The 174,546-nt window shown below is 57.1% G+C and carries 159 protein-coding genes and 2 rRNA genes; 90 read left to right on the plus strand and 71 right to left on the minus strand.

Annotation, left to right across the window (positions count from 1 at the left end):
• The 5 genes from BM007_RS19525 to BM007_RS19545 all read left to right on the plus strand — a co-directional run.
• A 23S ribosomal RNA gene (locus BM007_RS19525) occupies nucleotides 1-151 on the plus strand; the annotation flags it as partial.
• A gap of 71 nt (nucleotides 152-222) precedes the next feature.
• Nucleotides 223-338 (plus strand): 5S ribosomal RNA (rrf, locus tag BM007_RS19530).
• Between the two features lie 124 nt (nucleotides 339-462).
• Nucleotides 463-1,491 (plus strand): UDP-N-acetylmuramate dehydrogenase, encoded by a 1,029-nt coding sequence (gene murB / locus BM007_RS19535; RefSeq protein WP_048992969.1) that lies wholly within the window; start codon nucleotides 463-465, stop codon nucleotides 1,489-1,491.
• Nucleotides 1,488-2,450 carry a bifunctional biotin--[acetyl-CoA-carboxylase] ligase/biotin operon repressor BirA gene (gene birA, locus BM007_RS19540; RefSeq protein WP_048992968.1) on the plus strand — a complete coding sequence of 321 codons (963 nt, stop codon included), beginning with the start codon at nucleotides 1,488-1,490 and terminating at the stop codon, nucleotides 2,448-2,450. Before murB ends, birA begins: the two co-directional genes overlap by 4 nt.
• A gap of 16 nt (nucleotides 2,451-2,466) precedes the next feature.
• A complete protein-coding gene (locus BM007_RS19545; RefSeq protein ID WP_090420483.1) occupies nucleotides 2,467-3,459 on the plus strand; it encodes a family 8 glycosyl hydrolase in 993 nt (330 codons plus the stop codon).
• Between the two features lie 48 nt (nucleotides 3,460-3,507).
• Here BM007_RS19545 and bcsG read toward each other — a convergent pair whose 3' ends face one another.
• Genes bcsG through bcsE form a run of 3 tightly spaced genes read right to left on the minus strand, consistent with a single transcriptional unit; the run spans nucleotide 3,508 to nucleotide 6,933 of the window.
• Complete coding sequence (gene bcsG, locus BM007_RS19550; protein WP_090420487.1) at nucleotides 3,508-5,187, minus strand: cellulose biosynthesis protein BcsG; 1,680 nt, start codon at nucleotides 5,185-5,187, stop codon at nucleotides 3,508-3,510.
• Nucleotides 5,180-5,377 carry a cellulose biosynthesis protein BcsF gene (bcsF, locus tag BM007_RS19555; protein WP_024908822.1) on the minus strand — a complete coding sequence of 66 codons (198 nt, stop codon included), beginning with the start codon at nucleotides 5,375-5,377 and terminating at the stop codon, nucleotides 5,180-5,182. The genes bcsG and bcsF overlap by 8 nt, the downstream gene beginning before the upstream one ends.
• A complete protein-coding gene (bcsE, locus tag BM007_RS19560) occupies nucleotides 5,371-6,933 on the minus strand; it encodes a cellulose biosynthesis c-di-GMP-binding protein BcsE (protein ID WP_090420490.1) in 1,563 nt (520 codons plus the stop codon). Before bcsE ends, bcsF begins: the two co-directional genes overlap by 7 nt.
• A 175-nt stretch (nucleotides 6,934-7,108) precedes the next feature.
• Here bcsE and bcsR point away from each other — a divergent pair, with 175 nt between their 5' ends.
• The 9 genes from bcsR to BM007_RS19605 all read left to right on the plus strand — a co-directional run bounded on the left by bcsR (nucleotide 7,109) and on the right by BM007_RS19605 (nucleotide 22,974).
• Nucleotides 7,109-7,297 carry a cellulose biosynthesis protein BcsR gene (gene bcsR / locus BM007_RS19565; protein WP_024908824.1) on the plus strand — a complete coding sequence of 63 codons (189 nt, stop codon included), beginning with the start codon at nucleotides 7,109-7,111 and terminating at the stop codon, nucleotides 7,295-7,297.
• A gap of 11 nt (nucleotides 7,298-7,308) precedes the next feature.
• The gene (bcsQ, locus tag BM007_RS19570; RefSeq protein ID WP_024908825.1) at nucleotides 7,309-8,061 is read left to right on the plus strand and encodes a cellulose biosynthesis protein BcsQ; all 753 of its coding nucleotides are present in this window, start codon (nucleotides 7,309-7,311) and stop codon (nucleotides 8,059-8,061) included.
• Nucleotides 8,058-10,673, plus strand: coding sequence for a UDP-forming cellulose synthase catalytic subunit (bcsA, locus tag BM007_RS19575; RefSeq protein ID WP_032648216.1), 2,616 nt, complete (start codon nucleotides 8,058-8,060; stop codon nucleotides 10,671-10,673). Before bcsQ ends, bcsA begins: the two co-directional genes overlap by 4 nt.
• A 10-nt stretch (nucleotides 10,674-10,683) precedes the next feature.
• On the plus strand, nucleotides 10,684-13,104 hold the full coding sequence (bcsB, locus tag BM007_RS19580; protein WP_090420493.1) for a cellulose biosynthesis cyclic di-GMP-binding regulatory protein BcsB: 2,421 nt from the start codon (nucleotides 10,684-10,686) through the stop codon (nucleotides 13,102-13,104).
• A 6-nt stretch (nucleotides 13,105-13,110) separates the two neighbouring features.
• Complete coding sequence (bcsZ, locus tag BM007_RS19585; protein ID WP_090420497.1) at nucleotides 13,111-14,217, plus strand: cellulose synthase complex periplasmic endoglucanase BcsZ; 1,107 nt, start codon at nucleotides 13,111-13,113, stop codon at nucleotides 14,215-14,217.
• Nucleotides 14,199-17,681, plus strand: coding sequence for a cellulose synthase complex outer membrane protein BcsC (gene bcsC, locus BM007_RS19590; RefSeq protein ID WP_090420500.1), 3,483 nt, complete (start codon nucleotides 14,199-14,201; stop codon nucleotides 17,679-17,681). Before bcsZ ends, bcsC begins: the two co-directional genes overlap by 19 nt.
• Nucleotides 17,682-17,800: 119 nt before the next feature.
• Nucleotides 17,801-19,807 carry a biofilm formation regulator HmsP gene (gene hmsP / locus BM007_RS19595; RefSeq protein ID WP_024908830.1) on the plus strand — a complete coding sequence of 669 codons (2,007 nt, stop codon included), beginning with the start codon at nucleotides 17,801-17,803 and terminating at the stop codon, nucleotides 19,805-19,807.
• A 159-nt stretch (nucleotides 19,808-19,966) separates the two neighbouring features.
• Nucleotides 19,967-21,253, plus strand: coding sequence for a dicarboxylate/amino acid:cation symporter (locus BM007_RS19600; protein ID WP_023333768.1), 1,287 nt, complete (start codon nucleotides 19,967-19,969; stop codon nucleotides 21,251-21,253).
• A 227-nt stretch (nucleotides 21,254-21,480) separates the two neighbouring features.
• Complete coding sequence (locus BM007_RS19605) at nucleotides 21,481-22,974, plus strand: M16 family metallopeptidase (protein WP_090420503.1); 1,494 nt, start codon at nucleotides 21,481-21,483, stop codon at nucleotides 22,972-22,974.
• Nucleotides 22,975-23,035: 61 nt separating this feature from the next.
• On the opposite strand, the gene BM007_RS19610 is transcribed toward BM007_RS19605, so the two are convergent.
• Complete coding sequence (locus BM007_RS19610) at nucleotides 23,036-23,965, minus strand: 2-dehydro-3-deoxygluconokinase (RefSeq protein ID WP_090420507.1); 930 nt, start codon at nucleotides 23,963-23,965, stop codon at nucleotides 23,036-23,038.
• Between the two features lie 229 nt (nucleotides 23,966-24,194).
• Here BM007_RS19610 and pdeH point away from each other — a divergent pair, with 229 nt between their 5' ends.
• Nucleotides 24,195-24,968 (plus strand): cyclic-guanylate-specific phosphodiesterase, encoded by a 774-nt coding sequence (pdeH, locus tag BM007_RS19615; RefSeq protein WP_024908833.1) that lies wholly within the window; start codon nucleotides 24,195-24,197, stop codon nucleotides 24,966-24,968.
• A 65-nt stretch (nucleotides 24,969-25,033) separates the two neighbouring features.
• A complete protein-coding gene (locus BM007_RS19620; RefSeq protein WP_048992961.1) occupies nucleotides 25,034-27,076 on the plus strand; it encodes an AsmA family protein in 2,043 nt (680 codons plus the stop codon).
• Nucleotides 27,077-27,139: 63 nt separating this feature from the next.
• Here BM007_RS19620 and BM007_RS19625 read toward each other — a convergent pair whose 3' ends face one another.
• The 3 genes from BM007_RS19625 to BM007_RS19635 form a co-directional block, all read right to left on the minus strand.
• The gene (locus BM007_RS19625) at nucleotides 27,140-28,462 is read right to left on the minus strand and encodes an MFS transporter (RefSeq protein WP_024908835.1); all 1,323 of its coding nucleotides are present in this window, start codon (nucleotides 28,460-28,462) and stop codon (nucleotides 27,140-27,142) included.
• Between the two features lie 260 nt (nucleotides 28,463-28,722).
• Complete coding sequence (yhjD, locus tag BM007_RS19630) at nucleotides 28,723-29,748, minus strand: inner membrane protein YhjD (RefSeq protein WP_032648228.1); 1,026 nt, start codon at nucleotides 29,746-29,748, stop codon at nucleotides 28,723-28,725.
• A 50-nt stretch (nucleotides 29,749-29,798) separates the two neighbouring features.
• Nucleotides 29,799-30,698 (minus strand): LysR family transcriptional regulator, encoded by a 900-nt coding sequence (locus BM007_RS19635; protein WP_024908837.1) that lies wholly within the window; start codon nucleotides 30,696-30,698, stop codon nucleotides 29,799-29,801.
• A 119-nt stretch (nucleotides 30,699-30,817) separates the two neighbouring features.
• Between BM007_RS19635 and BM007_RS19640 the strand changes: the two genes are divergently transcribed.
• Together BM007_RS19640 and BM007_RS19645 are read left to right on the plus strand one after the other, a co-directional pair.
• Nucleotides 30,818-31,576 carry an SDR family NAD(P)-dependent oxidoreductase gene (locus BM007_RS19640; protein WP_090420509.1) on the plus strand — a complete coding sequence of 253 codons (759 nt, stop codon included), beginning with the start codon at nucleotides 30,818-30,820 and terminating at the stop codon, nucleotides 31,574-31,576.
• A gap of 156 nt (nucleotides 31,577-31,732) precedes the next feature.
• A complete protein-coding gene (locus BM007_RS19645; protein WP_090420514.1) occupies nucleotides 31,733-32,332 on the plus strand; it encodes a helix-turn-helix transcriptional regulator in 600 nt (199 codons plus the stop codon).
• Here the strand turns inward: BM007_RS19645 and BM007_RS19650 are convergent.
• Nucleotides 32,311-32,649 (minus strand): lysozyme, encoded by a 339-nt coding sequence (locus tag BM007_RS19650; protein WP_090420517.1) that lies wholly within the window; start codon nucleotides 32,647-32,649, stop codon nucleotides 32,311-32,313. The genes BM007_RS19645 and BM007_RS19650 overlap by 22 nt on opposite strands.
• A 71-nt stretch (nucleotides 32,650-32,720) precedes the next feature.
• Complete coding sequence (locus BM007_RS19655; RefSeq protein ID WP_090420520.1) at nucleotides 32,721-33,260, minus strand: GNAT family N-acetyltransferase; 540 nt, start codon at nucleotides 33,258-33,260, stop codon at nucleotides 32,721-32,723.
• A gap of 149 nt (nucleotides 33,261-33,409) precedes the next feature.
• Here BM007_RS19655 and BM007_RS19660 point away from each other — a divergent pair, with 149 nt between their 5' ends.
• A complete protein-coding gene (locus tag BM007_RS19660; protein ID WP_061716337.1) occupies nucleotides 33,410-34,999 on the plus strand; it encodes an STY4199 family HEPN domain-containing protein in 1,590 nt (529 codons plus the stop codon).
• Between the two features lie 66 nt (nucleotides 35,000-35,065).
• Here BM007_RS19660 and BM007_RS19665 read toward each other — a convergent pair whose 3' ends face one another.
• The 4 genes from BM007_RS19665 to BM007_RS19680 form a co-directional block, all read right to left on the minus strand.
• Complete coding sequence (locus BM007_RS19665) at nucleotides 35,066-36,715, minus strand: alpha,alpha-trehalase (protein ID WP_048991530.1); 1,650 nt, start codon at nucleotides 36,713-36,715, stop codon at nucleotides 35,066-35,068.
• A 199-nt stretch (nucleotides 36,716-36,914) separates the two neighbouring features.
• Nucleotides 36,915-38,096 (minus strand): glycoside hydrolase family 5 protein, encoded by a 1,182-nt coding sequence (locus BM007_RS19670; RefSeq protein WP_175557812.1) that lies wholly within the window; start codon nucleotides 38,094-38,096, stop codon nucleotides 36,915-36,917.
• Between the two features lie 135 nt (nucleotides 38,097-38,231).
• Nucleotides 38,232-39,584: a glutathione-disulfide reductase gene (gene gorA, locus BM007_RS19675; protein ID WP_024908845.1), complete on the minus strand. Its 1,353-nt coding sequence runs from the start codon at nucleotides 39,582-39,584 to the stop codon at nucleotides 38,232-38,234.
• A gap of 71 nt (nucleotides 39,585-39,655) precedes the next feature.
• On the minus strand, nucleotides 39,656-40,498 hold the full coding sequence (locus BM007_RS19680) for a 23S rRNA (adenine(2030)-N(6))-methyltransferase RlmJ (RefSeq protein WP_090420527.1): 843 nt from the start codon (nucleotides 40,496-40,498) through the stop codon (nucleotides 39,656-39,658).
• Nucleotides 40,499-40,705: 207 nt separating this feature from the next.
• Here BM007_RS19680 and prlC point away from each other — a divergent pair, with 207 nt between their 5' ends.
• Complete coding sequence (gene prlC, locus BM007_RS19685) at nucleotides 40,706-42,748, plus strand: oligopeptidase A (protein ID WP_090420530.1); 2,043 nt, start codon at nucleotides 40,706-40,708, stop codon at nucleotides 42,746-42,748.
• Nucleotides 42,749-42,755: 7 nt separating this feature from the next.
• Nucleotides 42,756-43,508, plus strand: a complete 753-nt coding sequence (gene rsmJ, locus BM007_RS19690; protein WP_024908847.1) for a 16S rRNA (guanine(1516)-N(2))-methyltransferase RsmJ — start codon at nucleotides 42,756-42,758, stop codon at nucleotides 43,506-43,508.
• 97 nt (nucleotides 43,509-43,605) lie between these two features.
• Here rsmJ and uspA read toward each other — a convergent pair whose 3' ends face one another.
• Complete coding sequence (gene uspA / locus BM007_RS19695) at nucleotides 43,606-44,043, minus strand: universal stress protein UspA (protein WP_003861223.1); 438 nt, start codon at nucleotides 44,041-44,043, stop codon at nucleotides 43,606-43,608.
• 283 nt (nucleotides 44,044-44,326) lie between these two features.
• Between uspA and uspB the strand changes: the two genes are divergently transcribed.
• Nucleotides 44,327-44,662, plus strand: coding sequence for a universal stress protein UspB (gene uspB, locus BM007_RS19700; protein ID WP_003861224.1), 336 nt, complete (start codon nucleotides 44,327-44,329; stop codon nucleotides 44,660-44,662).
• 43 nt (nucleotides 44,663-44,705) lie between these two features.
• Here the strand turns inward: uspB and BM007_RS19705 are convergent, their stop codons facing one another.
• Nucleotides 44,706-45,113, minus strand: a complete 408-nt coding sequence (locus tag BM007_RS19705) for a hypothetical protein (RefSeq protein ID WP_090420533.1) — start codon at nucleotides 45,111-45,113, stop codon at nucleotides 44,706-44,708.
• A 179-nt stretch (nucleotides 45,114-45,292) separates the two neighbouring features.
• On the minus strand, nucleotides 45,293-46,792 hold the full coding sequence (gene pitA / locus BM007_RS19710) for an inorganic phosphate transporter PitA (protein ID WP_008503116.1): 1,500 nt from the start codon (nucleotides 46,790-46,792) through the stop codon (nucleotides 45,293-45,295).
• A 228-nt stretch (nucleotides 46,793-47,020) separates the two neighbouring features.
• Between pitA and BM007_RS19715 the strand changes: the two genes are divergently transcribed.
• From BM007_RS19715 to BM007_RS19725, 3 genes are all read left to right on the plus strand, one after another.
• Nucleotides 47,021-48,214: a BaiN/RdsA family NAD(P)/FAD-dependent oxidoreductase gene (locus BM007_RS19715; protein WP_090420692.1), complete on the plus strand. Its 1,194-nt coding sequence runs from the start codon at nucleotides 47,021-47,023 to the stop codon at nucleotides 48,212-48,214.
• A gap of 109 nt (nucleotides 48,215-48,323) precedes the next feature.
• Nucleotides 48,324-48,722 carry a potassium channel family protein gene (locus BM007_RS19720; protein WP_090420536.1) on the plus strand — a complete coding sequence of 133 codons (399 nt, stop codon included), beginning with the start codon at nucleotides 48,324-48,326 and terminating at the stop codon, nucleotides 48,720-48,722.
• 166 nt (nucleotides 48,723-48,888) lie between these two features.
• Nucleotides 48,889-49,914 carry a TerC/Alx family metal homeostasis membrane protein gene (locus BM007_RS19725; protein WP_024908851.1) on the plus strand — a complete coding sequence of 342 codons (1,026 nt, stop codon included), beginning with the start codon at nucleotides 48,889-48,891 and terminating at the stop codon, nucleotides 49,912-49,914.
• A gap of 60 nt (nucleotides 49,915-49,974) precedes the next feature.
• Here the strand turns inward: BM007_RS19725 and BM007_RS19730 are convergent, their stop codons facing one another.
• From BM007_RS19730 to BM007_RS19745, 3 genes are all read right to left on the minus strand, one after another.
• Nucleotides 49,975-50,637 carry an HAD family hydrolase gene (locus BM007_RS19730; RefSeq protein WP_090420539.1) on the minus strand — a complete coding sequence of 221 codons (663 nt, stop codon included), beginning with the start codon at nucleotides 50,635-50,637 and terminating at the stop codon, nucleotides 49,975-49,977.
• Between the two features lie 524 nt (nucleotides 50,638-51,161).
• The gene (locus tag BM007_RS19740) at nucleotides 51,162-51,956 is read right to left on the minus strand and encodes an SDR family NAD(P)-dependent oxidoreductase (RefSeq protein WP_021242161.1); all 795 of its coding nucleotides are present in this window, start codon (nucleotides 51,954-51,956) and stop codon (nucleotides 51,162-51,164) included.
• 32 nt (nucleotides 51,957-51,988) lie between these two features.
• The gene (locus BM007_RS19745) at nucleotides 51,989-52,870 is read right to left on the minus strand and encodes a LysR family transcriptional regulator (RefSeq protein WP_090420542.1); all 882 of its coding nucleotides are present in this window, start codon (nucleotides 52,868-52,870) and stop codon (nucleotides 51,989-51,991) included.
• Nucleotides 52,871-52,969: 99 nt separating this feature from the next.
• On the opposite strand from BM007_RS19745, the gene BM007_RS19750 reads away from it, so the two are divergent.
• From BM007_RS19750 to arnF, 8 genes are all read left to right on the plus strand, one after another.
• Entirely contained in the window at nucleotides 52,970-53,476 is a 507-nt protein-coding gene (locus tag BM007_RS19750; RefSeq protein WP_024908855.1) for a phenolic acid decarboxylase, read from the plus strand.
• Nucleotides 53,477-53,928: 452 nt separating this feature from the next.
• On the plus strand, nucleotides 53,929-55,068 hold the full coding sequence (gene arnB, locus BM007_RS19755) for a UDP-4-amino-4-deoxy-L-arabinose aminotransferase (RefSeq protein ID WP_090420545.1): 1,140 nt from the start codon (nucleotides 53,929-53,931) through the stop codon (nucleotides 55,066-55,068).
• A 1-nt stretch (nucleotide 55,069) separates the two neighbouring features.
• The gene (arnC, locus tag BM007_RS19760) at nucleotides 55,070-56,053 is read left to right on the plus strand and encodes an undecaprenyl-phosphate 4-deoxy-4-formamido-L-arabinose transferase (RefSeq protein WP_023333737.1); all 984 of its coding nucleotides are present in this window, start codon (nucleotides 55,070-55,072) and stop codon (nucleotides 56,051-56,053) included.
• Nucleotides 56,050-58,032 (plus strand): bifunctional UDP-4-amino-4-deoxy-L-arabinose formyltransferase/UDP-glucuronic acid oxidase ArnA, encoded by a 1,983-nt coding sequence (arnA, locus tag BM007_RS19765; protein WP_090420547.1) that lies wholly within the window; start codon nucleotides 56,050-56,052, stop codon nucleotides 58,030-58,032. Before arnC ends, arnA begins: the two co-directional genes overlap by 4 nt.
• On the plus strand, nucleotides 58,029-58,931 hold the full coding sequence (gene arnD, locus BM007_RS19770) for a 4-deoxy-4-formamido-L-arabinose-phosphoundecaprenol deformylase (RefSeq protein WP_024908858.1): 903 nt from the start codon (nucleotides 58,029-58,031) through the stop codon (nucleotides 58,929-58,931). The genes arnA and arnD overlap by 4 nt, the downstream gene beginning before the upstream one ends.
• A complete protein-coding gene (gene arnT, locus BM007_RS19775) occupies nucleotides 58,928-60,583 on the plus strand; it encodes a lipid IV(A) 4-amino-4-deoxy-L-arabinosyltransferase (RefSeq protein ID WP_090420550.1) in 1,656 nt (551 codons plus the stop codon). The genes arnD and arnT overlap by 4 nt, the downstream gene beginning before the upstream one ends.
• Nucleotides 60,583-60,918 (plus strand): 4-amino-4-deoxy-L-arabinose-phosphoundecaprenol flippase subunit ArnE, encoded by a 336-nt coding sequence (gene arnE / locus BM007_RS19780; protein WP_032645411.1) that lies wholly within the window; start codon nucleotides 60,583-60,585, stop codon nucleotides 60,916-60,918. The genes arnT and arnE overlap by 1 nt, the downstream gene beginning before the upstream one ends.
• Complete coding sequence (gene arnF, locus BM007_RS19785) at nucleotides 60,915-61,304, plus strand: 4-amino-4-deoxy-L-arabinose-phosphoundecaprenol flippase subunit ArnF (protein ID WP_090420553.1); 390 nt, start codon at nucleotides 60,915-60,917, stop codon at nucleotides 61,302-61,304. The genes arnE and arnF overlap by 4 nt, the downstream gene beginning before the upstream one ends.
• Here arnF and acpT read toward each other — a convergent pair.
• The 20 genes from acpT to BM007_RS19885 form a co-directional block, all read right to left on the minus strand.
• Complete coding sequence (gene acpT, locus BM007_RS19790) at nucleotides 61,252-61,869, minus strand: 4'-phosphopantetheinyl transferase AcpT (protein ID WP_024908862.1); 618 nt, start codon at nucleotides 61,867-61,869, stop codon at nucleotides 61,252-61,254. The genes arnF and acpT overlap by 53 nt on opposite strands.
• 2 nt (nucleotides 61,870-61,871) lie before the next feature.
• The gene (locus tag BM007_RS19795; protein WP_024908863.1) at nucleotides 61,872-63,101 is read right to left on the minus strand and encodes a beta-ketoacyl-ACP synthase; all 1,230 of its coding nucleotides are present in this window, start codon (nucleotides 63,099-63,101) and stop codon (nucleotides 61,872-61,874) included.
• Nucleotides 63,098-63,829: a 3-ketoacyl-ACP reductase FabG2 gene (locus BM007_RS19800; protein ID WP_090420556.1), complete on the minus strand. Its 732-nt coding sequence runs from the start codon at nucleotides 63,827-63,829 to the stop codon at nucleotides 63,098-63,100. The genes BM007_RS19795 and BM007_RS19800 overlap by 4 nt, the downstream gene beginning before the upstream one ends.
• Entirely contained in the window at nucleotides 63,826-64,299 is a 474-nt protein-coding gene (locus BM007_RS19805; RefSeq protein WP_024908865.1) for a hotdog family protein, read from the minus strand. Before BM007_RS19805 ends, BM007_RS19800 begins: the two co-directional genes overlap by 4 nt.
• Nucleotides 64,296-65,465: a beta-ketoacyl-[acyl-carrier-protein] synthase family protein gene (locus BM007_RS19810; protein ID WP_024908866.1), complete on the minus strand. Its 1,170-nt coding sequence runs from the start codon at nucleotides 65,463-65,465 to the stop codon at nucleotides 64,296-64,298. Before BM007_RS19810 ends, BM007_RS19805 begins: the two co-directional genes overlap by 4 nt.
• Nucleotide 65,466: 1 nt before the next feature.
• Nucleotides 65,467-66,045 carry a DUF3261 domain-containing protein gene (locus BM007_RS19815; protein WP_090420561.1) on the minus strand — a complete coding sequence of 193 codons (579 nt, stop codon included), beginning with the start codon at nucleotides 66,043-66,045 and terminating at the stop codon, nucleotides 65,467-65,469.
• A complete protein-coding gene (locus tag BM007_RS19820) occupies nucleotides 66,042-68,366 on the minus strand; it encodes an MMPL family transporter (protein WP_090420564.1) in 2,325 nt (774 codons plus the stop codon). The genes BM007_RS19815 and BM007_RS19820 overlap by 4 nt, the downstream gene beginning before the upstream one ends.
• Nucleotides 68,335-68,940 (minus strand): outer membrane lipoprotein carrier protein LolA, encoded by a 606-nt coding sequence (locus tag BM007_RS19825; RefSeq protein WP_024908869.1) that lies wholly within the window; start codon nucleotides 68,938-68,940, stop codon nucleotides 68,335-68,337. Before BM007_RS19825 ends, BM007_RS19820 begins: the two co-directional genes overlap by 32 nt.
• On the minus strand, nucleotides 68,937-69,359 hold the full coding sequence (locus tag BM007_RS19830; protein ID WP_090420567.1) for an acyl-CoA thioesterase: 423 nt from the start codon (nucleotides 69,357-69,359) through the stop codon (nucleotides 68,937-68,939). Before BM007_RS19830 ends, BM007_RS19825 begins: the two co-directional genes overlap by 4 nt.
• A gap of 3 nt (nucleotides 69,360-69,362) precedes the next feature.
• Complete coding sequence (locus BM007_RS19835) at nucleotides 69,363-71,054, minus strand: glycosyltransferase family 2 protein (RefSeq protein WP_090420570.1); 1,692 nt, start codon at nucleotides 71,052-71,054, stop codon at nucleotides 69,363-69,365.
• Nucleotides 71,045-71,398 (minus strand): ApeI family dehydratase, encoded by a 354-nt coding sequence (locus BM007_RS19840; RefSeq protein WP_024908872.1) that lies wholly within the window; start codon nucleotides 71,396-71,398, stop codon nucleotides 71,045-71,047. Before BM007_RS19840 ends, BM007_RS19835 begins: the two co-directional genes overlap by 10 nt.
• Nucleotides 71,385-72,746, minus strand: coding sequence for a class I adenylate-forming enzyme family protein (locus BM007_RS19845; protein ID WP_090420573.1), 1,362 nt, complete (start codon nucleotides 72,744-72,746; stop codon nucleotides 71,385-71,387). The genes BM007_RS19840 and BM007_RS19845 overlap by 14 nt, the downstream gene beginning before the upstream one ends.
• Nucleotides 72,739-73,326 carry a COG4648 family protein gene (locus BM007_RS19850; protein WP_032648291.1) on the minus strand — a complete coding sequence of 196 codons (588 nt, stop codon included), beginning with the start codon at nucleotides 73,324-73,326 and terminating at the stop codon, nucleotides 72,739-72,741. Before BM007_RS19850 ends, BM007_RS19845 begins: the two co-directional genes overlap by 8 nt.
• A gap of 6 nt (nucleotides 73,327-73,332) precedes the next feature.
• Complete coding sequence (locus tag BM007_RS19855; RefSeq protein ID WP_024908875.1) at nucleotides 73,333-73,584, minus strand: acyl carrier protein; 252 nt, start codon at nucleotides 73,582-73,584, stop codon at nucleotides 73,333-73,335.
• 12 nt (nucleotides 73,585-73,596) lie between these two features.
• On the minus strand, nucleotides 73,597-73,854 hold the full coding sequence (locus BM007_RS19860) for a phosphopantetheine-binding protein (RefSeq protein ID WP_008503081.1): 258 nt from the start codon (nucleotides 73,852-73,854) through the stop codon (nucleotides 73,597-73,599).
• Nucleotides 73,835-74,650, minus strand: a complete 816-nt coding sequence (locus BM007_RS19865) for a lysophospholipid acyltransferase family protein (RefSeq protein ID WP_024908877.1) — start codon at nucleotides 74,648-74,650, stop codon at nucleotides 73,835-73,837. The genes BM007_RS19860 and BM007_RS19865 overlap by 20 nt, the downstream gene beginning before the upstream one ends.
• Complete coding sequence (locus BM007_RS19870) at nucleotides 74,647-75,369, minus strand: beta-ketoacyl synthase chain length factor (protein ID WP_024908878.1); 723 nt, start codon at nucleotides 75,367-75,369, stop codon at nucleotides 74,647-74,649. Before BM007_RS19870 ends, BM007_RS19865 begins: the two co-directional genes overlap by 4 nt.
• Nucleotides 75,370-75,397: 28 nt before the next feature.
• The gene (locus BM007_RS19875; RefSeq protein WP_090420579.1) at nucleotides 75,398-76,501 is read right to left on the minus strand and encodes a class I SAM-dependent methyltransferase; all 1,104 of its coding nucleotides are present in this window, start codon (nucleotides 76,499-76,501) and stop codon (nucleotides 75,398-75,400) included.
• A gap of 69 nt (nucleotides 76,502-76,570) precedes the next feature.
• Nucleotides 76,571-76,960, minus strand: coding sequence for a lipoprotein (locus BM007_RS19880; RefSeq protein ID WP_024908880.1), 390 nt, complete (start codon nucleotides 76,958-76,960; stop codon nucleotides 76,571-76,573).
• A 336-nt stretch (nucleotides 76,961-77,296) separates the two neighbouring features.
• Nucleotides 77,297-78,346, minus strand: coding sequence for an AI-2E family transporter (locus BM007_RS19885; protein ID WP_024908881.1), 1,050 nt, complete (start codon nucleotides 78,344-78,346; stop codon nucleotides 77,297-77,299).
• A gap of 145 nt (nucleotides 78,347-78,491) precedes the next feature.
• Between BM007_RS19885 and BM007_RS19890 the strand changes: the two genes are divergently transcribed.
• Entirely contained in the window at nucleotides 78,492-79,709 is a 1,218-nt protein-coding gene (locus BM007_RS19890) for an MFS transporter (RefSeq protein WP_090420582.1), read from the plus strand.
• A gap of 4 nt (nucleotides 79,710-79,713) precedes the next feature.
• On the opposite strand, the gene BM007_RS19895 is transcribed toward BM007_RS19890, so the two are convergent.
• Both BM007_RS19895 and BM007_RS19900 read right to left on the minus strand, forming a co-directional pair.
• Nucleotides 79,714-80,271 carry a DcrB family lipoprotein gene (locus BM007_RS19895; protein ID WP_008503073.1) on the minus strand — a complete coding sequence of 186 codons (558 nt, stop codon included), beginning with the start codon at nucleotides 80,269-80,271 and terminating at the stop codon, nucleotides 79,714-79,716.
• 72 nt (nucleotides 80,272-80,343) lie between these two features.
• Complete coding sequence (locus BM007_RS19900; protein WP_032648297.1) at nucleotides 80,344-81,009, minus strand: 7-cyano-7-deazaguanine/7-aminomethyl-7-deazaguanine transporter; 666 nt, start codon at nucleotides 81,007-81,009, stop codon at nucleotides 80,344-80,346.
• Between the two features lie 167 nt (nucleotides 81,010-81,176).
• Between BM007_RS19900 and tusA the strand changes: the two genes are divergently transcribed.
• On the plus strand, nucleotides 81,177-81,419 hold the full coding sequence (tusA, locus tag BM007_RS19905; protein ID WP_024908884.1) for a sulfurtransferase TusA: 243 nt from the start codon (nucleotides 81,177-81,179) through the stop codon (nucleotides 81,417-81,419).
• Between the two features lie 64 nt (nucleotides 81,420-81,483).
• Here the strand turns inward: tusA and yhgN are convergent, their stop codons facing one another.
• Nucleotides 81,484-82,077, minus strand: coding sequence for an NAAT family transporter YhgN (gene yhgN, locus BM007_RS19910; RefSeq protein WP_003861574.1), 594 nt, complete (start codon nucleotides 82,075-82,077; stop codon nucleotides 81,484-81,486).
• 177 nt (nucleotides 82,078-82,254) lie between these two features.
• On the opposite strand from yhgN, the gene asd reads away from it, so the two are divergent.
• The 6 genes from asd to glgP all read left to right on the plus strand — a co-directional run bounded on the left by asd (nucleotide 82,255) and on the right by glgP (nucleotide 92,976).
• Complete coding sequence (gene asd / locus BM007_RS19915; RefSeq protein ID WP_024908885.1) at nucleotides 82,255-83,358, plus strand: aspartate-semialdehyde dehydrogenase; 1,104 nt, start codon at nucleotides 82,255-82,257, stop codon at nucleotides 83,356-83,358.
• Between the two features lie 249 nt (nucleotides 83,359-83,607).
• Nucleotides 83,608-85,794 (plus strand): 1,4-alpha-glucan branching enzyme, encoded by a 2,187-nt coding sequence (glgB, locus tag BM007_RS19920; protein WP_090420695.1) that lies wholly within the window; start codon nucleotides 83,608-83,610, stop codon nucleotides 85,792-85,794.
• Nucleotides 85,791-87,764, plus strand: coding sequence for a glycogen debranching protein GlgX (gene glgX, locus BM007_RS19925; RefSeq protein ID WP_090420583.1), 1,974 nt, complete (start codon nucleotides 85,791-85,793; stop codon nucleotides 87,762-87,764). Before glgB ends, glgX begins: the two co-directional genes overlap by 4 nt.
• A gap of 17 nt (nucleotides 87,765-87,781) precedes the next feature.
• Entirely contained in the window at nucleotides 87,782-89,077 is a 1,296-nt protein-coding gene (glgC, locus tag BM007_RS19930) for a glucose-1-phosphate adenylyltransferase (protein ID WP_032648303.1), read from the plus strand.
• The gene (glgA, locus tag BM007_RS19935; protein WP_024908888.1) at nucleotides 89,077-90,510 is read left to right on the plus strand and encodes a glycogen synthase GlgA; all 1,434 of its coding nucleotides are present in this window, start codon (nucleotides 89,077-89,079) and stop codon (nucleotides 90,508-90,510) included. Before glgC ends, glgA begins: the two co-directional genes overlap by 1 nt.
• Nucleotides 90,511-90,528: 18 nt before the next feature.
• Nucleotides 90,529-92,976, plus strand: coding sequence for a glycogen phosphorylase (glgP, locus tag BM007_RS19940; RefSeq protein WP_032648304.1), 2,448 nt, complete (start codon nucleotides 90,529-90,531; stop codon nucleotides 92,974-92,976).
• A gap of 95 nt (nucleotides 92,977-93,071) precedes the next feature.
• Here the strand turns inward: glgP and glpD are convergent, their stop codons facing one another.
• Entirely contained in the window at nucleotides 93,072-94,580 is a 1,509-nt protein-coding gene (gene glpD / locus BM007_RS19945) for a glycerol-3-phosphate dehydrogenase (RefSeq protein ID WP_090420586.1), read from the minus strand.
• Nucleotides 94,581-94,768: 188 nt separating this feature from the next.
• Between glpD and glpE the strand changes: the two genes are divergently transcribed.
• From glpE to BM007_RS19965, 3 genes are read left to right on the plus strand one after another with little or no spacing between them, the layout of a single operon-like run.
• Nucleotides 94,769-95,101, plus strand: a complete 333-nt coding sequence (glpE, locus tag BM007_RS19955; protein WP_006177908.1) for a thiosulfate sulfurtransferase GlpE — start codon at nucleotides 94,769-94,771, stop codon at nucleotides 95,099-95,101.
• A 47-nt stretch (nucleotides 95,102-95,148) separates the two neighbouring features.
• On the plus strand, nucleotides 95,149-95,979 hold the full coding sequence (glpG, locus tag BM007_RS19960; RefSeq protein WP_090420589.1) for a rhomboid family intramembrane serine protease GlpG: 831 nt from the start codon (nucleotides 95,149-95,151) through the stop codon (nucleotides 95,977-95,979).
• Nucleotides 95,980-95,995: 16 nt separating this feature from the next.
• Entirely contained in the window at nucleotides 95,996-96,754 is a 759-nt protein-coding gene (locus BM007_RS19965; protein ID WP_008503060.1) for a DeoR/GlpR family transcriptional regulator, read from the plus strand.
• Between the two features lie 62 nt (nucleotides 96,755-96,816).
• On the opposite strand, the gene malT is transcribed toward BM007_RS19965, so the two are convergent.
• Nucleotides 96,817-99,522 (minus strand): HTH-type transcriptional regulator MalT, encoded by a 2,706-nt coding sequence (malT, locus tag BM007_RS19970; RefSeq protein WP_090420592.1) that lies wholly within the window; start codon nucleotides 99,520-99,522, stop codon nucleotides 96,817-96,819.
• Between the two features lie 585 nt (nucleotides 99,523-100,107).
• Here malT and malP point away from each other — a divergent pair.
• The gene (malP, locus tag BM007_RS19975; RefSeq protein ID WP_090420595.1) at nucleotides 100,108-102,501 is read left to right on the plus strand and encodes a maltodextrin phosphorylase; all 2,394 of its coding nucleotides are present in this window, start codon (nucleotides 100,108-100,110) and stop codon (nucleotides 102,499-102,501) included.
• Nucleotides 102,502-102,510: 9 nt separating this feature from the next.
• On the plus strand, nucleotides 102,511-104,589 hold the full coding sequence (gene malQ / locus BM007_RS19980; RefSeq protein WP_090420598.1) for a 4-alpha-glucanotransferase: 2,079 nt from the start codon (nucleotides 102,511-102,513) through the stop codon (nucleotides 104,587-104,589).
• 110 nt (nucleotides 104,590-104,699) lie between these two features.
• On the opposite strand, the gene gntT is transcribed toward malQ, so the two are convergent.
• The 3 genes from gntT to gntX form a co-directional block, all read right to left on the minus strand.
• Nucleotides 104,700-106,016: a gluconate transporter gene (gene gntT, locus BM007_RS19985; RefSeq protein ID WP_024907902.1), complete on the minus strand. Its 1,317-nt coding sequence runs from the start codon at nucleotides 106,014-106,016 to the stop codon at nucleotides 104,700-104,702.
• A gap of 315 nt (nucleotides 106,017-106,331) precedes the next feature.
• Nucleotides 106,332-106,907, minus strand: a complete 576-nt coding sequence (gene nfuA, locus BM007_RS19990) for a Fe-S biogenesis protein NfuA (protein WP_003861601.1) — start codon at nucleotides 106,905-106,907, stop codon at nucleotides 106,332-106,334.
• Between the two features lie 61 nt (nucleotides 106,908-106,968).
• A complete protein-coding gene (gene gntX / locus BM007_RS19995) occupies nucleotides 106,969-107,652 on the minus strand; it encodes a DNA utilization protein GntX (protein ID WP_024907903.1) in 684 nt (227 codons plus the stop codon).
• Between the two features lie 36 nt (nucleotides 107,653-107,688).
• Here gntX and bioH point away from each other — a divergent pair, with 36 nt between their 5' ends.
• Both bioH and BM007_RS20005 read left to right on the plus strand, forming a co-directional pair.
• A complete protein-coding gene (gene bioH / locus BM007_RS20000; protein WP_090420601.1) occupies nucleotides 107,689-108,462 on the plus strand; it encodes a pimeloyl-ACP methyl ester esterase BioH in 774 nt (257 codons plus the stop codon).
• Between the two features lie 111 nt (nucleotides 108,463-108,573).
• Nucleotides 108,574-108,843, plus strand: coding sequence for a YdgH/BhsA/McbA-like domain containing protein (locus BM007_RS20005; RefSeq protein WP_024907905.1), 270 nt, complete (start codon nucleotides 108,574-108,576; stop codon nucleotides 108,841-108,843).
• Nucleotides 108,844-108,876: 33 nt separating this feature from the next.
• Here BM007_RS20005 and feoC read toward each other — a convergent pair whose 3' ends face one another.
• From feoC to greB, 5 genes are all read right to left on the minus strand, one after another.
• Complete coding sequence (feoC, locus tag BM007_RS20010; RefSeq protein WP_090420604.1) at nucleotides 108,877-109,113, minus strand: [Fe-S]-dependent transcriptional repressor FeoC; 237 nt, start codon at nucleotides 109,111-109,113, stop codon at nucleotides 108,877-108,879.
• Between the two features lie 12 nt (nucleotides 109,114-109,125).
• Nucleotides 109,126-111,444 carry a Fe(2+) transporter permease subunit FeoB gene (feoB, locus tag BM007_RS20015; protein ID WP_090420606.1) on the minus strand — a complete coding sequence of 773 codons (2,319 nt, stop codon included), beginning with the start codon at nucleotides 111,442-111,444 and terminating at the stop codon, nucleotides 109,126-109,128.
• Nucleotides 111,445-111,473: 29 nt separating this feature from the next.
• Complete coding sequence (gene feoA, locus BM007_RS20020) at nucleotides 111,474-111,701, minus strand: ferrous iron transporter A (protein ID WP_008503050.1); 228 nt, start codon at nucleotides 111,699-111,701, stop codon at nucleotides 111,474-111,476.
• A gap of 284 nt (nucleotides 111,702-111,985) precedes the next feature.
• Nucleotides 111,986-114,316, minus strand: coding sequence for a Tex family protein (locus BM007_RS20025; protein WP_090420609.1), 2,331 nt, complete (start codon nucleotides 114,314-114,316; stop codon nucleotides 111,986-111,988).
• An 86-nt stretch (nucleotides 114,317-114,402) separates the two neighbouring features.
• Nucleotides 114,403-114,876 (minus strand): transcription elongation factor GreB, encoded by a 474-nt coding sequence (gene greB / locus BM007_RS20030; RefSeq protein ID WP_033146820.1) that lies wholly within the window; start codon nucleotides 114,874-114,876, stop codon nucleotides 114,403-114,405.
• 228 nt (nucleotides 114,877-115,104) lie between these two features.
• Here greB and ompR point away from each other — a divergent pair, with 228 nt between their 5' ends.
• Both ompR and envZ read left to right on the plus strand, forming a co-directional pair.
• On the plus strand, nucleotides 115,105-115,824 hold the full coding sequence (gene ompR, locus BM007_RS20035) for an osmolarity response regulator transcription factor OmpR (RefSeq protein ID WP_001157751.1): 720 nt from the start codon (nucleotides 115,105-115,107) through the stop codon (nucleotides 115,822-115,824).
• Entirely contained in the window at nucleotides 115,821-117,167 is a 1,347-nt protein-coding gene (gene envZ, locus BM007_RS20040) for a two-component system sensor histidine kinase EnvZ (protein ID WP_008503047.1), read from the plus strand. The genes ompR and envZ overlap by 4 nt, the downstream gene beginning before the upstream one ends.
• 66 nt (nucleotides 117,168-117,233) lie before the next feature.
• On the opposite strand, the gene pckA is transcribed toward envZ, so the two are convergent.
• The 5 genes from pckA to BM007_RS20065 form a co-directional block, all read right to left on the minus strand.
• A complete protein-coding gene (gene pckA / locus BM007_RS20045; protein WP_047652888.1) occupies nucleotides 117,234-118,853 on the minus strand; it encodes a phosphoenolpyruvate carboxykinase (ATP) in 1,620 nt (539 codons plus the stop codon).
• Between the two features lie 360 nt (nucleotides 118,854-119,213).
• Nucleotides 119,214-120,098 (minus strand): Hsp33 family molecular chaperone HslO, encoded by an 885-nt coding sequence (gene hslO, locus BM007_RS20050; protein ID WP_161495995.1) that lies wholly within the window; start codon nucleotides 120,096-120,098, stop codon nucleotides 119,214-119,216.
• Nucleotides 120,099-120,115: 17 nt separating this feature from the next.
• Nucleotides 120,116-120,517, minus strand: coding sequence for a ribosome-associated heat shock protein Hsp15 (hslR, locus tag BM007_RS20055; RefSeq protein WP_024907912.1), 402 nt, complete (start codon nucleotides 120,515-120,517; stop codon nucleotides 120,116-120,118).
• A complete protein-coding gene (gene yrfG, locus BM007_RS20060; RefSeq protein ID WP_024907913.1) occupies nucleotides 120,514-121,197 on the minus strand; it encodes a GMP/IMP nucleotidase in 684 nt (227 codons plus the stop codon). The genes hslR and yrfG overlap by 4 nt, the downstream gene beginning before the upstream one ends.
• Before the next feature lie 67 nt (nucleotides 121,198-121,264).
• Nucleotides 121,265-123,400: an intracellular growth attenuator family protein gene (locus BM007_RS20065; RefSeq protein ID WP_024907914.1), complete on the minus strand. Its 2,136-nt coding sequence runs from the start codon at nucleotides 123,398-123,400 to the stop codon at nucleotides 121,265-121,267.
• Nucleotides 123,401-123,721: 321 nt separating this feature from the next.
• On the opposite strand from BM007_RS20065, the gene nudE reads away from it, so the two are divergent.
• Nucleotides 123,722-124,282, plus strand: a complete 561-nt coding sequence (gene nudE, locus BM007_RS20075) for an ADP compounds hydrolase NudE (protein WP_090420612.1) — start codon at nucleotides 123,722-123,724, stop codon at nucleotides 124,280-124,282.
• A gap of 80 nt (nucleotides 124,283-124,362) precedes the next feature.
• Here nudE and mrcA read toward each other — a convergent pair whose 3' ends face one another.
• Nucleotides 124,363-126,915 (minus strand): peptidoglycan glycosyltransferase/peptidoglycan DD-transpeptidase MrcA, encoded by a 2,553-nt coding sequence (gene mrcA / locus BM007_RS20080; RefSeq protein ID WP_090420615.1) that lies wholly within the window; start codon nucleotides 126,913-126,915, stop codon nucleotides 124,363-124,365.
• 120 nt (nucleotides 126,916-127,035) lie between these two features.
• On the opposite strand from mrcA, the gene pilM reads away from it, so the two are divergent.
• From pilM to trpS, 12 genes are all read left to right on the plus strand, one after another.
• Nucleotides 127,036-127,812, plus strand: a complete 777-nt coding sequence (gene pilM / locus BM007_RS20085) for a type IV pilus biogenesis protein PilM (protein WP_090420619.1) — start codon at nucleotides 127,036-127,038, stop codon at nucleotides 127,810-127,812.
• The gene (locus BM007_RS20090) at nucleotides 127,809-128,303 is read left to right on the plus strand and encodes a PilN domain-containing protein (protein WP_032648332.1); all 495 of its coding nucleotides are present in this window, start codon (nucleotides 127,809-127,811) and stop codon (nucleotides 128,301-128,303) included. Before pilM ends, BM007_RS20090 begins: the two co-directional genes overlap by 4 nt.
• A gap of 3 nt (nucleotides 128,304-128,306) precedes the next feature.
• Entirely contained in the window at nucleotides 128,307-128,762 is a 456-nt protein-coding gene (locus BM007_RS20095) for a HofO family protein (RefSeq protein WP_090420622.1), read from the plus strand.
• A complete protein-coding gene (locus BM007_RS20100; RefSeq protein WP_090420624.1) occupies nucleotides 128,752-129,156 on the plus strand; it encodes a HofP DNA utilization family protein in 405 nt (134 codons plus the stop codon). The genes BM007_RS20095 and BM007_RS20100 overlap by 11 nt, the downstream gene beginning before the upstream one ends.
• Entirely contained in the window at nucleotides 129,068-130,306 is a 1,239-nt protein-coding gene (hofQ, locus tag BM007_RS20105) for a DNA uptake porin HofQ (RefSeq protein ID WP_090420628.1), read from the plus strand. The genes BM007_RS20100 and hofQ overlap by 89 nt, the downstream gene beginning before the upstream one ends.
• Nucleotides 130,307-130,592: 286 nt before the next feature.
• Nucleotides 130,593-131,114: a shikimate kinase AroK gene (gene aroK, locus BM007_RS20115; RefSeq protein WP_003861630.1), complete on the plus strand. Its 522-nt coding sequence runs from the start codon at nucleotides 130,593-130,595 to the stop codon at nucleotides 131,112-131,114.
• Nucleotides 131,115-131,171: 57 nt separating this feature from the next.
• Nucleotides 131,172-132,260 (plus strand): 3-dehydroquinate synthase, encoded by a 1,089-nt coding sequence (aroB, locus tag BM007_RS20120; protein WP_024907920.1) that lies wholly within the window; start codon nucleotides 131,172-131,174, stop codon nucleotides 132,258-132,260.
• Between the two features lie 92 nt (nucleotides 132,261-132,352).
• Nucleotides 132,353-133,669, plus strand: a complete 1,317-nt coding sequence (damX, locus tag BM007_RS20125) for a cell division protein DamX (protein WP_090420631.1) — start codon at nucleotides 132,353-132,355, stop codon at nucleotides 133,667-133,669.
• 67 nt (nucleotides 133,670-133,736) lie between these two features.
• Nucleotides 133,737-134,549 carry an adenine-specific DNA-methyltransferase gene (gene dam / locus BM007_RS20130; RefSeq protein WP_024907922.1) on the plus strand — a complete coding sequence of 271 codons (813 nt, stop codon included), beginning with the start codon at nucleotides 133,737-133,739 and terminating at the stop codon, nucleotides 134,547-134,549.
• A 41-nt stretch (nucleotides 134,550-134,590) separates the two neighbouring features.
• On the plus strand, nucleotides 134,591-135,268 hold the full coding sequence (gene rpe, locus BM007_RS20135) for a ribulose-phosphate 3-epimerase (RefSeq protein ID WP_024907923.1): 678 nt from the start codon (nucleotides 134,591-134,593) through the stop codon (nucleotides 135,266-135,268).
• A complete protein-coding gene (gene gph, locus BM007_RS20140; protein ID WP_024907924.1) occupies nucleotides 135,261-136,022 on the plus strand; it encodes a phosphoglycolate phosphatase in 762 nt (253 codons plus the stop codon). The genes rpe and gph overlap by 8 nt, the downstream gene beginning before the upstream one ends.
• Nucleotides 136,015-137,019 carry a tryptophan--tRNA ligase gene (trpS, locus tag BM007_RS20145; RefSeq protein ID WP_090420633.1) on the plus strand — a complete coding sequence of 335 codons (1,005 nt, stop codon included), beginning with the start codon at nucleotides 136,015-136,017 and terminating at the stop codon, nucleotides 137,017-137,019. The genes gph and trpS overlap by 8 nt, the downstream gene beginning before the upstream one ends.
• 143 nt (nucleotides 137,020-137,162) lie before the next feature.
• Here trpS and BM007_RS20150 read toward each other — a convergent pair whose 3' ends face one another.
• The 4 genes from BM007_RS20150 to nirB form a co-directional block, all read right to left on the minus strand.
• Nucleotides 137,163-137,333 carry a YhfL family protein gene (locus tag BM007_RS20150; RefSeq protein WP_090420636.1) on the minus strand — a complete coding sequence of 57 codons (171 nt, stop codon included), beginning with the start codon at nucleotides 137,331-137,333 and terminating at the stop codon, nucleotides 137,163-137,165.
• A 143-nt stretch (nucleotides 137,334-137,476) separates the two neighbouring features.
• Complete coding sequence (gene cysG, locus BM007_RS20155; RefSeq protein ID WP_090420638.1) at nucleotides 137,477-138,850, minus strand: siroheme synthase CysG; 1,374 nt, start codon at nucleotides 138,848-138,850, stop codon at nucleotides 137,477-137,479.
• Between the two features lie 110 nt (nucleotides 138,851-138,960).
• Nucleotides 138,961-139,287, minus strand: a complete 327-nt coding sequence (gene nirD / locus BM007_RS20160) for a nitrite reductase small subunit NirD (RefSeq protein WP_032648347.1) — start codon at nucleotides 139,285-139,287, stop codon at nucleotides 138,961-138,963.
• On the minus strand, nucleotides 139,284-141,827 hold the full coding sequence (gene nirB / locus BM007_RS20165; RefSeq protein ID WP_090420641.1) for a nitrite reductase large subunit NirB: 2,544 nt from the start codon (nucleotides 141,825-141,827) through the stop codon (nucleotides 139,284-139,286). The genes nirD and nirB overlap by 4 nt, the downstream gene beginning before the upstream one ends.
• Before the next feature lie 238 nt (nucleotides 141,828-142,065).
• Here nirB and BM007_RS20170 point away from each other — a divergent pair, with 238 nt between their 5' ends.
• Nucleotides 142,066-143,367 carry a cytosine deaminase gene (locus tag BM007_RS20170; RefSeq protein ID WP_090420644.1) on the plus strand — a complete coding sequence of 434 codons (1,302 nt, stop codon included), beginning with the start codon at nucleotides 142,066-142,068 and terminating at the stop codon, nucleotides 143,365-143,367.
• Between the two features lie 18 nt (nucleotides 143,368-143,385).
• On the opposite strand, the gene tsgA is transcribed toward BM007_RS20170, so the two are convergent.
• Complete coding sequence (gene tsgA, locus BM007_RS20175) at nucleotides 143,386-144,570, minus strand: MFS transporter TsgA (protein WP_021242206.1); 1,185 nt, start codon at nucleotides 144,568-144,570, stop codon at nucleotides 143,386-143,388.
• A 278-nt stretch (nucleotides 144,571-144,848) separates the two neighbouring features.
• Between tsgA and ppiA the strand changes: the two genes are divergently transcribed.
• The 4 genes from ppiA (at nucleotide 144,849) to BM007_RS20195 (ending at nucleotide 148,012) form a co-directional block, all read left to right on the plus strand.
• Nucleotides 144,849-145,421 (plus strand): peptidylprolyl isomerase A, encoded by a 573-nt coding sequence (ppiA, locus tag BM007_RS20180; protein ID WP_090420647.1) that lies wholly within the window; start codon nucleotides 144,849-144,851, stop codon nucleotides 145,419-145,421.
• Between the two features lie 105 nt (nucleotides 145,422-145,526).
• Nucleotides 145,527-146,111 (plus strand): putative adenosine monophosphate-protein transferase Fic, encoded by a 585-nt coding sequence (locus BM007_RS20185; protein WP_024907930.1) that lies wholly within the window; start codon nucleotides 145,527-145,529, stop codon nucleotides 146,109-146,111.
• 30 nt (nucleotides 146,112-146,141) lie between these two features.
• Complete coding sequence (gene pabA / locus BM007_RS20190; RefSeq protein WP_090420651.1) at nucleotides 146,142-146,705, plus strand: aminodeoxychorismate synthase component 2; 564 nt, start codon at nucleotides 146,142-146,144, stop codon at nucleotides 146,703-146,705.
• An 86-nt stretch (nucleotides 146,706-146,791) separates the two neighbouring features.
• Complete coding sequence (locus BM007_RS20195) at nucleotides 146,792-148,012, plus strand: bifunctional acetylornithine/succinyldiaminopimelate transaminase (RefSeq protein ID WP_175557813.1); 1,221 nt, start codon at nucleotides 146,792-146,794, stop codon at nucleotides 148,010-148,012.
• Here BM007_RS20195 and BM007_RS20200 read toward each other — a convergent pair.
• Both BM007_RS20200 and crp read right to left on the minus strand, forming a co-directional pair.
• Nucleotides 148,009-150,096 (minus strand): YccS/YhfK family putative transporter, encoded by a 2,088-nt coding sequence (locus BM007_RS20200; RefSeq protein ID WP_032648358.1) that lies wholly within the window; start codon nucleotides 150,094-150,096, stop codon nucleotides 148,009-148,011. The two genes, BM007_RS20195 and BM007_RS20200, sit on opposite strands and share 4 nt — an antisense overlap.
• Before the next feature lie 57 nt (nucleotides 150,097-150,153).
• On the minus strand, nucleotides 150,154-150,786 hold the full coding sequence (gene crp / locus BM007_RS20205) for a cAMP-activated global transcriptional regulator CRP (protein ID WP_000242758.1): 633 nt from the start codon (nucleotides 150,784-150,786) through the stop codon (nucleotides 150,154-150,156).
• A gap of 311 nt (nucleotides 150,787-151,097) precedes the next feature.
• Here crp and BM007_RS20210 point away from each other — a divergent pair, with 311 nt between their 5' ends.
• Entirely contained in the window at nucleotides 151,098-151,502 is a 405-nt protein-coding gene (locus BM007_RS20210; protein ID WP_008503018.1) for an OsmC family protein, read from the plus strand.
• A gap of 66 nt (nucleotides 151,503-151,568) precedes the next feature.
• On the opposite strand, the gene BM007_RS20215 is transcribed toward BM007_RS20210, so the two are convergent.
• Genes BM007_RS20215 through BM007_RS20225 form a run of 3 tightly spaced genes read right to left on the minus strand, consistent with a single transcriptional unit; the run spans nucleotide 151,569 to nucleotide 153,706 of the window.
• Nucleotides 151,569-152,438: a phosphoribulokinase gene (locus BM007_RS20215; RefSeq protein WP_008503017.1), complete on the minus strand. Its 870-nt coding sequence runs from the start codon at nucleotides 152,436-152,438 to the stop codon at nucleotides 151,569-151,571.
• A 30-nt stretch (nucleotides 152,439-152,468) separates the two neighbouring features.
• Complete coding sequence (locus BM007_RS20220; protein WP_008503016.1) at nucleotides 152,469-152,687, minus strand: YheU family protein; 219 nt, start codon at nucleotides 152,685-152,687, stop codon at nucleotides 152,469-152,471.
• Nucleotides 152,684-153,706: a hydrolase gene (locus tag BM007_RS20225; protein WP_024907935.1), complete on the minus strand. Its 1,023-nt coding sequence runs from the start codon at nucleotides 153,704-153,706 to the stop codon at nucleotides 152,684-152,686. Before BM007_RS20225 ends, BM007_RS20220 begins: the two co-directional genes overlap by 4 nt.
• A 228-nt stretch (nucleotides 153,707-153,934) precedes the next feature.
• On the opposite strand from BM007_RS20225, the gene mdcA reads away from it, so the two are divergent.
• The 8 genes from mdcA (at nucleotide 153,935) to mdcH (ending at nucleotide 160,985) form a co-directional block, all read left to right on the plus strand.
• The gene (mdcA, locus tag BM007_RS20230; RefSeq protein WP_061716378.1) at nucleotides 153,935-155,590 is read left to right on the plus strand and encodes a malonate decarboxylase subunit alpha; all 1,656 of its coding nucleotides are present in this window, start codon (nucleotides 153,935-153,937) and stop codon (nucleotides 155,588-155,590) included.
• The gene (locus tag BM007_RS20235) at nucleotides 155,590-156,447 is read left to right on the plus strand and encodes a triphosphoribosyl-dephospho-CoA synthase (RefSeq protein WP_090420658.1); all 858 of its coding nucleotides are present in this window, start codon (nucleotides 155,590-155,592) and stop codon (nucleotides 156,445-156,447) included. The genes mdcA and BM007_RS20235 overlap by 1 nt, the downstream gene beginning before the upstream one ends.
• A 9-nt stretch (nucleotides 156,448-156,456) precedes the next feature.
• Nucleotides 156,457-156,756, plus strand: coding sequence for a malonate decarboxylase acyl carrier protein (mdcC, locus tag BM007_RS20240; RefSeq protein WP_090420661.1), 300 nt, complete (start codon nucleotides 156,457-156,459; stop codon nucleotides 156,754-156,756).
• Complete coding sequence (locus tag BM007_RS20245) at nucleotides 156,749-157,582, plus strand: biotin-independent malonate decarboxylase subunit beta (protein ID WP_090420664.1); 834 nt, start codon at nucleotides 156,749-156,751, stop codon at nucleotides 157,580-157,582. Before mdcC ends, BM007_RS20245 begins: the two co-directional genes overlap by 8 nt.
• Nucleotides 157,582-158,382, plus strand: coding sequence for a biotin-independent malonate decarboxylase subunit gamma (mdcE, locus tag BM007_RS20250; protein ID WP_090420667.1), 801 nt, complete (start codon nucleotides 157,582-157,584; stop codon nucleotides 158,380-158,382). The genes BM007_RS20245 and mdcE overlap by 1 nt, the downstream gene beginning before the upstream one ends.
• 127 nt (nucleotides 158,383-158,509) lie before the next feature.
• On the plus strand, nucleotides 158,510-159,469 hold the full coding sequence (locus tag BM007_RS20255; protein WP_024907941.1) for an AEC family transporter: 960 nt from the start codon (nucleotides 158,510-158,512) through the stop codon (nucleotides 159,467-159,469).
• A 2-nt stretch (nucleotides 159,470-159,471) separates the two neighbouring features.
• Nucleotides 159,472-160,089, plus strand: coding sequence for a malonate decarboxylase holo-ACP synthase (locus tag BM007_RS20260; RefSeq protein ID WP_090420670.1), 618 nt, complete (start codon nucleotides 159,472-159,474; stop codon nucleotides 160,087-160,089).
• The gene (gene mdcH, locus BM007_RS20265) at nucleotides 160,089-160,985 is read left to right on the plus strand and encodes a malonate decarboxylase subunit epsilon (RefSeq protein ID WP_090420673.1); all 897 of its coding nucleotides are present in this window, start codon (nucleotides 160,089-160,091) and stop codon (nucleotides 160,983-160,985) included. The genes BM007_RS20260 and mdcH overlap by 1 nt, the downstream gene beginning before the upstream one ends.
• Nucleotides 160,986-161,047: 62 nt before the next feature.
• Here mdcH and BM007_RS20270 read toward each other — a convergent pair whose 3' ends face one another.
• On the minus strand, nucleotides 161,048-161,980 hold the full coding sequence (locus BM007_RS20270; protein WP_061716386.1) for a LysR family transcriptional regulator: 933 nt from the start codon (nucleotides 161,978-161,980) through the stop codon (nucleotides 161,048-161,050).
• Between the two features lie 15 nt (nucleotides 161,981-161,995).
• On the minus strand, nucleotides 161,996-163,900 hold the full coding sequence (locus BM007_RS20275; RefSeq protein ID WP_090420676.1) for an ABC transporter ATP-binding protein: 1,905 nt from the start codon (nucleotides 163,898-163,900) through the stop codon (nucleotides 161,996-161,998).
• Between the two features lie 135 nt (nucleotides 163,901-164,035).
• Between BM007_RS20275 and kefG the strand changes: the two genes are divergently transcribed.
• The 4 genes from kefG to slyD all read left to right on the plus strand — a co-directional run bounded on the left by kefG (nucleotide 164,036) and on the right by slyD (nucleotide 167,294).
• Nucleotides 164,036-164,590, plus strand: coding sequence for a glutathione-regulated potassium-efflux system ancillary protein KefG (kefG, locus tag BM007_RS20285; protein ID WP_090420679.1), 555 nt, complete (start codon nucleotides 164,036-164,038; stop codon nucleotides 164,588-164,590).
• On the plus strand, nucleotides 164,590-166,395 hold the full coding sequence (gene kefB, locus BM007_RS20290; RefSeq protein WP_090420683.1) for a glutathione-regulated potassium-efflux system protein KefB: 1,806 nt from the start codon (nucleotides 164,590-164,592) through the stop codon (nucleotides 166,393-166,395). The genes kefG and kefB overlap by 1 nt, the downstream gene beginning before the upstream one ends.
• Before the next feature lie 13 nt (nucleotides 166,396-166,408).
• Nucleotides 166,409-166,609 (plus strand): YheV family putative zinc ribbon protein, encoded by a 201-nt coding sequence (locus BM007_RS20295; protein ID WP_008503011.1) that lies wholly within the window; start codon nucleotides 166,409-166,411, stop codon nucleotides 166,607-166,609.
• 94 nt (nucleotides 166,610-166,703) lie between these two features.
• On the plus strand, nucleotides 166,704-167,294 hold the full coding sequence (gene slyD / locus BM007_RS20300) for a peptidylprolyl isomerase (protein WP_024907947.1): 591 nt from the start codon (nucleotides 166,704-166,706) through the stop codon (nucleotides 167,292-167,294).
• A gap of 51 nt (nucleotides 167,295-167,345) precedes the next feature.
• Here the strand turns inward: slyD and BM007_RS20305 are convergent, their stop codons facing one another.
• Nucleotides 167,346-167,564, minus strand: coding sequence for a protein SlyX (locus tag BM007_RS20305; protein WP_024907948.1), 219 nt, complete (start codon nucleotides 167,562-167,564; stop codon nucleotides 167,346-167,348).
• Nucleotides 167,565-167,802: 238 nt separating this feature from the next.
• Between BM007_RS20305 and fkpA the strand changes: the two genes are divergently transcribed.
• The 9 genes from fkpA to BM007_RS20350 form a co-directional block, all read left to right on the plus strand.
• The gene (fkpA, locus tag BM007_RS20310) at nucleotides 167,803-168,621 is read left to right on the plus strand and encodes an FKBP-type peptidyl-prolyl cis-trans isomerase (protein ID WP_023309460.1); all 819 of its coding nucleotides are present in this window, start codon (nucleotides 167,803-167,805) and stop codon (nucleotides 168,619-168,621) included.
• 166 nt (nucleotides 168,622-168,787) lie between these two features.
• Nucleotides 168,788-169,510 carry a helix-turn-helix transcriptional regulator gene (locus BM007_RS20315; protein ID WP_003861697.1) on the plus strand — a complete coding sequence of 241 codons (723 nt, stop codon included), beginning with the start codon at nucleotides 168,788-168,790 and terminating at the stop codon, nucleotides 169,508-169,510.
• On the plus strand, nucleotides 169,510-169,896 hold the full coding sequence (gene tusD / locus BM007_RS20320) for a sulfurtransferase complex subunit TusD (protein WP_048992404.1): 387 nt from the start codon (nucleotides 169,510-169,512) through the stop codon (nucleotides 169,894-169,896). Before BM007_RS20315 ends, tusD begins: the two co-directional genes overlap by 1 nt.
• Nucleotides 169,896-170,255, plus strand: coding sequence for a sulfurtransferase complex subunit TusC (tusC, locus tag BM007_RS20325; protein ID WP_090420686.1), 360 nt, complete (start codon nucleotides 169,896-169,898; stop codon nucleotides 170,253-170,255). Before tusD ends, tusC begins: the two co-directional genes overlap by 1 nt.
• Nucleotides 170,256-170,262: 7 nt before the next feature.
• On the plus strand, nucleotides 170,263-170,550 hold the full coding sequence (gene tusB, locus BM007_RS20330) for a sulfurtransferase complex subunit TusB (RefSeq protein ID WP_024907951.1): 288 nt from the start codon (nucleotides 170,263-170,265) through the stop codon (nucleotides 170,548-170,550).
• Nucleotides 170,551-170,674: 124 nt separating this feature from the next.
• Entirely contained in the window at nucleotides 170,675-171,049 is a 375-nt protein-coding gene (rpsL, locus tag BM007_RS20335) for a 30S ribosomal protein S12 (RefSeq protein WP_000246815.1), read from the plus strand.
• A gap of 96 nt (nucleotides 171,050-171,145) precedes the next feature.
• On the plus strand, nucleotides 171,146-171,616 hold the full coding sequence (gene rpsG / locus BM007_RS20340) for a 30S ribosomal protein S7 (RefSeq protein ID WP_004106370.1): 471 nt from the start codon (nucleotides 171,146-171,148) through the stop codon (nucleotides 171,614-171,616).
• Between the two features lie 96 nt (nucleotides 171,617-171,712).
• Nucleotides 171,713-173,827 carry an elongation factor G gene (gene fusA / locus BM007_RS20345; protein ID WP_008503004.1) on the plus strand — a complete coding sequence of 705 codons (2,115 nt, stop codon included), beginning with the start codon at nucleotides 171,713-171,715 and terminating at the stop codon, nucleotides 173,825-173,827.
• A 69-nt stretch (nucleotides 173,828-173,896) separates the two neighbouring features.
• The coding region (locus BM007_RS20350) for a GTP-binding protein (protein ID WP_090420689.1) at nucleotides 173,897-174,546 on the plus strand (650 nt) is incomplete at its 3' end.

Genomic DNA, 174,546 nt, shown 5'->3' on the forward strand with positions numbered 1-174,546 from the left:
TCTAAGCACGAAACTTGCCCCGAGATGAGTTCTCCCTGAGACTTTAAGTCTCCTGAAGGAACGTTGAAGACGACGACGTTGATAGGTCGGGTGTGTAAGCGCAGCGATGCGTTGAGCTAACCGATACTAATGAACCGTGAGGCTTAACCTTACAACGCCGAAGATGTTTTGGCGAAGAGACAGACACGATTTTCAGCCTTGATACAGATTAAACAGAATTTGCCTGGCGGCTTTAGCGCGGTGGTCCCACCTGACCCCATGCCGAACTCAGAAGTGAAACGCCGTAGCGCCGATGGTAGTGTGGGGTCTCCCCATGTGAGAGTAGGGAACTGCCAGGCATCAAACAAGTGAAGAGGCCATCCGAAAGGATGGCCTTTTTGCGTTTATACGCTGCACAAACTGATCCCCCATCACCCTGCTTATACGGTAAACTACCTGCGTTTTTGCATCAGGATAGCGTCTATGAACCACTCCCTTAAGCCATGGAATACCTTTGGCATTCAACGCAATGCTAATCAAATTGTACGTGCCGATACTGCACAGCAGCTGCTGGATGCATGGCAAAACGCGACAGAAAATAACGAACCCGTACTGATTCTGGGCGAAGGAAGTAATGTCCTGTTTCTCGATGATTTTGCGGGAACGGTGATCGTTAACCGCATCATGGGAATTGATGTGGTAGAGCGTGCCGATAGCTGGCACGTGCACGTGGGTGCCGGAGAAAACTGGCATCATCTGGTGCAATTTACCCTCGAAAAAGGGATGCCGGGTCTGGAAAACCTTGCGCTTATTCCAGGCTGCGCCGGATCGTCACCTATTCAAAACATCGGCGCCTACGGCATCGAACTGAAACACGTCTGTGAATATGTCGACTGCATCGAGCTGGCGACCGGAACGGCGACGCGTTTAACCGCAGAACAGTGCCGTTTTGGCTATCGTGACAGTATCTTCAAACATGAATATCAGGATCGCTACGTGATTGTCGCCGTGGGTTTGCGTCTGTCGAAGAACTGGCAGCCCGTATTGACCTACGGGGATTTAACGCGTCTCGATCCGGCGACCGTTACCGCTCGCGACGTCTTTGACTCGGTTTGCCATATGCGGATGACCAAGCTTCCCGATCCAAAAGTAAACGGAAATGCAGGAAGCTTCTTCAAAAACCCGGTTATCAGCAGCGAAAATGCAAAAGTCTTTCTTGAAGGATGGCCCGCAGCGCCACATTACCCTCAGACGGATGGCAGCGTGAAGCTGGCCGCGGGGTGGCTCATCGATCAATGCCAGCTAAAAGGCACTTCAGTAGGCGGTGCCGCCGTTCACCAACAGCAGGCCCTGGTGCTGATTAACCAGCGCGATGCGACCAGCGACGATGTGGTACAGCTGGCTCACTACGTTCGCCAGCGTGTCGGCGAAAAATTTAACGTCTGGCTGGAGCCAGAAGTCCGCTTCATTGGTCGCACAGGTGAAGTCAACGCTGTGGAGACTATCGCATGAAGGACAATACGGTCCCGTTAACCCTGATTGGTATCCTGGCGGACGGTGAATTCCATTCCGGCGAGCAGCTGGGTGAACAGCTGGGCATGAGCCGCGCCGCCATTAACAAGCATATCCAGACGCTCCGTGACTGGGGTGTTGATGTATTTACGGTTCCCGGAAAAGGCTACAGCCTGCCGGAGCCGATTCAGTTGCTGAATGAAGACGCGATCCGCAGCCAGATTGGACACGGCAATGTGGCGGTGCTACCGGTGATTGATTCGACGAACCAGTATCTTCTGGATCGTCTGCCTGAGCTGAAATCCGGCGATGCCTGCGTTGCTGAATATCAACAGGCCGGTCGCGGCCGTCGTGGCCGCAAATGGTTTTCACCCTTTGGCGCTAACCTCTATCTGTCCATGTACTGGCGACTCGATCAGGGCCCGGCCGCTGCCATTGGCCTGAGTCTGGTCATCGGCATCGTCATGGCGGAAGTGTTGCACGATCTGGGGGCTGATAAAGTACGCGTAAAATGGCCAAACGACCTCTACCTCAACGATCGTAAACTTGCCGGGATTCTGGTCGAACTGACGGGAAAAACGGGCGATGCGGCGCAAATCGTCATTGGTGCAGGCCTCAATATGGTGATGCGCAATGTCCAAAATGATGTGGTGAACCAGGCCTGGACTAACCTCCAGGAGGCGGGGATCGTCATCGATCGTAACACCCTTGCTGTACGTATGATTAAAGAGCTGCGCAGCTCGCTCACGCTTTTTGAGCAGGAAGGGCTGGCACCGTTCCTGTCTCGTTGGGAAAAGTTGGATAACTTCATCAACCGCCCGGTGAAATTGCTGATCGGTGATAAAGAGATCTACGGGACTTCCCGCGGTATTGACGCTCAGGGCGCGCTGCTTCTGGAACAGGATGGCGTGATCAAACCCTGGATGGGCGGTGAGATTTCCCTGCGAAGTGCCGAATAACCGGATGGAGTGAACGATGCGAAAACCCGTCTGCGCGACGCTGGCCGTCATGATGAGTCTGCTGTTCTCACCCCTCTCTCAGGCGGGTCAGGCCTGGGAGAGTTACAAGGCGCGCTTTTTCAAACCGGAAGGCCGCATTGTCGATACCGGCAATGGCGGCGTGTCGCATACGGAAGGTCAGGGCTTTGCCATGCTGATGGCAGTGGCCAACGACGATAAGGCCACGTTCGATAAGCTCTGGCAATGGACAAACCGTGAGCTGAAGAACAAAGAGAACGGACTGTTTTACTGGCGCTATAACCCCGCAGAGTCCAACCCGATCGCCGACAAAAACAACGCTGCCGATGGCGATGTGCTGATTGCCTGGGCGCTGCTTAAAGCCGATGCCCGCTGGCATGACAAACGCTACAGCGCCGCATCGGATGCTATTACAAAAGCGCTGGTCGCCCATAGCGTCATCCGCTATGCGGGTTACCGCGTGATGCTGCCCGGCGTCCAGGGATTTAAGCTTGACGGTGAAGTGGTTCTTAATCCTTCCTATTTTGTGTTTCCGGCCTGGCAGGCCTTCGCCGGACGCAGTCATTTGCCGGTCTGGCGCGATTTGATTAAGGACGGGGAACGCCTGCTGGGGAAAATGGGCTCGGGTAAAGCGAACTTGCCCACTGACTGGGTTTCACTGACATCAGGTGGCAAGCTGGCTCCCGCTAAAGGCTGGCCACCGCGAATGAGCTATGACGCGATTCGTATTCCGCTGTACGTTGCCTGGTCTGATAAACAAAGTCCGCTCCTGACGCCGTGGAAGGCCTGGTTCGGTCAGTTCCCCCGGGAACAAACGCCCGCCTGGGTTGACGTGACGACTAACGAATATGCGCCCTACATGATGGAAGGTGGTCTGCTGGCGGTTAGGGATTTAACGATGGGACAGTCTTCCGGAGAACCCGAAATCACGTCTAAGGACGACTACTATTCGGCAAGTCTGAAAATGCTGGTGTGGATTTCAGCGCAATAATAACGCACTGGCTATCCCCTCTCCCCGATGGGGAGAGGGGTAAATCAGTTACTGTGGATACGGTACCCAATCCCCGCCGTTCAGGCGAACGTACGGTTTGTTCTGATACTGAATCACTACCGCGTTGGCGTTCTCCGAGACTTCTGCCGTTTGTGGCAGTTTGCTGGTGAGCTGGTCCCAGTTCACGCTATCTTCCACAAAGAGTTTCCCGTCAACGGCGCGGGCAACCAGTTCTGAGATTGCCAGATAGCTGGTTGGCTGCGTAATCTCTATTGGCGCGCCCTGATGCGGTGCCTTCATACCAAAGAATTTAATGCCTGCAGGTACGTTGGTAATCGACGGGCTTGGGATATCACGCAGACCTGACACCTGCATTCTGTCACCTTTCAGCGCACCACCGTGCTCAGGCACCACAACCACCATCACTTTACGGCCTGATTTTTCCAGCTCCGTGAAGAACGCGTCCAGCTCGTCGAAGAACTTCTGCGCACGCACTTTATAATCTGCCGTTTTGCTCACGCCCGGGAAATGGTTACCGTCGTGGAGCGGCAGGGTATTAAAGAACGTCGCGCTGCGTGGATTACTGTCTTTTTCGATGGTCTGCAGCCAGCGTTCCAGGACGGCGGTATCGTCATAGACGGGCGAGCCGTCGAAGCCCAGCAGAGAGACAGGAAGACCGGTTTGGTCCATCAGCGGTGACTGCATACCACCCTGTTCGCGCACTTCTTTCAGGAAGTTACCGAACTGACCGTTATGTCCCAGCATCAGATGCTGCGTAAAGCCCAGCTTGGCGAGGTTATCGAACAGATAACACTGGTTGCCGGCGGGTTGATACAGATTCTTATGCGATGTCTGACCGCAGCTTGCACGCAGGAGGCGGATGGCCGCCGGGCCGCTGTAGGAGGTGGCAGAGTTGAAATCTTTAAACTGAATGTCGAAATGAGACCACAGCGGATGAGACATCAAACCGGCTGCATCCACATCGGCCCAGGAGAGAGAGCAGATGTTGATCACCAGCAGTTCAAACGGCTGAGCATCCGCCGGCAGCGCATCCGGGAATTTCGTCTGTCGCTTGTCTTCCGCGGTATAGAAACTGGAGAGCCAGGCGTTCAGGTTGGTTGAGGTCGGCGGTGCTGTCTGGGTTGGGATATCACCCACCACTGGCGTATCGCCTGCCGTGGTGACGGTGGCCGCCGCGCTTCCCCCGGTGGTGGTCACCGTGGTGGTCGGTTGACCGGCAGGCCACAGCGAAAAGTTTGGCCCAGCCAGGGTCAGCACGTTAAGCCAGATCATAATCGCGACGACAAACACCGTGACGCGGATCCACTGTGACAGGAACAGCCAGGCAACCAGCAGCACAAATACCGCGCCTATCATCTGCCAGTTAATAAACCGCTCGGTCAGATCGAGGACATAGCTGGCGCTAAAGCCCGCCACCTGGGACCCCTGGCTCATAATGCTGTCCGGCCCCGGTAGCCAGGTATCATGCCAGAACAGCGCAAAGCCGACGGGGATGGCAACCCAGTGACGTAAGCGATGCAGCCTGATATTTGGCAGCGGCATCAGCAGGAAGGCCATAAACACGAGGTTGAGTAGAGGATGGAAATTCAGATAGCCTGCCCAAAGCAGACCAAACTTCACCAGAAAGTAGAAGTTCCAGCCGGAAAGGCCGCGCCAGTATTGCCAGAGCGGCGAGGGTGACGAAGCGGTATAGGTAGAATTAGTCATGTTTTCGGTCTGCCTTGACGTGTGATGCCCGTGTCAGTGTTCCGGCTGGTTTTACGTAGCGAGGTTTTATAAACAGCACTCTGGCCGTATCACGGATACGGCGTATGGAATGACGCGCATAGTAGCCAAGCGGGAAAAAGATCAGCGCACAGAATATAACCAGTTGAATAATATCGCTGATATTCATGATGATGCGTTCTCCGCGTTGTCTGTTAATAAGCGAAGGGGTTCCGGCACCCGACGCCAGACGTGTCCATCATGTCTGGCATTGAGGATCGGTTTGGCATCGCTCTTGATAGCGAGCGGTTTAACCCATTGTTCAGGCTGAAGCGCACGCATCTGCACCAGCTCCGCGCTGATCGTATTATCTTCGAACCAAATCATACGGTTCGAGAAAATATCCCCGGTAGGCAGAGGGAAGATGTGGTTAAGCGCCGTATCGAGATCGTTTACCCGGCAGAAGGACAAAAACAGCACCAGGCGATTGTCGCCAATGGTCATGATGTCCCCTGTACGGTTCGGGCGGCATAAGGTAAGCGCCTGTTCAACGCGGATACCCGGAACAGGGCGCAGGGCAACCATAACCCCTTTTCCGTCAGCTGGAAGAAGCGTATTGCTCATCATGTTGCCGACGGCGTCGCAGAAGGTATCCCATTTTTGGTATCCGCGCAGCTTCATCGGCTGCGTCATGGAGAGCAGCGTGGAAATGTCTTCCGGAACATGGCGGCTAAACTGCTGGCCCTGAACGCTTTCGATAAGCGTCAGGCAGCGTGATAATGGCGCATTCCAGGGAATAACCATATTGGCGCCGCAACCCAGAAGCAGGCGCTCATCGGTGGCGCGCAGGCTGGTATTGTTTTCGCGTACGATGATTTTTAACGCACTGCCGCGCTGGCGGCGCAAGGTGTGGATTTGCCTCGCCAGCGTCTCAATCTGGTTATTCTGCATCAGCGAGAAAATAATCGTTGCCGCCTGGGTTGTGCGCGCTTCATGGAAGAGGGTTTCGTTAGATTCAAACAGTGACCAGTTTTCCGACAGGGCAGGTGCTCCCTCTAAAACCGCGATATGGCTCAGAATGCGTTTTTCATCACTGCGCGGTTGCACCACGGTTTCTTCCTGCTGCGCCAGGTGCCACTTACCCTCGATATGTTTCAGCGTAAGTTGTTGCCTGGCGCTCACACCTTTTTCATTACACCAGAATGCAATATCGTAGAGATAGCTTCCCGCCTGGTCACGAACGCTTGCCAGACCGAACAGGGAGCGATATTCACCCATTAAAAGTGAGAATAGCTTGTCATTATTACTGCCGGGATTGACTATCAATAGCGTGCAATTTTGAAATTTTGCCCATTTATTGATTTTTTCCAGCCACGGCAGCAGTTTTTCAGAAGGGATATTTTGCAGGACGTTATTTGCGCATTTAAGGATCACTAAATAGTGATCCGGATCAATAGTGCACTGAACGTCGCGGGACAAAAAGTATAGACTATCGGCATCCGATGTCATGGAAAATAATCGCACCGTCTGAGGCCCGCAATCGTTTTCCAGCGTGATAATTTTCTTCGGATCTTCGCCCATGCTAATGACGGCCACGCGGGAATCCTTATCCTGGGCAGCAATTGTCTGGTTTACCAGACTGATAGCATCTTCATTTCGGTCCGTATTAATCCACCAGACTCCTCCGACTGGCATGTGGCTCAATTCGTCCCATAATGACTGGATGCCAATAGAAAATATGGAGTCCACGGTGTCCCTCTTTTCGTCTAATTTATCTGTATCTCAGTTTACTAGCGAAAGCGTAGAAATAAACCTAACATTGAAATTAAAGAACATCAGATTTAGCATGTAAATGAAATTTGTCAGGGCAGGAAGCCCCGCAACTTCTTTAGCGTGCGATTTTCCTCAAAGGGATGGAAAAAGAATGGATAATAACGAACCCGGAACCCCAGTCGATTCGACCCTGGGTTACACATTCCAAAACGATTTTCTGGCGCTGACGCAGGCCTTTTCTTTACCTGAAATAGATTACACCGATATTTCCCAGCGGGAACAGTTGGCCGCGGCTATTAAACGCTGGCCGTTATTAGCTGAATTCGCCCATCAACATTAAGGGAGCCATTGATGGCCATACTCGGATTACAGGGTGTCCGTGGCGGTGTGGGTACCACATCTGTTACCGCGGCGCTGGCGTGGTCATTACAGCTTTTAGGTGAATCGGTGCTGGTTATTGACGCCTGCGCCGATAATTTGCTGCGTATGTCGTTTAACGTCGATTTTACTCGCGAAGAGGGCTGGGCCCGTGCGCTGCTCGACGATAAAGACTGGCAGGATGCAGGGATGCGCTATACCTCCCAGCTCGATCTGCTGCCGTTTGGTCAACTGACCACCACGGAGCGCGAGAATGAAGCCGCGTATCAGCGTCTGTTTTCGCAGTTCACATTGGCGCTGCAGACCCTGAAAGAAAAGGGGCACTACAAGTGGATCCTGCTGGATCTGCCGCACGGCGCCGGCACGCTGACCAGACAGCTTATTGCCCAGTGCGATCATGTGCTCTCGATCGTCAACGTCGATGCGAACTGCCATATCCGCCTGCATCAGCAGGGGCTACCTCAAAATGGCCATATCCTGATTAACGATTTGCGCATTGGCAGCCAGATCCAGGACGATCTGTATCAGGTCTGGCTGCAGAGCCAGCGCCGCCTGCTTCCCATTGTCATCCATCGTGATGAGGGCATGGCGGAATGCCTTGCGTCGAAGCAACCGCTCGGCGAATACCGTAGCGATTCACTGGCGGCAGAAGAGATCCTGACGCTGGCTAACTGGTGTCTGCTGAACTTCGCCAACAGGGCGGAGCATGCAGGGAGTGATGTATGAGTCGTCTCGCCAGCTGGTTACTCATCCCACCGGTCAGTTCGCGTTTGAGCGAACATTACCGGCATTTTCGCCGTCACGGCGCGTCGGCATTCAGCGCCGCGCTCGGCTGTTTCTGGATGATTCTGGCCTGGATGTTTATTCCACTCGAACACCCGCGCTGGCAGCGCATACGTGCCCGGCACAGTGAATTGTATCCGCACATTAATCCTGACCGTCCGCGTCCACTGGATCCGGCGCGTTATCTCATTCAGGCCATCTGGCTGGTGGCGACCTCATCCCGCGCGGAGACAAAAACGCCGCACTGGCGCAGTTTCTCCCGCGTGCAGCAGCTACGTGAACGCTACCACCAGTGGCTGGATAAACTGCCCAACAGCGTCAGCGATAAGACCAGCCATCTGGATAACCATAAAGAGCTCGGGCATCTCCACCCGGGCTTGCGGCGTTTTATCCTCGGCGTGATCGTCGTGTTCTCGCTCATTCTGGCGCTGGTCTGTATTACGCAGCCTTTCAACCCTCTGGCGCAGTTCACCTTCCTGATCCTGCTGTGGGGCGTGGCGCTGTTGGTCCGCCGTATTCCGGGCCGCTTCTCGGCGCTGATGCTGATTGTGTTGTCGTTGACCGTCTCCTGTCGCTACATCTGGTGGCGTTATACCTCGACGCTGAACTGGGACGACCCGGTGAGTCTGGTGTGCGGCCTGGTGCTGCTGTTTGCTGAAACCTACGCCTGGATTGTGCTGGTGCTGGGCTATTTCCAGGTGATTTGGCCGCTCAACCGCCAGCCGGTTCCGCTGCCAAAGGACACCACCCAGTGGCCAACCGTCGATCTCTTCGTGCCGACCTACAACGAAGACCTGAGCGTGGTGAAGAACACCATCTATGCCGCGCTGGGCATCGACTGGCCGAAAGATAAGCTCAAGGTCTGGATCCTGGATGACGGCAACCGTCCGGCATTCCGCCAGTTCGCAGAGGAGGTCGGCGTCGAGTACATCGCCCGTCCGACGCACGAACATGCTAAAGCCGGGAACATCAACAACGCGTTGAAGTATGCCACCGGGGAGTTTGTCTCGATCTTTGACTGCGACCACGTGCCGACGCGCTCGTTCCTGCAGATGACCATGGGCTGGTTCCTGAAGGAGAAAGAGCTGGCGATGATGCAGACGCCGCACCACTTCTTCTCGCCGGACCCGTTTGAACGTAACCTTGGCCGTTTCCGTAAAACCCCGAACGAAGGCACGCTGTTCTATGGCCTGGTGCAGGACGGAAACGACATGTGGGATGCCACCTTCTTCTGCGGCTCCTGTGCGGTTATCCGCCGTAAACCGCTGGATGAAATTGGTGGCATCGCCGTCGAAACGGTCACCGAAGATGCGCATACCTCGCTGCGCCTGCACCGTCGTGGCTATACCTCAGCCTATATGCGCATTCCGCAGGCTGCCGGTCTGGCAACGGAGTCACTGTCGGCGCACATTGGTCAGCGTATTCGCTGGGCGCGCGGGATGGTGCAGATTTTCCGTCTCGATAACCCACTGATCGGGAAAGGGCTCAAGCTGGCGCAGCGTCTCTGCTACGTCAACGCCATGTTCCACTTCTTATCCGGTATTCCGCGGCTGATCTTCCTGACCGCGCCGCTGGCGTTCCTGCTCCTTCACGCTTATATCATCTACGCCCCGGCGCTGATGATTGCGCTGTTTGTTCTGCCGCACATGATCCACGCGAGCCTGACGAACTCGAAGATACAGGGTAAATACCGCCACTCCTTCTGGAGTGAAATCTACGAAACGGTGCTGGCCTGGTACATCGCACCGCCGACGATGGTGGCGCTGATTAACCCGCATAAAGGGAAATTCAACGTCACCGCGAAGGGCGGTCTGGTGGAAGAAGAGTACGTCGACTGGGTGATCTCCCGTCCGTATATCTTCCTGGTACTGCTGAATATCGTTGGCGTCATCGCCGGTATCTGGCGTTACTTCTACGGCCCGGAAAACGAAATCCTGACCGTCTTCGTGAGTATGGCCTGGGTCTTCTACAACCTGATTATCCTCGGCGGCGCGGTGGCGGTGTCGGTGGAAAGCAAGCAGGTTCGTCGCGCGCATCGCGTTGAAATCTGCATGCCTGCGGCGATCGCCCGTGAAGATGGCCATCTCTTCTCCTGTACCGTGCACGACTTCTCTGACGGCGGTCTGGGGATCAAAATCAACGGCCAGGCGAAGGTGCTGGAAGGGCAAAAAGTTAACCTGCTGCTTAAGCGCGGTCAGCAGGAGTATGTCTTCCCGACGCAGGTTGTTCGCGTGGCGGGCAATGAAGTCGGTCTGCAGCTGATGCCGTTGACCAAAAAGCAGCATATCGATTTTGTGCAGTGTACGTTTGCCCGCGCGGATACGTGGGCTCTCTGGCAGGACAGCTTCCCGGAAGATAAACCTCTGGAAAGCCTGCTGGATATTCTGAAGCTGGGGTTCCGTGGCTATCGTCACCTTGCAGAATTTGCCCCGTCGTCGGTGAAATTAATTTTCCGGTCACTTACTTCGCTGGTTTCCTGGGTCGTGTCGTTCATTCCTCGTCGTCCTGAGCGGGATGAGGCGAAGCAGGCGGACCCGGTTATGGCTCAACAATGATGATAACGCGATGAAAACAAAACTTTCCTGGTTATGTGCAGTGGCAATGGGGATGAATGTCCTCCCCGCAACAATGGCTAACGCCGCTCCTGGTAATGCAGCGGCAACGCCTGCGCCAACGGTACCTGTCGTCGCGCAAGCAACCGATCCGGTTGTCACCGCGGCACCCGGTCAAACGGAAAACATCATGCCGAACCAGCCAACGGAGGGGAATACCCTGCCGGCAGACGGTCAGGTCATCGGGCAGGTGATGCCGGGCGTCCGGGGGGCGAATGCGCCCGTCGTCGCAGACAATGCGCCGTCACGGGACGTGAAGCTGACCTTCGCGCAAATTGCGCCGCCTCCGGGCAGCATGGTGCTGCGCGGTATCAACCCTAACGGCGGCATTGAATTTGGCATGCGCAGCGATGAGGTCGTCTCTAATGCGGTGCTGAACCTTGAGTACACCCCGTCACCGTCGCTGCTGCCGACCCAGTCTCAGCTGAAGGTCTACCTGAATGATGAGCTGATGGACGTCCTGCCGGTCACGAAAGAGCAGCTGGGCAAGAAAACCCAGGCTCAGGTGCCGATCAACCCGCTGTTCATCACCGACTTTAACCGTATCCGTCTGGAATTTGTCGGTCACTACCGCGATGTCTGCGAAAACCCGGCCAGCAACACGCTGTGGATGGACGTCGGGCGTAACTCCTCGCTGCAGCTGACCTACCAGTCGCTGGCGTTGAAAAACGATCTTTCGGCCTTCCCGGTTCCGTTCTTTGATCCGCGTGATAACCGTCCGCTCACGTTGCCGATGGTGTTTGCCTCTTCCCCGGACGTGACCGAGCAGCTGGCGGCCACCATCGTGGCGTCCTGGTTTGGTTCACGCGCGGGCTGGCGCGGCCAGAGCTTCCCGGCGATGTATGACAAGCTGCCGGACAGAAATGCCATTGTGTTTGCGACCAACGCGAAACGCCCGGCCTTCCTGCGCGATCATCCGGACGTCAAAGCGCCGACCGTTGAGATGATAAGCCATCCGGAAAACCCGTACGTGAAGCTGCTGGTGGTCTTTGGTCGTGATGATAAAGATCTGGTGCAGGCAGCAAAAGCCATTGCCCAAGGCAACGTCCTGTTCCGCGGCAACAGCGTGGTGATAGATGAGGTCAAACCGCTGCTGGCGCGTAAACCGTATGATGCGCCAAACTGGGTGCGTACCGACCGTGCGGTCACCTTTGGCGAGCTGAAAACCTATGAAGAACAGCTGCAGGCGACGGGGCTTGAGCCAGCGCCGATTAGCCTGTCGCTGAATCTGCCGCCGGATCTGTACCTGTTACGTACCAACGGCATTGATATCAATCTGAACTACCGCTATACCGCGCCAGCCACCAAAGACAGCTCGCGCATGGATATCAGCCTCAACAACCAGTTCCTGCAATCCTTCAGCCTGCAAAGCACGCAGGATACTAACCGCCTGATGCTTCGCCTGCCGGTGCTGCAGGGGCTGCTGGACGGTAAAACGGATGTTTCCATTCCGGCACTGAAGCTGGGTGCGATAAACCAGCTGCGCTTTGACTTCCAGTACATGAACCCGATGCCTGGCGGCTCGGCGGAAAACTGCATCACCTTCCAGCCGGTTCAGAACCACGTGGTGATTGGCGATGAGTCGACCATCGACTTCTCGAAGTACTATCACTTCCTGGCGATGCCGGACCTGCGCGCGTTTGCTAACGCGGGCTTCCCGTTCAGCCGCATGGCCGATCTCTCTGAGTCCATTGTGGTGATGCCAAAAGCGCCAAACGAAGGGCAGGTCACGACCCTGCTGGACACCATGGCGACCGTTGGGGGACAAACAGGATTACCGGCGATTAACGTCACGTTGACGGACGATGGCAGCCAGATTCAGAACAAAGACGCTGACATCATGGTGATCGGTACCATTCCCGATAAGCTAAAGGATGACAAGCGTATCGATCTGCTGGTGAAAGCGGCCCAGTCCTGGGTTAACACGCCGCTGCGCCAGACCGAGTTCCCGAGCATTATGCCGGATGTGAACGACCGTCAGGCCAGCGCGCAGACGACGGTAACGTCTCAGGGGGCGATGGCCGCAGTGGTGGGCTTCCAGTCCCCATACAACGAACAGCGCAGCGTGCTGGCTCTCCTTGCGGACAGCCCGCGCGGGTATGAACTCCTCAATACGGCCATGAACGACAGCGGTAAACGTGCCGCGATGTTTGGTTCCGTGTCGGTGATCCGTGAGTCCGGCGTCAATAGCCTGCGCGTGGGCGATGTGTACTACGTGGGCCATCTGCCGTGGTTTGAACGCCTGTGGTATGCGCTGGCTAACCATCCGGTGCTGCTCGCCATCCTGGCTGCGGTCAGCGTGGTCTTGCTGGCATGGGTGCTGTGGCGTCTGCTGCGTATCATCAGCCGTCGTCGTCTGAACCCGGATGAGTAAGATGTAATGAAAGCCTTTCGCTGGTGTGCATTAGCAGCGGTGATGCTGGCGGCGCTTCCTCTTCGCGCCGCCTGTACCTGGCCTGCCTGGGAGCAGTTTAAAAAGGACTACATCAGTGAGGGCGGGCGTGTCATTGATCCCAGTGACACGCGCAAAATTACGACCTCGGAAGGGCAAAGCTACGCCCTGTTCTTTGCCCTGGCGGCGAACGATCGCAACGCGTTTGACCAGCTGCTGACGTGGACGCGCGATAATCTTGCCAGCGGCGATCTCAACGACCATCTGCCTGCCTGGCTATGGGGTCAGAAGGATAAAGAAACGTGGGCGGTGATTGATACCAACTCCGCCTCTGACGCCGATGTCTGGATCGCCTGGTCACTGCTCGAAGCGGGTCGGCTGTGGAAACATCCGGACTATACCCGCACGGGTAAAGCGTTGCTGAAACGCATTGTCAGCGAGGAAGTGGTGAAAGTGCCGGGGCTCGGCGCAATGCTGCTTCCCGGTAAAGTCGGTTTTGCCGATGAACAGGTCTGGCGCTTTAACCCCAGCTATCTTCCTCCGCAGTTAGCGAGTTATTTCACGCGCTTTGGTTCCCCGTGGACCCAGCTTCGTGAAACCAATCTGCGCCTGCTGCTGGAGAGTGCGCCGAAAGGCTTTTCGCCGGACTGGGTGCAGTATCAGAAACACAAAGGCTGGCGGTTACAGCAGGATAAGGCGCTGGTGGGCGGCTACGACGCCATCCGCGTGTATCTCTGGGTGGGCATGATGAGTGACAACGATCCTCAGAAAGCCCGGCTGCTGACGCGCTTCCAGCCGATGGCGGCAAAGACCATGAAACGGGGTGTGCCGCCGGAGAAAGTGGATGTGGCGACGGGGAAACGCACCGGGAATGGCCCGGTCGGGTTCTCTGCCGCCATGCTGCCGTTTTTACAACAGCGTGATGCCCAGGCGGTTCAGCGCCAGCGCGTTGCGGACCATTTTCCCGATAACAATGCCTATTACAGCTACGTGCTGACTCTCTTTGGGCAAGGATGGGATCAGCATCGTTTTCGCTTCACCGCAAAAGGTGAATTAATACCGGATTGGGGCCAGGAATGCGCAAGTTCACAGTAAATCTACTCACTTTATCGCTTGGCCTGGCACTGATGCCGCTGGCTGAAGCCGCCAACTCTCCGCAGCAGAAACAGCTGCTGGAACAGGTTCGGCTGGGCGAATCGACACAGCGTGAGGATTTGGTTCGTCAGTCGCTTTATCGTCTGGAGCTGATTGACCCGAACAACCCTGACGTCATTGCCGCACGCTTTCGCTACCTGCTGCGCCAGGGCGATAACGCCGGTGCGCAAAAAGAGCTGGATCGTCTGAAAGGGATCGCGCCGGGCTCGAGTGCGTACCAGTCATCACGCAACACGATGCTGCTTTCTACCCCGGATGGCCGGCAGCAGCTCCAGCAGGCGCGACTGCTCGCCACCACGGGACACACGCAGGAGGCGATTGCCGCCTATGACAAGCTGTTTGACGGCAACCCGCCGGGCGGCGACGTGGCCACGGAATACTGGAACGTCGTGGCGAAAGATCCTGCTCGCCGAAATGCAGCCATTAACCAGCTCAAGAAAATAAACAGCAGCAGCCCAGGAAATACGCAGCTTCAGGCAACGCTGTCCCAGCTTTTGTTCCAGAGCGGACGCCGTGATGAAGGCTTTGCGGTATTGCAAGAGATGGCCAAATCCACCAATGGCCGTAACCAGGCGTCTGATATGTGGTATGACCAAATCAAAGGTCAGCCTGCCAGCAGCGCCAGCGTCAGCGCGCTGCAAAAATACCTGAGCGTATTCAGCGACGGGGATAGCGTCGCGGCGGCGCGTGCCCAGCTTGAAGCGCAGCAAAAACAGCTCGCCGATCCGGCGTTCCGCGCGAAAGCGGAAGGGCTGGCGGCGGTGGATGCCGGGCAGGGGAGTAAGGCGGTGGCGGAGCTGCAAAAAGCCGTCAGCGCCAACCATGCCGACAGTGAGGCTGTGGGGGCCCTTGGACAGGCGTATTCTCAGAAGGGCGACCGCGCCCGCGCGGTGGCACAGTTTGAAAAGGCGATTGCCCTCGATCCCCAGAGCGATAACCGGGGTAAATGGGACAGTCTTCTGAAGGTTAACCGCTACTGGCTGCTGATCCAGCAGGGCGATGCGGCGCTGAAGGCGAATAACCCGGCGCAGGCGGAGCGTTACTATCAGCAGGCACGCGGTATCGACAATACCGACAGCTATGCCGTGCTTGGGCTGGGCGACGCCGCCGCGGCACGTAAAGATAACGACGCGGCGGAACGTTATTATCGCCAGGCGCTGCGTATGGACAGTGGCAACAGCAATGCGGTTCGCGGCCTGGCCAATATTTACCGCGCGCAGTCGCCGGAGAAGGCTTCGCAGTTTATCCAGTCTCTCTCCGCCAGCCAGCGCCGGAGCATAGACGACATTGAACGTAGCCTGACCAACGAACAGCTCTCCGCCCAGGCCGAACAGCTTGAGAACCAGGGGAAATACGCGCAGGCAGCAGACATTCAGCGTCGTCGTCTGGCGCTCTCTCCCGGCGACGTGTGGATAACCTACCGTCTCTCGCGCGATCTCTACAGCGCGGGTCAGCGCAGCCAGGCGGATACCCTGATGCGTCAGCTTGCCAGCCAGAAACCGTCCGATCCGGATCAGGTGTACGCCAACGGGCTCTATCTTTCCGGAAACGATCAGGACCGCGCCGCGCTGGCGCATCTGGACACGCTGCCGCGCAGCCAGTGGAACGGCAATATTCAGGAACTTGCCGATCGCCTGCAAAGCAACCAGGTGCTGGAAACCGCCAACCGTCTGCGCGACAGCGGCAAAGAGCAGGACGCAGAGAATCTTCTTCGCCAGCAGCCGACCTCCACCCGTATCGACCTCACGCTGGCGGACTGGGCACAGCAGCGTGGCGATCTGGACTCGGCGAAAACGACGTACAATGCCGTCCTGCAGCGTGAACCGCAGAACGAAGACGCAATCCTCGGCCTGACCGAGATTTACAGCGCGCAGGGTAACAAAGATGCCGCGCGCGCAGAGCTGGCGAAACTGCCCGCCGCGCAAAACGGCCGGCCGCTGTCGCTCAATATGCAGCGCCGCATCGCGATGGCGCAGGCGGGCCTGGGCGATTCCGCTGCCGCAGAACAGACCTTCAATAAAATCATTCCGCAGGCTAAATCGCAGCCCGGCTCCATGGAAAACGCGCTGGTGTTACGTGATGCCGCGCGTTTCCAGGCGCAGAACGGGCAGCCTCAGCAGGCGCTGGAAACCTATAAAGATGCGATGGTATCGACAGGTATCACCACGACGCGTCCGGCTGACAACGACAGTTTCACCCGTCTGACGCGTAACGATGAAAAAGACGACTGGCTGAAGCGCGGCGTGCGCAGTGATGCCGGTGACCTGTATCGTCAGCAGGATGTTAACGTCACGCTGCAGCACGACTACTGGGGCTCCAGCGGCACGGGCGGTTATTCCGACCTGAAAGCGCATACCACTATGCTACAGGTGGATGCCCCGCTCTCTGATGGGCGCATGTTCTTCAGAAGCGATCTGGTCAACATGGACGCCGGTTCATTTGATAGCAAGAACGGGACTTACGACCCTAAATGGGGAACCTGCTACGAAACGCCGTGTAGCGGCAACACCCATCAGTCCGACAATGGCGCAAGCGTCGCCGTCGGCTGGCAGAATAAAACCTGGGCGATGGATATTGGCACCACGCCAATGGGCTTTGACGTCGTCGACGTGGTGGGCGGCATCAGCTACAGCAGCGATCTGGGGCCCATCGGCTATACCGTTAACGCCCATCGCCGCCCAATCTCCAGCTCTCTGCTGGCCTTCGGCGGGCAAAAAGATACCAATACCGGCACCACCTGGGGCGGCGTACGCGCCACCGGTGGCGGCGTAAGTATGAGCTATGACAAAGGGGAAGCGAACGGCGTCTGGTCAAGCCTGAACGCGGAAACGCTGACGGGTAAAAATGTGGAGGATAACTGGCGCGTCCGCTGGATGACGGGTTACTACTACAAGCTCATTAATAAAAACAATGAGCGTCTGACGGTCGGCGTCTCCAATATGCTCTGGCACTACGACAAAGACCTGAGTGGTTATACCCTGGGTCAGGGCGGCTACTACAGTCCGCAGGAGTATGTCTCCTTCGCGCTGCCGGTGACCTGGCGTAAACGCACGGAGAACTGGTCCTGGGAGCTGGGTGGCTCGGTGTCCTGGTCCCACTCCAAAACCAAAGACGAGCTGCGCTACCCGATTCAGAATCTGATCCCGACCGATGAGCCAGACCGCTATACCGACCGGGGCGCGATGGAAACCGGCAGCAGTTCTTCCGGTACGGGTTATACCGCACGGGCCATTATCGAACGCCGCGTAACGTCCAACTGGTTTGTGGGCATGGGCGTGGATATTCAGGAAGCGAAAGACTATACCCCAAGCCACGCGCTGATCTATGTGCGCTACTCTGCTGCAGGCTGGCAGGGCGATATGGACTTACCGCCGCAGCCGCTCATCCCGTACGCGGACTGGTAATCGGATTTTCCTTAATCCATTTGTAAGTCTCTCTTAATAGCGCGGCAATCGGGTATACTCAGGCGCGCCAGGTTTACACCCTGGCGCGCCCTGCGCTTCGAGTTTTGTGGAGAGTCATTTTGCGTGTCAGCCGTTCCTTAACAATCAAACAGATGGCGATGGTTTCTGCCGTCACCATGCTGTTTGTCCTGCTTTTCTGCGTAATTCTGCTGTTTCATTCCGTACAGCAGAATCGCTATAACACGGCCTCGCAGTTAGAAAGTATTGCCCGCTCGGTGCGCGGCCCGCTCTCCGCCTCGATCCTGAAAGGGGATATTCCCGAAGCGGAAACCATTTTAAAACGCATTCAGCCTGCCGGCGTCGTTAGCCGCGCCGACGTCGTCTTGCCTAACCAGTTTCAGGCGCTGCGGATGAGCTTTATCCCGGAGCGTCCCGTCCCGATGATGGTGATGCGCCTGTTTGAACTGCCGGTGCAAATTTCGCTGCCCGTTTATTCACTCGAACGCCCTGCCAATCCGCAGCCGCTGGCCTACCTGGTATTACAGGCGGACTCTTACCGCATGTATAAATTCGTCATGAGCTGGGTGGTTACGTTAGTGACCACTTGCTTACTTATGACGCTTATTCTCAGCGTGGCGCTCACCTGGTGCATTAACCGGCTGATTGTTCATCCGCTGCGCCGTATCGCCCGCGAGCTGAATACGCTTGCGCCGCAGGATCAGATGGGACATCAGCTTGAGCTACCGCGTCTGCATCATGACGATGAGATAGGCATGCTGGTGCGCAGCTACAACCTCAACCAGCAGCGCATCCAGCGTCAGCAGGATGAGTTAAACAGCAGCGCCACGCGCTTCCCGGTGTCGGAGCTTCCCAATAAAGCCTTCCTGATGGCAATGCTGGAGCAAACCGTTGAGCGCCAGCAAACCACGGCGCTGATGGTTATCGCCTGCGAAACTCTGCAGGACACGGCTGGCGTGCTCAAGGAGAGCCAGCGCGAAATGCTGCTGCTCACCCTGGTGGAAAAGATCAAATCTGTCCTTGCTCCGCGCATGGTGCTGACTCAGGTCAGCGGTTACGACCTGGTGGTGATTGCCAATGGCGTAAAAGAGCCCTGGCATGCGATCACATTAGGTCAGCAAGTACTCACTGTCATTAATGAGCGGTTGCCCATTCAGGGTATCCAGCTTCGCCCGAGTGCCAGTATCGGTATCGCCATGTACTACGGTGATTTAACGGCGGAACAGCTTTATCGTCGTGCCTTCTCGGCGGCGTTTACCGCCCGGCGCAAAGGGAAAAATCAGATCCAGTTCTTCGACCCGGAGCAGATGGAAAAGGCGCAGCAGCGCCTGACGGAAGAGAGCGATATCCTGACCGCCCTGGATAACCGCCAGTTTGCCCTCTGGCTACAGCCGCAGGTGAATTTGCTGACGGGAGAAGTGAAAAGCGCCGAGGCTCTGCTGCGTCTGCAGCAGCCGGATGGTTCATGGGAGCTGCCGGAAGGGCTGATTGAGCGCATTGAGTCCTGCGGCCTGATGGTTACCGTCGGCTACTGGGTGCTGGAGGAGTCCTGCCGTCAGCTTGCGGCCTGGCAGGAGCGCGGCGTGACGCTGCCGCTGTCGGTTAACCTGTCTGCCCTGCAGCTTATGCACCCGACCATGGTTTCAGAGATGCTGGAGCTGATCCATCGTTACCGCATCAAGCCAGATACGTTAACCCTGGAAGTGACGGAGAGCAGACGTATTGACGACCCCAATGAGGCGGTCGCGATCCTGAAGCCGCTGCGTAATGCCGGTATTCGCATTGCGCTGGACGATTTTGGCATGGGGTACGCCGGGCTGCGCCAGCTTCAGCACATGAAAACCCTTCCGGTAGATGTGCTCAAAATTGACAAAGCGTTTGTCGACGGTCTGCCGGACGACAGCAGCATGGTGCAGGCGATTATCCAGATGGCGCGCAGTCTCAACCTGCACCTTATTGCCGAGGGGATTGAAACCGACGCGCAACGCGCCTGGCTGGCAGAGGCGGGTGTGGAGAGCGGGCAAGGCTTCCTTTTTGCCCCTGCTGTTCCTTCGGATGTCTTTGAACAACGATACCTTTCTGGTGCTGACGACCCCGCAAAAGTGTAACTTTGTTGCTGGCTTGTGCGAGCCAGCTCAAAGTTCTTAACATTTGTGTTTCAAATTTGAACTGAGTTTATTTCTGTCCTGTTATGTGGGTGTTATTTTAAAGCCGCAGGTTAACCATAACCTTACAAAACCTGTGGTTTTTCTTCCCAAGGACACCTTATGAAAACCTCACTCTTCAAAAGTCTTTATTTCCAGGTCCTGACAGCCATCGCCATCGGTATTCTGCTGGGTCACTATTACCCTGAGCTGGGCGCGCAAATGAAACCGCTTGGCGACGCGTTCGTTAAGCTCATCAAAATGGTCATCGCGCCGGTGATCTTCTGTACGGTAGTCACGGGCATCGCTGGCATGGAAAGCATGAAGGCGGTCGGTCGTACCGGTGCAGTGGCGCTTCTTTATTTCGAAGTGGTCAGTACCCTTGCGCTGATTATCGGTCTGATCATCGTCAACGTGGTGCAGCCAGGCGCGGGGATGAACGTAGACCCCTCAACGCTGGATGCCAAAGCGGTCGCGGTGTATGCCGAGCAGGCGAAAGATCAGGGCGTGGTCGCCTTCCTGCTGGACGTCATTCCTGGCAGCGTCATTGGCGCGTTCGCCAGCGGAAACATCCTCCAGGTTCTGCTGTTCGCCGTGTTATTTGGTTTTGCCCTGCACCGTCTGGGCAGCAAAGGCCAGCTTATCTTTAATGTGATCGAAAGCTTCTCGCAGGTCATTTTCGGCATCATCAATATGATCATGCGCCTGGCGCCAATCGGTGCCTTCGGTGCGATGGCCTTCACCATCGGTAAATATGGCGTCGGCACGCTGGTGCAGCTGGGTCAGCTGATTATCTGCTTCTATATTACCTGTATCCTTTTCGTGGTGGTGGTGCTGGGCTCCATCGCCCGCGCGACAGGTTTCAACATCTTCAAATTTATCCGTTACATCCGTGAAGAACTGCTGATTGTTCTGGGGACCTCCTCTTCAGAATCGGCGCTGCCGCGTATGCTCGACAAGATGGAGAAACTCGGGTGTCGTAAATCGGTGGTCGGGCTGGTGATCCCGACGGGCTACTCCTTCAACCTGGACGGCACCTCGATATACCTGACGATGGCGGCCGTATTTATCGCTCAGGCGACCAACAGCCATATGGATATTTTCCATCAGATTACCCTGCTGGTGGTGCTCCTGCTCTCCTCTAAAGGTGCGGCAGGCGTAACGGGCAGCGGCTTTATCGTGCTGGCAGCCACCATTTCTGCTGTGGGTCACCTGCCGGTGGCGGGTCTGGCGTTGATTCTGGGTATTGACCGCTTCATGTCTGAGGCGCGTGCGTTAACCAACCTGGTGGGTAACGGCGTGGCAACGGTGGTGGTGGCGAAATGGGTGAAAGAGCTGGATCACAAAAAGCTCGACGATACTCTGAATAATCGTTCAACTGACAGCAAAAATCCTGGCTTATCCTCTTAAACTTGTCACAAATGCCCGTATTCCCTTGTGGGGATGCGGGCTCCTGCGCATAATAACTGTTCATACCTGTCATAATTCGACAAGATTTTTTTTGGGTATATTTCACTTCGGACCGTGACGTTTTGCCGAACGCGCGGTCTAATCGACGTGTTTTCATCGTCATCTTTAAGAGTGAAGCGCGTCGCGAGGCACTCTTTTTTAACCAGGAATGTTGATCAGGGGTTCACATGCAGGGCACAAAAATTCGACTCTTAACCGGCGGTTTGCTGATGATGGCAGCAGCCAGTTATGTGCAGGCAGATGCGCTCCAGCCAGACCCGGCCTGGCAACAAGGGACATTAGCGAACGGTTTTCAATGGCAGGTCTTAGCCACGCCGCAACGTCCCAGCGATCGTATTGAAATCCGTCTGTCTGTTAATACCGGTTCCCTCACGGAAAGCACCCAGCAAACCGGTTTCAGCCACTTTATTCCCCGGCTGGCGCTCACTCAGAGCGGCAGCCTGCAAGCGGTTCAGGTGCGTTCACTCTGGCAGCAGGCCATCGATCCGAAACGCCCACTTCCCCCGGCTGTTGTCTCGTATGACTACACCATGTTTAACCTGAGCCTGCCAAACAACCGTAACGACCTGCTTAAAGAAGCGCTGACGTATCTCTCCGATGCCTCTGGCAATCTGGCGATCACGCCGGACACCGTCAACTATGCGTTGAGTAACAGCGACATGGTGGCAACCTGGCCTGGGGATACCAAAGAGGGCTGGTGGCGTTACCGCCTGAAGGGCTCAACGTTACTGGGACATGATCCGGCCGAACCGCTGAAACAGCCGGTGGACGCCGAACAGGTGAAATCGTTCTATCAGAAGTGGTACACCCCGGACGCGATGACGCTGATCGTGGTGGGTAACGTGGACAGCCGCGCGGTGGTGGAGCAGATCAACAAAGCGTTTGGCGATCTGAAAGGCAAGCGTGAAACGCCAGCCCCTGTCCCGACGCTCTCTCCGCTGCGTGCAGAGCCTGTCAGCATTATGACGGACACCGTGCGTCAGGATCGCCTCTCCGTCATGTGGGATAACGCCTGGCAGCCCATCCGTGAGTCTGCGGCGATGTTACGCTACTGGCGTGCCGATCTGGCACGTGAAGCGCTGTTCTGGCACGTCCAGCAGACGCTGAGTAAGAACAATGTGAAGAATATTGGTCTTGGCTTTGACTGCCGCGTGCTGTTCCAGCGTGCGCAATGTGCCATCAACGTTGAATCACCGGGCGATAAGCTAAATGCCAATCTGGGTGTGGTCGCGAAAGAGCTGGCAAAAGTGCGTAAAGAGGGGCTTTCCGAAGAGGAATTCAATGCTCTCGTGGCGCAGAAAAAACTCGAGCTGCAGAAGCTGTTTGCGACCTACGCTCGTGCCGATACCGACATTCTGATCAGCCAGCGTATTCGTTCCCTGCAGAATCAGGTGGTGGACATTGCGCCGGAACAGTATCAGAAGCTTCGTCAGGACTTCCTGAACGGTCTGACCGTCGATATGCTCAATCAGGACCTCCGTCAGCAGCTGTCGCAGGAGATGGCGTTGATCCTTCTGCAACCGAAGGGCGAGCCGGAATATGACATGAAGGAACTTCAGACGACCTGGGATGCCATTATGGCTACCGCGCCGCAGCCAGCGCAGGCCGTCACGGCGGATGATTTACATCCGGACGCGACGGATATCCCGCAAGGGCAGTAATGCAAACATTCCCTCTCCCTGTGGGAGAGGGTTAGGGTGAGGGCATCAGCCCGCACCCTACTTAAACAGGCATCGCTTCGCGCGGAATAATCGCCCCGCGATACTGAATCACCGTGCTGGCCGTCAGGTGCCCGCGCTGTGCCGCCGCTTCCGGCGTTCCACCCGTCAGGCGTACCGCCAGATAGCCCGCGCTGAATGAATCACCCGCCGCCGTGGTATCAATCACTTTCTCTTTGGCAAGCTTCACTGCCGGAACGTCAACCAGCGCTTCACCCGCCACCGCGACCAGGCACGAATCCGCACCGCGCTTAATCACCACTTCGCTCACGCCTGCCGCCTGCGTGCGCGCAATTACGTCATCTACCGGCTTTTCACCCCACAGGGCGTCTTCATCGTCGAGCGTCAGGAAGGCGATATCGGTGCACTGCAGCATCTGCTGATAGACCTGCTGCGTCTCTTCGCGGCTGGCCCACAGGCGCGGGCGGTAGTTGTTATCGAAAATAACCTTACCGCCGTTGGCACGGCATTCGCGCAGCAGCGAGAGCAGCTTGTCTCGGCTGGCGGGGCTTAAAATCGCCAGGCTAATGCCGCTCAGATAGAGATAGTCAAAAGTCGCCAGCTCTTCGCAGATGGCCGCGGCCGCGTCGCTCTCCAGCCAGAATTTGGCTGCGGCTTCGTTGCGCCAGTAATAAAACGTGCGTTCGCCTGTACTGTCGGTTTCGATGTAATAAAGCCCCGGGAGGCGGTTTTCCATACGCTGAATCAGCGACGTTTCAACATGTTCACTCTGCCAGGCCTCCTGCATTTGCTGGCTGAAGCTGTCCGTACCCAGGGCGGTAACGTAGTTCACGGTGAGCGCCTCAGGCGCGACCTGACGGGCAATATAAACGGACGTGTTTAACGTATCGCCACCAAATCCGCGGCTGACTTCCGCGCCTTTTTGTGACAGCTCAATCATGCATTCGCCAATCACGGCAATTTTTTTGGACATAGTCGTGAACCTGAACAGAAGAATTATCAGCAGTGTGCGCTGAGTGAATTAACCGGTCAACTATATTAAAACAACGTTCCATTATTTTTTTTGAGCCAGCGCGTGTTCCCGCGCATTTCTGTCATCTTAATTTCATTTTCCGGGTGAATTGAACATAAAGTTCTCAATTGTCGCGCCGATAATCCTGTGACGAGTCCAGAAAGGCTATCCCAACAACAGGACATCTGAAATGAAGTCAGAGCAGGTTATCCAGCGGCTGAGCACTACGCCTGAGGCAAGTATTGAGAACTTGCAGGAGCATCGCTACTGGCTGCAATGTGAGCGTGCGTACACCTATCAGCCGATCTACCGAACAGATGGTCGACTGATGGCCATCGAAATTTTGACCGTCGTTACGCACCCCTCAAACCCTACTCAGCGCATCGCGCCGGATCGCTATTTTGCCGAAGTTGCCGTTCGCCAGCGTCTGGACGTGCTGGAAGAGCAGCTTCGCATGCTGGCAACGAAGCACGCCTTTTTCGAACAGCACGATATCCTCGCCTCGGTGAACGTCGATGGCCCAACCCTGCTGGCGCTGCGCCAGAACGCGAAATTGCAGGAGCTGATCGCCACCCTGCCGTGGATGCGCTTTGAGCTGGTGGAGCATGTCCGTTTGCCGCAGGACTCCTCGTTTGCTTCGATATGCGAATACGGCCCGCTGTGGCTGGATGACTTTGGCACCGGCATGGCGAACTTCTCCGCCCTGAGTGAAGTGCGCTACGACTACATTAAAGTGGCCCGCGATCTGTTCATTATGCTGCGTCAGACCCCGGAAGGGCGGAATCTGTTTACGCTGTTATTACAGCTGATGAACCGCTATTGCCAGGGCGTGATTGTTGAAGGTGTGGAAACGCTGGAAGAGTGGCGCGATGTGCAAAACTCTCCCGCAGCGGCGGCGCAAGGCTACTATCTCTCTCGCCCGGTACCCATGGATCGCCTCGATAACGTCATAACGACCCTCTGATAAACCCGCTTCCCTTTGTCTGGACTATAGTTTTACAGGACAGGTCATCAGGAAAGGGGATAAAAATGACAAGAACAACCAGGGTAATCTCCTGGACAGCAGGGATTTTCTTGTTGTTGATCGTGGTTGTCGCCATCATTATTGCGACGTTTGACTGGAACCGTCTCAAGCCGACCATCAACCAGAAAGTCTCAACCGAGCTGAACCGCCCCTTCGCCATACGGGGTGATTTGGGGGTGGTATGGGAACGCCAGAAAGAGGAGCCCGGCTGGCGAAGCTGGATCCCCTGGCCACATATCCATGCTGACGACATCATTCTCGGCAACCCGCCGGATATCCCGGACGTCACTATGATCCACCTGCCGCGGGTTGAAGCCACGCTGGCTCCGCTGGCACTCTTCACCAAAACGGTCTATCTGCCGTGGATCAAACTTCAGCAGCCCGATGCGCGCCTGATCCGCCTCTCCGAAAAAAACAACAACTGGACGTTTAGCCTGGCCAGCGACAGCGAAAAAGATCCGAATGCCCAGCCTTCTTCCTGGTCATTCCGTCTCGACAATATTCTCTTCGATCGCGGGCGGATCGCCATCGACGATAAGGTCAGCAAGGCGGATGTGGAGATCCTGGTCGATCCGCTGGGCAAGCCGCTGCCGTTCAGCGAGGTCACGGGGACGAAAGCGAAAGGTGATGCGGCAAGCGTGGGCGACTATGTCTTCGGCCTGACGGCAAAAGGACGCTATAACGACCAGCCGCTCAGCGGTAAAGGGAAAATAGGCGGCATGCTGGCGCTACGGAGCGAAGGCACGCCGTTCCCGGTGCAGGCGGACTTCCGTTCCGGTAACACCCGCGTGGCGTTCGTGGGCACGGTCAACGACCCGATGAACATGGGCGGCGTTGATCTTCAGCTTAAATTTGCCGGTGATTCGCTGGGCGAGCTGTATGAACTGACCGGCGTACTGCTGCCGGATACCCCACCGTTCGAAACGGACGGGCATCTGGTCGCCAAAATCGATACCGAAAAAGCGTCCGTTTTTGACTACCGTGATTTTAACGGCCGCATCGGCGACAGCGATATCCACGGCTCGCTGACCTACACCACTGGAAAACCGAGGCCGAAGCTGGAAGGGGACGTTGAGTCCCGACAGCTGCGTCTGGCCGACTTAGGCCCGTTGATAGGTATCGACTCCGGTAAAGGTACGAAGTCAAAAGAGGTGAAGAAAGATCCTCAGCCTGCCGGCAAAGTGCTGCCTTATGAACGTTTTGAGACGGATAAATGGAACGTGATGGATGCGGATGTGCGCTTCAAAGGCGGAAAAATTGAACATGGCAGTACGCTGCCGATAAGCAATCTTACGACCCATATCCTCCTTAAAAGCGCCGACCTGCGTCTGCAGCCGCTGAAGTTTGGCATGGCGGGCGGGACGATCTCCTCGAACATTCACCTGGAAGGCGATAAGAAGCCGATGCAGGGACGGGCGGAGATTCAGGCGCGTCGATTGAAGCTGAAAGAGCTGATGCCGAACGTCGAGTTGATGCAGAAAACCCTCGGTGAAATGAACGGTGATGCCGATATTCGCGGCGTGGGGAACTCGGTTGCGGCGCTGCTGGGCAGCGGCAATGGTAACCTGAAGCTGCTGATGAACGACGGGCTGGTGAGCCGCAACCTGATGGAGATCCTGGGGCTGAACGTCGGTAACTACGTCATCGGGCAAATCTTCGGTGATGACGAGGTGCGTGTGAACTGCGCGGCGGCCAATCTGGATCTGGTTAACGGCGTGGCGCGCCCGCAGATTTTTGCCTTTGACACGGAAAACGCGGTGATTAACGTGACCGGTACCGCCAGCATGGCCTCGGAGCAGCTTGATCTGACGATTGACCCGGAAAGTAAGGGGATTCGTATCATCACCCTGCGCTCGCCGCTTTACGTGCGCGGGACCTTCAAAAATCCGCAGGCGGGCGTGAAGCCCGGACCGCTGATTGCGCGTGGCGCAGTGGCTGCGGCGCTTGCGACGCTGGTCACTCCAGCCGCAGCGCTGCTGGCCTTGATTTCGCCGTCAGAAGGCGAGGCGAATCAGTGTCGGACCATTTTGTCGCAGATGAAGAAGTAACGCCTTTCTCCCTCTCCCTGTGGGAGAGGGCCGGGGTGAGGGCATCAGGCCGCACGCAGTGAATTACAGAGCCTGGTGCTTCGTCTCGTGCGTCAGCAGCAGCGCAATCAGCGTCAGCCCCGCCATTGCCGCCAGATAAACCCCCACATAGAACAGACCATAGTTTGCCTGCAGCCAGGTGGCGATATACGGCGCAACGGACGCGCCCAGAATAGACGAGACGTTGTAAGAGAACGACGCGCCGGTATAGCGCACTTCCGTCGGGAACAGCTCAGGCAGCAGCGCACCCATCGGGCCGAAGGTCAGCCCCATCAGGCTCAGGCCAATCAGCAGATAGGCCATCACCAGCGCCGGGCTACCGGAACCCAGCAGCGGCGGGAAGACGAACAGGGCAAACAGAATGATCAGCGTGGTGATGGTAATCATGCTCGCGCGGCGACCGAACTTATCCGCCAGCAGGCCCGCAATCGGAACCATCACGCCAAACCCGATCACCGCCATCATCAGCATCCACAGCACTTCGTTACGCGGCAGACCCAGCCCAACCGGCGCGGCGGCGGTACTGAAGGTCATGGAGTAAACGGTCATGATGTAGAACAGCGTATAGGTTGCCAGCATGATGAACGTGCCCAGCACGGTCACGCGGACGTGTTTGGTCAGCAGCGTACCCAGCGGCACTTTCACCTGCTTGTTCGCCGCGGCCACTTTTGCGAAAACTGGGGTCTCATGCAGAGAAACGCGCACATACAGGCCAATCAGCACCAGCACGGCTGAGAAGATAAACGGAATACGCCAGCCCCAGCTCATGAACTGTTCATCCGTCAGCAGCCAGGAGAGCAGCAGGAACGTCCCGTTGGCAAAGAAGAAGCCAATCGGTGCGCCCAGCTGCGGGAATGAGCCATACAGCGCGCGCTTGCGTGCCGGGGCGTTCTCGGTGGCCAGCAGCGCCGCGCCGCCCCATTCGCCGCCAAGGCCCAGACCCTGACCAAAACGCGCCAGCGCCAGCAGGACCGGCGCCAGAATGCCGATGGTCTCATACGTAGGCAGCAGGCCGATGGCCACGGTGGAGATGCCCATCGTCAGCAGCGAGGCCACCAGGGTGACTTTGCGGCCAATGCGATCGCCAAAGTGTCCAAACAGCGCAGAGCCAATCGGACGCGCAACAAACGCGATAGCAAAGGTCGCCAGAGACTGCAGCGTGGCCGCCGTCGGATCGCCCTGCGGGAAGAAAATATGCGGGAAGACGATGACCGCGGCGGTGGCATAAATATAAAAGTCGAAGAACTCAATGGCGGTGCCAATCAGCGATGCGACGACAACTTTATTGCGCGAGTTTACCGGAACGTTTTCCGTTCCTGAGTCGAGTGTGGTGGCGGTTGCTTGCATAATATTTTCTTATTTTTGTCGAACGAAAGGCCATATTACGCACAGCAAAAGCGACATTTCAATCTGTAACAAAGCCGCGTGCTGGTGATAAAAGCAACAAAAAGCGGATAATTTTCAGGCCAGCCAAAACAGGTCTATGAAATGCTTCACAGATTTTAAATATCAGTCAATAAAACTGGTTTTCGGTTAAATAAAAGTTACAGGCTGGATTTATATGCTGAAATGATGAATCGGGCTGAAATTTCAGCCCGAGAGTGGGGTTACCGGTGCGTTTTGCCCGGCATTCGCGGGTCGTCTTTATACTCGGCAGTGGCAATCCACGCCGCGCAGAACAGGGTCAAACGCGCGAAGAAGTAGAAGAACGCCATCAGCCCCAGCACCGAGCCAAACGCCGCACCGGAAGGGGATTTAACCAGTGACGGTAAGGTGTAGGTCATCACGATTTTGATCGCTTCAAAGCCGATCGCCGCGATCAACGTGCCGCGGATCAGCGCCTTCTTGCGCGGACGATGGCGGGGCAGACGCCAGAAGATCCAGAAGAACAGCAGGTAATTGGCGAAGATGGAAATGGCCAGACCAATGCTGCGCCAGGCGGGCTTCAGCCATTCGATGTAATCAAGGTAAAGCGCGGAGATGATCATCTGCTGCGCCGAGCCTGCCACGGAGGTAATAGAAAGCGTTACGATGAGCGCGACAAGCAGGCCAATCAGCGAAACAAAATCGCGGAGGTACTTAACCCAAATTTTCTCCTGGTCCTGCGGCTTACGCTCCCAGACATCGCGCGACTGGGCGCGAATGGCCTCGCGCAGGTTGCCCATCCAGTTAACGCCGGAGTAAAGGGCAATCAGCAAGCCGACGATACCGACGGTAGTACGCTGCTGCACGGCGGTATTGATGGTGCTTTTGAGCGTGCTGGCAAGGGTCGGGTCGCTGACGTTATTCAGGATCTTATTGAAGATATCCTGCAGCAGCGTCGGGTGTGAGGCGAGCACAAAACCGGCCGCCGCAAACGACACCATCAGGATCGGGATCATCGACAGGAAGGAAAAATAGGTGATGGCGGCACCAAACTGGTTTCCCATGCGGTCATTAAAGCGTTCGGTCGCGCGTATCAGATGCGCAATCATGGGAAACTGCTGAATTCTGGCGACAATGCCGGTGACGGTCCCCAGCGCTTTGCTGGCGGTACCAGGGGACCTGGCCTCTTCAGGCCCGGTTTCCATCTTTTTGACGGGCTCATACTCTAAATGTTGGGTGGGTCGTTGCGGGTTGTTTTCCGGCGTCACGCGTCTTTTCCTTTTCGTTTGGCTGGATGTTACTGAATTATAGCTTGCGACTAGTCCACGTAAGCTTTTGTGAGTTCGGTTAGCCACTCCATGAACAGATGGACCCGTCGGGAGAGGTTGCGGCGGTGGGGATAAATCAGGGAGACAGGCATCGGTTCGGCCCGATATTGCGGCAGGATCTCAACCAGTTTCTTCGCGCGCAGTAAATCGCGCACCCCAACCCGCGGAACCTGAATGATGCCCAGCCCGGCGAGGCAGGCAGCCTGGTAAGTTTCCGTGCTGTTAACGGTTAACACCCCGCCCGTTTTTACCCACTGCGTCGCACTGCCGTTATAAAACTCAAAGCCCTGCGGGCGGGTTCCCAGCATCGCGGCGTAGTGGATCACGGCGTGTGAGCCTAAATCGTCCAGCGTTTCCGGGTAGCCAAAACGCGACAGATAATCCGGACTGGCGCAGTTTATCACCGACAGCTTGCCCAGCGGACGGGCAATCAGCCCTGAATCCTTCAGCGTGCCGACGCGGACGACGCAATCAAACCCTTCACGGATCACATCCACCAGGCGATCGCTGCTGCTGAGTTCCAGTTCAATGCCCGGATAATGCTGCAGGAAAGCAGGCAGTTTGGGGATGACTAAATTTCGAGCAACGCCGACGGGCATATCCACGCGGAGCCGTCCGCTGATGCTGGAGGGATCGTGCTGAAACATACCGTCGAGTTCATCAAGGTTTGCCAGCAGATCTTTTGCCCGCTCGTAATAGACCATGCCGTCCTGCGTCAGGCTGACGCGGCGCGTGGTGCGGTGCAATAGCTGGGTGCCAAGCCGGTTTTCCAGGGCCTGAATTTGTCGTGAAACGCTGCCTTTCGGCAGGGTTAATGTTTCGGCCGCGCGGGAAAAACTCTCCAGTTCCGCGACGCGGACGAATAACTGCATTGCGTGAATTTTATCCATAGCGGAAGCTCATTGTTGTTACAGCTGAAACAGTGAAGCGTTTTAACCCATCTTTATTGATTTTCTATCACCTAATAAGCTCTTTCTCAATCTCCTTAACAGCCAAAACGAGGTTTATGATGAGTGAACGTATCGCATTAGTGACGGGTGGTAGCCGTGGTCTGGGTAAAAACGCTGCGTTAAAGCTGGCGGCAGACGGCACGGGAATCGTCCTGACATACAACCGTAGCCAGCAGGAAGCGCTGGATGTTGTGCATGAAATTCAGGAAAAAGGCGTTAACGCAGCGGCATTACAGCTCAACGTCGGGGATATCACGGGTTTTGATCATTTTGCCCAACAGCTTCAGGAAACCCTTAGGCGTGTCTGGCAGCGTGAAACTTTTGACTATTTATTGAACAATGCCGGAACGGGTTTATATGCGCCCTATACCGACACGACGGAAGCCCAGTTTGATGAGGCGCTGAACATCCATTTCAAAGGACCTTTCTTCCTGACCCAGCGCCTGCTGCCGTTGCTGAACGACGGGGGACGGATCCTCAACGTCTCCAGCGGGCTGGCCCGCTTTACCCAGCCGGGCTCAGGGACCTACGCGGCCATGAAGGGGGCGATGGAAGTGCTGACGCGTTATCAGGCGAAAGAGCTGGGCGCGCGCGGGATCGCCGTCAATATCATCGCGCCGGGCGCGATTGAAACTGACTTTGGCGGCGGACGCGTGCGCGACAACGCGGAGCTGAATCAGCTGCTTGCCTCGCAAACGGCGCTGGGACGGGTGGGGCTGCCGGACGATATTGGCGATGCCATTGCGGCACTGCTCAGCGACAAACTGGGCTGGATGAATGCGCAACGTATTGAAGTCTCAGGCGGCATGTTCCTGTGATGTACGCACTTAAGGAAATCCTTAAGGTCAATGTGTCTAAATACGGACAGATATAAAGAACTCGGGGGGATTTGTAACGTCTCCATTCGTTGAGTTTTTTCTTAAATAACCCCTCTGTAGAATCCCCCTTCGCTATTCTCAGAGGGATAAAAAACGATGCGAGTAATCATGTTTGACAGGCAGTCACTCTTTATTCACGGAGCGATACACAGTCTTCAGACGCTCATTCCGGAAATAGATATGACAGGGACCTGTCAGGCAGACGATTTATGGACCCAGATTTCCGCTTCACCGTCAGCTATTGTCATGATTGACGGCAATTTAATGCAGGACGAGGGGAGCGCTTTGCTGGAAGAGATGCTGCAACGCTTTCCGGCGATACGCGTGATTCTGGTTTTGGCGAAAAAAGAGGCCAGATGGGTTGAGCAATTGCGGCAGCGAAACATCATGGCCATTATGCCCCGAAATGCCAGTCCCGAGCGGTTTTCCGCCGTGCTGGATTCGGTGTCCAGAGGGATGGTCTGTTTTCCCGGGGAGTGGGTCAGGCAGCCGTCGTCTCAGGCGTTATCATCCCTGAGCGAGCGTCAGCGCGACGTGTTGGAATTGCTGGCGGCGGGGGAGTCAAATAAAGAGATTGGCCGCAATCTCAACATCAGTGCGGCCACGGTAAAAGCGCATCTCGAGGCGCTTTTCCGGCGGCTGGACGTGAAAAACAGAACGCAGGCTGCCATGTACTATACCCGTGAGAAGGCCTGAAAAATCGCGTTTGGGAGCGAGGGCATCTCTCCGAAGCTGAATATCATCATAACCAGCGCATCATGCTGCTGTTGGGTTAATGGATGTGTCACACTTTCCCGCAGCAGCGCTTCACGCAGCTGAATATCGTCATGCAGCAAATCTTCTGCCTCGGCAGGCGTGATGGGACCGTGAAAATGTGCCCTATCGCGGATAACGTGGCCATAGCCGATAACCCATAATCCGTTTTCGTCACGATATTTCTCCAGAGAAAGACCCTGATGTTTTTTTATTAACGCAATGGCGGCAGAAGATATTTTCAGCGCATGACCTTTCATATTCATTTCCTCTTAAGATCGATACTGTAGAGGAAACGACGTCTGAGAAATATCCGCCAAATGGCTGTTGATCAGGCATTATTATTCAGGTATTCCTGCTGCAATAAACCAAATAACCAGTCATTTTGCCAGCGCCCCGCAAGATAATAGCTCTCGCGTAATTCGCCTTCCAGGCGAAAGCGGGCTTTTTCCAGCAGGCGTCTTGAAGCGACATTTCCCACGGTGACGGTGGCGGTGAGTCGACGTATACCGCCCTGATGAAAAGCGTAATCACAAAGCGCTTTCAGGGATTCAAAGCCGTAGCCTTTCCCCTGCGCCTCGGGTGCGAAAAGGAAGCCCACTTCGGCACAGTCCTCCTCCCGATGAATATACCCGGTGACGCCCAGTGGGGCCCGGGAGGCGGCGTCACGCACGACGAGACAGAGCCAGTGCGCGCTTCCCGGTGACCAGGGCGTCAGGCGTGAATCAAACGCCTCGCGGATCGCCGCAACGGGGCGGTTTTCCGCCACAAAGCGCATGACGTCGGGATTCTGCTGTAATGCCAGAAAAAAGGGCCAGTCTTGTTCCAGCAGAGGTGAACAGGTAAGGCGAGGGGTAATTAAAATCGGCATTCAGATTCTCCTGAAACATTTTAAATGATTTTAGGGTTGTCACTTTATTTCAACAGAAAGTCAGGTATGGTTAATCGCGTATAAATAAAAAGAAAAAAAGGGCGTCTCGTGCCCATTCCGGATGTCTTCGTTGTCGCTTAAGGAAAACAATGAGTCTCAGCACATCACATCATATTCGCGAACAGTTCGAACACTGTCTGGCGGTCATTCGCCATGCGTCGGTGGAAATTTTGCTACTTCTGAATGTACATGCTTCTGAGGGCAAAGATCCACGCTGGTTTCTGGAACAGCTCGACAGTGCTCGATTAGCGCTGGGCGGCTGGGGAGCCGTTGCGAAAAAACTCAACCTGAATGACGCCGAGATGTCGGAATTTACGCTCCAGCTGCGCCTGCTGCAGCAGCGCGTTCCGCAGTATGAAAGCGGACAGGATGTGAGTGAAAACCAGCTTATTGCGGCGATGCGGTTTGTCACCGCGCTGGAACACCTGCGCCTGCAGCAGCCGCTGCTGACCTACAGCACGGACCTGGCACCGGGAAGCGAACTTCAGCAACAGCAGGCGCACAAGCAGGTGCGGGCGATTGAGCTGATGATTAAAGGGCTCATCCAGCAGGCCTGGCCCGATCAGGTACGGCTGAACAATCATCTGAAGACCTTGTTTAACGCCGATCGCGTTCGGCGCTGGCTGAAGCTTGGCGAGATCAACGATGTCCTGAGCGGCATGATGTTCAGCGAGCTGGCGCAGATGCTGGTGGATAAAAAAGAGTTCAGCCGCTATTACGCTTCGCTGTTCAGCGATCCGTCCATGCTGACGCTGCTGGTTGAACCGCGTAAAACGCTGCAAACCTTCCTCGACGACATCCGGCAAATTCGCAACAGCATCACCGTTCAGAAAACGTTGAGCTCGGCGCAAATTCAGCTGCTGGATAACTACTACGCGCAGATCGCGCGGCCCGTTCAACGCGCGTTTGAAGAGGGGAGAACGCGCGTCAATCCGGCGGGATTCATGGCGGTAGATGCCAGCGAACTGCATACCTTCTGGGAAAAGGCGCAGAAAATGGATCGGGTCACCGGTGGGGATCTGTTTGAAGTCCGCGACACCATTGAAAAGCCGACCCAGCGCGCGCCGCGCACCCCCGAACAACGTGAGCAGCTCATTTCCGGTGCGCTATGGGGGGCGGTTGGCGTCATGGTGATTGCCATCGTGGCGGGGGGATTCTGGCTGGTGACCAGCAGCAAACCGCAGCCTGCGACCGCCAGCGCGGCTGAAGCGGCACCACCACAGGAAATGCGCGAGACGCCTTCCTCGCGTGAAACGCTCACGCGCATGGGGGTGACCTGGGACGAGAATAATTTCCGCTCGGCCATTAATCGCAACGACACCCGCGTGACCCAGCTCTTTTTGCAGGGTGGTATGGACTGGAAGCTGTCCTGGACCGAAGAGGCGATGTCGGCAGGCTATGACGACGTGCTGGAGCTGATGTTACGCTACCGGCAAAACATGGTGGAGGAGAAGCCGTGTCGCCGCTTCATCAACACGCTCAGCCACGCGATGTCGAACGGCGAGTCTCTGACCTCGGTACGTAAAGAGTATCTTAAAGCGTTCTGCACCGTGCCTGCCGTGGTGAAACGCCAGCAGCACGATCTCGACATGGCCACACGCCGTGCGCAGTCACAGCCGGATGCCACCACCAAAAAATGGCAGTCTATTCAGAGCGCCATTTATGAGGTGATCCGCTAAGTTGTTCTCCCTCTCCCTGTGGGAGAGGGCCGGGGTGAGGGCACCAGACCGCACCTCGCACCCTGCTCAAGGCTCCCCATACAACCCAATCAGCCGCCGCACCACGCCGTTCGTCCAGCCGAAACCATCCTGCAGCGGATACTCCCCACCGCCCCCTTCGCGCGGCGTGCTGCTGGCGATGTGGTACTTCTCAATCAGCTTATGGTGCGTCTGATAAAAATGGTTCACCGTATGCAGCCAGCTCCAGGCGATCTCATCCCCCAGCGAATCGTTGCCGTACTGCTTGAAGCCCTGAATCGCCATCCACTGCAGCGGCGCCCAGCCGTTGGGTTTATCCCACTGCTCGCCGGTTTCGTACTCGGTCGCCAGAATCCCGCCCGGCGTGAGCAGTCGCGCCTTGACCGCATCCGACAGGCGCTCGGCCTGCTCATGGGTTGCCATGCCGACATACAGCGGCACGATGCTGGCGGCAGAAAACAGCGCCAGCTCTTCGCGTCGCCAGTCATAATCGCGGTAACAGCCGCTCTCCTCGTCCCACAGATAGCGGTTCACCGCCGCGCGGCGATCGCTGGCTTTCTGGCGGAACAGGTCGGCCGTCTCTTTGTCCCCTTTCGACGCCGAGATGTTGGCAATCGCGCTTTCCAGCTTGAACAGGAAGGCGTTCAGGTCGATGGGGATAAACTGCGTCGTGCGGATGCTGGCGAGCCGCGACGGATCGCGCAGCCAGCGGGACGAATAATCCCAGCCGGAAGCCGCCCCCGCCCGCAGGTCGCGATACACCTCGTTTGGCGGACGGCCCGAGTGGCGGGCAGTTTCCACGTCCTCGATCCACGATTCGTCGCGCGGGGTATCACGGTCGTCCCAGTAGCGGTTGAGCAGTGAACCGTCCGGCATACGTACGGCGCTGCGGTAGGCCTGGTTAAGCAGCAGCGACTCCGCGCCGTCCATCCAGAAGGCGTACTCCATTTTGAGGTGATCCAGATAGCGTTTCGCACCGCGCACGCCGTCCTCCTCGAACAGCTCCACCATCAGGGCAAAGACCGGCGGCTGGGAGCGGCTGAGATAATAGGTACGGTTGCCGTTGGGGATATGCCCGTAGCGTTCAATCAGCCAGGCGAAGTTGTCCGCCATGCACTTCAGCAGGTCGTTACGACCGCTCTCCGCCAGCCCCAGCATGGAGAAATAGGAATCCCAGTAGTAGGTCTCGCTGAATCGCCCGCCGGGAACGATATAGGCCTGCGGCAGCGCTAGTAGGGAAGACCAGGGAATATGATCCTGCGGCTCGCGCGTCAGCACCGGCCACAGGTTATCAATGTGCTCCTTCAGGGAGAGGCCCGGGTCGGAGACATACTCAGTGCCGAACGTTTCCGGCATCCAGAAGTGGTTCTCCACAAACTGGCGCAGGTCGAAGTCCCGGTGGCGTCTGACCTTGCGGTAGCGGATCAGGATATCCAGCGGATCCATCTTCGGCGCGCAGTCGGGGAAGGTTTTACTGTCGGCAAACAGCCGCGTCGACTGTACATGCTCGAACAGTTCAAGATAGCGGTCTGCGGGCGTCAACGCATCGGAGGCGGGTAACCCCTCGATCATTTCGGGTTCCGGCTCCGCCTCAATCATTTCATCCAGTTTCAACTCGCAGGGATCGGTCTCGTAGCGCAGCTCTTCTGCAATCTCGAATTCGATGTTCTCGGTAGCCTGTAGTTTCTGGTTGAACATGGTGATAGGGACCTCCGGTTGTGTGTTCAAAAGACAGGTTTATCCGGGCGTCTTATAAGCGTAGACATTCGCTTCGGTAGAGGGGGAGGAATATGTGCGGTAGATCACTATTTTCGGAGCATTCGTTTTGCAACGATTTATGTCTGTTAACAGTAGCCTCTTCAAAAGAGGCTACTGAACAAGAGGCGAGTATCCCGGATCAAAGGCCTTGTTTTAGCCGCTTAGCAATCGGTTCAAATTCCTCGGTAGAATGGCGCTTGATCGTATCCGGTGCGTTATCCTCGATGGCTTTCCAGTAGGCCCACGGCACCGGTTTTTTCCCCAGCTCATAGTCCATGGCGTCCCAGGCATCTTCACGAAACGCATAAAATGCCCAGTGTGCATGATGTTTGTCGAGGACGGTCAGAACATCATTAAGCCACTGCCGGCAGCCCTGCAGCGTGCGAACGCAGCCAAACTCTCCCGCGACAACCCGGTTGGCCGGAATACCATTCTGCTTCGCCCAGTCAAAGGGCGCGTTCATCCATTTCTCTATGGCCGTAGCGTCCCATTTCACCTTTTTACCGCCGAACGTGATCATGCCTGGATAGTCGAACGGCACCTTGCGGCGTGCATTTGGCGCGCTGGTGAAATCATAGGGCTCGTACATGTGGAAGCTGTAGAGCACCCGCTTATCCTCAAGCGCGGACGGCCAACCAGAAAAACCACGCGCGGAGGCGTACCAGCCTCCATCGACCATAATCGGTGTGGTGGCATCGACCTCGCGGATGGCGGCAATAATCTGATTGTAGAGAGCGGGGAGGTTACGCGCCGTACTTTGCTGCTGCTGATACCAGGTTTTTAACGCCTCTGGCGACGCCTGCTCGCTAATGTTGCCTCTTTTTTCAGGCGCGGGTTCATTGACCAGATTCCAGGCCGCAATGCCCGGTTCGTCCTTCAGGGCCTGGGCCAAATCACGCCAGAACTGAGCGGCTTCCTGCCAGTATTTTTTGTCCTGCCAGATGCGGTCATCAAACTGGTTATTGTTATTTTGCGCCCAGCGCATGCCGGGCAAAGAGAGTGGGGCAATGACGACCTGTAGCCCGGCCGCGTGTGCTTTCCTGATGGAGGCTTTGAGCGTCGCGAGGTCTGTGGCCTCGAGCCCACGATAGCCGTCGGCGTTGCCGAGAAGAAAATCTCTCCCGGCAGGTTTCCATTTGTCGTAAGAGAGGCGAACCCACGTCGCGCCATAGCCTCGCAGCGCGTCATAGTATTCCTGCGTGGGCGGCAGGCGGTTAAAGCTGTTTCCACCGTGCTGAGGGGTATCCCAGAAGGTGATTTTGTCAGAGGAGGCGGCGGCAAAGCAAAAAAGAAGTAGGGTCAACCCAATAAGCGCTTTCATCTCAATTCCTTTTTAGCGTGATGATGATTTTATATTCGCTGGGATGATGAAGCTTTATCTTTAAATTATCGAGCCATATAAAAAAACTGACCCGCGAAGGTCAGTTTTTATAGCGTGCTTTCCTGCGAAAAGCCCTTAACGCATGGTCACAAATTCTTCCGCCGCCGTTGGGTGGATTGCCACGGTATTATCAAAGTCTTTCTTCGTTGCGCCCATCTTCAGCGCCACAGCAAAGCCCTGCAGGATCTCGTCCATGCCGAAGCCGATGCCGTGGATACCGACAATCTTCTCGTCCGGACCGACGCAGACCAGCTTCATGCGGCACGGCTGACGGTGAGAGGTGACGGCGGTATACATCGCGGTAAACGCCGATTTATACACTTTCACCTGGTCGTCGCCATACTGCTCGCGCGCCTGCGGCTCGGTTAAGCCGACGGTGCCGATTGGCGGGTGGCTGAAGACCACGGTCGGGATGTTGCTGTAGTCCAGATGCTCGTCCGGCTTGTTGTTAAACAGGCGCTCGGAAAGACGACGACCCGCCGCAACGGCCACCGGGGTCAGCTCAACTGCACCGGTATTATCGCCGACCGCATAAATGCCCGGTACGCTGGTGTTCTGGAATTTATCGACGACGATATAGCCTTTTTCGTCGGTTTTCACGCCGGTCACGCCCAGGTTGAAGTTATCGTTAGCCGGTTCACGGCCAATCGCCCAGATCAGGCAATCGACGGTCTGGCTGCGGCCATCTTCCAGCTCCAGGGTCAGGCTGCCGTCTGCATTTTTCACGACCGCTTTTGGCACGGCGTTGGTATGCAGGGTTGGACCTTCGGTGTTCATCACTTCAACCAGCGTATCAACGATCAGCGGATCGAAGCTGCGCAGCGGCGCGTGTTTGCGCACGAACAGGTGCGCCTCAGCGCCCAGGCCGTTAATCACCCCGGCCAGTTCCACCGCGATGTATCCCGCGCCCACCACGGCAACGCGCTTAGGCAGGGCAGGTAGTTCGAAGAAACCGTCGGAGTCGATGCCGTATTCCACGCCCGGAATGTTCGGGTGGCTAGGACGGCCGCCGGTGGCGATCAGGATGTGATCGGCGGTGATCGTCTCACCGTTCACTTCGATCGTTTTCGCGTCCACAAAGCGGGCGAAGCCGTGGATAACGTCAACGTTATTTTTGCCCAGCACGTTGTCGTAGGAGGTGTGAATACGGTCGATGTAGGCGGTACGGCTGGCGATCAGCTTGTCCCAGTCAAAGTTATTAATGGTGGTGTCAAAGCCGTAGTCCGGGCCATACATATGGATAGCTTCACGGATCTGCGCCGCATGCCACATCACTTTCTTCGGTACACAACCCACGTTCACGCAGGTGCCGCCCAGCGCTTTGGCTTCAATCAGCGCGCACTTCTGGCCGTACATGGCCGCGCGGTTGATGGAGGCGATGCCGCCGCTGCCGCCGCCGATTGCGATGTAGTCATAATGCTTAGTCATAGCTTTTGTCCTTAATCGTGAATTGCCGCGATTGTATACCTGAAATCAATAGTTTCCACCGATGGCTGCGATTACTCCGGCACGATCCAACTGACGGTGGCGTGGCCTGTACCCGCTGGCACCAGCGTTTTATGCAGCCACGGCAGCACGTTATTCATCTGCGCTTCGAGCTTCCACGGCGGGTTGATCACAATCATACCGGAGGCGGTCATGCCGCGCTGATCGCTGTCCGGACGTACCGCCAGCTCAATCTGCAGGATTTTGCGGATGCCGGTCGCTTCCAGATCTTTGATCATGCGTTTGATTTGCGCGCGCAGCACCACCGGATACCACAGGGCGTATGTCCCGGTGGCGAAGCGTTTGTAGCCTTCGTGGATGCCGGTCACCACCGCCTGATAGTCGGTTTTGATTTCGTACGGCGGGTCGATCAGCACCAGGCCGCGACGGGAAACCGGCGGCAGCTTGGCTTTCAGCTGCTGGTAGCCATCGGATTTTTCCACGCGGGCGCGGCTGTCTTTCTGGAATTCAGAACGCAGCAGCGGGAAGTCGCTCGGATGCAGCTCGGTCAGCTGGAGGCTATCCTGCTCGCGCAGCAGCTGGCGGGCAATCAGCGGCGAGCCCGGGTAGTAGCGCAGCTGGCCGTTGCGGTTGAAGTGATTCACCACGCCGATGTACGGCTCCAGCTCGGCAGGCAGATCGTCCTGCTGCCAGATGCGGGCAATCCCTTCCAGATATTCACCGGTACGCTCGGCATGCTCGCCGCTCAGTTGGTAACGGCCCGCGCCCGCGTGCGTGTCCAGATAGAGAAACGGCTTCTCTTTCTCTTTGAGCGCTTCGATGATCAGGCTCTGAACGGTGTGTTTAAGGACGTCGGCGTGGTTGCCAGCGTGGAAGCTGTGGCGATAACTGAGCATGGGTAATGATATTCCGCTGAATTGACGATTTGCCACAGTTTACAGCAGAACGGCGCAGATTACCCGTAGGCCCGGTAAGCGCAGCGCCACCGGGCTCTTTTCCGCCACGTCTGGCATTGAAATCCTCTACACTTAACCCCATTCTAGATCGCATATGCACAGCGCCGGATGCGCGCTTCATTCACCTATTTCAACAGGACAGCGTTTATGACCAATCCATTACTGACGCCTTTTTCGTTGCCGCCGTTTTCTAAAATCCTCCCTGAGCATGTGGTTCCAGCCGTTACGCAATCGCTGGACAACTGCCGCGCGGCGGTAGAAAGCGTGGTAGCGCAGGGCGCGCCGTACACCTGGGAAAATCTGTGTCAGCCGCTGGCCGAAGTGGACGACGTGCTGGGGCGTATCTTCTCCCCGGTGAGCCACCTGAACTCGGTAAAAAACAGCCCGGAGCTGCGCGAAGCCTACGAACAGACCCTGCCGCTGCTCTCTGAGTACAGCACCTGGGTCGGCCAGCACGAAGGGCTCTACAAAGCCTACCGCGACCTGCGCGACGGCGACCATTATGCCGAACTGAACACGGCGCAGAAAAAATCGGTCGATAACGCCCTGCGTGATTTTGAGCTGTCCGGGATTGGCCTGCCAAAAGAGAAGCAGACCCGCTACGGTGAAATTGCCGCGCGCCTGTCCGAGCTGGGCAACCAGTACAGCAACAACGTGCTCGACGCCACCATGGGCTGGACGAAGCTGATTACCGACGAAGCTATGCTTTCCGGCATGCCGGAAAGCGCCCTGGCGGCGGCAAAAGCCCAGGCCGAGGCGAAAGAGCAGGACGGCTTCCTGCTAACGCTGGATATCCCGAGCTATCTGCCGGTGATGACCTACTGCGACAACCAGGTGCTTCGTGAAGAGATGTACCGCGCCTACAGCACCCGCGCCTCCGATCAGGGGCCGAATGCCGGTAAGTGGGACAACAGCCCGGTGATGGCGGAAATCCTCGCCCTGCGCCACGAGCTGGCCCAGCTGCTGGGCTTTGAGAATTACGCCGATAAATCCCTCGCCACCAAAATGGCGGAAAATCCGCAGCAGGTGCTCGACTTCCTGACCGATCTGGCGAAACGCGCCCGTCCGCAGGGTGAAAAAGAGCTGGCCCAGCTGCGCGCCTTCGCGAAAGCGGAGTTCGGCGTGGACGAGCTGCAGCCGTGGGACATCCCTTACTACAGCGAAAAACAGAAGCAGCACCTCTACAGCATCAGCGATGAGCAGCTGCGCCCGTACTTCCCGGAAAACAAAGCCGTTAACGGCCTGTTTGAAGTGGTGAAGCGCATCTATGGCATCACCGCCAAAGAGCGTACCGATATCGACGTCTGGCATCCGGACGTGCGCTTCTTCGAGCTGTATGACGAGAAAAACGAACTGCGCGGCAGCTTCTACCTCGATCTCTACGCGCGTGAGAACAAGCGCGGCGGGGCGTGGATGGACGACTGCGTGGGCCAGATGCGTAAAGCCGACGGTACTCTGCAGAAGCCGGTCGCCTACCTGACCTGTAACTTCAACCGCCCGGTAAACGGCAAGCCAGCGCTGTTCACCCACGACGAAGTGATCACCCTGTTCCACGAGTTCGGTCACGGTCTGCACCATATGCTGACCCGCATCGAAACCGCAGGCGTGGCCGGGATCAGCGGGGTGCCGTGGGATGCGGTCGAGCTGCCGAGCCAGTTTATGGAAAACTGGTGCTGGGAGCCGGACGCGCTGGCGTTTATCTCCGGTCACTATGAGACCGGCGAACCGCTGCCGAAAGAGCTGCTGGATAAAATGCTGGCGGCGAAGAACTACCAGGCAGCGATGTTCATCCTGCGTCAGCTGGAGTTCGGCCTGTTCGATTTCCGCCTGCACGCCGAGTTTAGTCCGGAGCAGGGCGCAAAAATCCTGGAAACCCTGGCCGAGATTAAAAAGCAGGTCGCCGTGATCCCAGGGCCAACCTGGGGCCGCTTCCCGCACGCGTTCAGTCATATCTTTGCAGGTGGTTACGCGGCGGGTTACTACAGCTACCTGTGGGCCGACGTGCTGGCGGCGGATGCCTTCTCTCGTTTCGAAGAAGAGGGGATCTTCAACCGCGAAACCGGCCAGTCGTTCCTCGACAACATCCTGACCCGCGGCGGTTCCGAAGAGCCAATGGTGCTGTTCAAACGCTTCCGCGGCCGCGAGCCGCAGCTGGATGCGATGCTTGAGCATTACGGGATCAAAGGCTGATTGTTACGTGAAGATCTGCTTAGTGGATGAAACAGGCGCCGGAGACGGCGCCTTATCTGTTCTGGCCGCCCGCTGGGGGCTGGAGCACGATGATGAAAACCCGATGGCGCTGGTGATGACGACAGCACATCTTGAATTACGCAAGCGCGACGAACCGAAGCTCGGCGGGATTTTTGTCGATTTTGTCGGCGGGGCGATGGCGCACCGGCGCAAGTTCGGCGGCGGTCGCGGCGAAGCGGTGGCTAAAGCGGTTGGGATTAAAGGAAGCTACCTCCCGGACGTGGTCGATGCCACGGCGGGGCTGGGGCGTGATGCCTTTGTGCTGGCGTCTGTCGGCTGTCGGGTGCGGATGCTGGAACGTAACCCGGTGGTGGCGGCCCTGCTCGACGACGGTCTGAGCCGTGGCTACGCGGACCCGGAAATCGGCCCGTGGTTGCAGGAGCGTTTGCAGCTGATTCATGCCTCGAGCCTGACGGCGCTGACCGATATCACCCCGCGCCCGCAGGTGGTCTATCTCGACCCGATGTTCCCGCACAAGCAGAAAAGCGCGCTGGTGAAGAAAGAGATGCGGGTGTTTCAGTCGCTGGTGGGACCTGATTTGGACGCGGATGGCCTGTTGGAGCCGGCTCGTCAGCTGGCGACGAAGCGGGTGGTGGTGAAACGCCCTGACTATGCGCCGCCCCTGGCGGACGTTGCCACGACCAACGCGGTGACCACCAAAGGGCACCGGTTTGATATCTACTCAGGTACGCCGGAATAAAAAAAGCCGGGTGGCGGCTTCGCCTTACCCGGCCTACGTCCTCGATCTATCCCCTCTCCCTGTGGGAGAGGGTTAGGGTGAGGGGAATTTAACGCACTTACTCGTCTTCTTCGTCACGCAGTGGAACAATCAGCATATCCACGTGAACGGTGTTAATCAGCTGGCGCGCGGAAGACATCAGCTTGCTCCAGAAGTCCTGATGGTGACCGCACACCACCAGGTCCATGTCATATTTCTTGATCGCATCAACCAGTACCTGGCCCAGGTCGCCGCTGCCGCTCAGGGTTTCGGTAATCGGGTAGCCTGCGTTAGTGGACAGTTCGCTCAGGGCGTGGTGCGTCTCTTCGGAGATACGCTTTTGCATATCGCCCAGATTGACGTCGATCAGACCGGTGTAGAGGTCGGAGTAATTCACATCAACGTGAATCAGCGAAACTTTCGCGTTGTAGGGACGTGCCATGGATACCGCTTTATCAACCAGCACTTTGCTCTCCGGGGAGAGGTCTACCGCGATGAGAATGTGTTTGTAAGCCATAGTGTTACTCCTTCCTTAAGTTATCGATGACTAAATGGGAAAGCCGTCGTCTGATGCTTTCATTACGGCCCAGTTAAACATATTTTTCAAGCTTTGGTGTTGATAACGATTAACCTTGTGGCAAAAAAATTAACGGATCTCCTACACTATTAAATGAGCCGTTCGGATATTAAAACGCGAACCGGATCGACTTTTGGTCATTCTTTCACTGAACTGTCTGTCAGGGCATTGGGGTGCGGTAGCTCAGAAGCCTTGCTTCGTGGGCGGACGCCGGGGAGGATGTATGATTAGCACCGTCGCATTGTTTTGGGCGTTATGCGTAGTTTGCATAGTGAATATGGCGCGCTACTTCTCATCGTTACGTGCGCTGTTAGTGGTACTTCGTGGTTGCGATCCGTTGCTTTATCAGTATGTGGACGGTGGAGGGTTCTTCACCTCGCATGGGCAGCCCAGCAAACAGATGCGTCTGGTGGGATATATCTACTATCAGCGCTACCGCGATCATCACGATGAAGAGTTTATCCGTCGCTGCGAGCGCCTGCGTCGTCAGTTCATTTTAACCAGCGCCCTGTGTGGCCTGGTCGTGGTCAGCATGATTGCATTGATGATTTGGCACTGAGCATCACAGCAGGCGGGGTCAGCCCCGCCTTCTTTCCTCTGGCTCAGGGCTTAACCGTGAACCGGAGATCGGAGATATCGCTCTCAATCGAAATAACCTTCCCGCTATAGGCGATATTAACGTCTCCGTTTGTATCAATGCTGGCCGCAGTGATTGTACCCGTACCTTCAATGACAGGATGCTTCATTGCCAACTGATGGATAATGTCGATGTCTTTCCCTGTTATCTTTTCCGAGAGATAGTAACGGTAGATTGTCGGTACGGTGGCGCCACCCTGATTGTTCACGGTCATATAGAGCCAGACGCTGTCAGATAATTTATAAACGCGTTGAAGTGCATCGTTATTTCGCTGATTAGGATGGTGGTTTAGCCACACAAATCCAATGACCAGAGCCAGAAGCGAAACCGTAACAAGGCGATGAATCCATTTAGTAGCCGTTTTGAATGGCATAGTCTTTTCCGTCATGGGGGGAACTGAGAATATTCGCGGGGATAATAGTTATTTGTGCAGTAAAAATCTGAACAGATAGTGTTCAGATTTTCCTAATCACAGCAATGGATTAAGTAACACAACAGCCATAAAAAAAGCGGGTCAGTTTCCTGACCCGCTTTTTTGTCGCCTTCAACCGATTAAATCAGCTTCAGCGAAATCCAGTACAGCCCGCCAGACAGCAGGATGGATGCCGGAAGGGTGAATACCCAGGCCATCAGAATGTTGGTTACGGTTTTGCGCTGCAGACCGCCACCGTCAACAATCATGGTACCTGCCACGGACGAAGAGAGTACGTGGGTGGTGGATACCGGCATACCGGTGTAGCTCGCCAGACCGATAGACACCGCCGCCGTCATCTGCGCGGACATACCCTGCGCATAGGTCATGCCTTTCTTACCGATCTTCTCGCCGATGGTGGTCGCCACACGGCGCCAGCCAATCATCGTACCGATACCGAGCGCCAGTGCGACCGCCATGATGATCCAGATTGGCGCGTACTCAATGGTGTTGAGCATATCGCCTTTCAGTTTCTTCAGGAGACGCTGGTCGTCAGCATTCACGTCAGGCAGCTTCGCCACTTTATCCGTCACATCAGAGATGCACAGCATAATGCGACGCAGCTGACCACGCTGCTCAACGGTCAGTTTGTCATAACTTTCGATATTGCCCAGCATGCCTTTGGCACGTTCCAGCGCGTTAATCGCGTTTGCCGGATGGCAATGGAACTCACCTGGTGCAGTCGTGGCCCCGGCTTCCGGAGACGGAATCAGCTGGTCAACGCCGGTCGCTTTTTTCAGCAGCTCAGGGTGCTGCTGGAAATAGGTTTCAACGTTGTTGACCGCATCACGGGTCCGGGTGATTTCGTAGCCGGAGGCGTTCATATTAACCACGAAGCCTGCCGGTGCGACGCCGATCAGTACCAGCATCACCAGACCAATGCCTTTCTGACCATCGTTCGCGCCGTGTGAGAAAGCTACGCCGATAGCGGAAATGATCAGGGCGATACGCGTCCAGAATGGCGGCTTTTTCTTGCCGTCTTTCTTTTCACGCTCTGCTGGCGTCAGGTGAATACGGGAGCGTTTTTTAGTATTGCTCCAGTAACGACGCAGGATGAAGATCAGCCCGCCTGCCACCACCAGACCCACGATTGGGGAGACGATGAGAGAAGCGAAAATCCCCAGTACTTTCGGGATATTTAACGCATCAACAACCGATGTACCGGTCATGAGGGCGTTGGTTAACCCGATACCGATAATCGCGCCGATGAGTGTGTGAGAACTGGATGCAGGCAGGCCGAAATACCAGGTACCGAGGTTCCAGATAATTGCAGCAAGCAGCATTGAGAACACCATAGCGAGGCCATGGCCAGAACTTACGTTAAGCAGCAGATCCGTTGGTAGCATATGCACAATGGCATACGCAACGCTCAGTCCGCCCAGGAGGACACCAAAAAAGTTAAATACCGCCGCCATAACAACCGCAAGCTGCGATCGCATTGCGCGAGTGTAGATAACCGTCGCTACTGCGTTTGCAGTGTCGTGGAAGCCGTTGATCGCTTCGTAAAACAGTACAAAAACCAGAGCAAGCAATAGTAAAAGCCCGGTATGTAAATCCAGGCCGGCAAACAAATGTAGCATAGGACGTTACGCCATTTTGAGGACATGAACGCGGCGCATTATCCAGGACAAATGCGCAACGGGCAAAGTGAAATATAGACTTTTTTTGACATACCACCTGATTTGAGAAAAGTGCCTGAAAGGATATTCTTTAAATTTCAAGGGAATGGCTTTGTAATATCTTTTTACGCTGGTGTGACCACAGAGGAAACTTTACAATCCGCGGCAGTTAACAATGAGGGTTTTGACGTGGAAAGGTTTGATGCCGTGGTAATTGGCGCCGGTGCGGCGGGTATGTTTTGTGCGGCGATGGCCGGACAGGCGGGTCGTCGCGTGCTGCTGCTGGATAACGGTAAAAAGCCAGGCCGTAAGATCCTGATGTCCGGCGGCGGGCGCTGCAACTTTACTAACCTGTATGTTGAACCCGCGGCCTATTTGAGCCAAAACCGTCATTTTTGTAAATCTGCGCTGGCGCGTTATACCCAGTGGGATTTTATCGACCTGGTCGGTAAGCACGGTATCGCATGGCATGAGAAGACGCTGGGCCAGCTGTTCTGCGACGACTCCGCGCAGCAGATTGTCGATATGCTGGTGGCCGAGTGCGAGAAGGGCGGCGTCGTCATGCGCCTGCGCACGGAAGTGCTGGAAGTCGCCCGCGACGACCAGGGCTATACGCTGCAGCTCAACGGTGAAACCGTCAGCGCAGATAGCCTGGTGATCGCCAGCGGCGGCCTCTCCATGCCGGGTCTGGGCGCTTCCCCGTTTGGCTATAAGATTGCCGAACAGTTTGGCCTGAAAGTCTTGCCCACGCGCGCCGGGCTGGTGCCGTTCACGCTGCATAAACCGCTTCTCGAACAGCTTCAGACGCTGTCTGGTGTGTCTGTTCCCTCCGTCATTACCGCCGAAGACGGGACGGTGTTCCGTGAAAATCTGCTCTTTACCCATCGCGGCCTCTCCGGCCCGGCGGTACTGCAAATCTCCAGCTACTGGCAGCCGGGGGAATTCGTCACGGTTAACCTGCTCCCGGACTGCGATCTCGACGCGTTCCTTAACGAGCAGCGTACCGCGCACCCGAATCAAAGCCTGAAAAACACGCTGGCAATGCAGCTGCCGAAGCGTCTGGTGGAGTGTTTGCAGGTGCTGGGGCAGATCCCGGATGTGTCGCTCAAGCAGCTTAACAGCCGCGAGCAGGAGATGCTCGTAGAGACCCTGACAAACTGGCGCGTGCAGCCAAACGGCACGGAAGGCTACCGTACGGCGGAAGTGACGCTGGGCGGGGTCGACACGAATGAGCTCTCTTCCCGCACCATGGAAGCGCGCAACGTGCCGGGGCTCTATTTTATTGGCGAAGTGATGGATGTGACCGGCTGGCTCGGCGGGTACAACTTCCAGTGGGCATGGGCAAGTGCCTGGGCGTGTGCTCAGGCGCTGGTAGAGAAATAATCACGCAACGCAATTATTGCACCAACTTTTCCTCCCCCTTCGACTAAGCTTCGACCAGGTGCCCCGCTGCGTTCGCGGGGCCGTACTCCTTTTGGTCAGAGCACGCATCATGCAGCTACTCAGCATTATTATTTTGCTTACCCTCACCGTGGTGATTCATTCGCTGTGGATGTTTGGCGTTTTAAAATTCATAACGTTAGAAGTCGATTCTGCGGTACGCATTGTTTTACGCAATGTCGGTATCGTCATCTCCATGATCTTCGCCCATCTTCTTGAAGCCGGACTGTTTGCTGCATTTTATTCTGTCATCGACGCGTTTAATGACTGGAATACCAGCTTCTACTTTTCGCTGGTGAGCTATGCGACGGTAGGGTACGGCGACGTCACGTTACCCCAGCACTGGCGGCTCATCGGCGGGGTGGAAGGGCTGGTAGGCGCGTTGATGGTGGGCTGGTCCGTGGCGGTTCTGGTGGCAGTGCTGCAGCGTTTGCGCGGCATGAGCACCTAAACGGCAGATGCACGATCCCCGTCGGGTAAGGTAAAGTACCCCTCCTTGCGCGGCCAAAAGGCTGCGATTTTGAGGGCGAAGAGGCTGATTAACGGCCCGCCCTTTTCTGTTCCTGGTTTACGCCAGTTTGCATGGTGTTGTGTTTTGTCTGCCAAAAGGGTTTTGTATGTCTGCTGCTCATCTCGGTTTCCCGACGGAAACCGTTGTTGTCTTTGTGGTGATGGCCGTTGGGGCGATGTTTATCGACCTCTTTATGCACCGTCACGATAAACCTGTCTCGCTGAAAAGCGCGGCGATGTGGTCCATTTTCTGGGTCATGATGGCGATGGCCTTCGCCGGATTCCTGTATGTTCACCACGGCGCCGAGATGGCGAGCCTGTTCCTCACCGGCTATGCGCTGGAAGAGGTGCTCTCCGTCGATAACCTGTTTGTGATGATGGCGATCTTCGCCTGGTTCGGCGTGCCGGATAAGTACCGTCACCGTGTGCTCTACTGGGGCGTGCTGGGGGCGATTGTCTTCCGCGGCATCTTTGTAGCTATCGGCACCAGCCTGTTAAGCCTGGGGCCGTACGTTGAGGTGATTTTCGCGCTGGTCGTTGGCTGGACGGCGGTGATGATGCTCAGACGTAATGAAGAGAGCGACGAAGTGGAAGATTACTCGGGTCATCTCGCCTATCGCCTGGTGAAGCGCTTCTATCCGGTCTGGCCGAAAATCAGCAGCAATGCCTTTATTCTGACGCAGAAAGAGGTGGATGCGGAGCTGGAGAAGCCGGAAAACCAGGACGTGATGGTCGGCCGCGTGAAGAAGGCGAAGCGCTATGCGACCCCGCTGTTGCTTTGCGTGGCCGTCGTTGAGCTCTCTGACGTGATGTTCGCGTTTGACTCCGTGCCGGCCATTATTGCCGTGAGCCGCGAACCGCTGATTATCTACAGCGCCATGATGTTCGCCATTCTTGGCCTGCGTACGCTCTACTTCGTGCTGGAAGCGCTGAAGCAGTACCTGGTACACCTCGAGAAAGCCGTGGTGCTGCTGCTGTTCTTCGTGGCGTTCAAGCTGGGGTTAAATGCCACCGACCACTTCTGGCATCATGGTTACAGCATTGGCGCGACGGCCAGCCTGTTTGTTGTATTAGGCGTGCTGGCGCTGGGGATTATTGCGAGCGTGATGTTCCCGGGAAAACGTGAGGCCTGATGTACCGCTTTTCTCCCTCTCCCCGTGGGAGAGGGCCGGGGTGAGGGCACCAGAGCGCACCTAACCCTTAATCGGTGAATTCCGGCGCTTGCGCGGGTGATGGAAGTGCCGCCAGTGCGGATCCTGCGCCGCCGCCAGCAGCTCGTGGTCGCCGCGGGTGTCTCCCCAGGCGCGCAGGTGATAGGCGTTCAGATCGCCATACACTTTTTCCAGCCTTGCCACCTTCTGGGCGCAGCGGCAGTTGTGGCCCGTGATGCGCCCCGTCAGCTTGCCATCTTTCACTTCCAGCTGCGTGCCAATCAGCTTAATGCCCAGTTTGTCAGCCCACGGCTGAAGCACCAGCGCCGGAGAGGCGGAACAGATGGTCACCTCCGCACCGGAATTCACCTCAGCCGCCACCGCCAGAACCCCTTCGGGACGCATCAGCTTGTCCCAGTATTTTTCGCAAAAGGCTTCCGCCTGCTGGCGCAACCAGTGTTCATCCACGCCCGTCAGGAACGTTTTGATCAGCACTTCCTTTAGCTCATCGCGCGTCAGCTTACGACGCACGCAGTGGAGCGTGGGCAGCGCCATACGCACCAGACGACCCGCGAAGTAACGTTTCCCGAAGGCAAAGCGCAGGAAAGGAATAAAGCTGTCGTGGTGCGTTAATGTCCCATCAAAGTCAAAGACAGAGAGCACGCTGGATTTCGCCACCGTCTCGTCGGCAATCATATTGGTCATAAATACGTCTTAGCTGAAATACACATTCTGCGGATCAGTTTACCTGCTTTAGCTGGACAGTCCTTATACCACCACCATTTTTTTCTCCATCTTGCGATCTCAAAGTGAGTCCATTTTTGGTCTCGATAAGGATTGGTGAAAAAAAGAGCTGCCTATATTATCGCCACATCGCACGATATTTCGGGGAACCATTGGGTCCCACAGGTAAGGAAAAACTCACTCACTACGTCTTTCTTGATATGACTCTTAGATCGTTTATTTCAATCCTTACTTTAAGTTTTGCATCGTTTTCTGCATTCAGTTTTCAACTTCCCGCGTCGATGTTATCGATGAACCATGAACTGGCAGTATCGCCAGCGAAATCTGCCCTGAAGCATCAGGCAACGGATCCGCTGCGCTAGCGTATTCTCGATCCATACCAGAAAGGGGAAATCACCCGGTAACCGCGGGGCGGAATCACGCATTGCGGCGCGCAGATTGCTCCATTCCGCCCGACGTGTTGCGGCAAGTGATGCCTGACAACATTAAATAATGTCATCCACGACGCCGCCATCGACGCGTAACGCTGCGCCGGAGGTGGCGGAAGCCTGGGGCGAACAGACATAAATCACCATATTGGCCACCTCTTCAACCGTGGCCGCGCGCTGGATCACCGAGCTGGGGCGGTTGGCCATCACAAACTCTTTCGCCAGCTGCTCCAGCGATTTGCCGGTTTTTTCGATTTCATCTTTCATCATCTCTGCGAAACCGTCAGACATCGTCGGGCCTGGCAGTACGCTGTTGACCGTCACGCCGCTCCCTGCCACGAACTTCGCCAGCCCGCGCGCCAGCGAGAGCTGTGCCGTTTTGGTCACGCCGTAGTGGATCATATCCGCCGGGATATTGCAGGCCGACTCGGAGGAGATAAACACCACGCGTCCCCAGCCTTTCTGCACCATGCCCGGCAGCAGGGCGCGGGACAGACGCACGCCGGACATCACGTTGGTCTGCCAGTAACGCTCCCAGGTTTCATCGTCGGTGGCATAGAAATCCTGCGGGCCGTAAATCCCGGCGTTGTTAACCAGAATATCGACGTTATTCGCCACCTTCAGCAGCGACTCGACCCCTTCCGCCGTGCTGAGATCGGCAATCGCGGCGCGCACCTGTACGCCCGGCACCACCTGCTGCAGCTGCTGAATGCCTTTGTTCACCGATTCCGTGCTGCGGCCATTGACGATCACCTCGGCACCGCTTTCTGCCAGCCCTCTGGCAATGGCGAACCCGATCCCGCCGGTTGAGGCGGTCACCAGCGCCACTTTCCCCGTAAAGTCGATTTTCATCATCAGCTCCCTATCGTTTTAACGTTCGGAGCTTAAAGCGTAGCAGGTGAGGATGACGGCTCCTGGCTAAAAAGGCGCAGCAGCGTCTCCACCTGCTCATCAAGCGGGGCGAGGGAGCGCTTAACAATCAGGTGAAGCGGCGTTGCTCTGCGCGCACCGTGGCTCAGCGGCAGGCGTTTCAGGACGCCTTGATCCAACTGGGTCTGGATGCGTTCCTCTGGCAGCCAGCCGTAGCCGACCTGAGAGAGGACGGCCTCTATGGCGGCATCGATGGTGGAGAAGGTCCACGACTCACCGGCCGCGCGCGCGGCGGGCTGGCTGTCCGCAATCTGGATAAGCGGCCACGGGCGCAGCATCTCATCATTTAGCGGCGCGTCGAGGTGAAAGAGGGGATGCTGGTGATGGGCCACGGCAACAAAGTCGATATTCATCAGCCATTCGCCGAGCCCGGTAATGTCCTGGCGGCGGGTTAAGATCATCACATCGGCTTCGTCGTTAATGGCGTCGGCGCGGGTGTTTTCCAGCACTTCGGTGAGTCGTACCTGGGTCTGCGGATACTGCTGCTGGAACTGGCGCAGGATGGCGAACAGGCGGCGGCGCGGGAAAATGGAGTCCACCACCAGATCCAACCGCGTGCGCATCCCGTTGCGAAGGGTCGCTGCGCGCGTCTCAACATACGAAAAGGCTTTCAGCAGCGGTTTAACCTGGCTGAGCAGCAGTTCTCCTGCCGGCGTTAACACCGCCCGTCGTCCCTCCGGGACCAGGAGCGCCACGCCCAGCCGCTCCTGTAGCAGCGAAAGGTTATAGCTCACCGAAGACTGGCTGCGGTGCGTTTCTTCCGCCGCTCGGGCAAAGCTGCCCGCTTCGACCACTTTCGCCAGTAAAGACCATTGTTCAAGCGTCGTCTTATGCATAATTTATCTAAAATTTGAATGAATTTGATTAAAACATAGCGTTATTCATTCGTTTTTTGAAGGGGTACGATCGTCTCATCAAAACAAAGGAGACATCTTATGAACACCTTCGACAAACACGACTTAAGCGGCTTCGTTGGCAAACACCTTGTTTATACCTACGATAATGGCTGGAACTACGAGATTTACGTCAAAAATGAGACGACCCTGGATTACCGTATTCACAGCGGTCTTGTGGCAAATCGTTGGGTGAAAGATCAGCAGGCTTACATCGTGCGGGTAGGGGAGAGCATCTATAAAATTTCCTGGACCGAGCCAACCGGTACCGACGTCAGCCTGATTGTGAACCTGGGCGACAAACTGTTCCACGGCACCATCTTCTTCCCGCGCTGGGTCATGAACAACCCGGAAAAAACCGTCTGCTTCCAGAACGACCATATTCCGCTGATGAATAGCTATCGCGATGCGGGGCCAGCGTATCCAACGGAAGTAATTGATGAATTTGCCACGATCACCTTTGTGCGCGACTGCGGCGCAAATAATGAAAGCGTTATCGCCTGCGCCGCCAGCGAATTGCCGAATGATTTTCCTGCTAATCTTAACTAAGCGCGACAGTTGAATGCGCGACAATTGTTATTAATAGAAAGTTCCCGGAGGATGACGGAATTCCCGCCCAAACCTCCGGGATTTTTATTTTGGTTGAGTATTCATTTACTTTTCTTATAATTTTAATGTAAACAAAATGAAATAGTAGAGTAATCGCTGTGAGTCCACACACAAAAAAACAAAAAAATAGTTAGAATCACTATCTTGCTGTTGTAAAACGATTTTCTATCCTATTTTATGTGCTGTTTCCCTTCCGCTCTTCGCCTGTCTTAATTTTTTCCTAAGAAAACGACGCTACTTTTGCTTCAGTTGATGGTTTGTTGACATAACTGTTATAGCGACTTAATTTTATTTGGTCTTTATTTAATAACCATCTTGCATGATCCCATTGAGCTGCCCATTACGACAGCGCAGTAAAAGATGACGCCTTTAATACAGCAAGGAAATTAATAATGAGTGATTTTCTGCCTTTTTCGCGACCGTCGATGGGCGCTGAGGAAATTGCGGCGCTTCAGGACGTTTTGATGTCGGGCTGGATCACCACGGGGCCTAAGAATCAGGAACTTGAAGAGGCATTCTGTCAACTTACCGGGAATCAGCATGCGATTGCCGTCTGTTCAGCCACCGCGGGTATGCACGTCACGCTGATGGCGCTGGATATTGGCCCGGGCGATGAAGTCATTACCCCTTCCCAGACCTGGGTCTCCACGCTGAATATGATCGTGTTGCTGGGTGCCACACCGGTCATGATTGATGTGGACAAAGATACATTAATGGTGACGCCAGAAGCCGTTGAAGCCGCCATTACCCCGCGTACCAAAGCCATTATTCCCGTTCATTATGCCGGCGCGCCGTGTGACATCGACGCTATCCATGCCATCGGTGAACGTCACGGTATTCCGGTTATTGAAGATGCGGCCCATGCCGCCGGAACGTACTACAAGAACCGTCACGTGGGCTGGAAAGGGACGGCGATTTTTTCCTTCCACGCCATTAAAAATATGACCTGCGCGGAAGGCGGCTTAGTCGTCACGGATAATGCCCAACTGGCACAGCGGATCCGCAGTCTGAAATTCCACGGCCTTGGCGTAGACGCCTATGACCGCCAGACGCACGGTCGTGCGCCGCAGGCGGAAGTGATCGCGCCGGGCTATAAATACAACCTGGCGGACATTAATGCCGCGCTGGCGCTGGTGCAGTTAGGTAAACTGAAAGAGGCCAACAGGCGCCGCCAGGAAATCGCTGAACGCTACCTGCGGGAGCTGGCCGATACGCCGTTCCAGCCGCTCACCATTCCGTCATGGCCGCACGTGCACGCCTGGCACCTGTTTATTATTCGCGTTGATGAAGCGCGCTGTGGGATCTCACGCGACAACCTGATGGCGGCGCTGAAAGAGAAAGGCATCGGTACCGGCCTCCACTTCCGCGCGGCGCACACCCAAAAATACTACCGCGAGCGTTTTCCTGAAGTATCGCTCCCGAATTCTGAATGGAATAGCGCGCGTATTTGTTCCCTCCCTCTTTTCCCGGATATGACTCATGACGACACAACCCGTGTCATTACCGCACTCCATCAGCTTGCAGGACATTGATATGTTCAGTGCACCGCCTGTACAAAAAGTTTCCGTGGTCATCCCGGTTTATAACGAGCAGGAGAGCCTGCCCGAACTGATCCGCCGTACAACGGCCGCCTGTGACACGATGGGCAAGGCTTACGAAATTCTGCTGGTGGATGACGGCAGTAGCGATAATTCCGCACTGATGCTGACCGAAGCCGCGCAGGCTGAAGGCAGCCACATTGTGGCCGTGCTGCTCAACCGCAACTACGGCCAGCATTCGGCGATTATGGCGGGGTTTAGCCACGTCACGGGCGATCTGATCATCACCCTGGATGCTGACCTGCAAAACCCACCGGAAGAGATCCCGCGCCTGGTTGCCAAAGCCGATGAAGGCTATGACGTGGTCGGCACGGTACGTCAGAACCGCCAGGACAGCCTGTTCCGTAAGCTGGCGTCACGCACCATTAACCGCCTGATCCAGCGCACCACCGGTAAAGCGATGGGTGACTACGGCTGCATGCTGCGCGCCTACCGCCGCCATATTGTCGACGCCATGCTGCATTGCCATGAGCGCAGCACCTTCATTCCGATTCTGGCGAACACCTTTGCCCGCAAGGCAACGGAAATCCCGGTTCTGCACGCCGAGCGCGAGCACGGGGAATCGAAGTACAGCTTTATGCGTCTCATCAACCTGATGTATGACCTCATCACCTGCCTGACCACCACACCGCTGCGTCTGCTGAGCGTTTTCGGCAGCATCATCGCCGTGGCCGGTTTTGCGCTGTCCGTTCTGCTGGTGGTACTGCGACTGGTCTTTGGCCCGCAGTGGGCGGCGGAAGGGGTCTTCATGCTCTTTGCCGTGCTGTTTATGTTCATCGGCGCCCAGTTTGTCGGGATGGGCCTTCTCGGTGAATACATTGGCCGTATCTATAACGATGTTCGCGCGCGTCCGCGCTACTTTATTCAACGTGTTGTCCGTCAGGAACACAAAGCATCTCAAGAGGAAATTCACCCATGAAAGCTGTTGTATTTGCCTATCACGATATGGGGTGCACGGGCACGCTGGCCCTGCTGGAAGCGGGCTATGACATTGCGGCAATCTTTACCCATCCGGACACCGCCGGAGAGAATAACTTTTTCGGCTCCGTGGCGCGTATCGCCGCCGAGCGTGGGATCCCGGTTTATGCGCCGGACGACGTAAATCACCCGCTGTGGGTGGATCGCATCCGCGCGCTCGCGCCTGACGTGATCTTCTCGTTCTACTATCGCAACCTGCTCTCCGACGAGATCTTAGGCCTGGCTGCAAAAGGTGCCTTTAATCTTCACGGCTCTCTGCTGCCGGCCTACCGTGGCCGCGCCCCGCTGAACTGGGTGCTGGTGAACGGTGAAACGGAAACGGGCGTGACGCTGCACCGCATGGTGCACCGTGCGGATGCGGGCGCTATCGTGGCACAGCAGAAGGTCGCTATTGATGCGGACGAAACTGCGCTGCAGCTGCATCACAAGCTGAACGCGACGGCACAGACGCTGCTGCGTGATGCACTTCCCGCCATCCTCAGCGGCACCTTCAGCGAAACCGCGCAGGATGAGAGCAAGGCAACCAGCTTTGGTCGCCGTACGCCGGAAGATGGTCGTCTGGACTGGAACAAACCGGCCCGCCAGCTGCACAACCTGGTGCGCGCCGTGACCGACCCGTGGCCGGGCGCGTACAGCTTTGCTGGCGTTAGCAAATTTATCGTCTGGAAATCCCGCGTGCGTGACGATATTCCTGCCGCTAAACCGGGCACCGTCGTCTCTGTCTCCCCGCTGATTGTGAGCTGCGGCGAGCAGGCGCTGGAGATCGTCACCGGACAAACCGACAACGGCCTGTACGTTCAGGGCACACAGCTGGCTCAGTCTCTGGGCCTGGTGACCGGAGCGCTGATCACCAGCGCACCGGTTGTAGCCATCAAACGCCGTACCCGCGTGCTTATCCTCGGCGTAAACGGCTTTATCGGTAACCACCTGACCGAGCGTCTGCTCAAAGACGATAACTACGAAATCTACGGTCTGGATATCGGCTCTGATGCGATCAGTCGTTTCCTCGACAACCCGCGTTTCCACTTCGTGGAAGGGGATATCAGCATCCATTCCGAGTGGATCGAATATCACATTAAAAAATGCGACGTGGTGCTGCCGCTGGTCGCCATTGCCACGCCAATCGAGTACACCCGTAACCCGCTTCGCGTGTTCGAGCTGGACTTCGAAGAGAACCTGAAGATCATCCGCGACTGCGTGAAATACGACAAGCGCATCATCTTCCCGTCCACCTCTGAAGTGTACGGCATGTGTACCGATAAGAACTTCGACGAAGACACCTCCAACCTGGTGGTCGGGCCGATCAACAAACAGCGCTGGATCTACTCCGTCTCCAAACAGCTGCTGGACCGCGTGATTTGGGCCTACGGTGAGAAAGAAGGTCTGCGCTTTACCCTGTTCCGTCCGTTCAACTGGATGGGGCCACGTCTGGATAACCTGAACGCGGCGCGTATCGGCAGCTCCCGTGCGATCACCCAGCTGATCCTGAACCTGGTGGAAGGCTCGCCAATTAAGCTTATCGAAGGCGGGAAACAGAAACGCTGCTTTACCGATATCAGCGACGGTATCGAAGCGCTGTTCCGCATTATCGAGAACAAAGATAACCGCTGCAACGGCGAGATCATTAACATCGGTAACCCGGACAACGAAGCGAGCATTCGCGAGCTGGCCGAGATGCTGCTGGCCAGCTTCGAGCGTCATCCGCTGCGCGATAAGTTCCCGCCGTTTGCCGGTTTCCGCGAAGTGGAAAGCAGCAGCTACTACGGTAAAGGGTATCAGGACGTTGAGCACCGTAAGCCAAGCATCCGCAACGCGAAGCGCTGCCTGAACTGGACGCCGACGGTGAAGATGGAGCTGACCATTGATGAGACGCTCGATTTCTTCCTGCGCACCGTGGAGCTGTCGGAACAGGACTCATGAAAAAAGTCGGTTTACGCATTGATGTCGACACCTTCAGGGGAACGCGTGACGGCGTACCCAAACTGCTGGAACTGCTGAGCAAGCACGGTGTGCGTTCCAGCATTTTCTTCAGCGTGGGGCCTGACAACATGGGACGCCATTTATGGCGTCTGGTTAAACCGGCATTTCTGTTCAAAATGCTGCGCTCGCGCGCAGCATCCCTCTACGGCTGGGATATTTTGCTGGCCGGCACCGCCTGGCCCGGCAGACGCATCGGCGCGGGTAATGAAGCGATTATCCGCGAGGCGGCTCAGCATCATGAGATTGGCCTGCATGCCTGGGATCACCATGCCTGGCAAGCCTGGGCTGGCGTCTGGGACATCCCGCGCCTGTCCCGTGAGGTCGAGCGGGGGATGCTGGAGCTGGAGGCCATTACCGGTCAGCCCGTGCGCTGCTCTGCCGTGGCGGGATGGCGTGCGGATCAGCGCGTCGTGAAAGCCAAAGAAGCCTTCGCGTTTCGCTACAACAGCGATTGCCGCGGAACCGGACCCTTTTTGCCGCTGTTAGGCGAAAATCGCTACGGTACGGTGCAAATTCCGGTCACACTTCCCACCTGGGATGAAGTGGTCGGACGCGAGGTAAAGGCGGATGAGTTCAATCGCTACATTCTGGACCGCATTCATCGTGACGCCGGTACGCCGGTGTATACCATCCATGCCGAAGTGGAAGGGATTGCGTATCAACATGATTTCGACGAACTGCTGACCATGGCCGCTCAGGAGGGCATCGAATTCTGCCCGTTGAGCGAGCTGCTGCCAGACGACCTCAGCACCCTGCCCGTGGGCAAAGTCGTACGTAATGAACTGGCTGGCCGGGAAGGCTGGCTTGGCTATCAACAAACCGTGAGTCCGGTCCCATGAAAACAGCCCGTTATGGCTTAGCGCTTCTCGCACTGTTTATCGTTTACTACCTCATTCCTGTCGATGTCCGCCTGCTGTGGCAGCCTGATGAAACGCGCTATGCGGAAATCAGCCGCGAAATGCTGGCCTCCGGAGACTGGGTTGTCCCGCATTTTCTGGGGCTGCGTTACTTTGAAAAGCCGATCGCTGGCTACTGGATCAACAGTATCGGGCAGATGCTGTTCGGGCACACCAACCTCGCCGTGCGCGCCGGTTCCATATTCTCTACAGGGGTAGCGGCGCTGCTGGTCATCTGGATGGCCTGGCGTCTCTGGCGAGATAAGCGGACTGCCATTTTCTCTGGCCTGATCTTCCTGACCCTGTTCCTGGTGTATGGCATCGGCACGTATGCGGTGCTGGATCCTGTCATCACCCTGTGGCTGGTGGCGGCGATGTGCAGCTTCTGGCTGGCCTCACAGGCGCAAACCGTTGCCGGAAAAGCGGGTGGCTATGTGCTGCTCGGGCTGGCCTGCGGGATGGGGGTGATGACCAAAGGCTTCCTGGCGCTGGCGGTACCGGTGATTGGCGTGCTGCCGTGGGTGATCGCCCAGAAGCGCTGGAAAGAGGTGCTGATTTTTGGCTGGCTCGCGATCCTGAGCTGCGTGCTGATTGTTCTGCCATGGGGGCTGGCCATTGCGCAACGTGAGCCTGACTTCTGGCGTTACTTCTTCTGGGTTGAGCATATTCAGCGTTTCGCCCAGAGCGACGCGCAGCACAAAGCCCCGTTCTGGTACTACATACCGTTCCTGATTGCGGGTAGCCTGCCGTGGCTGGCGCTGCTGCCCGGCGCGTTTCGTCTCGGCTGGAATGACCGACAAAACGCGGGTGGCGGGTTCTATCTGCTGGGATGGGTGGTGATGCCGCTGCTGTTCTTCAGCATTGCCAAAGGCAAGCTGCCGACTTACATCCTGCCGTGCTTTGCCCCGCTGGCGATCCTGATGGCGCGCTATGCCTGCCTCGCGGCGGAGAAAGGTGCCAGAGCGTTGCGCATTAACGGCGGGATTAACCTGGCGTTTGGCGTTATCGGCGTGATAGCGGCACTAGTGGTCTCGCCGTGGGGACTGTCTAAGCATCCGGTCTGGACCTCGGTCGAACTGTATAAAGTCTTCTGCGCGGTGGTCGCGTTCCTTATCTGGGCCGCGGTAGGCTGGTTTACGTTCAGGCAGAGTCAGCAGCGCTGGTGGCTGGCGGCACTGTGCCCTGCGGGGCTGGCGCTGCTGATTGGTTTTGCCATTCCTAACCTGGTGGTGGATTCCAAACAGCCGCAGTCGCTGGTCGACACCGTGCGCGAGCCGCTTCAGGACAGCCGATTTGTTCTGGCCAATAACGTGGGCGTGGCCGCTGGCCTGGCGTGGGAGCTGAAGCGCAATGACATCACGCTGTTTGGTCAGAGCGGCGAGCTGCGTTACGGGCTGGATTATCCTGATGTGAAAGATCGTTTTGTCGGTAGAGATGACTTCGCGCAGTGGCTGGCAGAGCACCGTCAGCAGGGACGCGTATCGCTGGTTATCCTGCTGTCAAAACGCGATGACCTTTCGCGGGCTAATCTGCCAGAACCGGATAGCCTGTATATCCAGGGCCGTCTGGCCTACCTGCAGTATCTGCCGAAGTGATGACCTGGATCTGGCTGATACTGGCAAGCCTGCTCAGCTGCGCGGGACAACTGTGTCAGAAACAAGCCACCCGTCCGGCGAAAGCCGGGCGGCGTGGGGCGCATATTGCGCTGTGGCTTGGCCTGGCCCTGCTGGCGCTGGGCAGCGGGATGCTGGTCTGGCTGGTGGTGCTGCAACGCCTGCCTGTCGGCATTGCCTACCCTATGCTGAGCCTCAATTTTGTCTGGGTGACGCTGGCGGCGAAGGTATTCTGGCGTGAAACCGTCGCGTTGCATCACTGGCTGGGGGTGGGGTTGATCATCGTTGGGATTGTTATCCTGGGAGGGAGCCTGTGAAAGGAGCGTTTTGGGCCTTATGCAGCGTGCTGTTAGTCAGCGCCGCGCAGCTGTTGCTGCGAGACGCCATGCTGGCACTGCCACCGGTCAGCGATGTTCTGGCGCTGATTTCCGCGCTGTGGCACTTCTCATCCGGCACGGGCGCGCTGCTGCTGGGGTTGATGGGGTATGTGGCCTCTATGGGCTGCTGGTATCTGGCGCTGCATCGTATGGCGCTCAGCAAAGCCTATGCCTTGCTGAGCCTCAGTTATATTCTGGTGTGGGGCGCCGCGATCCTGCTGCCGGGCTGGGAGGAGCATTTCTCCTGGCACGGGCTGGCGGGGGTCGGGTTTATTATTCTGGGTGTGTTAGTGATTTTTCTGCCCCGAACGTCCCAACGTGAATAATCGACTCGTTGGTCAGGGTATAAGGGGTCGATGTGCAGACGGCAAGGCTCAGCGAGCCGACCTGTAGCTGACTGACCGCGTGTGTCTGCGCAGTGCTGTCGATGCTGACAATCTGCCAGGCACTGCCGCCACGCTGTTTCACAATCGCTTCTTTCCGTGTCCAGATACGCCAGAACGCAGAAAGCCGTTCCTCGGGCGCTTCACGCTCCAGCTCATCATGCTCCGTCACGCTGAATACCGCATTAGCCAGCGCCTGCCAGTTCTTCCTTGGACGAATCACTTCGATATCACAGCCGACTTCGCCTTCATCGCTCATCAGTAAGGCGATATCGTCACCGCTGTGGCTCAGGTTGAACCACAGTGGATGACCCTTCGCAAAGGCTGGTTTCCCCTGCTCACCGTAAATGATGTCGGGGAGCGGGTGAGGAGATAACGTTCTGGCGAGCAGCGTCCTCCCGGCCAGCCAGGAGGCATGTCGGGCGCCCTGAGGTGCCCTGTGTGCGAGCGTTGACGCCAGCGGGTCCGCGCTAAGGGTGGAGATCTTTCCCAGTACAAACTGGTACATAGTTACGCCCAGCGTTTAATGATAATCGAGGTGTTGATGCCGCCGAACGCGAAGTTATTACTCTGCAGATATTCGCAATCGATCTGGCGGGCTTCCCCCATAATATAATCTAAAGCACCGCATTGCTCATCCGGGTGCGTTAAATTGAGCGTCGGGGCAAACCAGCCTTCACGCATCATCTGCAAGCTCATCCACGCTTCCAGCGCGCCGCAGGCCCCTAACGTATGGCCAAAATAGCTCTTCAGCGAGGAGACCGGCACGTTGTCACCATAGATAGCGGCAGTGGCCTGACTTTCGGCGATATCACCGCGATCGGTGGCGGTACCGTGCGCGGAGATATACCCCATATCCAGGGCGCTTAATCCCGCTATGGCCAGCGACTGCTCCATGCAAATCTGCATGGTTTCACGCTGAGGCTGGGTGATATGGGCCGCGTCACAGTTAGTGGCAAAGCCCACGATTTCGCCGTAGATCCTGGCTCCACGCGCTTTGGCATGCTCCAGCTCTTCGAGTATCAGGGTACCTGCGCCTTCCCCTATCACCAGACCATCGCGTTGCGTATCGAACGGTGAAGGGGTGGTTTTGGGTTCGTCGTTACGCTGGCTGGTGGCAAACAGCGTGTCAAACACCGCCGCTTCAGACGGGCACAGCTCCTCAGCGCCCCCCGCAACCATAACGGTCTGGTAGCCGTGGCGAATCGCCTCCCAGGCGTAGCCAATCGCCTGGCTGCCGGACGTACAGGCGCTCGACGTCGGGATGACGCGGCCGCGTAACCCAAAGAACAGGCCGGTATTCACCGCGGTCGTGTGCGGCATCATCTGCACATAGGTTGTCCCGGTGATGTTATTGGTGTGCTTTTCGGTGAGCATGGTCGCGAATTCGCTGACCGGTCCGGTACTGCCTGTAGATGAACCGTAGGCGATACCGGTTTGCCCGTTGGTGAGTACCGCTTCGCCAATCAATCCCGCCTGCTCCAGCGCCAGCTCGGTGGCGCGGGTCGACATCAACGACACCCGGCCCATGGCGCGAATACGCTTGCGGGTATAGTGTTCCGGCAGCGTGAAATCATCGATCGGCGCGCCCAGCAGGGTGTGCAGGCCATCATACACCTGCCATTCCGGCATTTTACGCACCGCGTTTTCATACGCCAGCAGTCTGCTGGACACGGATTGCCAGTTTTCGCCAAAGGCGGTCACGCCGCCCATGCCCGTAATCACCACGCGACGCGTCATAGCATTCCTCCGTTAATGGAAATGACCTGGCGGGTGACGTAGCCCGCAATATCTGACATCAGATAGCTTGCCAGCCCGGCGACCTCCTCAGCCTGGCCCATGCGTTTCATTGGAATGATGGACATCGCTTCTTTCAGCGCGGCCTCTTCCATCTCAATCATGCCGGTATCAATCAGCCCCGGGGCAATGCAGTTCACGGTGATTTTGCGTTTTGCCAGCTCAATCGCCAGCGCTTTGGTGGCACCGATAATGCCCGCTTTTGCCGCGCTGTAGTTCACCTGTCCGCGGTTGCCCATCACGCCGGATACGGACGATAAGGTGATAATACGTCCCCCTTTACGGGTGCTAATCATCGGCATAATGCAGGGGTGAATGACGTTATAAAAACTGTCGAGATTGGTGTGGATCACGCTGTCCCAGTCGTCTTCACTCAATGCCGGAAAGGCGCCATCGCGGGTGATACCGGCGTTGCTGACCACGCCATACCATGCGCCATGGGCTTCAATGTCCTGCTCCAGCACCTCGCGGCACTGTTCGCGGTTGCCCACATCAAAGGCGAGTAAACGACCGTTGCCACCCGCCTGCGTGATGGCGTCCAGCGTCTCCTGCGCGCCTGCGGCATCACGATGGTAATGCACGCCTACGGTAAACCCGTCGGCGGCGAGCTGGCGGGCGATGGCGCGCCCTATGCCTTTGCTGGCCCCTGTGACCAGTACGGAACGACTCATGCGTTAGATCCCTGATTAAAAAGCGAGGTTAATTCTTCTGCGCTCGGCTGAAAGGTGTTGACCCGGCCCGTGGCCAGCGTCTCTTCATCAGCGGAAATCGCGCATTCAAAACTGCCGAAGCGTTCGTCCTGCATCAGCAGTTTTACGGTGATTTCCAGCGTCAGACCTTGCGTAAAACGCCCGCTGGCGCAGACCAGCTCGCGCGCGCCGAGCACCATGCCCAGCGCAATATGATCCTGTCCCTGCTGCTGGCGATGCCAGCCTGACCAGACGCCGACGGTCTGCGCCATCAGCTCGAGCGCGTACCAGCCCGGCAGATCGCCATCGGCATTCAGAAACGGCCCCAGTACGCTTTGCCTGTCGACCACAACGCGGCATACCGCCGTGTCATCCGTAACGCACTCAACGGACTCGAGCAGCATCATTGGCGCATCGTGCGGCAAATAGTCGACGGGTGATAAGTAGCTCATGACGCTCTCCCCAGCAGAATGCTGGCGTTATTGCCGCCAAACGCGAACGAATTAGACAAAATGACCGGTTTTTTCAGAGCGGCACTCTGGTGCAGCAGGCCGCACGGCGCCAGCGTGTCGTCCGGTGCGTAGCGGGCGAAGTCCTGCGGCGGCAAGGGCAGATCGCGCGTCAGAATCAGCCAGCTCAGGGCCGCTTCGGTAATGCCGGCAGCGCCCAGCGTATGGCCGGTAAGATGTTTGGTTGAGCTGCACGGCACGCTTTCCCCGAAGAGATCGTGAACGACCTGCGATTCAATCTGATCGTTGAGCGGCGTGGCCGTGCCGTGCAGGTTGATGTAGCCGATATCATCCGGCTGCATACCCGCTTCGTTAAGCGCCTGCGTGATGGCTCTGATCGCTCCTTCGCCCTGCGGATGAGGAGCGGAAATATGGTAAGCATCACTGGATTCGCCCGTCCCGAGCAGCGCCACATCGGCGGGCTCACGGCTCAGCACCATCAGCGCGGCGGCTTCACCGATGGTGATCCCCCGACGATCGCGACCGAACGGCTCGCAGAGCGTAGGGGAGAAGGATTCAAGGCTGTTAAAACCGTTGACGGGCATTCGGCTCAGGGTATCGGCCCCGCCGACAATGGCGATATCCACCAGTCCGGCGTCGATCAGGCGTTTGCCGCCGATCATCGCCCGCGCGCTGGAAGAGCAGGCCGTCGAGATCGTATAGGCCGGGCCCTCGAGCTGAAGCCAGTTGGCAAGGAAGCGGGACGGATCGCCAAGCTCCTGCTGCGGATACTGCCAGCGCGTGCTGGTCTCGCCGTCGGTCATGCGGCGCACATGCTCATCGCCTTCATCCAGCCCGGAGGTACTGGTTCCCAGCACTACGGCCACACGGTCGCGACCGACGCGGGCGATGGCCTCGTCGACGGTCGACTGAATCTGCGCCAGCGCGGCCAGCAGCAGCTGGTTGTTGCGGGTGCGGTGTGCGGACAAGGTATCCGGGATGGTCGGCAGCTCGCCTTCCACGCCACCCAGTACGGCTTCGGGTGAGTCCTGCAGCCAGCCGGTCCGGGCATGCATCCCCGGCGCCACGCCTGCCGTCAGGTTCGCGGCAATCTCATCAGGCGAGTTGCCCAGCGCGTTGACCATGCCAACAGCGGAAATATAAATCATCTCAGTCACCCAGATATTGAATGGTGATGTGGTATTTGAATACGTGTTGCTCGATGCTGATCGGCTCGCGCTTGCCTTTGCGCTGCAGATAGACAATCTCCGTCACCAGCTTGCCGCTGGCGTTGCGCAGCTCGCGTCGATCGCCATTGTCCGTTAACGTCCAGCCCTTCGGCAACTGTGGCTGCCAGGCGCTAATTGGCCAGTGGCTGAGCATCACGTCGGCCAGCACCTGGCTGGCGGGCGGCAGCTGCGGCACGACGATCGACTGCTCGGTATGAATACCGGTCTCATCGTACGTCGCGAGGAACAGACGAATGCCCACGGAAGAGAGTCCGGCCAGCGTCACTTTATGCGCATCCGCGTTGAGCATCACCAGCAGAGACTGCGATTGTCCGTTAAAGCTGCCGGTCAGCAACTGTTGGGAGCTTACTGTCGGGCTAATGCCGGGTGGCGGGAGCGTAACTTTAGTTCCCGGCTGGAGCCAGGCCTGGGGACGCGTCTCTTTGGTATCGGTCGAATGGCTGCAGCCTGCCAGCAGCAGCGCGGCGGCCAGCGCGGCGGCGCGGTAAAAAGCGTTCATTTACGTTTTCTCTCTTTCTTATCCGGCATCGCCAGCGGCGCCAGCAGGAAGGCAGTAAAAATACCGCTCACCAGCACGATACCAAAGCTGCTGATGGCCTGGGTGGCGCTGAAGACGAGCATGCCCAGCGTCAGCAGCGTGGTCATCATCGCCAGCGTAATCGCCAGCATTGAGGTCAGCGGCGTACCGCGCGGGTTGCTGAAAAACAGCGTGTAGTTAATGCCAATGCCGAGCACCAGTACCAGCGCCAGCAGTGAAAACAGATTCACCGGATGGCCCGTTGCGGCCAGGACCGCCAGCCCGCAGCTCAGCGACAGCACGGAAGGCACCAGGCTTATCAGCCCTTTACGCCAGCCGAGGCGCAGCATTGCCCCACAGGCAATCACTGCCAGCGCCGCAAACAGTAGCCCCGTCAGCAGCGTGCGATAGAGGGCAAACAGGCTGTCAAAGCTGGCTTTGCGATCGACCCAGACGACGCCATCATGGCGCGCGGCCAGTGCACTGAGGTGCGCGCTGTTTTTCGCGCCGTCCACCGGCACCAGCACGCCGCTTTCTCCATCAGGCAGGGTCAGCCAGAGCAGACGCCAGCCTTCGCTGGCCGGGCTTTTAAGCCACGCGTCCACGCTGACCGGCATGGCGTCGAGATTCGGGGAGACGGCGTTGAGCCCGGCGCTTTGCAGCACGTTCGTTACCGCAGGGGCAGCGTCGCGCAGCAGCGTAAGATCGCTTTTCTGGCGGGCCAGCGAGTTCAGCGGCAGGGTACGCCAGCGGGCGATCTCTCCGGCTTTTTGCGCCTCGGCCAGCGCCGGGGCAAAGGCTTCCAGCCGCTCCAACGTTTGCTGAGGCGAGGCGCCATGGACCACAAACCATTTCTGATCGACGCTCTGTCCGGTCAGGGCGGTAATGGCCTTCTCCTGCGCCAGAATATCTTTTGGCAGGGCCTGCAGTTGGGCGATGTCGTCGTCCACCCTCAGGGTGCTCATCCCCACGGCGGAGAGCAGCGCCAGCGCGACGGGTAAACCAACGGACAATTTTTTATTGCGTCGCCAGGCGGCCAGCCAGCGCATCATCGGGACCATCAGCGGAACCGGGCGCACCGGTAAACCCCGGCACAGCCACGGATGCCAGAAAATCACCGTCAGGCAGGAGGCGCTCAATCCCACGGCGGCGAACACCGCCATCTGGCGGATCCCGGGGAAGGGGGCCAGCATCATTATCAGGTAGGCGGCGACGGTCGTCAGCAGCGCCAGCAGCAGCGCATTGCGCACTTTCCCCAGGCTTTGCCAGGGGGAATGCTCCGCGCCGTGCACCATCCGTTCGGTCAGGTAGTAGAGCGTGTAGTCGGCTGAAATACCGATGATGCTCATGCTCATCACCAGCGTCATCAGGTGCAGCTCGCCAAAGAGCAGCAGCGTTACCACCGTGCCCGCCAGCGCGCCGATGGCAATCGAGAGCACGCTCAGCAGCAGCGGACGCAGAGAGCGGAACACCGCCACGATGAGCAGGAACACGCCAAGCAGGGTGGCGATGCCCAGCGTTGAGACGTCGCGTTTGGCCTGCTGGCTGGCGTAATCGCTGTAAAACACGGTTCCGCGGGAAAGCAGCTGTGCCTGCGGGTAACGGGCTTTGAGCGTCTCCTGCAGCGCGTTAAGCGTCGTCACGAGCCGGTGGGTCTGCTGCATATCAAATGACGAGCCCGCCAGTTCACCGTGAAGCAGATACCAGTAGTTTCCCGCCTCATCTTTTGTGACCAGCCAGCCGTCCATCAGCCGCAGCTTCTGGCCGTTTTGCGCCAGAGCGAGCTGCGAGCCGCGCATCAGCATCAGGGGATCGTTTTGCAGCTCTTTGCCGCTGACGCCGGAAAAGGCTGAATAGAGCTGAGATAAAATCCACTGCGCCTGCGCGTTTCCGCCGTTTTGCAGGCGGGCGCGGGTGGCGGGATCGATAAGGCCGTTGCGGTGCTGCCAGAAGAACTCTCCCCAGGCTTTTTGCCCGGCGGCGTCCATCGGGCCTTTGACCTCGCTGAGCGCGTCACTGCTTTGCAGCATCGCCAGCCACTGCTGCGCCACGCGCGAATCCGGCTCTTTGCCGGGGCTAACCAGCCAGACCAGCTGGCGGTCGAGACGCTGCATAAACCCGTCGTTAAGCGCCGGCGGGATCGCCCCCAGCGTCTGTTTCGGCAGCATGGCCAGCACGCTGCTGTTAAGCCGCGCGACGGGCAGCCGCGACAGCAGCACGCCCAGCAGGATCAGGCATAGCGTGGCCCACAGCAGCGCCGGGCGCAGGGATTTACGGTGCGGCAAAGCGTTGGCGTTCGTCATCGGTCAGGCTGGCGGGCGTCAGTTGGTGGCGTGAAAGGGCGATATCGGTACGGTCACCCTGTTTGTCGTTGAGGCGAATCGTCTCCAGATAGGTCGCGCCGCCCAGATCGAGGGTGGCGAAAATCTTGTCCAGCGGCGTCGTTTTTGGCGTGAGCACCAGCGACCAGCGGCCTGCTCCCTGGTCTTTAAAATCGATGCGGAAGTTCTCTTCAAGCACCTTGCGGTCGGCCTGGAACAGGGCCCGCAGAAGGTGGTTGAACTGGAACATCTGCGGATTATTGTCGGCAGTGATGGTCTGCGGCGGCTGGCCGTTGATCGCCTGAACCATCCGCTTGTCGTCCAGCAGGAGCGTCATCGGAAACGGCGCTTTTTGATCCCACAGCAGGCCACTGTCGCGGGCGATCAGCATCTCGCCCTGCGAGCGCAGCGGCTGCGGCATATCTTTTATCGTGCGAACCTGTTCGAAGTGCGCGCGCACGACAGGCTGCTCGGTGAAGCGCTGCTGCAGTTCATCCAGCGTCACGGCGCTGACCAGCGGGCTGACGATCAGCGCCAGCAAAGGCAACCATTTCATGGCGTCACTCCCATTCGTTCAAACAGTATTGCCGGGCTCACAAAGCACATTTCGCGGTTGGCTTCTTCTACTGCCACCTGGATGGTGTAACCGGTGGTGGTGCGTTTGCCGGTCTGCGCATCGAAAATTTGATAGGCAATGCGCAGGCGGTTTTCATACTCTTCAATGTGCGCGCGGACGCGAATTCGCTGCTCAAAGGTCAGCGCATCGCGGTATTTCACCCGGGTATCGACGACGGGCCAGACGTAGCCGGAGGCCTTCATCTGGCGATAGCCATAGTTAAACTGATTGAGCAGCGCCTCGCGGGCAATCTCAAAGTAGCGGAAATAGTTACCGTGCCAGACCACGCCCATCATATCGACGTCGTGGAACGGAACGGTGATCTCGACTTCAGTCGTAAAGCGGGGATCGGTCAGCACCCTTTACTCCTTCTCTCTGGACTCTGGCAGATGCCAGAAATCGAAAAAATTAAACCAGTCGAGCGGCGACATGAGGGCGTAATGCTCCAGCCGCTGCGCGTAGCGATCGACGATATCCTGCAGCGCCTGCTGGCGTTCACCGCGCGGCAGGTGCAGCGGGTCGGCAAACGGTTCGCAGTGCAGGGTGAGCTTCCCCTGCTGGCGCAGGGCAAAAATCAGCACCACCGGGCAGCGCAGGATGGAGGCCAGGATAAACGGCCCCTGTGGGAACGGCGCAGGCTGGCCCATGAACGGACTCCAGATCACGCGCCAGTCGCCGCCACGCTGCGGATTCACCGCGATGCGATCGCCCACAATCGCGACCCACTCTCCGCGCTCAAGCTTCTCTTTGATGGCAATCGCGGTGTCCGGGCCGATGTCGGTAACCGACATCAAATTTACGCTGGCCTGGGGCGCCATTTCGCTCATGATTTGCTTAAAGCGCTGGGCGTTCTCGCTGAAAACCAGGGCGTTGATGATTTTGCTCTCTTCCAGCTGAGCCAGCGCCCGGCAGGCTTCTACGTCGCCAAGGTGCGAGGCGAGCAGGAGCTTGCCCTGCGGTGCCGCGATATCTAGCGCTTCGCTCGCGCCGGGGGCAAAGACCACGTCGCGCTCAAACTTCAGCTCACCGCGCCAGCTGGCGACTTTATCCAGCATCGCGTTGCCGAAGCGCATAAAATGGAAAAAGCTGTTGAGCCGTGAGGGAACAGGCATGCTCCGCCGACGCAGCTCGTGCTTCACTCTCGCAATCCACTGCCGCGAGGCCTGCCGCGCCGGACGCGCGATAAGCCAGTACACGCCGATCACCGGCCACAGCAGCACGGCAAAGGCCCGCCGCCCCAGCAGTTGCCAGACGCGCAGCATCAGGCGCATCCCCCGCAGACCTTTGACTTCGTCCTGCTGCGCCCAGTGCTGGCGGCGTCGACGGAAAAGCAGGCCGGGCATGCGGGGCAGCATGCCGAAGAAGAGTCGGGTATGCATCAGGGAGATCCGCACGTTATCTTTTAACGCATCGAAGTGGGACAACCCGTCCTTCGGATAGGTGACGCGGGTGGGTAGAAAGACGCTGGTGTTGCCCTGCCAGTAGAGACGGACCATCACTTCGGTGTCAAAGTCCATCCGTTTACCGAGCGGCTCACGCGCTGCCAGCCGCAGCGTGGGCGAGACCGGGTAGACCCGAAAGCCGCACATGCTATCTTTAAGCTGCAGGGATAAGGTCTCAATCCACACCCAGACGTGGGTTACCCAGCGACCGTAGAGTCGCGAGCGTGGAATGGAATCATCGTAAATGGGCTGGCCGGAAATCAGCGCGTCCGGGTGGCGCTCTGCCAGCGCCAGCAGTTTGGGGATATCTTCGATGGCGTGCTGGCCGTCCGCGTCCACCTGCACGGCGTGGGTATAGCCCGCGCGCGCGCACTCCTCCAGCCCCCTGATGACCGCGGCACCTTTCCCGGCGTTTTGCGCCAGACGGACCAGCGTCATCTGTGGCTCCGCCGCCGCCAGGCGTTCGAGCTCCTGACGGGTGACAGCTTCGCTGCCGTCATCCACCACCAGGCACGGCAGGCCGAACGGTGCGAGACGCGACAGCACGCTGGCGATCATGGCGCCGTGGTTGTAGCACGGGATCAGCACGCAGGGGCGAAAGATTACTGACATAGACGAATCTTTCCGCTGCTGGCGGTATGGCGCTCATCCCCGGCGTGACGCTGGTAGCTGAAGGTCAGCATCTGACGTTCGGCATGCCACTCAAGCACCAGCGTGACCGTGGTTTCCGGCAGCAGAGGCGCCTGGAACTTCACGTTTTGAATGCTGTGAAAGCGGTAGCCCGGTGCCAGTAATGTCGTGGCGTAGTGCATCACCCAGTCAAGCTGTGCAACGCCGGGCAGTAGCGGTTGTACGGCAAAATGGCCCTGAAACCAGAACAGCGCCGCGTCGAGATGCAAAGTGATTTCCAGCTTCTCCGGCTGTGTCTGGTGGCGCTCAATTTCATGAATTTTCATGAAACAACTCCTCTAACTGCGCATAGACACGCTTGTTCATACTGTTTACCGGCATTTCATCGACAATGCGCCAGTAGCGTGGAACGGCGACCGGCTCAAGCCAGGGCAGCAGGGCGCGACGCCAGGCGAACTCCTGCGCTTTTTTATCCTGCATATACCCGCGCTGACGAACCGCTTCGTCCAGGACCAGCAGTGCACCAATCCCCTGACGGCCTCCGCGCGTGACCGGCAGTACAGCCGCTTCGCAAATGCCGTCGAGCTCCAGCAGGCGACGTTCGATCTCGTTAAGCGAGATGCGCTTTTCTTCAATTTTGACCACCCGCCCGCGACGACCGGCGATGCTGAACAGCCCCTCGCTGTCGAAGTGGAGGATATCGTCCAGCTGGAGTCCTTCAGCCTCATGGATCAGTGGCGACGTGACGCGACAGGCTTCATCTTCCTGATGGAAGATCACGCCGGGGAACGCCAGCCACGGGACGTTATCCTGCTGGCGATGGCGCCAGGCAAGGATCCCGGTTTCGGTACTGCCATAAATTTCATCCGGGCAGATGTTAAGCCAGCCAGCGGTGGTGGCGACGTCACACCAGGGCAGCATTCCGCCTGCGGAAATCAGCATCCTGACGGGCGGCGCGGCCAGCTCGGTATCCAGGCGCTTCAGGAACGCCGGGCTGCTGATGAACAGGTAAAGTCTGTCATGAGGAAGGGCGGCCAGCTGTTCTGCGTAATAGAGCATCGCGGCATGCAGCGGCAGACCCAGCGCCATCGGCAATACGATGCGGAATGTCAGGCCATACAGGTGTTGCGGTACGACCGAGGCGACAACGCTGCATCCGGCCAGACGCTCGCCGAAGCGGTCAGCCAGCAGACGGGCCTCGCGATCCAGACTGACGATGTGCTTAATCACCCGGCGCGGGGTACCCGTGGAGCCGGAGGTGAACAGCTCTACGAAGCGGCTTTCGTCAATCTCCGGCAGGGGCGCCCAGTGGTTAACTGTCTGATGGTGGGAGGCCACCACAATCAGCTTCCCATGGAAAGCGAGAGTCCGATCGCTCAGAACGCCGCTAAACAACGCCTGCTGTTCTTCAAGCTGTGAGACGCGGCTATGGCCGGGAATGACCGGTGTTTTACCGGCATGCAGCGAGGCCAGCAGCGCAACAATAAACAGGTAGCTATTTTCAAAGCACAGCGCCCAGCGCTCGCCTTCCTGCTGACGCAGGGTGTCGACCAGTAAGGTCACGTCGTGGCGCAGCTGGCCCAGCGTCCAGGTACGATCGTCAAGCCAGGCAACGGGCGTATCGTCAGGGCGCGGCGCGTTTAACCACTGGCCCAGTGGAAGGGGGTTAGTCATTGTGCATCTCTTTTTTTATCACCCGCTGGCGCACCAGCCACTCTGTCGCCATCAGCGTCCCCATCAGGATGTAAGCCACCATACCGTTCCACAGCGTCCACAGATGCATGTCGCCGTGGAGGACGGTGAACAGCGCCATCGCGCCGTTACCGATGAAAAAGCCGCACCAGACGAGAGTCACCCTGCGGGTATAGCGCACGCCCTCCGGGGGCAAATCTGGCTCGCGCAAGCGCGCCAGTCGCTCGACAAGTGGCATCGCGGTCCACAGCGAACCCCCGAACACGGCCAGCATCACCAGGTTGACGACCACCGGGTAGAGCAGCAGCCACTGATGGGTTTTCAGCAGATAGCTGGCCGCGCAGAGCACGATGCCCGCCAGCGCAACACACTGCACCACGTACCGCATCGGGCCGGTGTTTCGCTGCGCCTGACGCAGCCGCAGCAGCAATACCAGTGCCATCACCGGTAACAGCCATTGCAGGCTGTTGTGCGTCAGCCCAAATCCAATGAGGAAGGGCCACGCCAGCAGCATCAGCCCCGTCAGCAGTGGGATGACCGGGAACGTCCGTCCACCACGCACAATGTCTTACTCTTCGCGCAGAAGCTGTTCGACGGCGTCTACCACATCCTGAACGGTACGAACCGATTTGAAGGTTTCCGGCTTGATTTTCTTGCCCGTTTTTTTCTGCAGATGAACAATCATGTCCACCGCATCAATGCTGTCCAGCTCCAGGTCTTCGTAAAGACGGGCTTCGGGCGTAATATCCTGCGGGTCGATTTCAAAGAGCTTGGTCAAAAGGCCACAGACTTCCTGATAAATGGTTTCTTGTTCGGTCATCGTGATCACATCTCAGGCGCGTTGAGCGTTGATAAAGGACGCCAGCGTGGCGACGGAAAAGAAGTGCTGGCGCATCTCTTCGCTTTCGGCGGAAAGCACCACGCCATACTGGTTTTTCACGGCCAGCCCCAGTTCCAGCGCGTCGATAGAGTCGAGACCCAGCCCATCGCCAAACAGCGCGGCATCGGTATCAATATCCTCTGCGGTAAGCTCGTCCAGATTCAGCGTGGTGATAATGAGATTCTTAATTTCAAGATAAAGCGCTTGCATCATTAATTCCTGACAAAGATTGAAGGCCTGATGTTAATCGATGCTGTAGATGCCGGTTTAACTGCCTTGCCGCCAGCGCCGGTTCTTGTTCAGTTGCATCGTAAAATTCGTCGATGTTCACGCGGTCGCGGACATCCACGGTGAAAACAGGTTTTTCTGGCGGTACATCATACCAGTGACTTTTTTTATCCAGCAGATGTTCGCTACAGTGGATCAGCACCACCCGCAGATCGCTGTTACAGCGCACGGCGATATTTGCCGCGCCGCGCTGGAGAGAGATAGCCTCGCCAAATCGGGTACGCGTGCCTTCCGGGAAGATTAAAAGCGTGTCGCCCTGAGCCAGACGCTGCTGGCTGGCCGCGAGCAGGGGCTCGGCTTCGCTGTTAATCAGGTAATCCGCCGCACGGATAACACCGCTGACAAACGGGTTGCGCAGCAGCGCGCTCTTCACCAGACAGTCGGTTTCCGGCATCACCGACGCCAGAATCACGTAGTCAATTAACGTGGGGTGGTTAGCCACCACCAGACAACCCCGATCGCTGCGCAGCGCGTCAAGGTTGTGAATGCGATAGTCCAGTACTCCGAGGCTGCGAGCAACGGTCAGGAAGAAGCGGAAGCTGGCCGCAATGCTGCGACGCGCCAGGCGACGACGGCTGGCGCGGTCGCGCTGGACGATCAGCAGCAGGTTGAACCAGACCAGCGACAGCAGCAGCCCGCCCACGCCAAACAGCGCGAAGCAGAAGCCGGTCATCACCAGACGCCATAACCAGTTGATACGGGCAGCCAGGCGGTTCATGCGCGCGTCCATTGCCACAGCAATCGTTCCCCGGGCACCACAAACTGCCGTGCCTCGCTGAGATAGCGTTGCAGGAACAACAGGCTTTGCGGCAGGGCGGGTTCTTCACCCGTGCTGCCGCTGCGGGTTTCACACTGCAATCCGTTGCCGGATTCAATCACCAGCGCCAGCGCGTATGGCCAGGTGGGCATCTGCGGCGGTAACGCCGGATGGTAAAATTCCGGCAGCGCGCCGTCAAAATCGACCAGCAGGACGCGGGAATAGCCCGCATGCAGCAGGCTCAGCACTTCACATAAGGCCTGCTGGAAGGTGTCCAGTCCGGCTGAGATGGATGATGAGACGATGGCCTGGCGTGCGGTAATCGTGAGATTGCCCACCGCGGAATTGTGCACGGACATGGCGAAATCGGTGGGGGAAACGGACTGCCCGGTCGCCAGAGCATGCAGAATACGGTAGTTGCGCTCCAGCTCGCCGTGACGGCTGGAATAGACGACGGCATCAATGGCGTGCTTTTGCAGCATGGCAAGACCAATGTCCACCGCCAGCTTACTGCCTGAATTGAGGCGGCGCGCGGTCATCATAGGTAAAGCGGTCAGCCGGGGAAGCGGGGCCGCTGGGTCAACGGCCAGCTGCAGGCGCGACCACGCCTGCCACTCTGTGGCATCGCTGAGTCCTGGCGCTCTCGCCTGCCAGTCGATAATGTTCAGTGAAAATTTCATCTACGCGCGTCCGCGAAAAAAACCGTATTCAAAGGGCAGGCTGGGCCACCCGGGCAGCTACGCTGCTCTGTTGTTCACGTTTGGTGCATATCAGCAGGGTATGACCGACCCCAAGGTTGTCCAGCCGCTGTTCAACGCTGAAACCTGCGCTCTCCAGGTAGCGATAAAACTTCTCTACGCTGTAAAACCGGCTATTACCATTCGCCATACAGGTGAAATAGAGCGAGGTGGCATTCAGGCTGAAAGAGGCCGCTTCAAACTTCTGGGCATCCCAGAAAGGCTCCATGATGCACAAGCGTGCGCCTGGCTTCATGACCTGTGCGACGCGCGTCAGCATGGCGACAATCTGATCCGGAGAGAAACAATCCAGGAACTGGCTCATCCACCAGACGTCGGCGTCACCCGGCAATGCTGCAGGGCTAAGCATATCGACAGCATGGAATGCAATACGATGAGAAAAACCTGCTTTTGCGATGTTTTCCTGCGCCAGCGCTATCTGCTGCGGCAGATCGAGGATCGTCACGGCAACATTTTCGTCATAGCGGCAGCAGCGTAACGACCATTTACCCGTATTTCCGCCCACATCGTACAATTTTGTCGGCGAGCTTGCGAATATATATGGTAACGCAGCGTCAAAAGCGGCGTCAGAATAGTAATGATCAAAAGCGAACCAGCTCTCTTTCGCCGGAGCCGGTAATTGGGATAATGCCGGGTAGATGGTTGGCCAGTCGCCAAACACGGCTAATCCGGCCGGCTTTTCTTCCTGCAGGGCGTCCGCCAGGTGAAATAGCCCCTGATAACAAACGTCCTGAGTGAAATCCATATTTACGCGGGTCATTGCGTCGTGCAGTAAAAAATGTCCCACTTTCGCCAGAAAATAACGTCCATTCTGTTGGGTAACGATGCGTCCGCTTAATCCCATATCCAGCAGGACGCTGACACCATAGCTACTCAGGGTGCTGTTTTCGGTTATTTCCTCGAGGGTAGCTCCCTCTTTGCCTTGTTTATCGAGACAGGCGAGAACGCCTGAGTTACGCAGACAAAGCGCAGTCTGGAATAACATCGGGGCAAAGGCGATGCGTTGCGCTTCGGTAATGGCATCCAGTGCGCTGAGTGTGTCCTTTTCGTACATTACTGCGTAACCTTATAGGGCAATAAAGAGAGGTTATCGGGCCATACGCGGCCCGACTTTAGAAAAATATTACAGCGCGGCGCCAGCGGAGAGGTTCAGCTGAATATCGTGGTCGAGGTTATTCACCCAGCGGTTATAATTCTTGTGAATTTTACCGTCTGCCGCTTTCAGGTTAAGGCTGTTTTCATAGTTGATTGAATAGCTTGTTGCCGTGTACGGAATACTCACCTGGACCGAGTGATCGCGTGACTGCAGACGTCCCTTAATCACCCCAGGACCCGCTTCCGTCATGATCCAGTCACGCTTTTGGCCTGCTTTCAAAATTGCCGTTTTTACCTGATCGGCAGTATGACCCGCGCTGACAATAGAGTGAACCTGAGCGATTGGGGCGGTACGCGCACAGCCTGCCAGTGCACCCACGAATACGGCAGCAGTACACCATTTAACGATCTTTTTCATCAACAACTCCATATCAATAATAACAATTAAAGGTGGTGGTTTTTACAAATAATACGCATCCGGCTTTTTTTAGCCGCCAGATGTATTTTTAATCAATATTAATGTTTGCATTGCGTTGACGCGAAGGCGGGCATAATAACATGGAAAATAAATAAGAATTTCATTTTTTATAATTTGCGTTAAATCATGAATTGCGTTTCAACATAATGCGCGTGGCGTAAATAAAGACAGAGTGAATATCGCCTTAACGCAAATAAAAATACCGCGACGGATTAGGGACGCGGTAATTTACGGTGTATTACTGACGCTTTAAACCTACCTGTACAGGTAGGCCGGTTACCCGGGTAGCCGGCTTTTCGGCCTCCCCGGCCCGAGCAGGATCGCCAGCTTGCTGCCGCCTTTGGTGGTTTCCATCCAGATTTTACATACGCTGGTCAGGGGGACCGACAGCAGCATCCCGACCGGGCCCAGCAGCCATCCCCAAATCAGTAAGGATAAAAACACCACCAGCGTCGACATGCCCAGCCGGTGTCCCATCATGCGCGGCTCAAGAATATTGCCCAGCACCATATGCACGACGAGGAACAGCGCGCCGACCAGCATGCATTCGTAGAAGCCGTTAAACAGGAACGCCTGAATCATCGGCGGCACGGCGGAAAGCACCGCACCAATATTGGGCACGTAGTTGAGCAGAAACGCCAGCACGCCCCACATCAGCGCGAACTGCACGTCCATCAGCATCAGCCCCAGCCAGACAATGATCCCCGTCCAGACGCTCAGCAGCGTTTTCAGCGCCAGATATTTGGAGACGCCCTTCAGTGCCCGGTGTAAGCCAGCAATATGAATTTGTGGATTATTTAATGCAAAGCGCAGCTTATAGGGGACGTGGCGGACTTCGAACAGCATAAACACCACCGTCATGACCAGCAGCAGAATGCTGGCCATCGCGCCGGAAAGCCCCGTCATCAGCGTGGTGGCGTAGGTCATGACCTTCTCGGAATCCATCCTGCGCAGCATCCGTTCGGGTGAGATATGCAGATTAAGAAAGGGCACCATCTCCTGGAGTGCGACAATCTTACGGGTCAGCTCTTTGTTGTACTGCGGCAGCATGGTGGAGAATTCGCTCAGCGATGCCGCCAGCACGCCAAAGAGCGCCGTCAGGGCAATCAGCATCACGATGACGACGATGGTGATGGCGACCGGACGGCTGACGCCCCGGCGTAAAAACCAGGTGACCAGCGGATTAAGCACAATGGCAAAAAAGAGCGCCAGCAGGAGCTGGACAATAATGTCAGCGGCAGCGTGGATACCCGCAAGGATAACCACCAGACAGGCGAGTTTTAATAAGATATGGAGCCCTGCTTTGTCGGACGGGTTAGCGATCATGCGTGTTCCTTAATGTGATGACCCGATAAGTGTAGTGTCCGGGCTCCGCTTCGTCTGGGGCCGTTAATCTGAAAGTCGGGGCTGATTTTCTTATTGGGGCGTGGTAATAGTGAAACACTGTTGTAAAAAATCCAGGTAGAACCCCATGCCCGAACCTGCCGCTGAACCGGCACTGAGCGGACTGCGCCTCAATCTGCGCATCGTTTCCGTTGTGATTTTCAACTTTGCCAGCTATCTGACCATCGGGCTGCCGCTGGCGGTCCTGCCGGGCTATGTCCATGACGTGATGGGCTTCAGCGCCTTCTGGGCGGGGCTGGTGATTAGCCTGCAGTATTTCGCCACGCTCCTCAGCCGCCCGCATGCCGGGCGCTACGCGGACACGTTCGGTCCAAAAAGCATCGTGGTGGTGGGATTGTGCGGCTGTTTCCTCAGTGGCCTGAGCTATCTGCTGGCTGCCGCAACCAGCCACTGGCCGCTGGTCAGCCTGGCCCTGCTCTGCCTGGGTCGCGTCATTCTGGGCATTGGGCAAAGCCTGGCGGGAACCGGCTCGACGCTGTGGGGCGTGGGGGTTGTCGGCGCGCCGCACATTGGTCGGGTGATCTCCTGGAACGGGATTGTCACCTACGGTGCGATGGCGCTCGGTGCGCCGCTCGGCGTGGCCTGCTATGCGCTGGGCGGGCTGCATGGGCTGGCCATCACCATCATGGCGGTCGCGCTGCTGGCGATCCTCTTTGCGCTGCCGCGCCCGAAGGTGAAGGCCAGCAAAGGCAAGCCGCTGCCGTTTCGGGCGGTGCTGGGGCGCGTCTGGCCGTACGGCATGGCCCTGGCGCTGGCGACAACCGGCTTCGGCGTGATAGCCACCTTCATTACTCTGTTCTATGACGCCAAAGGCTGGGACGGTGCGGCCTTTGCGTTAACCCTGTTCAGCTGTGCGTTTGTTGGCGCGCGCCTGCTTTTCCCTAACGGCATCAACCGTCTGGGCGGGCTGAATGTGGCGATGATCTGCTTTGCGATAGAGATTGTCGGGCTGCTGCTGACCGGAATAGCGATGGTGCCCTGGGTCGCGAAAGTGGGCGTATTCCTCGCGGGGGCAGGCTTTTCTCTGGTCTTCCCGGCGCTGGGCGTGGTGGCGGTAAAAGCCGTGCCGCAGCAGAATCAGGGGGCGGCGCTGGCGACCTATACGGTGTTTATGGATATGTCTTTAGGCATTACCGGCCCGCTGGCGGGGCTGGTGATGGCCTGGGCAGGCGTGCCGGTGATCTATCTTGCTGCAGCGGGTCTGGTTGTGATTGCACTGCTGCTGACGTGGCGGCTAAAAAAATGGCCCCCGGTGCAGGCACCGGAGGCCACGTCATCGCCGTGAAACGTTACTGGATCACGATGGTGTTAATGATGTTTTCAGCAGCCGTCTGCGCTTTCTGCTGATCTTCCGCTGGCAGGGTGATCTGCAGGGTCAGCAGTTTGTTATCGACCTTGCCCAGCACGACAGAGGAGTAAGCGGTCTGGCCTTTTGCAGAGATGATGCTGTCCAGTTGCTGCAGCTTATGGCCTTTCAGCTCGATGGATTTATTGGTCACGACCTGCAGCTGAGGGTCGCGGCCGCGCTGCTGATCTTCCAGACGTTTGGACAGAACGGCCAGATCTTCGCTGGTGTCGTCGCCCACAATCACAATGACCGCTTTCTGCCCGGTTGCGTCGGAGTAAACGTGCATGTTGTTCGCCTGGGTGCCCAGCTTGCCGCTCTGGTCAGTCATATCGGCTGGCAGAGAGAAACTGAGTTTGCCATCCATCAGATTAACCGGCTGGCCGGTCGCGTTGCTCTCTGCGGATGCGCCCTGAGCAGGCGTTTTCGTGTCGCTGTTATCACAGGCTGCAAGACCCACAACCAGCAGGCCAATCCCGACATATTTAACCAGATTGCGCATTGACTTCTTCCTTTCGATAAACGGCCATAACGGCTCATTCGCTCATCTTATCACAACTGATAAAGCGAACCCTTAACCAGCCTGCAATGCCGTGATTTCAGATTTATCTGCCAGCCTTTTCAGCAGCATATTGAGCAGTACGCCGTACATGGGCAGGAAGAAGACAATGCTGATGAGGACCTTGAAGCAGTAGTCCACCAGCGCGATTTCCATCCAGTGTTCGGCCATGAACGCATCCGGGCTGCGCCAGAAGGCGATGAAGAAGAAGGCCAGCGTATCGCTCACGTTACCGAACAGCGTGGAGGCGGTTGGCGCCATCCACCAGCGGTGATTTTGCCGCAGGCGGTTAAACACGTGCACGTCGAGGATCTGCCCCAGCGCGTAGGCCATAAAGCTGGCGGCGGCGATACGGGCGACAAACAGGTTAAAGTGGGTTAACGCCTCAAAGCCCTGCCAGCTTCCCATATAAAACAGAGACGAAATCACGTACGAGATGAACAGCGCCGGGAGCATGACCGAAAAAATAATGCGGCGAGCCAGCGGTGCGCCAAAGATACGCACGGTCAAATCGGTCGCGAGGAAAATAAACGGAAAACTGAACGCGCCCCAGGTGGTATGAAAACCAAAGATGGAGATCGGGAGCTGCACCAGATAGTTGCTGGAGGTGATCACCAGCAAATGGAAAAGCGAAAGCCAGAACAACGCTTTTACGCGCTGAGATTCGGAAAACGACGTCATATTGTGACCTTTTTATACGTTGGGGTGAGGGAACCCAATAAAAACCGCAGCATGATACTGCTTTGGCAGGACATTGCAATGGTTAGTTTTTACGCAATCGTTAACCTGGTTTGCATTGATCGCAACCGGGCGTAAACTACAGCCGTTTTTATCTGACCGAGAAGATCATGACCGACCTGTTTTCCAGCCCAGACCACACCCTTGATGCCCAGGGCCTTCGCTGCCCGGAACCGGTAATGATGGTACGTAAGACCGTGCGCAATATGCAGACCGGTGAAACGCTGTTGATTATTGCCGATGACCCGGCCACGACCCGTGATATTCCCGGTTTTTGTACCTTTATGGAACATGAGCTGGTGGCACAGCAGACTGAGGCGCTGCCGTACCAGTATTTAATTCGTAAGGGGTAGATGGGCTGTCCTCTGCGGCCTGATGCCCTCACCCCGGCCCTCTCCCACGGGGAGAGGGAGAAAGTCATCCTTTCATCCACGCCCGGATCCCGTCCAGGAACATCTGCGTCGCCATCATGACCAGAATCAGCCCCATCAGGCGCTCCAGCGCGTTCACCCCTTTCTCACCCAGCAGGCGCAGGAACAGGGACGACTGCAGCAGGATAATAAACGTCCCGCCCCAGGCGATCAGTAGGGCAATCACCAGATGACTCATCTGGTTCGGATACTGATGCGACAGCAGCATCAGCGTGGCCAGAATGGTCGGGCCCGCGACGAGGGGGATCGCCAGCGGCACAATAAACGGCTCTTCACCCGCAGGCAGGCCGCTGCTGCTGCCTTCCGCGCTCGGGAAAATCATCTTAATGGCAATCAGGAACAGAATAATCCCGCCGGAAATCGACACAGTTTCGGCGCGCAGGTTCAGGAATGCGAGGATCTTTTCCCCGGCAAACAGGAAGATAAACATCACCAGCAGGGCGATGAGCAGCTCGCGGATCATGATCGCCCGGCGGCGCTTCGGCTCGGTGTGCTTCAGCACCGACATGAAGATCGGCAGGTTACCCAGTGGATCCATTATCAGAATCAATAAAACCGCTGCGGAAATGATTTCACTCATGTAAATTATCCCTGAAATTCTCTATGGTTATTATGATAATTAGCTGTATTTCTGATTGCCGGGCAATCATCGATTAATTTCGCTTGCGACTTTGGCAGCATTTTGTAATGTGAAGCATATCCCAGTTCAATACTGGCTTGCACAAACAGCACACACCCTCAGCAGGAAAAAAATGCTATGAAAAACGTTGGTTTTATCGGCTGGCGCGGTATGGTCGGCTCTGTACTCATGCAACGCATGGTTGAAGAGCGCGATTTCGACGCTATCCGCCCGGTCTTCTTCTCCACTTCCCAGCTCGGCCAGGCTGCTCCGTCCTTTGGTGGTACCACAGGCACGTTGCAGGATGCTTACGATCTGGAAGCGCTGAAGGCGCTCGACATTATTGTGACCTGCCAGGGCGGCGATTATACCAACGAAATCTATCCAAAGCTGCGTGAAAGCGGCTGGCAGGGCTACTGGATTGACGCGGCCTCGTCGCTGCGCATGAAAGACGATGCCATCATCATTCTCGACCCGGTTAACCAGGGCGTGATCACCGATGGCCTGAACAACGGCGTGAAAACCTTTGTCGGCGGCAACTGCACCGTCAGCCTGATGCTGATGTCCCTCGGCGGCCTGTTCGCGCAGGATCTGGTGGAGTGGGTCTCCGTGGCGACCTACCAGGCGGCGTCCGGCGGCGGCGCGCGTCACATGCGCGAGCTGCTGACCCAGATGGGCCAGCTGCACCAGAGCGTTGCGACCGAGCTGGCAAACCCGGCATCCGCTATTCTGGATATCGAGCGTAAAGTGACCCAACTGACCCGCAGCGGCGAACTGCCGGTGGATAACTTTGGCGTACCGCTGGCAGGGGGCCTGATCCCGTGGATCGACAAACAGCTGGATAACGGCCAGACCCGCGAAGAGTGGAAAGGCCAGGCTGAGACCAACAAAATCCTCAATACCGCGAACACCATTCCGGTTGACGGCCTCTGCGTGCGTATCGGTGCGCTGCGCTGCCACAGCCAGGCCTTCACCATTAAACTGAAAAAAGATGTGTCTATTCCGACCGTGGAAGAGCTGCTGGCCGCGCACAACCCGTGGGCGAAAGTGGTGCCAAACGATCGCGATATCACCATGCGCGAGCTGACCCCGGCTGCCGTTACCGGCACGCTGACCACGCCGGTTGGCCGTCTGCGCAAGCTGAACATGGGGCCGGAGTATCTCTCCGCGTTCACCGTTGGCGACCAGCTCCTGTGGGGCGCTGCCGAGCCGCTGCGCCGCATGCTGCGCCAGCTGGCGTAATAATTTGTTAAATACCGGGGGTGATTTTCACCCCTTTTTTTTGCGTACTACATGGAGTAACACGCGTATGTCTTATTTTTTATCAGGAGTCATCTAGAGCGTTGGCTATGCTTTAAGGAAGAGTCATTTCTTACCTGAGGTTCGAACGGAGCAGATTGGATGCACATTTTTGTGCTGTCCCGTTCAGGTCACATTAAAAGTCGTCCCGGAGCGCTTAAAAAGGACGACATAAAAAACAGGATGAATACCATGTCCGATCGTGTGGATAGAGACGTGATTAATGCGCTTATTGCGGGTCATTTTGCTGACCCCTTTTCTGTGCTTGGGATGCATCGTACTGAGGATGGCCTTGAAGTTCGGGCACTGTTACCGGATGCCACAGAAGTCTGGGTGATTGAACCCAAAACCGGCCGCAAGGTGGGTAATCTTGAATGCCTCGATTCCCGTGGCTTCTTCTCGGGCGTAATGCCCCGTCGTAAAAACCCGTTTCGCTATCAGCTCGCCGTTCTCTGGCACGGTCAGCAAAACCTGATTGACGATCCCTACAGCTTCGGCCCTCTGCTTAAAGAGATGGACGCCTGGTTGCTTTCCGAAGGAACGCATCTTCGTCCTTATGAAACGCTGGGTGCCCATGCCGATACCATGGACGGCATTACCGGCACGCGGTTCTCCGTGTGGGCGCCCAATGCCCAGCGCGTCTCCGTTGTCGGACAGTTCAACTACTGGGACGGCCGCCGCCACCCGATGCGTCTGCGCCGGGAAACCGGCATCTGGGAGCTGTTTATCCCCGGGGCGCACCACGGGCAGCTTTATAAATTCGAGATGATTGACGCCCACGGCAAGCTGCGCATTAAAGCCGACCCGTATGCCTTCGAAGCGCAGATGCGTCCGGATACCGCGTCGCTGATTTGCGGCCTGCCGGAGAAGGTCGTTCAGACGGAGGAGCGCAAGCAGGCTAACCGCTTTGATGCGCCGATCTCCGTCTATGAAGTCCATCTTGGCTCCTGGCGTCGCCACACCGATAACAACTTCTGGCTGAGCTACCGGGAGCTTGCCGACCAGCTGGTGCCGTATGCAAAATGGATGGGCTTTACCCACCTTGAGCTGCTGCCGGTCAACGAGCACCCGTTCGACGGCAGCTGGGGCTATCAGCCCACCGGGCTGTATGCGCCAACGCGCCGCTTCGGCACGCGCGACGACTTCCGCTATTTCATTGATGCCGCGCACGCCGCCGGGCTGAACGTCATCCTCGACTGGGTGCCGGGTCATTTCCCTGCGGATGATTTCGCGCTGGCAGAGTTTGACGGCACGAAGCTGTACGAGCACAGCGATCCGCGCGAAGGCTATCACCAGGACTGGAACACGCTGATCTATAACTACGGTCGCCGTGAGGTCGCAAACTACCTGGTCGGGAATGCCCTGTACTGGATCGAGCGGTTTGGTATTGATGCCCTGCGCGTCGATGCGGTGGCGTCGATGATCTACCGCGACTACAGCCGCAAAGAGGGGGAGTGGATCCCGAACGAGTTTGGCGGCCGCGAAAACCTGGAAGCCATTGAATTCCTGCGTAATACCAACCGCATTATCGGCGAGCAGGTGGACGGTGCCGTAACTATGGCGGAAGAGTCGACCGACTTTGCGGGCGTCTCCCGTCCGCCGTCATTAGGCGGCCTGGGGTTCTGGTATAAGTGGAACCTGGGCTGGATGCACGACACGCTCGACTACATGAAGCTGGATCCGGTTCACCGTAAGTATCATCACGATAAGCTGACGTTCGGGATGCTCTACAACTACACCGAAAACTTCATGCTGCCGCTGTCGCACGATGAGGTGGTACACGGCAAAAAATCGATTCTCGACCGCATGCCGGGCGACGCGTGGCAGAAGTTTGCCAACCTGCGCGCCTATTACGGCTGGATGTTTGCCTTCCCGGGCAAGAAACTGCTGTTTATGGGCAATGAGTTCGCCCAGGGGCGCGAGTGGAACCACGACGCCAGCCTCGACTGGCATCTGCTGGAAGGCGGCGACAACTGGCACCACGGGGTGCAGCGTCTGGTGCGCGATCTGAACCTGACCTATCGCCACCACAAAGCGCTGCACGAGCTCGACTTCGATCCGTACGGCTTTGAATGGCTGGTGGTGGACGACCATGAGCGCTCGGTGTTTGTCTTTGTGCGTCGTGACAAGGCGGGTAACGAGATCATCGTCGCCAGCAACTTCACCCCGGTGCCGCGCGAACACTACCGCTTCGGCATTAACCAGCCGGGCAAATGGCGTGAAATTCTGAATACCGACTCGATGCACTACCACGGCAGCAACGCCGGTAACGGTGGGCTGGTACAGAGCGACGCCATTGAAAGCCACGGGCGACCCAACTCCCTGAGCCTGACGCTGCCGCCGCTTGGCACCATCTGGCTAATGCGGGAGGGCGAATGACGCAGCTTACGGCAGGTAAACCCGAACCGCTCGGGGCGAGTTTTGACGGGAAGGGGGTCAATTTCACCCTCTTTTCCGCTCACGCTGAGCGGGTAGAACTGTGCGTGTTTGACGGGGAAGGTAACGAGCACCGTTACGATTTACCCGCGCGCACGGGGGATACCTGGCACGGCTACCTGGCCGGAGGGCGGCCAGGCTTGCACTATGGCTTTCGCGTACACGGTCCGTGGGATCCGGCGCAGGGTCACTGGTTTAACCCGGCGAAGCTGTTGATTGACCCGTGCGCGCACCGCGTGGACGGCGAATTTAAAGACGACCCGCTCTTCCACGTGGGCTACGGCGATCCCGACCACCGCGACAGCGCGCCCGTCGCGCCAAAAAGCGTGGTGGTGAACGATCTTTATGACTGGGAAGACGATGCCCCGCCGCAGACGCCGTGGGGCCATACCGTCATTTATGAAGCCCACGTCAAAGGGCTGACCTACCTGCACCCGTCGATCCCCAAAGAGATGCGGGGCACCTACAAGGCGCTCGGGCATCCCACCATGATCGCCTACCTGAAGCACCTCGGCATCACCGCTCTGGAACTGCTGCCCGTCGCCCATTTTGCCAGCGAGCCGCGCCTGCAGCGGCTGGGGCTCAGCAACTACTGGGGCTACAACCCGCTGGCGATGTTCGCGCTTGAGCCACGCTATGCCGCTCATCCGGAAAAGGCGCGGGACGAGTTTCGCGATGCGGTGAAGGCGCTTCATACGGCGGGCATTGAGGTCATTCTGGACGTCGTGCTGAACCACAGTGCCGAAAGCGATCTCGACGGTCCGACGCTCTCCATGCGCGGAATTGATAACCGTAGCTATTATTGGATCAGGCAGGATGGCGATTATGAGAACTGGACCGGCTGCGGCAACACGCTCAATCTCAGCCATCCGGCGGTCACGCATTTTGCTTATGAATGCCTGAAATACTGGGTGGAAACGTTCCACGTCGACGGTTTTCGTTTCGACCTGGCCCCGGTGATGGGGCGCACGCCGGCGTTCAGCCAGCAGGCGCCGCTGTTTGAGGCGATAAAAAATTGTCCGGTGCTCTCGCAGGTGAAGCTCATTGCCGAGCCGTGGGACATCGGAGAAGGCGGTTATCAGGTCGGGAATTTCCCGCCGCTGTTTGCCGAGTGGAACGACCACTACCGCGACGCCGTACGCCGCTTCTGGCTGGAGCGGAATCTGTCGCTCGGGGAGTTCGCCGGACGCTTTGCTGCTTCAAGCGATCTCTTTAAGCGCGACGGCAAACGCCCGTCGGCCACCGTCAATCTGTTGACGGCGCACGACGGTTTTACGCTCAGGGACTGCGTTTGTTTCAATCAGAAACACAATGAGGCAAACGGCGAAGAGAATCGCGATGGCACTAACAATAACCATAGCTTCAATCATGGTATAGAAGGGTTAGGCGGAAGTCTGGATGTGATAGAGCGGCGACGCGCCAGCGTACATGCGCTGCTGACAACGCTTTTATTGTCGCAGGGCACGCCGATGCTGCTGGCAGGCGATGAACACGGCCACAGCCAGCACGGTAACAACAATGCGTATTGCCAGGACAACACGTTAACCTGGCTCGACTGGGGTGAAGCCAACAGCGGGCTGATTCATTTTACCGCTGCGCTGATCCATCTTCGCCAGCAGATCCCCGCGCTGACCGCCGACCGCTGGTGGGAAGAGGGTGACGGCAACGTTCGCTGGCTGAATCAAGACGCGCAACCGTTAAGCGCGCAAGAGTGGCAACACGGCGTACCACGCCTGCAAATCCTGCTGTCGGATAAATGGCTGGTCACGCTGAACGCGACGGATGACGTCGCAGAGATTGTTTTACCTGAAGGGGAATGGCGAGCTGTTCCCCCCTTTGCCGGAGTGGATAATCCGGTAGTAATGGCTGTCTGGCACGGGCCTGCGCACGGAGTGTGCGTATTCCAAAGATGATAAAAAAGGAGTTAGTCATGGTTAGATTAGAGAAGAACGATCCCTTAATGTTGGCACGCCAGCTACCATTAAAAACGGTTGCCCTGATACTTGCGGGTGGGCGTGGTACCCGTCTGAAAGATTTGACCATCAAGCGCGCCAAACCGGCTGTTCACTTTGGTGGTAAGTTCCGCATCATCGACTTTGCGCTCTCCAACTGCCTGAACTCGGGCATTCGCCGTATTGGCGTCATAACGCAGTATCAGTCGCACACGCTGGTTCAGCATATCCAGCGCGGCTGGTCATTCTTCAGCGAAGAGATGAATGAGTTTGTCGATCTCCTCCCTGCGCAGCAGCGCGTTCACGGCGAGAACTGGTATCGCGGGACGGCGGATGCGGTGACCCAAAACCTCGACATTATTCGTCGCTATAACGCGGAATACATCGTGATCCTCGCCGGGGACCATATCTACAAGCAAGATTACTCCCACATGCTCATCGACCACGTCGAAAAAGGGGCGCGCTGCACCGTGGCGTGTCTGCCTGTGCCCGTTGCTGAAGCGACGGCGTTTGGCGTCATGCACGTGGATGCCGACGACAAAATTATCGACTTCGTTGAAAAACCGGCGAACCCGCCAACCATGCCGGGCGATGACACCAAATCGCTTGCCAGCATGGGGATCTACATCTTTGATGCAGAATATCTTTATGAGCTGCTGGAAGAAGACGACAAAGACGAAAACTCCAGCCACGACTTCGGTAAAGACATCATTCCGAAAATCACGAAAGCTGGCATGGCGTATGCACATCCTTTCCCGCTGTCCTGCGTGCAGTCCGACCCGAATGCGGAGCCTTACTGGCGCGACGTGGGAACCCTGGAGGCGTACTGGAAAGCGAACCTCGACCTGGCGTCGGTCACGCCTGAGCTGGATATGTACGACCAGAACTGGCCGATTCGTACCCATATGGAGTCGCTGCCGCCGGCCAAGTTCGTGCAGGACCGCTCCGGCAGCCACGGTATGACGCTGAACTCGCTGGTGTCCGGCGGGTGCATTATTTCAGGCTCGGTGGTGGTGCAGTCGGTGCTGTTCCCCCGCGTGCGGATAAATTCATTCTGTAATATCGATTCGGCAGTCTTATTGCCGGATGTCTGGGTAGGGCGCTCGTGTCGTCTGCGTCGCTGCGTGATCGACCGCGCCTGCGTCATCCCTGAAGGGATGGTGATTGGGGAGAATGCGGAAGAAGACGCGCGTCGTTTCTATCGTTCGGAAGAGGGGATCGTGTTAGTCACACGGGAAATGTTGCGGAAGCTGCAGATCAAACAGGAGCGATGATGCAGGTTTTACACGTATGTTCTGAGATGTTCCCGTTGTTGAAAACGGGCGGTCTGGCAGATGTTTTGGGTGCATTACCGGCAGCGCAAATCGCCGGAGGCGTGGATACCCGAGTCCTGCTGCCCGCCTTTCCGGATATCCGGCGTGGTATACCCGATGCAAAAGTGGTGACCCGCCGTGAGACCTTCGCCGGACGCATCACTCTGCTGTTTGGACATTACAATGGCGTAGGGATTTACCTGATCGACGCGCCGCACTTATACGATCGACCGGGCAGCCCGTATCACGATACGAACCTGTTCGCTTATACCGACAACGTGCTGCGCTTTGCGCTGCTCGGCTGGGTCGGTGCAGAAATGGCGACGGGGCTGGATCCGTTCTGGCGCCCGGATGTGGTGCACGCGCACGACTGGCACGCCGGGCTTGCCCCGGCGTATCTCGCCGCGCGCGGCCACCCGGCGAAATCGGTCTTTACCGTGCATAACCTGGCGTATCAGGGGATGTACTATGCCCATCACATGAGTGAAATCGATCTGCCATTATCGTTCTATAACATGCACGGGCTGGAATTTAACGGGCAGATCTCGTTCCTGAAAGCCGGGCTGTACTACGCCGATCACATCACGGCGGTGAGCCCAACCTACGCGCGTGAGATCACCCAGCCGGCGTTTGGCTACGGTATGGAAGGGTTGCTGCAACAGCGCCATCGCGAAGGACGCCTGTCGGGCATTCTGAACGGCGTGGACGAACAGATCTGGAGCCCGGAAACCGATCTCCTGCTGGCGGCGCGTTATGGCCGTGATTCCGTGGAGGACAAAGCGGAAAACAAACGCCAGCTGCAGATTGCGATGGGCCTGAAGGTTAACGACAAAGTGCCGCTGTTCGCGGTGGTCAGCCGCCTGACCAGCCAGAAAGGGCTGGATCTGGTGCTGGAGGCGCTGCCCGGTTTACTGGAGCAGGGCGGACAGCTGGCGCTGCTCGGCGCGGGCGACCCGGTGCTGCAGGAAGGTTTCCTTGCCGCCGCGGCGGAACATCCGGGTCAGGTGGGCGTGCAGATTGGCTACCACGAGGCATTCTCGCACCGCATTATGGGCGGCGCGGACGTCATTCTGGTGCCAAGCCGTTTCGAACCCTGCGGCCTGACGCAGCTGTACGGCCTGAAATATGGCACCCTGCCGTTGGTACGCCGCACGGGCGGACTGGCGGATACCGTATCCGATAGCTCTCTGGAAAACCTGGCGGACGGTATCGCCAGCGGGTTTGTCTTTGAGGACAGTAATGCCTGGTCGCTGCTTCGGGCGATTCGGCGTGCTTTCGTCTTGTGGTCCCGTCCATCGCTGTGGCGTTACGTACAACGTCAGGCGATGTCCATGGACTTTAGCTGGCACGTCGCGGCGCAGTCATACCGCGATCTCTATCAACGCTTGATGTAACGAGGCGAAGTTACTGATATGAACGCTCCATTTAGCTACTCTTCACCCACGCTCAGCGTTGAGGCGTTAAAGCACTCTATCGCCTACAAGCTGATGTTCACCATCGGGAAAGATCCGGTTATTGCCAACAAGCACGAGTGGCTGAACGCTACCCTGTTTGCGGTGCGTGACCGTTTAGTGGAACGCTGGCTGCGCTCAAACCGCGCCCAGCTCTCTCAGGAGACGCGTCAGGTTTACTACCTGTCGATGGAATTTTTGATTGGCCGCACGCTGTCCAATGCGCTGTTGTCGCTCGGTATTTATGACGACGTCAAAACCGCACTGGAAGAGATGGGGTTAGATTTAGAAGAACTGATCGACGAAGAGAACGACCCGGGCCTCGGTAACGGCGGTCTGGGACGTCTCGCCGCCTGCTTCCTCGACTCGCTGGCGACGCTGGCGCTGCCGGGCCGCGGCTACGGTATTCGCTACGATTACGGCATGTTCAAGCAGAACATCGTCGACGGGCGTCAGAAAGAGTCCCCGGACTACTGGCTGGAGTACGGTAACCCGTGGGAGTTCAAGCGCCACAACACGCGCTACAAGGTGCGCTTTGGCGGGCGTATTCAGCAGGAAGGGAAAAAATCCCGCTGGGTGGAAACGGAAGAGATCCTGGCCGTGGCCTACGACCAGATTATCCCCGGCTACGACACCGACGCCACCAACACGCTGAGGCTGTGGAGCGCCCAGGCCAGTAGCGAAATTAACCTCGGTAAATTTAACCAGGGTGACTACTTCGCGGCGGTGGAGGATAAAAACCACTCCGAGAACGTATCCCGCGTGCTGTACCCGGATGACTCGACCTACTCAGGCCGCGAGCTGCGCCTGCGTCAGGAGTACTTCCTTGTTTCGGCGACCATTCAGGACATCCTTAGCCGTCACCATCAGCTGCACAAAACCTACGCCAACCTGGCGGAGAAAACCGCGATCCACCTTAATGACACCCACCCGGTGCTTTCTATTCCGGAGCTGATGCGCCTGCTGATCGACGAGCATAAATTCAGCTGGGACGACGCCTTTGAGGTGACCTGCCAGGTGTTCTCGTACACCAACCACACGCTGATGAGCGAAGCGCTGGAAACGTGGCCGGTGGACATGCTCGGCAAAATCCTGCCGCGCCATCTGCAGATTATCTTTGAGATTAACGACTACTTCCTCAAGACGCTGCAGGAGCAGTATCCGAACGATACTGGCCTGCTGAGCCGCGCGTCCATCATTGATGAGTCGAACGGTCGTCGCGTGCGCATGGCCTGGCTGGCGGTTGTCATCAGCCACAAGGTCAACGGGGTGTCCGAGCTCCACTCGAACCTGATGGTGCAGTCGCTGTTTGCGGACTTTGCGAAGATCTTCCCGACGCGGTTCTGCAACGTGACCAACGGCGTCACCCCGCGCCGCTGGCTGGCGCTGGCCAACCAGCCGCTCTCTGAGGTACTGGACGAGAATATTGGCCGTACCTGGCGTACCGATTTGAGCCAGCTGAGCGAGCTGGAACAGCATATTGATTTCCCGACGGTGAACAAAGCCGTGCGCGAAGCCAAGCTGCTGAACAAAAAGCGTCTGGCGGTCTGGCTGGCGATGCACCTCAACGTGGTGGCAAACCCGAAAGCGCTGTTCGACGTGCAGATCAAACGCATCCATGAATACAAGCGTCAGCTGATGAACGTGCTGCACGTGATCACCCATTACAACCGCATTAAGGCCGATCCGACGGCCGAATGGGTGCCGCGCGTGAAGATCTTTGCCGGTAAGGCGGCGTCGGCCTACTACATGGCGAAGCACATTATTCATCTCATCAACGACGTGGCGAAGGTGGTTAACCAGGATCCGGACATTGGCGACAAGCTGAAGGTGGTGTTCATTCCGAACTACAGCGTCAGCCTGGCGCAGCTGATCATCCCGGCGGCGGATCTCTCTGAACAGATTTCCACGGCGGGGACGGAAGCATCCGGCACCAGTAACATGAAGTTTGCCCTTAACGGCGCGCTGACCATCGGTACGCTTGACGGGGCGAACGTCGAGATGCTGGAGCATGTGGGCGAAGACAATATCTTTATCTTCGGTAATACGACAGAAGAGGTGGAGGCGCTACGCAGAAAAGGCTACTCGCCACGTCAATATTACGAAGGGGATGAAGAGTTGCGTCAGGTGCTGACGCAGATCGCGACCGGCGTGTTTAGCCCGGATGAACCGAGCCGCTACCGCGATCTGGTGGATTCGCTGATTAACTTTGGCGATCACTATCAGGTGCTGGCGGATTATCGCAGCTACGTGGACTGTCAGGACAAGGTGGACGAACTGTATCGCCAGCCGGAGAAGTGGACCAGCGCCGCGATGTATAACATCGCCAATATGGGGTATTTCTCGTCTGACAGGACCATTAAGGAGTATGCCGAGACGATCTGGCATATTGATCCGGTGAGGTTATAAAAGCAAAACGGCAACCTCGGTTGCCGTTTTTAGTGTTTGTTCCCTCTCCCTGTGGGAGAGGGGCAGGGTGAGGGTATCAGCCCGCACCGATCGCATTAAGACGCCAGCGACAGCTCACGCTTTCCCGCATTTTGCAGCAACCACTGCGCCACGCGAGACTGCTGCTCGGCGTTGAGCCACATCCCTTCTTTGGTACGGCGCCAGATAGCATCGTCCAGACGACGCACCCACTCGTGCTCAACCAGGTAGCGCAGCTCGGCTTCATACAGCTCGTGGCCGAAATGCTCGCCCAGATCCGTAATGTCCTTCGCATCGCCCAGGAACAGCTCGGTATTGCTGCCGTAGGTGCGGGCATAGTGGCGCGCCATCCCTTCGGTGATGAACGGGAAGCGACGGCGCAGTTTCGCGGCGTAATCATCGCGGTTACCGCCGATATCACCGCCGGGCAGCACCGCGCCTTTGGTCCATGCCGGGCCAATGCCTTTGTAGTACGGCGCCAGTTTTTCCAGCGCGTGCTCGGCCAGCTTGCGGTAGGTGGTCAGCTTGCCGCCAAACACGGACAGCAGCGGCGCCTGACCGTCTACGTCGTGAATATCGAGCGTATAGTCACGGGTGATGGCCTGCGGAGAGTCAGACTCGTCATCGCACAGCGGACGTACGCCGGAGTAGGTCCAGACCACGTCGTCGCGTGACAGCTGTTTCTTAAAGTGCGCGTTATACACTTTGAGCAGGTAGTTCACTTCGCTCTCGTCGATCTCGACGTTCTTCGGATCGCCTTTGTACTCCACGTCGGTGGTGCCGATGATCGAGAATTCGTCCATCCACGGGATCACAAACACGATGCGCTTGTCTTCGTTCTGCAGAATGTAGGCCTGCTTCTGGGTATGCACGCGCGGCACCACAATGTGGCTGCCCTTGATCAGGCGGATGCCGTACGGGGAAGGCAGATGCATGCCGTCGTCGAAGAACTGCTTCACCCACGGGCCGGTAGCGTTCACCAGGCCGCGCGCTTTCCAGCTGAATTTCTCGCCGGTATCGATGTCTTCCGCTTCCACAATCCACAGGCCGTTTTCACGACGGGCAGCGGTCGCGCGAGTGCGGGTTTTCACCTCGCCGCCTTTCTTCTCAACCATCTGCGCGTTCGCCAGCACCAGGCGCGCATCGTCCACCCAGCAGTCGGAATATTCGAATCCGCGCACGATTTCAGGCTTAAGGACCGATTCTGAGCCAAAACGCAAACCTTTCGAACCCGGGAGGCTGGTGCGTTTACCCAGATGATCGTACATAAACAGACCAATTCGGATCATCCATGCCGGGCGCAGATGCGGGCGATGGGGCAGGCGGAAGCGCATCGGAATCGCCAGATGCGGGGCCATTTTCAGCAGCACTTCACGTTCGGCCAGCGCTTCACTGACCAGGCGGAATTCGTAGTGTTCCAGGTAGCGCAGGCCACCGTGAATCAGTTTGGAGCTGGCGGACGACGTCGCGCAGGCGAGATCGTTAGCTTCCAGCATCAGTACGGATAAACCGCGTCCTGCGGCATCGACCGCAATACCGGCACCGTTGATGCCACCGCCTATCACAATCAGATCTTTGGTTTCCATAACACCCTCATGCACTTTCGTTAAAGCTCAGAAATGTTCGATATCGCTCATAATAGCAAAGGAACGCGCTTTTGGTAACATCAAAAAAACAATTTAGAGTGATATGGATAACATAATGGCGTTTACCCGCCGCCAGGACGTACACTACGGGGTAAAATTGTGTCGTTGACCACTGTAAAGAGAACACCATGGATCAGTTTGAATGTATTAACGTAGAAGAAGCCCACCAGAAGATGCACCAGGGAAAAGCGGTGCTGGTGGACATCCGCGATCCGCAGAGTTTTGCGATGGGCCACACGCCCGGCGCGTTCCATCTCACGAACGACACGCTGGGCGCGTTTATGCGCGATAACGACTTCGAGACGCCGGTCATGGTCATGTGCTACCACGGCAACAGCAGCAAAGGCGCGGCGCAGTATCTGCTGCAGCAGGGTTACGACGCGGTGTACAGCGTCGACGGTGGCTTCGATGCCTGGCATCGTCATTTCCCGGCAGAAGTGGAATACGCTTTTGAGCGCTGATCCCGCTATACTGTCCCCTTTTGTGTGGAAATAAGCGACCGCTGCCCATGTTGATGATCACCTCTTTTACCAACCCGCGCGTCGCCCAGGCGTTTGTCGACTATATGGCGACGCAGGGCGTTATTCTGACTATTCAGCAACATACGCAGACCGACGTCTGGCTGGCCGATGAGAGCCTGGCCGGGCGGGTAAACGAGGAACTGGCGCGTTTTCTTGAGAACCCTGGCGACCCGCGCTATCTGGCGGCAAGCTGGCAGTCCGGCCAGACCGGCAGCGGATTGCACTACAGCCGCTTTCCCTTCCTCGCCACCATTCGCGAGCGCGCGGGCCCGTTTACGCTGCTGCTGATGGCAGCCTGCATCATCGTCTTCATTATCATGAACGTGGTCGGCGACCAGAGCGTGATGATTGCTCTGGCGTGGCCCTATGACCCGTCTCTTGAGTTTGACGTCTGGCGCTACTTTAGCCACGCGCTGATGCACTTCTCGGTGATGCATATCCTCTTTAACCTGCTCTGGTGGTGGTATCTCGGCGGTGCCGTTGAAAAGCGTCTGGGCAGCGGCAAGCTGATCGTTATCACCATCATCAGCGCCCTGTTAAGCGGTTACGTGCAGCACAAGTTCAGCGGGCCGTGGTTCGGCGGGCTGTCGGGTGTCGTGTATGCCCTGATGGGCTACGTCTGGCTTCGCGGGGAGCGCGACCCGGAAAGCGGCATCTATCTGCAACGCGGATTAATAACCTTTGCGTTAATATGGCTAATTGCCGGATGGTTTGATCTGTTTGGTATGTCTATCGCCAACGGTGCACACGTCGCCGGGCTGGCCGTGGGGCTGGCGATGGCCTTTGCCGACACGCTCCATGCGCGAAAACGAACATAATTCTCAGGGATAATTGATGAAACAAACACAACGTCATGACGCCATTATCGAACTGGTAAAAAAACAGGGATACGTCAGCACCGAAGAGCTGGTGGAGCAGTTTGCCGTCAGCCCACAAACCATCCGTCGTGACCTGAACGACCTGGCCGATCAGAACCGTATTCTTCGCCACCACGGCGGCGCGGCGCTGCCGTCCAGCTCGGTTAACACCTCCTGGCACGACCGCAAAGCCACTCAGACGGCAGAGAAAGAGCGTATTGCCCGCAAGGTCGCCAGCCAGATCCCGAACGGGGCAACGCTGTTTATTGATATCGGCACCACGCCGGAAGCGGTCGCCCATGCGCTGCTGGATCACGAGAACCTGCGCGTGGTCACCAACAACCTGAACGTGGCCAACACCCTGATGCAGAAAGACGATTTCCGCATCATCCTCGCGGGCGGCGAACTGCGCAGCCGCGACGGTGGGATTATCGGCGAAGCGACCCTCGATTTTATCTCTCAGTTCCGCCTCGACTTCGGCATTCTGGGGATCAGCGGCATCGACAGCGACGGCTCGCTGCTGGAGTTTGATTACCACGAGGTGCGCACCAAGCGCGCGATCATTGAAAACTCACGCCACGTGATGCTGGTGGTAGACCATTCGAAGTTTGGCCGTAACGCGATGGTGAACATGGGCAGCATCAGCATGGTGGATGCGGTCTACACCGACGTGATGCCGCCGGCGGGCGTGATGCAGGTGATTAAAGATAATAATTTGCAGTTAGAGTTGTGTTGAAACGCCGTTCTCCCTCTCCCTGTGGGAGAGGGTCGGGGTGAGGGCATCAGGCCGCACAAAACCTAAACCCCGTACCCCATCATCTTCAACAGCTGCTGCGCATGCTGTACCGCATCCTGACGATGCGCCACGCCAAGCTTCTGATACAGGTTACGGATATGCGTTTTGATGGTGGTCGCCGCCACCGCCAGCTCACCGGCAATCTGTTCGTTGCTGTAGCCTGAATAGATCAGCCCCAGAACCTGCCATTCGCGCTGGGTGAGCGGGCTGGTGCGGATTAGCTCCGGCACTTCCGGGTGGTTCAGCAGACGTTCAACGAAGTTCTCATCGAAGTGCGCGAACTTGTGCCGATGATGCTGGTTAATCTCGCGCAGAATACGCTGGGCGCGATGCTGATCCAGCTCCGGCAGCGTGTTGAGCTGAATAAGCTGACGCAGCTGCTGCGCCATCACTTCACCTTCAATCACAAAGTGGCTGATAAACCCGGTGCGGTTAGCCAGCTGCAGCGCCTCCAGCAGCACGCGCTGGGCATCATTTTTACGACCCGCCTGCCAGTAGAGCTGGTTCTGCAGCAGCAGGTTGCGGTTCAGGTCGCTCATCAGGCGCAGGCTGCGCGCGTTCTCGTTCAGCTCCTCCAGGACAATCTCTGCGGGCTCTAAATCACCGAGCAGGATCTGCGCGCGGGCGATGTTGCGCCACTGGCTCTGCAGAAAGTGGTTGTTGGCAAATTCCGGTTTTGGCGTCTGGCGCAGCCAGTTGGCGGCGGATTTTTTGTCGCCGGTCATCTGCCAGTAAATCACCCGAACCTTATCGGCGTTCGATACCCAGTCGCTATGATACTGGCCGTTGCCGAGCAGGTTTTCCAGGCGGTTGAGATGGTTGCGGGCGTTATCGAGATCGCCGCGTGCCAGCGAGCACTGCACCAGCAGCGCCAGGCACTGCAGCTGCTGCTGCGGCTGGAAGCTGGAGAGTACGTCTACACCCTGACGGGCGCAGCTTTCTGCTTCATCCAGGCGCGACCATGCCCACAGCAGCTGAGCGCGAATACGCAACAGGAACTCGTGCATCGGCAGCTGTTCCAGGTGCTGTTCACGAATCAGCTGAAACGCTTTTTCCTGGTTTTCCCAGGCGGCCTGCAGGAACCCCTGCGCGAATAAAATCTCACTCTGTTGGATCAGGCTCCACAGCGCGTAGTGCCAGACATCATGACGACGCGCCATCTGCTCGGTTTGCTGCATCAGTGAAAGCGAACGCGTGAGATCGCCTTTGCAGTGCAGCACTTCGCCGTGCACCGAGGTCGCCACGATGCGGCTGTAGAAGTTAGCCAGCGGCAGTTCATCCAGCGCGACCATCGCCAGCCGTTCAGCTTCGTCCGGGTCGCCGTCGTTAATGGCCACCTGAGCGCGCAGCGCGTTGAACTCGCCGTGCAGGGTGGTATCCATTTCGCTTTCCATCTCCTGCTCGGCGCGCGCCAGCAGGGTGTTCACTTCGCTGTAACGATGCTGACTCTGCATCAGCCAGGCCTGCAGCAGCACCAGACGCGGGTTCTCCAGCAGGCTTTCCCACGGCAGGGCTTTGAGGGACTCTTCCAGCAGCGTCAGTTCGCTGTGGTTAAACAGGCCCCATGCATGGTTGAGGAGGATATCGCGCAGCATGCTGGCATCACCGGCGGCCAGCGCGTGGTGGATGGCCTCGCTCGGGAAACCTTGTGCCATCCAGCCTTCAGCGGCGGCACGGTGGATCTCCGGCAGTTCAACCGCCAGTTCCCACTGACAGCGCTGGCGCAGGAAGCTACCAAACAGCGGGTGATAGCTAAACCACTCGCCCGGATCGTCCATGCGCGTCAGGAAAAGGCCCTGACGTTCAATCTCTTCGAGCTGCAGCTGACCGTTTTCACAGCCCGTCACCCGCACGATGAGCGCATCATTCATGGAACGCAGCAGAGAGCTTTTCAGCAGGAAATTACGCGTCGAGGGATCGACGCTGTCCAGCACCTCATCCACCAGGTAGTCAGAAAGGTGGCTGGCGTTGATGCCCGCCAGACGCCGCGCAGACTGATGCGCCGGACTGTTGTTTTGCCGGGCAGAGAGGGCGATAAGCTGCAGCGCCGTGGCCCAGCCCGCAACGTCATCACACAGACGGCTGCTTTCGGCGGCCTCAATCGGTGAGGTCAGGCGGCAGTCAAAGAACTGTTTTGCTTCCTGGTGGGTAAAGGCCAACTGCTGGCTGCCCACTTCCAGAAGCTGATCGCGCACGCGCAGGTTGGCAATACCCAGCTGCGGCAGGTTGCGTGACAGCACGACTAAAGTCAGGTTTTCCGGCTGATGGCGCAGGAAGAAACGCATCGATTCATGAATCACCGGGTTAGTGATGAGATGATAATCATCAATCACCACGTAAAGCGGGCGATGCCATTCGGCCAGTTCGATAAACAGCTGAGAGAAAAGGGAAGACAAGCTGGCATACTGGCGCTTTTGCACCATCATCTCACTGGCGACGCAGTGTCCATGGGTGGCTTGCTGTATGGCAGCAATCAGATAGCTGGCAAAACGCTCTTGCTGGTTATCGCCCTCATCGAGGGAGTACCAGCCAAGATCGCTCTTACCTGCGGCCCATTGCGAAATGAGCGTTGTTTTTCCATAACCTGCAGGGCTCGTAACCAGCGCCAGTCGGAAATTATGCGCGCCGGAAAGTTTAGCCAACAGACGTTCGCGGACCACTGTATGGTCAAGGCGAACCGGGCGACTTAATTTAGACGGAATCAACATAGGTTTCACTTCACTGTGGGGAACGAGAGATTTTATTTTTTTTGCGCTTCGTAATTAATGGATATAAGGTCGGCCAATAAGTTAACTATTGCAAGTTATGTCTGGATTTGGTGGCTGTGAATTTGCACTCTGTCACAAAACATTCAGGAAGAAGATGGAACTTTCTGGAAAGGTCTTTGACGCCGCGTCACTGCTGGCTTGTCTGTACTGGTTACCGCTGCGCTGAAACTGGTTTCAGAAAGGGATAGTGACGTCAAATTTAATATACTGCTGGTAAAGTTAAGGGAGATTAATAATCTCCTTAGCGATTACCCGATTGCAGAAATATTATTCTACGTAAGTAATTATTTCGGTGGGGTTTGATTTCACCCGAAACTGCATTTCATTTCTTTGACATTATACTCGGTTACTTTTTTATCTTCCGGGCACACTCGAACTATGCTCTGAGAGTGGCCTCGATCACACTTTTCTGCTCATCCCCGCTACTCCTCCCTGTCTAATCCCCCACGGGAGGAGGAAGAGGGGAAATGAGCCAGGCACACTAGCGCCAACTTGTGTTTTCTTTCTAAAGGATGCCGATCCCCTATGTCACAGCCTACCTTCAACAAAGCTCAATTCCAGGCTGCCCTGACGCGTCAGTGGCAGCGTTTTGGCCTTCATGCTGCAAACGAAATGACGCCTCACCAGTGGTGGCAGGCAGTGAGCGGTGCGCTCGCAGAGCAGCTGGATGCTCAACCCCTGGCAAAACCGGTAAAAGGCCAGCGCCATGTAAACTACATTTCAATGGAATTCCTGATTGGCCGTCTGACGGGCAACAACCTGTTGAACCTCGGCTGGTATCAGGAGGTCGGTGACGTCCTTAAAGAACACGACATTAACCTGACCGACCTGCTGGAAGAAGAGATTGACCCGGCGCTGGGCAACGGCGGCCTGGGACGCCTGGCGGCCTGCTTCCTTGACTCCATGGCGACCGTCGGCCAGTCGGCGATTGGCTACGGTCTGAACTACCAGTACGGCCTGTTCCGTCAGTCGTTTGCTGACGGCCACCAGATGGAAGCGCCGGACGACTGGCATCGCAATACCTATCCGTGGTTCCGCCATAACGCGCAGCTTGACGTGCAGGTTGGCATTGGCGGGAAAGTGACGAAACAAGGTCTCTGGGAACCGGCGTTCACCATCACCGGCGAAGCCTGGGATCTGCCGGTGCTTGGCTACCGTAACGGCGTGGCGCAGCCGCTGCGTCTGTGGCAGGCGAAACACGCTCACCCGTTTAACCTGACTAAATTCAACGACGGCGATTTCCTGCGGGCCGAGCAGCAGGGCATCGACGCCGAGAAGCTGACCAAAGTCCTCTATCCGAACGACAACCACCTGGCCGGTAAAAAGCTGCGCCTGATGCAGCAGTACTTCCAGTGCGCCTGCTCCGTGGCGGACATTCTGCGTCGCCATCATCTGGCGGGCCGCAAGCTGGCGCAGCTGCCGGACTTCGAAGTGATTCAGCTCAACGATACGCACCCGACCATTGCCATCCCGGAACTGCTGCGCGTGCTGATCGACGAGCATCAGCTGAGCTGGGACGACGCCTGGGCCATTACCAGCCGTACCTTTGCCTACACCAACCACACGCTGATGCCAGAAGCGCTGGAGTGCTGGGATGAGAAGCTGGTGAAAACGCTGCTGCCGCGCCACATGCAGATCATCAACAAGATTAACGACCAGTTTAAAACCCTGGTGGACAAGACCTGGCCGGGCAACAAGGCGGTCTGGGCGAAGCTGGCGGTGGTTCACGATAAGCAGGTACGTATGGCGAACATGTGCGTGGTGAGCGGCTTTGCAGTGAACGGCGTGGCGGCGCTGCACTCGGATCTGGTGGTCAAAGACCTCTTCCCGGAATACCACCAGCTGTGGCCAACCAAATTCCACAACGTGACCAACGGCATCACGCCGCGTCGCTGGATCAAGCAGTGCAACCCGCTGCTGGCGAGCCTGCTGGACAAGACCCTGAAGAAAGAGTGGGCCAACGATCTGGACCAGATCATCAACCTGGAAAAATACGCTGACGACGCGACATTCCGCGAGCAGTATCGGGCGATCAAGCTGGAGAACAAGGTTCGCCTGGCGGAGTTTGTGAAAGTGCGTACCGGGATTGAGATCAACCCGAATGCGATTTTCGATATTCAGATCAAGCGTCTGCACGAGTACAAACGCCAGCACCTGAACCTGCTGCACATTCTGGCGCTGTACAAAGAGATCCGCGAGAACCCGCAGGCCGATCGCGTCCCGCGCGTGTTCCTGTTCGGTGCGAAAGCGGCCCCGGGCTACTATCTGGCGAAAAACATCATCCTCGCCATCAATAAAGTGGCGGCGGCGATCAACAGCGATCCGAAAGTGGGCGACAAGCTGAAGGTGGTGTTCCTGCCGGATTACTGCGTCTCGGCGGCTGAAATGCTGATCCCGGCGGCAGATATCTCCGAGCAGATCTCAACCGCAGGGAAAGAAGCCTCCGGTACCGGCAACATGAAGCTGGCGCTGAACGGCGCGCTGACCGTCGGCACGCTCGACGGGGCCAACGTCGAAATCGCCGAGAAGGTGGGGGAAGAGAATATCTTTATCTTCGGCCATACCGTGGAAGAGGTGAAAGCCATCAAGGCCAAAGGCTATGACCCGGTGAAATGGCGTAAGAAAGACAAAGTGCTTGATGCGGTGCTGAAGGAGCTGGAAAGCGGTAAATACAGCGACGGCGACAAGCACGCGTTTGACCAGATGCTGCACAGCATGGACAAACACGGCGGTGACCCGTATCTGGTGATGGCGGACTTCACGGCCTATGTCGAAGCGCAAAAGCAGGTCGACGTGCTCTATCGCGATCAGGAGGCGTGGACCCGGGCGTGCATCCTGAACACCGCCCGCTGCGGTATGTTCAGCTCTGACCGTTCAATCCGTGATTATCAGGCCCGTATCTGGCAGGCAAAACGCTAAGGAAGCGCGATGGAGAGTAAACGTCTGGACAGCGCCGCGCAGGCGGCGGGGATCAGCCTCAGTTACATTAATGCTCACGGCAAACCGCAGTCTATTGGCGCCGACACCAAAAGACGTTTGCTGGACGCTATGCACAAAACCGACGCGAAAGCGTCGGGTGCGCCGGTGCCGAACGTGAAGGTATTCACCGCAGGCAAAAAGATGCCGCTGGCGGTGGAGGGGCGCGGCGAGTTTAGCTGGCTGCTGACCACCGAAGAGGGGCATCAGCACAAAGGTCACGCCACCGGCGGCAAAACGTTAAACCTTCCGGCGAAGCTGCCGGAGGGCTATCACACCCTCACGCTCACCCAGGACGATCGGCGTTTCCACTGCCGGGTGATCGTCGCGCCAAAACGCTGCTACGAGCCGCAGGCGCTGCTTGAAGGCAAAAAGCTGTGGGGCGCCTGCGTGCAGCTCTACACCCTGCGTTCCGACAGCAACTGGGGCATCGGTGATTTTGGCGATCTGAAGAACATGCTGGCATCCGTGGGCGAGCGCGGCGGCGCGTTTATCGGCCTCAACCCGATCCACGCGCTTTATCCCGCCAACCCGGAGAGCGCCAGCCCGTATAGCCCGTCGTCCCGTCGTTGGCTGAACGTGATTTATATCGACGTTAACGCCTTAGATGACTTCAAAAACAGCAAAGAGGCGCAGGCGTGGTGGAAACTCAGCACCACGCAGCAGGCGCTGAAGCAGGCGCGCGACGCAGACTGGGTGGACTATTCCACCGTCACGGCGCTGAAAATGGCCGCGCTGCGTCTGGCGTGGAAAGGCTTTTCGCAGCGTGACGACGAGCAGATGGCCGCGTTCCGTCAGTTTGTGACGCAGGAGGGCGAGAGCCTGTACTGGCAGGCGGCGTTTGATGCGCTGCACGCGTATCAGGTGAAAGAGGACGAAATGCGCTGGGGCTGGCCGGTCTGGCCTGAAGCGTATCAGTCCATCGACACGCCGGAAGTAAAAGCGTTCTGTAAAAAATATGCCGATGAGGTGGACTTCTACCTGTGGCTGCAGTGGCTGGCGTACAGCCAATTTGCCGCCTGCTGGCAGGTGAGCCAGGGCTATAAGATGCCGATCGGCCTCTATCGTGACCTGGCCGTCGGCGTGGCGGAAGGCGGCGCGGAAACCTGGTGCGATCGTGAACTTTACTGTCTGAAAGCCTCCGTGGGTGCGCCACCGGATATCCTTGGCCCGCTCGGTCAGAACTGGGGATTGCCGCCGATGGATCCGCACGTCATGGCGGCGCGCGCCTACGAGCCGTTTATCGACCTGCTGCGCGCTAACATGCAGAACTGCGGGGCGCTGCGTATTGACCACGTGATGTCCGTGCTGCGCCTGTGGTGGATCCCGTACGGTGAAACGGCGGATCACGGGGCGTACGTGCAGTACCCGGTTGACGATCTGCTGTCGATCCTGGCGCTGGAAAGTAAGCGTCACCAGTGCATGGTGATCGGTGAAGATCTCGGTACCGTGCCGGTGGAAATTGTCAGCAAGCTCCGCGACAGCGGCGTCTACTCCTATAAAGTGCTCTATTTTGAAAACGACCATGAGAAAACCTTCCGCGCGCCGCAAGCGTACCCTGAACAGTCAATGGCAGTCGCGACGACGCATGACCTTCCTACGCTTCGTGGCTATTGGGAAAGTGGCGATCTGACGCTCGGCAAAACGCTGGGACTGTATCCTGATGAAGAGGTGTTACGCGGCCTGTATCAGGATCGCGAGCTTTCTAAGCAGGGGCTGCTGGATGCGCTGCACAAGCAGGGCTGTCTTCCGAAACGCGCCGGGCATAAGGCGTCGTTGATGTCGATGACCGCGACCCTCAACCGTGGTTTGCAGCGCTATATTGCCGACAGCAACAGCGCCCTGCTGGGCCTGCAGCCGGAAGACTGGATTGATATGGCGGAGCCGGTGAACATTCCGGGCACCAGCTATCAGTACAAGAACTGGCGTCGCAAGTTGTCCACCACGCTTGAGAAGATGTTTGCCGATGACGGGGTGAACAGGCTGATTAAGGATTTGGATAAGCGGCGAAAAGCAGCCGGTAAGAAGTGATAAAAAACCCGCCAGTGGCGGGTTTTTTATTGCCCGGTGGCGCTGCGCTTACCGGGCCTACATGTATCGAGTAGGTCGGGTAAGGCGAAGCCGCCACCCGACTTATGGCATCAGACCACCATATTGAGCAGCAGCACCCCGACCAGACCGCACACCGAAATAATGGTTTCCAGCGCGGACCAGGACTTGATGGTTTCACCGATCGTCAGGTTGAAGTACTCCTTGAACAGCCAGAAGCCCGGGTCGTTAACGTGAGAGAAAATCACGCTACCGGAACCGACGGCGATAACCATCAGCTCAGGGCTCACGCCCGTGGTGGCAATCAGCGGAGCAACGATACCGCCTGCGGTAATCGCCGCAACGGTCGCAGAGCCCAGGGCAATACGCAGCACGGCAGCGATAGACCAGGCCATCAGGAGCGGCGACACGTTGGTTTCATGCATCATGGCCGCGATGTATTTGTCCACGCCGCTGTCGACCAGAACCTGCTTGAACGCGCCGCCACCGCCGATAATCAGGAGCATCATGGCAATGATTTTGATGGACGAGGTCAGCGTGTCGTTGATCTGATCCATTGAACGGCCGCGATTAAGACCGAAGGTGAACATCGCGATCAGCACGGCAATCAGCGTTGCCATCACCGGGTCACCCAGGAATTCTGCAACGGACAGGAACGCATGACCTTTTGGCAGAATCATCTCTGCCACGGCGCGCATCGCCATCAGGATCACCGGTACCAGAGAGGTCCAGACGCTGACGCCAAAACCAGGCATCTCTTCTTCGGTGAAGGTTTTGGCGCTGTACAGACCTTCCGGGATTGGCTTATCAATGCCCTTCAGGAAGCGGGCATAAACCGGGCCTGCCAGAATCACCGTCGGGATCGCCAGAATCGTACCGAACAGCAGGGTTTTACCCATATCCGCGTGGAAGATGGTCGCGATAGCGGTTGGACCCGGGTGCGGCGGCAGGAAGCCGTGGGTCACGGACAGCGCCGCAGCCATCGGCACGCCAACATACAGCAGCGGGATGCTCGCGGCAGCCGCGATGGTGAACACCAGCGGCAGCATCAGCACGAAGCCCACTTCGTAGAACAGCGCGAAACCGACGGTAAAACCGGTTAACACCACTGCCCACTGAATATTCTTCTTACCAAATTTGTCGATAAGCGTGGTAGCAATACGCTGGGCGCCACCACAGTCCGCCAGCATTTTACCGAGCATGGCGCCGAAGCCCATGATCAACGCCAGGCTGCCGAGCGTGCCGCCGACACCGGCTTTGATGGAACTGATAACTTTAACCAGCGGCATACCCTGCATCAGACCGACTGCAAGTGCCACCAGAACCAGAGCGATAAATCCGTTCATTTTGAAACGGATCATCAAGAGCAGTAATAACACAACACCGATAGCAACGATGACTAATGGCATGATTTACCTGGCCTTTGAATTGTTATGGGTAACGTCATTGTTTCAACGACACATTCCGATTGTCCCAACTGGGAACAGAGAAGTAACGGCACTAATACTGATGCCTTGGAAACCATTAAGTTTAGTCGGCTGTTATGAGTGTGCTTAGTGCCCATGAGAATGATACGGGTAACATGACGTGATTGAGAATCACCCTGGCAGGCAAAATGTGAATTATGAGACGCAGGTCAACATATAGAGGGGAACGAAGAGGGGGGCAGGGTTTTGTAGGCCCGGTAAGCGCAGCGCCACCGGGCAAAACAGACGTGCAATGAATCAGTAGTAGGAGTGCTCGCCGCGCTGGTGTTCGGTCAGGTCACGCACGCCTTTCAGTTCCGGGAACTCGTTCAGCAGCTGCTTCTCGATCCCTTCTTTCAGGGTGACATCGACCATTGAACAACCGTTACAACCGCCGCCAAACTGCAGGATCGCCAGGCCATCTTCCGTGATTTCCATCAGGGAAACACGACCGCCGTGGCCCGCCAGCTGTGGGTTGATCTGGGATTGCAGCAGATACTCGACGCGCTCCATTAGCGGGGCATCGTCAGACACTTTACGCATTTTCGCGTTCGGCGCTTTCAGGGTCAGCTGAGAACCCAGCTGATCGGTGACGAAGTCGATCTCCGCATCTTCAAGATACGGTGCGCTCAGCTCATCAACGTAGGCGGTGAGCTGTTCAAATTTAAGGGCAGTGTCGGTGGCTTCCACAGCGTCCGGAGGACAATAAGAAACACCACATTCTGCATTCGGAGTGCCTGGATTAATCACAAACACGCGGATCTGCGTCCCTTCTTCCTGATTTGCCAGCAGTTTGGCAAAGTGCGCTTGTGCAGAATCGGAAATACGGATCATAGCTTTGGCCTAATAGTTGACTAAATTACCTGGGTATAATCATACGCCCATTGAAGAAGGGCTACAAGGTACGGCACAGACACCATACCTGAACCGACGCGGCGCCGCTTCGCAAAAGCAGTCGGGAAAGTTCAGCAACGGTACTGCCCGTGGTGACGACATCATCCACAATAGCGATATGGAGACCGTCGACCGGTAATTCAAGGCGAAAGGCATTTTTGAGGTTTCTTTTGCGAAGCCGCGCGCTGAGCTGATGCTGGATGGCGGTGGCATGAACACGCGTCAGCGCGCTGGCATCATACCGACAGCCGAGCCACCGTGCGAGGGGACGGCAGATCAGGTCACTCTGGTTATAGCCGCGCCGCCAGTGCCGATGTCGGTATAAGGGGACATTCACCACCCTGTCAATTTTCGGCAGTGCGCGATGACGCCGTGCCTGCAAAACCGCCAGCAATAGCAGGCGGGCAAGGGGCGGTGCAAGCGAGCTCTGCCCGGAAAACTTCAGCGCGTGAATCAGCCTGCTCAGCGGTGGAACATAATCATCCACGGCCACCAGCGCGCTCCACGGCGGGGATTTCTTCAGGCAGCGGCCGCAGGGCAAAGAGGAATTTGTGGCCGGTAAACCACATTGTGGACAGATCCCGATACGCCATTCCAGCGAACGCGTACAGACGGAGCAGACGCCCCACCCGCTGAGCGCCAGCGGCATTCGGCATAGCCAGCACAACCCAGGTACTGTTAGCATGTGCAACCTCCATGTGAAAAAAGAGAACAGTAACTGATGAAGACGCTGTGGTGGCAGACTGTAGGGACAGGAAATTGCCATCTTGTGCTGCTGCACGGATGGGGCCTGAATGCGGAGATATGGCATTGCATACGTGAGGAACTCGCCTCGCATTTCACACTGCATCTGGTAGATTTACCCGGCTTTGGCCGCAGCCGCGGATATGGCGCGTTGTCGCTTGATGAGATGGCGCAGCAGGTTCTGGACGCCGCGCCGCAAAACGCTGTCTGGCTGGGCTGGAGCCTGGGCGGGCTGGTGGCGAGCCAGATTGCGCTGTCGCGACCAGACCGCGTACAAGCGCTGGTGACGGTGGCGTCGTCGCCCTGTTTTAGCGCGCAGGACGCGTGGCCGGGGATAAAACCCGAGGTACTGGCGGGATTCCAGCAGCAGCTGAGCGAAGATTTCCAGCGGACCGTAGAGCGCTTCCTCGCCCTGCAGACGATGGGAACTGAAACCGCCCGTAAGGATGCCCGCACGCTGAAGCAGACCGTGCTGTCACTGCCGATGCCGGAGGTTGAGGTGCTTAATGGCGGTCTTGAGCTCCTGAAAACCGTTGATCTGCGCGAGCCGCTGGCCGCCCTGACGCTGCCGCACCTGCGTATTTATGGTTACCTCGACGGGATTGTGCCGCGCAAAGTGGTTCCACTCCTGGATTCACTTTGGCCGAACAGCGAATCGCAGATCGTTGCCAAAGCTGCACATGCCCCGTTCATCTCTCATCCGGCGGAGTTTTGTTCAGCGCTCATTGCGTTAAGTCAACGTTTCGACTGATTATTTTCTATCCAGCCTGGAAAAAGTTACACACCGCAACCATACTCCAGATGTCGTTGCGGTTGTTCTGCTTACGATAATCAAAACAACAATCCTATGGAGAGTCAGGTTATGAAACTTGTTACAGGTATTGTCACTTCTCTGGTTATTGGGTCACTTTCATTTGGCGTCTTTGCGGCAAAAGAGCTGGAAAAAGATAAAGTTGCCGGCATGAATCTGACCAAAGTTGGTGAGATCTCTACGTCTGATACTACCGCGCCGATGGATGCTCGCAGAGAGCTGTCGAAGAAAGCGGATGAACTGGGTGGGACGTACTACGTGGTAACCAGTGCAAACAAAGACACGAAGAACGTACGCGCAACGGCGGACGTCTACAAGTAATACGATAAAGCCAGGTAGCGATGCCTGGCTTTACTAGCGCAGTGCCCACCACTCCCTTAGGCAGGCTTTTCCTTCCGGGCAATGTTTACAGCTGCCGGACAGACAACCGTCCGGCTCTTCCTGAATCCGCACCGCTTTCCCCATGGCTTCCAGTCTTTCCAGCATGGCATCGATCATCGGCTGCGGCGTATGCAGGCTGAGGCTCAGCTGTTTCGCCTCCATCCGCCCCTGTAGCGCCAGCAGGTCACGAACCTGAATCAACGATGCCATGTGGTGTACTCCTTAGTGGCAGTCGCCCGCCGGGCTGTTGCAGCAGGTCGCGGCGGTTTTACGGTTTGCCAGCAGGTCGATATCGACGCGGCTGCGCGCCCGCCGCAGCAGACCGAGCACTACCACGTTAAACAGCACAACCGCGAGAATGCAGACCAGACTGTAGCGCGGATGCTGGCTGAAGTTAACGGTTTGATAAAACAGCGTCGCCAGCGAGTACGCAATGTTTAACCCCCACAGGATGGAGAAGCCCATCCAGCCGCGGCTGGACTCGCGGGCAATCGCCCCCATCACCGAGATGCACGGAATGTAGAGCAGTACAAAGATAAGGTAGCTGTAGGCCGCGGACGCGCTGCCAAATTTCTCGCCCATCACGCCCATGGCACCCGTCGCCATTTCGCCGTCGCCTTTGCTCGCTTCAATCGGGTTCGCCAGCACGCTCAGGCTGAAGGTGTCCTTCAGGCTCTGCCAGGTCTCCTCTACGGCACCCAGCAGCTCATGACCGAGATGAAACTCTGCCGGATTAAATTCCTGTTCCTGAATGTTCTCAGCGGTGTAAAGCGTGTTCAGGGTGCCGACAACCACCTCTTTCGCCATCGCACCGGTGAACAGCCCGACGGTTGCCTGCCAGTTATCCTCATGCACGCCAATCGGTTTGAAGACCGGCGTGATGACGCGGCTGACGGAAGCGAGGGCAGAGTCGTTGATGTTATCTGCCGCCTGCCCGCTGAGGGTGAAGCTGTTCAGCGCGCTCAGGAAAATGCTGACGATGACAATCACCTTACCGGCGCGCAGGACGAAGCCTTTCAGACGCTGCCAGGTCTGGATCGCCAGGCTTTTCAGATGCGGCACGTGGTACACCGGCAGCTCCATCACAAACGGTGACGCTTCACCGCGCATGATGGTGTGCTTCAGCATCAGACCGGTGAGGATCGCCATCACGATGCCCAGTACATACAGCGAGAAGACCGCCAGCGCGCCCTGCTGACCAAAGAAGGCTGCGGCAAAGACCGCAAAGATTGCCAGGCGGGCACCGCAGGACATAAACGGCGCCATCATGATGGTCATCAGACGTTCACGCGGCGCATCCAGGGTGCGTGCGCCCATCACCGACGGCACGTTACAGCCGAAGCCGACGATCAGCGGGACGAAGGATTTACCCGGCAGGCCCAGCGCCTGCATCAGACGATCCATCACGAACGCGGCGCGCGCCATGTAGCCGGAATCTTCCAGGAACGAGAGGAACAGGTACATCATGCCGATCTGCGGCACCAGCGGCAGAACGGTGTTGATACCGCCGCCGATCCCCTGCGCGAGGAAGATGGTGAGCCATTCCGGGAAGTGCAGGGTGTAACCCACCCACTGGATCCCGTGGACGAAGACCGCGACGGAACCGGCGTCAAAAATCGGCTGCAGTGCGCCACCGATGTTAATGGCGAGCAGGAACATCACGTACATCACCAGCAGGAAGATCGGCAAACCGAGGAAGCGGTTAAGCACAACCTTATCTACTGCCGCCGTAAAGCGGCTGGGTTCCGCCGTCAGCGCGTTACTGACCACGTCGCAAATCGAGGCGATGGCCTGGTAACGGGCGTCGGCGATGTGCAGCGCCGGGTCGTCCAGCTCGTCGCTAAGCCGGGCCACCGTCACGTCCAGCTTATCGGCCGCATGCCCGGCGTAAGCGCGGCTGTAGATATCCCCTTCCAGCATCTGCAGTCCAAGCCACAGGCGCTGTTTCGCAGGCATGCTGTTGTCCATCTCCTGCGCCAGCAAATTGGCTTCGCGCAGGAGAGGCTGCGCGTAATGCACCAGCTCAATGTCACGATTCCCTGCGTGACGGTCAATGGCCAGCTTCAGTGCATCAATACCGCGAGCGCGCGTCGAGACCAGCGGAACGACCGGGCACCCCAGGCGCGCGGAGAGGGCATCGACGTCGATGCGCAGCTTTTGTTTCTCCGCAATGTCGAGCATGTTGAGCGCCACGATGCAGGGGATCCCCAGCTCCAGCAGCTGCAGCGTCAGATAAAGGTTACGCTCGAGATTGGAGGCATCGACCACGTTGATCAGCAGGTCCGCGTCGCCGCCAAGAATATAGTGGCAGGCAATCTGCTCATCGAGCGAGGTTTGCGACGAAATGGTGGTTAAGGAGTAGGTGCCGGGAAGGTCGACCAACGTTACCTGATTGTCCGTTGTCGTGAACTGGCCCTCTTTACGCTCAACCGTCACGCCCGCCCAGTTGCCCACGCGCTGGCGGGCTCCAGTCAGCTGGTTAAAAAGCGTAGTCTTGCCGGAATTAGGATTGCCAATTAAGCCAATAGTTAACTTTTTCATTTTTTAGACTCACTGAAACCGCTGGCTTGTTATCGGGATAAGGCTTCGACTTCTATTAACGCGAGGTCTTTCTTACGCAGCACCAGATTCACGCGGCGGGTTTCGATATGAACCGGGTCACCTAGCGGCGCCACGCGTACGACCTGAAAGGACGAGCCGGGCAGCATGCCCAGCGACAGCAGCTTTTGCCGATAGGCCGGGCTAATTTCGCGGGTAAAACCGGTAATCTTCCATGCACTGTCTGGAGTGAATTGCATAACGCCTGATTCCACGAAAGGTTAAATTATCTACTATGGGATGATAATGAGAATAGTTTTTATCAGCAATATTAAAACTGTGACGGAATGTTGTTTGCGATATTAATTTACGGCCTTTTTGACCTTGCTCAATATTTGCTGAAATGCCTGGAAAACGAAAAGGAGAGGATTTGTTAACGGGGTGATAATTGGTGGTTTAAATATGGATGTGCAATCGGTTTCATATATTACGGCACGATATTATTATTCCCTCTCCCCTGTGGGGAGAGGGTTAGGGTGAGGGTTTAGCGTTTCTTACCCATCGCTGCCGCCAGCGCATCCATCATCGCGCTATTGCCTGTAGGCTGGGCATCACGTCCGCGCGGTTTTGCCGCTTTCGCGGCTGGACGCTGCTGCTCGCGGCCACCGCCGTTTCCGCCACGGCGCGCGTTGGTGTCACCCGGCTGCTCGTCCAGACGCATGGTCAGGGCGATACGCTTGCGCTGCAGGTCCACTTCCAGCACTTTGACCTTCACGATGTCGCCCGCTTTGACCACGGTGTGCGGGTCTTCAACGAACTTGTCGGCAAGGGAGGAGATATGGACCAGACCGTCCTGATGCACGCCGATATCCACAAACGCGCCAAAGTTGGTGACGTTGGTCACCGCGCCTTCCAGCACCATGCCGGGCAGCAGGTCGTTCATGGTTTCCACGCCGTCAGCAAAGGTCGCCGTTTTGAACTCAGGACGCGGATCGCGGCCCGGCTTTTCCAGCTCTTTGATAATGTCGGTAACAGTTGGGACACCAAATTTGTCATCGGTGAAATCAACGGCTTTCAGATTGCGCAGAGCGCTGCTGTCGCCCATGAGATCTTTCAGCGCTTGCTGGGTGGCGGCCAGAATACGCTCCACCACAGGGTACGCTTCCGGGTGAACGGTAGAGGCATCCAGCGGGTTATCGCCGTGGTTGATGCGCAGGAAGCCCGCGCACTGCTCAAAGGCTTTTGGCCCCAGACGGCTTACCTTCAGCAACTGCTGACGGTTCTGGAACTGGCCGTTCTCGTCACGCCAGGCGACGATGTTCTGCGCCATCATGCGGGTTAAGCCCGCCACGCGGGTCAGCAGCGGAACGGAGGCGGTGTTCAGGTCAACGCCGACGGCGTTAACGCAGTCTTCCACGACAGCATCCAGCTTGCGTGCCAGCTGAGTCTGGCTCACGTCGTGCTGATACTGGCCCACGCCGATGGATTTCGGGTCGATCTTCACCAGCTCCGCCAGCGGATCCTGCAGGCGGCGAGCGATCGAGACCGCGCCGCGCAGGGAAACGTCCAGGTCCGGGAACTCCTGTGCCGCCAGCTCGGATGCGGAATAGACGGATGCCCCCGCTTCGCTGACGATCACTTTCTGCGCCGTCACTTTCGGGAACTGCTTCTGCACGTCGAGGTAGAAACGCTCGGTCTCACGTGAGGCCGTACCGTTGCCGATGGCAACCAGCTCTACGTTGTATTTTTCGCACAGCGCCGCTACTACCACGGCCGCTTTCGCTGCCTGGCCAGTGTGCGGATAAATGGTATCGGTCGCCACCAGCTTGCCGGTGCCGTCAACCACAGCGACTTTTACACCGGTGCGCAGACCCGGATCGAGACCCATGGTGGCGCGCAGGCCAGCAGGGGCGGCCATCAGCAGGTCGTGCAGGTTACGGGCGAAGACGTTGATCGCTTCATCTTCGGCGCGCTCGCGCACGGTGCCCATCAGCTCGGTTTCGAGGTGCATCAGCACCTTGATGCGCCAGGTCCAGCTCACTACGCCTTTGCGCCAGCTGTCCGCCGGGGCGTTGTTCAGGCGCAGGCCAAGATGGTCGATGATGATCTGCTCGCAGTGGCTCTCTTTCGGCGGTTCGTCAAACTGCGGGTCGGCGTTCAGGGAGAGTTGCAGCACGCCTTCGTTGCGGCCGCGGAACATTGCCAGCGCGCGGTGGGAAGGGGCGGTAGAGATCGGTTCGTGGTGATCGAAGTAGTCGCGGAATTTCGCGCCTTCTTCCTCTTTACCCGCGACGACGGTAGAGACGATGTGGGCATTCTTCCACAGGTAATCACGCACTTTGGCGAGCAGGGCGGCGTCTTCGGCGAAGCGCTCCATCAGAATATAGCGCGCGCCGTCGAGGGCGGCCTTGGTGTCCGCTACGCCTTTGTCGGCGTCGATGAATTTCGCCGCTTCGGTATCCGGATCGTGGGACGGTTCGTTCCACAGCAGGTCGGCCAGCGGCTCAAGACCCGCTTCAATCGCGATCTGTCCGCGCGTGCGGCGCTTCGGCTTGTACGGCAGATAGAGGTCTTCGAGTTCGGTTTTGCTCAGGGTGCCATTGATGGCGCTTTCCAGTTCGCTGGTCAGCTTGCCCTGTTCGCCGATGGACTTGAGGATCGCCTGACGACGTTCTTCCAGTTCGCGCAGATAACCGAGACGGGTCTCCAGGTTACGCAGCTGCGTGTCATCCAGACCGCCGGTGACTTCCTTACGATAGCGTGCAATAAACGGCACGGTGTTCCCTTCATCAAGCAGGCGAACGGCAGCTTCTACCTGTTCGGCTCTGGCCTGAATATCACCCGCAATAATGCGGCAGAGCGAATCTTTCATCATGGCTTTATCATCTTGTGGGTCAAAAATCAGGGGATAGTTATACGGGCTGACACGGCAAAATGCCAGCCGGGGAGGGCGCTCTCGGACTATTTTACGTAGACGATCTCATTGACGTACCAGCTGGCTTCGCCGGCTGGGGTCTGCACGACGGCCAGATCGCCCACTTCCTTTTTCAACAGCGCGCGAGCCATCGGCGAGTCGATGGAGATGTAATCCTTACGACCAAAAATTTCATCGTAGCCGACAATGCGAAAGCGCAGGATGTCGCCGTCGTCGTTTTCAATCTCCACCCACGCGCCGAAGAACACTTTGCCCTCCTGCTGTGGGGAGTAATCGACAATTTTGAGATTCTCGAGGCACTTCGTCAGATAGCGAACCCGGCGGTCAATTTCGCGCAGCCGCTTTTTGTTGTACTGGTAGTCAGCGTTTTCGCTGCGATCGCCCAGGCTCGCGGCCCAGGTCACTTTTTTGGTCACCTCAGGACGCTCTTCGCGCCAGAGGTAATCCATCTCTTTTTTGAGCTTCTCATACCCTTCGCGGGTGATCAGGGGCGTTTTCATGGTAAAGCCTTTGCTACCGGTTTTCTGTCTTGCGCACAATACGTACCACACAGTGTAACAGACAGGATTAATAATGATTTATGTGATGAAATGAGCAGATAAGCTGCTGTTAAATATGCTTTGTAACAATTTCGACTAGAATTTATACCAGAATTAGCTGGTCGAATACGTGCACTTTTTTAGAATACGCTGTTACAAAGACTATCCGAACCTTTGGGAGTACACACAATGCAAGAGAACTACAAAATTCTGGTCGTGGATGACGACATGCGCCTGCGTGCGCTGCTGGAACGTTATCTGACCGAGCAGGGCTTCCAGGTTCGTAGCGTCGCGAACGCTGAGCAGATGGACCGTCTGCTGACCCGTGAATCTTTCCACCTGATGGTTCTCGACCTGATGCTGCCTGGCGAAGACGGGCTTTCTATCTGCCGCCGTCTGCGCAGCCAGAGCAACCCGATGCCGATCATCATGGTGACGGCGAAGGGCGAAGAAGTTGACCGTATCGTGGGCCTCGAAATCGGCGCCGACGACTATATTCCAAAACCGTTTAACCCGCGTGAACTGCTGGCGCGTATTCGCGCTGTCCTTCGCCGTCAGGCTAACGAACTGCCTGGCGCGCCGTCGCAGGAAGAAGCCGTCATCGCCTTCGGCAAGTTCAAGCTGAACCTCGGTACGCGCGAGATGTTCCGTGAAGACGAGCCAATGCCGCTCACCAGCGGCGAGTTTGCGGTCCTGAAAGCGCTGGTCAGCCACCCGCGTGAACCGCTTTCCCGTGACAAGCTGATGAACCTGGCGCGCGGTCGCGAATACTCCGCAATGGAACGCTCTATTGACGTGCAGATCTCCCGCCTGCGCCGCATGGTGGAAGAAGATCCGGCGCACCCTCGTTATATTCAGACCGTATGGGGTCTGGGCTACGTGTTCGTCCCGGACGGCTCTAAAGCATGAGGCGAATGCGCTTCTCGCCGCGTAGCTCGTTTGCCCGCACCCTGTTACTGATCGTCACCCTGCTGTTCGTCAGCCTGGTGACGACCTATCTGGTGGTGCTGAACTTTGCGATCCTGCCGAGCCTCCAGCAGTTTAATAAGGTACTGGCCTACGAAGTCCGTATGCTGATGACCGATAAACTGCAGCTGGAGGACGGCACGCAGCTCGTCGTTCCCCCGGCGTTTCGCCGTGAAATCTACCGTGAACTGGGCATTTCGCTCTACTCGAATGAAGCGGCGGAAGACGCGGGCCTGCGCTGGGCGCAGCACTATGAATTCCTCAGCCAGCAGATGGCGCAGCAGCTGGGCGGCCCGACGGAAGTGCGCGTTGAGGTCAACAAGAGCTCGCCCGTCGTCTGGCTGAAAACCTGGCTGTCACCCAATATCTGGGTGCGCGTCCCGCTGACCGAAATCCATCAGGGCGACTTCTCGCCGCTGTTCCGCTACACCCTGGCGATTATGCTGCTGGCGATAGGCGGCGCGTGGCTATTTATCCGTATACAGAACCGACCGCTGGTCGACCTGGAGCACGCTGCGCTGCAGGTCGGTAAAGGGATTATTCCTCCTCCGCTACGCGAGTATGGTGCCTCGGAAGTCCGCTCGGTGACGCGCGCGTTTAACCATATGGCGGCAGGCGTGAAGCAGCTGGCGGATGACCGTACGCTGCTGATGGCGGGCGTGAGCCATGACCTGCGCACCCCCCTGACGCGTATCCGTCTGGCGACGGAAATGATGGGAGAAGAGGACGGTTATCTTGCCGAGTCCATCAATAAGGACATCGAAGAGTGTAACGCCATCATCGAGCAGTTCATCGACTACCTGCGCACCGGTCAGGAGATGCCGATGGAGATGGCGGATCTGAACGCGGTGCTGGGCGAAGTGGTGGCGGCGGAAAGCGGCTACGAGCGCGAGATCGATACCGACCTTCAGGCGGGCGAGATCCAGGTACGTATGCACCCGCTCTCGATCAAACGTGCGGTCGCCAACATGGTGGTCAACGCGGCGCGCTACGGTAACGGCTGGATCAAAGTCAGCAGCGGGTCTGAACTCAACCGCGCCTGGTTCCAGGTGGAAGACGACGGTCCGGGCATCAAGCCCGAGCAGCGTAAGCATCTGTTCCAGCCGTTTGTGCGCGGTGACAGCGCGCGCAGCACCAGCGGTACGGGCTTAGGCCTGGCGATTGTGCAGCGTATTGTGGATAACCATAACGGGTTGCTGGAGATTGGCACCAGTGAGCGGGGTGGGTTGAGCATTCGCGCCTGGTTGCCGGTACCGGTCACGCGGGGGCAGGTGAAAGAGAGTTAAAAAAAGGGTGGCATTCGCCACCCTTTTTTGTAGGTCGGGTAAGGCGAAGCCGCCACCCGACATGGACTACAGTTTTGGACCCGCACTCACCAGCGCAGCACCCGCCGGAGTATCGGTGTACTTCTCGAAGTTCTCGATAAACAGTTTCGCCAGCGATTCCGCTTTCTCACGCCACTGCTCCGGCGAACCGTACGTATTGCGCGGGTCGAGGATATGCGTATCCACACCCGGCAGCGACGTTGGGATCGCCAGGTCAAACATCGGCAGCGTGAAGGTTTCGGCGTCGTCCAGAGAACCATCCAGAATAGCGTCGATAATCGCGCGGGTATCTTTGATCGAGATACGTTTGCCGGTACCGTTCCAGCCGGTGTTCACCAGGTATGCCTGCGCGCCGGATGCCTGCATGCGTTTCACCAGCACTTCAGCGTACTGCGTCGGGTGCAGCGACAGGAAGGCCGCGCCGAAGCAGGCGGAGAAGGTTGGGGTTGGCTCCGTCACGCCGCGCTCGGTACCCGCCAGCTTGGCGGTGAAACCGGAGAGGAAGTGATACTGCGTCTGGCTGGCCGTCAGGCGAGACACCGGAGGCAACACGCCGAACGCATCCGCCGTCAGGAAAATAACCTTTGTGGCATGACCCGCTTTTGACACCGGCTTCACGATATTGTCGATGTGGTAGATCGGGTAAGAGACGCGGGTGTTTTCCGTTTTCGACGCATCGTCGAAGTCGATGGAGCCGTCGGCACGCACGGTGACGTTTTCCAGCAGCGCATCGCGACGGATCGCGTGGAAGATATCCGGCTCGGCCTCTTCAGACAGGCGAATGGTCTTCGCGTAGCAGCCGCCTTCAAAGTTGAATACGCCGTCGTCATCCCAGCCGTGTTCGTCATCGCCAATCAGACGACGTTTAGGATCGGTGGACAGAGTCGTTTTCCCGGTGCCGGACAGGCCGAAGAAGACCGCCACGTCGCCTTTTTCACCGACGTTCGCCGAGCAGTGCATGGAGGCAATGCCCCGCAGCGGCAGCAGGTAGTTCATGACCGAGAACATCCCTTTCTTCATTTCGCCGCCGTACCAGGTACCGCCGATCAGCTGGATACGCTCGGTCAGGTTGAAGGCAACAAAGTTTTCGGAGTTCAGACCCTGCTCTTTCCACTGTGGGTTGGTGCATTTCGCGCCGTTCATCACGATGAAATCAGGGGTGAAGTCCTGCAGCTCTTCGTCGGTTGGACGAATAAACATGTTTTTCACGAAATGCGCCTGCCAGGCCACTTCGGTGATAAAACGTACGGAGAGACGGGTGTCGGCGTTAGCGCCGCAGAAAGCGTCGACAATAAACAAACGCTTGCCGGAAAGTTGCTGGGTGACGAGCCCTTTCAGGTGCTGCCAGGTTTCCGGAGAGAGCGGTTTGTTGTCGTTCTTCCCTTTGCCCTTGTCAGCCCACCACAGCGTATCGCGGGTGGTTTCGTCTCGGACGATATACTTATCTTTCGGCGAACGACCGGTAAAGATACCGGTATCGACGGCGATAGCACCAAGATTCGTCAACACACCACGCTCGTATCCTTCCAGTGCTGGATTGAGCTCTTCCTGATACAGCGTATCGTAGTCGGGGTTGTAGACGATTTCCTGGACGTCGTGAATACCATAAGCCTTGAGATCTTGCGGGGTTAAACCAGTAACACGCATATCACTGCTCCTTAGCCAATATGTACTGCCTGAAATTGTAGGGTTTTTCTGGGGTTGTTTACCGCGACGGGGCTCATAGATTCATGCATCTGGACAAAACCCTTACTAACGGAAAACGCTGCGACTCCAGTCACAGCGCAGGCGGATTATCGCAGGAATCGCTTTTTGGGTGGGGAAAATGTTCCGAAAAGGTTAAAGACTGGTGATTTTATCGGAAGGAATGTGAATGTAATCGCATACACGTAAGAAAATTACGTAAGAGTTACATAGGGAAAACGATTCAGCTTGGGTGGAGTTTTTACCCCTCACCCCAGCCCTCTCCTCAAAGGGGAGAGGGTTATAGGGAGAGGGGAAAGAGGTTTAGTGAACCTGTGGATCTGCCGGGGAGGCGTTATTGCGGATCTCAGCGATATCCATTGAATTGAACACATAGTGCGTACCGCAGTAGTCACAGTGCATATCAATTTCACCGTCTTCCGCCATGATGCTGTCGATCTCTTCATCCGGGAGGGTTTTCAGTGCCCCAGCGCAGCGTTCGCGGGAGCAGGTGCACTTAAATTCCACGGACTGCGGGTCGTAAACGGTCACTTCTTCTTCGTGGTACAGACGCCACAGCACGTCAGTCGCTGACAGGTTGAACAACTCTTCCGCTTTGATGGTTTCTGTCAGCGTCGCCAGGTGCTCAAAGTCATTGGTCTGTGCGTCCTGCGCAGGCAGAACCTGCAGCAGCATACCGCCCGCAGCAGGCTGACCGTCCACTTCGCCGGTGCGGATGAACAGACGCGTCGGCAGCTGTTCAGAACGCATAAAGTAATCTTCCAGGCAGGCCGCCAGGGTATCGCCTTCCAGACCCACCACGCCCTGATAGCGCTCACCTTCCTCAGGGGAGATGGTGATCACCAGGTAGCCATTACCCACCAGCGTTTTGAGGTCTGCATTTTCAGGCACGTCGCCCTGAACGCGCGCGACGCCGCGCATCTGCTGCTGGTTATTGCCGTTAATGACCGCCAGCGTCATCGGGCCGTCACCCTGCAGCTGCACGGTGATATCACCGGCAAACTTCAGCGTCGCCGTCAGCAGGCTGGTGGCAACCAGCAGTTCGCCCAACAGGGTCTTCACCGGCAGCGGGTAGTTGTGGTTTTCCAGAATCTGTTTCCAGGTTTCAGATACGGTGACCAGCTCGCCGCGCACGGCGAATTGTTCAAACAGATAGCGGTGTAATTGGTCGTGTTGGGCCATTTTCATCTCTCGTGCGGGTGAGGTTATTCAGTCTCACCGTGTTTAAATTTCATCAGGTCGCGGCGCTCTTTTTTATCCGGTCGCCGGTCCGGGTGAGGCATCGTCAGCGCGTTCATTTTGCGCGCCAGCGCGGTCTTCTCGCGCTTTTCAATGCTCTCCGTCGTCTCTTCATAAAGCAGTACGGCTTCCGTTGCGGGTCGACGTTGTTCGGTAATGGCTTTAATCACTACCGTACGTTCATCGTTGCCCTGACGCAGCGTTAAGGTGGCATTCAGCTCAACCAGCTTGCTCGGTTTGCTGCGCTGGCCGTTGTAATGCACTTTTCCGCCGTCAACCATCTCGCGGGCAAGGGCGCGTGTTTTATAAAAACGCGCAGCCCACAGCCATTTATCCAGTCTTACCCCGTCAGAGGGTTTTTCTTTCATGGCGTCTCCTTCACGGTCAGTGAGGGGATCATCTGGCGATAGTCGTTCAGTCCAGGGTGGCGCAGATAGCTTTTTTCAGCCAGGCCAGAGTCAGGATTGGTAACGCCCAGACAGTAGCGGATGCCAAACTTTGCCGCGGAATCCAGAATGGGCTCGCTGTCATCAATGAACAGCGTACGTTCTGGCTGCAAACCCGTCTCTTCCTTCACCGCATGCCACAACCGCTGATCCTCTTTCGGATAACCAAATGTGTGGGTGGAAAGTAATAAATCAAGGTGCGACGCCAGACCCGTATGCTCCAGCTTCACCGCCAGATTATGTGGATGTGCGTTGGTCAGTAAAATACGGCGCTTGCCGCTTGCTTTCAGCGCATCCAGGAACGGAACCGTATCCTCGCGCAATACGGCGCGTGGACCCTGGGCGGTGGTCATGGCACAAATATCCAGACCAAGGCGATCGCTCCAGTAGTCAAGACAGTACCAGTTTAGCGTATGTTGGACCGCGCTATATTGCGAACGAATGAATGCCTGCGCTTCTGCCGGGGAGATCCCCTGCTGCTCGCCATAGGTTTCAGGAACCAGCGTTTGCCAGAAATAGTTATCAAAGGCGAGATCGAGCAGCGTGCCGTCCATATCCAGCAGAACGGTATCAACCTCCTGCCAGGCGATATCAAGGTGCATAAGGGGGAACTCCAGCCAGAAGAAACGTGCGCGACAGGGTAGCACATCTTGTCGCGCAACGACGTTATCAGATCAGGCTCTCAGACGAGGGGATCAGCTTAGGATTGAGGCAGTTTTCATAATACTGCTGGATGTCGGCAAGCCGGGTGCGCGAGCGCTGGTAGCGGCGCAGGGCCATAAAACCGTTCCAGAAAATGGCGATCAGCATCGCGGTCATCAGCAAAGAGGTGCCAACGTAACGCCATAAACCTGCGCTATCCGGCATTCGGTGCAGGCCGATATGGCGAGTGCCGTTGGCATCAGTGTAGAGGCTTGTGACAATCCCTTCGGCGCTGAACGGCGTTTGCATCAGCATCTGTGCCAGGCGCTGGAATTGGCTCCACTGCTCCTGCGCCGGATAGTCATAAAGCGCAACCTGCGGGTAAGGCTGATCGACCAGGTCGCTGCCTTCATCGCTGACAATCACAAACCCGCCCGGTGCCGGGCTGTTCAGCGCCTGAGCCGCACGGGTGGTCTCGCGCATCATGAACGGCGAGGTGGAGGTGGCGACCAGGTTATCCAGCGATTCAGCGCTCACCGGACGCAGCAGCACGTTAACACCGTCCAGTCGTCCCGCTTCGGCGCGTTTCACCAGCGAGTCCCAGTCTTTACTGTTACCCAGGTTTACCAGGGCGTTTTTAAGACGTATGCACTCATCCTGAGAGGAGCATAAATCCTGCGTTTTCAGGACGATGTCACCAAAATCATCCAGCAGAACCATGCCTGATTTTTGAATGGCCGAGCGCAGCGCGGGGCTGACGCGCGAGTCATCGTCCGTTTTCGGGTGCAGCTGGCGGTTCACCGTCTGGGTAAGGGCCGTGGCTTTATTCACCACTTCGGATTCCGGCAGCGGCAGCGGCGGCGCGTCGTTCCAGATAATTTGCGAGCAGTCGAACGGCATAAACGGCGAATTCTGGCGGGTGTTCCACGCCCCCGGGGTGTGAATATTACACATCCCGGTACCCTTCAGGCGCAGCGTGTCCCCCACGCGCACACCGGCTTCATCCAGCTTGTTGACGCTGGTCGCTTCAATGGTTTGCGCCCCTTTGATCCACGACAGGGTGAATTTGATGGGCATATCCAGCGGCACGAAAAGCAGCAGCATGACTAAGACCAGCGCCGCGCCTCCGGCAATGACCGTGCTGCGAAGCCAGTGCTGAAGCGGGAAATTTTTCACTTCATCATGCAGGGACAAGAAGCGCCCCTGACGCACAACATGTCGGTCAAGGTAGATATCAATATCGGTTTTCTGACCCAGGTCCTGCGCAATCCACGGTTGCCAGTGGCGCGGGTAGATCAGGTCGATAATACCGAGCGAAATATTATTGAGATGTTCCTGATCGTTTTCACCAAAAAGGCCCCAGCGCTTTGGCGTACCGCGCAGGCAGTGGATCTCGCGCAACGAGGTTTTGGCCGGTGGGGCAAAGAGACCCCAAAGCCCGGCCGCCAGCAGCAGCACCGCGCCTCCCGCCAGCCAGGGGACAAACACATCCGGCGTCAGCAGGCAGACAAAAAAGAGCAGGAAGGCGGAGACGATCAGAAGCGCTTCACGAATGCCGTCCGGGCGGCTCAGGGCGTACTCTTCATGCGTCTCCTGGCGAATATTCAGCAGTTCGATCTGCTCAGTCTCTTCGCCACGAATGGAAGCCTGCGTTGAACTCGCACGCTCCAGCGCAAAACGCGGGGCTTCCTGAAGATATTCATTCAGCGTGTGGCCGTTAAGCGAGATAACCAGGGGCAACGAATCGGTGTGAATCAGCTCAACGCTGTTTTCGTCATTAATGTATTGCTCCCAGGATGGAGGGAGATGCACTTCGACGGAATCCAGGTAATAGCGCCATTTGTTGGGGTCATCAGTGGTGATGCCATAGCGCGTGATGGAGCGCGTCACGCAGAGCACGGTATCACTTTGCGCATTGAGCTTTAGCGCGACGGGTGCGGCGGTAGCTCCCGTTGGCCCAGGCGTGAGCTGAGAACGGTTCAGGATTTCGAGATAGTTTTCAACTGCATCGCGCTCGTCTTGCGTGAGTTTACGCGTGGTCGCGCCCGCAAATGCATTTAAAAAGGGCAGACGATAACGGCGCTGTACGCGGCGCCTGTACATCCACCCTGCAACCAATGCGCCGGCCAGCATAGCAGCGAGAACAATCAAAATGGTGCTCATGCTTTCCCCATCTTACTTATCTTACAGGTGTAGTCAGTAGCACCTTTACATTGAATGAGTGTCTGTGGTTGGCTATCGGCAAGTATGGAGTCGAACTTGAGCATTCTGAAGCGCATCCCAGTGACCGGTGATGATAGCAAAGCCTGTTATGGCGCGATATCAGCAAATTCCTGGAAACATTTCAACCTCTTGACATTTGTTTTGAATTGAGGATTGATTCCTGCTAGGTTGCACAAATGTAAATACAGAACAATTGACATTGCCGAAACCGTGCGGCGTATCGCACAATAACCCCAGTTCTCACTGCTAAGACCCATCACGATGAGCAAACCACTACAAAAACCCACCATTCTGAATGTTGAAACTGTCGCCAAATCGCGGCTGTTTAATGTTGAAAGTGTGGACCTGGAGTTCAGCAACGGTGTGCGTCGCGTTTATGAACGTATGCGCCCCTCGTCGCGCGAAGCGGTGATGATTATTCCCATTATCGACGATCATCTGATTTTGATCCGCGAATACGCTGTGGGAACGGAATCTTACGAGCTTGGGTTCTCGAAAGGGCTTATCGATCCGGGTGAAACCATCTTTGAAGCGGCAAACCGCGAGCTGAAAGAAGAAGTCGGTTTCGGGGCGAATGAGCTTTCATTCCTGAAAAAACTGAGCATGGCGCCGTCCTATTTTTCCAGCAAAATGAATATTGTGGTCGCTGAAGATCTCTACCCTGAATCGCTCGAAGGGGATGAGCCGGAGCCGCTGCCGCAGGTTCGCTGGCCGCTGGCGCATCTGATGGACCTGCTGGAAGACCCTGACTTTAACGAGGCCCGCAACGTGAGCGCGCTGTTCCTGGTTCGGGAGTGGCTGAAGGGGCAGGGGCGGCTGTAGGCCATAAAAAAAGCCGGGTGGCGGATTCGCCTTACCCGGCCTACGATGCTTTGCCCGGTTTTTACCGGGCATTTTTATGTTTAGAACAGCTCGTGCGTTTCGCCGTTGTCGATGATCTCTGTGCCCACCTCATGCACCGCCTGTGTGGTTGGCTGGGTGCCCTCAATGAAATACTCTTCGCGACTGTTACCGCCGTTGGCGAGCTGACCCGTGCTGCGGTCGATATTGACCGTCACCACGCCTGGCGGTGGCGTAAGCGGCTGCTCCGGCACGCCTTCAAGAACGGACTTCATGTAGGCGTCCCAGGCCGGCTGCGCGCTCTTCGCTCCGCCTTCGTAACCGGAAATCTGATCCTTAATCGCGCCGGAGGCCGTTGTACGACCTAAGTCGCGGCGATGATCGTCGAAGCCGATCCAGACCGATGTCACCACGCCCGGCCCGTAACCGGAGAACCACGCGTCTTTCGAGCTGTTGGTTGTCCCCGTTTTACCGCCGATATCATGGCGCTGCAAATCACGTCCTGCACGCCAGCCGGTACCCTGCCAGCCCGGTTCACCGAAGATGTTGGTGTTCAGCGCGCTTTTGATCAGGAACGACAGCGGCGTGTTGATCACATGCGGGGCATACTGCTGCGCACCGGTCTGCGCCACCAGCGCCTGGTTCGCTTGTTCCAGCTGCGGCTGCGGCACAACGCCGTTCTGCTGCTCCTGCGACACGACCGGGTCTTCCATGTCCTTGTTTTCAAGCACGTCGGATTTCGGCGTATTGCCATAAATGACTGGAATATCGCAGTCAGGGCAGGCAATTTTCGGCTTCGCTTCAAACAGCACGCCGCCCTGGTCGTTCTCGATCTTGCTGATGAAGTACGGATCAATCAGGAAGCCGCCGTTGGCCATCACCGAGTACCCGCGTGCAACCTGAAGCGGCGTAAAGGAGGCTGAGCCCAACGCCAGCGACTCGGTGCGAACGATATTCTGCGCCGGGAAGCCGAAGCGCTGCAGATACTCTGCGGCATAGTCGACGCCCATCGCGCGCATGGCACGCACCATCACCACGTTTTTCGACTGTCCCAGGCCCTGACGAAGACGAATAGGACCGGCATACTCCGCAGGGGAGTTCTTCGGCTGCCAGTCGGAACCGGCACCGGCATCCCAGCGGGAAATTGGCACGTCGTTCAGGATGCTGGCGAGGGTCAAGCCCTTATCCATCGCTGCCGTGTAGAGGAACGGTTTGATATTGGAACCGACCTGGCGCAGCGCCTGGGTGGCGCGGTTAAATTTGCTCTGGTTGAAATCAAACCCGCCGACCAGGGCCAGGATGGCGCCGTTCTGCGGGTTGATAGAGACCAGGGCCGAGTTGACGTCCGGCACCTGTGCCAGCCACCAGGATTCACCTACCTTGCGCACCCAGATTTGCTGCCCGGTTTGTACCGCATCGGTCACTTTACGCGGCGTGGCGCCCTGCAGGGTATCCGAGCGGTACGGACGCGCCCAGCGGATACCGTCCATACGCAGGGAGACGGAGGTACCGTCCGCAAGCGTCGCAACGGCCTCCTGAGGATCGGCCTGCGTCACCACGGCAGGAAGGAGCGGACCGTAGGTTGGCAGCGCCTTCAGCGTACTGGTGATTTTTTTGCTGTCCCACGCGCTTTCGCCCACTTTCCACAGCACGTTTGACGGGCCGCGATAGCCGTGACGCATATCGTAGTCCATCACGTTGTTGCGTACCGCTTCCTGCGCCGCCTGCTGAACTTTGCGGGTGACGGTGGTGTACACGCGATAGCCATCTTCATAGGCCTTATCACCATAACGATTCACCATCTCCTGGCGAACCATTTCGGTCAGGTAAGGGGAGGCGAAGGCGATCTCAGGGGCGTGGTAGTTAGCGTCAATGACATCGTTACGCGCCTGCTCGTACTCGCTCTGGCTGATGTAGCCTTCGCTCAGCATACGTGACAGGACGACGTTCCGACGCGCGGTGGCGCGATCGAGCGAGTAGAGCGGGTTAAACGTGGACGGCGCTTTCGGCAGACCGGCAATGGTTGCCATTTCGCTTAAGGTGAGTTGCTCAACAGGCTTACCGAAGTACACCTGTGCGGCAGCCCCCACGCCATAAGCGCGGTAGCCCAGGTAGATTTTGTTGAGGTACAGCTCAAGGATTTCGTCTTTGCTCAGCAGCTGCTCAATACGGATCGCAAGGAACACCTCTTTGATCTTACGTATCAGCGTCTTTTCAGGGCTGAGGAAGAAGTTACGCGCCAGCTGCTGCGTAATGGTACTCGCTCCCTGAGAGGCGTGACCAGAGAACAGCGCAATGCTCGCGGCACGGAAAATCCCCACAGGATCGACACCGTGGTGCTCGTAAAAACGGCTGTCCTCCGTGGCGATAAAGGCTTTCACCATCACGGGGGGAATTTGGTTTAAGGTCAGCGGAATACGACGCTTCTCGCCATACTGCGCCATGAGCTCGCCATCGGCGCTATAGACTTGCATCGGGATCTGGAGTCGCACATCGCGAAGCGTGGCGACATCAGGTAGCTGTGGCTCAATATATTTGTACAAACCGTAAATCGAGCCTGCTCCCAGCAGAATGCAACAGACTGCAAGGATGAATAAATACTTTACGAACTTCACCGGAGATTTCCCATTTGGTTTCACTTGGGCAGTTTCTAAACAATCGCGCGGTAGTATAAAGGCAAGCCTGATTCATTGATATAGCCGTCAGGGTGACGGGCGATAAGGAGATCGTGAAGCATGGCTTTCAAAACATGGCAAACGGGCATTCATATTCAACAGGATAGGGTGCTGATCGTCGCACTGGACCGGGAGAAGTCCGGCTGGTGTTTGCGGCGCTGGTGGGCAATCCCGCTGGCTGAAGGCATCATTCGTGACGGCAAAATTTATCAGCCAGAACAGCTGGTTGATGCGTTACGCGACTGGCGAAAAACGCTGCCGCACTACCACCGGGCGTTCCTCTCTTTCCCGACAGCCCGCACCCTGCAGCGGTCGCTTGCCCGCCCGACCGTTGCGCTGCGCGACAGCGAGCAGCTCTCATGGCTTGGCGCCGCGCTCGCCCGCGAACTGGAGATGTCTGCCGATACGCTCTGTTTCGATTACGTGCAGGATACGTTCAGCAATACCTTTCAGGTGACAGCCGCACAAAACAACGAGGTCGACACCCTTCTGGCGCTGGCGAAGACGCTGCGTTTGCGGCTGATGACCATTACGCCGGATGCCAGCGCTCTGGCTAATCTTCTTCCTGCGGTGACACCAGCGACGTGCATCGCCTGGCGGGATGATCGGCAGTGGCTCTGGGCGATGCGCCACCAGTGGGGACGACGCTTTACCACAGAAGCAGATAATGTGGCTGAGCTGTCGGCGCTGCTGGCGCTTGGTCCGGATGACATCGCGCTGTTTGATAGCCGACGTGACCCGTGGGAAATCCTTGAGCGCTGCCATGCCCCGCTGCCGGACTGCGGAGCTGATTATACCGTTGCGCTGGCGCTGGCCATGAGCGAGGTGCCCGGATGAGCATCATGAACTTTCTGCCCTGGCGTCAGCAGCGACGCGCGCGATGCCTGCGTTTCTGGGGCGCAATGTGTGTCGGCACCGTACTGTTAATCTTCATGGCCATTTTCTGTCTGCGGATGAACCCTCTTATGAGGCTGCACGCTCTGCAAACGGATCTGACGGGCATGCAGGCCGTGCAGCATGTGCTTCTCTCCCGGCAGAGACTCGCCTCACAGGCGCAGCTGCCAGCGCAGGAAATTCAACGACGTGCATGGCAACCGGTGCTGGAAGCCCTTTCTCGCACCATTCCGGCACAGGTCTGGCTGACAGAGCTGCGCTATCAGCCTCCTGCTCTGATGCTGAGCGGGTATGCCATAACCCTGCCGGCCCTGTCTGCTCTGCGCGATGCGCTTGGCCAAATAGCGGGTTTTACGCCCGGGACGGCGGGTGAGCTTCGGCGGGACAGCCAGGGGCGCTGGATGTTCACCCTTCAGCTTAAAAGCGAGGGGTAACGCGTGGATACCCTGTTAGAACGCTGGTGCGAAAGCCGCCCCTGGTATCGGGTACTCTTCTGGTGTCTGGGGAGTCTCCTGGCAGGACTGGCCGCGTGGGGCACCTTGCTCAGACCGGTAGACAGGCAGTGTGCTGAACGACAGCGTCAGCTGATTCAGGACACGAGAGCTAACGCAGCGTTATGGCCTGCCGTCAGAAAGGTGCCGTTTCGTCCGGAAACGCCGGAATCACGGGAGTTGATATCTTTTTCCCCGCTCGATTTTCAGGGTGATAACACGACGCTGATTCACTGGAAGCCGCTGCAGAACGGAGGGGAACTGATGCTGGAGGTTGAGTGGCAGGCGCTTCCGGCGCTTTTTTCCCGGCTGGCGCAGCGGGATGTGCAGATCGCCGCTTTTGCGATTTCGCCACAAGGTACGGCGTTGCGCCTGCGGCTGGAGCTGGCACATGCGAAATAGCGCGCGATATTTGCTGGTTTGCTCAGCGCTGCTATTGACCGGCATGCGCGATCCGTTTCACCCGCCGGACGATCCCTGCGCCATTGGCGAGCTGGCGCAGTGGCACTATCGCGGCATGGTGGGAGGGCAGCAGGCTATCGGCATTTTACAGGATGGGCAAAAGCGCTGGTACCGGCTGAAAACGCATAAGCGCTTCCCGGCAGGCTGGACGATAACAGCCATCAATGCAACGGAACTGGTTGTTGATGTGGGTGACACATGTGAACCAGAAAAATGGACGTGGCAACGAGAAGGAACGGATAAGAATGAATTTACGGATAATGCTGTGGCTGCTGGCGTTCAGCCATCCGCTGTGGGCCGCCGCGCCAAAACCGGTCACGCTGGTGGTGGATGACGTTCCTGTGGTCCAGGTGTTACAGGCCCTGGTCGCACAGGAGAACCGTAATCTGGTGGTCTCGCCTGATGTCAACGGCACGATTTCGCTCAACCTGACGCGCGTCCCCTGGCGGCAGGCGTTACGGACGGTAGTCTCCAGTGCCGGACTTGTCCTGCGCGAGGACGCGGGCATTTTTTACGTGCATACCGCCGCCTGGCAGCGTGAACAGCAGGAACGTTCAGAACAGGAGCGGGCGCGTCGACAGCTTGATGCGCCGCTGGTGTCTCACACTATCCCTTTTTCCTATGCTGATGCCGGAGAGCTGCAAAAAGCCGCGGAAAAACTCCTGAGCCCGAAGGGGAGTTTATCTGTCGACAAACGCACCAACCGCCTGCTGATCCGGGATAACCAGACGGTGGTGGAGACGCTGCAGCGCTGGGCCGCTCAGATGGATATTCCCGTCGAACAGGTCGAGCTGGCGGCGCACATTGTGACCATTAATGAAAAAAGCCTGCGTGAGCTGGGAGTGAAGTGGAATCTCGCCGACGCCACCGACGCGGGCAAGGTTGGCCAGCTCACCACGCTTGGCAGCGATCTTTCCGTCGCCAGCGCCACCAGCCACGTAGGTTTTAACATCGGACGGATCAATGGTCGGCTGCTGGATCTGGAGCTCTCTGCGCTGGAGCAAAAACAGCAGGTCGATATCATCGCCAGCCCGCGGCTGCTGGCCTCGCATATGCAGCCGGCCAGTATCAAGCAGGGGAGTGAGATCCCGTATCAGGTCTCAAGCGGTGAAAGCGGCGCAACCTCCGTTGAGTTTAAGGAAGCGGTATTAGGGATGGAGGTCACGCCGGTGGTGCTACCGGGAGGGCGCGTGCGCCTGAAATTGCACATTAGCGAAAATATGCCGGGACAGGTTCTGCAGCAGGCGGACGGCGAAACGCTGGCGATCGACAAACAGGAGATAGAAACCCAGGTGGAGGTAAAAAGTGGAGAAACGCTGGCGTTGGGCGGAATTTTTTCGCAGAAGAACAAAACCGGCAGTGACAGCGTGCCGGGGCTGGGAAAAATCCCCTGGCTTGGTCAGCTTTTTCGCCATGACGGGAAAGACAACGAACGGCGTGAGTTAGTGGTGTTTATTACACCACGTCTGGTCGGTATTCGCTGACGGGTAACGATCCCCGCAATGAATTTGCATTCAGTTTGTTGCAGATGTTTGACGTGGGGCATGAATTAGCATACAAGGAGTACCGATTTGAGTTGGACTTACGTCTTATTACCTTATGCGCCCGGCGCGGTGATTTAATCAGTTGCCAAACAAGCCGGAGTATTGAGATAATTTTTAGTCTGACTCTCGCTCTATTGCATATGAGGTTTCAGTTCATGTCCTGCTACGCCGGGTGTCTGCGCAGCGGGGATTACCATTAACGAATAGTCTTAGTAGTACCGATAAAATGGCAGAGAAACGCAATATCTTTCTGGTTGGGCCTATGGGTGCCGGCAAAAGCACTATTGGGCGTCAGTTAGCTCAACAACTCAATATGGAATTTTACGATTCTGATCAAGAGATTGAGAAACGAACCGGAGCTGATGTGGGCTGGGTTTTCGACGTAGAAGGCGAAGAAGGTTTCCGTGACCGAGAAGAAAAAGTGATCAACGAACTCACGGAAAAACAGGGCATCGTTCTGGCAACAGGCGGCGGCTCTGTGAAATCTCGCGAAACCCGCAACCGTCTCTCCGCCCGTGGCGTAGTGGTCTATCTTGAGACGACTATCGAGAAACAGCTGGCACGTACGCAGCGCGATAAAAAGCGCCCGCTGCTGCAGGTTGAAACGCCACCACGCGAAGTTCTGGAAGCGTTGGCCGATGAACGCAATCCGCTGTATGAAGAGATTGCCGATGTGACCATTCGTACTGACGACCAGAGCGCTAAAGTGGTTGCAAACCAGATTATTCATATGCTGGAAAGCAACTGATTCTGGCTTTATATACACTCGCCTGCGGGTAAAAGCATTAAAGGTGGATGTCGCGTCATGGAGAGGATTACAGTTACTCTCGGGGAACGTAGTTACCCTATCACCATCGCGGCTGGTTTGTTTAACGACCCAGCTTCCTTTTTACCACTGAAAGCGGGTGATCAGGCGATGCTGGTCACCAATGAGACGCTGGCTCCGCTTTATCTCGACCGCGTACGCCACCTGCTTGAGCAGGCGGGCGTAAAAGTCGACAGTGTGATTCTCCCCGATGGCGAGCAGTATAAAAGCCTGACGGTACTGGATACCGTCTTTACCGCATTGCTGCAAAAACCACACGGTCGCGATACAACACTGCTTGCCCTGGGCGGCGGTGTTGTTGGCGATCTGACCGGTTTTGCGGCCGCAAGCTATCAACGTGGCGTCCGTTTTATTCAAATCCCGACCACGTTGCTGTCCCAGGTCGACTCCTCTGTCGGTGGCAAAACGGCAGTCAACCATCCGCTCGGTAAAAACATGATTGGCGCGTTCTACCAGCCCGCATCGGTGGTGGTGGATCTCGACTGTCTGAAAACGCTGCCGAAGCGCGAGCTGGCTTCTGGTCTGGCGGAAGTGATCAAATACGGCATTATTCTGGATGGCGAGTTCTTTAGCTGGCTTGAAGAGAATATGGATGCGCTGCTGGGCCTGGATGAGGCTAAACTGGCATACTGCATTCGTCGTTGCTGTGAGCTGAAAGCAGAAGTTGTTGCCGCAGACGAGCGTGAAACGGGCTTACGTGCTTTACTGAATCTTGGGCATACGTTTGGTCACGCGATTGAAGCCGAAATGGGCTACGGTAACTGGCTGCACGGTGAAGCCGTTGCGGCCGGCATGGTGATGGCGGCTCGCACCTCCGAACGTCTCGGGCAGTTCAAGCCGGAAGAGACGGCACGCATCATTGCGCTGCTTGAGCGTGCAGGTTTGCCGGTAACCGGGCCGCAGGAGATGTCGGCGCAAGCGTATTTACCCCACATGATGCGCGATAAAAAAGTATTGGCAGGCGAGATGCGTCTTGTACTCCCGCTTGCAATAGGGAAGAGTGAAGTACGCGGCGGAGTGCCGCACGATGTCGTTCTTGGCGCTATCGCTGACTGTCAGCAGGCGTAACAACTAGAAAGGTCAGGCCACTGTCGCAGGTGGTCGTTTAGCTTCAGGTGAAATGCAAAGTCGTTGGCATAAGCCTTTGAGTGGGGTGTTAAATGGATGAATTCAAACCAGAAGACGAGCTGAAACCCGATCCCAGCGATCGTCGTACTGGTCGTTCTCGTCAATCTTCAGAACGTGATAACGAGCCGCAGATCAACTTTGACGATGTTGATCTGGATGCAGACGATCGTCGCCCTTCGCGCAGCCGCAACGCGCACGAGGAGCGAGCAGAAGAGGATTATGAGTCCGAAGAAGATTCAATGGACGAACAGCCTGTAGAGCGTCGCCCGCGTAAACGTAAAAAAGCCGCTGCGCCTAAACCGGCGTCCCGCCAGTACATCATGATGGGCCTTGGCGTTCTGGTGCTTGTGCTGCTGATTGTCGGCATTGGCTCCGCGCTTAAAGCACCGTCAACGAACTCAACCGAGCAAACGGCTTCCGCTGAGAAGAGCATCAACCTGTCCGGTAACGATGCGTCCAATCAGGCGAATGGTGCGCAGCCTGCTCCGGGTACCACTTCCGCAGAGCAGACCGCAGGGAACACCGCAGCGCCGCAGGATGTTTCTCTGCCGCCTGTTTCTTCAACCCCTGCTCAGGGTCAGTCACCTGCTACGCCTGAAGGCCAGCAGCGCGTAGAAGTTCAGGGAGACCTGAACAATGCGCTGACGCAGCCGCAGAACCAGCAGCAGGTTGATAACGTCGTGGTTAACTCTACGCTGCCAACTGAACCTGCAACCGTTGCCCCGGTTCGCGGTGGTAACGCTCAGCCGCAAGCGGCCGCGACGGAAACCAAGCCGCGCCAGACGCAGACTGCGGCACGTCCTGAACGTAAGCAGGCGGTGATTGAGCCTAAGCGTGAAACTAAACCTCAGGCAGTTGTTAAAGCGCCTGAAGTGAAAGCTGTTCCGGCCCAGCCGAAACATACCGAAACGGCCGCGGTGAGCGAGCCGGCTAAAGCGCCCGTCACGCAGACTGCGCCGAAAGCCACGGCGACCACCACGGCACCGGCTGCCACAGCTGCACCTGCAGCAACGGCTCCAGCAGCCACGGCAACAGCCTCCAGCAGCGCCGCAGGTAAAACTGCAGGTAACGTTGGCTCGCTGAAGTCTGCGCCATCCAGCAACTACACGCTGCAGCTGAGCAGTTCGTCTAACTATGACAACCTCAACAGCTGGGCGAAGAAATCAAATCTGAAAAACTACGTTGTTTATCAGACGACCCGTAACGGTCAGCCGTGGTATGTGCTGGTGAGCGGTGTTTATTCGTCCAAAGATGAAGCAAAACGTGCCGTAGCGGCGCTGCCAGCTGATGTTCAGGCGAAAAACCCATGGGCGAAGCCGATTCATCAGGTTCAGGCCGATCTGAAGTAATGTTTAAAGCGCAGGATGCTGTCGGAGCTTTCTCCACAGCTGGAGAAGGTGTAATCAGTTAGTCAGCATGAAAAAAAATCGCGCTTTTCTGAAATGGGCAGGGGGGAAATACCCCCTGCTCGATGATATTAAAAAGCACCTGCCTAAAGGCGAGTGTCTTATCGAACCTTTCGTGGGTGCAGGATCGGTGTTCCTCAACACCGATTTTTCTCGTTATATCCTGGCGGATATCAACAGCGACCTTATCAGCCTCTATAACATCGTTAAGCTGCGTACCGATGAGTATGTCGCCGAGGCGCGCAAACTGTTTACGCCCGAGAACAATAACCCGGACGTTTACTACCAGTACCGCGCGGAGTTTAACCAGAGCCAGGACCCGTTCCGCAGAGCCCTGCTGTTCCTCTACCTCAACCGACATGGTTACAACGGCCTGTGCCGGTATAACCTGCGCGGGGAATTTAACGTGCCTTTTGGCCGCTATAAGCGCCCGTATTTTCCGCAGGACGAGCTGTATCACTTTGCCGAAAAAGCGCAGAACGCAGAGTTTCATTGCCTCTCCTATGAAGAGTGTATGGAACTGGCAGGCGTAAACTCGGTGGTTTACTGTGACCCGCCATACGCGCCGCTGTCTGCGACGGCGAACTTCACCGCCTATCACACCAACAGCTTCAGCCCGGCCGAACAGGCTCGTCTGGCTGAGATGGCGGAAAAGCTGGTCAGCAAAAGAATTCCGGTGTTAATTTCGAATCACGATACCCCTGATACGCGCGAATGGTACAAAGCCGCGAAGCATTTTCAGGTCAAAGTGCGGCGTAGCATTAGCAGCAACGGCGGCACACGTAAAAAGGTGGACGAACTTCTGGCTCTTTATCGCCCCTGAGCCGTTTTGCCCGCCGGTAAACACATTTCAAGGAGAAGCGGATGAAACAGTTTTTGATTGCTCCCTCAATTCTGTCGGCCGATTTTGCCCGTCTGGGTGAAGATACCGCCAAAGCTCTCGCGGCTGGCGCAGATGTCGTCCATTTCGACGTGATGGATAACCACTACGTTCCGAATCTGACCATTGGTCCAATGGTGCTCAAGGCATTGCGTAACTATGGCATTACCGCGCCGATCGACGTTCACCTGATGGTGAAGCCTGTTGACCGCATCGTGCCTGACTTCGCCGCGGCGGGTGCCAGCATCATCACCTTCCATCCGGAAGCCTCTGAACATGTGGATCGCACGCTGCAGCTGATCAAAGAGAACGGCTGTAAAGCAGGTCTGGTGTTTAACCCGGCCACGCCGCTGAGCTATCTCGACTATGTCATGGACAAGCTGGACGTGATCCTGCTGATGTCCGTTAACCCGGGCTTTGGCGGCCAGTCGTTTATTCCCCACACGCTGGATAAGCTGCGTGAAGTCCGCCGTCGTATTGACGAATCAGGCTACGATATTCGTCTGGAAGTGGACGGCGGCGTGAAAGTGAATAACATTGGTGAAATTGCGGCGGCAGGCGCGGATATGTTCGTTGCCGGTTCAGCCATTTTCGACCAACCGGATTACAAAAAAGTCATTGATGAAATGCGCCGCGAGCTGGCGAAGGTAAGTCATGGATAAATTACAGGCTATTCGGGGTGTGGCATTCGACCTCGACGGTACGCTGGTCGACAGCGCGCCGGGCTTAACGAGCGCCGTAGATCAGGCGCTGTACGCACTTGAGCTGCCCGTTGCAGGTGAAGAACGCGTGGTAACGTGGATTGGCAACGGCGCCGATGTTCTGATGGAGCGTGCACTGACGTGGGCTCGCCAGGAGCGCGCGTCGCAGCGTTCCGCGCAGGGTAAACCGAGCGTCGATCACGCTGACATTCCTAAGGATGAGCAGCTGCGTATTCTGCGCAAACTGTTCGATCGTTTCTACGAAGAGACCGTCGAGGAGGGCAGTTTCCTGTTCCCGGACGTTCAGGAAACGCTGAGCGCGCTTCACGCGAAGGGTATCCCGCTGGGGCTGGTGACTAACAAGCCAACCCCGTTCGTTGCGCCTCTGCTGGAAGCGCTCGATATCGCGAAGTATTTCTCCGTGATTGTGGGCGGCGATGACGTGCAGAACAAAAAGCCGCATCCGGAACCGCTTTTGCTGGTGGCAGGAAAATTATCCTTAACGCCCGCGGAGCTGCTCTTTGTCGGGGATTCGCGCAATGATATTCTGGCTGCCCGAGCGGCAGGGTGTCCTTCCGTCGGATTAACCTATGGCTACAACTACGGTGAGGCCATCACGCTAAGTGAGCCGGATGTGGTCTTCGACCACTTCAAAGATTTGTTGCCCGCACTCGGGCTTTCGCACAGTGAACATCAGGAATTGAATAATGACTAAGCCCATCGTTTTTAGTGGCGCACAGCCTTCAGGTGAATTGACCATTGGTAACTACATGGGTGCGTTACGTCAGTGGGTCAGCATGCAGGATGACTACCATTGCATCTACTGCATCGTCGATCTCCATGCGATTACCGCGCGTCAGGATCCTGAGAAGCTGCGCAAAGCCACTCTCGATACGCTGGCGCTGTACCTGGCCTGCGGCATCGATCCTGAGAAAAGCACCATCTTCGTTCAGTCTCACGTGCCGGAGCACACGCAGCTGGGCTGGGCGCTGAACTGCTACACCTATTTCGGCGAGCTGAGCCGCATGACCCAGTTCAAGGATAAATCCGCGCGCTACTCTGAAAACATCAACGCCGGTCTGTTTGACTATCCGGTGCTGATGGCGGCAGACATCCTGCTGTATCAAACCAACCAGGTGCCGGTGGGTGAAGACCAGAAGCAGCATCTTGAGCTGAGCCGCGATATCGCCCAGCGCTTTAACGCAATCTACGGCGATGTGTTCAAAGTGCCAGAGCCGTTTATTCCAAAATCCGGTGCGCGCGTGATGTCGCTGCTGGAGCCGACCAAAAAGATGTCCAAGTCTGACGATAACCGCAACAACGTTATCGGCCTGCTGGAAGACCCGAAATCCGTCGTCAAAAAGCTCAAGCGTGCGGTCACCGACTCCGACGAGCCGCCTGTTGTGCGCTACGACGTGCAGAACAAAGCGGGCGTCTCCAACCTGCTGGATATCCTCTCCGGCGTGACCGGCCAGAGCATTCCTGAGCTGGAACAGCACTTCGAAGGCAAGATGTATGGCCACCTGAAAGGTGAAGTGGCAGACGCCGTTTCCGGGATGCTGACCGAGCTGCAGGAGCGCTATAACCGCTATCGCAACGACGAAGCCTTCCTGCAGAAGGTGATGAAAGAGGGCGCGGAAAAAGCCAGCGCACGCGCGTCCGAAACCCTGAAAGCGGTATACAACGCGATTGGGTTTGTGGGTAAACCTTAAGTAAAAGCAAAACGGTAACCACGTTACCGTTTTTAGGGTTTGTTCCCTCTCCCTGTGGGAGAGGGTCAGGGTGAGGGCATCAGGCCGCACTTCCCTAAACAAAAAAACCGGGACATCCCGGTTTTTTTATGCCTGTAAAACGTTTACTGCTGCGCCGCCGGGCCGCAACCACCGATGATCTTCGAAATGGAGATCGCCGGGTGCAGCAGATAATCGTAGCTGCAGTTATTTTTGGTGTTCTGTACGTGACCGGTGCAGGCCGTCAGTGTCGATAACAGGCCAACCAGAATGGCGGCTTTTGCCAGTTTGAACATACGCATTCCTTGTCTTAAAAACGAAAATTGGATGTAACTCAAGGGAATAAAGGGAAAAGTTCCACTTCGGGGCGGTATGTTATCGACAGCGGTAAGAGGGGAGTAGTCCGCTTAAGGACTACTCCGGACAGGAAGAATATGCGTTAGTGATTCGAGAACCAGTTCAGCCTGTCGCGCAGTTCAACCACACGGCCCACCACAATCAGCGCCGGGCTTTCAACCTGCTGCGCCAGCTCACCGAGCTGCGTCAGTACGCCATCCACCACGCGCTGCGTAATGGCGGTGCCGTTTTCGACCAGCGCGACGGGCATATCCGCATTCATACCGTGCTCCAGCAGCTTCGCCTGAATCGTGTCGGCCTGATTGAGCCCCATGTAGAACACCAGCGTCTGCTTTTCGGCGGCCAGGTTATGCCAGTCCAGCTCGCTGCCGGTCTTCAGGTGGCCCGTCACCAGGCGCACGCTCTGGGCGTAATCCCGGTGGGTCAGCGGAATGCCAGAGTATGCTGAGCAGCCGGATGCTGCCGTAATGCCCGGCACGACGGAGAACGGAATGCCCGCGTCGCACAGGGTTTCCAGCTCCTCGCCGCCGCGACCAAAGATAAACGGATCGCCGCCCTTAAGGCGCACTACGCGTTTACCTTTCTGCGCCTCGCGCAGCAGGATCTGGTTAATCTCCTCCTGCGGCACGCAGTGGTAGCCTGCCCGTTTGCCCACGAAGACGCGGTCGGCGTCGCGACGGACCAGATTCATGATGTCATCAGAAACCAGACGGTCGTACACCACGATATCCGCCTGCTGGATCTGCTGTAGCCCTTTCAGCGTCAGCAGACCCGCATCTCCAGGGCCTGCGCCTACCAGCACCACTTCACCGCGATGGTCCAGCGGTTCACTCAGCAGCTGTTCGGTCGTCTCTTCAACGGCTTTGGTATCCTGATTCGCCAGCGACTGCGCCAGCCTGTCGTTCACAAAGAATTTTTCCCAGAAGCGGCGGCGCTCGCCCACTGTCGAGAAGGTTTGCTTCACGCGGGAGCGGAGTTGCCCGGCATAATGCGCAATCTGACCAAGATGCTGGGGTAACAGGGCTTCCAGTTTTTCCCGCAGCAGACGCGCGAGAACCGGTGAACGTCCCCCGGACGATACCGCAATCATCAGCGGCGAGCGGTCGATAATCGACGGCATGATAAAGCTGGCCTCTTTCGGCGCATCCACCACGTTGCAGAAGATACGGCGCGCTTCGCAGGCATCGCTCACGCGCTGGTTCACTTCATCGTCATCCGTCGCGGCAATGGTCAGCCAGCAGGTATCCAGCAGGGATTCATTAAATGCACCCTGTTCCAGCGTGAGCATCCCTTCCTGCGCCCAGACCTCAAACTGGGGGGCAAAGGAAAGGGCGTTAACGGTCAGTCGGGCGCCAGCCTCTAACAGCAGGCGCGCTTTGCGTTCAGCCACGTCGCCGCCGCCCACGAGCAGGCAGTCGCGGTTGCGTAATTGACAAAAAATCGGCAGGTGATCCACGACGTTACCTCGCAGCATTCATGGAGGGGGTAAGAATTGACGTCAGGATAACAGCAGGGATCGTACAGAACATACGACTTTCCTGCCGTTATCCCTAAAAGGGCGGGGGATTAGCCTTTCAGCTGCACCTTACCGTCCTTCACGCGGACGTCGTAGTGCTTCACAGAGCGGCTCTCATCTTCCATGCAATACCCGTCGCTTAAGCGGAAACGCTGCTTTTTCAACGGGCTGGCGACCCACAGTTCACCCTGGTGCTCGGCAATCAGTCCGCGGGAGAGCACGCTGGCCTCGAAGAACGGGTCGATATTGCTGATGGCAAAAACCTGTTCATCGTGACGAGGGCGGAAAATCGCCACCTGCTCGTTGCCCAGCAGCGCACAGACGCCGGTTGCGGGGAGAATGTCGTTAATATTGCAGATGTTTACCCACTGGCTCATGCGTTTTCCTCCACCAGCGTGACCGGAATACGTTCATACGGCGTCGCCGGACGATGCTGTTCGCGCTCCGGCACAACCTGTACGTTTGGGTCGCGCTGGGTGCTGTTGATAAAGTGTTTGAAGCGCGTCTGTGCCGCCGGGGTGTTGACGGTTTCCGTCCACTCGCAGATCACCGCCTCGCGCAGGCGCGCCATTTCCGCTTCCAGATGCTCGTTCAGGCCCAGCTTGTCGTCGATGATGACCGATTTCAGGTAGTCGATGCCGCCCTCGAGGTTATCGAGCCAGGAGGCGGTACGGGTCAGCTTATCGGCGGTACGGATGTAGAACATCATGAAGCGGTCGAGATACTGAATCAGCGTGTCGCGATCGAGATCCGCCGCCAGCAGGTCCGCATGGCGCGGTTTCATCCCGCCGTTGCCGCACACATACAGGTTCCAGCCTTTCTCGGTGGCAATAATACCCACGTCTTTACCCTGCGCTTCCGCACATTCGCGGGTGCAGCCGGAGACACCAAACTTCATTTTGTGCGGGGTACGGATGCCTTTGTAGCGGTTTTCCAGCTCCACGCCGAAGCCCACGCTGTCGCCCACGCCGTAGCGGCACCAGGTGCTGCCCACGCAGGTTTTCGCCATGCGCAGCGCTTTGGCGTACGCGTGGCCGGTTTCGAAGCCCGCTTCAATCAGCTGACGCCAGATTTCCGGCAGGTCGTCCTTCTGCGCGCCGAACAGGCCGATACGCTGGGAGCCGGTAATTTTGGTGTAAAGGTTAAATTCACGGGCTATACGGCCCACCGCGACCAGCCCTTCCGGCGTGATTTCGCCACCGGCGGAACGTGGGATAACGGAGTAGGTGCCGTCTTTCTGAATGTTGGCCAGGAAGTTGTCGTTGGTGTCCTGCAGCGGCGTGTGCTCCGGCTGGAGCACGTATTCGTTCCAGCAGGAGGCCAGCAGGGAGCCGACGGTCGGTTTACACACTTCACAGCCGTAGCCCTGGCCGTGCTTCGCCAGCAGTTCATCGAAGGACTTGATGCCTTCCACGCGGATCAGGTGATACAGCTCCTGGCGAGAATACGTGAAGTGCTCGCACAGGTTGTTGTTCACTTCGATGCCCTGTTTCGCCAGCTCGGCGTTCAGCACCTGAGTGACCAGCGGAATACAGCCGCCGCAGCCAGTACCGGCTTTGGTTTCCGCTTTCAGCGCCGCCACGGTGTGGCACCCTTTGTTGATGGCAGAGATCAGCATGCCTTTGGTGACGTCGAAGCAGGAGCAAATCTGCGCGCTGTCCGGCAGTTTATCCACGCCGATGGACGGCTTGCCGCTGGAGGCGTGCGCCGGGAGGATCAGCGCGTCCGGGTTTTCCGGCAGCTCCATGGCGTTCAGCACCAGCTGGAGCAGGTTGCCGAAGTCGCTGGTGTCGCCCACCAGCACCGCGCCGAGCAGGGTTTTGTTGTCCTGGCTGACGATGAGGCGTTTGTAGACCTCTTTGCTTTCGTCGAGATAGACATAGCTGCGGGAATTCGGGGTGCGGCCGTGCGCATCGCCAATACCGCCTACGTCCACGCCCAGCAGCTTCAGCTTGGCGCTCATGTCTGCGCCGGTGAAGGCGTTTTCGCTGCCGAGGATATGGTCCACGGCGACCTGCGCCATTTTGTAGCCCGGCGCCACCAGACCGTATACGCGGTTGTTCCAGCTGGCGCATTCGCCGATGGCGTAGATATCCGGATCGGAGGTCTGGCAGGCGTCGTTAATCATGATCCCGCCGCGCTGCGCTACGGCCAGCCCGCACTGGGTCGCCAGCTTGTCGCGCGGACGAATACCGGTGGAGAAGACGATGAAGTCCACTTCCAGCTCGCTGCCGTCGGCAAAGCGCATGGTTTTGCGTGCTTCGGTGCCTTCCTGGACAATCTCTTTGGTGTTCTTGCTGGTGTGAACCTTCACGCCCATGCTCTCGATTTTACGACGCAGCTGGTCACCGCCCATGTGGTCCAGCTGTTCGGCCATCAGCATCGGGGCAAATTCGATGACGTGGGTTTCAACGCCGAGGTTTTTCAGCGCGCCAGCCGCTTCCAGGCCCAGCAGACCGCCGCCGACCACCGCACCGCGCTTGCTGCGGCGTGCGCAGGACTCAATGGCGTTGAGGTCTTCAATGGTACGGTAGACGAAGCAATCCTGCGTTTCCGAGCCTTTAATCGGCGGGATCCACGGATAGGAGCCCGTCGCCATGATCAGCTTGTCGTAAAAAACCGTACGCCCGGCGCTGGAGTGGATCACTTTTTCCTGACGGTTGATGGTGATAGCGCGTTCGCCCACCAGCACCTTTACGCCATGCTTCTCGTAGAAACCTTCCCGCACCAGAGAGAGCTCTTCGGCGGTATGATGGGAGAAGTAGGAAGAGAGGTGCACACGGTCGTACGCCTTGCGGGGTTCTTCACAGAACACGGTAATATCGAACTGCTCAGCATCGGCCTTATCGAGAAGATCCTCGATAAAGCGGTGGCCGACCATGCCGTTACCGATGATAGCGAGTCTGACTTTGCTCATTATTGCCTCGATTTCTTTTCTATTATTGCCTACCTTAACGATTCAGCAGGGGCGCTTATTGATGCAAATCAAATACGTCTTCGCCTACTCCTTAGGTGGTATATGACTGATTTGTCAGGATTTTTATAAGTAGTGGAAATCGAAGGCTTTTCGTGTTCGTTGAATTTGTGTACAACTCAGGGGCGATTTTGCAAAAAACGATACGCCTGAATATCAGCGGCGTTTTTTAGGGGAAGGTATGTCTACAGCACCGTTATGGCTTGTTCAGAATGTTCGTTTACCGGGTCGGGAAGGGCTGTGGCAGCTCGCCATTGAGAACGGGCGATTTGGTGACATCACCCCGATGGACGACACCCATGCCGAAAGTTATGAAGTACTGAACGCGCGCGGTGGGCTGGCTATTCCGCCGTTCATCGAGCCGCACATCCATCTTGATACCACCCAGACGGCGGGTGAGCCGAACTGGAACCAGTCCGGCACGCTGTTCGAAGGCATCGAGCGCTGGGCTGAGCGCAAGGCGTTGCTCAGTCATGAGGACGTTAAAGCGCGAGCCTGGAAAACGCTGAAGTGGCAAATTGCCAACGGCATTCAGTTTGTTCGCACCCATGTGGATGTCTCCGACCCGACGCTGACCGCCCTGAAGGCGATGCTGGAGGTGAAGCAGGAGGTGGCGCCGTGGGTAACTATGCAAATCGTCGCGTTCCCGCAGGAAGGTATTCTCTCTTATCCGAACGGCGCGGCGCTGCTGGAAGAGGCGTTAAAGCTGGGCGCCGACGTGGTGGGGGCGATCCCACACTTCGAATTTACCCGGGAATATGGCGTCCAGTCGCTGCACATCGCTTTCGAGCTGGCGAAGAAGTATGACCGTCCGCTGGATATTCACTGCGACGAAATTGACGACGAACAGTCGCGGTTTGTCGAGACGGTGGCCGCGCTGGCGTATGAGGCCGGTATTGGGCCGCGCGTGACGGCCAGCCACACCACCGCCATGCACTCCTATAACGGCGCTTACACCTCGCGGCTCTTCCGCCTGCTGAAAATGTCGGGGATTAACTTCGTCGCGAACCCGCTGGTCAACATCCACCTGCAGGGGCGCTTTGATGACTATCCGAAGCGTCGCGGCATCACCCGGGTGAAAGAGCTGCAGGAGGCGGGCATTAACGTCTGCTTCGGTCACGACGACGTCTTCGACCCGTGGTACCCGCTCGGCACCGGCAACATGCTGCAGGTGCTGCATATGGGGCTGCACGTCTGTCAGATGATGGGCTACCCGCAAATCGACAATGGCCTGAATCTCATCACCCACAACAGCGCCCGGACCTTTGGCCTGAGCGATTACGGCATTGAAACCGGAAACCCGGCAAACCTGATTATTTTGCCTGCGGAGAGCGGGTTTGAAGCGGTGCGCTGCCAGGTGCCGGTGCGCTGGTCGATTCGTCAGGGACGCGTGATCGCTACGACGCAGCTGGCGCAGACCTGGATCCAGACGGACGTCGGGGGAGAAGAGGTGAGTTTCGCCAGAAACAGCCCCTCTGCGTAATGCAAAGGGGCGCAGGGTTTAGTGCGATGCCGCTGCCGCGTTGTGCTGGCGGTGGCGGGTCACAAAGCCCAGGATGAAGCACATGATGAACACCACGGCGTACAGACCGTTCGCGGTATGCAGCGCGGCCAGCGGGCCGCTGTGGGCAACGATCGGGCCCGTCACCACGAAGGTCAGCATGGTGCCGATGGTGCCGCAGGTCAGAACGAAGTTAACCAGCTTCGGCGAGGCCACTTTGGTCTGCAGAGAGCCCAGGGTGATGATCGAGGTGTAGATCGCGCTGGAGAAGAAACCCAGGGTCAGAATGAACCACGGCATATGTTCTGGTGAACCGTTGATGAACAGGTACATCAGCACGGTCGCCAGACCTGCCAGCACGGTCAGAATGCGCTGCAGGTCGAAGAAGCGCAGGATGAAGCTAAATGCCCACATGCCGAACATGTAAGACATCCAGAAATCGCTCACCAGTTTACCCGCATCGTTCAGGCTCATGCCCAGACCTTTGGCGTATTCCGGTACCCAGGAGATAAAGCCCAGCTGCCCCAGGATATAGCACAGGGCGGCGATGGAGAGGAACAGCACGCCGATGCCCCACTTCTCTTTCGCGACGGGTTCTGCGGTGGTTTGCGCTTTCTTGCCCAGCACCGGGAACTCGCAGCCGAAGGTCAGAATGAAGATGGCAACGTAGACCAGCCCAATGCAGGCATAGACCCAGTACCACTCGATGCTGCGCGCCAGTAGAACGGCCGCGACCATCGGGAAGATCATTCCGGCCATGCTGAAGAAGGAGTCGGTAAACAGCAGGCGCGCGCCGCGCTGGCGGCCTTCATACATATGGGTAATCAGGAACGTACCGATCGACATGGTGATCCCGCTGACCAGACCAAGCACGAACATCGCGGCGGAGAACAGCGCGATGCTGTGGCTTAGCATCAGGCCAGCCACGGCGGCGACCATCAGCACAAAGCCAAAACGCAGCTGGGTTTTCAGCGGGACGATTTCCATCAGCCAGGCATTCAGGAAGATAGAGATCAGGATCCCTGCGTTGAGGAAGGTGAAGGTATTACTCATGCTGGAAACGGGCAGCTGGAAGTAGTCTGCGATATTTCCCATCACCATCCCGGTGACGATCACCAACGCGCCGGTCAGGGCGTAGGAGAAGAAGCTGATCCATGTGAGCTTGATGCGATTGCTGTTAGTCATGTCTGGCCTGTTCAGAAAAAGAAAAGCGCCCAGGGGGCGCTGAGAGCGGGCAGATTTTAGACATTAAAGTGATCTATTCATATCTTTTAAGAGAAATTAGAACTTCATTGCATGTTTTTGTGTGATCCTGATCACACAAAATGGTGCTAAAGCCAACCGTTTGCGTGGTTACAACTGTTTCAATTTCGTAAAATTAGGTAAAAGGCTGGTCTCCGTTCATACTGCTCTTTAGAATCAAGCCATTCGCTTTTTATACTGCGCTTTGTTAAGGAATTCTCATGCTCAAATCAACACTGGCGGCTGTCGCAGCTGTGTTTGCTCTTTCTGCCGTTTCCCCTGCTGCGCTGGCAGCCAAAGGGGATCCTCACGTTCTGCTGACCACCTCCGCCGGGAACATTGAGCTGGAACTGAATAGCCAGAAAGCTCCGGTTTCTGTGAAAAACTTCCTCGACTACGTGAACAGTGGTTTCTATAACAACACCACCTTCCACCGCGTGATCCCTGGCTTTATGGTGCAGGGCGGCGGCTTCAACGAGCAGATGCAGCAGAAGCAGCCGAACCCGCCTATTAAAAACGAAGCGGACAACGGCCTGCTGAACAAGCGCGGCACCATCTCCATGGCGCGTACCGCAGACAAAGATAGCGCGACCAGCCAGTTCTTCCTCAACGTGGCGGATAACGCCTTCCTCGACCACGGTCAGCGTGACTTCGGCTATGCGGTGTTCGGTAAAATCGTGCAAGGGATGGACGTGGCTGACAAAATTTCTCAGGTGCCTACTCACGACGTCGGTCCGTATCAGAATGTGCCGTCAAAACCGGTGGTTATCCTCTCCGCAAAAGTTCTGCCGTAATTCTTCTGAACGCGGGCTCTCCTGCCCGCGTGATGTCGCCCTCCCTGCGAAAGCGCGTTTTGCTGCTTATACTTGTGGCAAACGGACTATTCAGGGAGGCGTTAAGTGAAAAAACTCACCGACAAGCAAAAATCCCGTCTCTGGGAACAGCAGCGTAACGTCAATTTACAGGCCAGTTGTCTCCTTGAAAAAGGTAATGGTCCCTCGGAACCCCACATTGAGACGCTGGAGCTTGGGCCTTCCGCGCCCGGGTTGCCCCATCTGTGCCTTATTCATCGTCATCTGTACCGCAGCGAGATGAAGCGGGCAGGCGAACTCCGTACCGACGATATTTTCAAGGGTGACATTCCGTTCTGCCATTTCGAATACATCGAAAAGATGGGTAACGAGCTGATGGCGGCGCTGGAAAGCGAAAAATATCTTGTGGGTCTTGAGAAAGCGGCGTTTGTTGACCGGGTTAGCCACTATTACTGCGAAATCAACATGCTGCATCCCTTCATGCGCGGCAACGGTATTGCCCAACGCGTGTTCTTCGAGCAATTGGCGCTCCATGCAGGCTACGCGCTGGACTGGCGCGATATCGATCCCGAGCAGTGGGTGGCGGCTAACCGCAGCGGCGCAACGGGTGATTTATCCGCGCTGAACGCTATCTTTGCCAAAGTAGTGAGCGAAGCGCGGGAATCCGAGTAGAATAGGGCGGCATTTTTTTCGGGAGCCGCCATGATTCTGATGATTGATAACTACGATTCCTTCACCTGGAACCTTTACCAGTATTTTTGCGAACTGGGTGCCGAGGTGGTTGTTCGTCGCAACGACGAGATCGATCTCGCCGATATCGAGACGCTGGCTCCACAGAAAATCGTGATTTCTCCGGGGCCGTGTACGCCCTCGGAGTCGGGTATTTCTCTGGATGTGATCCAGCACTATGCCGGCAGGCTGCCGATCCTGGGCGTCTGTCTGGGCCATCAGGCGATTGCCCAGGTGTTTGGTGCCACCATCGTGCGCGCCGCCAAAGTGATGCACGGTAAAACCTCGCCGGTCACCCACACGGGCACCGGAGTGTTCACGGGGCTCAATAATCCGTTAACCGTGACGCGCTACCATTCCCTGGTCATTGACCCGCCGACGCTGCCCGACTGCTTTGAGGTGACGGCCTGGAGCGATACGCAGGAGATCATGGGGATTCGTCACCGCGAATGGGACCTCGAAGGCGTGCAGTTCCACCCGGAAAGCATCCTCAGCGAGCAGGGCCATGCGCTGCTGGCAAATTTCCTCCATCGCTGAATAACTGTTGCCTTGCTGTGATTTTTTATGCATATTTTGTGATTATATTTTCACAATCAATGTGACATAAAATGGATGGGCATGACATGGCAACTGAACAACCAGCAATTACCCGCGCGACTTTCGATAAAGTGATCCTGCCGATTTATGCACCGGCTGAGTTTATCCCAGTGAAGGGAAAGGGCAGCCGCGTCTGGGATCAGCAGGGTAAAGAGTATGTGGATTTCGCGGGCGGTATTGCGGTCACGGCGCTGGGTCATTGCCATCCCGCGCTGGTTGAGGCGCTAAAAACCCAGGGCGAAACCCTGTGGCACACCAGCAACGTGTTCACCAACGAACCGGCGCTGCGCCTGGGACGTAAGATCATCGATGCCACCTTCGCCGAGCGCGTGCTGTTTATGAACTCCGGCACCGAAGCCAACGAAACCGCCTTTAAGCTGGCGCGCTACTACGCCACAACGCGCCACAGCCCGTACAAAACCAAAATCATCGCCTTCCACAATGCCTTCCACGGACGCTCCTTCTTTACCGTCTCCGTTGGCGGCCAGCCGAAGTATTCCGACGGGTTTGGCCCGAAACCGGCTGATATCGTCCACGTGCCGTTTAACGATCTGCACGCGGTGAAGGCGGTGATGGACGACCATACCTGCGCGATAGTCGTTGAGCCGATCCAGGGTGAAGGCGGCGTGACGGCGGCAACCCCGGAATTCCTGAAAGGACTGCGCGAACTGTGCGACGAGCATCAGGCGCTGCTGGTCTTTGATGAAGTGCAGTGCGGAATGGGGCGTACCGGCGATCTGTTCGCCTATATGCACTACGGCGTGACGCCGGATATTCTGACCAGCGCGAAAGCGCTCGGCGGCGGTTTCCCGGTGAGTGCGGTACTGACGACGCAGGAGATCGCCTCCGCGTTCCACGTTGGCTCTCACGGCTCTACCTACGGCGGTAACCCGCTGGCGAGCGCCGTAGCGGGCGCCGCGTTCGACATCATCAACACGCCGGAGGTGTTGAACGGCGTTAGCGCGAAGCGCGAGCTGTTCGTAAAACACCTGCAAAAGATTGACGAGCAGTACGACGTGTTCAGCGAGATCCGCGGGATGGGACTGCTGATTGGCGCTGAGCTGAAGCCGCAGTACAAGGGACGCGCGCGTGATTTCCTGCATGCCGCCGCTCGCGAAGGGGTGATGGTGCTGAACGCCGGGCCGGACGTGATGCGCTTTGCGCCGTCGCTGGTGGTGGAAGATAAAGACATCGAAGACGGGTTAACCCGCTTTGCCGCCGCGGTCGCGAAGATCGTAAAAGGTTAATACGCCGTCCGCTTCAACCTGCGGGTTAGCCAAATCCCGTGATGCGGACGCTGACGCCATGCCACCGAAGAAATGGTGTGCATGGTGTTCAGATGCCCCAGTACGCGCTGCAAATGCTGCTCCAGGGTGCTCATTGGCCCGTGGGTTAACGTTTCCGGCGCTTCCAGAATGTTCGAATCTCCCGACTCACCCGGCGAGTCATATTCCAGACGCTGCTGACAGCGCTGCAGCGCAATTTCACACGACTGCAGGTAGCGCTGCGCCAGATCCGGCGTCAGCATCGTGTGCTCGCGCGCCAGCGTGGTCATGGCGTTAATATGCTCGACGATAAACTGGCTGTGCGTCACCCAGAGCTTCATGTCTGCCAGATAGTGCGAGTTAAAGCCCGGCTCCTGCATTGCCTGGTTGAGTGAGTTGAACAGGGCGTTGTGAGCCTGGTTGACCTTCATGCGCTGATAAGCCAGCGGAGAGGGCTGCGGGTCGTCGCTCAGGATCAGGCGAATGGCCTGCTGGTCGGCCTCCAGCGCGTCGTGGGCATTCTGGCGCAGCAGTCCGCTTTGCCACTGCGGCCAGAGCCAGACCATACCGCCGAAGGCAATCAGGCAGCCGATCAGGGTATCGATCAGCCTGGCGACAATAAACTGTTCGCCATTGAGCGTGAGTAGCTGCAGGGTGTATACCGCCGTCACCGTGAAGCCCACCATCGCCCAGCCGTAGTTTTTGCGGATAATCAGGTAGCTCACCAGCGTGATCGCCAGCATCCCTGCCAGGGTGTAGCCTTCCGGCACGTGGAAGTGCAGCGTCACGCCCGCAATGATCAGCCCGGCCATCGTTCCGCCCGCCCGATGCAGAATACGCACCCGCGTGGCGCCGTAGCCGTTCTGAGTGACAAACAGCACGGTCATTAATATCCAGTAGGGTTTCGGCAGATGCAGCGCCATGCCCATCAGGCTGGCGGTACTGAGCATCACGCTAATACGTGCGGCGTTGCGCAGGGCGGACGATTTAAGAGAAAGGTAGCTTTTGAGCGCGGGCAATAGCGGCAGCCGTTTCTGCTTATCCGCCATCAGGTCGCGGGGATAAAGCGGGCGCTGCGTGCGCAACACGCGGGCGATACGGCTGAAGTGCCAGGCGGCAAACTGGCCGACGGGGTTATCCGGATGCTGACGAGCGATTTTCTCCAGCGCGCCCAGTTGCTTATCCATGTTAAAGCGCGTCGGGTAGCGGTGATAGAGAATATCATCGGCCAGAACGCGCAGGCGTGCGGACACCGTCTGCGCGTTCCAGCGGATCACCGCTTCGGCGTGGCTGCGCTCGACCAGCTTTTGCACCTCCTGCGGGTGGTGCAGGCTCACGGAGATATGCTCCTGCAGATCCAGCCCGACCTGGAAGGTGCGCAGCAGCCGTTTGTACTCGTGGTTCTTGTTGGCGGCGAGCATATGCAGCTGCTGATAGCACTGGCTTATCAGATCCACCACCTTCTGCTGGCGCGTCAGCAGGGGCGGTAAGGATTTTTCCGGATCGGTATGCTGGGTCAGCAGGGTGTATTTGGCTTCGCAGTAATCCGCAAGCTGCACATAGAGCAGGCTCAGGGATTCACGCAGCGGCTGCTCCCGCCACAGCCAGAACCAGAACCAGTTAAACAGGCCGTACCATAATGTCCCCAGGGCGTAGATCAGCAGCGGCTCCCACACCGGCATATTCCCGGCGAGGCTCAGCGTGAAAATGGCCGCAATCAGCGACGCGGGAAGCAGGCGGGCGTGCAGCGAACTGATTTCCGCCGTGACGCCGAGGGTCATCGCCAGCACGGTCAGGATCAGCGGCAGCGGGATATCACGAGCCAGTAACAGCTGTACGGCGAGGCTACAGCCCGCAAACAGGCAGCCGCCGATAATCAGGCGTTTGAAAAAGCGCTTATGCGGCGTGTCCAGACCGGCGATGTTGCAGCAGGCAGGCACGAGGGAAAACAGCAGACCTTGCTGAAGATGTCCGAGGATCAGGCCTATGGCCACGGGAAGACACAACACCAGCGTTTGTCGCAGTGCGTAGTTAACTTCCGGGTGATAGATCAGCCTGCGCCACATGGGGAGTAGAGACAAAAACGGCGTGACACCTTGCGATGGCACGCCGTTTAAGCGGAATTAACGCGTTCCGTAAACCACGATGGTTTTACCGTGGGCGGAGATCAGGTTTTGATCTTCCAGCATTTTCAGGATACGGCCCACTGTTTCACGGGAGCAACCGACGATCTGACCAATTTCCTGACGGGTAATTTTAATTTGCATGCCGTCCGGGTGGGTCATGGCGTCTGGCTGTTTCGCCAGGTTCAGCAGGGTCTGTGCGATACGGCCAGTCACGTCCAGGAAGGCGAGGTTGCCCACTTTCTCTGAGGTGACCTGCAGACGGCGCGCCATCTGGGAAGAAAGACGCATCAGGATGTCAGGGTTAACCTGAATCAGCTGACGGAACTTCTTGTAAGAAATTTCAGCCACTTCACATGCTGTCTTTGCACGAACCCAGGCGCTACGTTCCTGGCCCTCTTCAAACAGGCCCAGTTCACCGATGAAATCGCCCTGGTTCAGATAAGAAAGGATCATCTCTTTCCCTTCTTCATCTTTGATCAGCACTGCCACCGAGCCTTTAACGATGTAATACAACGTTTCCGCTTTTTCACCCTGGTGAATCAGCGTGCTCTTTGATGGGTACTTATGAATGTGGCAATGAGACAAGAACCATTCGAGAGTCGGGTCTGTTTGCGGTTTGCCAAGCACCATGCGCTGTTATCCTCTGTTATAAGCTGTCACCAGAGTCATCAGATGCATCCGGACTCTGGGGTTGCAATCGAATTCTTACCCATACCCTGGGAAGTCGGCTACCGTAACGTTTCGCAGCCAGTAAAGTTTGATGTCCTCTGCATACATGTGTAACGTCAATGTATTACTGTAGCATCCAGAGTGTTTTAGCATAGCTTTCGCCGCGTGTCTCCTGGTGTCTCGCTTCAGCATGATGCAGGTCGCCTTCCATTGCGAGAAATGTAACGCACGCGTAATCTGTCACCAAAAATGCAACGTTGGAGTTTAAGAATATGCAAGCGCGCGTGAAATGGGTTGAAGGTTTAACGTTCCTGGGCGAGTCCGCGTCAGGGCACCAGATTTTGATGGACGGTAACTCCGGCGATAAAGCGCCCAGCCCAATGGAAATGGTGCTGATGGCGGCAGGGGGATGCAGCGCCATTGACGTGGTGTCGATTCTGCAAAAAGGCCGTCATGACGTGACGGATTGTGAGGTGAAACTGACGTCAGAACGTCGCGAAGAGGCGCCACGCCTGTTCACCCATATTAATCTGCACTTTGTGGTTACCGGTAAAGAGTTGAAGGACGCGGCGGTCTCGCGTGCGGTTGACCTGTCTGCGGAGAAGTACTGCTCTGTGGCGTTAATGCTGGAGAAAGCGGTAAAAATCACGCATTCGTATGAAGTGATCGAGGCTTAATTATTGGGGCATCGTGCGTGTTGATGCCCTCACCCTAACCCTCTCCCACAGGGAGAGGGAACATGTTCACGCAATCTGCTTCCCTTCCATCAGTCGCTCCACCAGCGGCGTCATGATGAGCTCCATCGCCAGCCCCATTTTTCCGCCCGGCACGACTAACGTATTCATGTGCGAAATAAACGAGCCCTGCAGCATGGCCAGTAGCCAGGGGTAATCAATGCCTTCGAGATTGCGGAAATGGATCACCACAAAGCTCTCATCCAGAGACGGGATGCTTTTGGCCGCAAACGGGTTGGAGGTATCCACCGTCGGCACGCGCTGGAAGTTGATATGGGTGCGGGAGAACTGCGGCGTCAGGAAGTTGATGTAATCTTCCATGGAGCGCACCACCGAGTCCATCACCGCCTCTCGTGAATGGCCGCGCTCGCTCATGTCGCGCGTCAGCTTCTGGATCCACTCCAGGTTAACGATAGGGACCACGCCGACCAGCAGATCCACGTGGCGCGCCACGTCGTGTTGAGGGGTGACCACGCCACCGTGCAATCCTTCGTAAAACAGCACGTCGGTGGGTTCCGGCAGAGGTTGCCACGGGGTGAACGTCCCCGGCACCTGATTCCAGGGAACGGCTTCATCATAGGTATGCAGATACTTGCGGGACTGCCCTTTGCCGCTCTGACCGTACTCGATAAAGGTTTGTTCCAGCAGGCCGAAGTCATTGGCTTCCGGGCCGAAATAGCTGATGTGTTTACCCAGATCGCGCGCCTTACGGATGGCCATATCCATCTCCGGACGCGTGTAGCGGTGAAAGCTGTCGCCTTCGACCTCCGCCGCACGAAGATTCAGCTGGGCGAAAATCTTGCGAAAGGCGAGGCTGGTGGTGGTGGTTCCCGCACCACTCGACCCCGTAACGGCAATAACCGGATGTCTGGCAGACATAGCAACTCCCTGACTTAAAAGGGTGGAAGATCAGCCGTGAAACGCGTTGCGGGGCATGATATTGACCGTCTCATGCAGTTCTGACCACACCAGCACCACGTCGCCGCTTTTCAGCTGGCGCTTTACATCGTTGACCTTTTGCTCAAGCGAGCGTTCCTGTTCACCATAATCGGTGCCTTCGCGTAATACAAAGCTTTCAATCAGATTATCGAGCGTTTCGGGAGCCAGATCCTGCCAGGGAATAATCATTTTGCACCGTCCAGATAAGGGGTTAGCCAGTCAGGAATACGCGTCTCAAGCCACATTTTCGGGCGGCGCAGCGTACCGCCGATAAACCCGACGTGGCCGCCGTGCTCGGTCAACTGATAGTGAACGTTGTCGGGCAGGAATTCCTGAGCGGGGATCGAGTGATGATCCATAAACGGGTCATCTTTGGCATGAATGATCAGCGTCGGCTGCGTGATCTTGCTGAGCAGCGGCATGGCGCTGCACTGACGATAATAGTCAATCGCATCGGCGAAGCCGTGGATTTTCGCGGTGATCAGGTCGTCGAACTCGCGAATACGGCGCACCTTTTTCAGCTGACGCAGGCTGACCGGCAGGGTATCCGGATAGGCTTTCAGCTTACGCGCCGCGTTGGCCTTCAGCAGGTTGAGCAGGTAGCGCTGATAGACGCGGGAAAAGCCTTTATCCATGTGGTAGCTGCACTGCTCCAGCATAAACGGTGCGGAGACAATGACGGCGGCATCCAGCGGGACGGTTTCACCCTCTTTGGCTAGCAGGCAGGCCAGCATATTGCCGCCCAGCGAGTAGCCCACCGCGGCGGTCGGCACGGTGCCAAAGTTGTCCCGTAGCCAGTGTAAAAACCACGTTCCGTCTTCGGTTTCACCCGAGTGATAAATGCGTTTCTGACGATTCGGTTCGCCGCTGCAGCCGCGAAAATGCATCACCACGCCGAGCCAGCCGCGCGCTTTTGCCGCCTCAATTAACCCGTGTGCATACGGGCTGTGCAGGCTGCCTTCCAGACCGTGAAAGACCACCAGACGCGGCTTATGGCGGGCCTGCTCCGGCGCTTCGCTCCAGGCGAGATCCAGAAAATCACCGTCTGGCAGGTCAAGCCGCTGCCAGTGTGGGGTGAACTGAACCTTGCGGCGGATCAGTCGCGGCAGCATGGTCTGCAAATGGCGATTGGCCACGCCGCGCATAGGCACGAACTCAGTGCTGTCTTCGGCCGCAATGTCGAAGTCTGATGGAATGATTTGGGTCATAAGGGCGATGCTGATTCTTGTCAGAAATTTACGGTACTTTCCGAATTGTACCCCGTTTAGCCTGGTTTTCCGAAACATGAACTGATCCCGATCACAAATCTTTACCTTGATTATTACTCTCAGGCTAATGATTCCACTCTACGCTTAATTGATGCCTTTCTCACCAGAGCGCACACTTTACTCAACGTTAAGCAAATCAAAATGATTAGCTGAATCAGGAGGTTAATAATGTTATCTGGGCAAACACCCACCCGGCAATGGAACACGCGACGCAGCGAAAAAGCGCGTCGCCTGGCGTCCGTACCGGTGCAGGGCAAGGTACTGCCAACCGGCGATCTTGTCGCCATGCTGGAAAAACTGATCGCGCCTGGCGACAAGGTCGTTCTGGAAGGTAACAACCAGAAGCAGGCGGATTTCCTTTCCCGCTCGCTGGCCGAAGTGAATCCGCAAATTGTCCACGACCTGCATATGATCATGCCGAGCGTCGGCCGCAGCGAGCATCTGGATATCTTCGAGAAAGGCATCGCCCGCAAGCTGGATTTCTCCTTCTCCGGGACGCAGAGCCTGCGAATCTCCCAGCTGCTGGAAGACGGTCAGCTCGAAATCGGCGCAATTCACACCTACATCGAACTTTACTCACGTCTCTACGTCGACCTGTCGCCCAACGTGGCGCTGATTGCCGGCTTTAAAGCCGACCGCAAAGGCAACCTCTACACCGGGGCGAGCACCGAAGATACCCCGGCGCTGGTGGAAGCCGCTGCGTTCCACGACGGCATCGTCATCGCGCAGGTGAACGAGCTGGTGGACGACGAATGCGAGCTGCCGCGCGTGGATATCCCGGGCTCCTGGATCGATTACGTCGTGGTTGCCGACAAGCCGTTCTTTATCGAACCGCTGTTCACCCGCGACCCACGCCTCATTAAACAGGAACATATCCTGATGGCGATGATGGCCATCAAAGGCATCTACGCGGAGCACCAGGTGCAGTCCCTGAACCACGGTATCGGCTTTAACACCGCAGCGATCGAGCTGCTGCTGCCTACCTACGGCGAACAGCTCGGCCTTAAGGGCAAAATCTGTAAACACTGGACGCTGAACCCCCATCCGACGCTGATCCCCGCCATCGAAAGCGGTTGGGTGGAGAGCGTGCACTGCTTCGGCGGCGAGCTGGGGATGGAAGAGTACATCCGTGCTCGTCCGGACGTCTTCTTTACCGGTGCCGACGGCTCTATGCGTTCCAACCGTGCCTTCTGTCAGCTGGCAGGTCAGTACGCGGTGGATATGTTTATCGGCTCTACGCTGCAGGTAGACGGCTACGCCAACTCCTCAACCGTGACCCGCGGTCGTCTTTCCGGCTTCGGCGGTGCGCCAAACATGGGCCATGACCCGCACGGTCGCCGCCACGCCACGCCGGCCTGGCTGAACATGATCACCGAGCCGGACCCGATGCAGCGCGGTAAAAAGCTGGTCGTGCAGATGGTCGAAACCTTCCAGGCAGGCGTGAAGCCAACCTTCGTGGAAAAACTCGATGCCGTAGACGTGGCGAAAGCCTCCGGCATGCCGCTGGCACCGGTGATGATTTACGGCGATGACGTGACGCACGTGCTGACGGAAGAGGGGATTGCCTACCTCTACCGGGCGAAAGATCTGGAAGAGCGTCGGGCCATGGTTGCCGCCGTCGCGGGGATCACCGACATCGGCCTGGGCGTGGACGCCAAACGCGTGGCGGAACTGCGCCAGAGCGGCAAGGTTGTGTATCCGGAAGATATGGGGATTCGCCGCACTGACGCCGCCCGCTCTCTGCTGGCTGCGGGCAGCGTGTCTGACCTGGTGGAATGGTCCGGCGGTTTGTATAACCCACCTGCGAAATTCCGGAGCTGGTAATGAAACTTCTCCCCCAGATTCAGGTTGAAGGCGGTGCCGAATGGCTGGCGCGAACCGCCACGCAGTGTCTGATTGACGAAGCACGTTTAAGCCCGAAACCCGGTCTGGTGGACAGTCGGGGGAACGGCGCGCACCACGATTTATCCCTTGCGCTGATGGAGCGCTCCGCGCACAGCCTGACCTCCACGTTTCAGGCGCTGGCGCAGCAAAGCTGGCAGCGTCCGGCAGATATCGCACTTCGGCAAACCGTCGGGCGACTCGGTCGCGAAGGCGAGCAGCAAATGATGTCCGCAACCGGAGGCGTAAACACCCATCGCGGCGCGATTTGGGCGCTGGGATTGCTGGTCAGCGCGGTGGCGATGCTCGGCGGTGATGCCAGGGCGCAAGACGTCGCCCGCACCGCCGCACAGCTGGCGAGACTGCCGGACGACGCGGCGCCGAAGGTGTTCAGTAAAGGCCTGCGCGCCACGCACCGTTACCGCGTGCCGGGCGCGCGTGAAGAGGCGCAGCAGGCGTTTCCGCACGTTATGCAGCGTGCGCTGCCGCAGCTTCGTCTGAGCCGCCTCAACGGCAGCAGCGAAACGCACGCCAGGCTCGACGCGCTGATGGCCATCATGACCTCACTCACCGACACCTGCGTGCTGTCACGTGCCGGAATGGAAGGGCTTGACGCCATGCAGGACGGCGCCCGTGCGGTGCTGAACGCCGGCGGCAGCGCAGCGCCTGCGGGCCAGCAGGCGCTGGCCAGGTTAGACCGTCAGATGCTGGCGCTCAACGCCTCACCGGGCGGCGCTGCCGACCTGCTTGCCGCCACGCTGTTTCTCGACCGCATCGAAACGCCAAATTCAAAGCATTAAGAGGATGTTATGGAAAAAATCACATTGACCATGCCAGCCAGCCGCGCGTTGAGCGGCAGGGCGCTGGCAGGGGTAGTCGGTTCCGGGGATATGGAGGTACTCTTCACCGCCGAACCGGGCCAGACGTTAACCATTGATATCACCACCTCCGTGGACAACAGCCGGGGGCGCTGGGAGGCGCTGTTCAACCGTCTGCAAACCGTCAGCAGCCTGCCCGCAGGGAAGTTGACCATCCACGACTTCGGCGCGACGCCGGGCGTGGCCCGCATTCGCATCGAACAGGTTTTTGAGGGGGTGAGCCATGCGTGATGACAACAGCTTTATCGAACTGAAAGCGCGCCAGCGCGCGCAGGCTCTGCTCGACGAGGGCAGCTACCGCGAACTGCTGGATCCGTTTGAAGGCATTATCTCTCCGTGGCTTGGGCCGCAGGGGATTGTTCCTCAGGCCGATGACGGCATGGTCGTCGCAAAAGGAACCATCAACGGTCAGCCTGCGGTCGTGGTCGCGATTGAAGGCGCGTTCCAGGGCGGCAGCATGGGCGAAGTGTCCGGTGCAAAAATGGCGGCGGCGCTGGAGCTGGCGGCGGAAGATAACCGCAACGGCATTCCGACGCAGGCGGTGCTGTGCCTCGAGACCGGCGGCGTGCGCCTGCAGGAAGCGAACCTCGGCCTGGCGGCGATTGCCGATATCCACGCCGCGATTGTTGACCTGCGCCGCTACACCCCGGTGGTGGGGATTGTGGCCGGGACCGTGGGCTGCTTCGGCGGGATGTCCATCGCGGCAGCGCTGTGCAGTTACCTGATTGTGACCCGCGAAGCGCGTCTTGGTCTTAACGGCCCGCAGGTTATCGAGCAGGAGGCGGGCATTGAGGAGTACGACTCCCGCGATCGTCCGTTTATCTGGAGCATGACCGGCGGCGAAGTGCGCTATCAAAGCGGGCTGGTGGATGCGCTGGTAGGCGACGGCGTAAACGCGGTGAAAGCGGCGATGAACGACGCGATTGCGAAAGGCGTGCCGGCGAAACACCGCACCGACAACTACGACGATTACCTGAACCGTTTAACGAATTTCGACACCCGCAAACAGGCCGATGCCGAACAGATTAACGCGCTTTTTGCCCGGGAGGTGAAATGATGAGTAATTCAAAAAGCCGTGGCGAGCTCTGGCTGGAAACCCTCGCCCCGAATGTCAAACGTATCGCGGGACTGTGCCCGTCCGTGCAGGCGGCAGACGGCGAGCTGAACGGTGAATCGGTGCGCTTTGTCGCCGTGGTGCCGGATGCCAACAACCACTTCCCGCGCGCGGCGCAGGGCGAAGTTGGTCTGCTGGAAGGCTGGTGGCTTGCGAAAGTGGTCAGCGAAACCGTCGCGGCGGATGCCGATAAAGCCGTGAAGCGCCCGATTGTGGCGGTGATCGACGTCCCAAGCCAGGCCTATGGCCGTCGCGAAGAGGCGTTTGGTATTCATCAGGCGCTGGCCGGTGCGGCGGCAGCCTATGCGAATGCGCGCCTGGCCGGTCACCCGGTGATTGGGCTGATCGTCGGCAAGGCAATGTCCGGCGCGTTCCTGGCGCACGGCTACCAGGCCAACCGTCTGATCGCCTTTAATGACAAGGGCGTGCTGATCCATGCGATGGGCAAAGAGTCCGCGGCGCGCATCACGCTGCGAACCGTCGAGGCGCTGGAAAAACTGGCGGCGACCATTCCGCCCATGGCGTACGACATCGGCAACTACGCCACGCTGGGGCTGCTCTCTAACCTGCTGGATATCAGCAACCCGGATGCCCCCTCCGATAACGATCTGACGCTGGTGAAAACCACCCTGCAACAGGCCATCAGTGACGCTCGTCAGGACACCACCCTGAAAAACCGTCTGGGTGCTGACAACCGCCGCAGCTCGGCGCTCGTACGCGAACGTATGCGAGCCAGCTGGTAAGTAAAAAAAAGACCTGCCGGAGATGCAAACCCCGTGGGCGCGCCCGCTGCGCCCGCGCGGGAGCCTGCATCCTGAAAAATAATAAACATCGCACCAGTGCTAAAACTTTTTTTACTACAGGTGATTTATGACTTACGTAATTGTTCATGCTCTTGCACCGATTTTCGTCATCATGCTGCTGGGATTCTGGGCCGGTAAGGCAAAGATGGTCGATAACAAAAATGTATCCCTGCTCAATATCTTCGTGATGGATTTTGCACTGCCTGCCGCGCTGTTTAGCGCCACCGTGCAAACGCCGTGGACCGGCATCGTGGCGCAGTCGCCGCTGATTCTGGTTCTCACTCTGGCGATGTGGATCACCTATGCGGCCATCTACTTCCTCGCCACGAAAGTCTTTAAGAAATCCCCGCAGGACGCGGCCGTGCTGACCCTGACGGTAGCTTTACCGAACTATGCAGCGCTTGGCCTGCCGATTCTGGGCAGCGTGCTGGGTGAAGGTTCGTCCACGTCGCTTTCCGTTGCGGTCTCTATTGCCTGCGGTTCGGTGCTGATGACCCCGTTCTGCCTGCTGATCCTGGAGCGGGAAAAAGCGCGCGCTGAGGGGAATAACTCCGGCTCAACGCTCTCCATGCTGCCGGTGCTGATGTGGCGCTCCATTAAAAAACCGATCGTGATGGGCCCGCTGCTGGGCGTGATTCTGTCCGCCATCGGGATCAAAATGCCGGAACTGGTTCTTGCAGCGATTAAACCGCTGGGGCTGTCCGCCACCGCTGCCGCGCTGTTCCTGACCGGGGTGATCCTCTCTGCCCGTAAGCTGCAGATCAACACCATGGTGATTACGTCAACCATCGCCAAGCTGCTGATTCAGCCAGCGATTGCCTGGGGTATTGTGCTGATCTTCGGCCTGCATGGCTCCGTGGCGATCACCGCTATCCTGATGATTGCACTTTCTGCGGGCTTCTTCGGCGTGGTGTTCGGTAACCGCTTTGGCGTGCAGTCGCCGGATGCTGAAGCCGTGCTGCTGTTAAGCTCCGTACTGTGTATCCTGTCGCTGCCGCTGTTTATCTCGCTGACTTCAGGAATGTAATTATGACCACAACATTACGCCCGCACGACCTCATCTGGCTTACCGCGCGCGATGCGCTGGAAGGCATCACCGAATCCTGGGTGGAGGCGGCCTGGCATACCGGCCTGCCGGTGGTGGTGCGGCGTGATGTTGACAGTGAAGGCCGGATCCCCGTTGGCGTGCGCGGACTGCGCCGCGACCAGCGGGCGGCCGGGTGGGTGAAGCCGGAAAACGTGTTACGCGTGGTTTCACCGGAAGACCTGAGCGTTGCGGCCGATCTGCTGCGCTCGCCGTTTGTTACCCAGCCACCCGTTCAGGTGGCGCTGCAGCTTTCTCAGCAGGCGTGGCCGTGGAAGTGGGGCATTACCGGCAGCACCGGCTACGCGCTGGCGACCGGTATTCCGGTTATTCATGCCGACAGCGATCTTGATCTGCTGATCCGCGCCCCGCACGCCGTTTCCCCTGATGCGTTTGCTGGCTGGCAGTCTCAGCTTAGCCGGGCGCTGTGTCGGGCGGATACGCAGGTGGATACCCCCGAGGGTGGCTTTGCGCTGGCAGAGTGGCTGCGCGACGGCAAAACGCTGCTGAAAACCCGCCGAGGACCGCGCCTGGTGGCGGATCCGTGGCGCAGGGAGGAGTGATGAAAATAGTGTTTACCTTTCCGGGGCAGGGTACGCAGCACGAAGGTATGCTGCAAAATTTGCCGGGAACGGAGCTGGAACGGGCGCGAGAGGTGCTTGGCGCCGAAGTGGATACGCTGGACAGCGCAGACGCGCTAACCCATACCCGTGCGGTCCAGCTGTGTCTGCTGATTTCAGGCGTGGCCTGGGGGCGAGAGCTGGAGCGTCGCGGCGTGACGCCGGATATCGTTAGCGGGCTGTCCATCGGCGCTTATCCGGCGGCGGTTATCGCAGGCGCACTGGACTTTTCGGACGCGCTGAGGCTGGTGGCGCTGCGCGGTGACCTGATGGAGCAGGCGTACCCGCACGGCTACGGCCTGACGGCCATCATGGGCTTAACCCTGCCGCAGGTGGAAGACCTTATCCAGGGCACCGGGACCTACATTGCCAACCTGAATGCCGAAACGCAGATCGTGATTGCCGGAGCCGATCAAGGAATGGCGCAGGCGGCGGCACGCGCGCTGGCGAAAGGGGCGAGCAAGGCCAAACGGCTGGCGGTCAGCGTGCCGTCCCACTGCGAACTGCTGGCGGAACCGGCACAAAAGCTGGCGGAGGCGTTTAAATCCGTCACGCTTTCACGCCCACGCTGCGCCTATCTGAGCGGCAGCACCGGGCGCGTGCTGTGGCAGCCGGAAAAGATCGCCGACGATCTGGCGATGAACATGGCGCGTACGGTGCGCTGGCAGGAGGCGATGATTTCAGCGAATGAACGCGAAGCCCGGCTGGCGATTGAAATGCCGCCTGGCGGCGTACTGACCTGCCTGACGCGTCAGGCGCCGTGGGAAGGAGAGACGATTTCACTGGAGCGCAGCGGGGTGGACGTGGCGGTGCATCTGGCGCGTCGGCTTCGCGGGTGAGTTTTTAGTCCGGTGGCGGCTACGCCTTACCGGGCCTACGGGTTCGGTTGCCTTGTTTTGTATCACGTACTTTCCTGCAGGCTGCGCGCATACATCCGCCCTTCGGCGGCTAATGCCCGCAGGCTCGGGTCCTGCTCGCGGTTGCGGGCAAAGACGATCGCGATCAGCTGCTGCATCTGGTACGGCTCCGCCAGCTTCAACAGCTGCACGGAATTCTCATACACTTTCTTCATCCTGCCCGGCATTAGCGTAAATCCAACACCTGCCTGCACCAGGCTGAGCATCGAGAAAATGTCATTCACCCGGGTAACTATCTCCGGCTCGAATCCGGCGATATGAAAGGCTTCCTGAAACCCTGCATAGGTGGCGAACCCTTCTGCCAGAGCGACAAATTTCTGGTCTTTGTAATCACGCAGATCCGCGGGGCCGCGAGTATTCAGCGTGGCGGAAGCCGGTGCGGCAAGGAAAATGTCGTCGTGGAACAGGGGCAGCACTTCGAGGCTGTTACGGTCAATGTCGCTTTCGGAGATGGAGATAAGAATCGCGTCCAGCGAGCCTTCATCCAGCATGTGCAGCAGGGTGTCGTTGGAGCCCATCGTCAGATCCATCTCCAGATCCGGACGACGCAGCTTCATGCCCATGATCAGACGCGGCACGGTTTCCAGGGTGAGCGAGTAGAGCGTCCCGACTCGCAGCCGCCCCTGACCGATCCCGGCAATTTTGCGCGACGCTTCCAGCCCGCGCTCCATCACCTGCATCACCTCCTGGCAATACTCCAGCAGCGTCCAGGCGGAAGGCAGGGCAATCAGGTTGCGCCCCTTATGGGTAAAGAGCGGGCAGCGCACGTTTTCTTCCAGCGTGTGCAGTGCACGGTGAACGCTGACGCCGCTCAGGCCCAGAGTTTCGGCGGTACGCGCGATATTCCCCTTCTCCATAAACGTCATGAAGATGCTGAGCTTGCGGAATGTAATCTCGCTTGTGATATCGAAACTCATAGCCCTCCCGGCGTGTTATTCAGCCTGCAGCATCGCTTCCAGCTGTTCCTGTGCGTCGAGCCACGCCATTTCGCACTCTTCGAGACTGGATTTGGTCTTCGCCTGCGTTTGCAGGCAGTCGGTCAGTTCCGCTTTGCGGCTCTGGTCATACAGACCGCTGTCGCCGAGCTTCTCTTCAACAGCGGCAAGCGTGGCGTTGAGTTTTTCCATCTCTTTTTCGAGACGGATAATCTCTTTACGCAGCGGCTGCGTCTGGGTGCGCAGCTCCGCTTCACGACGCTTCTGGTCTTTACGCGCCTGCGCGCTGTTGGCGTTGTCTTTTGCCGATTCCTCCGGCTGGTTTTCCTGCTTCTGCACGTCCGTCAGCCACTGCTGGTAGTCTTCCAGATCGCCGTCGAACGGTTCGACTTTGCCGCCATGCACTAAATAGAGATCGTCCGTGGTGGAGCGGATCAGGTGACGGTCATGCGAAACCACCACCAGTGCGCCTTCGAACTCAATCAGCGCTTCGGTCAGCGCCTGACGCATATCGAGATCCAGGTGGTTGGTCGGTTCATCGAGCAGCAGCAGGTTCGGGCGCTGCCAGACGATCAGCGCCAGCACCAGACGGGCCTTTTCGCCGCCGGAGAAGCGCTCGGTGTTTTCCGTCACCTTATCGCCCTGGAAGCCGAAGCCGCCGAGATAGTCGCGCAGCTTCTGCTCCATCTCCTGCGGCGCCAGACGCGCGAGGTGCTGAATCGGCGATTCATCCGCGCGTAAAAATTCCAGCTGATGCTGGGCGAAGTAGCCAAGCTTGATGCCCTTCGCCAGGCCGATTTCACCGCTGACCGGGCTAAGCTCGCCCGCCAGCAGCTTGATCAGCGTCGATTTACCGGCACCGTTACGCCCCAGCAGGCCAATGCGCGAACCCGGCACCAGGTTGAGCTTGATAGAATCGAGAATAATGCGGTCGGCATAGCCCGCGCTGACCTTCTCCATCTTCAGCAGCGGGTTCGGCAGACTTTCCGGCTCGCGGAAGCTGAAGTGGAACGGGTTATCCACGTGCGCCGGGGCAATCATCTCCATGCGTTCCAGCATCTTGATGCGGCTCTGGGCCTGCTTGGCTTTTGAGGCTTTGGCCTTAAAGCGATCCACGAAGCTCTGCAGGTGCGCCACGCGCTGCTGCTGGCTTTCGTACATGGACTGCTGCTGGGCAAGGCGCGTCGCGCGCTGACGCTCGAAGGAGCTGTAGTTGCCGGTGTACTCGAACATCGTTTGCTGTTCGATGTGAATGATTTTATCCACCACCGGGTCGAGGAAGTCGCGGTCGTGGGAGATCAGAATCAGAGTGCCCTGATAGCTCTTGAGCCACTTCTCCAGCCAAATAACCGCATCGAGATCGAGGTGGTTGGTCGGTTCATCGAGCAGCAGCAGGTCAGAGCGGCAGATCAGCGCCTGCGCCAGGTTGAGTCGCATACGCCAGCCGCCGGAGAAGTCGCTGACCGGGCGTTCCAGCTGTTCATTGCTGAAGCCCAGGCCGTGCAGCAGGCTGGAGGCGCGGGAGCGAATGGTCCACGCGTCAATGGCGTCCAGCTTGCCGTGAACGGTGGCAATGGCGTGGCCGTCGTTGCGCTCGTTAGCGGCGTTAAGTTCCGCCTCGAGCTTACGGTATTCCCGGTCGCCGTCGATAACATAGTCGAGTGCCGGTTCGCTCAGCGCCGGCGTCTCCTGGTTTACCCAGGCGAGCTGCCAGTTCCCCGGGAAGGTAAAGTTACCGCCATCCGCGCTAATCTCGTTTTTCAGCAGTGCCAGCAGGGTGGATTTACCACAGCCGTTTTTGCCGACCAGGCCCACTTTTTGGCCCGGGTTGATGGTAGCAGTGGCGTTATCCAGCAGGACGCGCACGCCGCGACGAATTTGTAACGAGGAGAAAACAATCATAGAAGCGCCGTATGTTCCGACTATGTTAATTTGTCATTATGATAATGTAAGGTGTGGGCCATTTTCCGCACCGGGCCGCCATGGTAGCCCAAAACAACGACGATACACAAAAACAGAAACAAGACCGGGAGGGGAATGATGTCTCAGACAGCAAAAGTGCTGCTGCTGTATGCCCATCCGGAATCTCAGGACTCGGTGGCAAACCGGGTGCTGCTTAAGCCGGCCACACAGCTCAGCAACGTGACGGTGCACGATCTCTTCGCGCACTATCCTGATTTCTTTATTGATATCCCTTACGAGCAGGAACTGCTGCGTCAGCATGACGTCATTGTGTTCCAGCATCCGCTTTACACCTACAGCTGTCCGGCGCTGCTCAAAGAGTGGCTGGACCGCGTGCTGAGCCGGGGCTTCTCCAGCGGGGTGGGGGGCAACCAGCTGGCGGGAAAGTACTGGCGTAGTGTGATCACCACCGGAGAGCCGGAAAGTGCTTACCGCCACGACGGGCTGAACCGCTATCCGATGAGCGACATTCTGCGGCCTTTCGAACTGACGGCGGCAATGTGCCGTATGCACTGGATGAGCCCGATTATTGTCTACTGGGCCCGACGTCAGGATCCGAAAGAACTGGCCAGCCACGCCAGAGCCTATGGTGAATGGCTGGCGTCACCGATTCCGGCAGGAGGTCGTTAATGGAAGGATCGAATTTGCTCCTCGCCGGGGTGCTGTTTTTATTTGCGGCCGTCGTCGCGGTGCCGCTTGCTGCACGCATTGGTATCGGTGCGGTACTGGGGTATCTGCTGGCGGGGATCGCGATTGGCCCATGGGGACTGGGATTCATCAGCGATGTAGATGAGATTCTCCATTTCTCCGAACTGGGCGTGGTGTTCCTGATGTTCATCATCGGGCTGGAACTGAATCCTTCGAAATTGTGGCAACTCCGACGCTCTATTTTTGGCGTGGGCGCCGCGCAGGTGATGTTCAGCGCCGCGATCCTGGGGGGCCTGTTAATGCTGACCAACTTTTCATGGCAGGCGGCGGTGATTGGTGGGATAGGCCTTGCGATGTCGTCGACGGCGATGGCGCTGCAGCTGATGCGCGATAAAGGGATGAATCGCAACGAAGCCGGCCAGCTGGGCTTTTCGGTGCTGCTGTTCCAGGATTTGGCAGTGATCCCGGCGCTGGCGCTGGTGCCGCTGCTGGCGGGGTCCGGCGACGACCACTTCGACTGGGCGAAAATCGCCATGAAGGTGCTGGCCTTCGCGGGCATGCTGATTGGCGGTCGTTTCCTGTTACGTCCCGTATTCCGCTTTATTGCCGCGTCGGGCGTTCGCGAGGTATTTACCGCCGCGACGCTGCTGCTGGTGCTGGGATCGGCGTTGTTTATGGACGCGCTGGGGCTGTCGATGGCACTCGGGACCTTTATCGCCGGGGTGCTGCTGGCGGAGAGCGAGTATCGGCACGAGCTGGAAATTGCCATCGATCCCTTTAAAGGGCTGCTGTTAGGCCTGTTCTTTATTTCAGTGGGGATGGCGCTCAACCTTGGCGTGCTCTATACCCATCTGCTGTGGGTTGTGGTGAGCGTGGCCATCCTGGTGGCGGTGAAAACGCTGGTGCTGTACGTCATGGCGCGTATTTATGGCTTGCGCAGTTCGGAACGCATGCAATTTGCCAGCGTGTTAAGCCAGGGGGGCGAGTTCGCGTTTGTGCTGTTCTCTACCGCCTCCTCCCAGAAGTTGTTTAAAGACGATCAGATGGCGCTTTTGCTGGTAACGGTCACGCTGTCGATGATGACCACGCCGCTGCTGATGAAGCTGGTGGATAAACTGCTGTCGCGCCGCCTGAATCCCACTGACGATGAAGACGAAGCGCCGTGGGTGGAAGACGACAAGCCGCAGGTTATTGTGGTGGGCTTTGGTCGTTTTGGACAGGTTATCGGGCGTTTGCTGATGGCGAACAAAATGCGCATTACGGTGCTGGAGCGCGATATCAGCGCGGTTAACCTGATGCGTAAATATGGCTATAAGGTTTACTACGGCGACGCGACCCAGCTTGAGCTGCTGCGCTCGGCGGGGGCAGAGGCGGCAGAGTCCATCGTCATTACCTGTAACGACCCGGAAGACACGATGAAGCTGGTGGATCTCTGCCAGCAGCATTTCCCGCATCTGCATATTCTGGCGCGTGCGCGGGGACGTGTTGAAGCTCACGAATTATTGCAGGCGGGTGTGAAACACTTCTCCCGTGAGACGTTCTCCAGTGCGCTGGAGCTGGGGCGCAAGGCGCTGATCTCGCTTGGCATGCATCCGCATCAGGCGCAGCGCGCCCAGATGCACTTCCGCCGGCTGGATATGCGGATGCTGCGCGAGCTGATGCCGGTCCATACCGATACGGCGCAGATCTCCCGCGTGCGGGAAGCGCGTCGCGAGCTGGAGGAGATCTTCCAGCGCGAGATGCAGCAGGAACGACGCCAGCTCGATGGCTGGGATGAATTTGAATAAAGGGTAACGAAAGATGGCTGTACGTAAACGCTTTATCGCGGGTGCAAAATGCCCGACCTGCCAGGCGCAAGATACCCTGGCGATGTGGCGGGAAAATAATATTGATGTTGTTGAGTGTGTTAAGTGCGGTCACCAGATGCGTGAGGCCGACAAAGAGGCCCGCGAACACGTTCGCAAAGAAGAGCAAGTTATCGGGATTTTTCATCCGGACTAGCGATATGCCCTGAGTTTTTTTAAGCTAAAGGGTACACAGGTGCAGATTTCCGCTACAATCTGCGCCAGCAATTTTCCCACGCTCAGGAGATATCATGAAAGTAGCAAAAGACCTGGTGGTCAGCCTGGCCTATCAGGTACGTACAGAAGACGGTGTGTTGGTTGATGAGTCTCCGGTGAGTGCGCCGCTTGACTACCTGCATGGTCACGGTTCCCTGATTTCCGGCCTGGAAAACGCGCTGGAAGGTCATGAAGTTGGCGACAAATTTGACGTTGCTGTAGGCGCGAACGACGCTTACGGTCAGTATGACGACAACCTGGTTCAGCGCGTTCCTAAAGACGTATTCATGGGCGTTGACGAACTGCAGGTTGGCATGCGCTTCCTGGCTGAAACCGACCAGGGCCCGGTTCCTGTTGAAATCACCGAAGTGGAAGATGACCACGTCGTGGTTGACGGTAACCACATGCTGGCTGGCCAGAACCTGAAGTTCAACGTAGAAGTTGTTGCGATCCGTGAAGCGACCGAAGAAGAGCTGGCTCATGGCCACGTTCACGGTGCGCACGGTCACGACCATGACCACGATCACGGCCACGACGGCTGCTGCGGTGGTCACGGCCACGACCATGGTCACGACCACGATCACGGTAAAGGTGGTTGCGGTAACGGCGGCTGCGGTTGCCACTAATTCCGTCATGCGGAAAATAAAAAAGCGGGATAATCCCGCTTTTTTTACGCCTCAATAATGAGGAGGTGGCGTCTCTTCTGACTGAGAGGCAATGTTTGACGGCTGCGTGGCCTTCAGCTTTTCCGTCAGCAGGCGCATATGATCCCGCAGTTTTGCCATTTCGAGCTCATGTGCGGTCACGGTCTGGTTTAGCTCTTCGATGGTGATGTCCTGAAAAGCCAGGCGGCTTTCCAGCTCAGCCATTCTCGCTTCTAATGCTGTATCCTTCATCATTCACCTCGTTTATTTCAGATTCGCCATATTGGTCCTGCGGCGGCGCAGTTTAACTGAGTTTATCCTTAAGTACAGTCCGCATCCCCTTGGCAGGAAACTTATTTAAACAAAAATAGTCTGAAAAGTGGCGAGAATTGGAAGTGTCTGTCTGTAGATTTCTTCCGCAACGTTTTATAGTACGTAACTCATTTACGTTTAACGCTGGGGTGAGAGTCCCCAGGCCCTGGAGATATGGATGAAATCACTGTTTAAAGTAACGCTGCTGGCGACGACGATGGCTGTTGCGCTGAACGCGCCGCTGTCATTCGCTGCTGATACTGCTGCGAAGCCTGCTGCCACTGCAGACAGCAAAGCGGCGTTCAAAAATGACGACCAGAAATCCGCCTACGCACTGGGCGCATCTCTGGGCCGTTACATGGAAAACTCTCTGAAAGAACAAGAGAAACTGGGCATCAAACTGGATAAAGCTCAGCTGATCGCGGGCGTTCAGGACGCATTTGCAGATAAGAGCAAGCTGTCTGACCAGGAAATTGAACAGACTCTGCAGGCGTTTGAAGCGCGCGTGAAGGGTGCCGCGCAGACTAAGATGGACGCGGACGCTAAAGACAACGAAGCGAAAGGCAAAGCCTACCGCGACACCTTTGCTAAAGAGAAGGGTGTGAAAACCTCTTCGACTGGCCTGGTGTACAAAGTTGAGAAAGAAGGCACCGGCGATGCGCCTAAAGACAGCGACACCGTTGTTGTGAACTACAAAGGTACGCTGATCGACGGTAAAGAGTTCGATAACTCTTACACCCGCGGTGAGCCGCTCTCCTTCCGTCTGGATGGTGTGATCCCTGGCTGGACTGAAGGCCTGAAAAACATCAAGAAAGGCGGCAAGATCAAGATGGTTATTCCACCGGATCTGGCCTATGGCAAAACCGGCGTTCCGGGTATCCCTGCCAACTCTACGCTGGTCTTTGACGTAGAGCTGCTGGACATCAAACCGGCACCGAAAGCGGATGCCAAGGCAGACGCGCCGGCTGACGATAAAGCCGCTGCTGCTAAGAAGTAATGCTGAAAAAAAACCGCCGCCTTTAAGGCGGCGGTTTTTTATTGTGGGGCAGATATAATTAACACTGGAAAGCGTTAGGCACGCTGTATTAATTTAGTTGTCCGTGTAGATAATGAGCCTGCCCTGAAAACCTAACGACAGGCTCCTGAAAAGGAGTGTTTTTTTCATGTCCAGGTCGCTTTTAACCAACGAAACCAGTGAACTTGATTTGCTGGATCAACGTCCTTTCGATCAGACCGACTTCGATATTCTGAAATCCTATGAAGCGGTAGTGGACGGGTTAGCGATGCTCATTGGCTCCCACTGCGAAATCGTATTGCACTCCCTGCAAGATCTGAAGTGTTCCGCCATCCGCATTGCGAATGGTGAGCATACTGGCCGTAAAATTGGTTCGCCAATTACCGACCTTGCATTGCGTATGCTGCATGACATGACCGGCGCGGACAGCAGCGTCTCCAAATGCTATTTCACCCGCGCCAAAAGCGGCGTGCTGATGAAATCAGAAACCATCGCGATTCGAAACCGCGAGCATCGTGTTATTGGGCTGCTGTGCATCAACATGAACCTTGATGTGCCATTCTCGCAAATCATGAGCACCTTTATTCCACCAGAAACGCCGGACGTTGGCTCTTCTGTTAACTTTGCCTCCTCCGTTGAAGATCTGGTGACGCAGACGCTTGAGTTTACGATTGAAGAGGTGAATGCCGATCGCAACGTCTCGAACAACGCGAAGAATCGTCAGATCGTGCTCAATCTCTATGAAAAAGGGATTTTTGATATTAAAGACGCCATCAACCAGGTGGCCGATCGTCTGAACATCTCCAAGCACACGGTCTACCTCTATATTCGTCAGTTCAAAAGCGGCGATTTCCTGGGACAAGACAAGTAATGCGTTTTGCGTTAATGGTGACAGGCCCGGCGTACGGTACTCAGCAGGCCAGCAGCGCGCTGCAGTTTGCGCATGCGCTACTGGCGGCTGGACATGAGCTGGCGAGCGTCTTCTTCTATCGGGAAGGGGTGTATAACGCGAATCAGTTTACGTCACCGGCGAGCGATGAGTTCGATCTGGTGCGCGCCTGGCAGGCATTAAACGAAAAGCAGGGCGTAGAACTGCACATCTGCGTGGCGGCGGCACTGCGCCGCGGCGTGACCGATGCAACCGAAGCCGCGCGTTCTGGTTTATCGGGTTCTAACCTGCAGCCCGGTTTTTCGTTGAGTGGTCTGGGTGCACTGGCACAGGCGGCATTAACCTGCGACAGAGTGGTGCAATTCTGATGAAGCGCGTGGCATTTGTTTTTACGTCTGCGCCACACGGCAGCGCTTCCGGCCGCGAAGGGCTGGATGCGTTACTTGCGACCTCCGCGCTGACCGAAGATATCGGCGTCTTCTTTTTGGGGGACGGGGTGTTTCAGCTTCTGGCGGGTCAGCAGCCACAGGCCATTCTTGCGCGGGATTATATCGCTACCTTCAAAGTGTTGCCGCTGTACGACATTGAAAACCTTTATGTCTGCGCCGACTCGCTGGCCGCTCGCGGTTTGGATGAGAAGACGCCTTTCGTGCTGGATGTGACCGTCGTGTCTTCTGCGGCGTTGCGCGAACACCTTTCCCACTACGACACCGTTCTGACTTTCTGAGGCCGCCATGCTCCATACTCTGAGCCATTCACCGTGGCAATGTGATATCGACGCGTTACTGAGTATGCTGCGCGAAGGTGACGATCTGCTGCTGATTCAGGATGGCGTGCTTGCCGCACTGGAAGGCAGTCGTTTCGTTGAAATTCTCACGAACGCCCCCATAACAGTCTCTGCGCTGAAAGACGATCTGGATGCGCGGGGTCTTTCTGGTCAAATTTCAGCCAAAATTGACGTGGTTGGCTATACTGATTTCGTCAATCTTACTGTGACGCACGCCAGTCAAATGAACTGGTGATCTGAGATCGCTGTATATTTCTTGACACCTTTTCGACGTAGCCCTAAAATTTCGCGTCCTCATATTGTATGAGGTCGATTTATTACGTGTTTACGAAGCAAAAGCTAAAACCAGGAGCTATTTAATGGCAACAGTTAACCAGCTGGTACGCAAACCACGTGCACGCAAAGTTGCGAAAAGCAACGTGCCTGCGCTGGAAGCCTGCCCGCAGAAACGTGGCGTATGTACTCGTGTATATACCACCACTCCTAAAAAACCAAACTCCGCACTGCGTAAAGTATGCCGTGTGCGTTTGACTAACGGTTTCGAAGTGACTTCCTACATCGGTGGTGAAGGTCACAACCTGCAGGAGCACTCCGTGATCCTGATCCGTGGCGGTCGTGTTAAAGACCTTCCGGGTGTTCGTTACCACACCGTCCGTGGTGCGCTGGACTGCTCAGGTGTTAAAGACCGTAAGCAGGCTCGCTCCAAGTACGGCGTGAAGCGTCCTAAGGCTTAATGGTTCTCCGTTAAGTAAGGCCAAACTGATTTATCTTAATGTCACACTAAACTCTTTGAGTTTTGGACAATCCTGAATTAACAACGGAGTATTCCCATGCCACGTCGTCGCGTCATTGGTCAGCGTAAAATTCTTCCAGATCCGAAATTCGGATCAGAACTGCTGGCAAAATTTGTAAATATCCTGATGGTAGATGGTAAAAAATCTACTGCAGAAGCAATCGTATACAGCGCGCTTGAGACCCTGGCTCAGCGTTCTGGTAAAAATGAACTGGAAGCTTTCGAAGTCGCTCTCGACAACGTTCGCCCAACTGTAGAAGTTAAGTCCCGCCGCGTTGGTGGTTCTACTTATCAGGTTCCAGTTGAAGTTCGTCCGGTTCGTCGTAATGCCCTGGCAATGCGTTGGATCGTTGAAGCTGCTCGTAAACGCGGTGATAAATCCATGGCTCTGCGTCTGGCGAACGAACTTTCTGATGCTGCAGACAACAAAGGTACTGCAGTTAAGAAACGTGAAGACGTTCACCGTATGGCAGAAGCCAACAAGGCGTTCGCACACTACCGTTGGTAATCCCTTCGGAGTCTTAGTCACCAGGCGGGCGCTTCAGAGAAGCCGCCCGCTCTGGGTAACTTAACTGAACGCCTAAAGATATAAACGAGGAATCAAATGGCTCGTACAACACCCATCGCACGCTACCGTAACATCGGTATCAGTGCGCACATCGACGCCGGTAAAACCACTACTACCGAACGTATTCTGTTCTACACCGGTGTAAACCACAAAATCGGTGAAGTTCATGACGGCGCAGCCACCATGGACTGGATGGAACAGGAGCAGGAGCGTGGTATTACTATCACCTCCGCAGCGACTACTGCATTCTGGTCAGGTATGGCTAAGCAGTACGAACCGCATCGCGTAAACATCATCGACACCCCAGGGCACGTTGACTTCACCATCGAAGTAGAACGTTCCATGCGTGTTCTTGACGGCGCGGTAATGGTTTATTGCGCAGTTGGTGGTGTTCAGCCACAGTCTGAAACCGTATGGCGTCAGGCGAACAAATATAAAGTTCCACGCATCGCGTTCGTTAACAAAATGGACCGTATGGGTGCTAACTTCCTGAAAGTTGTTGGTCAGATCAAAACCCGTCTGGGCGCGAACCCTGTTCCGCTGCAGCTGGCAATTGGTGCTGAAGAAGGCTTCACCGGCGTTATCGACCTGGTGAAAATGAAAGCCATCAACTGGAACGATGCAGACCAGGGCGTTACCTTCGAATACGAAGATATCCCAGCTGCAATGCAGGACCTGGCTGACGAATGGCACCAGAACCTGATCGAATCCGCTGCTGAAGCTTCTGAAGAGCTGATGGAGAAATACCTGGGTGGTGAAGAACTGACTGAAGAAGAGATCAAAAAAGCTCTGCGTCAGCGCGTTCTGAACAACGAAATCATCCTGGTAACCTGTGGTTCTGCGTTCAAGAACAAAGGTGTTCAGGCGATGCTGGATGCGGTAGTTGACTACCTGCCATCCCCAGTTGACGTTCCTGCGATCAACGGCATCCTGGACGACGGTAAAGATACCCCGGCTGAGCGTCACGCAAGCGACGAAGAGCCATTCTCTGCACTGGCGTTCAAAATTGCTACCGACCCATTCGTGGGTAACCTGACCTTCTTCCGCGTTTACTCTGGTGTGGTTAACTCCGGTGACACCATCCTGAACTCCGTGAAAGCGGCGCGTGAGCGTTTTGGCCGTATCGTACAGATGCACGCTAACAAACGTGAAGAGATCAAAGAAGTTCGTGCGGGCGACATCGCTGCAGCTATCGGTCTGAAAGACGTGACCACTGGTGACACCCTGTGTGACCCGGATCACCCGATCATTCTGGAGCGTATGGAATTCCCAGAGCCGGTAATCTCCATCGCAGTTGAACCAAAAACCAAAGCTGACCAGGAAAAAATGGGTCTGGCTCTGGGCCGTCTGGCGAAAGAAGACCCATCATTCCGCGTATGGACTGATGAAGAATCTAACCAGACCATCATCGCTGGTATGGGTGAACTGCACCTGGACATCATCGTTGACCGTATGAAGCGTGAATTCAACGTTGAAGCGAACGTGGGTAAACCTCAGGTTGCTTACCGCGAAGCGATTCGCGCGAAAGTTACCGACATTGAAGGTAAACACGCTAAGCAGTCTGGTGGTCGCGGTCAGTACGGTCACGTTGTGATCGACATGTACCCACTGGAGCCGGGCTCTAACCCGAAAGGTTACGAGTTCATCAACGACATCAAAGGTGGTGTAATTCCTGGCGAATACATCCCAGCCGTTGATAAAGGCATCCAGGAACAGCTGAAAGCGGGCCCTCTGGCTGGCTATCCGGTTGTTGACATGGGTGTTCGTCTGCACTTCGGTTCTTACCACGACGTTGACTCCTCTGAACTGGCGTTTAAACTGGCTGCGTCTATTGCCTTTAAAGAAGGCTTTAAGAAAGCAAAACCAGTTCTGCTTGAGCCAATCATGAAGGTTGAAGTAGAAACTCCTGAAGAGAACACCGGTGACGTTATCGGTGACTTGAGCCGTCGTCGCGGTATGCTGCGTGGTCAGGAATCCGAAGTAACTGGCGTTAAGATCCACGCTGAAGTTCCGCTGTCTGAAATGTTCGGATATGCAACTCAGCTGCGTTCTCTGACCAAAGGTCGTGCATCATACACCATGGAATTCCTGAAGTATGATGATGCGCCTAACAACGTTGCTCAGGCCGTTATTGAAGCCCGTGGTAAGTAATCCACAGGATTAAAACCTAAGTCCCGTGCTCTCTCCACAGGGGAGAGCACTATAGTAAGGAATATAGCCGTGTCTAAAGAAAAATTTGAACGTACAAAACCGCACGTCAACGTTGGTACTATCGGCCACGTTGACCATGGTAAAACTACCCTGACTGCTGCAATCACTACCGTTCTGGCTAAAACCTACGGTGGTTCTGCTCGTGCATTCGACCAGATCGATAACGCACCAGAAGAAAAAGCACGTGGTATCACCATCAACACTTCCCACGTTGAATATGACACCCCGACTCGCCACTACGCACACGTAGACTGCCCAGGCCACGCCGACTATGTTAAAAACATGATCACCGGTGCTGCGCAGATGGACGGCGCGATCCTGGTTGTTGCTGCGACTGACGGCCCAATGCCTCAGACTCGTGAGCACATCCTGCTGGGTCGTCAGGTAGGCGTTCCTTTCATCATCGTGTTCCTGAACAAATGCGACATGGTTGATGACGAAGAGCTGCTGGAACTGGTAGAGATGGAAGTTCGTGAACTGCTGTCTCAGTACGATTTCCCAGGCGACGATACCCCAATCGTTCGTGGTTCTGCTCTGAAAGCGCTGGAAGGCGAAGCTGAGTGGGAAGCGAAAATCATCGAACTGGCTGGCTTCCTGGATTCTTACATCCCAGAACCAGAGCGTGCGATTGACAAGCCATTCCTGCTGCCAATCGAAGA

This window comes from Enterobacter sp. NFIX59 (assembly GCF_900113755.1).
In the GTDB taxonomy this organism is placed as follows: domain Bacteria; phylum Pseudomonadota; class Gammaproteobacteria; order Enterobacterales; family Enterobacteriaceae; genus Enterobacter; species Enterobacter pseudoroggenkampii.

Bases quoted from the DNA above. Each gene is read 5' to 3' on its own strand.
- murB (WP_048992969.1), top strand. From the start codon at position 463: ATGAACCACTCCCTTAAGCCATGGAATACCTTTGGCATTCAACGCAAT.
- birA (WP_048992968.1), top strand. From the start codon at position 1,488: ATGAAGGACAATACGGTCCCGTTAACCCTGATTGGTATCCTGGCGGAC.
- BM007_RS19545 (WP_090420483.1), top strand. From the start codon at position 2,467: ATGCGAAAACCCGTCTGCGCGACGCTGGCCGTCATGATGAGTCTGCTG.
- bcsG (WP_090420487.1), bottom strand. From the start codon at position 5,187: ATGACTAATTCTACCTATACCGCTTCGTCACCCTCGCCGCTCTGGCAA.
- bcsR (WP_024908824.1), top strand. From the start codon at position 7,109: ATGGATAATAACGAACCCGGAACCCCAGTCGATTCGACCCTGGGTTAC.
- bcsQ (WP_024908825.1), top strand. From the start codon at position 7,309: ATGGCCATACTCGGATTACAGGGTGTCCGTGGCGGTGTGGGTACCACA.
- bcsA (WP_032648216.1), top strand. From the start codon at position 8,058: ATGAGTCGTCTCGCCAGCTGGTTACTCATCCCACCGGTCAGTTCGCGT.
- bcsB (WP_090420493.1), top strand. From the start codon at position 10,684: ATGAAAACAAAACTTTCCTGGTTATGTGCAGTGGCAATGGGGATGAAT.
- bcsZ (WP_090420497.1), top strand. From the start codon at position 13,111: ATGAAAGCCTTTCGCTGGTGTGCATTAGCAGCGGTGATGCTGGCGGCG.
- bcsC (WP_090420500.1), top strand. From the start codon at position 14,199: ATGCGCAAGTTCACAGTAAATCTACTCACTTTATCGCTTGGCCTGGCA.
- BM007_RS19600 (WP_023333768.1), top strand. From the start codon at position 19,967: ATGAAAACCTCACTCTTCAAAAGTCTTTATTTCCAGGTCCTGACAGCC.
- BM007_RS19605 (WP_090420503.1), top strand. From the start codon at position 21,481: ATGCAGGGCACAAAAATTCGACTCTTAACCGGCGGTTTGCTGATGATG.
- BM007_RS19610 (WP_090420507.1), bottom strand. From the start codon at position 23,965: ATGTCCAAAAAAATTGCCGTGATTGGCGAATGCATGATTGAGCTGTCA.
- pdeH (WP_024908833.1), top strand. From the start codon at position 24,195: ATGAAGTCAGAGCAGGTTATCCAGCGGCTGAGCACTACGCCTGAGGCA.
- BM007_RS19620 (WP_048992961.1), top strand. From the start codon at position 25,034: ATGACAAGAACAACCAGGGTAATCTCCTGGACAGCAGGGATTTTCTTG.
- BM007_RS19625 (WP_024908835.1), bottom strand. From the start codon at position 28,462: ATGCAAGCAACCGCCACCACACTCGACTCAGGAACGGAAAACGTTCCG.
- BM007_RS19635 (WP_024908837.1), bottom strand. From the start codon at position 30,698: ATGGATAAAATTCACGCAATGCAGTTATTCGTCCGCGTCGCGGAACTG.
- BM007_RS19640 (WP_090420509.1), top strand. From the start codon at position 30,818: ATGAGTGAACGTATCGCATTAGTGACGGGTGGTAGCCGTGGTCTGGGT.
- BM007_RS19645 (WP_090420514.1), top strand. From the start codon at position 31,733: ATGCGAGTAATCATGTTTGACAGGCAGTCACTCTTTATTCACGGAGCG.
- BM007_RS19650 (WP_090420517.1), bottom strand. From the start codon at position 32,649: ATGAAAGGTCATGCGCTGAAAATATCTTCTGCCGCCATTGCGTTAATA.
- BM007_RS19655 (WP_090420520.1), bottom strand. From the start codon at position 33,260: ATGCCGATTTTAATTACCCCTCGCCTTACCTGTTCACCTCTGCTGGAA.
- BM007_RS19660 (WP_061716337.1), top strand. From the start codon at position 33,410: ATGAGTCTCAGCACATCACATCATATTCGCGAACAGTTCGAACACTGT.
- BM007_RS19665 (WP_048991530.1), bottom strand. From the start codon at position 36,715: ATGTTCAACCAGAAACTACAGGCTACCGAGAACATCGAATTCGAGATT.
- BM007_RS19670 (WP_175557812.1), bottom strand. From the start codon at position 38,096: ATGAAAGCGCTTATTGGGTTGACCCTACTTCTTTTTTGCTTTGCCGCC.
- gorA (WP_024908845.1), bottom strand. From the start codon at position 39,584: ATGACTAAGCATTATGACTACATCGCAATCGGCGGCGGCAGCGGCGGC.
- BM007_RS19680 (WP_090420527.1), bottom strand. From the start codon at position 40,498: ATGCTCAGTTATCGCCACAGCTTCCACGCTGGCAACCACGCCGACGTC.
- prlC (WP_090420530.1), top strand. From the start codon at position 40,706: ATGACCAATCCATTACTGACGCCTTTTTCGTTGCCGCCGTTTTCTAAA.
- uspA (WP_003861223.1), bottom strand. From the start codon at position 44,043: ATGGCTTACAAACACATTCTCATCGCGGTAGACCTCTCCCCGGAGAGC.
- uspB (WP_003861224.1), top strand. From the start codon at position 44,327: ATGATTAGCACCGTCGCATTGTTTTGGGCGTTATGCGTAGTTTGCATA.
- BM007_RS19705 (WP_090420533.1), bottom strand. From the start codon at position 45,113: ATGCCATTCAAAACGGCTACTAAATGGATTCATCGCCTTGTTACGGTT.
- pitA (WP_008503116.1), bottom strand. From the start codon at position 46,792: ATGCTACATTTGTTTGCCGGCCTGGATTTACATACCGGGCTTTTACTA.
- BM007_RS19720 (WP_090420536.1), top strand. From the start codon at position 48,324: ATGCAGCTACTCAGCATTATTATTTTGCTTACCCTCACCGTGGTGATT.
- BM007_RS19725 (WP_024908851.1), top strand. From the start codon at position 48,889: ATGTCTGCTGCTCATCTCGGTTTCCCGACGGAAACCGTTGTTGTCTTT.
- BM007_RS19730 (WP_090420539.1), bottom strand. From the start codon at position 50,637: ATGACCAATATGATTGCCGACGAGACGGTGGCGAAATCCAGCGTGCTC.
- BM007_RS19740 (WP_021242161.1), bottom strand. From the start codon at position 51,956: ATGAAAATCGACTTTACGGGGAAAGTGGCGCTGGTGACCGCCTCAACC.
- BM007_RS19745 (WP_090420542.1), bottom strand. From the start codon at position 52,870: ATGCATAAGACGACGCTTGAACAATGGTCTTTACTGGCGAAAGTGGTC.
- BM007_RS19750 (WP_024908855.1), top strand. From the start codon at position 52,970: ATGAACACCTTCGACAAACACGACTTAAGCGGCTTCGTTGGCAAACAC.
- arnB (WP_090420545.1), top strand. From the start codon at position 53,929: ATGAGTGATTTTCTGCCTTTTTCGCGACCGTCGATGGGCGCTGAGGAA.
- arnC (WP_023333737.1), top strand. From the start codon at position 55,070: ATGTTCAGTGCACCGCCTGTACAAAAAGTTTCCGTGGTCATCCCGGTT.
- arnA (WP_090420547.1), top strand. From the start codon at position 56,050: ATGAAAGCTGTTGTATTTGCCTATCACGATATGGGGTGCACGGGCACG.
- arnD (WP_024908858.1), top strand. From the start codon at position 58,029: ATGAAAAAAGTCGGTTTACGCATTGATGTCGACACCTTCAGGGGAACG.
- arnT (WP_090420550.1), top strand. From the start codon at position 58,928: ATGAAAACAGCCCGTTATGGCTTAGCGCTTCTCGCACTGTTTATCGTT.
- arnE (WP_032645411.1), top strand. From the start codon at position 60,583: ATGACCTGGATCTGGCTGATACTGGCAAGCCTGCTCAGCTGCGCGGGA.
- acpT (WP_024908862.1), bottom strand. From the start codon at position 61,869: ATGTACCAGTTTGTACTGGGAAAGATCTCCACCCTTAGCGCGGACCCG.
- BM007_RS19795 (WP_024908863.1), bottom strand. From the start codon at position 63,101: ATGACGCGTCGCGTGGTGATTACGGGCATGGGCGGCGTGACCGCCTTT.
- BM007_RS19800 (WP_090420556.1), bottom strand. From the start codon at position 63,829: ATGAGTCGTTCCGTACTGGTCACAGGGGCCAGCAAAGGCATAGGGCGC.
- BM007_RS19805 (WP_024908865.1), bottom strand. From the start codon at position 64,299: ATGAGCTACTTATCACCCGTCGACTATTTGCCGCACGATGCGCCAATG.
- BM007_RS19810 (WP_024908866.1), bottom strand. From the start codon at position 65,465: ATGATTTATATTTCCGCTGTTGGCATGGTCAACGCGCTGGGCAACTCG.
- BM007_RS19815 (WP_090420561.1), bottom strand. From the start codon at position 66,045: ATGAACGCTTTTTACCGCGCCGCCGCGCTGGCCGCCGCGCTGCTGCTG.
- BM007_RS19820 (WP_090420564.1), bottom strand. From the start codon at position 68,366: ATGACGAACGCCAACGCTTTGCCGCACCGTAAATCCCTGCGCCCGGCG.
- BM007_RS19825 (WP_024908869.1), bottom strand. From the start codon at position 68,940: ATGAAATGGTTGCCTTTGCTGGCGCTGATCGTCAGCCCGCTGGTCAGC.
- BM007_RS19835 (WP_090420570.1), bottom strand. From the start codon at position 71,054: ATGTCAGTAATCTTTCGCCCCTGCGTGCTGATCCCGTGCTACAACCAC.
- BM007_RS19840 (WP_024908872.1), bottom strand. From the start codon at position 71,398: ATGAAAATTCATGAAATTGAGCGCCACCAGACACAGCCGGAGAAGCTG.
- BM007_RS19845 (WP_090420573.1), bottom strand. From the start codon at position 72,746: ATGACTAACCCCCTTCCACTGGGCCAGTGGTTAAACGCGCCGCGCCCT.
- BM007_RS19855 (WP_024908875.1), bottom strand. From the start codon at position 73,584: ATGACCGAACAAGAAACCATTTATCAGGAAGTCTGTGGCCTTTTGACC.
- BM007_RS19860 (WP_008503081.1), bottom strand. From the start codon at position 73,854: ATGCAAGCGCTTTATCTTGAAATTAAGAATCTCATTATCACCACGCTG.
- BM007_RS19865 (WP_024908877.1), bottom strand. From the start codon at position 74,650: ATGAACCGCCTGGCTGCCCGTATCAACTGGTTATGGCGTCTGGTGATG.
- BM007_RS19870 (WP_024908878.1), bottom strand. From the start codon at position 75,369: ATGAAATTTTCACTGAACATTATCGACTGGCAGGCGAGAGCGCCAGGA.
- BM007_RS19875 (WP_090420579.1), bottom strand. From the start codon at position 76,501: ATGTACGAAAAGGACACACTCAGCGCACTGGATGCCATTACCGAAGCG.
- BM007_RS19880 (WP_024908880.1), bottom strand. From the start codon at position 76,960: ATGAAAAAGATCGTTAAATGGTGTACTGCTGCCGTATTCGTGGGTGCA.
- BM007_RS19885 (WP_024908881.1), bottom strand. From the start codon at position 78,346: ATGATCGCTAACCCGTCCGACAAAGCAGGGCTCCATATCTTATTAAAA.
- BM007_RS19890 (WP_090420582.1), top strand. From the start codon at position 78,492: ATGCCCGAACCTGCCGCTGAACCGGCACTGAGCGGACTGCGCCTCAAT.
- BM007_RS19895 (WP_008503073.1), bottom strand. From the start codon at position 80,271: ATGCGCAATCTGGTTAAATATGTCGGGATTGGCCTGCTGGTTGTGGGT.
- BM007_RS19900 (WP_032648297.1), bottom strand. From the start codon at position 81,009: ATGACGTCGTTTTCCGAATCTCAGCGCGTAAAAGCGTTGTTCTGGCTT.
- tusA (WP_024908884.1), top strand. From the start codon at position 81,177: ATGACCGACCTGTTTTCCAGCCCAGACCACACCCTTGATGCCCAGGGC.
- yhgN (WP_003861574.1), bottom strand. From the start codon at position 82,077: ATGAGTGAAATCATTTCCGCAGCGGTTTTATTGATTCTGATAATGGAT.
- asd (WP_024908885.1), top strand. From the start codon at position 82,255: ATGAAAAACGTTGGTTTTATCGGCTGGCGCGGTATGGTCGGCTCTGTA.
- glgB (WP_090420695.1), top strand. From the start codon at position 83,608: ATGTCCGATCGTGTGGATAGAGACGTGATTAATGCGCTTATTGCGGGT.
- glgX (WP_090420583.1), top strand. From the start codon at position 85,791: ATGACGCAGCTTACGGCAGGTAAACCCGAACCGCTCGGGGCGAGTTTT.
- glgC (WP_032648303.1), top strand. From the start codon at position 87,782: ATGGTTAGATTAGAGAAGAACGATCCCTTAATGTTGGCACGCCAGCTA.
- glgA (WP_024908888.1), top strand. From the start codon at position 89,077: ATGCAGGTTTTACACGTATGTTCTGAGATGTTCCCGTTGTTGAAAACG.
- glgP (WP_032648304.1), top strand. From the start codon at position 90,529: ATGAACGCTCCATTTAGCTACTCTTCACCCACGCTCAGCGTTGAGGCG.
- glpD (WP_090420586.1), bottom strand. From the start codon at position 94,580: ATGGAAACCAAAGATCTGATTGTGATAGGCGGTGGCATCAACGGTGCC.
- glpE (WP_006177908.1), top strand. From the start codon at position 94,769: ATGGATCAGTTTGAATGTATTAACGTAGAAGAAGCCCACCAGAAGATG.
- glpG (WP_090420589.1), top strand. From the start codon at position 95,149: ATGTTGATGATCACCTCTTTTACCAACCCGCGCGTCGCCCAGGCGTTT.
- BM007_RS19965 (WP_008503060.1), top strand. From the start codon at position 95,996: ATGAAACAAACACAACGTCATGACGCCATTATCGAACTGGTAAAAAAA.
- malT (WP_090420592.1), bottom strand. From the start codon at position 99,522: ATGTTGATTCCGTCTAAATTAAGTCGCCCGGTTCGCCTTGACCATACA.
- malP (WP_090420595.1), top strand. From the start codon at position 100,108: ATGTCACAGCCTACCTTCAACAAAGCTCAATTCCAGGCTGCCCTGACG.
- malQ (WP_090420598.1), top strand. From the start codon at position 102,511: ATGGAGAGTAAACGTCTGGACAGCGCCGCGCAGGCGGCGGGGATCAGC.
- gntT (WP_024907902.1), bottom strand. From the start codon at position 106,016: ATGCCATTAGTCATCGTTGCTATCGGTGTTGTGTTATTACTGCTCTTG.
- nfuA (WP_003861601.1), bottom strand. From the start codon at position 106,907: ATGATCCGTATTTCCGATTCTGCACAAGCGCACTTTGCCAAACTGCTG.
- gntX (WP_024907903.1), bottom strand. From the start codon at position 107,652: ATGCTAACAGTACCTGGGTTGTGCTGGCTATGCCGAATGCCGCTGGCG.
- bioH (WP_090420601.1), top strand. From the start codon at position 107,689: ATGAAGACGCTGTGGTGGCAGACTGTAGGGACAGGAAATTGCCATCTT.
- BM007_RS20005 (WP_024907905.1), top strand. From the start codon at position 108,574: ATGAAACTTGTTACAGGTATTGTCACTTCTCTGGTTATTGGGTCACTT.
- feoC (WP_090420604.1), bottom strand. From the start codon at position 109,113: ATGGCATCGTTGATTCAGGTTCGTGACCTGCTGGCGCTACAGGGGCGG.
- feoB (WP_090420606.1), bottom strand. From the start codon at position 111,444: ATGAAAAAGTTAACTATTGGCTTAATTGGCAATCCTAATTCCGGCAAG.
- feoA (WP_008503050.1), bottom strand. From the start codon at position 111,701: ATGCAATTCACTCCAGACAGTGCATGGAAGATTACCGGTTTTACCCGC.
- BM007_RS20025 (WP_090420609.1), bottom strand. From the start codon at position 114,316: ATGATGAAAGATTCGCTCTGCCGCATTATTGCGGGTGATATTCAGGCC.
- greB (WP_033146820.1), bottom strand. From the start codon at position 114,876: ATGAAAACGCCCCTGATCACCCGCGAAGGGTATGAGAAGCTCAAAAAA.
- ompR (WP_001157751.1), top strand. From the start codon at position 115,105: ATGCAAGAGAACTACAAAATTCTGGTCGTGGATGACGACATGCGCCTG.
- envZ (WP_008503047.1), top strand. From the start codon at position 115,821: ATGAGGCGAATGCGCTTCTCGCCGCGTAGCTCGTTTGCCCGCACCCTG.
- pckA (WP_047652888.1), bottom strand. From the start codon at position 118,853: ATGCGTGTTACTGGTTTAACCCCGCAAGATCTCAAGGCTTATGGTATT.
- hslO (WP_161495995.1), bottom strand. From the start codon at position 120,098: ATGAAAATGGCCCAACACGACCAATTACACCGCTATCTGTTTGAACAA.
- hslR (WP_024907912.1), bottom strand. From the start codon at position 120,517: ATGAAAGAAAAACCCTCTGACGGGGTAAGACTGGATAAATGGCTGTGG.
- yrfG (WP_024907913.1), bottom strand. From the start codon at position 121,197: ATGCACCTTGATATCGCCTGGCAGGAGGTTGATACCGTTCTGCTGGAT.
- BM007_RS20065 (WP_024907914.1), bottom strand. From the start codon at position 123,400: ATGAGCACCATTTTGATTGTTCTCGCTGCTATGCTGGCCGGCGCATTG.
- nudE (WP_090420612.1), top strand. From the start codon at position 123,722: ATGAGCAAACCACTACAAAAACCCACCATTCTGAATGTTGAAACTGTC.
- pilM (WP_090420619.1), top strand. From the start codon at position 127,036: ATGGCTTTCAAAACATGGCAAACGGGCATTCATATTCAACAGGATAGG.
- BM007_RS20090 (WP_032648332.1), top strand. From the start codon at position 127,809: ATGAGCATCATGAACTTTCTGCCCTGGCGTCAGCAGCGACGCGCGCGA.
- BM007_RS20100 (WP_090420624.1), top strand. From the start codon at position 128,752: ATGCGAAATAGCGCGCGATATTTGCTGGTTTGCTCAGCGCTGCTATTG.
- hofQ (WP_090420628.1), top strand. From the start codon at position 129,068: ATGAATTTACGGATAATGCTGTGGCTGCTGGCGTTCAGCCATCCGCTG.
- aroK (WP_003861630.1), top strand. From the start codon at position 130,593: ATGGCAGAGAAACGCAATATCTTTCTGGTTGGGCCTATGGGTGCCGGC.
- aroB (WP_024907920.1), top strand. From the start codon at position 131,172: ATGGAGAGGATTACAGTTACTCTCGGGGAACGTAGTTACCCTATCACC.
- damX (WP_090420631.1), top strand. From the start codon at position 132,353: ATGGATGAATTCAAACCAGAAGACGAGCTGAAACCCGATCCCAGCGAT.
- dam (WP_024907922.1), top strand. From the start codon at position 133,737: ATGAAAAAAAATCGCGCTTTTCTGAAATGGGCAGGGGGGAAATACCCC.
- rpe (WP_024907923.1), top strand. From the start codon at position 134,591: ATGAAACAGTTTTTGATTGCTCCCTCAATTCTGTCGGCCGATTTTGCC.
- gph (WP_024907924.1), top strand. From the start codon at position 135,261: ATGGATAAATTACAGGCTATTCGGGGTGTGGCATTCGACCTCGACGGT.
- trpS (WP_090420633.1), top strand. From the start codon at position 136,015: ATGACTAAGCCCATCGTTTTTAGTGGCGCACAGCCTTCAGGTGAATTG.
- BM007_RS20150 (WP_090420636.1), bottom strand. From the start codon at position 137,333: ATGTTCAAACTGGCAAAAGCCGCCATTCTGGTTGGCCTGTTATCGACA.
- nirD (WP_032648347.1), bottom strand. From the start codon at position 139,287: ATGAGCCAGTGGGTAAACATCTGCAATATTAACGACATTCTCCCCGCA.
- nirB (WP_090420641.1), bottom strand. From the start codon at position 141,827: ATGAGCAAAGTCAGACTCGCTATCATCGGTAACGGCATGGTCGGCCAC.
- BM007_RS20170 (WP_090420644.1), top strand. From the start codon at position 142,066: ATGTCTACAGCACCGTTATGGCTTGTTCAGAATGTTCGTTTACCGGGT.
- tsgA (WP_021242206.1), bottom strand. From the start codon at position 144,570: ATGACTAACAGCAATCGCATCAAGCTCACATGGATCAGCTTCTTCTCC.
- ppiA (WP_090420647.1), top strand. From the start codon at position 144,849: ATGCTCAAATCAACACTGGCGGCTGTCGCAGCTGTGTTTGCTCTTTCT.
- pabA (WP_090420651.1), top strand. From the start codon at position 146,142: ATGATTCTGATGATTGATAACTACGATTCCTTCACCTGGAACCTTTAC.
- BM007_RS20195 (WP_175557813.1), top strand. From the start codon at position 146,792: ATGGCAACTGAACAACCAGCAATTACCCGCGCGACTTTCGATAAAGTG.
- BM007_RS20200 (WP_032648358.1), bottom strand. From the start codon at position 150,096: ATGTGGCGCAGGCTGATCTATCACCCGGAAGTTAACTACGCACTGCGA.
- crp (WP_000242758.1), bottom strand. From the start codon at position 150,786: ATGGTGCTTGGCAAACCGCAAACAGACCCGACTCTCGAATGGTTCTTG.
- BM007_RS20210 (WP_008503018.1), top strand. From the start codon at position 151,098: ATGCAAGCGCGCGTGAAATGGGTTGAAGGTTTAACGTTCCTGGGCGAG.
- BM007_RS20215 (WP_008503017.1), bottom strand. From the start codon at position 152,438: ATGTCTGCCAGACATCCGGTTATTGCCGTTACGGGGTCGAGTGGTGCG.
- BM007_RS20220 (WP_008503016.1), bottom strand. From the start codon at position 152,687: ATGATTATTCCCTGGCAGGATCTGGCTCCCGAAACGCTCGATAATCTG.
- BM007_RS20225 (WP_024907935.1), bottom strand. From the start codon at position 153,706: ATGACCCAAATCATTCCATCAGACTTCGACATTGCGGCCGAAGACAGC.
- mdcA (WP_061716378.1), top strand. From the start codon at position 153,935: ATGTTATCTGGGCAAACACCCACCCGGCAATGGAACACGCGACGCAGC.
- BM007_RS20235 (WP_090420658.1), top strand. From the start codon at position 155,590: ATGAAACTTCTCCCCCAGATTCAGGTTGAAGGCGGTGCCGAATGGCTG.
- mdcC (WP_090420661.1), top strand. From the start codon at position 156,457: ATGGAAAAAATCACATTGACCATGCCAGCCAGCCGCGCGTTGAGCGGC.
- BM007_RS20245 (WP_090420664.1), top strand. From the start codon at position 156,749: ATGCGTGATGACAACAGCTTTATCGAACTGAAAGCGCGCCAGCGCGCG.
- mdcE (WP_090420667.1), top strand. From the start codon at position 157,582: ATGAGTAATTCAAAAAGCCGTGGCGAGCTCTGGCTGGAAACCCTCGCC.
- BM007_RS20255 (WP_024907941.1), top strand. From the start codon at position 158,510: ATGACTTACGTAATTGTTCATGCTCTTGCACCGATTTTCGTCATCATG.
- BM007_RS20260 (WP_090420670.1), top strand. From the start codon at position 159,472: ATGACCACAACATTACGCCCGCACGACCTCATCTGGCTTACCGCGCGC.
- mdcH (WP_090420673.1), top strand. From the start codon at position 160,089: ATGAAAATAGTGTTTACCTTTCCGGGGCAGGGTACGCAGCACGAAGGT.
- BM007_RS20270 (WP_061716386.1), bottom strand. From the start codon at position 161,980: ATGAGTTTCGATATCACAAGCGAGATTACATTCCGCAAGCTCAGCATC.
- BM007_RS20275 (WP_090420676.1), bottom strand. From the start codon at position 163,900: ATGATTGTTTTCTCCTCGTTACAAATTCGTCGCGGCGTGCGCGTCCTG.
- kefG (WP_090420679.1), top strand. From the start codon at position 164,036: ATGATGTCTCAGACAGCAAAAGTGCTGCTGCTGTATGCCCATCCGGAA.
- kefB (WP_090420683.1), top strand. From the start codon at position 164,590: ATGGAAGGATCGAATTTGCTCCTCGCCGGGGTGCTGTTTTTATTTGCG.
- BM007_RS20295 (WP_008503011.1), top strand. From the start codon at position 166,409: ATGGCTGTACGTAAACGCTTTATCGCGGGTGCAAAATGCCCGACCTGC.
- slyD (WP_024907947.1), top strand. From the start codon at position 166,704: ATGAAAGTAGCAAAAGACCTGGTGGTCAGCCTGGCCTATCAGGTACGT.
- BM007_RS20305 (WP_024907948.1), bottom strand. From the start codon at position 167,564: ATGAAGGATACAGCATTAGAAGCGAGAATGGCTGAGCTGGAAAGCCGC.
- fkpA (WP_023309460.1), top strand. From the start codon at position 167,803: ATGAAATCACTGTTTAAAGTAACGCTGCTGGCGACGACGATGGCTGTT.
- BM007_RS20315 (WP_003861697.1), top strand. From the start codon at position 168,788: ATGTCCAGGTCGCTTTTAACCAACGAAACCAGTGAACTTGATTTGCTG.
- tusD (WP_048992404.1), top strand. From the start codon at position 169,510: ATGCGTTTTGCGTTAATGGTGACAGGCCCGGCGTACGGTACTCAGCAG.
- tusC (WP_090420686.1), top strand. From the start codon at position 169,896: ATGAAGCGCGTGGCATTTGTTTTTACGTCTGCGCCACACGGCAGCGCT.
- tusB (WP_024907951.1), top strand. From the start codon at position 170,263: ATGCTCCATACTCTGAGCCATTCACCGTGGCAATGTGATATCGACGCG.
- rpsL (WP_000246815.1), top strand. From the start codon at position 170,675: ATGGCAACAGTTAACCAGCTGGTACGCAAACCACGTGCACGCAAAGTT.
- rpsG (WP_004106370.1), top strand. From the start codon at position 171,146: ATGCCACGTCGTCGCGTCATTGGTCAGCGTAAAATTCTTCCAGATCCG.
- fusA (WP_008503004.1), top strand. From the start codon at position 171,713: ATGGCTCGTACAACACCCATCGCACGCTACCGTAACATCGGTATCAGT.